Here is a 230,686-nt window from a genome sequence, read left to right as displayed (position 1 = left end):
GCGATGTGGTGGTGCGGCTGCACGAGGCGCGCGGCGGGCGCGTGCGCACGGAGCTGGCCTGCGGGTTCCCGGTGGCCTCCGCGGTCCGGTGCGACCTGCTGGAGCGGCCGGTGGAGACCGGTGAGGAGCGGTGCGAGGGCGGCCTACTGCCCCTGGAGCTCCATCCGTTCGAGATCGTCACGCTGCGGCTGGGCCGCGGCGCCACAGAGGAGGCGTGACCGTGAGCAGTGGACCGCTGGATCGCAGAACCTTCGTCCGGATGCTGGGGGCGGCCGGGGTGGCCGTGGGGCTGGCCGGGCCGCTGGGTCCCTTCAGTGCACAACCCGCCGCCGCTGCGGCCGCCGCGCGCGGGCCCCACCAGCCCTTCATGCACGGCTACGACGCGGCCGCGCTGAAGTCCTGGAGCCCGGAGACGGACCGCTGGGCGCGGTACTTCCGCTCCCGTGTGCCGCTCGCCGCGCGCATCCCGGCCTTCGCCGCCACCCAGGCGGACCCGCACCTGGCGACCGGCCCGAAGCTGATGAACCTCAGCTACGACTACGACAACTCCTTCTTCACCGCCTACAAGTACGGCGACGTCTTCGCGCGCAGGCTGCTGCGCTTCTGGCAGTACACCGACCTGTACGGCTCCTGGCACGGGATGCCCGTCGACGGCTCGCCCGAGGACGAGCCGGTGCACGGCGTGGTCAATCTGCCGAACCCCGCCTGGACCGATGCCGCGCACCGCAACGGCGCGCGCAGCCTGGGCTGCTGGTTCTGGCCACGGACGGGTGAATTCGGTGACTACCTGGAGCGGCGCGCCGACGGCTCGTACCCGGTGGCCGACGGCATGCTCGCGATGGCGGAGTACTTCGGCTTCGACGGGTACTTCCTCAACCAGGAGGCCGAGATCTCGCCGGCCGACGCGCGCGAGCTGATGCGGATGCTGGAGTACCTGCGCGCCAGGGCGCCCGAGGGCTTCCACCTCCAGTGGTACGACACGATCATGACGGACGGAAAGCTGGACTATCAGAACGCGTTCAACGACAAGAACGCCGACTGGGTGCAGCACGGTGACACGCCCGTCAACCACAGCCTCTTCGCCAACTACTGGCTCACCGAGGAGGGCGTCGCGACCTCGCGCCGCACGGCCGCGGAGCGCGGCCTCGACCCGTACGAGGTCGTCTTCCACGGCACCGAGACCGAGAAGTACGGCTTCAATCCGCCGTTCGACGCCCGGATCGTCTGTCCGGACGGGGAGCCGGCCCGCACCAGCTGGGCACTGTTCGGCTCGCACTTCCCCTGGGACCGCTACCCGGACCGCGAGGACCCGGACGCGCAGGGCGAGGTCTTCGTGCGCGAGCGCCACTACTGGTCGGGCCCGAACGAGGACCCGACCCGGACCGGGCGCACGGAGTACGTGCCCTGGCCGGACGAGGACGACGGCAAGCCGCGCGACGAGCACAACTTCCGCAAGTGGGACGGCGTGGCCCGGTACATCACGGAGCGGTCGGTGATCGGCGGCTTCCCCTTCGTCACCCGCTTCAACACCGGGCACGGCCGCGCCTTCTTCCTGGCGGGCCGTCAGGTGTCCGACCGCGAGTGGAACAACATCAGCATCCAGGACGTGCTGCCCACCTGGCAGTTCTGGACGCGGGGCGCGGGCGGCGCCGAACCGCTGCGTGCGGAGTACGACTACGGGCTGGCGTACGACGGCGGCTGCTCGCTGCGCTTCTCGGGCCGGCTCGCCCCGGAAGAGCCGACGACGGTCCGGCTGTTCAAGACCCGGCTGCGGGTCACGGGCGGGGAGCGGGCGCGGCTGGTGTACGCGACGGACGAGCGGGCGGGCCGGGTCGAGCTGGGCCTGATCACCGAGGAGGACCCCGGGACCACGGTCTGGCTGCCCGCGGGCCGGCCGCGCGCGGGCGGCTGGACCACCGCGGAGCTGCCGCTGACCGCGCTCGCGGGACGTACCGTCGCCGCCGTGGCCGTCCGCCTCTCCACCACGGGCGGCCCCGCCGACCACACCTTCCGCCTCGGCGAACTCGCCTTCCTGAACGGCCGCCCGGCGCCCCGCCCGGCGGCGCCCGCGGGCTTCACGGTCGACGCCGTGCACCCCGCCGGGGACACCGCCGAGGTCTTCCTCTCCTGGCAACTGGCGCGGCAGGGCGTCTGGTACTACGACCTCACCCGGGAGCTGCCGGACGGCCGTACCGAGTCGCTGGGGCGGATCTTCGACTCCGTGTACTACGTCAAGGCCCTGGCCAGGGCCGGGTCGGAGCGCGGTACGGAGCTGCGGCTGACGGCGGTGGCGCCGGACGGCACGCGCGGCGGGACGGCCGTGGCCACCGTGCGCTGGCAGGGCTGACCGTCAGCCGGCGGCCGCGGCCCCGGGCGTGAAGACGTACGGGGTCGTGGTCGTCAGCGGCGCGAAGCCCAGCCGCTGGAGGATGGGGCGGCTCTGGTCGGAGGCGTCGACCTGGAGGTACGGGTAGCCGCGCGCCGCGGCGATGCGGGCGCGGTGGGCGATCAGGGCGCGGTAGAGGCCGCGGCCGCGCCAGGCCGGGTCGGTGCCGCCGCCCCAGAGGGTGGCGAAGGGCACGTCCGGCGGCAGTTCCATGCGGGCCGCGCTCACCGGGGCGTCCCCGGCCATCGCGACCACCGCCACCACCGTCTCCGGAGCGCTGGCAAGCCGGTCGAGGAGCTGGGTACGGAAGCGGGCGCGGCCGGGGCCGAAGGCACGCGCGTGGACGGCCGTCATGAGGTCGACGCCGGCGGCGTCGGTCACCGGCTCCAGGCGGACACCGGCCGGCAGGTCCGCCGCGGTGGGGAGGTCCCGGGTCTCGGCGACCATCAGGGTCTCCTCGTCCTCGGGGACGAAGCCGGCGGCCAGCAGGCGGTCCGCGAGGCCGGCCGGGCGGTCGTGGGCGTGCAGCTTCCATTCGAAGGCCCGGCCGAGCCCGGTGAAGTACCGGATCTGCGCGGCGATCGCGGCGTCCGCCGTGGCGGGCGTGAGGTCCGCCCAGAGGACGCCGTGCCAGCCGTCGGCCGCGTCGGCGGTCTGCCGGACCACGCCGTCCACGCGCTCGATCCGGGCGCCGGGGGCGTCGGGCCGGGCGTCCTGTCGCATGCGCCGGTCGTACGTCGAGAGCACCGCTGCGTGATTCATCCGGTCACCTCAGCAGGTCGCGTGCTGCCGGACAACCGGATTTGCGCCCCTTGGGAGGTGAGGTGCCGGGTCCGTGCGGGTAGGGAGACGTGGCCCGCCCCGGTTTGCCGGGGGCACGAAACTGGACAGTTCGCCGATTCCCGTCAGCGCGCTTGCGGCTTTAGGTTTGCCTAACCTAACGTTACGACGCGTGTTGACGACCAAACCACCAGCTACCGCGGCCCCCGTGGCCGGCGCGCGGGCCCCTTCGGCGTTGCTGCGGGGCGTTCCCCTGCTGCTCGCCGGGCTCTGCGCACTGGCCGTGTGCGCCGCCCTGAGCCTCGCCGTGGGCACGCGCTCGGTGCCGCTGTCCACCGTGCTCGACGCCCTGACCGGGCAGGCGCACGGGCGGGACGCCATCGTGGTCACCGGCCTGCGGCTGCCGCGCACCCTCGTCGGGCTCGCGGTCGGCGCCGCACTGGGCGTGGCCGGCGCGGTCGTCCAGGGCATCACCCGCAATCCGCTCGCCTCGCCCACGACGCTGGGCATCAACAACGGCGCCGGCTTCGCGGTCGTGGTCGCCATCTTCGCCCTGCACCTGACGCGGCCCGCGGAGTACATCTGGTTCGCCTTCGCCGGCGCGGCCGCCGCCGCGCTGTTCGCGCAGGCACTGGCCCGGCGGGCCGGCGACCTCGATCCCGTACGGCTCGCGCTCGGCGGCACCGTGCTCCAACTGGTGCTGCTCTCCTGGACCTCCACGGTGATGCTGGCGAGCAAGCGGTCGCTGGACGAGGCCCGCTTCTGGCTGGCCGGGTCGCTGGCGGAACGTCCCCTCTCCGTGCTGTACCCGATGCTGCCCACCCTCGTGATCGGCCTCGTGCTCGCCCTGGCGATCACCCCGGCGCTCAACACCCTCGCGCTCGGCGACGACTCCGCGCAGGCGCTCGGCGTGCCGGTCGCCCGCATCCGGATGGCCGGCGGCCTGGCCGTCGTGCTGCTCGCGGGCTCGGCGGTCGCCGTGGCCGGTCCCATCGCCTTCATCGGCCTGGCCGCGCCGCACCTCGTACGGCAGCTGCTCGGCTCCGACCACCGGATGCTGGTGCCCGGCTGCGTCATCGCGGGCCCGCTCCTGCTGCTCACCGCCGACATCCTCGGCCGCGTCGTCATCCGGCCCTCCGAGCTCCAGGTCGGCATCATCAGCGCCTTCCTGGGCGCGCCGCTGCTGGCCGTACTGGCACGGAAGGTGGCCCGGTGAGCGACGTCCTGAAGACCGAGAAGGCGCGCGTCACCGCGCCGCACGCGGCCGGGTCCGCCCACGCCGGCCGCCGCACCCTCCTGCTGACCTGTGCCGCCCTCGTCGTACTGCTCGCGCTCGTCACCTGTTCGGTGGCGATCGGCGAGGTGCCGCTGGCGCCCGACGCGGCGCTCAAGGGGCTGCTCGGCCTCGGTGACGGCGCCGACGTGCTGATCGTCCAGCAGTTCCGGGCGCCGCGCATGGTCGCGGCCGTCATCGCGGGCGCGGGCCTGGCGGTGGCCGGCTCGCTGCTCCAGCGGATGTTCCGCAATCCGCTCGCCTCGCCGGACGTGATGGGCGTGACCGGCGGCGCCTCGTTCGGCGCGGTGGCGATGCTCGCCGCCGGCGCCTCCCAGGTGTTCATCCCGCTGGCCGCGCTGGGCGGCGGGCTGCTGGCCGCCGTGCTGCTCGGGGTGTTCGGCTGGCGCTCCGGCGTCAGCGCCACCCGGCTGGTGCTGGTCGGCCTCGCCGTCCAGGCCGGGCTGACCGCCGCGGTGAACTTCATGGTCGTACGGTTCCCCACCGAGCTGGCCGGCTCGGCGCTCCAGTGGACCACCGGCTCGGTGTACGGGCGGACCTGGACGGAGGTGTGGGCGGCGGGCGCCGCCGTGGTGGTCGCGCTGGCCGCGGCCTTCCTCCTGCACCGCAAGCTGGCCGTGCTGGACCTCGGCGACGACTCGGCCGGCGCGCTGGGCGTCAACACCGACGCGGCCCGCCTCCAGGTGCTGGTCACCGCCGTCGCGCTGGCCTCGCTGGCCGCCGCGCTCACCGGCCCGGTCGCGTTCGTCGCGCTGGCCGTCCCGCACATGGTGCGGTTCCTCGCCGGGCCGCCTACCGCGGGGACCCTGGCCCTCACCGGCCTCGCCGGTGCCGTCCTGCTGCTCGCCTCCGATCTGGTGGCGCAGCATCTGCTGCCGGTCAGCGGGCTGCCGGTCGGGGTGGTCACCGCCACCCTCGGCGCGCCCTGGCTGCTGGTGCTGATGATCCGTCAGAGCAGTTCCGTCAACAGGAGTGTCCGATGACCGCCAACCGGCTGAAGGCCACCGAACAGCAGGCCAACCAGCTCGCCACGCACGGCCTCGACCTGCGCTACGGCGATCGGCTGATCGTCGGCGGCCTCGACCTGGAGCTGCCCGGCGGCGCCGTGACCGCCGTCGTCGGCCCCAACGCCTGCGGCAAATCCACCCTGCTGCGCGGCCTGACCCGGCTGCTCGCCCCGGCCGCCGGCACCGTCACCCTGGACGGCTCCGACATCCACCGGATGTCCGCCAAGGCGCTCGCGCTGCGGATGGGCCTGCTGCCGCAGCAGCCGGTCACGCCCGACGCGATCACCGTCGAGGCGCTGGTGCGGCTGGGCCGCTACCCGCACCAGAAGCTGCTCAGCCCCTGGTCGGAGAAGGACCAGGCGGCGGTGGAGGAGGCGCTGGAGCGCACCGGCACCACGGCGCTGCGCCACCAGCCCGTCGACCAGCTCTCCGGCGGCCAGCGGCAGCGCGCCTGGATCGCCCTGGCGCTCGCCCAGGACACCGATCTGCTGCTCCTCGACGAGCCCACCACCTTCCTGGACCTGCGGCACCAGCTCGATGTCCTCGACCTGGTCGCCGAACTGCACTCCGAGGCGGGCCGCACCGTGGTGATGGTGCTGCACGACCTCGGGCAGGCCGCCCGTTACGCGGACCACCTCGTGGTCCTCAAGGACGGGCAGCTGGCCGCGGCCGGCGCCCCGGCGGACGTCCTCGACGCGGAGCTGGTCAAGTCCGTGTTCGACGTCGACTGCCGGGTGATCCCCGACCCGGAGACCGGCACCCCGCTGGTCGTCCCCAAGGGCCGCGCGGTACGGCGTACCGCCGTGTCCGTCTGACGGCCCGTCCCCGGGCCCACCCCCCACTTCCGTCCCCGTCCCCGCTCACAGCAAGGAAGTACCTCCTCATGTCCAACAGACCGACCCTGCGCGGCCTCGGCCGGCTCCTCGCCGCGCTGCTCGCCGTCGTCCTGGGCACCGCGGCGCTGGCCGCCTGCGGTGGCGCGAAGTCCGAAGGGGGCGACGCGAAGGGCGGCGCCTCCGGTGCCTTCCCGCGCACCGTGAACACCGCCATGGGCAAGGTGAAGATCCCGTCCGAGCCGAAGCGCGTCGTGGTCCTGGACACCGGCGAGCTGGACGACGTCACCATGCTCGGCATCAAGCCGGTCGGCGCGGTCTCGCCGCACATGAAGACCGAGGGCGGCTTCCCGCAGTACCTCAAGGACGAGGTCAAGGGCGTCACCGACGTCGGCCCGCTGCTGGAGCCGAACCTGGAGAAGATCGCGAGCCTCAAGCCCGACCTGATCCTGTCCTCCAAGGTCCGCCACGAGAAGGTCTACGACAAGCTCAAGGCGATCGCCCCGACCGTCTTCACCGAGACCACCGGCGGCCCCTGGAAGGCCAACCTCAAGGTCCACGCGCAGGCGCTGGGCAAGGAGAAGCAGGCCGCCGCTGCCATGAAGAGCTACGAGGAGCGCGCGAAGCACCTCGGTGAGGCGATCAAGAAGAAGGACGGCGGCAAGATGCCCTCCGCTTCGGTGGTCCGCTTCATCGCCGGCCCGACCCGCCTGTACCAGAAGTCCTCCTTCAGCGGCGTCGTCCTGGACGACATCGGCCTGGAGCGCCCGAAGTCGCAGAGCTCGACCGACCCCGAGAAGCCGATGCTCGACGTCAGCCCGGAGGAGATCGACAAGGCCGACGCCGACCTGGTCTTCGTGACCGTCGCCGACACCCCGTCCAAGACCCAGAAGAAGGACGTCACGTCCAACCCGGTCTGGAAGGACCTGCCGGCCGTCAAGGACAAGAAGGTCTTCGAGGTGCCTGACGAGACCTGGATGTCCGGCATCGGCATCCAGGCCGCGCAGCACATGCTCGCCGACGTGGCCGACGCCACCGGCGTCGAGCTGCCGAAGAAGTGACCTCGGCGGGGGCGGGCCGTGTCCCCCGGCCCGCCCCCGCGCACCCCGTCGTCCCCGCACCACCCCCGAACCAGAAGGGGTCCCCGCTCATGCGGATGCACCTGCTCGCACTCAACCCCACCGACTCGGTCACCGACGGTTTCCTGCCCGCGGCCGCCCACCTCGGCGTCGACGTCACCGTGCTGACGGACCAGCCCGCGGCCCACCGGGCGAAATACCCCGAGACCGAGATCCTCGAGTGCGACGTCCACGACGTCCGCGCCGTCATCAGCCGGATCGCCGCGCACGGCCCCGCCGACGCGGTCTTCACCAACAGCGACCACCTGCAGACCCAGGCCGCGCTGGCCGCCGAGTACTTCGGGCTGCCCGGCAAGGACTGGCGGGCCACGCTGCGCGCCAAGAACAAGGCCGAGATGCGCCGCCACCTCGCCGCGGCGGGTGCCGACACCGTACGGTCCGTCCAGCTCGCGCCCGACGAGGAGCCGGACGCGCTGGCCGCCGCCGACCTGCCGTTCCCCTGTGTCGTCAAGCCCCGCGAGGGCGTGGCCAGCGAGGACGTCGTCCTGGCCGACGGTCCCGGCGAACTGGTCGAGCGGGCGAAGGAGATACGGTCCCGGCGCCCGGGAGCGGCCCTGGTCGCCGAGGAGTACCTGGCCGGTGAGCTGTACACGCTGGAGACGCTGGGCGACGGCCACAAGCGGCACGTGCTCGGCGGCTTCCACAGCACGATCTCCACTCCCCCCACCTTCATCGAGGAGCGGCACGAGTTCGTCGCCGCCCACCCCGAACCGGTCGTGGCGCAGGTACTGGCCCAACTGGACGCGCTGGGCGTCGGGTTCGGCGCCTGCCACACCGAGTTCGTGGTCCACGAGGGCCGCGCCCGGCTCATCGAGGTCAACTACCGCGCCATCGGGGACCAGTGCGACCTGATGCTGGCCGAGACGCTGGACATCCCGCTCTTCGAGCTGATTCTCCGCACGCACCTGGGCGAGCCGCTGCCGGCCGACCTCGGCGCGCGGACCGACGCCGCCGCGCGGGTGGAGTACGCCCTCGCCGACCGGGCGGGCACGCTCACCGCGGCGCCCGGCCCGCTGGACCGCACGGTCGACGGCGTGCACCTGACGTACCGTCCGCTGCGCGCGGTCGGCACCACGCACCCGCACTACCGCACCAACCGCGACTACCTCGGCGTGCTGCGCGCCACCGGCGGCGACCAGCTCGCCGTGGACCGGGCCACCGAGGCGTTCTTCGCCGCCGAGCGGTGGGAGATCACCCCGTGACCGCCGCGACGGAGACCCTGACCGCGCCCGCGACGGACGGCGGGCCCGAAGAACACGAGCTGCTGGTCCGCGTGCTCAGCGCGCTGCTGCGCGAGGACGTCGTGGGGCTGCGGTCCCGCGGCACGGTACTGGAGCGCCCGGACGGGCCCTGGCTGCGGCTGCCCGCCGACGGCGACGAGCCCGGCGAGAGCGGCGAGGCCGGTGAGGCGCTGCTGCTTCCGCTGGCCCCCGACGGGTACCAGGCCGAGTACGCCGCCCGGCTGCCGCTGCTCGTCCGCGAGTCCGACGGCGCCCGGCTGAGCACCCTCGACGAGATCCTCGGCGCGGTGCGGGCCCTCGCCGACCCGCTCGACCACGAGGGCTTCGACGCCTTCGCCGAGGAGTGCCGGCAGACCCTGGCGACGCTGCGGCTGCACGCCGCCACGCAGGACGAGCTGACCGCCGCGCTGGCCGACCGGCACGGCCCCGACCCGGCCCGCTGGGCGGGCCTGACCGCCGGCCTCGCCCACGACGCGCTCGCGGCCCGCCTCGACCACCCGGTGTACCCGGCCTCGCGCGGCCGCTCCGGCCTGGACGAGACCCAACTCCGCGCCTACGCACCGGAGTTCCACCCGCGCTTCGCACTGCGCTGGCTGCTGCTGCCGCGCACCGCGGTCACCGTGACCGGCGGCCCGGACGCGCTGCCCGCCTGCTGGCCGCACCCCGTCGACCTGGGCCACCCGGAGCTGGACGACAGCCACATCGCGCTGCCCGTCCACCCGCTGTCCCTCGGCGCTCCCCTGGACGCCGCGCTCCGCGAGACCGGGCTGGCGAAGGACGCAGTGCTCTCCGAGCACGCCTGGCTGGGGGCCGTGCCGACGCTGTCGATGCGTACCGTCGCGCTGGACGCCGATCCGCAGGTGCACCTGAAGCTGCCGCTGGCCACCGCGACGCTCGGGCTGCGCAACCGGCGCACCATCAAGCCCCGCACGCTCATCGACGGCGCCGCGGGCCAGCGGCTGCTGGAGAACGTGATCGCCCGCGAACCGCGGTTCCGGGAAACGATCCTCCAGGCCGACGAGACGGTGTACGCGCACGCGGACCACGAGCTGCTGGCCGTACTGTGCCGCCGCTACCCGGAGGGTCTGGACGGCAGCGCCGTCGTCCCGCTGGCCGCACTGCTTGCCCCGGCGCCCGGCGGACGGCTGGTCATCGACCACCTCGCCGACCGCTTCTACGACGGCGACCCGCTCGCGCTGCTCGACGCGTGCCTCACCCTGCTCTTCGACTGGCAGACCACGCTCTTCGGCTACGGCATCGGCCTGGAGTCCCACCAGCAGAACATCTCGCTGGTGCTGGACCGCACCGCAGCGGACGGCACCCGGGTACGGCTGCTGTTCAAGGACAACGACGCGCCGCGGATCAACACCGTACGGCTGCGGGAGCGGCTGGGCGCGGACGCGCCGGACCCGGCGGACTTCGCCGACCCGCGGATCTTCGGCGAGAGCGACGGCCCGGTGGCCGACATGCTCGCCACGATCACCGTCCACCTGTGCGCCGGTTCGTACGCCTTCGGGCTGGCCCGGCACGGCCGGGCGCCGCTGGACCGGCTGCTGGAGCTGGTCCGGGACCGGCTCACCGAGGCCGTCGAACGGCTGGGCACCGGCCCCGGCGAGCCCGGCGCGGTCCTCCGCGAGAAGCTGCTGGACGCCCCGCACCTGCCGGTCAAGGCCATGGTCAGCGCCGGGACGCTGCTGTCGAAGGAGCGCTCGGGCGCGGCCGACATCAACAAGCACTACACCACGGGCCCCAACTACCTGCTGCCGACGGGGAGCGTCCGATGAGCACCACCGCACCCGAGGCCGTCCAGGCGCCCGCCGCGCCGGAAGCACCCGAAGCACCCGCGACGCCGGCCCTCGGCCGCCGCCAGGTGCACGCCGTGGCCGGCTGCTACTTCGTGGCCTCCTTCGCCGCCCTCGGCCTGCCGCCGTACCTGACCGAGATCCTGCCCGACCTGGGCGACCACGCCGCCCGCTGGGCCGGCCTGCTCTACATCGTGCCCACCATCTTCGGCGGCCTCGGCGCCCCGCTGTGGGGGCGGCTGGCCGACCGCTTCGGCCGCAAACGGCTGCTGCTGCGCGCCCAGTTGGGGCTGGCGGCGGCGTTCCTGCTCGCGGGCTGGGCCGACTCGCTCGCCACCTTCACCGCCGCGCTGGTACTGCAGGGCATCCTGGGCGGCACGTTCGCCGCGTCCAACGGCTATCTGGGTGCCGCGCTGGAGGGGCCCGCGCTGTCCAAGGCGCTGACGCTGATGCAGGGCAGCGCGCGGGCCGCGCTGGTCTTCGCGCCGATCGTGGTCGGCTCGCTCTCGCCCTGGCTGTCGCCGCACCGGCAGTACGCGCTGCTGGCCGTACTGCCGCTGGCCGCCGCCGCGATGCTCGCGGCGCTGCCGGAGCCGCCCCGGACGCGTACCGCACCGGCGGCGAAGCCCGAGGCGGGTGCCGAGCCCACGGCCGCCGCCGCGCAGCCCGAGCGGGGCAGCGCCGGGGCGCTGCGTGCCCTGCTCGCCCTGGAGTTCGCCTTCGTCTTCTCGACGGTGATCTCCTTCCCGTACCTGATCGAGCTCATCAAGGAGCGCATACCCGGGACCGGGTCCCTGGTGTCCGGTGTGCTCTTCGCGCTCCCGCACATGTGCTACCTGGCCGGCGCGATGGCGGTGCACGCCGCCTTCCGCACCCGGCCCCGGCTCGGCATCGCGCTCGGCTTCGCCTGCATCGCGCTGGGCTCCGCCGGACACGGCATCGCCGGGTCGCTGCCCGCGTTCATCGCGGTGCGCCTGCTGCTGGGTGCCGGGCTCACCCTGGGCCTGGTCTGCATGTCCGTGCTGGCCGCCGACTGCGCCAAGGGCCGTGCGCCCGGCGGGCTGTTCGGCTCCATCGAATTCTTCTCGAAGGCCGGCGCGGTCGCCGCCGGCCTGGCGGCCGCGCTCGGCAACGGCCTGTTCGGGCCGTCCGCGCCGCTGCTCATCGGCACCGCCATCGCCGTGGCCACCGTGCTGGCGACCACCCTCCCCGCTCTCTTCCGTCGTCTTACCCATACTCGCAGGAGCCTCTGATGCCTCCGCTGACGCATTCCACCGGCCCCGCGCGGGCCGCCGACCCGGCCGGCGCGTCCCCCGCCGGCCTGCCCACCGCCGACGACGCCGTGGCGCACACCCTCCTCAACTGCCTGCTCCGCGAGGTCTCCGGCCCGGAGCACCAGACCGCGGTCGACCACGGCCACCTGCTCCTCCGGCTGCCGCGCCGCGGCGTGCTGCTGCGCGTCGCGCTGCGCCGCACGTCGCTGATCGGCGCGCACCGCTTCACCGGCCCGGTGACCGAGCAGGATGGCGACGGCTGGGCCGAGGTCGGCTGGCGCCGGCTGGCCGAGTACGTGCATGCCGAGCTGTCGCTGCGTACCGGCGTGGACAACGACGAGTTCCTGGACCAGATCGCCGCCAGCCACCAGGCCACCGCCGCGGCGCTGGCCGCCCGTCCCGCGGCGGCCCCGGAGCGTCCCGGAACCGCCGGGGCCGCGGACTGGCACGACGCCTATGTGGCCTCCGAGCAGTCCCTCGTCCTCGGCCACCGCTTCCACCCCACCCCCAAGGCCCGCACCGGCGACCCGGCCGCCTGGCAGGAGTACGCGCCCGAGACCGGCGGCTCCTTCCCGCTGCTGCTGCTCGCCGTCCGCGAGGAGCTGCTCGCCGAGGAGAGCGTGGCCGCCGACGCCACCGCTCCGCTGGACGCCTTCGAGGCCGAGGTGCCGGAGGGGTACCGGCTGCTGCCCGCCCACCCCTGGCAGTACGAGCTGCTGCGCGACCAGCCGGCGCTCCAGGAGGCCCTGGACCGCGGTGACATCCGGGTCCTGGGCACCGCCGGGTTCCCGCACGCCGCGACCGCCTCGGTCCGCACGCTCTACTCGGCCGACTCCTTCCTGAAGTTCAGCCTGAACGTCCGGATCACCAACTGCCTGCGGAAGAACTCCAGTTACGAGCTGACCGGCGCCGTCGCGCTGACCCGGCTGCTGGCTCCCGTGCTCGACGACCTGGCGGCCCGCTTCCCCGGCTGCGCGGTGCTCCGCGAGCCCGCGTACCGCAGTGTCGCGCTGCCGGGCCCCGACGGGCAGCCGGACACCGCGCTCCTCGAAGGCTTCGGGGTGATCGTCCGTGAGGGGCTGTCCCGGCGGCTGCTGCCCGGCACCACCCCGCTGCTGGCCGGCGCCGTCGCCGACGAGTACCCGTCGAGCGACGCGCACATCTCCCGGCTGCTGGCCGGCGCCGACGCCAAGACCGCGCTGAAGTGGTGGGCCGCCTACCTCGACCTGCTCGTCCCGCCGGTGCTGTCCGCCTACTTCGACCACGGCCTGGTCTTCGAGCCGCATCTGCAGAACGTGCTGATCTGCGTCGACGGTGACGGGATGCCCGCACAGGTGCTGCTGCGCGACCTGGAGGGCACCAAGCTCGTCCCCGAGCAGCACGCCGGCACGCTCGCCGCGCTGCCGCCCGAGGTCGCCGCGCCGCTGACGTACGACGCGCAGCGCGGCTGGGACCGCGTCGTGTACTGCCTGCTGGTCAACCACGTCTCCGAACTGCTCGCCGCCCTCGCCGACCTGCACCCGGACAGCGAGACCGAGCTGTGGGCCGAGGTGCGCCGCACCCTCCAGCGCCACGCCGACCGGCACGGCTGCCCGCCGCGGCTGGCCGCGCTGCTCGCCGGCGTGCCACTGCCCGCCAAGTCCAATCTGCTCACCCGCTGGGAGCGCAAGGCCGACCGCGAGGCCGGCTACGTCCGGCTGCCCTCGCCGCTCGCCGAGGACGTCCTCTCCGCCACCGCCTGGAGCGCCCGATGACCCACCCGACCCCCGCGGTCCGCGACCGCGTTCATGCCCTCCCGGCCGAGGAACTTCCGGCGTACATCTATGACCTGACGGCGCTTCAGGAGCATGTCGCCGAGGTCCGGGCCGCCCTTCCCGAGCGCGTCGAGCTGTACTACGCGGCCAAGGCCAACCCGGAGCCGGAGATCCTGGCCGCGCTGCTGCCGTACGTGGACGGTTACGAGGTCTCCTCGGGCGGCGAGCTGGCGCACGTCGGCAAGGCCGTGCCCGGCCGCCCGCTGGCCTTCGGCGGCCCCGGCAAGACGCCCGCCGAGCTCGTCAAGGCGCTGGAGCTGGGCGTCGAGCGGTTCCACGTGGAGAGCGTGTACGAGCTCCACATGCTCGCCGACCTGGCGGCCCGGCACGCCGGCGACCGTCGGATCGCCGTCCTGCCGCGCTTCAACCTCCCCGTCGGCGACGGCTCGCTGGACAGCGTGTCGCTCGCCATGGGCGGCCGGCCGACCCCCTTCGGGCTCGATCCCGACCAGGCCGACGAGGTCGTCCGGCTGCTCACCGACGGCACTTACCCGCAGCTCGAACTGCGCGGCGTGCACGCCCATTTGGCGAGTGGCCTGGAGGCCGCCGAACAGCTCGCGGTGGCGTCCTCGATCGTCACCTGGTCGGTGGAGCTGGCGGCCCGGCACGGCGTCACGCTGCGCGAGATCGTGGTCGGCGGCGGCATGGCCGTCGACTACGCCGAGCCGGAGCGCCGCTTCGACTGGGCGGCGTACGGCGCGGGGCTCGGCCGGCTCGCCGACGCGCACCCCGGCCTGACGCTGCGCATCGAGCCCGGCCGCGCGCTCACCGCGTACTGCGGCTGGTACGCGACCGAGGTGCTGGACGTGAAGCACAGCCACGGCGAGGAGTTCGCCGTGGTCCGCGGCGGCACCCACCACCTGCGCACCCCGGCGACCAAGGGCCACGACCAGCCCTGCACCGTCCTGCCCACCGACGCGCCGTGGCCGCACCCGTGGCCGCGCTCGGCCGCCCAGGGCGACAAGGTCACCCTCACCGGCCAGCTCTGCACCCCGAAGGACCTGCTCGCCCGCGACGTCCCGGCGCCCGGCCTGCGCGCCGGTGACCGGGTGGCGTTCAGCCTGTGCGGTGCGTACGCCTGGAACATCTCGCACCACGACTTCCTGATGCACCCGCGGCCGGGGTTCCACTTCCTGGGCGGGGCCGGGGAGGACTCCTGACGTGCTGCGCACCAACGAGGTGAAGCGGAAGCTCGCGGCGGGCGAGGAGGCGCACGGTCTGTTCAGCGTGCTCCCCGAGCCCGCGGTGGTCGAGATGATCGGCTGTGCGGGCTACGACTTCGTCATCCTGGACACCGAGCACACGCTCGTCGACCCGCGGCAGCTGGAGCACCTGATCAGGGCGGCCGAGACCAGCGGCGTCACGCCGTTCGTGCGGGTGCCCGAGGCGGACCCGGGCGCGGTGCTGCGCGCGCTGGACGCGGGGGCCATGGGCATCGTGGTACCGCATGTGCGCGGCCGGGCCGACGTGGACGCCGCGGTGCGGGCAGCGCGCTACGCACCCGAGGGGATGCGCTCGCTCAACGGCGGGCGGATGCTCGGCTACGGCGGTACCGACCCGCGGGCGTACATCGAGCGGGCCAATGCCGAGATCATGGTCGTACCGCTCGTCGAGGACGCCGAGGGCGTCGACGCGATCGACGACATCCTCGCGGGTGGCGGCGTCGACCTGGTCCTGCCGGGCCCCGGCGACCTCTCGCAGTCGTACGGCGTGCCGTGGCAGGTGCGGCACCCGAGCGTCCAGGAGGCGGTGCGCACGCTGCGCGCCGCCTGCGGCCGGCACGGCGTTCCCTTCTGCGCCATGGCCACCACCCCGGAGCGGCGCGCCGAGTGGCGTGCGGACGGCGTCACCGCCTTCGTCCTCGGCGAGGACCGGGATCTGGCCGCCCGGGCGCTGCGCGCCCATCGCGAACGGACGTAAGGCATCCCGGTCCCGGCGTCCAGCCGGACGTGCCCGTCCGGGACCGGGTTCGTTCGAACGACAACGTATGTGGTGGACACCGGGGCCCGGCGGGACGACGCTGAACCGACGGCATTCGCACATGTATGTCACGAGGGGAGCCACCATGTCGCAGGCAGCACCCCACGCAGCGGGCCCCAAACCGCCCCGGGCGCACGGCCCGGAGAACGTCTGGGCGGCCAGCGGCACGCTCTTCGCCGGGGTGATGATGCTGGTCGCCGGCGTCCTCGGCGTCCTGGAAGGCATCGCCGGCATCGCCAGGAACCAGGTGTACCTGCTGAGCAACGAGCTGACGGGCACCTATGTCTACGAGTTCGACACGACGGTGTGGGGCTGGATCCATCTGGTGCTCGGCATCATCGTCGCCGTGACCGGCTTCGGCCTGCTCAAGGGCGCCCGCTGGGCGCGCATGGCCGGCATCGTGCTCGCGGGCCTGTACGTGATCGCGCACTTCATGTGGCTGCCCTACCAGCCCATCTGGGCCACCGTCGGCATCGCGCTCGGCGTCTTCGTCATCTGGTCGCTGTGCACGGACCGTACCCGCTACATCCCTTGACCGGGCCCGAGGCCGCCCCGCACCGCCGGGCGGGGCGGCCTCCCACGCTCAGCCCCGCGCCGCCGGCCTCGTGCGCGCCGTGACCGCGATGCTGGTCAGCGCCAGCAGGACCACCACGGCGGCGAACACGGTGGCGGCGGTCTGCAACGTGGTCGCCGTGACCAGCAGGCCGACGCCGATCGCCGGTACGGCCAGGCCCAGGTAGGCGGCGACGAAGTAACTGGAGATCAGTTCGCTCGCGCGGCCCGCCGGGGCCTCGGCCGCCACGAGCGCGAGCCCCGACCGGAACGCCACGCCGCCGCCCGCGCCCGCCACGGCCGCGCCCACCAGGAACAGCGGCAGCGAGGCGGCGGGCAGCGCGAGCACGATGGCGGCCAGCCCCAGCGGTACCACGACCATGCCCCACACCGCCGCCGTGCGCGGCGCGATGCGGGCCGCGGCGAGCTGGGCCAGGCCCGCGCTGCCGAACGCGCAGAAGACCACCGTCCCCGCGAGGACCGGGCTGGTGTGGTGCAGGCCCTCGGCCAGGAACTTGCCCGCCAGCGCGGAGAGCAGCCCGAGGACCGCGAACGAGCCGAAGACGGCGACGGCCGCCGCGGTGAACACCGGGCGCGCGGGCGCCGGTATCGACAGCCGCTGCGGCCGGATGCGGGCCTTCGCCCCGCCCCTGCGCACGGTCTCGGGAAGCGCGAGGACCAGCAGGCCGGGCAGGAGCAGGACGGCGAGCACCGCGTACGGGGTGATCAGCGGGGCCGGGGCGTACGCCACCAGCAGGCCGGAGAGCAGCGGGCCGACGCCCAGGCCCGCCATGTTGGTGACCGCGGCGATGAGTGCGGCGCGGGGCGGGCGGGCGTGCAGCTCGCCGAGGTAGGCGGTGGCCGCGCCGGTGGTCAGGCCGACCGAGACGCCGGACAGGACGCGGCCCGCGAGCAGGCCGGGGAGGGTGGGGAACGCGGCGAAGACCGCGCAGCTCAGCAGCCCGACGCCGACGGCCGGTACGAGGACGGCGCGCCGGCCGATCTGGTCGGACAGGCCGCCGGCCAGCAGCAGCGGGCCGAGGATGCCGAGCGCGTACGCCGCGAACACCAGGGCCACCATCAGGGGGGACAGGCCCAGGCGCGCGGCGTACAGGGGGTAGAGCGGGGTGGGCAGGGTGCCGCCGAGCATCACCGTGAAGAGCAGGGCGGTGACCGTGCACACGGCGAGGCCGCGGCGGCGTGGCGGGGCGGGCGCTTCCGTCGGCCGCGCGCGTGTCGCGGTGCCGGAGGTGGTGCTGTCCATCGTCATGAGCCGTGTCTTTCCGGCCGGGTGCGCCCGGCCTTGCGTCGTTCTGCGATTGCTCGCCCGTCCCCCCGTCGTCCGCCGCGTCAGGCCGCCACCGCGGCCGCCGCCTCCGTCAGGTAGGCGCGTACGCCGCGGCCCGCGCTCTTGCGGCCCAGGAAGCCGCCGTCGACCAGCCGCTCCAGCAGGGGCGCGGGCGCGAACTCCGGCCGTCTGCCGTACTGCTCGTACAGCCGCCGGGCCACGGTGAGCGCGACGTCCGCGCCGACCGTGTCCAGCAGCCGGGTGGGGCCGATCGGCTGGCCGCCGACCGATTTCACCGCGGCGTCGAGCAGGGCAGGGCCGACCGCGCCGTCCTCCAGCAGCCCCAACGCGTCGTTGAGGTAGGGGAAGAGGAGCGCGTTGACGAGGAAGCCGGTGCGGTCGGCGCACTCGACGGGCGTCTTGCCGAGCCCGGTGACGATGCGCCGGGCGGTGGCGAGCGCGGGCTCGCCGGTGCCCGCGGCCCGGACCAGTTCGACCAGGGGCATCGCCGGCGCGGGGTTGAAGAAGTGCAGGCCGACGACGTCGGCGGGGCGGCCGCTCGCCGTGCCGCACTCCCCCACCGGCAGGCTGGAGGTGGTGGTGGCGAGCAGTGTGCCGGGCGCGCAGACCGCGCCCAGCTCGGCGAAGAGGTCGCGCTTGACGGCCGGGTCCTCGACGACGGCCTCGATCACGAGCCCCGCGCGGCACAGGACGCTCCGGTCGGCGGTGGCCGTCCAGCGGGTCATCGCCGCTGCCGGGTCGGGCCCGCTCGCCGCGGTGCGCTCCAGCCCGAACCGCACGGCCTCGTCCGCCGCTGCCGCCTTCTCCGCCGTACGGGCCAGCAGCACGGTGCGGTACCCGCCGCGCAGGAAGACCTCGCCGATGCCGGTGGCCATCGTGCCGGAGCCGATGACGACGACCGGGCCGATGCCGGGGACGGGGGCGGGGGCGAGGACGGGGGTGGAGGGGGTTGCGGTGGCCGGGGCGGACGCGGCGGCGGTGGTTCCGCACACGTACCCCCGCCCCGCCTTCGCCCCGAGCGCGCCCTGAGACACCAACTCCCGTATGCCGGGCGGTGGTTGGAAGCGTGGCCCGAGGCGCCCGTGCAGGCCGTCGAGGACGTCCAGCGCCGTGTCCAGGCCGATCGCGTCGAGCGTCCGCAGCGGGCCGTCGGGCCAGCCGCAGCCCAGCCGTACGGCGGTGTCCAGCGCCGCCGCGCTCGCGTGTCCCTCCTCGTGCATCCACGCGGCCTGGTTGAGCAGCGCGAAGAGCAGTACGGGGGCGACCGATCCCGGCAGGTCCGGTACCTGGTGCGCCTTCAGCCCGAGGCGGTGCAGCAGTGCGAGGACGACGGCCGTGTGCCGCTCGGGGGTGCCGGGCGCGTGGGCCAGCTCGACCGCGGTGAGCCGGTCGGCCCGTACGAAGCGGAGGGCGTGCAGGCCGGGGCCGCCGCTCGCCGCGGCCAGTTCGGCGGCGGTCAGGGTGAGGGCCGTGGTGAGCACCGGTGTGCCGGGGGCGCGGTGGGCGGCGATGGCCGCCAGCACCGCGCGCTTGGCCGCGGCCCGTTCCGGTACCGCCTCGATGATCACGCCGGCCGCGGTGACGGCCTCGAGCGCGCAGGTCACCTCGATGCCGGTACCGGCCGACTCCCGCCGGGCGCGGTCGGCGTCCGCCGCGTCGGCAGTCACCCCGATCGTCCGCAGGCCCGCGTCGGCGCAGCGCCGGGCCAGGGCCGCGCCCGCCGTGCCGAGGCCGACCACGGCGACCGTGCGCACCCCGGCCTGTTCCGCTTCCTCGTCCATCGTTGCTGTTCCCCCTTTGTGTGGCGCTTTTGTCTCGCGCGTCGCTCTCGCGTGTTGCTCTCGCGCGCGTTCGTCTCGCGTGCGGCGGTGTGCCGCGGGTCAGGCGGCGGTCAGTACGAGCGCCGCGTTGTGCCCGCCGAAGCCGAGCGAGGTGCTGACGGCCACGTCGAGCGGTGTCGTGCGGGCCGCGCCGGTCACCACGTCGATCTCGATCTCCGGGTCCAGCGCGGTGACGTTGGCGGTGGGCGGTACGACGCCGTCGCGCAGCGCCAGTGCCGTGTAGGCGGCCTCGACGGCGCCCGCGGCGGCGAGCGTGTGCCCGGTGACGCCCTTGGTGGAGGTCACGGCCGGGCGGGTGCCGAGGACGCGGTGCAGCGCGCGGGCCTCGGTGAGGTCGTTCATGGGCGTGGAGGTGCCGTGCGCGTTGACGTGGCCGACGTCGCCGGGCGCCACGCCCGCGTCCCGCAGCGCCGTACGCAGCGCACGGGTCACGCCCCTGCCCTCCGGGTCGGGCGCCGTGGCGTGGTGGGCGTCCGAGGAGGCCCCGTACCCGGCGAGCCGGGCGTAGCCGCGTCCACCGCGGGCCCGCAGGTCACCGGCGCGCTCCAGGACGAGCACCGCGGCGCCCTCGGCGGCCACGAAGCCGTCCCGGTCGGCGGCGAACGGGCGGGAGGCAGTGGCCGGTTCGTCGCGCCGGGTGGAGAGGGCGCCCATGCGGGAGAGGCCGGTGAGCGTCGCCGGGGTGATCGCCGACTCCGTGCCGCCCGCGAGGACGATGTCGCACAGGTCCGCGGCGAGCCAGGCGCGGGCGGTACCGAGGGCCGCGGCGCCGGAGGCGCAGGCGGTCGCGGTGACCAGACTGGGCCCGTGGACGCGCTGGTCGATGGCGACGTACCCGGCGACCATGTTGACCATCGCCATGGGGATCATCAGCGCGGACACCTCGTCGGGCGCGCCGTCGTAGTACGTACGGTGCTGGGACTCGAAGGTGGCGGTCCCGCCGAGGGAGTTGCCGAGGACGACGCCGACGCGGGTGCCGTCCCAGGTCGCCGGGTCGTGTCCGGCGTCCGCGACGGCCTGCCGGGCGGCGACCATCGCGAGCTGGACGAAGCGGTCCAGGCGCCAGGCGGTGCGCCGGCCGAGCAGCGCGTTGGCGTCGAAGTCCGGTACGCGGCAGGAGAAGTCGACGGCCAGTCCGGCCAGTTCGGGGTCGCGGGCCGCGGCGGACCTGCCGGCGCGAACGCGGTCCCAGTTGGCCTCGACGCCGATGCCCGCCGGGGTGACGAGGCCGATGCCGCTGATCACGGCCTCCCGGCCTGCGCTCATGCCAGGCCGCCCTTCTCGGCGACGACCGCGACGGCGTCGTCGATGCGGAAGGAGGACCGCAGGTCGCCCTCGGCCAGCACGATGCCGAGCTCCTTGCGGACGAGCAGGCCGAGTTCGACGAGGATGAGCGAGTCGATGTCCAGCTCGTCGAAGGTCGCGCCGGCGAGGATCTCGTCCTCGGGCAGCCCGAACTTCTCGCTCAGGAGCGTGACGAGGCGGGTCTTGATGTCGGCAGGGGCGAGGGTGGGCATGGGGATTCCTTGTCGTGTCGGGAGGAATGGTGAAAAGGTCGCTCAGGGATCGCGTCAGGCGACCGGTTCGACGTGCGGGGCCGGCCAGCGCAGGGCCGCCGATCCCCAGGTGAGGCCGCCGCCGAAGCCGGTGAGCAGGACCTTGTCGCCGGGGCGCAGGGTGCCGTCGGCGGCGGCGCCGGCGAGGGCGAGCGGGATGGACCCGGCGACGGTGTTGCCGACGCGGTCGAGGTTGATGACGAGGCGGTCCTCGGGGAGGCCGAGCTGTTCGCCGACGGCCCGCAGGATGCGGACGTTGGCCTGGTGGGCCACGACCCGGTCCAGGTCCGTGCCGCGCCAGCCGATCCGGTCGAGCAGGCTCTCGGCGGACTTGCTCATGCTGAGGACGGCCTCGTTGAAGACGGCGCGGCCCTGCATGGTGAAGTACCGGTCCCGCTCGGGCGGGGGCGTGGCCGTCGAGCGCTGCCGGGAGCCGCCGGCCGGTACGGTGATCAGCTCCTCCCCCGCGCCGTCGCTGCCCAGGTCGAAGCCGAGCAGCGCGCCCGGCTCTTCCGGGTCGCCCGCGCGCAGCACGACGGCTCCGGCGCCGTCGCCGAAGATGGCGCGGGTGGTGCGGTCGGCGGGGTCGAGGATGGTGGAGAAGGTGTCGGCGCCGATAACCAGCGCGCGGTGCGCGGCGCCCGCGGTGATCATCGACGCGGCGGTGGCCAGCGCGTAGACGAAGCCCGTGCAGACCGCGCCGATGTCGAAGGCCGCGACGCCGGTCAGGCCGAGCCGCCGGGCGACCGCCGGCGCGGTGGCCGGGCAGGGGCGGTCGGGGGTGCTGGTGGCGAGGACGACGAGGTCCACGCCGGTTTCTCCGGTGCCGCCGCCCGCGGCGGTGTCGTCACCCGCGACCTTGTTGTCGCCCGCGGCGGTGTCGTCAGCCGCGGCCCTGCGCGCGGATTCCAGGGCCCGGCGTCCGGCCGCCACGGCCAGGTCGGAGGTGGCCTCGCCGGGCGCGATGACGTAGCGCTGCCGGATGCCGGTACGCGTACGGATCCACTCGTCCGTGGTGTCCAGCTCGGCCGCGAGCGCGCTGTTGGGTACCACTGTGGCGGGCAGGGCGCCGCCCAGGCCGCAGAGGACCGCGGCGCGGTGCGTGCCGGCCGTCATGACGGCTCCCCCTCGGCGCCGGGCGCGTGCACGGCCGCCAGGGCGACCGGCCGGCGGGTCTCCGCGCGGCGGGGCCGCGCCTCCGGTCCCGCGGTGGTGAGGTGCAGCCGCCCCTCGGCCACGGCCGTACCGCTCTGCTCGAAGACGGCCCGGAACGAGCGGAGTTGGGGCAGACCGTCGCCGAGCCCGGCGGGCCGCTCGGCCGTCGCGTACGCGCTCAGCCGTACGGTGACCGGGAGGTGCGGTTCGACGAACCGGTGGCAGCGCAGGTCGAGCCCGGCGACCGTCGTCAGCGCGGGCAGTGCGCCGTACGTCTCGGCGGCGGTGCACAGCGCGAGCTGCCGGGCCGCCTCGAGCAGGACCATGGCCGGCACGTGGTCGTAACCGGCGTCGAACAGCGCGGGGTTGTCGGCGGGCAGCCGCAGCAGCGCCTTCGCCCTGCCGCCTTCCACCGCGACCCGCGTGAGGACCACGTTGTCCGGCCGGGTGCGGCCGACGAGGTGCGGGGCGACGGGCGTGCAGGGCAGCACCGGCGCTCCCGGACGTGCCACCGCCTTGCGGGCGCGGGCCGGGCGCAGGCCGTCGTAGAGCTCGCGGGAGACGTGCCGGACGCGCAGCGCCGCCGTGCCGAGGCGGCCCGCCGGCAGGGTCATGTCGAAGGCGTAGGTCATCCGCCGTGCCGCGCCCGTGCCGGGGCGGCCTTGGGCGGTCACCGCCAGGGCCAGGTCCGCGGCGCCCTGCGTGCGGCCCGCCGTGCGGATTCCGGGCAGCGCGAGCTCCAGCGATTCGATCAGGAAGCGCCCGCCGGGCTCGATTCCCGAGAATTCCCTGCCGCCGTACGGCCCGGCCTGCCGGCAGCATTCCAGGAGCAGCAGCGGATCGATTCCCGCGGACCGCTCCGGGCCCGGTACGCGATCGGTGTAGTAGGGGTGCTCCCCCGGAATGCGGGCGGTCGCGAGGTATTCCGTGGCGGTTAATTTCCGTACGGCGCTCAGAAACAATTCGGGGAGCGCCCAGCGGTCTGTGAACTGCATTCTTCCCCCGGTATTGATGAAGTCCATGATGTGCAGGGTGCGTGATGCACAAGATTCCGTGACGCACAGGAGTCCGTGATGCGGAATTCGCTTTCCGACTTCTGAATCATGTCATCGCATTCGATGACCCGTCAAGCCACTTTTCCGCAATCCCGCAAGACCCCGGGACCAGCAATTTCCAAAATATTTACTCGATTGCTGTAACCGCTGTCCGGATATCCTGGACCAGCCGTTCGACAACGGCCGGCACGCGTCCTTCGAAGTAGAAATGACCGCCCGGGAAAAGGTGCTCACCGAGGAAATCCTCGGCGCCGTCCGCCCAGTCGAGCAGGCTCTCCACGGGCACCACACGGTCGTCCGCGCCGCCGAAGAGCGACAGCGGGACCCGCACGTCGGCCGCGACGGTCCGCGGTTCCCAGGTCTCCACCACCGCGAAGTCGGCGCGCACCCGGTCCTCGAACAGCGCCCACACGTCGTCCTCGTCCAGCACCGCCGGCGGGATGCCGCCCATCGCCCGCAGCGCCGCCCTCAGCCGGTCCCCCGGCATTCGGTGCAGCGGCTCGCCGCCCAGGCCCTCGCCGGGCAGCTCCTCGTACGGCGCGCCGCAGGCCGAGACCCCGAGCCAGCACGGCTCCGGCAGCCCGCGCGCGGCGAGCCGCGTGGCCGCCTCGTACGCCACGAGCGCGCCCATGCTGTGCCCGAAGAGCGCGAACGGGCGGTCCATCAGGTCCAGCGTCTCGCCGATGAAGTACTCCGCGAGGTCGCGGGCGCTGCGCAGGGCGGGGCGGTCGCTCGTCCGCCCGCGGCCCGGCGCCTCGAAGAGGCACACCTCCCAGTCGTCGGGGACGTGCCGGGCCCAGTCGGTGAAGGCGAGGTGCGAACCCGCCGCGTGGTGCAGCAGAAAGACCCGCAGCGCCGGCCCGTCCACCGGGCGGGGCCTGATCACCGCCTCGCTCACCTCGGCCGTGCCGTGCACGCCGCCGCCCATTGCCGTGCCGTGCACGCCGCCGCCCTGTGTCGTACCGTTCACGCCGCCGTCCTTTCCCGCCGGACGGCGCGCAGCATGCGGGTGAGCACGCTGCCGTCGCCGGCCTCCCGGAACGCGGTCCGGCCCTCGGCCAGCAGCCTTTCGAGGGTCTGCCGCCACAGCACGGGGTGCCCGATCTGTTCGAGCAGTACCCCGGCGATCGCGGACCCGTCGTCGCCGTACGGCGCGGCGTGCCGGTTCGAGAGGACCGGCAGGGCGGGCGCGGCGAGCGTCGCGGCCTTCAGTACCGGCGCGAACTCGTCCGCCGCCGGGGCCATGTGCGAGGTGTGGAAGGGCCCGCTGACGTCCAGCCGGCGGACCATCCGGGCACCGGACGCGCGCGCCACCTCGGCGGCCGGCTCCAGGTCCTCCGCCGGGCCCGCGATCACGGTCTGGTCCGCGGTGTTGAAGTTGGCGGCCTCGATCCGCGTGAGCCCGGCCCGGCGCAGGACGAGGCGGAGGACCGCGTCGTCCAGGCCGATCACCGCCGCCATGCCGCCGCCGGTGACCGCGGACATCGCGCGCGCCCTGGCCGCGACCAGCCGCAGCCCTTCGGCGAAGCCGAACACCCCGGCCGCTTCCAGGGCGTTGTACTCGCCGAGGCTGTGCCCGATCGCGACGTCGGGGACGCCGTGCTCCTCCCGCAGGACGCGGTAGCCGAGCGCGTTGACGGTGTAGACGGCGGGCTGGGTGTATTCCGTGCGGCCGAGCAGCCCGTCGGGGTCCTCGGTGCACAGGCGGCGGATCGAGTACCCGAGCACGGCGTCGGCCGCCTCGGTGAGTTCGGGGAAGCGGTCGAACCAGTCGGCGCCCATGCCGGGGCGCTGCGACCCCTGGCCGGGAAACATCAGGACGTAGGTCATGGGGTGGTGATCCTCGGGAGCGTGTCGGATTCCGGCCGGGGGCCGGGGTGGAAGCGGCTGTCGCCGAAGAGCAGCGGCGGGGCCGCCGAGAGCACCTCGAACTCCTCGGCGCGGCCCACCAGTACGGTGTGGTCGCCGGCCGGGAACGCGCCGGCCAGCGCGCAGTCGAAGGCGGCGACGCCCTCGGTGAGCACGGGCGAACCGGCGTACGCGGCGGGCCGGTAAGGGCGCCCGGCGAAGCCCGCCGCGCCGGCCGGGCGGCCCGGGTCGGCGAACCACCGGGCGTCGGCCTCCTGGTGCGCTGCCAGCACGGTCACGGCGAACCGCCTGCTGTGCAGGGCGTGGCCGAGGAGCCGGGAGCCGTTGCCGAGCGCCACGAGGATCATCAGCGGGTCCACCGAGGCCGTGGCGAAGGCGTTGACGGTCGTGCCGTGCGGCACTCCCCCGGCCAGCGCCGTGACCACGGTGACCCCGGTGGGGAAGCGGCCGGCGGCCCGCCGGAAGCGCCGCCGCTCCGCCTCGCTCGCGCCATGGGGCGCGGCCGGCTCCGTCACGGTGTTGCTGCCGCCGCTCCTCATGCGCACCGCTTCCGCAGTTCGTCGAGGTGGCCGAGCCCGTCCAGTACGGTCTTGACCGGCAGCCCGAAGTCGATGAGGCAGGCCACCTCGTCCACGCCGAGCCCGGCCAGCCGCTCGACGACGCGGGCGGCCTTGGGGACCGTGCCGAGCAGCCCGCCGTCGTCGTAGTAGCGGTCGAAGGCGCGGGCGACGAGGAAGTCCACGTCCTTCTCCTTGAGCTTCGCCGGGTCCACCCGCCGCGCGCCCGCCGTTCCCGAGCCCAGCAGCAGCCCCAGCGAACTGCGCAGGTACGCCTTCAGCGGGTCCCTGACGAGCTGCCGGACCTCGTCCTCGTCGGCGCCGAGGAAGGTGTGCACCATCAGGACGACGTGGCCGTCGCCGCCGCCCGGGCCCGCGCTCGCGGCGTACGCCCTGCGGTACTCGCGGATCTTCCCGGCCAGCTCGTCCAAGTCCTGGCCGAGCAGATGGGTCAGCACACCGGCGCGCCGGTCGCCCGCGGCGCGGAACGTCTCCACGCCGCCCGCGCTGGTGATCCAGACCGGCAACTCCCGCTGGACGGGCGGCGGATAGGCCCGTACCCGCTGTTCGGAACCGGCCCCGTCGGTCACCGTCAGCTCCTCGCCGCGCCACAGCCGGCGGACGTCCTCGACGGTGTCCGTCATGACCTTCCTGCGGTCGGCGTACGACTCCGGGCGGAGCGCGAAGTCCACCGCGTGCCAGCCGGAGGCGAAGGCGAGCCCCACCCGGCCGCCGGAGAGGTTGTCGACGACGGACCACTCCTCGGCGATCCGCAGCGGGTGGTGCAGCGGCGCGACGACGCTGCCGGCGCGGATGGCGACCCGGCTCGTCACGGCGGCGACGGCGGCTCCGGTGACGGCGGGGTTGGGGTAGAGCCCGCCGAAGGGGTGGAAGTGGCGCTCGGGGGTCCAGACGGCGGTGAAGCCGCGCTCGTCGGCGAAGCGTGCGCCCTGGAGTACCAGGTCGTAGCGGCCGCGCGCGGCCGGGTCGCGGCCGTCGTCCCCGAAGTAGAACAGGCTGAAGTCCATGTGCTTCTCTCTGGCTCGGTTGAGTGAATGCGGCCCGGCCGGGTCGGGTGATCGCCGGTCAGGCCGCGGTGGCCGCCGGTTCGGCGGCCGTCCGCTCGGTGGCGAACGGCCGGTTGCGCTCCGCCCAGCGCGCGACCGCCGGCGTCGCGAGGCCCCCGGCGAGCAGGACGGCCGCGAAGACCAGCCAGCCGGCGCTGCCCCAGCCGATGAGCAGGGCCGTGGTGAGGGCCGGCGTGACGGCGGCCCCCGCGCGCTGGGTGAGCCCGAAGAGGCCCTGGTACTGGCCGTGCGCCTGGGCGGGCGCGAGGTCGTAGGACAGCGCCCAGGAACCGGCGGAGTGCAGCATCTCGCCGATGACCTGGACGAAGGCGCCCGCGAGCAGGCACGCGGCGGCGACCCAGGCGGGCTGTCCCGCCGAGAGGGCGAAGATGCCGCAGGCGAGCGCGAGCACGAGTCCGGAGCGGCGCATCGCGCGGGCGCCGCCGCGTACGTCCTCGGCGCCCCGGCTCAGGCGGACCTGGAACAGCACGCACATCGCGGTGTTGAGGAACATGATCGCCGCATAGACGGAGACCGGCGCGTCCGTGCGGTCCGCGATCCAGATCGGAAGCGCGGCGGTGAGCAGCGCGTCCGTGCCCAGCACGAGGACGGCGTTGAGCGCCGAGACCGCCAGGTACGGCACGTCCCGCAGCACGTGCCGCGCCCGCTCACCCGCCGCCTCGGCGGACTGCGCGGGCGCGGGCAGCGCGAAGCAGCTCAGACCGCCGAGCACGAACAGCGCGCCCGCGCCCAGCAGCATGGCGGTGTAGACCGTACGGGAGTCGGCGGTCAGCGCGACGCCGCCGAGCAGGGTGCCGCCCGACAGGCCGACGTTGATGACGGACTGGAGGTACGCCCTGGCGCGTACCCGCTCGCCCGGCGGCAGCGCGTCGGCGATCAGGGCGCCGCGGGCCGCGGTACTGGCCGAGTCGGCCATCGCGGCCAGGCTCACCACGGCCAGGAACCCGGCGAACCCGCCGGCCAGCGCGTATCCGCAGACCAGCAACCCTTGCAGCACGCCGAAGGCGATGGACGCGGTGCGCGAGCCGAGCTTGTCGGAGAGCTGGCCCGCCGGGATGCTGACGGCCATCCCGAGGACCGCCGAGACGGTCAGCCCGAGACCCACCTGCGCGGCGGGCACGTGGACGGCCCGGATGAAGTACAGGACACTGACGGACAGCAGAAAGCCGTTGCCCACCGTCCGGGCGAGATTGCTGACGGTCAGGACCCGGACGACGCCGGGCGGCGGCACGAGGGCACGCAGCAACTGCACTGGTTTTCCCGCCATCTCAGGCCGCCGGGACGGGGTCGGTGAACCGCTGCCGCAGCGCGGGGCGGTCGATCTTCCCGTTGGGGTTGAGCGGCAGCTCGTCGAGGTGGACGAGGCGGCGCGGCACCATGTGGACGGGGATGTGCTTGCGCAGCCAGAGCAGCGCGGCGGACGGCGTCAGCTCCTCCCCCGTGTAGCAGCCCACCAGTTCGGTGCCGTCGGCGCCGGGCACCGCCACGACCACCGCCTCGCGCATCGCCGGGTGTTTCCGCATCGCGGCCTCGACCTCGCCGAGTTCGATGCGGTAGCCGCGCACCTTGACCTGGTTGTCGAGGCGGCCCAGGTGGACCAGCACACCGTTCTCGTACCGGACCCGGTCGCCGGTGCGGTAGTAGTGCTCCGCCGTGAGACCGCTCCTACCGTCGTACGGCTCCGCCGAAGTGCCGTCGAAGGAGACGAAGCGCCCCTGGTCGTCGGCCGGGTCGAGGTAGCCGTCGAAGCGCTGCGCGCCGCGCACGCACAGCTCGCCCTCGGCCGCCGGGCGGCCCTCCTCGTCCAGGATCAGCTGATCGAGGAAGGGGTACACGGGCCCGATGGGCACGGTGGCGTTGGACGTCACCGGCCACTGCGCGGGATCGGCCGGGAGGCGGAACTCCGTGCAGGCGACGGTGAGTTCGGTCGGGCCGTAGACGTTCTCGATCACGGCGTCCGGTGCCACCGCGCGCCACGCCTCCGCCTGGCGGTACGTCAGCTGCTCGCCGATGAAGATGCCGTACCGCAGGCCGGTGACCAGCCCCGTCGACAGATTGCCGAGCCCGGCCGCGACCGAGACGAGCGAGGGCACGGAGAACCAGTGGGTGATGCCCCGCTCGACGAGGTGGTCGACCGGCTTGAGCAGCTCGGAGCGTTGCGCCGCCACGAGCGTGGCCCCCGCGCCCCAGGTCACGAAGAGGTCGAAGACGGAGGGGTCGAAGGTGAGGTCGAAGGTGTGGGACACCCGGCAGCCCGGCCCGACCTCGTACCGCTCGATGTTGTGCGCGAGGTACGGGGAGAGGTTGCGGTGCCGGATCGGCACGCCCTTGGGCCGCCCGGTGGAGCCGGAGGTGAACAGGACGTACGTGAGGTCGTCCGGGGTGGTGCCCGGACGCTCCAGGGACGCCGGCTCCGCCCCGTCGGCCAGGGCGGCGGCCTCGGCGTCGGCCAGGGTGAGCCGGGTGTGCCCCGGCCGCTCGGGGAAGTGCGGCAGCTGGGCCGCGCCCGCCTCGTCCGTGAGCAGCACCTCGGCCCCGGCCAGCTCGTACACGCCCTGGTTGCGGCGCGCCGGGTAGCCCGGGTTGAGCGGGGTGACGACCGCGCCGAGGCGCAGCGCCGCCAGGTACCCGGCGAAGGCGGTCAGGCTGCGCGAGGCGAGCAGCGCGACGCGCTCCGGGGCCCGTCCGTGCTCCCGCAGGATGCGGGCGGCGAGCGCGGCCGCGCAGGCGTGCAGCTCGCGGTAGGTGAAGCGGTGGTCGCGCACCTCCAGCGCGGGCGCGTCGGGGTACCGCTCGACGGAGCGGGCGAACCAGTCGTACAGCGTGCGGTCGGTCATCGTGCTCCTCGGGGCAGCGACAGGGGCAGGGCGTGGGTGGTGAGGGCCGCGCAGTCGTGGTGGGCGGCGGCGAACTCCAGGCAGCGGCGCAGCAGTTCACCGGTCGGCGCGGGCCCCCGGCCCTGCCGCTCCAGCCAGGGCCGCCAGGCCGCCGCCTCCAGCCGGGCCGCCGCGCCGGGCGCGCTCGCGTGCAGGGCCCGGAGCGCGAGCGGGTCCAGGGCGGGGTTGTCGGGGTCGTGCTCCAGCGCGCGCAGGGCCACGGCGCGCTGCCACTGCCGTACGGGCACGCCCTCGGTCGGCAGCCCGGCGTCGGCGAGCAGTCCGAAGAGCTCCCGTACGGTCACGGGCCGCTCGTCCGCCAGGTGGTAGACGCGGCCCACCGAGCCCGGCGCGTCGAAAAGGCCGGCGATCGCGCGGGCCGCGAGATCGACCGGGGCGAGCGGCAGCGGCCGGTCGTCCAGTGGGTGCAGACCGGTCGCGGCGCTGCCGACGAGCAGCTGGACCAGTGGGTCGTGCGGATCGCAGGCGCCGTCGGCGAGCGCGCCGAGCAGCAGCCCGGTACGGAACACGCGTACCCGCATACCGTCCCGCTCGGCGCGTTCCGCGAGCCGCTCGCCGACCCAGGCGGCGACGGCCGCGCCGTCGCGTTCGGGGTCCAGCGGCTGTTCGCGCTGCTCGGCGAGGAGGGGTTCGCCGCCGAGCGCGGGCGCGCAGGCGGCGAGCGTGGAGAGCAGGGTGAGGTCCGCGATGCCGTGCTCGCGCTGCCAGCGCAGGAGTTCGGCGAGCGGCAGGACACCGTGCGCGCGGACCTCCTGGTACGTCCCGTGGTCGCGGGGCGCGGGCGCGGCGTGCACCACGTGCCCCACGCGGCGGGCGAGTTCGCCGTCGCGGTGGTGGGCAAGGGCCTTGCCGAGCGCGGTCGGGTCGGCGGGGACCACGGACACCCGGGCGGGGTCCGGTGCGGGCAGCCCGAAGCGGGCGGCGGCCGCGGCGAGCAGGGCCCGGCCCGCGTCCTCGTCGGGGACGGGCAGCAGACGATGGACCCGCGCGTCGGGCCGTTGCATCAGCTCGTGCAGGAGGAAGGTCTCCAGCGCGCCGGTGCCGCCGCCGGTGAACAGGGTGTCGGGGCCCGGCCTACGGGCAGGCGCGGCGGGTTCGCCGAGCGGGAGCGCGAGGTCGGCGTCGACCGGATCGGCGGGGTGGCCGCCCGGGCGCGCCGCGTGGCCCTCGGTGCTCCCGCCGCCGGTGGCGCCGGTGTCCGGCCGCCGCAGCCCCCGGACGATCTCGGCCATCCGGCGTACGGTGGCCTGTCCGCCGCCCGCACGGTGGACGTTGACCGGGACGCCGTGGCGACGCTGTACCGCGGCCTCGATGCGCATCGCGGTGAGCGAGTCGCCGCCCAGCTCCGCGAACTCCTGGTCGAGGCCGAGGGCCGGCACGCCGAAGATCTCCCGCCACAGGGCGAGCAGTCCGGCGGTCACGTCGTCGGCGGACGTCTCGTCGGACGGGCCGCTGGGTTGCGCGTGCTCCTCGGTGGCCGGTGGCGCGCCGGCCGGCGCTGCCAGCGGCGGCAGCCGGTCCAGCGCCCAGTAACGCTGCCGCGTGAAGGGGTACGTGGGCAGCGGCACCCGCCGCCCGCGCCCGGCGGCGAGCGCCGCCCAGTCCACGTCGATCCCGTGCAGCCAGGCGTCGGCCACGGCCTCGTCGATGCGGTCCTCGATACGGTCCTCGACGCGGTCGCCGGACTCGTCGCCCGTTGCGTCGATGACCAGCGCGTACGCCCCATCGGCTGCCGTGGCGTCCGTACCGCCCGGCACCACCTCCGCACGCCCCCGGAAGGCCGCGAGCAGCCGTTCCCGCGCCGGCTCCGGCAGCGCACCGTCCGCCGGGAGGACCAGCCGCACGCCCCGTGCGGCGGGCGGCGTGGCGGGAGCCGGGGTACGCAGCGCCGCGGGCAGGTCGCCCGGTGCCGCGCACACCACCCGCCGCCGCGCGAACGCGGTCCGCCCGACGCGCAGCGTGTGGGCGACATCCGCGGCGCGCGCATCGCCCCGCTCCAGCTCGTCCGCCAACTCCGCGGACAGCGCCGCCAGTTCGGCGTCGTCTCGGGCCGAGAGCACCAGACGTACCCGGTCGCTTTCCGGCGCCGAGGGGCGTACCGGCCGTGGCGGCGGGCCGAGGACGACGCTCGCGTTGGTACCCCCCAGACCCATCGAGTTGACCAGGACGTACGGCTCGCCCTCGGTGACGCGGCCGGGCTCGGTGGCGATGCGGAAGGGGCTGTCGGCCAGCTCGCCGGGGCTGCGGGGGCGGTCGAAGCCGGGGTGCGGCGGGACCTCGCCGGTGCGGGCCACCTCCACGGCCTTGATCAGCCCGGCGACGCCCGCCGCGGGCCCGCAGTGGCCGATGCTGGCCTTGACCGAGCCCAGGGCGCAGAAGCCGGTACGGCCCGCGGGCGCGGACAGGCCCGCGGTCAGGCCGCGCAGTTCGATCCGGTCGCCGAGCGGGGTGCCGGAGCCGTGTGCCTCGACGTACCGCAGCTGTTCCCCGCGCACGCCCGCGACGTCGAGCGCGGCGGCCACCACGTCGGCGAGCCCGGCGGGGCTGGGCGCGGTGAAGCCGGAGCGGGCCGACCCGTCGTTGCCGACGGCGGAGCCGCGGACGACGGCGAGCACCGGGTCGCCGTCCGCGAGCGCGTCGGCGAGCCGGCGCAGCACCACGACGCCGACGCCGGAGCTGAAGGACGTACCGGTGGAGCGCGCGTCGAACGGGCGGCAGTGGCCGTCGTGGGAGGCCAGCGCGCCGGGCTGGTGCCGGTATCCGAGTACCGGCTCGTTGACCGCCGCGCCGCCGGCCAGCGCCAGGTCGCACTCGCCCGCCAGCAGGCTGAGCACGGCGTAGTGCACCGCGGTCAGCGACGAGGAGCAGGCGGTCTGCACGCCGATGGACGGGCCGCGCAGGCCCAGCTTGTACGCCACCCGGGAGGGCAGGAAGTCGCCGAGCCCGCCCAGGTGCAGCATGACGTCGTCCACCGCGCCCAGCACGCCGTCGGCGCGCGCCCTGGCCACCTGGAGCGCCGCCATGTACGTGCTGGGGCTGCCGCCCGCGAAGACGCCGGTGACCAGCGGGTCGCCGGTGGGCGGGTGCCCGGCCGACTCCAGCGCCTCCCAGCACACTTCGAGGAAGAGCCGCTGCTGCGGGTCGGTGGCCTCCGCCTCGGTGGGCGAGTAGCCGAAGAACTCGGCGGCGAAGTCCTCGGCGCCGTCCAGCGTCGCCGCGGTCGTCACGTACGAGGGGTCGTCCAGGGTCTCGTCGGTCAGCCCGGCCGCGCGCAGGGCCGCCCGGTCCAGTTCCCGGAACGCCACCCGCCCTTCGGCGAGGTTGCGCAGGAACTCCCGGGGGTTGCGGGCGCCGGGGAATCGGCAGCCGGTGCCGATGACCGCTATGGCCGCGTCGTCGTTCACGCCGCCGGCTCCGCGGAACCGGCGGTGCCCGCGCCGCGGCGGCCGAGGAGGCGGGCGCGGCCCGCCGCGGCACCGCCGGACCGGGCGCCGCCCGTGGTCTCCCCCGCCGCCCCGTCCGTGCTGTCCGTACCGTCCGCACCGGCGAGCAGCGCGGCCTGGGCGTGCACGGTGCTGTGCTCGAAGAGGTCGGCCGCGTCCAGCTCCCGGTCGGTCAGCCCCGACAGCTGGTCGAGGAGGACGATCAGCAGCAGTGAATCGCCCCCCGCGTCGAAGAAGTTGACGTCGTACGCGACGGTCGGCACGTCCAGGACGTCCCGCCAGGCGGCGCCGATGGCCTCGGTGAGCGCGGCGGGGTCGGCGGGGGTGGTGACATCAGCGGGGACGTCGGCGGTGCCGGGAGTGGCGTCGGTGAGCACAGGGGCCTCCAGGTCGGTGGTGAGGTCGGCCGCGGCGGCGGCGAGATCGCCGAGCAGCGCGTCGGCGGTGGTGGCGTCGAACAGGGCGGTGGCGTAAGTGAATTGGAGCCCGAAGTGGTCGGCGCCGCCGGTGGCGGTCAGCTCCAGCTCGTACTTGAGCTTGAGCGCCGGGGGCGTGCGGTAACGGGTCGTGATGCCGGGCCCGAGGGCCGGCGGGGTGGCGGGTGCGTCGGTGGCGGAGAGGTAGACCGGGGTCACCGGCGGGCGGCCGAGGTCGCGTTCGGGGTGCAGCGCGGCGGCGAGCGCGTCGAAGGGCGCGTCGGCGTGCCGGTAGGCGGTCAGCGCGGAGTCCTTGACGCGGGCGAGGAGGGTGCGCCAGCTCGGTTGGCCGGTGAGGTCGGCCCGGAGCAGGAGGGTGTTGACGAACATGCCGACGGTGCGGGCGGCCCCGGCGCCGTCCCGGCCGGCCCAGGGGAACGCGAACAGGAAGTCCCGCTGCGTGCCGCGCCGGGCCAGCACGGCGGCCAGCAGCGCCGCCGCGGTCATGAACGTCGTACAGCCCAGCTCGGCGGCGATCTCCCGCAGCCGCGCGCTGTCCCGGTCCGGCAGCCGGAGCTCCCGGGTGGTGGCGGCCTCGATGCTCTGGGTCCGCTGCCGCGGCCGGTCGTACGGCAGCGCGATGTCGGTCGGCGCGCCCCGCAGCCCGGCCAGCAGCGCGTCGAGCGTGCCGTCGGGCACGGCCGGCGCAGGGAGGCTCGCGGGGTGTGCGGCGGGCGTCGGGTCGACCGGCCGCCCGGCCCTCAACTCCCGGTAGGCATCGCCCAGTTCCTCCATCACCAGGTCGAGCGACCAGCCGTCGGAGACGATGTGGTGGACGGCGTACAGCAGGACCGTGCGGTCCCCGGCGAGCGCGATCACCTCGCCGCGTGCGGGCGCCTGCCGGGCCAGGTCCACCGGGGCCCAGCACTCCCGCGCCAGGTGGGCGTCCAGCTCCTCCGGGGTCCAGGACGCCGCGTCGAGGAGGGTGACCTCCGGCGGGCTGCCGTCGGTGCGGTACTGGACCCGGCGCGCCTTGGTGTCCAGGGTGAAGCGGGAGCGCAGGGCCGGGTGGCGGGCGAGCACCGCGGCGAAGGCGTCCCGCAGCAGCGCGCGGTCCACCGGCCCGTCGATCTCGACGACGCCGGGCGCGAGATAGGCCGCGCGCACGGTGGGCAGCCGGTCCATGAGCCACAGCCGCTGCTGTACGGGGGTGGCGGGGTGCGGGCCGCCGTCGGCCACGGGCGCGGTCTCGGCGGTACCGGTACCGGTCGCCGCCAGCGCGTCGGCCAGGCCCGCGACCGTGGGGTCCGCGAGGAAGGCCCGCAGCGGTACGGCGGTGCCCCACTCGCGTTCGGCCGCTGCCAGCATGCGCACGGCGAGCAGCGAGTGACCGCCGAGGGTGAAGAAGTCGCTGTCGGGGGCGAGGTCAGCGCCGTCGCCCCGGTCGGGGCCCGCTTCGGCCAGGACGGTGGCCATCAGGCGGGCCACCTTGCGCTGGCCGTCCGTGAGCGGGACCGGCCGGTGCTCGCCGTGCGGCAGCGGGCGGTCGCGGAGCCCCGCCAGCGCCGCGAAGTCGACCTTGTCGTTGGCCGTACGCGGCAGCGCGGGCACGGCGTGCACCTCGGCCGGGAGCACGGCGGCGGGCAGCCAGTTCAGCAGCGGCCGGACGATGTCCTCGTGCGTCGGCGTGGCGCCCGGGGCGAGCTCCACATAGGCGACGAGCCGCTTCGGGGAGCCGGTCGCGTGCACGGCGGCGGCCGCGACGGCCGGGTTCTCCTCGATCAGCGCGCGGACCTCGTCGGGCTCGATCCGGTTGCCGAGGATCTTCACCTGGTCGTCGATCCGGCCGAGGTACTCCAACTCCCCGTCGGCGCGCACCAATACGCGGTCGCCCGTGCGGTACATCAGCGCGCCCGGCGTGTCCGCGTACGGGTCGGGCAGGAACGCGGCGGCGGTGCGGTCCGGCATCCCGAGATAGCCCAGCGCCACGCCGGCACCGGCGACGTACAGCTCACCCGGCACGGAAGCGGGCAGCTCCTCGCCGTGCGGACCGAGCACGTAGGCGCGGGTGTTGGGCAGCGGCCGGCCGATGGCCGGTGCGCGGCCGTCACGGGGGTCGACGACATGGCACGTGCTGTTGCAGGACGCCTCCGCCGGGCCGTACACATTGCGGACCTCGGCGCCCCAGCGGCGGGCGCAGTCGGCGGCGAGCGCGCGGGGCAGCGCCTCGCCGCCGGAGTAGACGACGCGCAGCGTGCATGCGCCCGGCCCGCCGTCCGGCTCGGCGCTCAGCATGGCGTGCAGGAGGCTGGGAGTGACCGAGCCCGCGACGGTCGCGCCGTCCGGGCCGTGGACGAGCCGCAGCAGGGCGGCCGGGTCGCGGCGTTCGACGTCGTCGGCGAGGACCAGCCGGGCCCCGGCCAGCAGGCCCTCGACGACGTTGAAGGCGGCCGGGTCGAAGGCGGTGCCCGCGGTCACCAGCAGCCGGTCGGCGGTGCCGAGGCCGCAGTCGGCCGCCCACCACAGGGCCGTGTTGAGCAGCCCGCGGTGCGGGACGAGCACGCCCTTGGGGCGGCCCGTGGTCCCGGAGGTGAAGATGACCACGGCCGGGTCCTCGGGCCCTGGCCGGAGCGCGGCGGGCGGCCCGGCCGCCTCCCCCAGCTCCCGGATCTCCGCCAGGTCGACCGGCTTGGCGTCCGTGTCCAGGCCGCGGAGCAGACCGGCCCCGGCCTCGTCGACGAGGACCGTGGCGGCCCCGGTCTCCCGTAGCACGAAGGCGATGCGGGCCGCCGGGGTGTCCATCGCGAGGGGCACGAAGGCGGCGCCCGCGCGCAGGGCGCCCAGCCAGCCGGCGATCAGTGCCCCGCCGCGTGCGGTCAGTACCGGTACGAGCGTGCCGGGTCCCGCGCCGTGTGCCGTCAGGTGCCGGGCCACGGCCCGCGACCAGTCGTCCAGCGCGCGCCAGGAGAGGTCCTCCCCGGCGCAGGTCACCGCGGTGTCGTCGCCGTTCATGGCGGCGAACCGCAGGTCGAGCAGGTCGGTCACGGTGGTCATGCGTCTCCTCCTCCGTGCGGCGCGGTGGCGCCGGCTGCCGTGCCGGCGAGCCGGTCCCGGTACTCCGCCGCCAGGTCGCGCCGGGGGCCGGCCAGCACGGTGCGCGGCAGGCGGCCCGCCGACGGGTCGGTCAGGGGCAGGGCGCGCAGTGCGGTGTCCGGCGCGGCGACGGCCGCGGCGAGCAGCGCGGTGAAGTGCGCGGCGAGCTGCCGCGCGGTGTCGGCGGTGTACCGGTCGGTGTCGTACTCGACGGTGCCGCGCAGCCCGTCGGGGGCGTACTCCAGGGTGAGCGTCACGTCGAGCTTGGTGGTGCCGGTGGGGAGCAGCCGTGGCGGGCCCCAGCGCGGCCGGTCGCCGAGCCGGGGCGCCGGCGCGTTCTGCAGGACGAAGCCGACGGTGGCCAGCGGTCCCGGCGGGCGGCTCCGGTCACCGCCCGCGGCGGCCGTGAGCTGCTCGAACGGCAGGCGCTGGTGGGACAGCGCCCGGAACGCCTCGCCGCGCACCTCCGTGCACAGCCGCTCGAAGGTCCAGTCGGCGCGGGGTGCGCAGTGCAGTGGGACGGTGTTGACGAAGAAGCCGATGAGCTCCTCGACGGCGGGGTGCGGGCGGTTGGCGGCGACGGTGCCGAGCAGGAACTCCTCCTGGCCGGTCCAGCGCTGCACCACGGCCTGGAACGCCGCGAGCAGCACGACGAAGGGGGTGGCCCGGACGGCCGACGCCAACTCCTCTACCTGAGCGGCGAGTTCGGCGGTGACTTGGAAGGTGTGCTGGGCGCCGCGGCGGTCGCCCTCGGGGAGGGCGGGGCGCGGCGGGCAGCTGCCGAGCGCAAGATCGCCGGATGCGGTACGCAGTTCGGCGAGCCGCGCGGCCACCCGTTCGGCCATGGCGGGGTGCGCGGCCACCTCGCGGTCCCACTCCGCGAAGTCCGCGTACTGCACGGTGGGTTGAGGGAGCTGCGGCGTGCCGCCGGCGACCGCCTGGTCGTACGCGGCGGCCAGATCCTCGTACAGCGCGCCCAGCGACCAGCCGTCCACCGCGATGTGGTGGAAGACCAGCAGCATCGCGTCGCCGTCCGGGCCGCCCTGCCACACGGTGCAGCGCAGCGGCGGCCCGGCCGACAGGTCGAAGGGGGCGCGGGCGTGGCGGGCGAGTTCCTCCTCCGCGGGCGGGCCCGCGAACACCTCGACAGGGACGGGTGCCGCTTCGCCGATGTACTGGACCGGGCGGCCTTCACGCAGTCCGTAGGTGGTGCGCAGGATCTCGTGGCGGGTGACCAGCGCGGTCAGGGCTTGGCCGAGCGCGGCGGTGTCGACGGGCTCGTGCCAGTGGGTGAGCAGCGGAACGTTGTAGGCGGCGGAGCCGGGGGCCGCCGCGTCGATGAACCACAGCCGCTCCTGGGCGCAGGAGAGCGGCGCGGAGGCGGCCGCCCGGCGGGGCAGGGGCGGCGAGGGCAGCTGCGCCATCAGACCGCCCCCGCCGACTCGCGCACCCGTCCGGCCAGTTCGCCGATGCCGGCGGCCAGCAGGATGTCGTACGGCTCGATGTCGGCCGCGAGCACCTCGCGGATGCGCGCAGCGGCCTGGGTCGCGAGCAGTGAATTGCCTCCGAGGGAGAGGAAGTCCTGGTCGGGGGCTGCCGAGGGGGTGCCGAGCACCTCGGCCCAGATGCGGGTGAGCGCGTCGGTGACGGGGTCGCCGACGGACGGTCCGGCGGGCTGCGCGTGCGTCTCTTCCGCCGCGCTCACCGTCGTTCTCTCCGCGGCTGCTTCGATCAGCGCGTCGATGCGTGCGCGGTCGGCCTTGCCGGTGGAGTGCAGCGGCAGGCTCGCGAGCGGCGTCCAGCTGCTGGGCAGCATGTACGCGGGGAGGGCACGGGCGAGCGCGGCGGCCAGCTCCTCGGCGTTGTTCTCCGCTGTACCGCCGGCCGGCAGGAACGCGCCCGCCAGCCGTGCCGCCTGCCCCTCGCCCACCTTGCTCACGAACGCGGCTTCGGCGAGGCCCGTGGCGAGCGCCGCACGCTCGATCTCCTCCAGCTCGATGCGGTAGCCGCGCAGCTTCACCTGCCGGTCGGCGCGGCCCACCAGCTCCAGCTCGCCGTCGGGCAGCTCCCGCACCAGGTCGCCGGTGCGGTACATCGGCGTGCCGGTGCCCGGTTCGGGGACGAAGGCGCGGGCGGTGCGCTCGGGCTGCCCGAGGTACCCCTTGGCGACGCCGGGGCCGCCGATGCACAGCTCGCCCGGCTGCCCGGGAGCGACCGGGCGCAGTTCCTCATCGCGGATGTGCAGGGTGGTCTGCTGGATGGCGCGGCCGATGGGGATGCGGTCGCGGCCCGCGAGCGAGGCGTCGGTGCAGTCGAAGGACGTGGCGAAGACGGTGGCCTCGGTCGGGCCGTAGCCGTTGACAAGGCGTCCGGGCGGGCCCGCCGCGAGTACCGCGCGGACCGCGGCCAGGTCGAGCTGCTCGCCGCCGACGACGAGGTTGCGCAGGGTGTGCAGCGCGCCGGGCCGGGTGCGGGCGACCAGGTGGAAGAGCGAGGTGGTCAGGAAGAGGGTCGTGATGTCCTCGTCCTGGAGGACGGCCGCCCAGCGGTCCACGGCGAGGTCGACGACGGTGGGCAGGACGACGAGCGTGGCGCCCGCGGTGAGCGCGCCCCACACCTCGAAGGTGGTGGCGTCGAAGGCGGGGTTGGCGGCCTGGCCGACCCGGTCACCAGGGGCGATGGTGCAGAAGGTCGCGTCGGTGACGAGGCGGCGGACGGCCCGGTGCGGCACGACGACGCCCTTGGGCGTGCCCGTCGAGCCGGAGGTGTAGCCGATGTAGAGGGGACTGTCGCCGTCGACGGGCACGTCGGCCACATCGGGTACCTCGCACTGCTGGTCAGGCGCCGGGCGGGCCACGCGCACCTGCCGCACCCCGGAGATCCCGGCCGTACGCCCTGCCCTCTCCCCTTCGCCTTCCCCCGCGCCTTCCCCGTCGCCGACGAGCACTGTGCGGACCCCCGCGTCCGCCAGGACCGTGGCCACCCGCTCGGCGGGGGCCTGGGCGTCGAGCGGCAGGTAGGCGGCGCCGGCCCGGGCGACGCCGAGGAGCGCGACGACCAGTGCGGTGCCGCGCTCCAGGTCGACGGCGACCGGCTCACCGGGCGCGACACCGTGCGTGGCGAGCGTGTGCGCCACCCGTCCCGCCTGCTCCCACAGCTGACGGTAGGTCAGCGCGGGGCCGCCGCGTGCGTCGCGTACGGCACAGGCGTCGGGGCGTTCCCCGACGTGTGCGGCGACGAGGTGGTGCACCCCGAGCGTGCCGGCCCGTGGGACGGCGGCGTGCGCGTACATACCCATGGCTCAAGTCCTTTGGTCGACATCCGTGAGCGCCGGCCGCGGCTGCGCGCGGCACGGCACGGCACGCCGGACCGCGGCGTGCGGTACGGCGGGCCGGTGAACGGCATGGAGTACGAAAGAAGACGTAGACGCCCCAGAGGACGGCGGCGGGCGCCCCATCGCGCCTCCGCGGTCCTCTCACCGTGCGATCGCCGGTGGCTTCCGATCACTAGTTGCTCGGGGAGGGCGAACGGTTTACGGCGCGTACGGATGTACCGACGTGACCTGCGCCACTCTCCCGGGTGCAATTGCCGGACACATCCGCCGGACACAGAGAACGGGCCGGCCTCCCGGGGAGGCCGGCCCGTTGTGTGGTGCGGTGGAGTGGTTCAGACGAGGTGGCGGCCGCCGTCCACCATCAGCACCTCGCCGGTGGTGTAGGCGGCGGTGGCCAGCGCGTGCACCGCCTCGGCGACGTCCTCCGGCGTGCCGACCCTGCGCTGCGGGGTGTTGGCGGTGATCCAGTCCCGCGAGCCCTCCCACACCTGCGGCGCCTCGTCGTACCAGGGCGTCTCGACGAGCCCTGGGGCCACGGCGTTGACCCGGACGTCGGGGCCGAGGGTCGCGCCGAGCAGGCGGGTCATGTGGTCGACGGCGGCCTTGCTGACCGCGTACGGCACGGAGCTGCCCATGGCGCGGCTGCCGGAGACGGAGGAGATGTTGACGATCGATCCGGCGCCGGTGGCCTTCAGGTGCGGCACGGCCGCGGTGATCACCTGCCAGGTGCCGATGACGTTGACGTCGAGGATGTCGTGCCAGACCTTGGCGTCGACCGCGTCCAGGTCGTCGAGCGGGATGAAGCGGGTGCGCCCGGCGTTGTTGACGAGCACGTCGAGCCGGCCGTACGTCTCGACCGCGGTGTCGACGAGCCGCCGGGCGTCCGCCGGGTCGGCGATGTCACCCTGGACGTAGACGGCGTCGGGCAGCTCGGCGGCCAGCGCCTCGCCGGCCTCCACGGACGAGGCCGAGTTCACGACGATGCGCATCCCCGCGGCCGCCAGGCGGCGGGCGACGGCGGCGCCGATACCCGAGGACGAGCCGGTGATGAGGGCGACGCGTTCTTCACTCACACATACCTCCGCATAACGCGATTCGGACGGAACTCGCCTCTTCGGCAGGGGATTTCGGCTCCTGGCCGACGCGCCGGAAAAACCTTGACGCTCTCGGAGGCGACCCCTAGAGTACCAAGAAATGGAATCAGGCTTCCACAATATGGAATATGCGCATGTGGATGTCTGTCACGTGAGGGTGGGGGTCTCTCACGGTTCTCCGCGTGCCGTCCGCCGACCACGGACGCCGTCGAAGAGGCCCTCGCTCGCGCACCGAGGGGGGTCGCCATCAACGCCGCACAGCTCGCTCCGTTCGCACTCGTCGTCTGCGCGGCGGTGCTCACCGGGGCCGTGGGGCGATCCGCCGGGCCGCCGGCACCGCTGCCGCACCCCGCGGAGTGGGCGCTCGGCGGCCGGCGCCTCACCTCGCTCCCGACGAACCTGCTGCTCGGCGGCACGGTCATCACCGCGTACACCTACGTGGCGATCCCCGGGCTGATGTTCGGCGCCGGCGGCCTCGCGCTCTACGCGCTCACCTATCTGCTCCTGCTCACCCCGCTGCTCATGCTGGTGCTCCCCCGGCTGCACCGGGTCGCGGCCCGGCACGGCCTGGTCACCGCGGCCGACTACGTACGCGCCCGGCACGGCTCACACACGCTGGCCCTGGCCATCGCGCTGACCAGCATCCTCGCGACGATGCCGTACCTCGCTCTCCAGGTCATCGGCGTGACCACGCTGCTGGACGCGATGGGCCTGCCCGCGGGCGGCGCGGCCTGCGCCGTCGCCCTCGTCGTGGTCCTGCTGTGCTCCGCCGCGCTGATCCACCCGGGCGGGCTGCGGGCCTGCGCCCGTATCGCGCCGGTGAAGGCCGCGCTGTGCGCCGGGGTACTGATCCTCGTCGCGGTCCTGGCAGCGGTGGAATTCGGCGGCCCCGGCGCAGTGTTCGCCGCAGCCGACCGCCGCCTCGCCGCCCAGGGCCTCTCCCTGGTCGTACCGCCGGAGTCCGTCACCGCATACGCCACCCTCGCGCTCGGCTCCGCCCTCGCCCAGCCGATGTACCCGCAGATCGTGACGGCCGCGCTGGCGAGCCGGGGCCGCCGCCCGCTGCGCGCCGCGATCGGAGCCCTGCCGCTGTGGGCGCTCTCCCTGGCCCTCTCCGCGTTCCTCGGCGTCGCCGCGCTGGCCGCGGGCGTGCAAACCCGGCCGGGCCACGCCGAACTGGCCGTACCACTGCTGATCCGCACCCTGGTGCCCGAGCAGCTGGCCGGCTTCCTGTACGGCGCGCTCGCGGTCGGCGCGCTGCTGCCCGCCGCCGTGATGGCCATCGGCATGGCGGCGCTGCTCGTCCGCAACGTCTACAGCGAGTACCTCAACCCCACGGCCACGCCCAAGCACGAGGTACGGGTCGCCCGCACGGCCTCCCTCGGCATCACCGCGGGCGCGCTGCTGTTCGCGCTGGTCCTGCGGCCGCAGGACGCCGTCAACCTGCATCTGCTGGGCGGCGTCTGGGTGCTCCAGACGCTGCCGGCCGTCGCCCTGTCGCTGTTCACCCGCTGGTTCCACCACCGCGCGCTGCTCGCGGGCTGGGCGGCCGGCATGGCCGCCGGCACCGCGCTCATCTGCCTGCACGGCTTCTCCTCCGTGGTGGACCTCGGCATCGGCCCGCTGCACGCCCCGATCTACGTCGCGCTCCCCGCGCTCGTACTGAACCTGGCGACCGCCGCCGTCCTCACACCCGTGCTGGACCGGCTCGGCTCGCCCCGCCGGAAGGACGCCACCACCTGCGGCACGCCCCATGAACGCCGCGGGTCCAGATACACCGTCGTCGTCGACTGACCAGACCGTCCAAGGACGCATCGCCATGCAGCCATCGCCGCTCTCGCCGCTCTCACCGCCCTCGCCGCCCTGCCCACCGCGCGGCACCCTGGTCGGCCCGCCCCCGCCCGGCGGCCCCGGACCCGGGTGCGCCCCGCCGGACCGTGCCGCGCCCCTGACCCTCGACCTGCGGGACGCCGACCGGCAGGCGGCCATCGCCCACCTCTTCGACACGCACTACACCCAACTCCTGCGGCTGGCCGTGCTGCTGGGCGCGGACGGGGACGCCGAGGACGTGGTCTCCGAAGCCTTCTACCAACTGCACCGCCGCTGGCCCAAGTTGAAGACACCGGACGCGGCGGCCGGCTATCTGCGCTCCATCGTCTGCAACCTGACGCGGATGCGCATCCGTCATCTGCGCGTCGCCCGCCGGCACGCCTACCGCGAGGTCGACGAACACGTCCTCTCCGCCGAGCACCAGGTGCTGCTGCAGGACGACCACCGCGCGCTGCTGACGGCCCTGCAGACGCTGAGCGCCCGGCAGCGCCAGGCCCTCGTCCTGAAATACTGGCTGGATCTGAAGGAGTCGGAGATCAGTGAGACGATGGGGATCTCCACCGGCGCCGTGAAGTCGCACACGGCCCGTGCGATGACGAAGCTGAAGTACGCGCTGAGGAAGGCCGCCAGGTGACGGACGAGGTGGGTACCGAAGCGGTGCCGGACGGGTCCGAGGAGTGGCTGCGCCGGGCCCTGGACGACGTCGCCTCCTCGGTGTCCGCGCCACCGCAGGCGTACCGCAAGGGCCAGGCGGACTGGCGCCGCCGGGCCTACCGCCGCAAGGCGCTGCTCGGCATCCTGGTGCTGACGGTGGTGGCCGTGGTCTGCGCCATCGGCCTGCTGGTGCTCAGCTGCGGCTCGGCGAGCACGCACGTCATCTACGACGACGCCGGGACGGGAACGGCCGTGGTGCCGTTCCCGCCGGCGTCCTCCTGAACGACGTTTCCTGAACGCTGGAGTACCGCCTCAACGCTGGAGTACCGCCTCAACGCTGGAGTACCGCCTCAACGCTGGAGTACCGCCTCCAGCGCCTTCCGCAGCTCGGCGGCGGCCGCCTCCGCGGTGTCCGGTGCCGTGTCACGGCGCCATGCAACATAGCCGTCCGGGCGGACCAGCAGGCAGCCCGACTCGTCGGTTTCGCGGCGGCGCCGCCAGTCGCCGTACGCGTCCCGGGCGGCGTCCGAGCCGATGCGTACGGTGTCCAGCGGAACGCCGAGGTCCGCGGCGCAGGCTTCGGCCGCCGCCTCCCACGCCACCCCTGACAAGCCGGTGACCAGCGTGAACCTGCCCTTGCCGACAAGGTCGAGGGTGGAGACGCGGCGGCCGTGCGCGTCGGTCAGCCAGGCGTGCGGCAGCTTCGCGCCGGGCCGGGTGCTCGGCTGGTGGTACAGCTCCCGGTCGCGCGGCCACTCCTCGGCCGGACTGCCGTCGTCGAGCACGGCGGCGGAGGCGTACCGCTGGTTCAGCTCCACACCGTGCGCGTTGAACTCGTAGTTCTTCAGCTCGATCGCCGCGTCCAGCTCGCGCCGCCGCCGCGCGCCCTCCGCGTCCGGCGCCCGGCAGGCGGCCAGCGCGCTCGCGATGCCCTCGTCGTCGGCCCCACCGCCGATGCCCAACGCCCGGAAGATCGGGCCGAACTGGTCGCGGCTGAGGTTGGCACGATCGACGATCTGTTTGCCAACAGGGGCGCGTTCGGCGGTGTACGTGTCGAGCAGGCCCTCGCCCGCCTCCCCGCGCACCACCATCGCCAGCTTCCAGGCGAGGTTGTGGGCGTCCTGGACCGAGGTGTTGGAACCGAGGCCGTTGGACGGCGGGTGGCGGTGCACGGCATCCCCGGCGCAGAACACCCGGCCGGTGGAGTAGCGGGTGGCGTAGGTGTGGTTGACGGTCCACAGCGAGGTCGAGGTGATCTCGACATCGATCGACTCATCGCCGACGAGGTCATGGACGAGCCGCCGGGCCTCCGCCTCATCGATCTCCGGCGGCGCCTCGTCGATGTCGTAACCCCAGGTCAGCAGCCACTCGTTCCAGGGCCGGACCATCCGGACCAGGCCCATGCCGATGCCGCCGGTCTCGGCGCCGGGGCGCATGACCCAGTACAGGACACTGGGGCGGTGGGCGACGTGCGCGCTGAGGTCGGCCCGGAAGACGATGTTCATGCTGCCGGCCTTGCCCTCCTGCCCGGCGATCGGCAGCCCCGCCTGCTCGGCGACGCGACTGCGCGCGCCGTCCGCACCGATCAGGTAGCGCGCACGAATGGTGAAGTCATCGCCCCGCAACCGGTCACGAAGGTGGGCGGTGACACCGTCCTCGTCCTCCTCCAGCCGGAGGAACTCGGTGTCGAAACGGACCTTGGCGCCGCGCGCCGCCGCGTTGCTCACCAGGATCGGCTCGAGGTAGGTCTGCGGCAGGTCGGTCATCGGGCAGGGGCTGGCGGCGGTGTACTCGGTGAGCCGGTCGTCGCCGGTGCCCCAGGTACGGATGCGGCCGATCTCCTCGCCGGTGAGGGCGGTGCACAGCACGGTGTCGCCCATCAGGTGCTGCGGGGTGCCGGCGGCCAGCGCCTGCTCCTCGATGCCGAGGTCGCGCAGCACCTCCAGGGTGCGCTGGTTGGTGATGTGCGCGCGGGGCGTGTTGGCGGTCCAGCCGTACTTGCTGACCAGCGTGGTGCGTATGCCGTACGTGGCGAGCAGCAGCGCGGCGCTGCCGCCGGCGGGCCCGCTGCCGACGACGAGTACGTCGGTGTCGTAAGCAGCGTCGTGGGTGGTGGGGTGGCTCATCTACCGGTCTCCGGAGGGGGCTTCGGGGGCGAGGCGGAAGGTGTAGTCGAGGGAGCGCCAGGGGCCGTCCGTGGAGTGGCCGTCGGGCATCGGGCCGTGGTGCTCGGGGAAGTCGATGACCAGCGCGTCCTTGACGCCGAAGACGCAGTCGGCGTCGATGTACGCGCCGCCCGCGACGAAGAGCTGGGTGACGAGCGTGCGCCGGCCCGGCGCGCTGATCATGAAGTGGATGTGCGGAGCGCGGTAGGGATGCCGGCCGACCGCGGTGAGCATCTGCCCCACCGGCCCGTCGTCGGGGATCGGGTACTCCGAGGGCAGGATGGAACGGAAACGAATGCGGCCCTCGTCGTCCGCGCGGAAGCGGGCCCGCAGCTGAGGCGCGTCGAGGTCGGGCAGCTGGACGTCGTAGTACCCGTCCTCGTTGGACTGCCAGACATCGGCCACGGCCCCGGCCAGCGGCTTCCCCTCCAGGTCGGTGATCCGCACGGAGGCGTACATCGGGGTGCCCGGCAGCCCCTCGGCGAGGTCGGCGCCGTCGGGCAGCGGCGGCGGGCCCTCGACGTAGAACGGACCGAGGACCGCGGACGGAGTGCTCTCTGCCGTACGGGAGTTGGTGAGCAGATCCACCGCGCTGGAGATGCCGAGGGTGTCGGAGAGCAGGATGAACTCCTGGCGCGTGTCCGAACACTGCTGCCCGGTCCTGGTCAGGAAGTCGATCGCGTACCGCCACTCGGCGTCGGTGAGGTCGTTGTCGGCGACGAAGCCGTGCAGCCGGCGGGTGAGGTCGGTCAGCAGCTGCCGTACGCGGGCGTCGGGCGCCCCCTCGAAGCCTGCGACGACCTGCTGTTCGAGGGTGTGGAGGGAGTCGGCGAGGGGACTCGCGGGGGCCGGGCGGCGGCCCGCGAAGGCATCGGCGAGGAGGTGCGCGATGCCGTCCGCGGTGACCTCGCGGGGGTTGGGGTACGGCGTGGCGGTGGCGAGCTCGACAGCACGCGCCAAGTCGCCTTCCACCAGACCGAGTTCGGCCAGGCTCGTCGGTGCGCCGAGGCGCCGGATCAGATCGTGTACGGCGGTGGGCGCGTCGGCGGCACCGAGGGCGCGGGCGATGCGGCGCATGGCGTCGGGCGCGGCGGGTGCGTTGTAGGCCATGGCGTACGGGAGCACGACGGTGTGCGTGGGGGCGTGCGGCAGACCGAAGGAGCCGCCGAGGGTGTGGCACAGCTTGTGGTGCAGTCCCATGCCGACGCTGCCGAGGCAGGTGCCGGCCAGCCAGGCGGCCTCCAACGCGTCGGCGCGGGCCTCCCGGTCGGCGGGGTCCGCGACGATCCGGGGCAGCGCACCGGCCAGCAACTCAATTGCCCGCAGCGCTAGTTGATCCGTCACCGGGTCGGTCTCCGGCGCGTACAGCGCCTCGACCGCGTGCGCCAGCGCGTTGATGCCGCTGGTGACGGAGACGGGTACCGGCAGTCCGAGAGTGAGGTCGACGTCGTACAGAACGGTCCCGGGCCGGATCTCCGGCGCCGAGCGAGTGGTCTTCACACCGTTCTCGGTCTCCCCCAGTACGGGTGTGACCTCGGACCCGGCGTAGGTGGTGGGGACCACGACCTGCGGCAGTCCGGTCCGTAGCGCCACCGCCTTGGCCAGCCCTGTCGTCGAGCCGCCGCCCACCGCCACCACACAGTCGGCGGCCAGCTCGCGGGCGACGGCGACGGCCCGCTCGGTGACGTCGACGGGGGTGTGCATCGCCGCGCCGGTGAACTCGCCGGCCGCCGCGGTACCCAGGATCTCCCGGGTCCGGCGGGCCAGGTCCGTCCGGCCCGGCGTGGTGAGGACGAGGACGCGAGTGGCGCCCAGACGGGCCACTTCCTCGGGCAGGCGGCTCAGCGTCCCGGCGCCGAAGACCACCCGGGCGGCGTGGCTGGAGTAGGTGAATGCGCGCATGAGAGCTGAGTATCCCGCCCACGTACGCGCGCGCTCCTGCACGATCCCGCTGTCGCGGCTGCACGAAAGACGCATTCATACGGACAGCGGCGGGGAGCGCCTCACTCGCCGCGCCGCAGCGCCCCCGGTGTCGTGCCCAGCCGCGCCCGCAGCACCCGCGTCAGATGCTCCTGGTGCGAGAAGCCGCAGCGCGCCGCGACCTCGCTGATCGGCATGGTGGTGGTGCGCAGCAGCCGGACCGCCTGCTCCACGCGCAGCCGCATGAGGTACCGGTGCGGCGGCAGTCCGGTGCGCGCCTTGAAGCCGCGCGCGAACTGGCTGACGCTCAGGTGGGCGGCGGCCGCGAGGTCGGCGAGCGGCAGCGGTTCCGCCAGCCGGGTGTCCAGCAGCTCGCGCACGGCGGCGAACTGGCGCTCGGTCAGGCCGCGAGCGGTGGGCGGGGCCGGACGGTGGATGCTGTGGTGCCGGGCGAGCTGCCCGGCGATCATCGTGGCGAGCTGGTCCGCGTACGTCACGGCGCCCGGCTCCCAGTCGCGTACGACCCCTTCCAGGGCGCGGACCAGCTGCTCCAGCAATGGATCGGTGACGCCGAACTCCTCGACGAGCCGCACCCGGCGCCCGCCGGCGTCCCCGGCCGCCGCCTGCAGCGCCTCGTCCGCCAGATAGACGTGCACGGTGTCCAGCCGGCCGCCCAGCTCGACGTCCAGTTCGGTGTCGGCCGGGTGCAGGAAGAGCCCGCCGGGCGGGATGCGCCGGGCGTCGGTGAGGCCGCGCCGCCCGCGGCTGACCGTGACCGGGCCGTTCAGGTGCAGGATCAGCAGATGACTGCGCGCCCCGTCGAACGCGTCCCGGTACGGCAGTTCCCGCTGACTGGAGAGGTAGAGATGCTCCCAGCCCAGCCCCGCACTGGTCCGCTCCGGCCGAACCCACGGCCGGTCCAGGATCCCATGGGTATCCCGCAGCCCGAGCTCGGCCATCGACTCCCTTTCCTCCCGCGTGTGCGCCTGCGCGCCCGTGCACCTGCGCGCCGGTTCTCCGGGTGCGCCGGTGCGCCAGCGGCGTACCGTTTCCTCCCCCTCTTCCCCCATGGGGGTGTCACGAGGTCCCCTTCTCAACACAGTACCGGGGGGTACTGACAACGCCGTTGCCCCAACCGCCCCTGACAACGCCGGCACCCCCACGCCCCGCGCCCCCGCGCCCCACCCCCAGCAACACCGCCCCGGCCGCCCGTGGACGCGCGTACTCTGCAAGCCTGTCGAAGGCGGTGCGGGTGACCGGGAATGGTCCCGGGCGCCGCGCCCCGGGCGGGAGGAACGCATGGCGGCACCACGAGTGCCCGCGCGGCGGGCGCGGTTACGGAAGCCCCCGGTGCCGCGCGGCGGTCCCGTGCCGGACGCCGCCGCCGTCGTCTTCCGGCCGGCCGGGCCCGTCGTGCCGGCCGGGCGGCGGGCGGTCGTGATGCAGGAAGCGGCGGGGCGGGTCGTGGGGCGGCTGGAGTACCAGCTGTGCCACGCGTGCCGGCGCGGCTACGTCCGCAACATCGCCGTGGCCGAGCGCTGGCGGGGCCGGGGCCTGGCCCGCGAGGCGCTGCACCGTGCGCTCGCCCCGGCCCTGGAGTACCGCTGGTACACCTCCCGGCAGACCGCCGACGGCCGCCGGTTCTTCGCGGCGATGGCCGAGGAGACCGGCCTCGCCTTCCCCGCCCCCTTCCTCCGGCGCGGCGCCCGCTGTCCGCACATGACGTCCCGCCGGGCCGGTGTCACTCCGGCAGCGGACCGGTGATCCGTTTCTCGAACCAGTGGTGTGCGTACGGCTCGTCGTTGAAGGCGGGGACCTCCTGGAAGCCGGCTGAGCGGTACAGTCCGAGCGCCGCGTCCAGTGCCTTGTTGGTGTCCAGGCGCAGTACGTCGCGGCCGTGCCGGGCGGCCCGCTCCTCCAGTTCGGCGAGGAACCGGCGGCCGAGGCCGAGACGCCGGGCGTGCGGCGCGACCCACATGCGTTTGATCTCGGCCGGGGCGCCGGGCGGCAGCTTCAGGCCGGCGCAGCCGACCGGTTCGCCGTGCAGCCGGGCGACCAGGAACAGGCCGTGCGGCGGGCGGAGTTCGCCCGGGTCGGGCAGCAGGCTCAGCGCGGGGTCGAAGCCCGTCTCGAAGCGTTCCCGCAGCTCGGCGGAGTAGGCCCGCAGGCAGTGCCGGGCGTCGGGATGGTCCGGGTCGACGGGGTCCAGCGTGACCGTCGCGGCGGTCAGCAGCCGGTCGACCTCGGCCATGGCGGCGACCAGCCGGGCGCGCTGCGCGGTGTTGAGCGGCGCCAGCAGGGAGCCGGCCAGCTCGTCGCTGCGGCCGTCGAGGACGGCGCGCTCTTCGCGGCCCGCCGCGGTCAGCCGGGCGGTGCGCACGCGCCTGTCCCGGGGCTGCGGCTCCACGCTCACCAGGCCCTCGGCCTCCAGGGAGCGCAGCAGCCGGCTGACGTATCCGGAGTCGAGTCCGAGGCGCTCGCGCAGCCGGCGGACGTCCTGGCCCCGCTCGCCGATCTCCCAGAGCAGCCGGGCCTCGCCGATGGGTCGGTCGCGGCCCAGGTAGTGGTCGTGGAGCACGCCCACGCGTTCGGTGACGGTGCGGTTGAAGCGCCGTACCTGGTCGATCTGCTCGGTCTGTGTCGCGTCCGCGGCCTTTGCGCCTGCGGCCGCCGCCCTCTGCGTCATTCTCTGACTTTAGTCAGAGAATGCGGCGCGGGCCAGAGCCGGGCAGCAGCCCGTCGAGCCGGGCCGGAGGCCGGAGCCGGGTGGCCGCTCGGTTCCGGAGCCGGGCGGTCGCTCAGATGTGGTGGCGCCCCCACCGCGGCCCTATCTGGGCCCACTCGCGTTCCCAGCCCGCGAGGCGTACGTGGTCCAGGTAGCGGCGGCCGGCCCAGCGGACGGCCAGGACGGACAGGCCGAGGGCCATGCCGGTACCGAGGCCGGCGGCGACGCCGTCGTCCGCCGCCTGAGCGGTGGTCATGGGAGGCTGGGCGGGGCGGCCTTCGGGGTCGGTCCAGACCGTGACCGCGGCGCCCTTGCGCGTACCGGGGTCGACCTGCACCGTCGTGGTGTGCCGCCGGCCGTCGGGCGCGGTCCAGCGGGCCTCGGCGGGCACCTGAGCAGTCCCGGGGGCGAAGCCGGTGGCGGACGGGTCGGAGGGTACGGACTCCAGCAGGCGGCCGGTCAACGCCCGGCGTTCCGCGAGCTGTTCGGCGCGTTCGGAGAGCTGCGAGCCGTAGGTGGCCAGGCCGACGGAGAAACCCACTACTGGTACCGCCAGGAGCAGCGCCAGGGTCGTCAGGAGGCCGAGCCAGGCGTCCACCACGTCCCAGCGGCGGCGCAGCGGTCCCCGCCGCCACCGCCAACGTCCGCCGATGTGCTGCATGCCTGCCGCCTCCCTCGGCTCGCTCGGGTCCCGCCGCTCTCCCCCGTCCCCCTGATCCCTGTTGTCCGGCTACCCCATTTTGAGCGGAAACCTCTTCTTTGCAGGCTAGTCCGTCCTCGGCCGGATCGCGCCTTCGCGCCCTTGGCCGGGTTTGCCGGGCCGGGACCCCGGTACCCGTGCAGATAGGAAATCGAACGCAAGAGCGCATGCACTCAGGTCGGCGAAGGAGAGGGCAGTGGCGGTGACCAGGCGTCCGATGGCAGGTCCCCCAGACGACCCCCCGGAGGGCCCGCTGTATGTCTATGGCATCGTCCGCAGAGGTTTCCGGCCGCGCCCGGGGCTCACCGGCGTCGGTGACGCCGCCGTCTTCGCGGTGCCGGAGGGCCCACTGGCCGCGCTGGCCTCGGCCACGGGCAGCGCCTCCGAGCCGCCCGGCGCCGGCGGCCCGCCCGGGGAGCCGGCCGTCGGCGACGCGTCCCTGCAGGCCACCGCCGACGCCCACCGCAGAGTCGTGGACGCGGCCGCCGCCGCTGTCTGCGTGCTCCCGACCCGTCTCGGCACGGTCCACCGCGACGTGCAGGAGGTGCGCCGCACGCTCGCGGCACGGACCGACCTGTACCGTCGGCTGCTCGCGCGGCTGGACGGGCGGCTGGAGTGGGGCGTGAAGGCGTACGCCCAGGACGAGGAGGCCGTGCCCGTCGGCGCCGGACCCGTGGCGGACTGCGCCGGCGAGCCCACGGACGGGCTGGCCCGCGCGGCCCACCACACGCTGGCGGACGTCGCCGAGTGCTCCTGCGTGTACTCCCCGCAGGACGCCTGCCCGGCCGGCGCGCCGCCCGGCGCCGCCGCTGCCTGCGCCACCTCCGCCTACTGGACCTCCCCCATCGCCCGGGCCCCGTATCCGCACGGCCGGAACCTCCTCGACAGCGCCTATCTCGTGCCGCGGGAGGCGGCCGGCGCCTTCGCCGAGACGGTCGGCGGACTGGCCGCCCGCTCCCCCGCGCTGCGCATCGAACTCACCGGCCCCTGGGCCCCGTACTCGTTCACCGAGCCGGGCCGACTGCCGGGCTTCTCGGGCTGACCAGCCCATGTGTCTTACGCGCCGCCGCCGACCGTGATCACCGAAACCCCCAGGTCCCGGAGCCGGCGCAGTTCGGCGACGGGCAGGGCATCGTCGACGAGGACGGTGTCGAAGTCGGTGAGCGGGGCGAGGGCGTAGACGCCCCTGCGGGCGAACTTGGTGTGGTCCACCAGCAGCACGCGGCGCGCGGCGCGGTCCATCAGTGCCCGTTTGACCTGCACCGTCTCCTGCGACTGGTGGTAGCAGGTGTCGCCGGTGACGGCCGTGGTGGACATGAACAGGATGTCCGCGCGGAAGGAGCGGACCGAGTCGGCGGTGTGCGGTCCGAGGAACGCGTCGTACGCCGGGTAGTAGGCGCCGCCCAGCGCGAGGAGGGTGATGCCGGGCTCGCCCGCCAGCAGCTTGATGACCGGCAGGAAGTTGCTGATGACGGTGAGCGGGCCGCGTTCGGTGAGGTGCTGGGCCAGGGCGAGGCAGGTGGTGGACTCGTCGATCATGACGGTCTGGCCGGGGGTGAGCAGCCGCAGCGCGGCGCGGGCGAGCCGGCGCTTGGTGGTGTTCATGGCGGCCATGCGTTCGTTGAGGTCGCCGTGGAAGAGCAGGGAGGGGAGGGAGGAGGCGCCGCCCCGCACCTTGCGCAGCCAGCCCTGCGCCTGGAGGACGTCCAGGTCGCGGTGGATGGTCATGATGCTGACCGCGTACTCCTCGGCGAGCGCGGCGGTGCGGACGAAGCCCTCGGCGGCGACCTGCTCGCGGATGCGCTGCCGCCGTGCGTTCTGGATGTCCTCCCGTCTCGCGCTGCCGCCCGGTGTGCCGCCGTCGTCCTCGGTCACTGCGGGAACCTCTCGTTAACTTCACGCGGATCTCACACGGCGGGGCTGCTGCGCTGTCCCAGGTCAGCGTGGAAATGCCGAGCTCACGCCGCGTTGCCGCCATGTTAAGCCCGCCGTAGCGGGGTCCGCCGCCGGCGGTTTTCACGCGGCGGCCGGGCCGGCCCGCGAGAGGTGGTCCGGCGGGCGTTGACCGGCTCGGCGCGGCCCGCGTTGCATCGGTTCCAGAAGGGCCCGGCCGCGCCGGTCAGGGGCGCGGCGGCCCGAATCACTGGAACTGGAAGAGGTGCCTCGTGGCCAGTACTCCTCCCGGGCCGACCGGGCCGCCGCGTACCCAACGGCCGGTCTGGACCGACCGGCTCGGCATTCCCCGCGGGCTCGCCTGGGGATTCCTCGGTGTCCTCGTGTTCATGATCGGTGACGGTGTCGAGTCCGGGTATCTCTCGCCGTATCTGGTGCAGGAGGGCCTTTCCGCGCAGCGGGTGGCGATGCTGTTCACCGTCTACGGCGTCACCGCGTCCGTCGCCGCGTGGCTCTCCGGCGCGCTGTCGGACCTGTGGGGTCCGCGCCGGGTGATGATGGCGGGGTTCGGTGCCTGGGTCGGCTTCCAGGTGCTCATGCTGGCGATCGCGGTGCCCTCGATGAACTATCCGCTGCTGCTCCTCAGTTACGGCCTGCGCGGCATCGGCTATCCGCTCTTCGCGTTCGGCTTCCTGGTGTGGATCGCGGCGACGGCGCCCGAGAAGCGGCTCGGGACGGCCGTCGGGTGGTTCTGGTTCGCCTTCACCGGCGGGCTGCCGACGCTGGGGTCGCTCGTCGCGAGCTTCCTCATTCCGCAGATCGGCGCGTACCGGACGCTGTGGTTCTCGCTCGGTCTGGTCGTCCTGGGCGGGCTGATCGCGCTGCTGCTGGTCCGTGAGCGGACCGGTTTCCGGCGGCTGGCGCCGGCCGGTGAGCGGCCGCTGGCCACGCTCTTCGGCAGTCTGGCGCTGCTCGGGCGCAATCCGCGGATCGGCATGGGTGCCGTCGTCCGGATGATCAATACGGTGCCGGAGTTCGGCTTCCTGGTGTGTCTGCCGGCGTTCTTCACGCAGACCATCGGGCTGAGCCTGTCGCAGTGGCTGCGCCTGCTGTCCGTGATGTTCGCGGTCAACATCGTCTTCAATCTGGTCTTCGGTGTGCTCGGCGACCGGATCGGCTGGCGGCGCACGGTCGCCTGGTGCGGCGGCGCCGGCTGTACGGTCACCTCGCTGCTGCTGTACTACGTGCCGACGCTGCTCGGCGGGCAGTACGCGCTGTGTCTGCTGGTGGCAGGGCTGTTCGGCGCGACGCTGGCCGGGTACGTGCCGCTCTCCGCGCTGATGCCCTCGCTCGCCCCCGCGCACAAGGGCCAGGCGATGGCGGCGCTGAACCTCGGCGCCGGGGCCAGCACGTTCGTCGGGCCGGCGCTCGTCGCGGTCTTCCTCGGGCCGCTCGGTGTGCAGGGCGTCATCTGGATCTTCGCCGGGCTGTACGCGCTGAGCGGGGTGCTCGCCCTGTTTCTGCGGACGCCCGCCGAGGACCGGGACCGCCGCGCGGACGGCGGCCCCGCGGACGGCGAGCCCGCGTCCGGCCCCGTACCGGCCACCACGACCGCGGCGCCCGCCGCCGGCGCCCCCGAAGGGCTGTGAGCATGTCTGTACTCTCCATCGACGTCGGGACCTCGCTGATCAAGTCCGTGGTCTACGACGGCCAGGGTCACGAGGTCGCCGTCTCCCGGCGTGCCACCGTCGTCGACCGCCCGCACCCGAGCTGGGCCGAGCAGGACATGGACGCGGTGTGGGACGCGGTGGTGCACACCGTGCGGGAGGCACTGGCCGCGGTACAGGACCGGGGTGCGGAGCCGGTGTGGCTGGTCACCTTCACGGCCCAGGGCGATGGCTGCTGGCTGGTGGACGAGCGCGGGCGGCCGACCGGTCCGGCCGTCCTGTGGTCCGACGGGCGGGCCGCCGACACGGTTACTGAATGGGGCCGCGCCGGCGTCCTGGCCGAGGCGTTCCGGCGCAACGGCTCCCTAACCTTCGCTGGCCTGCCGAACGCGATCCTCACCTGGTTCGCGCGCCACGACCCACAGCGTCTCGCCCGCTCCGACGCGGCCCTCACCGCCGCCGGCTGGCTCTTCCTCCGGCTCACCGGCGAGCGGGTGATCGACGAGTCGGACGCCTCGGCACCCTTCCTCGACCACGCCACCGGCGCGTACGACCAGCAGGTCATCGACCTCTTCGGGCTGCGCGGGGCCGAGCGGCTGCTGCCCGATGTGGTCGGTGACGACCGGCGCATCGCGGAGATCACCGGCGCTGCCGCCGCCGAGCTCGGCGTGCCCGCGGGGCTGCCCGTCGTCATGGCCCCGTACGACATCGCCGCCACCGCGCGCGGCATCGGCGTGGTCAACCCCGGTCAGGCGTGCGCGATCCTCGGCACCACGCTGTGCGCGGAGGTCGTCCGTACGGCCGTGGACACCAGCGGTGAGCCGAGCGGCATCCACATCGCCTACCGGGGCCGGGAGCGCGTGCTGCGCGCCTTCCCCACGCTCTCCGGTACCGAGGTACTGAACTGGACCGCCGGGGTGCTGGGGCTGTCCGGGGCCGAGGAGCTGTGTACCGAGGCGTTCCGTTCCGTGCCCGGCGCGCACGGCCTCGCCTTCCTCCCGTACCTCTCCCCCGCCGGTGAACGCGCGCCCTTCCTGGACCCGCGTGCCCGCGGCACCTTCTGGGGCCTGAGCCTGGAGCACTCCCGGGCCGACATCGCCCGCGGCGTGCTGGAAGGGCTCTCGCTCACCCTGCGCGACGCGCTCACCGCCTCCCGTACGGAGGTCAGCGAGCTGCGGCTGTGCGGCGGCGGCGCGCGGAGCGACGCGTGGTGCGGGCTGATCGCGGACGTCACGGGCGTGCCCACCACCCGCTCCACGGACACCGAACTCGGCGCGAAGGGCGCCTTCCTCACCGGGCTCGTGCTCACCGGCGCCGAGTCGAGCATGCACCGCGCCGCCGACAAGTACGTCCACATGGGCCCCGCCTGGGAGCCCGACCCGGAGCGCGCCGCGCTCTACACCGACCGGTACGCCGCCTTCCTCTCCTGGCGTGCGCTGGCCCGCGAGGCCGGCTGGCAGCCGGGCAGCCCGAAGGAGGAGATCTGAGATGGCCCGCCACGCCGCTGAGATGGCCCGCCATCCCGACCCCGTACGGCTCGGCCTCGACCTGGGCACCCAGAGCGCCCGCGCCGTCGCCGTGGACGCCGGCGGCCGGGTGCTCGCCGCCGCCTCCCGGCCGCTGCGCAGCAGCCGGGCCGGCGAGCGGCACGAGCAGGACCCCGAGGAGTGGTGGCACGCGCTCGCCGCTGCCTGCCGCGAAGCGCTCGCGGACATCGATCCGGCGCGCGTGACCGCCCTCGCGCTCGACGGCACGTCCGGCACGATCCTGCTCGCGGGCGCGGACGGCACCCCGCTCACCCCGGGCCTGATGTACGACGACGGGCGGGCCGCCGCGCAGGCCGTACGGGTCAACGAGGCCGGCGCCGCGGTCTGGGAGGAGCTGGGCTACCGCGCCATGCAGCCCTCCTGGGCGCTGCCGAAGCTGGTGTGGCTGCTGGAGCACTCGGCGGCCGCCACCGCGCCCGGCACCCGGCTGCTGCACCAGGTCGACCTGGTCACCTGGCGGCTGGCGGGCCATCAGGTCGCGAGCGACGCCAGCCACGCCCTCAAGACGGGCTACCACCTCCTCGCGGAGGGCTGGCCGGAGAAGGAACTGGCCGCGCTCGGCGTGCCCGGAGCGCTGCTACCAGAGGTGGTGCGCCCCGGTACCGTGCTCGGCACAGTGTGCTCCGACGCGGCGCGCGCGACCGGCATCCCCGAGGGCGTGGAGATCGTCGCGGGCATGACGGACGGCTGCGCCGCCCAGATCGGGGCCGGTGCGCTCGCCCCCGGTGCGTGGAACTCCGTACTCGGCACGACGCTCGTCCTCAAGGGCGTCAGCACGCGCCTGGTCCGCGACCCCGGCGGCCTCGTCTACTGCCACCGCGGCCCCGGCGACACCTGGCTGCCCGGCGCCGCGTCCAGCAGCGGCGCGGGCGCGCTGACCCGCGAGTTCCCCGGCGCCGACCTGGCGGAGCTGACCGAACGGGCCGTCCGGTACGGAGAGTCCGCGGCGGGCCGGGGGCACGACCCCGTCGCGTACCCCCTCGCCGGCTCCGGCGGCGAGCGCTTCCCCTTCCGTACGCCGGATGCCCGCCCGTTCGTGCTGGGCGACCCGGCGGACGAGGCGGAGCGCTTCCACGCCCACCTGCTCGGCGTCGCCTGCCTCGAACGGCTCTGCTTCGACTACTTGGGCCGCCTCGGCGCCCCCGTCGACGGCCCGCTCACCCTCACCGGCGGCGGCACCCGCAACGCGTACTGGAACCAGCTGCGCGCCGACGTCCTCGGCCGGACCGTCACCCTGCCCGAACAGGCCGAGGGCGCCCTCGGCATGGCCGTGCTCGCGGCCACCGCCGACGGCACCCCGCTCACCGAGGCCGCCGCCGCGATGGTCCGCGTCCGTACCGCACACCACCCCGACCCCGAGCGCACCGCCCGCTTCCTCCCCACCTACGCGGCATTCGTGGCGGCGCTGAACGACCGCGGCTGGCTCGCGCCCGAAGTGGCCGAGCACGCCCTCAGAAAGGCCCAGCAGTGACCGACTTCCTCCTGGTACGCCACGGCGAGACCGTCTGGCACGCGGAGAACCGCTACGCCGGACGCACCGACGTCGCCCTCACCGAACGGGGCCACGCACAGGCCGCCGAGCTCGCGGCGTGGGCCGCCGGGGCCGACATCGACGCGGTGGTCTGCTCCCCGCTGTCCCGGGCCCGGCTCACCGCCGAGCCGGCCGCACGCGCCCTCGGCCTCGCGCCGCGCGTCGACGAGCGCCTCCTGGAGGTCGACTTCGGCCGCGGCGACGGACTCACCCGCACCGAGATGCGCGAGGTGTTCCCCGAACGGCTGGAAGCGTTCCTCGCCGACCCCGTCACCCACCATCTGCCCGGCGGCGAGGACCCGGAGCGGGCCGCCGCGCGGGCCGCCGACTGCCTCGCCGACCTCGCCGGGGAAATGCCGGACGGCCGGGTGCTCGTCGTCGCGCACTCCACCCTCGTCCGGCTGCTGCTCTGCCACGAGCTCGGCATCCCGCTCGGTACGTACCGCACGGTCTTCCCCGCGCTGGAGAACGGCGCCCTGACCGAACTCCGCCTCCACAAGGGGCAGGCGTCCCTGCTCCGGCTGAACGCCCCCACCGTCCCGTCCCCGTCCTGACCCGCACCGCACCAGGGAGTACAGAACCCCATGCCCACCACCGTCCTGGCCGCAGGCGACCACTTCGTCCTGCCCCGCCTGCTCACCGAACAGGTCGACGCCGCGACCGGCGGCGCCGCCGAGGTCCGCGAACTGCTGCTGCCCTGGCCGCACACCCCGTTCGGCCCGATCGCCGAGGTGCGGGAGGCGTCCGGCACCGAGGACGAGATGATCGAGGCGCTGCAGGGCGCCCGCGTCTGCGTCACCCAACTGGCCCCGCTCACCGAGCGCATCCTCGCCAACTGCCCGGACCTGGAGCTCTTCTGCGCCAGCCGCGGCGGCCCCGTCAACGCCAACCTGGACGCGGCCACCCGGCACGGCGTCGCCGTCTGCTACGCGCCCGGCCGCAACGCGGTGGCCACCGCCGAGCACACCCTGGCGCTGATCCTCGCCGCGGCGCGCGGCCTCGGCGACGTCCACACCGACCTGCGGCGCGGCGTCTGGCGCGGCGACTACTTCGACTACGACAACTGCGGCATCGAGATCGACGGCGCCACCGTCGGCCTGGTCGGGTTCGGCGCCGTCGGCAGCCGGGTCGCCAAGGTACTGCTCGCGCTGGGCGCGACGGTGCTGGTCCACGACCCGTACGCCGATCCCGGGCGGCTCGCGGGGATCGCCGAGCAGGTGTCCCTGGAGGAGCTGCTCACCCGCTCCCGCATCGTCTCGCTGCACGCGCGGGTCACCGAGGAGACCACCGGCATGATCGGCCGGAAGCAGCTCGACCTGCTGCCGGAGGGGGCCGTACTGGTCAACTGCGCCCGTGGCGCGCTGCTCGACTACGACGCGGCGTGCGACGCGCTCGCCACCGGGCGGCTCTCCGCCGCCGGCTTCGACGTCTTCCCCGAGGAGCCGGTCCCCGCCGGTTCGCCCCTGCTGACGGCCCCCGGTGTGGTCCTCACCCCGCACATCGCGGGCGGCAGCCAGGGCGTCGCCCACAAGGCGGCCCGGATCGTGGCGGGCGAGGTGGGCCGCTTCCTGCGCGGCGAGCCGCTGGCGCACTGCGCCAACCCGGAGGTACTGCGGCAGCGCTGAGGGCGCCGGAGCGCTATGACGTACCGGGCGACAGGGCGGCGCACCGGACCCGTTGGAGTACGGTGTGACCGCTCCGCACGCCCGGGATGTCGTTGAGCACCTCGCCGTGCAGTTCGGTCCAGGAGTGGAAGGCGAACCGCGCGCCGATCGACGTCCGCTGCCGGGCGACGACGGTCTCGGCCGGGACGCCGAGTGCGGACAGGTAGACGGCCAGGGCGAACGACCGGGCCAGGCACAGCGCGTCGGGTTCGGTGAGCCGTACGACGAGCTGGCAGCGGGGCAGTTCACGGCGGGCGACGCGGATGGCCGCGTCGTCGGGCAGCTCGCGGTGGGCGCGCGGTGCCGCCCGCGCGTCCCGCAGGCAGGACTGGGCGGCTCCCCAGCCCGCGCGCCGCAGCGTCCGCAGCGCCTGCGCCGTGCGCACGGCGGCGGTCAGCCGGGCCCGCCGGGACGTACGGGGCACGGGTCCGGCCGCGTCGGCGCCCCACAGCAGGAAGGCCCAGTCCGCGGTGGCCCGGTTGTTCACGAGGCCGTGTCGGCGCCGGCGCCGGTGGGTTCGATGAGGCGGCTCTCCGCCAGTTGGGCGGCGAGCGACCGGATGCCCTCGTGGAGCTCGCTCTCGCCGGCGTCGATGCCCTCCGCGAGGTGGCGGACGGCTTCGTCGGCCGTCTCGAAGCGGAGGGCGGCCTGGAGCATGAGGGTGGCCGTGGGATTCAGTTCGAAGTAGACGCCCTCGGTGGTGTCCATGAGGACGCCCGTACCGTCGGCGGGGTCGAAGACGGTCTGTTCGGCGAGGCGGATCAGCGGCATCGGAGTTCTCCTGTCGGCTCGGTCCGTTGGGCCAGGTCGCGCAGGAAGAGCTCGACCATGGCGGTGCACAGCAGGCTTTCGGCGTTGTGGCGCAGCGCGCGGGGGTCGGCGAGGACGGCCGTGAGGCGTTCCGGGTCGACGACGCCCAGGGCGGTCAGCCGCGCGCCGGGGCCGCCCAGCACGTCGGCGAGGGCCTCCGGGTGGCGCAGGCACCACGTCTCGTCCGGCGAGGCGAGCCAGTCCCGCCCGTAGTGGCGCCAGACGCAGGACGGGACGCGGCGGGCCGCGGCGGCCAGCCGCAGTACGGGTTTGTCGATGGTGCGCCCGGCGTACGGGATGACCCGGTAGGCGTTCGGCAGCCGGGCCGCCAGCCGGCGCGGCTGCCTGCCGCCCCACGGTTTGCCGCAGTGCAGGCCGTACGGCCGCCAGACCGTCAGGTTGAGGGTGTGTTCCTGGGCTGCCGAGTCCGGGTCGTACGGCAGGTCGGCGGCGCCGGGGACAGGGACGAGGAAGTCGCTCGCAAGCTCGGTCTCGGCGGTCCCTTCGGGGTCCTCGTAGAGGGAACGGCCGGGGCGGAGGCTGCGGAGGATGCGGCTCAGTTCCCATCGGGAGGCGAGCAGGCCGTTGACCATGGCCGCGCGTTCGCGCCACGGCGCGTCGGCCACGGCGACGTCGTGCAGGCCGTACCGCAGCGGGCCGAAGATGAGGTCCCCGTCGATGCCGGAGAGGACCGTGCGCACGCCGTCCGCGGCGATCCGGCGGGCCGTCAGGTCCAGGCGGCGGAACCAGACGTGGTTGAAGGGCAACGGGAAGTCCTGCCCCTCGGGGAAGTACGACTCGTCCTCGCCCGGCGGGTCCACCGTCACCAGGGGGACCGACAGCCGCCGGCACACCTCGCGGGCCCGGGGCGACTCGTCCGCGAGCGGGTCGGCGGTGTGCATGTGGTACGCGACGACGTCGGCGCCGTGGTCGGTGAGCGCGGCGAGCAGGGTGCCGGAGTCGACGCCTCCGGAGAGCAGCACGCCGATGCGGCCGGCGGACGCGTAGGGCCGGGTCTCGGTGAGCAGCGACTCGTAGGCGGCGTCGGCGTACTGACGCAGTGTCGTACGGCGGGGCAGCGGCAGCGGCGTGATCCGGTCGAAGGTCTCCGTGCGTGCGGTCCAGCCGTCCAGGACGGCGAGCCGGCCGGGCAGCAGCCGTTCCAGGCCGGGGTAGACGAAGACGTCCTCGCCGCAGCACGCGCGCCACAGCGTCTCCCGGTCGAACTCGGGGGCGGCGTCGAGCAGGTCACGCGGGTCGCTCGACCACTGTGCCCGGCCGCCCGCCGAGCGGAAGAAGAGCTGCTCGGCGCTGCACACTCCGCGGAAGAGGACCGTCCGCCGTGCCGTGACGACCGCGCCGGAGAGCTCCGCGGGCAGTTCCCGCAGTACGTCGTGGCGGCCGTGCGCGACCTCCTGGACCAGCCGCTCGGCGCGGCCCGCGGCGAGCGGGGCGCCCAATGGCCCGGCCAGCAGCAGGAAGACGCCGGGCAGCGGCTCCCACGGGCCGGGCCGCGCGGGGCGCGTACCGACGGGCACCCATTGGCGCACGTAGCTGCCTGACGAACCGGGCGGGGATGACCGGGCGTCGAACGGCACGCAACCGCCCTCGACCGTGTCCGCGCCGGCGACGACGCGCCCGGAGCAGCCGGGGAATTCGAGGAAAACCTGCCCACCCACCATCGCACCACCTCATGGCGGGAGGCGGAGCCATCGCTCCGCCTCCCTGCAGCGAACGGTCAGGCGATGTTGCCGTGCCCGAGCACGTCGGGCGTGCCCTTGCGCAGCTGTCCGGTCAGCTTCTCGACTCGTCCCATGCGGACGACCTTCGGCGCGGTGTAGGCGATGCGCATGGTCGTCACCTTCTTTCTGCTGTCGTGTTGGGACGCTCTTGGGACAGAGTGCCCCTATAGGATGATTTTCCCTTCGTTTTCATGCTGAGGTGTGAAACGTGCCACGTCAAAAGGAAGCGACCGGTACCGGGGACCGGGCCGGTCACGCCGGGCAGTACGCGATCTGTGCCCATGGCTTGACCAAGCGTTACCCCAGTGCCGAGGCGGTGCGCGGGGTGGACCTCGACGTACGTCCCGGGGAGACCTTCGCCTTCCTCGGACCCAACGGCGCCGGCAAGACCACCACCATCGCGATGCTGTGCGCCCTGGCCCGCCCCACCTCCGGACAGGCCGTGGTGGCCGGGGCCGACGTCCGCACCCAACCGCAGCAAGTACGGCGCGGCGTCGGCCTGCTGTTCCAGCAGAGCGCCATGGATCCGGACCTGAGCCTCGAACGCAATCTCTACTTGCACGCTCGCCTGTACGGCCTGCCCCGCGCGCGGTCCCGGGCGCGCAGCACCACGCTCCTGGACTTGACGGAACTGACCGAGCGTCGCCGGCACCGCGTCCGCACGCTCTCCGGTGGCTTGCGCCGCCGCCTGGAGATCGCCCGCGCCCTGCTGCACGAACCGGGAGTACTTTTCCTCGACGAGCCCACCGTCGGCCTCGATCCGCACTCCCGGGCCCAGATCTGGGACCACCTTGCGCGGCTCCGCGCCCTCCGGAACACCACCGTCTTCGTCACCACGCATTACCTGGACGAGGCCGAACACTGCGACCGCATCGCCATCCTCGACCGCGGCCGCGTCGTCGCCGAAGGCACGCCCGCGGCGCTGAAAGCCGCGATCGGCGACGACCGCCTGCGCGTACGCACCGCCGACGACGCCGCGGCGGCGGCCGCCCTGCGCGAGGACCTCGGCCTGCGGCCGGTCACCGCGCCCGAGGGGCTGACCGTCGCAGTGGCGGCGGGCCCCCGGCAGATCCCCCGGCTGTGCGCCGCGCTGGCCGCCCGCGGCGTCCCCGTACACGCCGTCTCCCTCACGGAACCCACCTTGGACGACGTCTTCTTCCACCACACCGGACGGCGCATTACCCCTCCGGGTACCCTCCTCGGCGGCGACGGGAACCGTCCGTGACGACCGGCGCCGCCGCTCCGCCGGGCGGCCTGCTGCGCGAACTGCGCGCCGTGCACGCCCTGGTCCTCCGCGACCTGCTGCGCATGCTCGGCCAGCCATTGCAGACCGTGGTGATGCTGGTGCAGCCCCTGCTGTTCCTGGTGCTCCTCGGCGGCGGCCTGGCCGCCGTGATCCCCTCGACGGCGGTCGGCGGCGACTACCGCACCTACCTGTTCCCCGGCATTCTGGTGATGACCGTGCAGACGCCCGCGGTGACCGTGGGAATGCGCCTCATCACCGACCGGGAGAGCGGCTACCTCCGCGAGACCCTGATGGCCCCTGTACGCCGTTCCAGTCTGCTGTACGGGACGTGTCTGGGCGGCACGGCGGTGGCCACGGCGCAGGGCGCGGTCCTGCTCGCGGCGGCGGGCACCGCCGGACTGCCCTTCCGCCCCCTGCTGTTCGTCTCGCTGCTGGCCACGCTGGCGCTGACCGCGTTCGTGCTCACCGCCCTGACGTCGGCGCTGGCCATCGGCATCCGCAGCGTCGAGTCCTTCCACACGCTGCTCGGCCTGGCCCTGATGCCGCTGCTGTTCCTCTCGGGGGCCTTCTTCCCGCTGACCGCGCTGCCCGGCTGGCTCACCCAGTTGACGGCCGTCAATCCGTTGGCCTACGCGGTCGACGTACTGCGCCGCTGTATCGAGCGGTACGTCCCCGGCTCCCTCACCACCACCGGCGTCCATTGGGCGGACTGGCGGCCCCCCGCCCTCCTCGAAGTGCTCGCCCTGGCCCTGCTGGGCGCGGCCGGGCTGGCGTGGGCCGCCCGCCGCTTCGGCCGGCTGGAGTGAGCGGCCGGCCCGTCCCGTCCCGTCCGGTGCCGGGCTGGGAACACCGGACGGGAGCGGGCGCGGGCGGGCCCGGTCTCAGTTGTTGTGGTGGTGGTTGTTGTTGTGGTGGTCGTTCTGCTGACCGCCGTTGACGCAGGTGTTGCCGAACGCCGGGTTCAGCAGGCCAATGATGTCGACCGTGTTGCCGCAGGCGTTGATCGGGATGCTGATCGGCACCTGGATCACATTGCCGGACACCACACCGGGGGAATTCGACGCCGCGCCGGCGGCACCGGCGCCACCGCCGCCCCCGCCGTTGTGGGCGGAAGCGGTCGTCGCCCCACCGAGGACGGCAGTGGCCGCGAGCGCCGTGAGAGCGGTGAGCTTCGCCATTCGTGACATGACAACTGGCCTTTCGTAAAACGCGTGAGAGGCGGCCGTACTGCCGTCTCCCTTCCCCCTCTTGATCGGGCCGGGCGGGCTCAAAGTTGCGGAGAAACAATTTTTTCACCTGATCGGGCGCACGGAAATTCAGGAACTCGCGCCCGCGCGGCCGACAACCCTGCCGCCATTCGGGCGGCCCGCGGAGACGGTCAACTCTCCGGCATACAGAAGGTTTGTTAGCTTAGCGTTTTAGTACCCCGTTGGACCTATTAACTACATGCGTAACGAGGGGTAGCGTGGCGTTCTCGCGGAAAACTGCCATGGATCAGCACGGTGGCCACCCGTCGGTAGCGGTCACCAGTCGTTCAGTAGAAGGGGAGGACGCGGAAGCCAAGATTTGCTCCCCCGCCGGTGACACGCCGCCCGTACCTCGTTACGACTACGAGAAATTCAGCCGGCTGGCCGGTCCGCTCACTTCACCACACCCCGATCCCGCGCATTACCGGGTGCAGTACCGAAGTCTGCTGGGCGGCGGCGCGCACCGCGTGTGGACGGCCCTGCTGCTCATCGGGGCGCCGCTCGCCTCGCTGGCGCTGCTCATCTGGCTCATGCAGCCGCCGCACTGGGTGCACCGCGAGTACGCGGCGGGCTGGGAGACGGCCGCCGACCTGGTCATGCTCGTCTCCATCGGCCTGCTGGAGAGCTTTCGCGTACTCAACGTGGTCTCCATCGCGCACGCCACGCTCGTCGCCCGGGACCCGGTGCCGGTCACGCCCGCGTCCGGCACCCGGGTGGCGTTCCTGACCACCTTCGTCCCCGGCAAGGAGCCCGTGGAGATGGTCCGGGCCACGCTGGAGGGCGCCATCGCGCTCCGGCACGACGGCCCGCTGGACGTCTGGCTGCTGGACGAGGGGAACACCCCGGAGATGCGGCGGCTGTGCGAGGAACTGGGCGTGCGGCATTTCTCCCGCCACGGCGTGGAGAAATGGAACCAGCCGTCCGGACCGTTCCGCGCGCGGACCAAGCACGGCAATTACAACTCCTGGCTGGACGCGCACGGCGACGCCTATGAATTCCTGGCCGGCGTCGACACCGACCATGTTCCGCTGCCCGCGTACCTCGAACGCATGATGGGCTTCTTCCGGGACCCCGATGTGGCGTTCGTCGTCGGGCCGCAGGTCTACGGGAATGACGAGAGCACGGTCGCCCGGGCGTCGGAGAGCCAGCAATTCCTCTTCCACGCGCTGATCCAGCGCGCCGGTAACGCCTATGGCTCGCCCATGTTCGTCGGCACCAACAACTGCGTCCGGATCAGCGCCCTGCGGCAGGCCGGCGGTTTCTACGACTCCATCACCGAGGACATGGCCACCGGGCTGGAGATCCACGGCCGGCGCAATCCCGATACCGGCCGGCCCTGGCGTTCGGTCTACACCCCCGATGTGCTGGCCGTGGGCGAGGGGCCGGCCACCTGGAGCGATTTCTTCAACCAGCAGCTGCGCTGGAGCCGCGGGACCTATGAATCGCTCTTCCGCCAGTTCGGGCGGGCGGTCTTCCGCCTCACTCCCGGTCAGGTGCTCAATTACGGGCTGATGGTGACCTACTACCCGATCGCCGCGGTCAACTGGATGATCGGCGGCCTCTCCTGCGCGCTGTTCCTCTGTCTCGGCTCGTCCGGCATCCAGGTCGAATCGCAGATGTGGATGATGCTGTACAGCGATGCCGCGGCCCTGCAGATCGGCCTCTACATGTGGAACCGGCGGCACAACGTCAGCCCCCATGAGCCGCAGGGGTCCTCGGGCGTCGTGGGGATGGCGATGTCCGCGATGGCCGCGCCGCTGTACGCCCGTTCCCTGACGGGCGCGGTCCTGCGGCGGAAGGCCGGGTTCATCGTCACGTCGAAGGGCCATACGGCCAACCCGGACCGGCTGCGCACCTTCACCACCCACCTGCTGTGGGCCGGTGTGTTCGCGGCGACGCTGACCGCCTCGGTGTTCCTGAACCACACCCACGCGGCCATGCGCACCTGGGCGTCGATCGCGCTGGTCGTCTCCCTCGCCCCGCTGGCCGTCTGGCGCTGGTCGGCGGCCTACGAACGGCGCGTCGCGAAGACCCCGGCACAGCGGGCGCGGCCGGCGCCGCCGGACCATCCGGAACTTCCGGAGCAGCCCAGCGACCCCACGGCCCCCTCCGCCGAGCGCTTCCGGCGGCTGCTGGAGCACGCCCTCGACACGGAGGCCCCGTTCTCCTGGGTCACCGCCGACGCCGGGTACGGGCGGGACGGGCCGCTCCGGGACTGGATGGAGGAGTCCCGCATCCCGTACGTGCTGCCGCTCAGGGCCCACGACACGGTGCACACGGCCGACGGGGCCGACGCACGCGTGGACGCGCTGGTCACCACCCTGCCGCTGCAGGCGTGGAAGACCGTGCAGGGCGGGGCCGCGCCCCACGAGGAGCGCGGCTGTGCCTGGGCGCGCGTCACGATCCGCCCGCCCCGGCAGGACGGGTTCGGGCGCTGGGTGCTGGCCCGGCGGGCCGGCGGCGACCCGCACGGGATCGCGTACTACGTCTGCTGCGGGCCCTCGGCCGCACGGCTGAAGGACCTGGTCAAGGTGGCTTCGAGCCGGTGGGCGGTGGAGGAGTACCTGCAGAGCCCCGACACCGGCGGCGGGCTGCCGTGCGCCGCGGAAGCCGACCAGGAGCACCCACCGGCCTGACCGCCCCGGTCCGCCCTCGTCCCACCGTCAGGAGGCTCGCACCGTGCGATACCGACCCAGTCCCCGTACCCGCAAGGTGGCGGTCGGGGCCGTTGCCCTGAGCGCGGTCGGCGCGATGAACGCGCCGGCCGTCATCGGCTACGCCGAGCACAAGTACCACGACTACAAGATCAACCAGCCGTCCTACAAGGCGCGGTACGGGCACTGGGACCTCATCGACGTGCCGGAGCGGTTCCGGATCAACTCCATCCACGCCGCGCTGCTGCACACCGGGAAAGTGCTGATGATCGCCGGGTCCGGCAACGACGAGAAGAACTTCGACGCCGGCACTTTTCAGAGCGTGCTGTGGGACCCGGTCAAGAACACGTTCAAGGAGATCGACACACCGAAGGACATGTTCTGCGCCGGCCACGCCCAGCTGCCGGACGGCAAGCTGCTGGTGGCGGGCGGCACCCGGCGGTACGAGAAGCTCAAGGGCGACGTCAGCCGGGCCGGCGGCCTGATGGTCGTGAAGAACGAGGACCCCGACAAGCCGAAGACCCTGCCCAAGGGCACCGTCTTCCGCAGCCCGGAGGGCCTGGAGTACCGCTCGCAGTTCCCGGTGGTGGTGCCGCGCGCCAAAAAGAAGGCCGCCCGGGACGGGAGCGGCAAAATGCGGGTCATCGCGCGCGAGGCGCGAGTGTTCGTCGAGGCCGTGCGGCGCGGCAGGGCCGGGGTGACGAACACGGCCGCGCAGTACAGCATCAAGGGGCTCAAGGGCGCGGACGCGCGTAACCACTACGGCCTGGCGACCAAGCTCGGCCTGGACAAGAAGGATTTCCAGGGCCTGAAGGACACGTTCGAGTTCGACCCGGTCGCCGAGCGGTATCTCCGCGTCGACCCGATGAACGAGGCGCGCTGGTACCCGACGCTGGTGACCCTGAAGAGCGGCAAGGTCCTGTCGGTGTCCGGGCTCGACGACATGGGCGAGATCATCCCGGGCAAGAACGAGATCTACGACCCCAAGACCCGCAAGTGGTCCAAGGGACCGCACCGCTACTTCCCGACCTACCCGGCGCTCTTCCTCACCGGCGACGGCAAGCTCTTCTACTCCGGCTCCAACGCCGGCTACGGCCCCGCCGACAAGGGCCGCACGCCCGGCATCTGGAACGTCAGGAAGAACACCTTCAAGCCGGTGCCCGGGCTGACGGAGCCCGACCGGACCGAGACCTCCGCCTCCGTGCTGCTGCCGCCCGCCCAGAAGCAGCAGGTGATGCTGCTCGGCGGGGGCGGCGTCGGCGAGTCACCGAAGTCCACGGCCCGCACCGCGCTGGTGGACCTCACCAAGAAAGACCCGAAGTACCGCCCCGGGCCCAGCCTGACCGAGGGCACCCGCTATCTGAACGCGGTGCTCACGCCGGACGACAAGGTGTTCACCAGCGGCGGGTCCGGCGATTACCGCGGCAAGGGCGCCAGCGACAACCACAAGGCCCAGATCTTCGACCCGCGTACGCGCGCGTTCACCAAGGCGGCGGACCCGTCCGTGGGCCGCAACTACCACTCCGAGGCGCTGCTGCTGCCGGACGGGCGGGTCGCGGTCTTCGGCTCCGACCCGCTGTTCTCGGACCGCGCGAACACCAGGGGCGGGGAGTTCGAGAAGCGCATCGAGGTCTTCACACCGCCGTACCGCTACAACCGCGCGCGGCCCGCCGCGGCGCACGGACCGACCGAGGTGAAGCGGGGCAGGGTGACCCGCTTCACCGTGGCCGGCGCCGGGAAGGTGAAGACCGCCCGGCTGATGCGGCCCAGCGCCGTCACCCATGTCACCGACGTGGAGCAGCGGTCGGTGGCGCTGGACTTCGAGCGCCGCGGCAGCACGCTGTCGGTGCGCGTGCCCCAGAGCCACTCGCTGGTGCCGCGGGGCTGGTACATGCTCTTCCTCACGGACTCGCGGGGGACTCCGTCGCAGGCGAAGTGGGTGCATGTGAAGTGACCGGCGAGCCGGTCGGCGTGGGGGACGGCGACGTGGCGGCGGGGGACGGCGACTCGCCGGACGGGGAGGGCGCCGCGGCGGCCGGGGACGGTGAGGCCGTTGTGCCCGGCGTCGCGGTTTCCTCCTGGGCCGGCTCCGCTGCGGTTTCCTCCCGGCCCGGCAGGTTCTCCCTGGCGGCGCTGGCGAGCTTCAGTGCGTAGTCGGTCCACCACTGGCCTGCCGGGGGGCCGCCGCGGCAGGTGCCGTCCGACTCGCCGGGCCGCTTGATCCACAGGTAGGCGTCCACGAGCGGGTGGCCCGTGCGGGTGGTCGGGGGCACGCCGAGGGCGCGGTCGGGCGGGTTGCACCAGGCTTCCGCGCCGGTCGCGGGGGTCTGGTTGTCCGGGGGCGGGCCGTTGCCGTTGCGGCTGGTGTCGATGACGTAGTGCACGCCGCCGAGCGCCTTGGAGACCTTGTCGCCGTACTCCTCGCTCGCCGCCGTGGTCTGGAAGTTGGCGACGTTGAGCGCGAAGCCGTCGGCCCGCTTGACGCCCGCTGCCGTCAGGTAGCGGGCGAGCGCGTCGGTGTCCTTGATCCAGGAGGCGTTGCCCGCGTCCACGTAGACCGAGGCGCCGGGGCGCGCCTTGAGCGTGCGGACCGCCTCGTTCAGCAGCGCGAGGCGGTCGTTGCGTGCGCGGTCGCGGCAGCCGGCGACGGTGTGCGGCACCGCGTCCGGTTCCAGCACGATGACGGCCTTGCGGTTGCCCAGTCCCTTGGCCAGCCGGGCGACCCAGTCGCGGTAGGCGCGGTCGCTGCCGGCGCCGCCCGCCGAGTAGTGGCCGCAGTCCCGCTGCGGGATGTTGTAGGCGACGAAGATCGGGACGCGGCTGTCGGCGGCGGCCTGCCCGGCGATGCGCGCCACCCGCGGCGCGGGGTTCTCCTCGGTGAGCCAGACGGCCACGGGCTGGTCGGCGATCCGGCGCAGCAGGGTCGCCTCCGGCTCCCGGCCCCGCTCCGCCAGTACGCGTGCCTTCCGGGCGCCCGGGGTGTCCGGGTCGATCCAGAAACCGGTCGGCTTCCCCTCGGGCGCCGCGGCCCAGCACGCGGCGGTCAGCAGCCCGAGCAGCGGCAGTACGCCCAGGGCCACGCCCGCCCGGTTATTCAGCCGGCTCATCGGCCGTCCGCCCAGTCATGAGGTCCCTTTCCTTCGCGGCACAGCGGTCATGTCATGTCATACCCTTCCAGGATGACACGACATGACCGCTTTTCAGGGGATTTCGTGGTATTTACTGCCCGGCTACCTGTCCGACCGTGGCAGTACCGCGAAGGAGTGGTGTGCCGTCAGATCACCTCCGGCCGGGCGTACTCGTCCATCGCGTCGATCAGCCAGCGCGCCAGGTAGTCGGCGAAGGAGGAGCGCGGGAGCAGGCGGTAGGTGTCCTCGGCGGTCCGCCAGAGGATGACCGGGACCGGGCCGAGCTGGGTGCTGACGGCCTCTCCGGGGGTGAAGACCCGCGGGTGCAGGTCGAGCGGGCAGCCCTTCTCCAGGACGTCGCGGGCCGCGGGGCCGCGCAGTTCCAGGACCGTGCGGTTGGCCGACACATCGACGACCGAGCCGGATTCGCCGGCCAGCGCCTCGTGGAGTTCGGCGAAGAGCGGGGCCGTGCCGGGCGGCGCGACCACCAGCCACTCGTCCGGACCGAGCCAGAGCGTGGTGCGGGGCCCGGCCGGCGCGGTCTCCCCGCAGCGCGCGGGCAGCGCCGCGCCGAGGCACTTCTCGATCCGGGCTGCGGCGAACGAGTCCGGGTCGACGCGCAGGCTCAGCATCGTGGTGAACGGCCACTCGCTCACGGAGACCCCGCGCGGGCCGGTGACCGTGGCGTCGCGGAGCCGGTCGGCGAGGTGGGCGAGCGGGCTGCGGCGGAGCGCCGCGGGCCCTGTTGCGGTGTCGGTGACGGTCGGCTCAGCCATCGCGCTTGGTCCCTTCGGGGTCGTAGAGGACGGGTCCGGAGACCTCGACGGGTACGAGGTCGTCGCCGACGACGGCGAGGAGGGTGTCGCCGATCCGGTCACGTCCCGCCTTGACCATCGCCAGGCCGAACGGGCGGCCGAGCGCCGGGCTGTAGTAGGCGGAGGTGACGTGGCCGAGCATCGGCACGGGCCCGGCCTCCGGGGTGACGGGAACGCCCTGGTCGATGAGTTGGGTGCCTTCGGGGAGCCGCGTGCTGCGGTCGGTGGGGAGCACGCCCACCAGGTGCTTGCGGTCGGCCCGCATGGTGTCGGCCCGGGCGAAGGAGCGCTTGCCGACGAAGTCCTTCAGCTTGGAGACCACCCAGGCCATCCCGGCGTCCTGCGGGGTGACCGTGCCGTCGGTGTCCTGGCCGACGATGATGAAGCCCTTCTCGGCCCGCAGCACGTGCATGGTCTCGGTGCCGTACGGCGTGATGCCGTACGGGCGGCCCGCCTCGTACACGTCGTCCCAGACGGCCCGGCCGTACCAGGACGAGACGTTGATCTCGAAGGCCAGCTCGCCGGAGAAGGAGATCCGGCAGACCCGCGCGGGCACGCCGGAGGCGAGGGTGGTCTCGCGGAAGGTCATGAACGGGAAGGCGTCGTTGGAGACGTCCAGGTCGGGCGCCACCTGGGCGATGACGTCGCGGGACTTCGGGCCGACGACGGCGACGGTGGTCCACTGCTCGGTGACCGAGGTGCACTTCACGTCCAGCTCGGGCCACTCGGTCTGCAGCCACTCCTCCAGCCAGTCCAGGACGTTCGCGGCGCCGCCGGTCGTGGTGGTCATGAAGTAGCGGTCGTCGGCGACGCGCAGGGTCACACCGTCGTCGAAGATCATGCCGTCCGGCTTGCACATCACGCCGTAGCGCGCGAAGCCGGGCTTCAGCTTCTTGAAGCCGTTGGTGTAGATCCGGTTGAGGAACTCACCGGCGTCCGCGCCCCAGATCTCGATCTTGCCGAGGGTGGAGGCGTCCATGAAGGCGACGCCCTCGCGGGCCGCCCGGCACTCGCGTGCCACCGCGGTCTCCATGTCCTCACCGGACAGCGGGTAGTACCACGGCCGCTTCCACTGCCCGACGTCCTCGAACTCGGCGCCGTGCTCGACGTGCCAGTCGTGGATCGCCGTACGGCGTTCCGGGTCGAAGAGCTCGCCGCGCTCGCGCCCGGCGAGCGCCGCGAAGGAGACGGGGGTGTACGGAGCGCGGTAGGTCGTCGTCCCGATGTCCCCGGGCGAGGCGCCTTCCTTGAGCAGTTCGCCGATGACGCCGATGGCGTTGACGCCGGAGGTCTTGCCCTGGTCGTTGGCGGTGCCGAGCGAGGTGTACCGCTTGACGTGCTCGGCGCCGCGCATGCCCGCTCCGGTGGAGCGCTGGACATCGGCGACGGTGACGTCGCGCTGGAGGTCGACGAAGTGGGTGTCCCAGGCGCCGGGGTCCTCGCCCTCACCGGGGATGAGCCACAGCGGACGTACGGGCGCCGGGGTTTCCGGCGTGCGCGCGGCCGGGACCTCGGTCGCGCACCCGACGTCCGAGGCGGCCTGCGCCCCGGCCCTGGCCCCGTCCGCGACACAGCCGGCCAGGTCGTAGGTGCCGCACACCGCGCCGGCGAGCCACTGGCCGGGCACCGGCTCCACCGGTACGAAGCCCGCGAGCGCGTCGTCCCAGCGCAGCTTCCCCTGCCGCTGGCTGTGCAGGTGCACGACCGGGCTCCAGCCGCCGGAGACCGCGAGCAGATCGCAGTCGAAAGAGCGGGCGGGGCCGGTGAGTTGGCCGTCCTCGTCCAGGGCGCGCACGGTGACGCCGGTGAGCCGCGGGTCCCCCGCGGTGCCGGTCACCGTGCTGCCGGTCAGCACCTCCACCCCGGTGGCGGTGGCGAACTCCCCCGCGCGGTCGGAGAGTTCGGTGCGGGAGTCGACGACGGCCGCGACCTCGACGCCGGCCGCGCAGAGGTCGGCCGCCGTCTCGTAGGCGCTGTCGTTGGTGGTGGTGACGACGACGCGCGCGCCGGGCGCCACGGCGTACCGGTTGAGGTACGTCCGGACGGCGGAGGCGAGCATCACGCCGGGGCGGTCGTTGTCCGCGAAGACCAGCGGGCGCTCGTGGGCGCCGGTGGCCAGCACGACCCGGGCCGCCCGGATGTGCCACAGCCGCTGCCGTGAGACACCCTCGGGCGCGTCGGCGCCGAGGTGGTCGGTGCGGCGCTGCACGGCGAGGACGTAGTTGTCGTCGTAGGAGCCGAAGGCGGTCGTCCGGGAGAGGACGACGGTCTCGGGTGCCGCGTCGAGCGCGGCCCGAGTCTCCTGCACCCAGGCGAGCGCGTCCCGGCCGCCGACCGTCTCGCCGCGCCCGGAGAGCAGCGAGCCGCCGCATTCGGGCTGTTCGTCGAGGAGGATCACCCGGGCGCCGGTGGCCGAGGCGGTGGCGGCGGCCGCGAGCCCGGCCGGGCCCGCGCCGATGACCAGCACGTCGGTGTGCACGTACTTCTTGTCGTACACGGCGGGGTCGGGGGTCGGGTCCAGCCGGCCCAGACCGGAGAGCGTGGTGGCGGACAGCCCGTCGTACAGCTCCACGGTGGTGGCCGGGAGCATCCCCTCCTCGCAGGGGCCGGCGAGCTGGAGGAGCGCGTTGGGCTCCTCGACGCCGGCGGCGGTGATGCCGCGGGGGCGGCCGCGGTAGATCGACGGCGCGACCTCGATGGCGCCCGCCGCGAGCAGCGCGGAGGCGACGGTGTCGCCGGGGTGGCCGGTCAGTTCGCGGCCGTCCACGGTGAAGCGGAGCGGGGTGGTGCGGTCGATGCGGCCCCCGGACGGGAGCCTGCGGTGCTGGTCGGTCATCGGTTCCCTCCTTCGAGGACGTCGGGGCGCGGCTCGTTGAGCCGGTAGGTGGCCAGCACCTGGTAGGTGGCGGTGTCACGTACGGCGTTGAACCAGCGGCGGCAGCCGGTGGCGTGCATCCACCGCTCGGCGAACGGACCCTTGGGGTTGTCGCGGTAGAAGACGTACTCGGCCCACTGCCGGTCGTCGAGGCTGTGCGGGTCGCCGGGGTAGGGAACGTGGGCCTGTCCCCCGTAGTGGAATTCGGTCTCGTCGCGGGGACCGCACCATGGGCAGTCGATTCGGAGCACCGTGCCGTCCTCTCAGTGGGCCACGGCTGCGGCGCCGTGTTCGTCGATCAGGGCGCCCGTGACGAAGCGGTCCAGGGCGAAGGGGGCGTTGAGGGGGTGCGGGGAGCCGGTCGCGATGGTGTGCGCGAAGGTCCAGCCGGCCGCCGGGGTGGCCTTGAAACCGCCGGTCCCCCAGCCGCAGTTGACGTACATGTTCTCCACCGGCGTGGTGGAGATGATCGGCGAGGCGTCGGGAGTGACATCGACGATGCCGCCCCAGGTACGCAGCACATGGGCGCGCGCGAAGATCGGGAACAGCTCGACCGCCGCGGCCATCTGCTGCTCGATCACATGGAACGCGCCGCGCTGCCCGTAACCGTTGTACGAGTCGACGCCCGCGCCCATCACCAGCTCGCCCTTGTGCGCCTGCGAGACGTAGACGTGCACGTGGTTGGACATCACGACGGTCGGGTGGACCGGCTCGTGCAGTTCGGAGACGAGCGCCTGGAGCGGGTGCGACTGCACGGGCAGCCGGAAGCCGGCCTTCTCCGCGAGGACGCTGCTGTGCCCCGAGCTCGCGAGGCCGACCCGGCCCGCGTTGATGCGCCCGCGGGTCGTCTCCACACCGACGACCCGGTCGCCGTCCTTCACGAAGCCGGTGACCTCGCAGTGCTGGATGATGTCGACGCCCATCTCGTCGGCGCGGCGGGCCAGCGCCCAGGCGACGTGGTCGTGCTTGGCGATGCCCGCCCGGGGCTGGTAGGTGCCGCCGAGGACGGGGTAGCGGGTGTCGGACGAGACGTTGAGGATCGGGCAGACCTCGGCGACCTGCTGCGGGTCCAGCCACTCCGCGTCCACGCCGTTGAGCTTGTTGGCACCGACGCGGCGGACGCTCTCCCGTACGTCCTGGAGGGTGTGCGCGAGGTTGAGGACGCCGCGCTGGCTGAACAGGAAGTCGTAGTCCAGCTCTTCGGGCAGCCCCTCCCACAGCTTCAGGGCGTGCTCGTAGATCCCCGCGCTCTCGTCCCAGAGGTAGTTGGAGCGGATGATCGTGGTGTTGCGGGCCATGTTGCCACCCGCGAGCCAGCCCTTCTCCAGGACGGCGACGTTGGTGATGCCGTGGACCTTGGCGAGGTAGTAGGCGGTGGCCAGGCCGTGTCCGCCACCGCCGACGATCACGACGTCGTAGGAGGAGCGGGGCTCGGGATTGCGCCAGAGGTGATCGGGGTGCTCGGGCAGCGGCGTCGTGCTCATACGGTGGCTCCGTTCGCGCCCGCGGAGAGGGCCGGGTACAGGGGGAACTTGTCGGTGAGCGCGGTGACGCGGGCGCGCAGCTCGGCGGCGCGCTCCTCGCCGGGCTCTTCCTTCAGCGTCTGCGCGATGATGTCGGCGACCTCGCGGAACTCCTCGGCGCCGAAGCCGCGGGTGGCGAGCGCCGGAGTGCCGATGCGCAGGCCCGAGGAGACCATCGGAGGCCGGGGGTCGAAGGGGACGGCGTTGCGGTTGACGGTGATGCCGATGCGGTGCAGCCGGTCCTCGCCCTGCTGCCCGTCCAGGGTGGAGTTGCGCAGGTCGACGAGGACGAGGTGGACCTCCGTACCGCCGGTGAGGACGGAGACGCCGGTCTCGGCGACATCGTCGGCGAGCAGTCGCCCGGCGAGGATGCGCGCGCCCTCCAGGGTGCGCCGCTGCCGGTCCTTGAACTCCTCCGAGGCGGCGACCTTGAAGGCCACGGCCTTGGCGGCGATCACGTGCTCCAGCGGGCCACCCTGCTGACCGGGGAAAACGGCCGAGTTGATCTTCTTGGCGAGCTCCGCCTTGGAGAGGATCACGCCACCGCGCGGCCCGCCGAGCGTCTTGTGGGTGGTGGTGGTGACGACGTCGGCGTACGGCACGGGGCTGGGGTGCAGCCCGGTGGCGACCAGCCCGGCGAAGTGCGCCATGTCGACCATGAGGTACGCGCCGACCTCGTCCGCGATCCGGCGGAAGGCGGCGAAGTCGAGCTGACGCGGGTACGCCGACCAGCCCGCCACGATCATCTTCGGCCGGTGCTCACGGGCGAGTCGCGCGACCTCGTCCATGTCGATCCGCATGTCGTCCTTGCTGACGTGGTACGGAACGACGTTGTAGAGCTTGCCGGAGAAATTGATGCGCATGCCGTGGGTAAGGTGCCCACCGTGCGCGAGGTCCAGGCCGAGGATGGTGTCGCCCGGCTTGAGCAGCGCGAACATCGCGGCGGCGTTGGCCTGCGCCCCGGAGTGCGGCTGCACGTTGGCGGCCTCCGCGCCGAACAGCTCCTTGATCCGGTCGATCGCGATCTGCTCGACCACGTCGACGTGCTCGCAGCCGCCGTAGTAGCGGCGGCCGGGGTACCCCTCGGCGTACTTGTTGGTCAGGACCGAACCCTGTGCCTCCATGACGGCGGCCGGCGCGAAGTTCTCCGACGCGATCATTTCCAGGGTGGACTGCTGACGGTGGAGCTCGGCACCCACGGCGGCCGCGACCTCGGGGTCGAGCGCGCCGAGCGGTGACGTGAGGGCGATCGAAGCATTCGCTGCCATCTGCGCACTCCTAGAATCCAGCTGAAGAGCAACTGATATATCAGGCTGTGCGGTAACGTATGTGAGTCCGAAGAACAGGTCAAGAGGTGTCTTGATGAACGGTCCGAAGCCCAGGTCAGAGCAGCAGTCGGCGGAGCTTTCGTTCGCCGAGCAGGCGTACCGCGCCATCCGCGACCGCCTGATCATGCTGGACATCCGCCCCGGCGCGCCGATCAACGAGGACCAGCTCTCCCAGTCCCTCGGCTTCGGCCGCACCCCGGTACGCGAGGCGCTCAAGCGCCTGCAGTACGAGCGGCTGATCGCCACCTTCCCCCGCCGCGGCACCTTCGCCACCGAGGTCAACATCACCGACCTCGCGCACATCTCCGAGGTCCGCCGGCAGCTGGAGCCGATGGCCGCCGCGCAGGCGGCCCGCCGCGCCACCGCCGCGGACCGAGCGCGCCTGACCGACCTGCTGCGGGAGCTGGAGAGCGCGGGCGAGCAGGGCCGCAGCCCGGACGACCTGATGCGGCTCGACCTCGCGGTGCACCGCGCCATCTACGCCGCCACGCACAATCCGTACCTGGAAGACACCCTCGTCGCCTACGACAACCTCGCCACCCGCGTGTGGTGCCTCTTCGTCGACCGGCTGCCCGGCATGGCGGGCCACATCGGCGAACACGGCCCGCTGCTGCGCACCATCACGGCAGCCGACCCGGACAAGGCCGCCGAGCTGGCCCGCAGCCACGTCGAGGGCTTCGAGCAGGCGATTCGCGAGGCGATCTGACCAGATGGCTGACCACCGGACGGACCACAACACCGAAGCCGCCGGCGAGAGCCGCGGCATCTCCGTCCTGCACAACGGCATTTCCGTCCTGCGCACCTTCAGCGCCGCGGAACCGCTGCTGGGCGTCACGGACATAGCCAGCCGCGTCGGCCTCCACAAGAGCACGGTCTCCCGGCTCCTGGCCACGCTGGAGCAGGAAGGGCTGGTCGAACGGGACCCGGAGACCCGGCGGTTCCGGCTGGGCCTGGGGGTCATCGCCATGGCGGGCCCGCTGCTGGCCGACCTCGACGTGCGCCGGATCGCCCACCCCGTACTGCAGGAGCTGGCCCGGCGCACCGGCGAGACCTCGGCGCTGATGCTCTGGAACGGATGCGAGTCGCTCTCCGTCGAGCAGGTGCCCAGCCTGCACGAGGTCAAGCACACCACCCCGCTGGGCACGCGGTACCGCACCGCGCACAGCGCCTCGGTACAGGTCTTCCTCAGCCGGCTGACCGGCGAGCGGGCCCGCACGCTGCTCACCAATGGCACGCTCGTCCCGCCGGGCCGGGACGACGAGACGGCCCTGCACATGTATCTCGGGCGTCTCCGCGAGGCCCGGGAGCGCGGCTACGCCGTCAACTACGGCGAGACCAGCCTTCAGGAAGTGGGCGTCGCCGCGCCGGTCTTCGACCACCGGGGCGACATCGCGGCCGCCCTGCTGGCCTCGGCGCCGCGCTTCCGCGTCTCGCCCGACCAGCTGCCGGTGCTCGGTGACGCCGTGCGCGCCGCCGCCGACCAGGTCACCGAGCGGCTCGGCGGCCACCGCCCGGCGGGCGACGGCGGCTGACCGGCCGGCCCGGCCGACCGGCGCGGCGATCCGGTCCGTGAGGCTCTCCCCCGGGTTTCCCTGAGACGGTGCGGATTTGGGACCGTGTACGGGAGGGACCGGGGGAACCACTGATGACGACAACAGCACGGCGCAGAGCGACGGCCCAGCCGAGAGCGGCGGTACCGCCGGGAGCCGCGGCGCGGCCCCCTTCACCGGAGGACATGCGGCGGGCTCTGGGGGCGTTCGCGACCGGGGTGACGGTGGTGACCGCGGTGGACGGCGGCGAACCGGTCGGCTTCACCTGCCAGTCCTTCGCCTCGGTGTCCCTGACTCCCCCGCTGGTGCTGTTCTGCGCCGACCACCGGGGCCGCAGCTGGCCCCGCATCCGGGCCGCCGGCCGCTTCACGGCCAATGTGCTCGCCGAGGACCAGACGGAGCTGTGCGCGCGCTTCGGCTCGCGCGCCGGCCGGAAGTACGAAGGGCTCGGCTGGGACCTGTCCCCCTGGGGGACGCCGTCGCTGCGCGGGGTCCTCGCGCGGGTGCACGCCGAGATCACCGCGGTACACACCGCCGGCGACCACGATGTGGCGATCGGGCGGGTCCTCGCGGTGGAGACCGGCCGCGAGACCCGCCCGCTGCTCTTCTTCCGGGCCCGGTTCGTCAAGACCGCGGCCACCGCTCCGGCGCGGCCGCTGCCCTCGTAGAGACCGCCGGGCTCCTGAAGAACGCCGGGCTCCTGGAGAACGCCGGGCCGTCGTAAAGCACGCCGAGCCCCGTTCACATCACCGTCGCCGAGCCCTCCGCTTCCTGTCCCTCCGGCCCCGGCATCCGGGCGGCGATCACGGCGATGTCGTCGTTGCTGGTGGTGGACGGCCCCTCGACCAGAGCGCGGCAGAATTCGTCCAGCGGCTCGGCGGCGAGCCGCGCGGCGTCCCGGCGCAGCCGTTCCAGACCCTGGTCGATGTCCTCGTCGGCACGTTCCACGAGGCCGTCGGTGTACAGCAGGACGGTGCAGCCGGGCGGCAGCGGTTCGGTGGTGCTGGCCCGCTCCTTGTCCTGGGCCAGCCCGCCGAGCATGATGTCCTGCGCCGCGTCCAGGAACCTCGCCTCGCCGTCGGCGGTCACCAGCAGCGGCGGCGGGTGCCCCGCGACGCTGAAGTGCAGCTGCCGCGGCCCGCCGTTCTCGCCCTCGATGCGCGCGTACACACAGGTCGCGGTGCCCTCCTCGGTGTCGAGGATCTGGGTGCTCACGTCCAGCCGGCGCAGGATGTCGCCGGGCGGCTCCTGCCGGTCGACGACCAGACCGCGCAGCATGTTGCGCATCTTGCTCATCGTGACGGCGGCGGTCAGGTCGTGGCCCGCGACATCGCCGATGATCAGCGTGGTGGCGCCGTCGGGCAGTACGAACGAGTCGTACCAGTCGCCGCCGACCTCGTCGGCCATGCTGCTGGGCGTGTACCGGGCGACGATCTCCAGGCCGTCGACCGTGGGCGGATCGGTGAGCAGGCTCCGCTGCAGCGCGAGGGCGACGCGCTGGGTGTGCCGGAGCTCCAGGGCGTGGCTGAAGACCGGCAGGGACTGGTCAAGTACCGCCCGGATGAGGCCGAGTTCGTCGCGGCTGAACGGTTCCCGGTCGCGGCAGGCGTAGACGGTGAACACCGCGTGCACGCTCCCCGCGACGGTGACGGGGAACATCACGACGTCGTGCACGCCCGCCTCCGCCGCCCAGACGTCGACGCCGGGCGGCACCTTCGCGGGCGGTACGGGGCCGGGGTCGAGGGTGCGGTGGACCGGGCGGCGTTCGCGGATCGCCTGTTCGAAGGCCGATCCGGGAATCACCCGTTCGGGGCGCAGCGGGGCCATGGCCCCCGGCAGGCCGTCCCGGATGGTCGCGGAGATGCGGTGGATGACCCGCTCCTCCAGCTCGGTGCCCGGCTCGCCCTCGGGGAAGAGGTACACACCGCAGGCGTCGGCCAGCTCCGGCACGATCACCCGTCCCACCGCCGCGAAGGCGTGGTCGGCGCGGGCCGACTCGGTCACCGCGGCGGAGGCCCGCACCAGCAGTTCCTTGCGGCGCTCCGCCAGCCACTGGTCCTCGATGTCGGCGCAGGCGCCGATCCACTCCACGACCCGGCCCGCCTCCCGGACGGGGACCGCGCGCAGCTCGCAGTGGCGGTGGCAGCCGTCCTTGTGGCGCAGCCGGTAGCGGTGGTGGAACAGGTCCGGCACTTCCCGGACCGCGCGCCGCCACGCCTCGGTGAGCGCGGCGCGGTCGTCGGGGTGCGCGGAGTCCAGCCAGCCGTCGCCCCGCAACTGGTCCCACGACATGCCCGTGACCTGCTCCCAGCCGGGGCTGCGCTCGACGAGCCGGCCATTCGGGTCGGTGACCCACACCTTCTGCGCCCCGGCCGCGACCAGGCTCTGGTACCGGTGGAGCACGCGCAGCCGCTTCTCCGAGAGCAGCCGGGCCCGCTCCTTCGCGGTGACCTCGCCGGTGACCTCCATGGCCACCAGCAGCACGCCCGCCACCTCCGGCTCCCCCGCCCGGCCCTCGGCCACGGCCCGGGAGAAGCTGATGCTGAACCAGCGGTCCCGTACCTCGCCCCGCGCGTCCTCGATCCGTACCGGCCGGTCGGGGCCGATCTGCACCGGCTCGCCCGTCCGGTACACCTGGTCCAGCAGCGCGAAGCGCTCCCGCTGCTCCAGTTCGGACAGCGCCTCCCGGGCCGGCACGCCGAGCGGGCGGTTCCCGAAGAGCCGCCGGTAGACGGCGTTGGTGTACGCCAGGACGTGGTCGGGCCCGTGGAAGACGGCCACGGCCACCGGCGCCGGGTCGAACACGTCCAGCGCCGGGATGCCGGGTCCCTCACGGTCTGGCTGCTCGGTCACCATCACGCCCACTTCCACGTCGCGTATGCATCATTTCTACTCAATGCCGACGGATTCCGTCGGTCAGAACGGGTGAACGGGTGGGCCGCCGCATGCGGGCCGGCTGGAAATAGCCGGCCGCGCCCACGGCGGCCCCGGCCCTCCCGGGACCGCTGGCAGGATGCTGGGCATGACCGACCATCCGCTGCTCGGAACGTATGAGGTGGCCGCCGTCGAGCCGTATCTCGCCCGGGTGGGCGAGGTGTTCGCGGCCGGGCCCGTGCATGACTCGGGGTGCCGCATGTACGGCGTGCGGCTCCCCGACGGGGAACGCTGGTGCGTGAAGGAAGCGCTGACGGACGCGGCGCAGCGGTCGCTGGACCGCGGCTGGGTGTTCCACCGCGCGGTACGGCATCCGGTGATCGTGCCGCAGGTGCACCGGTGGCAGGTGGGTGAGCGGACCGCCGCCGTACTGCCCTGGCGGGACGGCGAGCCGCTGTACCACCGCGCTCCGCCCCGCGCCCCCGGAGAGCCCCGCGGCGCCGCGCTGGCCCGCTTCCGGGCGCTGCCCGTGGAGCGGGTGCTGGCGGCGCTGGACCTGATCCTGGACGCGCATCTGGCGGTCGAGCAGGCCGGGCACGTCGCGGTGGACTTCTACGACGGGTCGGTGCTGTACGACTTCGCGACGCACACCCCGCATCTGATCGATCTCGACGAGTACCGCCGTGGCCCGTTCGTCCTGCAGGAGGACCGGCTGCCGGGGTCGCGGCGGTTCATGGCGCCCGAGGAGTGGGTGCGCGGGGCGGTCATCGACGTCCGTACGACGGTCTACACGCTCGGGCGGACGGCGCGGCTGCTGATGGACGCGGGCGACGAGGAGCGGGCGTGGCGCGGCACGCCGCGGCAGCGCGCGGTGATAGCGCGGGCCACCTGCGCCGATCCGCCGCACCGTTTCCCGAGCGTGCGGCAGTTCGTCGGGGAGTGGCGGGCGGCCAGCCGCGAAGTGTCCGCCGATCCGCACGGACCCCTTGGCCACGGCGAGTTGATGCATTAATCTACCGGGCAGAAATGGTGCATTAATGCATCGAGGAGGGTGCGCGCACCACCAGGCAGACAGCCACGAAAGGCAGCCGGCCGTGCGGAGCGACCGATCAGGCGATGGCGTCGTCCGACGTCGGGCTCAGCGGGTCCAGCGCGGAGAGCAGATCGGGGTGGATCTCGAAGGAGTCGAGGAGTCCGGTCAGGCGCAGCAGCCGGACGACACTGGGACTGCCGTCGTCCGTGACGAGCCGCAGCCGGCCGTCGCGCGACAGGATGCGCAGCCGCGCCCGGCACAGCAACGACAGGCCGCCGCAGTCCATGAAGGTCACCCGGCGCAGGTCCACGACAAGGTCGGGGCGTCCGGTACTGGTCAGTACGTCTATGCGGTCGGCCAGATTGATCCTGGCAAGGATGTCCAGCTCCCCGCTCAGCTCCATGACCGTGGTGGCACCCACGGCCCTTTCCCGGCCCCCGAAGGACCGCCTTTCTTCGGCCATCCCCGTCCCCACTTCACTGTTCGGCCGAGACGCGCGATAGCGCCGTACACCGGCGATGGAGTCTTGCGGAGGTGGGGGACACCCGCGGAATGGGTCGCTCAACGACCACCGTCGGCGTTCGGAAATCCGCGCCGTGCCGGCCGTCGGCAGGGTCCGGGTCATCGGCCGGTCCGTTACGTGTGAATACGGTGTACCCGGCCCTGGTGGCCCGAGTCAACAACTTGGTTGTACCGGAAAGTTGTTGACTCCCGTCCGCCACTCTTCGCCACCCCTCGCGCTCCGCCCCCTCGGCCGCGTGCACAGGAGGAAGACCCGCTGTTCCGCGCACTGCCCTGATATGCGGGGAGCGTCCGCGCACACGGGTATGCGCCGACGCCCCCGCCATCCCCCGTACGGCGCTCCCCGGCGCCGCGCGCACCATCCTGCCGCCCCGGCGGACCCCGGGGAAAGACACTCCCGATAGGTCTTCCGTGCGCATTGATGCGGCGGTGCTTATCAATGAGCCACGCGGCGTAAAAGAAACGGTGCATGGGACCGCCACGGGCGGGGCACCCGGCGCACCTGGGAACGCCGGTACTCACCCGGTCGCGCGACCCCGGCCGCGGCCCGATGGCGGGCCGCGGGGGTGCGTGCCAGCGTTGCCAGGGGTGGCGTCGCCACCGGGCCCCTGCTGCCGATATTGCGAGGACCGTGATGGAACGACCCAGAGTGCTGATCGTGGGCGGCGGCTTCGCCGGCGTCGAGTGCGCCCGTGTCCTGGAGCACGGCCTGGAGGCCCGCGAGGCCGAGATCACGCTGGTCTCCCCCACCAACTACCAGCTTTATCTGCCACTTCTGCCGCACCTGGCGGCCGGTGTGGTCACCCCCCAGTCCATCGCCCCCTCCCTGCGCCGCATCCTGCACCGGACCCGGCTCGTACCGGGCGGCGTGGTCGGCGTGGACACCGCCGCCAAGGTCTGCGTGGTCCGCCAGATCACCGGCGACACCGTCAACCTCCCGTACGACCACCTCGTCCTCACCCCCGGCTCCGTGACCCGGACCTTCGACATCCCGGGCCTGACCGAGCACGCGCGGGGCATGAAGACGCTGGCCGAGGCGGCGTACATCCGTGACCACGTCATCGCCCAGCTCGACATCGCCGCGTGCTGCGCCGACCCGGCCGAGAAGGCCGCGCGGCTGCAGTTCGTCGTGGTCGGCGGCGGTTACGCGGGCACCGAGACGGCGGCGTACCTGCAGCGGCTGACCAGCGCGGCGGCGGAGCGCTACGCGGGGCGCATCGAGCCCGACGAGATCAAGTGGCATCTGATCGACATCGCGCCGAAGCTGATGCCGGAGCTGGGCGAACGGCTCGGCACCAAGGCGATGGAGCTGGTGCGCGACCGCGGCATCGAGGTGTCGCTCGGGGTGTCCGTCAAGTCGGTCACCGAGGACACCGTGACCTTCACCGACGGCCGGGTACTGCCCTGTCACACGCTCATCTGGACCGCCGGCGTCGCCGCGAGCCCGCTCATCGGCACGCTCGGCGCGGAGACCGTGAAGGGCCGGCTGGTGGTGCACACGGACCTGTCGGTGCCGCGGATGCAGGGCGTGTGGGCCTGCGGCGACGCCGCCGCCGTGCCGGACATCACCAAGGAGGGCAGCCCGGTCTGCCCGCCCACCGCGCAGCACGCGCAACGCCAGGGCAAGCACGCCGCGAAGAACATCATCGCCTCACTGCGCGGCAAGCTGACCACCCCGTACAAGCACAAGGACCTCGGGCTGGTCGTCGACCTCGGAGGCGCCGACGCGGTGTCCCGGCCGCTGGGCAAGGAGCTGGTCGGCCTGCCCGCGCAGGTGGTGGCGCGCGGCTATCACCTGATGGCGCTGCGGACCGGCACCGCGCGGTTCCGTACTGTCGCGAACTGGCTGCTCAACGCCACGGCGGGCGACGATTTCGTACGGACCGGGTTCCAGTCGGGCCGGGAGGCGACGCTGCGCGACTTCGAGCGCACGGACGCCTACCTCTCGGCGGAGGCCCTACAGGCGAAGACCGGCGGGCACCGGAACAGCTGACGGCTCGAACGGAACGGCGCGGCCGGGCGGGTCCTCAGACCTGCTCGGCCGCGTCGTCGACCGGCAGGTCGCGGGCGCCCAGGCGGAGGTGCTCGATGTGGTAGACGGCCTCGTCCAGGAGCTGCGCGACGTGGTTGTCGTAGAGGCTGTAGACGATGCGGCGGCCCCGGCGGGCGCCGGTGACCAGGCCCAGCGCGCGCAGCAGCCGCAGCTGGTGGGAGACGGCCGACTGCTCCATGCCCACCGCTTCGGCCAGCTCCCCCACCGGGCAGGCGCCTTGGCGGAGCCGGGTGAGGATCATCAGGCGTGACGGCGTGGCCAGCGCCTGCAGCGTGGCGGCGATGGTCGCGGCGGACTCCGCGTCCAGATGCTCGGCCGGCGTGACCCGGGCGTCGACTCCATGTCCCATGCGCCCATCGTATCGACCAGCACACTTGAAGACCTCTTCATGTATTCGGCTATGGTGGCGGTGACACGTACGCATGAAGAGGTCTTCATGCGTACGTGGGTATGCGTCCCCGTCCGCACTGTCGTCCGCCGGTCCCGCCGCGCGGATCCGCTCTCCGAGGTGTCCTCCCCATGGCTTCCACGCTGGCCGACGAGCCCACGGCCGCCGCCACCGCGCCGGCGCCACCGGCCCCCGCGGCGCTCCCCCGCCGCACCAGGCTCTTCGCGCTGCCCGAGGTCCGCTGGGCCGCGCTCGCCCTGCTCGCCTTCCTGATGGCCTTCCCGCTCGACCTCATGGGCGCGCCCGCCTGGGCATGGGGCCCGCTGTACGCGGTCTGTTATGCGGCCGGCGGCTGGGAGCCGGGCTGGGCGGGCCTGACGGCACTGCGCGAACGCACCCTTGATGTCGACTTGTTGATGGTGGTGGCAGCGATCGGCGCCGCCGCCATCGGCCAGTACCTCGACGGCGGCCTGCTCATCGTGATCTTCGCGGTCTCCGGCGCGCTGGAGGCCCTGGCCACCCGGCGCACCGAGGACTCCGTACGCGGCCTGCTCGACCTCGCGCCGTCCACCGCCGTACGGCTGACCGCCGACGGCGAGGAGACGGTCGCCGCCACCGCGCTGGCCGTCGGCGACACCGTCCTGGTCCGCCCCGGCGAGCGGCTGCCCGCCGACGGCACCGTGCTCGACGGCGCGAGCGAGGTGGACCAGGCGTCCATCACCGGCGAGCCGCTGCCCGCCGAGAAGCGCACCGGCGACACGGTGTTCGCCGGCACCCTCAACGGCACCGGCGCCCTGCGCGTACGGGTCGAGGCGGACGCCTCCGAGTCGGTCATCGCCCGCATCGTGACGATGGTCGAGGAGGCCAGCAGCACCAAGGCGCCGACCCAGCTGTTCATCGAGAAGATCGAGCAGCGGTACTCGGTCGGCGTCGTGGTGGCCACCCTCGCGCTCTTCGCGGTCCCGCTGGCCTTCGGCGCGGACCTCACCGCGACGCTGCTGCGCGCCATGACCTTCATGATCGTGGCCTCCCCGTGCGCCGTCGTCCTGGCCACCATGCCGCCGCTGCTCTCCGCCATCGCCAACGCCGGACGCCACGGCGTCCTGGTGAAGTCGGCAGTGGCGATGGAGCGGCTGGGCGCGGTCACCCGGGTCGCGATGGACAAGACCGGCACCCTCACCGAGGGCACCCCGCGGGTCGCCGCCGTACAGGCGCTGCCCGGCTTCGGCGAGGACGAGGCGCTGGCGGCGGCCGCGGCGGCCGAGCTGCCCAGCGAGCACCCGCTCGCCCGCGCCGTGGTCACCGCGGCCCGCGAGCGCGGCCTGCACCTGGCGGACGCCGCGGACTTCTCCTCCGTACCGGGCCGGGGCGTGCGCGCCGAGGTCGGCGGGCGCACGGTCCGGGTGGGCAGCCCGGCGGCCCTGCTGTCCGACGACGGGGGCACGGCGGCCGCCCGTAAGGCGGTTTCCGCGTACGAGGACGAGGGCCGCACCGCCGTCGTCGTACTGATCGACGACGCGCCCGCCGCCGTGCTCGCGCTCGCCGACCGGCTGCGGGCCGGCGCGCCCGGGGCCGTGGCCCGGCTGCGCGCGCTGGCCGGCGCCGAGCCGGCCCTGCTGACCGGCGACAACGCCCGTACCGCGGCACGCACCGCCGACGAGTCGGGGATGACGGACGTACGGGCCGGGCTGCTGCCCGAGGACAAGGTGGCCGCCGTGCACGCCTGGCAGCAGGAGGGCGAGCGGGTACTGGTCGTGGGCGACGGGGTCAACGACGCGCCCGCGCTGGCCGCCGCCGACAGCGGCGTGGCGATGGGCCGGGCCGGCTCGGACCTGGCGCTGGAGACGGCCGACGCGGTGGTCGTGCGGGACGAGATCGGCGCCGTGCCCACCGTCGTGGCGCTCTCCCGGCGCGCCCGGAAGCTGGTGACCCAGAACCTCGTCATCGCGTCGGTGTGCATCGGCGGCCTGGTGATCTGGGACCTGGCGGGCCATCTGCCGCTGCCGCTGGGCGTACTGGGGCACGAGGGCTCGACCGTACTGGTGGGGCTGAACGGACTGCGGCTGCTGCGGACCGCGGCGTGGCGCCGCGCGGCGGTCTGAGCGCCTGCCCCCACTCCCTCCGGCGGAGGAAGCAATTGACCTCAACATTGGTTGAGGTCATAGCTTCTTCATGTGTCGCCGGTCGGTCCCGGCCCGCGACGACCATTCGTTGCTTCCCGGAGGACCGCGATGGACATGGAAGTCACCGCCTGGCATTCGCTGCACAGCACGATCACCGCGCAACAGGACAAGCGTCCTTTCTCGCGCGGGACCGTGCGCCGCATCGCGGCCTTCGCCCGCCCGCACCGCCGCCACATCGCGGCGTTCCTGCTGCTCAGCACCGTCACGGCGATGCTCGCCGTGGCCACTCCGCTGCTCGCGGGCCGCGTCGTGGACGCGATCGTGCACCGCTCCTCCACGGACCTGGTGCTCGGCCTGTCCGGGCTGATCGCCGCCATCGCGGTCGCCGAGGCGGGCCTCGGACTGGTCACCCGCTGGCTGTCCGCGACCATCGGTGAGGGCCTGATCCTGGACCTGCGCACGACCGTGTACGACCACGTCCAGCGGATGCCCGTCGCGTTCTTCACCCGTACCCGCACCGGCGCCCTGGTCAGCCGGCTCAACAACGACGTCATCGGCGCGCAGCGGGCGTTCAGCGACACGCTCTCCCAGGTCGTCGGCAACATCGTCACGCTGATCCTGACGCTGGTCGTGATGCTGGGCCTGTCCTGGCAGATCACCCTGATCGCCCTCGTACTGCTGCCGGCGTTCGTGCTGCCGGCGCGGCGCGTCGGGCGGCGCCTCGCGCAGCTGCGCCGGGAGGCCGCCACGCACAACGCCACGATGGGCACGCAGATGACCGAGCGGTTCTCGGCGCCCGGCGCGACCCTGGTCAAGCTCTTCGGGCGGCCCGAGCAGGAGTCCGCCGAATTCGCCGCCCGGGCGCGCCGGGTGCGCGACATCGGCGTCCGCACCGCCATGGTGCAGACGTTCTTCGTCACCGCGCTCACGCTCGTCTCCGCGCTCGCGCTGGCCGTCGTCTACGGGCTCGGCGGCTTCCTCGCCCTGCGCGGCAGCCTGGAGCCCGGCGCGATCGTCTCCCTCGCCCTGCTGCTGACCCGGCTGTACGCGCCGCTGACCGCGCTGTCCGGCGCCCACGTCGAGGTCATGAGCGCCCTGGTGAGCTTCGAGCGGGTCTTCGAGGTGCTGGATCTCAAGCCGCTCATCAGCGAGAAGCCGGACGCCCGCAAGGTGCCCGAAGGCCCGCTGGCCGTGGAGTTCGACGGCGTACGCTTCGGCTACCCGGCCGCCGACAAGGTCTCCCTCGCCTCCCTCGAAGAGGTCGCGACGCTGGACACGAGGGGCGGCGACGAGGTCCTGCACGACGTGTCCTTCCGCGCCGAGCCGGGCCAGATGATCGCCCTGGTCGGCTCCTCCGGAGCGGGCAAGTCCACGATCGCGCAGCTGCTGCCGCGGCTGTACGACGCGGACGAGGGCGCCGTGCGCATCGGGGGCGTGGACGTGCGCGACCTGTCCGCCGCCTCGCTGCGCGACACCCTCGGCATGGTCACCCAGGACGGCCACCTCTTCCACGACTCGCTCCGCGCGAACCTGCTGCTCGCCCGGCCCGAGGCCACCGAGGAGGAGCTGTGGGACGTACTGCGCCGGGCCCGCCTGGACGGCCTGATCGCCTCGCTGCCGGACGGCCTGGACACGGTCGTCGGCGAGCGCGGGTACCGGCTCTCCGGCGGTGAGCGGCAGCGGCTGACCATCGCCCGGCTGCTGCTGGCCCGCCCCCGGGTGGTCATCCTCGACGAGGCCACCGCGCACCTGGACAACACCTCCGAGGCGGCGGTGCAGGAGGCGCTGACCGAGGCGCTGGCGGGCCGTACTTCCCTGGTGATCGCCCACCGGCTGTCCACCGTACGGGCCGCCGACGTCATCCTCGTGGTCGAGGACGGCCGGATCGTGGAGCGCGGCAGCCACGAGGAGCTGCTCGCGGCGGGCGGGCGCTACGAGGAGCTGTACCGCACGCAGTTCGCCGAGTCCCCGGCCCCGGAGCAGCCGGTGACGGTCAACTGATCCGCGGTCAACCGGCCGGTCCCGCCCCTTGGCGGCGACCGGCCGATGCCGAACACTCGGAGGGTGACTCAGCGCGCCGAACACTCGACCGTCATGGACCGCCTCGCGATCGACGACCTCATCACCGGATACGCCCACGCCGTCGACGACGGCGACTGGGACGCGTACCGGGACCTGTTCACCAAGGACGGCCGGGCGGACTACCGCTCGGCCGGCGGCATCGAGGGCGGCTGCGAGGAGATCGCCGGCTGGCTCGCGGAGATGATGCGCCACTTCCCCGTCCGCCAGCACCTGATCGTCAACCGCCGGATCTCCCTGGCCACCCGGGACGGCGCCCCCGGCGACACCGCCGCCGTACGCGCCGACTACCTCAACCCGATGCGGCTCGCGGACCCGGCCGGCGCCGTCCCCGCCGACCACGGCGCGGTGGCCCCGAACTACACCTGCGGCGGCCGCTACGCCTTCACCGTCCACCGCACCCCGGAGGGCTGGCGGCTGGCGGAGGTCGTCGTCCACGAGAAGTGGCGCCAGGTGCTCCCGGCCGGGAAGGGGTGACGGGGGCCTCCGCCGCACGGCTTGCTCAGGGGGCCGCCTCGCCGCGCCCCCTGTGCCTGCCCGCCCCCGTGGCGCACACTGGGCGTCCGACCCGAGAGGGGGACACGGCATGCGCCGCCCGGCAGGCGAGAAGGACCCGAGCCCCGGCTCCCCCCGGTGGCGCGCCGTCGCCGCCGTAGTGGCCGGCGCCCTGCCCGCCCTGTGCTTCCCGGCGCCCGGCCTGTGGTGGCTCGCGTACGTCGTCCTGGTCCCCTGGCTGGCGCTGCCGGCCACCGCCCGCACGCCCCGGCGCGCCGCGCTGGAGGGCTGGCTGGGCGGCACCGGCTTCATGCTCGCGGTGCACCACTGGCTGCTGCCGAGCCTGCACGTCTTCCTGCTCGTACTGGCCGCACTGCTCGGCGCGCTGTGGGCGCCGTGGGGCGTGCTCGTCCGCGATCTGCTGCGGGGCCGGCCGGGGCCCGCGCGGTGCGCGGCGGCGCTGCTGCTCGTGCCGTGCGGCTGGCTGCTGATCGAGCTCGTACGGTCCTGGGAGTACCTGGGCGGGCCGTGGGGCGTGCTCGGGGCGAGCCAGTGGCAGGTGGCGCCCGCGCTGCGGCTCGCCTCGCTCGGCGGCGTCTGGCTGCTGACGCTGCTGCTCGTCGCGGTGAACACCGCGCTCACCGCGCTGCTGCTCTCCCCCACCGCCCGCCGGACCGCGCTCGGCGGACTGCTCGCGGTCGCCGTCGCCGCGGGCGCCGCGTGGGCCTGGGCGCCGCGCCCCGAGCCCGCCGGCACTGCCCGGATCGCGGTGGTGCAGGCGGGTGTGGTGGCCGGCCCCGACGCCCGCTTCGCGCGCGGCGAGCAGCTGACCCGCACCCTGGCGGGCCGCGGCGTGGACCTGGTCGTCTGGGGCGAGAGCAGCGTCGGCGCCGACCTGACCCAGCGCCCTGACCTGCGCGCCCGGCTGGCCGCGCTCTCCCGCGAGGTGGACGCCGACCTGCTGGTGAACGTAGACGCCCGGCGCGCCGGCCGGCCCGGTATCTACAAGTCGTCCGTACTGATCGGCCCGGACGGCCCCACCGGCGACCGCTACGACAAGATGCGGCTGGTGCCCTTCGGCGAGTACGTACCGGCGCGTTCGCTGCTCGGCTGGGCCACCAGCGTCGGCAAGGCCGCCACGGAGGACCGCCATCGCGGCACCCGCCAAGTGGTGATGACAGCGGGCACGTCGCCGGGGCTGCGGTTCGGCCCGCTGGTCTGCTTCGAGACGGCCTTCCCCGACATGAGCCGCCGCCTGGTCCGCGACGGCGCGGGACTCCTGGTCGCCCAATCCTCGACTTCCTCATTCCAGGAGAGCTGGGCCCCCGAGCAGCACGCCTCACTGGCCGCACTGCGCGCGGCGGAGACCTGGCGCCCGATGGTGCACGCCACGCTGACCGGGGTCAGCGCGGTGTACGGGCCGGACGGCGCACCGGTCGGCGGGCAGCTGGGCACCGACCGCGCCACCGCCGCGGTCTACGCCCTCCCGCTCGCGCACGGCACCAGCCCGTACGTCCGCTTCGGCGACTGGCCGCTGTACGCGGCCCTGCTCGCGCTCGCCGCGTACTGCCTGCGGACGGGCGTACGGGCGCTGCGGCCGCCGTCGGCACGGCAGCCGGGCGACCGGAACACCGAGCTGCCCGCCGAGCCCGTCACGCGCACGCTCCGCTTTCTCAGGCGGCCCCGCCCAGCACCTCGGTGAGCACCCGCTCGCACAGTTCGTGTGTACGCAGCGCGTCCTCCGCGGTCAGCAGCGTCCCGGCGCGCACCGCGTCCAGGAAGGCCAGCGCCGCCTGCTCGATGCCGCGCTGCCGGGCGACCGGCACCCAGTCGCCGCGCCGCCGCACGCTCGGCTGCCCCTTGTGGTCGATCACCTCGGAGAGGTTGACCACCTGGCGCTTGGTGTCCTGCCCCGAGACGTCGAGGACCTCCTCGGCCGAGCCGCTGAGCCGGTTCATGGTGCCGATCGCGGAGAATCCGTCGCCGGACAGGTGCAGGACGACGTGGTGCAGCAGCCCGTCCCGCAGCCGCGCCCGTACGTGCACGTCCTCGATGGTCCCCGGCGCCAGGAAGCGCAGCGTGTCGACGACGTGGATGAAGTCGTCCAGCACGAGGGTGCGCGGGTCCTCGGGAAGCCCGACGCGGTTCTTCTGCAGCAGGATCAGGTCGCGCGGGTGGTCCAGGCACTGCGCGTACCCGGGCGCGTAGCGCCGGTTGAAGCCGACGGCCAGGCTGACGCCGCGGTCCGCCGCCCGCTGCACGAGCCGCTCGCTCTCTCCGTAGTGGTAAGAAATCGGCTTATCGACATAGGTCGGGACGCCGGCCTCTATGAGGCGACCGACGATCTCCGGGTGCGCGGCGGTCGGCGCATGCACGAACGCCGCGTCCAGCCCCGCCGCGAGCAGCGAATCCAGGTCGGCATGGCGCTGCGGCGCGGGCAGGTGGAGGGTGTCGGCGACCCGGTCGAGGGTGGCCGGAGTGCGGGTCTGCACGTGCAGTTCGACTCCGGGCTGCACCCCGAGCACGGGGAGGTACGCCTTCCGCGCGATGTCGCCGAGGCCGATGCAGCCTACCTTCACGGGTGTTCACCTCTGGTGTGTGGGGTGGAATGGGATGCGATGTGCCGGTACGAAGCTGTACCGGTCCGAAGTGCGCGAGTGTACGTGGCCGCGCGGGGTTACCGGCTGCCGGGCGGGGACCAGTCGGCGATGCCGTCCAGGGCGCCCAGCGCGAGGTCGGGGGCGAGGCGGGCGGTACCGGCGAGCAGCGCGGCCCGCAGCGCGCGGGCGGGGGCCGAACGCCAGGTCGTGAGGCGGGCGACGCGAGCGGAGCGGCGTACCACCTCGGCCGTACGGGGCAGCCGTACCCGGGTGTACTCGGCGAGCGCCGCCGCCAGGTCGGCATCCGGCCCCGCGAGCAGCCCGAGCACGATGGCGTCCTCGATGGCCTGGCCGCCGCCCTGGCCCAGGTTGGGCGCCATCGGGTGCACGGCGTCGCCGAGCAGCGCGACCCGGCCGCGGTGGTGAGCGGGCAGCGGGCGGTCCATCGCGTACACGTCGTTGCGCAGCACGTCGGCGGGGTCCACGGTGGCGAGCAGATCGGGAACGGGGCGGTGCCAGCCGCCGAAGCGGCGCAGCAGCTCGGCGCGTTCGCCGTCGGGCGCGCGGCCGCCGGCGGGCACGACGGCGCTCGCGTACGCGTACACCCGCCCGTCGTGCAGCGGCTGGCTCCCCCACAGCGTCCCCGGCCCCCACGTCTCGTGCGGCTCGACGCCACAGGCGGGCGCGGGCACGACGAAGCGCCAGGTGGTGAGGCCGGTGTAGCGGGGCCCGGGGTGGCCGGGGAAGAGGGCGCGGCGGGCGGCGGAGTGGATGCCGTCGGCGGTGACGACGAGGTCAGTGGTCAGGTCGGTGGTGGGGTTGGTGGGGTGGTTCGGGGCTTCGGGGCGCGTGCCGGTCAGGCGTACGCGGGCCGGGCGGTCCGGGTCGGCCGGGTCGCCGGGGTCGGTCACGGTGGCGGTGGTCGCGGTGCGGACGGCACCGGCCGGCAGCCGGGCGGCGAGCAGGCCGATCAGGTCGGCGCGGTGGGCCACCACGACGGGGCCGCCGAAGCGCCGCACCGCCGCGCGCTCGTCCGTACGGGCCAGGACACGGCCCCCGGGGAGCCGCAGCGCCCCCTCGGACTGCCAGGCGGCCATGGCCCGTACCGCGTCCCCCGCGCCGATCGCGTCGAGAGCGCGCTGTGCGTTGGGGGCCAGGGCGATGCCCGCGCCCACGGGTTCGAGCGCGGCGGCGCGCTCCAGGACGGTGACCCGGCGGCCGGCCTGATGCAGCGCGACGGCCGCGGTGAGCCCGCCGATACCGCCGCCGATGACGAGGGCGGTGGGCTGGTCACTGGTATCGCCGCTGCTCATGCCTGCCCCCAGTACTGACTGCTCTGACTACATCTGTAGTTGGCCACACTCCTCAAGCTACTACACTCGTAGTTTCTGCGGATAGGCTCACCTCCATGAACGACCGCACCCCGGCCCCTTCCTCCCGCCCCTCCCACTCCTCTCGCTCCTCCCGGCCCGCCGCTGCCCGCCGCCGGGAGCTGATCGCCGATACCGCGCTCGCCCTGCTCGCCGAGCGCGGCATGCGCGGGCTGACGCACCGTGCCGTCGACGAGACGGCCGGGCTGCCGCAGGGCTCCACGTCGAACCTGGCCCGCACTCGCGCGGCGCTGCTGGAGACGGCGGTCGCCCGGCTGGCGGAACGGGATGCCGCGCTGCTCGCCCCTGCCGAGCCGGCCCCCGGCACGCCGTCCCCGGACGCGCTCGCCGATCTGCTCGCGCTCGCCCTGCACCGCTCGCTGACCCGCCACCGCGAGCTGCTGATCGCCCGGTACGAACTGGCGCTGGAGGCCACCCGGCGGCCGGAACTGCGGGCCGTCTACGACCGGGCGGGCAGCGCCTTCCGCGAGGCGCTGGCCGGCCTGCTCGCGGCGGCCGGGTCGGCCGATCCGCAGCGGCACGCACGCGCGCTCGTGGCGTGGTGCGAAGGGGTGCTGTTCTCCAGTACGGCAGGCCAGTTGCAGGCCGCGGCGCCCGGCCGCGCGGAGCTGCGGACCGGCTGCTCCGAGCTGCTGAACGGCATGCTGGGCGCCGCCCCCGGCCGGCACTCCTGAACCGGTCCCGGCCGGCACTCCTGAACCGGTCCCGGCCGACACTCCCGCACCGCTCCGGCCGCCCACCGCGCCCGCCCACACACCCCCTCCGCAGGCTGGCGCAAAATTGCGGGCCGCGCGGACCGAACCGGGAAAAACCGGGTCGCCGCGCGGGCAAGCGGCCATGCTGGGCGGCATGACAACATCCGATCCAGCACGCACCATCCCCTCCGGCACCGGCGATGAACTCACGCAGGTGGTGCGCTGGCTGGACTACCACCGCGCGACCCTGGCCACGAAGTGCGCGGGACTCACCGAAGAAGAGCTGCGCACCCCCTCCGTACCGCCGTCCGAGCTGACCCTGCTCGGCCTGCTGCGCCACATGGCGGAGGTGGAGCGGCACTGGTTCCGGCGGATCATGACCGGCGAGGACCTCCCGTGGATCTACTGCGACGAGGAGGACTGGGACCGCGACTGGCACTTCGGCGAGCAGGACACCGCGGCGGAAGCACTGGCCACCTGGCAGACGGAGGTGGAGCTGGCCACCAAGGCCGCCGAGGGCCGCACGCTGGACGAGCCGGCGCCCGACCGCCTGCCGGGCAAGGAACTGACGCTGCGCTGGATCTACCTGCACATGATCGAGGAGTACGCCCGCCACAACGGCCACGCGGACTTCCTGCGCGAACGCCTGGACGGCGACACGGGCGCCTGACCTGCCGCGTCGACCTTCAGGGCCTGGGCCGGGTGCCCGCTAGGAGCGGGGGCCGCCCGCGCGGTCCAGCCGCCGCTGGAGGCGCTCGATGTCGTACCGGATGCCCTGCCGGTGCGGGTCGTCCTCCAGGGCGTCCAGCGCCGTACGGGCGCGGCCCAGCTCCCAGCGGGCCTCGGAGTGCCGGGCGAGCCGGGCGTAGTCGGCGGCGAGGTCGAGATGGAGCGCGGGCAGCAGCGCCCGCAGCTCGGTCCGGCCGGCGTCCGCGTGGCCCCGGCTGCCCTGAGCCGCACTCAGCGCCCGCAGGTCCCAGCGCAGTTCCTCCAAAGGGCTGTCCTGGGTGTCGGCCAGATAGTGCGCGAGCGTGCAGCGGTGGTAGGCGTCGGCGCGCGGGCCGAGCTCCGTCCACAGGGCGGTCATCCGCCGGCGGGCCTCCTCGCGGTCGCCGCCGCGGTGCAGCATGACGGCCTGCCCGATCCTGGTCAGGACGCCGTGCCCGGCCGTCGCCCCGTGCCGTCTCTGTGCCACTGCGCTCTCCCGCGTCCGTAGCCGCCTCACCACCTGCTCCCCCGACGCTAACGGCGCCCCGCACCCCCGGCACGGCGAACCCCCCGTACGGCCCCGAGCCAACCGCACCCACCGCGACCGCCCTCGTACACCCGGCCTCCCCCGTACCCCCCTGGCTCCATCCGAGGTCCGGCCTACCCCAGGTCCGGAATCCGCCAGTCGATCGGCGTGTGGCCCTGGGCCGCGACCGCGTCGTTTATCTGCGTGAAGGGGCGCGAGCCGAAGAACTTCTTCGCGGAGAGCGGCGAGGGATGCGCGCCCTGCACGACCACATGCCGCTGCCCGTCGATCAGCGGCAGCTTCTTCTTCGCGTAATTCCCCCACAGCACGAACACCGCCGGGTCCGGCCGGCTCGCCACCGCCCTGATCACCGCGTCGGTGAACTTCTCCCAGCCCTTGCCCTTGTGCGAGTTGGCCTCGCCGGCCCGCACGGTCAGCACCGCGTTCAGCAGCAGCACCCCCTGCTCGGCCCAGGGCATCAGATAGCCGTTGTCGGGGATCGGCGTGCCGAGCTCGTCGTGCATCTCCTTGAAGATGTTGCGCAGGGACGGCGGGGTCCTGACGCCCGGGCGCACCGAGAAGCACAGGCCGTGCCCCTGGCCCGCGCCGTGGTACGGGTCCTGGCCGAGGACGAGCACCTTCACCCGGTCGTACGGCGTGGCGTCCAGCGCGGCGAAGACCTCCTCGCGCGGCGGGTAGACCGGCCCGCGGGCACGCTCCTCCTCGACGAAGGCCGTCAGCTCCTGGAAATAGGGCTTGGTCAGCTCCTCGCCGAGTACGCCGCGCCAGGACTCGGGCAGCATGTCGGGCATCACGTCAACGACCTCCGGGTGGGTTCCGCATCTCTCACTGGAGAACCTACCGGCGACCACTGACAACGCCGGCCGCCGGGACCCCGCTGCGCTCGGGGTCCCGGCGGCCGGCCCGGTTCTCAGACGCCCGCGTTCAGGAACCGCCCGCCGTCGATGACGAGGTTCTGGCCGGTGATCCAGCCGGCCTCGTCGGACAGCAGGAACGCCGCGGCGCCGCCGATGTCCTGCGGCACGCCGAGCCGCGCCATCGGGTACTGCGCCGCCGCCTCCGCCTCGCGGTCCTCGTACAGCGCCGCCGCGAACTTCGTCTTGATCACGGCGGGCGAGATCGAGTTCACCCGCACGACGGGCGCGAACTCGTGCGCGAGCTGCTGCGTGAGGTTGATCATCGCGGCCTTGCTCATGCCGTACGCGCCGATGAACGGCGAGGCCGAGACGCCCGCGATGGACGCGATGTTGACGATCGCCCCGCCGTTGTCCTTCTGCCACGCCTTCCACGTCTGCTGCGCGAAGCCGAGCGCGGAGATCACGTTGGTCTCGTAGACCTTGCGGGCGACCGCGAGGTCCAGCTCGGCGATCGGCCCGAACACCGGGTTCGTACCGGCGTTGTTGACGAGGTAGTCGACCCGGCCGAAGGCTTCCATGGCCTGCTCGACGGCGGCGGCCTGGTGGGCCTCGTCGTGCGCCTTGCCTGCCACGCCGATCACCCGGTCGGCGCCGAGCTTCTCGACGGCCTCCTTGAGGGCGTCCTCGTTGCGGCCGGTGATCACGGCGCGGTGGCCGCGCGCGAGCACGGCCTCGGCGACGCCGTACCCGATGCCGCGGCTGGCGCCCGTGATGAGGGCGACCTTGGCGTTGTCCTGCTCAGTCATGTGTGGGTTCCGATCCCTTACGACTACGTCGGCGACTGCCCTGTCGGCTCGGTCCGGGTCAGTTGAGCGGGCCGCCGGCCACGTACATGACCTGGCCGGAGACGAAGCCGGCCTGGTCGCCGGTGAAGAAGGCGATGGCGTTGGCGATGTCCTCGGGCTTGCCGACGCGCTGGACGGGGATCTGGGTGGCGGCCGCGGCCTGGAACTCCTCGAAGCCCATGCCGACGCGCTCGGCGGTGGCCGCGGTCATGTCGGTGACGATGAAGCCGGGGGCGACGGAGTTGGCGGTGATGCCGAACTTGCCGAGCTCCTTGGCGAGGGTCTTGGTGAAGCCCTGCAGACCGGCCTTGGCCGCCGAGTAGTTGACCTGGCCGCGGTTGCCGAGCGCGGAGCTGGAGGAGAGGTTGACGATCCGGCCGAACTTGGCGTCCACCATGTGCTTCTGGCAGGCGCGGGACATCAGGAACGCGCCGCGCAGGTGCACGTTCATGACCGTGTCCCAGTCGGACGCGCTCATCTTGAAGAGGAGGTTGTCGCGGAGCACGCCCGCGTTGTTGACCAGGATGGTCGGCGCACCGAGCTCCTCGGCGACGCGCGCCACGGCGGCTTCGACCTGAGCCTCGTCGGAGACGTCGCAGCCGACCGCGATGGCCTTGCCGCCGGCCGCGGTGATCTTCTCGACGGTGTCCTTGCAGGCCGCCTCGTCCAGGTCGAGTACGGCGACGGCGCGGCCCTCGGCGGCCAGGCGCACGGCGGTGGCGGCGCCGATGCCGCGGGCGGCGCCGGTCACGATGGCTACGCGCTGCTCGGTGGTGGACATGCGGGGTTCTCCTCACCTCGAAAGCGGCTCACCGCTCCCGGAAGGCGGGTGAGCAACCGCTTAGTCGCTTCAGCAACGCTGACGCTAGAAGCCGGGGCACTCCGTGTCAACGCCCCACGGCACCCCGTTACACACCTCACCTGCGACATCGAGCCTCAGTCGGGCACCACTCGGGCCTCAGTCGAGCCTCAGTCGGGCTTCACCTGCGGCATCAAAGGAGCGCGGACGGCCACGGAAAGCCCCGCACCCGCCCGCGCTCCCCGTACGCACGTACGTACGCACTCAGCCACCGTCACCGCACCAACAGATCCAGCAGCCGCTCCGCCTCCTTGGCGGGGTCGGCCGTCAGCCCCGTATGCACGGGCCCAGGCTGCACAATCGTGCTGCGTGGCGCGATCAGCCACCGGAACCGCCGCCCGACGTCGTCCCCCGCCGCCTGCCCGGCCCGCTCGCCGCCGTGGCAGATCCCCTCGACGGCACTCAACGCGGCCCGTACGCCCTCCACGTCCACCGAAGGGTCCAGGGCCCGCAGCCGCGCCTCGTCCAGATGCGTGCGCGCCTCCACGAAGCGCCGCGCGTGGCAGTAGACGACCACGCCCGCATTGATCATCTCGCCGCGCTCGACCCGCGGCACGACCCGCAGCAGCGCGTACTCGAAGACGTCCCGTCCGTTGTGCAGTCCGCTCACTTCACTGCCCTCCGCGGAAGCTTGCCGGCCAGCCAGCCCGGCGCCTGCGAAGGCTTGTCCTCCGTGCGCTCACCGATCCTGATGTGGTCGCTGATCACTCCGGCCCGCGCCAGCAGCGTCTTCACGTAGGCCCGCCGTACTTCCTCGGCCGAATCGAACCCCGGCTCGTCCACCAGCCACTCGTCCGGCACGTCCGCGACGACCTCGGTCAGCAGCTCCTCGGTCACCTTGGGCGCGAACTCCTCCGCCGCCCCCGCCACATCCGGCCCGAACGTCGCCAGTACGTGATCGGACGCGTCGTACGGCTTCAGCGCCGCCTTCTCCGCGCCCGGCCAGTTGTGATGCCAGATCATCGTCGCACCGTGGTCGATCAGCCACAGCTCCCCGTGCCACACCAGCAGATTCGGATTCCGCCAGGACCGGTCGACGTTGTTGATCAGCGCGTCGAACCACACCACGCGCCCCGCCTCGCGGGCACTCACCTCGAAGGCCAGCGGATCAAATCCCAGCGACCCGGGCAGGTAATCCATGCCCAGGTTCAGCCCACCGCTCGCCTTCAGCAGCTCCTGCACCTCCTGATCGGGCTCGCTCAGCCCGATCACCGGATCCAGCTGCATCCGCACCAGATCCGGCACCCGCAGCCCGAGCCGCCGCCCCAACTGCCCGCACACGACCTCGGCGACAAGCGTCTTCCGCCCCTGCCCGGCCCCTGTGAACTTCATGACATAAGTACCGAGATCGTCCCCTTCGACGATCCCCGGCAGTGATCCACCCTCCCGCAGGGGTGTCACATATCGAGTCGCAATGACTTCTGTAAGCATTTGCCCAGGCTATCCGCCCCTCTGACCTGAGGAATCACGCCGGACCGACCAGGCCCTCCGAACAGAGCGCCGATGGCACCCCGCCCCCTGTTGCCGACCTCCGGCATGAAGTGCGCGTAGTGGTCCCACGTGATGGTCGGCGACGAGTGCCCCAGCCACCGCGCGAGCGTAACCACCGACTCCCCCGCGAGCTGCACGCCGCGCGAATGCTCACAGCGCCGGACCTGGACGGCGGCGACGAGGAAAGCGGCGAGCGGGAAATCGAAGTCCGCTCGAGCACGGCAGGGTTGACGTTCAATCAGCTGCCTGCCTTTCGACGCACATCGGAATGTGGGTCCGCATGCTGCGACGCGGTGCGCATGAGCCGATCGCCCACGTCGCGCACTGAGGACTTGGGGATTGCGCGCTCCGAGGGACGGGCCTGCGAGGGCCCCCAGCGGTACCGTGCGGGCCCTCGAGGTGCCGGGGTGTCAGCTTCCCGCGCCGATTTGCGCGCCCGTGGCGTCCAGTGCCCTGGTGACCGGCTGGAAGAAGGTCTCACCGCCCTGGGTGCAGTCGCCGCTGCCACCGGAGGTCAGCCCGATGGCCGCGTCGCCGGAGAACATCGAGCCGCCGCTGTCGCCGGGCTCGGCGCACACATCCGTCTGGATCAGGCCACCGACGATGTCCCCGTTGCCGTAGTTCACGGTGGCGTCGAGACCGGTGACCGTGCCGTCGCGGACGCCGGTGGTGCTGCCTGACCGCTGCACCGTCATCCCTACGGCGGCCTCGGCGGCCTTGGTGATCGGCTGGGTGCTGCCGTTGCCGAGATCGACCGCGCTCTGCGGCCGGGTGCCGGGGTCGTCGTAGGTGACCAGCGCGAAGTCGTTTTCGGGGAACCGGGAGTCCGTGACAGTGCCCAGCGGCCGGCTGCCCGCCTGGTCGGCGGTCCAGGTGGGGGATTCATTGCCGCAGTGGCCGGCGGTGAGGAAGGCCGGGATGCCCTGCACGGTGACGTTGAAGCCGAGGGAGCAGCGGGCGCTGCCGCCGAATATGGCGCCGCCGCCGACCGGCCCGGCCCCCTGCTGCCCGCCGCCTCCTGTGCCGCCGCCCGTGGTCTCCCCGCCGCCGTCGAACCGCCGCAACTCGCCCGCAGATCGCTTGACGGTCGCCAGCCCGCCCATCTCCTTGGTGGCCTTGGTGAGGGCGGCCATCTTCCGCCCGGTGACCGTCCGGTCGGCGAGCACCACGATTCTGTTCGTCCGCGGATCGATCGACCAGGCCGTGCCGGGAACGGAGGCCGAATCGCGCAGCGTCTGCACGCCCGCCTTGAGGGCGGGCATGCTGTTGGGGACGACCCTGGGGACGGCGCCCTTGGCCGCGACGCGCTCGGCGTCCTCCTCGGCCAGCACGTTCATGACGAGGTGGCCGGTCGCGCCGTCCAGATACCAGCCGGCCGACCGGTCCCCAAGCTCCGCCGTCAGCGACTCCGCGAGCCGGGTGGCCGAGGGGGCGCCGAGGGCCCGGGGAGCGGCAGGCGGTTCCGTACCGGCGTGGGCGTCGGGCAGCAGGATCGCCGCTGCCAGAATGGCGGCCCCGGCGGCGCCCGCAATGGCGCCGGCGCGCTTGTTCACATGTCGGTGGTACATTCATCGACCTCCTGGGGAGCACTGTTGCCACCCAGTCCTACGCACCCGGACGGCCACCGGCTCACCATCACTCAAGGTGCGAGGAAATCCGACGAGTCCGGCGCCACGGCCCTACACTCCCTCCTGGCGCGGCGAGCTGCTCGGCAGGCACAGTACGACCACGTACACCGGGAAGAGGCCGCCTGGCCCAGGTCATTGAACAGAGTGCCGATGTAGGGGGCCGTGCCCCTCTACGACGCCCGAGAGACAGAACCGGTTGTCGCGAACAAAGCCACAGGCAACTTGCGACAGGCAACTTCCGACAGGCAACCTGCGCTTGCTGCAGGGACGAAGTCCCGATGCATCGAGCGCCGAGGCGGCACCACAGAAGTTGAGCCAGAGCCACGTCTCGTGAACAACGCCAGGGTGCACTTCGTCTGCAGTCCGTGGTTACCGTCGGTTGATGCCGGGATCGTCGTCCAGGCGCAGACGGCGGGCGAGGACGTCGCGGGCAGCCTCGAGCAGGGAAATGTCGTGGCTGAAAGCGTGGGCCCGCAGGAGGAGCAGCGTATGGCTGGGAGGGAGGCCGAGCTGGGAGGTGAGCATGCCGGCTGCCTGGTGGACCTCGGCGAAGTGCACGCCGTCGGCGATGAGAACAGGGGTGGATTCGGTGATGAGGCGGGCCAGGGCGCCGGTGAGGTGACGGGCGTCGGTCAGCTGGGCGGGGGTGAGGGGGCCGGTGGTGGTGCGGTAGCCGGCCAAGGTGCCCAGGGCGAGCGGCGGGGCGGTGCGCAGGGGCAGGGTGAACAGGGCAGCGACGCCCGCGGTGAGCAAGGCAGGGACCAGGCCCGGCCAGTGCTCGTCGGTCTCCTCGACCAGGTCGGGGATGAGGATCGGCCGACCGGTGCGAGCGGTGTCCCAGGTGGGTCCGTGGCCCTGGACCATTTGCAGGTCTTCGATCGCCTCGGCCTGCGGACCGGAGCTCTGCCACAGCTCGGGGCTGCGGCCTCCGGGCGCCAGCACCAAGGCCAGGCCGTCCAGGCCCAGGGCGTGGGCGCACTGCACCAGGGGCAGCCGTGCGGTCCCGGTCCGGGCAGCGATGGTGTGCAGGCAGGCGGCCATCTCACCGGTCACCTCAGAAGGCACTGGCGCCACCCCCTGTTCTGGTGGTTGTACGGGGCATCCTCGGCACTCTGGTCAGCGCGCGGGCCTGTGCCCAGGATCGCGCAGTTCCCTCGCGGCGGTCCCGTCGAGCACGGAACGGGCGAGCTCGGTGAGCCGTGTCCGGTGGCGGTGGGCGTAGCCGCGCAGCAGGACGAAGGCCGCGTCGGGGCTGATGTCGTGGCGGTGTGCGAGGAAGCCCTTGGCCTGCTCGATCAGGGCACGGCTGTCCAAGGCTCGCTGGAGCTGGGCGTTGACGGTCAGCTGTTCGTGCACCGTGCGCTGCTGGATGATGCCCAAGGTGGCGTTGTCGGCCAGGGCCTGGGACAGCCGCAGCCGGCCCGGCGTCAGCGGAACGTCCGCCTCCCGGAAGAGGTTCAGCGCGCCCAGGGTCCGGCCGCCCAGGCGTAGCGGGGCGGCGACGACGGAGGTGAAGCCGACCGCCAGCGCCCTCTCGGCGAACTGAGGCCAGCGGGCGCGGGCCTCGGCGGTGTCCAGGTAGGTTTCGGTGATCGCGGTGCCTTCGCGGGTGCAGTCCCGGCAGGGGCCCTCGTCCCATTCGACGGAAGCCAGTTCCAGTGCGTAGGTGCGCTCGTCGGACGCGGCCGCCTCGACACTGTGGCCGTTGCCGTCGGACAGCAGTACCCCGGCCGCACTGACCTCCAGAACCTGCACGCACAAGTCGGTGAGGGTGTGGAGGTAGTGGATGACGTCGTAGTCGCCCACCAATGCCTCGGCGAGCTCACTGAACGCGGCCGCCACGCCTTCCTCGCGCTCCGGCTCCGGAGGCGGGTGGTCAGTCATCACGGCACCCCCTGACCAGGGAGTACAGGAAAGTGGCGGACAGCGGACGCCGCCCCGCCGGCCAGTGTGGAGGTGCCTGTGGGGCAAAGGGACGACGGAGGCCGCCCGGCAAGATGCAGGGACGCGTCATGTCAACTTCCCGATTCTACGGATGGCAGATGGCCGCAGAGGGCCACGGAGCGTCCCCACCAGCGGAACCCGTGCTGCCACCTCCTCGCATGGACCCGCTCGAATACCGGCACCCGCCTCTCACTGCCGGTGTAAGCATCCATGGAGCTCCCTTGCACGCTACCTTTCCGTCCCGGCACCTGAATCGGTCAGGGACAAAAATTGTAGCGACGCCTGGCTTCAGCAATTCCCCGCGCCCCGGAGCACACCGGCGCGCCCAGAATCCCGCAAAGCCGCCCGCAAGGGTGTGTCCCATACGCTTGCGAACCAAGGCCCCGCCGGTAGGAACGCGAAGGGGCGAGACCGCGGTTCTGGCAGCCCTGGCGTGGGGAGAGCATCGCCCGGTTTCGTGGGCTGGAATCGATTTTCCAGTCCTGTCTTCCCTCCTTGCGGTTCCCCGTGGCGACGGGGATACGCTGACCACAGCGGGCATGAGGTGTCATGCAGTACCACCTTGCGCCCGGCAATGAGGAGCCGTACGTGGACGCAGCAGAGCAGAGCGCAGCCTGGGCCCGCATCGCCGCGACGGCCCGCCAGGGCGTGCCGGGGGCGTCCCTGACCGCCGCCGGCCTTGCCTGCACCGGTGACCTCGACGCCGACAGCCTCGGCATCGTCGTGATCACCGCCGGCCGGATCAGAACCATCGCTCTGGCCACCGACGAGCGCAGCGCCCGCCTGGAGGACGCCCAGCTGGTCAGCGGCGAGGGCCCATGCACCGAGGCGTACCTCAGCGGCGCCCTGATCCAGGTGCCCGATCTGCACCAGCGCCCCGAACGCTGGCCGGCCTTCGCCGAGACGGCTGGGGCGCTGGGCATCCGCTCCGTCACCGCCGTCCCTTTGAGCGTCGGACAGGCGCGAATCGGGGCCGTCGACCTTTACCACACCGCTCCCACCACTTTGGGCCCGGCGGCGCTGGCGCGCCTGGAAGCCTATGCCCGCATCGTGGCCGCACTGATGTTGGACGCCTATCCCGACCTGGTCAGCGCCACCGCCACGCCTGCCCCTGGTCCGCCCGGCTTCCCGCCGGCCGTCCACCAGGCCGCTGGGGTCCTCTCCGCCCAGCAGCATATGAACATCAACACCGCACTGGCCCGTCTGCGGGCCCACGCCTACCGCCACGAGGAGCCCCTGCTCGACGTCGCGCACCGGGTCCTGGACGGCCGCCTGCTCCTCGAGCGCGACCACGACTCTCCCTGAACTGCCCCGTCGGTACCGGCAGCGGATGGGAAACCGTTACTGGCAGGTCGGAGTCTCGGTTGAGGACAGCGCAACAGCACCGGGCCGGACGTGGTCAACCTGCAGTTGGCGATGTACCACGTCCTCGGCCACGGTGTGCAGCTTGGCGTTGTGGGAGCGGGCGTAAGCGCGCAAGCTATGGAATGCCTGTTCGGGAGTGACGCCCCACCGATCAGCGAGCACGCCCTTTGCCTGCTCGATGAGTACCCGACTGTCGAGGGCGCATGTGAGCTGCGCGACCGTTCGCTGACAGCGACGCAACTCCCGTTCCTGCCTCAACAGCACGGCGATGAGATCGCCCAGGGGACGCAGCCAGGCGGCCTGTTGTGCGGCCGGTGTCTGCCCGGCGGCAGGCAGGACCCTCAGAACCGCGTCGGCGTCGCCGTCCAGTTGCAGCGGGAAGTCGATGGCCCCTGTGGGGCGAGGACCGCGGACGGAGTCCAGGAGCGAGCCCGCGCCGTCCGACGCGGCCGCACCCCACAGAGCTCTGCCGCCCTCCCCGAGAACAGCGATCGCCACGGAGGTTTTGAGCAGTCCGACGCAGCACTCACAAGCCCGTCGCATCACTTCACGTGAAACGAGAACTTCATCGCCATGGAAGACCTCCGCATGCCCTGCCCTGCTGTGCACCTGCTGCCGCGTGTGGTCATCCATCCTGGCCCCTGACTGACTCGCCCCCACTCCCACCCTCGGGACGGAATTCCCAGCCTACCCAGCGTCGCCGCACGATGACAGTGTGACGAAGTGGGCCTGCTCGCCGGTCCCGGATTGTCTGTGCCGGCACTTCCAGCGGGGCGGGTCGGCGCTGTGATCAAAGCACTGCTCGCCAACCTCGTTCGCGCCTCGGTCCTGCCCTGCTCGCCCACGCTCGCCTGCGGTCCCCGTAGACACGGCCTTCTCCCTCGACCGGTACGCCGATGGTGATGCCCGTTCGCGGGCCGCTATGAGGCCACCGTCCTCGTTGCCGCCATCAACGAGTGGTGGTGACGTACTGGTCCGACGACAACTCGAACACCCGGACTCGCCGACCGCCGATGGGATTCACGGTCTCACGGACCGGATGCATCCCCAGTTTGGTCATGATCCGTTCGGAGGCGTCGTTGCCCACTTGGGTGATGCTGACGATCCGCTCCAGCCCTCGCTCTTCGAACCCGAACCGTACAGCGGCGGCAGCGGCCTCGGTGGCGAGGCCCTGCCCCCAGTGAGGACGTCCCAGCCGCCAGCCGACCTCAACGGCCGGCAGTACCTCCGGCAAGTAGTGAGGCATCGAAAGGCCGGTGAACCCGGCCAGCTCGCCGGTGGACCGGAGCTCCACGGCGAACAAGCCGAAGCCCTGTGACTCCCACTCGCTCTCCCATGCCTGGATCCCGCCGCGAGTCTGCTGTTCGTCACGGACGCTGCCGTCACGGATCCACCGCATGACCTCGGGGTCGGCATTGATGGCAGCCATGGGCGCAACGTCTTCCTCGCGCCAGCGACGCAGGATCAAACGGGGAGTCTCAAGCGTGACCATCCGATCATTCTGGATCACAAATGGGCTCTCCACCGTCTGAATTCGCCGGCCGCGGTTCGCTCCCGCGCTCGTCCTCAACGCCCCTGTCCCGCAAGCGATATGGGCGCTCGACCGGATAACCGACCGGAAGGTGGCACAGTCATGGACATGAGAACCACGGGATATACAACGGCAGAATACGGTGAGGTACGCGTGCTCATCGGCCCCGAACGGGGCGCCTATCCGAACGGCAACTCGCTACTCGTACAGGGCACGGCCGCGTCGCTGGTCATCGACCCGTCGCTGTCGCTCGTCCACGGCGCACCGCCCGCGGACCTGGTCCTCGTCAGCCACGCCCACGAGGACCACATCGCCGGCCTCGGCAGCTACGACGTGCCGGTGCACATCCATCAGGGCGACCTGCAAGCGCTGCGTTCCCGCGAGGCGATGGTCGCCGGATTCGGCTTCCCGCCCGACATGACCGACGCTCTCGACAAGACCATGCGGGACGAGTTCCATGTGCACGGACGCCCGGACGCGCAGGGATTCGACGACGGCGCCGTCTTCGACCTCGGCGGGCGCACCGTGACCGTCGTGCACCTCCCCGGCCACACCGCGGGCCACAGCGGCTTCCTGATCGAGCCCGACGGCTTCCTGTTCCTCGCGGACATCGACCTGACGTCCTTCGGCCCGTACTACGGAGACCTCGGCAGCAGCCTCGTCGACTTCGAGGCATCGATGCGCCGCTGCCGGGAGATCGACGCACGCTGGTACGGCACGTCCCACCACAAGGGCGTGGTCGAGGGTGCGGCGGAGTTCAGGCGCCGGCTCGACGCCTTCGCCCGGGTGGTGGACGAGCGCGACGCAACGCTCCTCGCGTTCCTGAGCGAGCCACGGACCGTCGAGGAGATCGTCGAGCATCGGCTGGTCTACCGGCCCCACGTCGAATCGCCGCAGGTGCGGCCCGTGGAGCGAAGGACGGCGGAGCAGCACCTGGACCGGTTGACGAGTGGCGGGCTGGTCACGGAGGTGGAGCCGGGCCGGTTCCGCGCGACCTAGGCACTGTTTCTCGGATCGTGTGCGGAGCCGGGTGACGAGGGCTGCGAGGGCTGCGAGGGTGATGGTGTGCCGGATTCCGCGTCGACGCAGGTGACAGCGGTTCTTGCGTGACGTGGAGGCATTGTTTGCCAGGACGTCCCTCAGGGATCGACCGGCGCCGCCGGGACTGGCGACCGTCCACAGCCGCCCGCGGGTATTCGGCCGGCTGCCTGACCGCCTTTTCGGCGAGGGCGATGGCGATGACCTGCAGCTAAGGCGTACCGAGACGTCCAGGCGTAGCCTTGATCTCAGACATTCCAGTCATGGGCAGGTCACATGGCCACAATGCATGCATCACGCGAGACCGGTCATCAGAACCCTTTCGACATGACCACAGCAGCGATGATCATGGTGGATGCGCACGGGAAGGTGATCGGCTGGAGTCCCGCGGCTCGCGATCTCTACGGTGCCGACGCCCGAGAGGTGCTCGGCCGCTCGGTGCGCGAGGTCCTGGGAGATGTTCGAGCCCAGGGTGACACGCTGCAATTCGAGGCAGCGGGGGCACCGGCGCCCGGCTCGGTCCGGACCGAGAGCCGTACCGTCCGACGCCCGGACGGGTCGCTGGTGGAGACGGTCTTCCGCGTCTTTCCGGTGGAGCAGGAACGGGGACGGCCCGCCTGGGTGGTGATGGCGGCGCCCGGCGGCCCCTACCGGGAGTGGATGACCGACCAGTCGGTGCTGTCCGGCCTCTTCACACAGGCGCCCGTGGGGCTGGGCGTCTACGGCCCTGATCTCCGCCTCATCTGGGTCAACGAGCTCGTGCAGAAGGAGATGGGCTGGCACTCAGGTGAATGGGTGGGACAGCCCGACAGCGTGCTCTATCCGCACGGCACCATCCTTTCCCCTCCGGGGTACCGCGACATGGAGGAGGTGCTGGAGCACGTATTGCGCACCGGCGAGGCCGTGCTCGATCTCCATTGGCGCGGGCCCACCCCCGCCACCTCGGAGCGCTACCAGGTCTACTCGTGCTCGTATTTCCGTCTGCAGGACGACGAGGGCCGCCCCCTGGGCGTCTGCGAGGCGGCCGTCGACATCACGGAACGCTACGAGGCCCAGACTCGCCTGGCACTGCTCAGCCGGGCCAGCGGGATCGGTACCACGCTCGACATCAGGCAAACGGTGCGGGAACTCGCAGAGCTCGTGGTTCCGGAGTTCGCCGACTCCGTACGGATCGAGGTCGCGGAGTCGGTACTGGTGGGAGAAGAAGCCCCGCCCTCGGCATCCGGTGCGCCGGCGGGGCTGCGGCTCACGGCGGAGCACACCAAGAGCGATCCTTGCGTGGTGCAAAGTGATCCGATGTTGGGTGTCATCGGCAGTCGGCCGATCACCGAGCACGGACGCCTGCTCGCCCTGCCTCTGCTCCTCGGCGGCACCGCGCTCGGCACGGTCACCCTCCTGCGGCAGCCGTCCCATACGCCCTTCACCGAGGAGGACCGCGCGCTCGCCGAAGAACTGGCATCGCGCACCGCCGTGTGCGTGGACAACGCTCGCCGCTACATCCGCGAGCACACCACGGCGCTGAAGCTGCAGCACGACCTCCTCCCGCGGGGGCTTCCGCAACCGAGCGGAATCGAGTTCGCGCACCGCTACATCCCCACCACCGGCCCTCTCGGCGTCGGAGGCGACTGGTACGACGTGATTCCGCTGTCAGGCGCCCGGGTCGGGCTGGTGGTCGGCGACGTGGTGGGGCATGGGGTGGATGCCGCGGCCACCATGGGACGGCTGCGCACGAGCGTGCGGGCGCTGGCCGCCTTGGACCTGTCGCCGGACGAACTCCTGACCCGGCTCGACGACTTGGTGAGTCAGGCACGAGTGGGAATCCACCGGACACCGGGCGACGAGGCAACGGACAGGGCCCTGGGGGCGACCTGCCTGTACGCCGTGTACGACCCCACCTCCTGCACATGCACCATGGCCAGCGCGGGCCACCTCCCGCCGGTCGCCACCGGCCGCGGGGCAGGAGCGGGGCGAGCCGAAGCGCTCGACCTGCCGACAGGACTCCCGCTCGGCATCGGTGGGCTGCCTTACGAGAGCAAGGAGTTCGAATTCGCCGAGGGCACTGCGCTCGCCCTGTTCACCGACGGAATGGTCGAGGCACGGAGCCGGGACGTGGACGAGGGAGTGGCGGACCTGTGCGGCGCACTGGACGCCTCGACCGGGTCCCTGCAGCAAGCGTGCGACGAGATCGTCTCTCTGCGTGTCCAGGGATCCGCCGACGACGACGCCGCACTGCTGCTGGTACGCGTCCACGCCTTCCCCGAGGACAGCACGGCGCTCTGGCACGTCGACCCCGACCCGGCCGAGGTGGCCGGGGCCCGTGCGCTCGTCCGAGGGAAACTGGAGGAATGGGGGCTCGACGAGGCGGCGTTCGTCTCCGAACTGGTCGTCAGCGAGCTCGTCACCAACGCGATCCGGTACGGCCGCCCCCCGGTCTCCCTGCGCCTGCTCCGTGCCGTCGACCACACGCTGATCTGCGAGGTCTCGGACGGAGGCCACACCTCTCCGCATCTCCGCCGCGCCGGCAACGAGGACGAAGGAGGACGGGGCCTTTTCCTCGTGGCGCAGCTCACCAACATGTGGGGCACTCGCTACAGCCGCCAGGGCAAGACCATCTGGGCAGAGATCCGGCTTGGGCAGGAAGTACCACTGGATCTGATGCTGGAGCCTTGAATACGGCGCCTGCCTTGTCCGCCGGATCTCCGGTCGTTCCGGCGAGCCGGCTGAGGGGTGCCGCAGAAATCCCTTGCTCTCGCGTTCTTGCGGTGGCGATGCCGGCCCCCATCGGACCGCCTCCGACCACACCTACGTCGCGGATCTCATCGGCTGCCGCGGTGGTCATCGGCTGCCTCCGCGCCGTTACGGCAGGTTGCGGGCCATGACGATGCGCTGGACCTGGTTGGTGCCCTCTCAGCACCCTGAGGGAAACCGCTGCGTTCCCTCCCTCGTCGGCGATCTCCTCAGTCCGCGTCGTCCAGCGCCCTGCGCAGGGCCGGGAGCAGCGCGTCCAAGTCGCGCCCGGTGCGGAAGGCGACGACGGTGGTTCCCGCATCCGCCGACTCGGGCCCGGCCCCCGGCGCCGGGAACAGCGAGACGACCTCGCGCATGGCCTCGTCCACCTCGCCCATGGGATCGCCCGCCTCGCCGCGCAGCCAGCGACGCAGTACGTGGTTGTGGGCGGAGACGACAGCGGCGGCCATGAGCTCGGCGCGCAGCGAGGTGGTCTGCGCCGAATCGCCCATCCAGTCCGAGATGAATTCGCGGAAGAGGCGCTGGTAGCGGGCGACGCTGGCGATCTCGCGGTCGCGCAGCGCGGGCACGGTACTGGTCAGCTTGTAGCGGCGGCGGGCGAGCTCCCCCTCCTCCAGGTAGTGGAGGAGCACCAGGCGCACCGCCTCGGAGACCGCGACGAGCGCCGTGCTGTGGCTGGAGGTGGCCAGGCGGTCGCGGATCGCGTCGAGCAGCCGGTCGTGGTCGGGGAAGATCACCTCTTCCTTGGCACGGTAGTGCCGGAAGAAGGTGGTGCGCCCCACACCCGCGCGCTCGGCGATGTCGTCGACGGTGGTCTGTTCGTAGCCGCGCTCGTCGAACAGCGTCAGGGCGGCGTCGGCGAGGCGGGCGCGGGCAGATGGCTTGCTCATGGTCGCCCATCCTTTCGTGCGTTGCCGGTCACAGGCCACTTGCCACCCATGACGGTACTGAGTACCGTCATTATGGAATTGCGTTCCACAGAAGGGTTTGCCATGGGCTCCGGCGCACACTCCGAGTCCGGTCTGCCGATCCAACCGGTCTACGACGCCGCATCGCTGGCGGGATTCGACGCCCAGGCCAAGCTCGGCGAGCCAGGCCGGTACCCGTACACCCGCGGCGTGTACCCGTCGATGTACACCGGCCGGCCGTGGACGATGCGGCAGTACGCCGGATTCGGCACCGCCAAGGAGTCCAACGCGCGCTACCACGAGCTGGTGAACGCCGGCACCGGCGGGCTCAGCGTCGCCTTCGATCTGCCGACGCAGATGGGCCACGACTCGGACGAGCCGGTGGCCGCAGGAGAGGTCGGCAAGGTCGGCGTCGCCATCGACTCCCTCGACGACATGCGCACGCTGTTCCACGGCCTGCCGCTGGACCAGGTGTCGACGTCCATGACGATCAACGCCCCGGCCGCCACCCTGCTCCTGCTGTACCAGCTGGTGGCCGAGGAACAGGGCGTGCCGGGCGGCAAGCTCACCGGCACGATCCAGAACGACGTGCTCAAGGAGTACATCGCCCGCGGCACGTACATCTATCCGCCCCAGCAGTCGCTACGACTGATCAGCAACATCTTCGCGTACTGCCACCGCGAGATCCCCCGCTGGAACACCATCTCCATCTCCGGTTACCACATGGCCGAGGCCGGAGCCACGCCCGCGCAGGAGATTGCGTTCACCCTCGCCAACGCCAAGGAGTACGTCCGCACCGCCCTCGCCGCCGGCCTGGACATCGACGACTTCGCGCCCCGGCTCTCCTTCTTCTTCGTGGCACGCACGACGCTGCTGGAAGAGGTGGCCAAGTTCCGTGCCGCCCGCCGCATCTGGGCCCGCATCATGCGCGAGGAGTTCGGCGCGAAGAACCCCAAGTCGCAGATGCTGCGCTTCCACACGCAGACCGCCGGAGTGCAGCTCACCGCCCAGCAGCCCGAGGTCAACCTGGTCCGCGTCTCCGTCCAGGCGCTGGCCGCCGTGCTCGGCGGGACCCAGTCCCTGCACACCAACTCCTTCGACGAGGCCATCGCGCTGCCCACGGACAAGTCCGCCCGGCTCGCCCTGCGCACCCAGCAGGTCATCGCGTACGAGACCGATGTCACCGCCACCGTGGACCCCTTCGCGGGCTCGTACGCGATCGAAGCCATGACCGACGAGGTCGAGGCGGCGGCCCTGGAGCTGATCCAAGCGGTGGAGGACCGCGGCGGCGCGGTCCACGCCATCGAGCAGGGCTTCCAGAAGTCCGAGATCGAGAAGTCCGCCTACCGGACCACCCTGGAGATCGACAACCAGGAGCGCACCGTCGTCGGCGTCAACCGCTTCCAGCTCGCGGAGGAGGAACCGTACGAGCCGCTGCGGGTCGACCCGCAGATCGAGATCGACCAGTGCGAGCGGCTGGCGGCGTTGCGGAAGGAGCGCGACAACCAGGCGGTCCGCCGCGCCCTGGACGAGCTGCGCACCACCGCGGCCGGGTCCGACAACGTCCTCCCCACCATGCGTGAAGCTCTCGCGCTGCGCGCAACCGGCGGCGAGATCGCGCACGCCCTGCGCGACGTCTGGGGCGTGCACGTCCCCGTAGACACCTTCTGACCAGCAAAAACCCAGTGGAGCAACCAGTGAGCGACATCGATACCCACACCACCGCGGGCAAGCTGGCGGATCTTCAGCGACGCATCGAGGAAGCCACGCATGCCGGCTCCGCACGCGCCGTGGAAAAGCAGCACGCCAAGGGCAAGTTGACCGCCCGTGAGCGGATCGACCTGCTGCTGGACGAAGGATCCTTCGTCGAACTGGACGAGTTCGCCCGGCACCGCTCCACCGACTTCGGCATGGCGGCCAACCGCCCCTACGGCGACGGCGTCGTCACCGGCTACGGCACCGTCGACGGCCGCCCCGTCGCCGTCTTCTCCCAGGACTTCACCGTCTTCGGCGGCGCGCTGGGCGGCGTGTTCGGCGAGAAGATCGTCAAGGTGATGGACTTCGCGCTGAAGAACGGCTGCCCGGTCATCGGCATCAACGACTCCGGCGGCGCCCGCATCCAAGAAGGCGTGGTCTCCCTCGGCGCCTACGGCGAGATCTTCCGCCGCAACACCCACGCGTCGGGCGTCATCCCGCAGATCTCCCTGATCGTCGGCCCGTGCGCGGGCGGCGCGGTCTACTCCCCCGCCATCACCGACTTCACGGTCATGGTCGACCAGACCTCGCACATGTTCATCACCGGCCCCGACGTCATCAAGACCGTCACCGGCGAGGACGTGGGCTTCGAGGAGCTGGGCGGCGCGCGCACCCACAACGCCACCTCCGGCGTCGCCCACCACATGGCCGGCGACGAGAAGGACGCGGTGGAGTACATCAAGGCGCTGCTGTCCTACCTGCCCTCCAACAACCTCTCCGAGCCGCCCGCCTTCCCCGAGGAGGCCGACCTGGAGACCAGCGACTACGACCGCGAGCTGGATGCGCTCATCCCGGACTCCGCCAACCAGCCCTACGACATGCTCTCCGTCATCGAGCACGTCCTGGACGACGGGGAGTTCCTGGAGGTCCAGGCGCTGTACGCGCCCAACATGGTCACCGGCTACGGCCGGGTGGAGGGCCACTCGGTGGGCATCGTCGCCAACCAGCCGATGCAGTTCGCCGGCACCCTGGACATCAAGGCGTCCGAGAAGGCCGCCCGCTTCGTGCGCACCTGCGACGCCTACAACATCCCCGTCCTGACCTTCGTGGACGTGCCCGGCTTCCTGCCCGGCACCGACCAGGAGTGGGACGGCATCATCCGCCGCGGCGCCAAGCTCATCTACGCCTACGCCGAGGCCACCGTCCCCCTGATCACCGTCATCACCCGCAAGGCATTCGGCGGCGCCTATGACGTCATGGGCTCCAAGCACCTGGGCGCCGACCTCAACCTGGCCTGGCCCACCGCCCAGATCGCGGTGATGGGCGCGCAGGGCGCGGTCAACATCCTGCACCGCCGCACGCTGGCCGCCATCGAGGACCCCGCCGCCCAGGAAGCCCGCCGCCAGGAGCTGATCGCCGAGTACGAGGAGGCCCTCCTCAACCCCTACGCGGCCGCCGAACGCGGCTACGTCGACGCGGTGATCATGCCGTCCGAGACCCGCCGCCACATCGTCCGCGGCCTGCGCACCCTGCGCAACAAGCGCGAACAGCTGCCCCCGAAGAAGCACGGCAACATCCCGCTCTAAGGAGGCACTGTGATCAAGGTCGTACGGGGCAATCCCACCCCGGAGGAGCTGGCCGCGACCCTGGCAGTGGTCCAGGCCCGCGCCGCCGCGGCGGCACACACCGCCCCCGCCGCGCCCGGCCGCCAGGACTCCTGGTCCGACCCGGCCCGCCTCGGCACCCACCGCCTGCCCGCACCGGGGCCGGCCGCATGGGCCCGCACCTACTGGCGGGGCTGACCCGCCACCGATCGGAGAATCCATGAACACCCTGCGCCAAGGGGCGCCCCGCGACAGCGCAGCGCCGACGCCGCGCGCTCGCGTCGTCATCGCCAAACCCGGCCTCGACGGCCACGACCGCGGCGCCAAGGTCATCGCCCGGGGGCTGCGCGACGCCGGCTACGAGGTGATCTACACCGGGCTGCACCAGACACCGGAGCAGATCGTTGCGACGGTCATCGCCGAGGACGCACCGCTGCTCGGGCTCTCCGTACTGTCCGGCGCGCATCTGCCGCTCGTGGCGAAGGTGATGGACCTTCTCATCGAAAACGACGCGGACGACGTTCGCGTGATTGTCGGCGGCATCATTCCCGCTGCCGACATCCGCACGCTCAAGGCCATCGGCGTCGACGACGTCTTCACTCCCGGGGAGAAAATGCAGGAGATCATCAAGTGCGTCGACCGGCTGCTCGCGTCGCCGGCCAAGCCGTTGGAGTCGGCATGCTGACCAAGGTGCTCATCGCCAACCGTGGCGAAATCGCTGTCCGCGTGGCCCGGGCATGCCGGGACGCCGGAATCGGGAGCGTAGCCGTCTACGCCGACCCGGACCGGGACGCTCTGCACGTCCGTGCCGCGGATGAGGCATACGCCCTGGGCGGTGACACTCCTGCCACCAGCTACCTGGACATCGCCAAGGTCCTTGCGGCCGCCGCCGATTCGGGCGCGGACGCCATCCACCCCGGCTACGGCTTCCTCTCCGAGAACGCCGAATTCGCCCAGGCCGTCCTCGACGCCGGGCTGATCTGGATCGGCCCGCCCCCGCAGGCCATTCGCGACCTGGGCGACAAGGTCGCCGCCCGCCACATCGCCCAGCGCGCCGGCGCCCCGCTGGTCGCCGGCACCAAAGACCCGGTCTCCGGCGCCGAGGAGGTCGTGGCCTTCGCCGAGGAGCACGGCCTGCCCATCGCCATCAAGGCCGCCTTCGGCGGCGGCGGCCGCGGCCTCAAGGTCGCCCGCACCCTCGAAGAAGTCCCCGAGCTCTACGACTCCGCGGTCCGCGAGGCGGTGGCCGCGTTCGGCCGCGGCGAGTGCTTCGTGGAGCGCTACCTGGATCGCCCGCGGCATGTGGAGACCCAGTGCCTGGCCGACAAGCACGGCAATGTCGTCGTCGTCTCCACCCGCGACTGCTCCCTGCAGCGCCGCCACCAAAAGCTCGTCGAAGAGGCCCCGGCGCCGTTCCTGACGGCCGAGCAGAACGCCGAGCTCTACCGGGCCTCCAAGGCGATTTTGAAGGAGGCTGGCTACGAGGGCGCCGGCACGTGTGAGTTCCTGGTCGGCCAGGACGGCACGATCTCCTTCCTGGAGGTCAACACCCGGCTGCAGGTGGAGCACCCGGTCACCGAGGAGGTCACCGGCCTGGACCTGGTCCGGGAGATGTTCCGCATCGCCGACGGCGAGGAGCTGGGCTACGACGATCCGCCCGTGCGCGGCCACTCCTTCGAGTTCCGCATCAACGGCGAGGACCCCGGCCGCAACTTCCTCCCCGCCCCCGGCACCGTCACCAAGTTCGAGGCCCCCGCCGGCCCCGGCGTCCGCCTGGACGCCGGCGTCGAGTCCGGCTCGGTCATCGGCCCGGCCTGGGACTCCCTGCTCGCCAAGCTCATCGTCACCGGCGCCACCCGCCAGCAGGCCCTGGAGCGGGCGCGGCGTGCACTGGCGGAGTTCACCGTCGAAGGCATGGCCACCGCCATCCCCTTCCACCGCGCCGTGGTCGAGGACGAGGCGTTCACCGCGGACCCGTTCGCCGTGCACACCCGCTGGATCGAGACCGAGTTCGTCAACGACATCAAGCCGTTCGCCGCGCCGGGCGTGGACGAGGCCGAGGCCGAGGCCGGCCGCGAGACCGTCGTGGTCGAGGTCGGCGGCAAGCGCCTGGAGGTCTCCCTGCCCTCCTCGCTGGGCATGTCGCTGGCCCGCACCGGGCTGGCCGCCGGCGCCAAGCCCAAGCGCAAGGCGGCCAAGAAGTCCGGCTCCGCCGCCTCCGGCGACGCCCTCGCCTCCCCCATGCAGGGCACCATCGTCAAGATCGCGGTCGAGGAGGGCCAGGAGGTCAAGGAGGGCGACCTGGTCGTCGTCCTGGAGGCCATGAAGATGGAGCAGCCGCTGAACGCGCACCGCTCCGGCACCGTCAAGGGCCTGACCGCCGAGGTCGGCGCCTCCCTCACCGCCGGCGCCGTCATCTGCGAAATCAAGGACTGAGGCCCCGAAAGTGACGCACGGCCCGGGGCTCCTGGAGCACCTCGTTTCCCTCGATCTCTTCGACACACGGTTCGTGGCCGACCCCTTTCCGGCACTGGCGGCGCTGCGGCGCGATGCGCCGGTGCACCACGATCCCGTCACCGGCCTGTGGCTGGTCAGCAGGTACAGGGACGTCCGGCAGGTGCTGCTCGACCCGGTGACGTACGTCCCGGACAACGCCCAGCACGTGGTCACCCGGCTGCCGGTGCCGGCGCTCCGCGTCCTGGCCAGGGCGGGTTTCGCGCTCCCGCCCGCCCTGGCCAACAACGGCGGTCCCAGCCACGCCGGGCTCCGCCGCCTGGTGACCCGCTTCTTCAACGCCGAGCGGGTGGCCGCGGCCGTACCGCTGATCGAGGAGACGGCACGGAAACTGCTGACGGGCATCCGGGAGCGCCTGGACCGCGGTGAGGCGGGCGATCTGGGCACCGAGTACGCCAGGCTCCTGCCGTGCCAGGTGATGATGGCCCTGCTCGGCATCGAGAACGTGCCACCCACCGCACTCTCCGAATGGAGCGACGCGGCGCTGGAACTCTTCTACGGCCGTCCGTCGGCGGAGCGGCAGCTCCCCCTCGCGGAGCTGGTCGCGGACTTCTACCGGTGGCTGCGGGGACAGGTCACCAGCGCCGCGCCGCAGGGCAGTCTTGTCGAGGCCCTGCACGGTCATCAGCTGCCGGACGGCACCCGGCTGGACACCCCCACCGCCGTGGCGGTGTGCTTCTTCGTCTTCATCGCCGGGCAGTCGACGACCGGGCAGCTGATCTCCACGGTACTGCGCACCACCCTCTCCGACCCGCGCGCCTGGTCCCGGGCCGCTGCCGAGGAAAGCTTCGGGCAGGCGTGGGTGGAAGAGATCCTGCGGCGCGAGCCGCCCGTGACGACCTGGCGCAGAGCCACCGCCCACCCGGCCGAGCTGTCCGGCACGCGACTGCCGGCCGGCGCCGGACTCCTGTTGATGCTGATGGGCACGGGCTCGGACCCCGCGGTGTTTCCCGAGCCGGAACGACTGTGCCCACACCGTAGGAACACCAGGCATCACCTGTCCTTCGGCGCGGGACGCCACCGCTGCCCGGGGGCGTCCTTGGCACGTACCGAGGCGGCGGTGGCCTTGCGCGCAGCCGCTCAATGGCTCCCCCAGGCCAAGCTCCTGACTGACGAGGAGCCCGCGATGCTGGGGCTGCTGTCCTTCCGGGCACCGCTGCGGGTGCCGGTGCACCGCGGGTGCTAACGCCGCGGTGCATCCAGGGAGTTGACTGCTGAAGGGGCCGGGCATGAGCCCGCCCCCTTCAGCACACCGAGCCGGCCGAGGAGGAACGCCGCCGGTACGGAGATCAGGCCCGGGGTGCGGAACGGGTACCAGTTGAAATTCACGCCCGGCAGCAGTGCGTACGCGGACCCGGAGACGGTGGGAGAGAACAGCGTGAGGACGGTGCACAGGAGCAGCCCCCCGTAGACGCACCACAACAGCCCTCTGCGGTTGAACCCTTGCCAGAAGAAGGAGTACACGAGCACCGGGGCCACGCAGGACGCCGCGACGCTCATCGAGAAGATGGCCAGGAACTCGACCGAATACCGGTGAGCCACCGCGGACAGCGTCAGGCCCAGGACCCCCAGGGCGACGATGGCCGGACGCAACGCCCGCACCTGCCGGCCGGTGGCGCGAGAGCCCTCGGCGCGCGCGAACACATCGTGGGCCAGGGAGACGGCGGCCGCGAACATCACGCTCGTCACGGTCGTGAGGACGACCAGGAAAGCCACACACGCCACGGCGGTGATCAGCGCGACGCGCGTGGTGGAACCGTCCGGCAGGACGTGGGAGGCGAGCAGGACCGGGGATGCCTGCCCGTTGGGGTCGACCATGCCGATGCCCCGGCCGCCGGCCACGGCCGCGGCCGCGAAGCCCGTGGCGATCAGGAGGAGGAAGTAGGCACCGGTCAGTCCCCCGGCGATGCTCATGGACCGCCGTGCCGAGCGCCCGGTGCGGGACGCGGCCACGCGCAGGATCAGATGCGGCATCGCGACCGCTCCGAGGATCTGCACGATGTGATCGCTGATCATGTTGAGCGGTACGAGGCTGGAGATGTGGGCCCACAGCCCCGGACCGAGGTAGTCGTCGGGCGCCGCGCTCTTGTCCACGGCGGCCGAGAGGAGGCTTCCGGCGTCCCACGAGAATCTCCTCAGGGACAGCACCACGAGCACCGCGAGCGTCACCAGGGTGAGGACCACCTTGACCACGTGCATGCGACTGGTGCCTTTGAGATCCGTCACGGCGGCGAAGAAGATGACGAGCCCGCCCATCAGTACCGTGCACAGCACCTGGGCCGCATCGGTCGACATGCCGATCAGCATGGCCACGATGATGCCGCCGGCCCGTAGTTGGAGCACGAGCATGGGAAGCGTGATGGCGAGGGTCACCACGGCCGCGGCGATGCGCGGTGCCGCACCGGATGCCCGGAGGGAGAAGAGGTCGCCGAGCGTGTAGCGGCCGCTGTCGCGGATCTTCTGAGCGAGGAGGAGCAGCAGACCGAGTGCGATGACACTGTCGACGGCGGAGGCGTACCCGTCGTAGCCGAAGAGCGCGATGGCCCCGGTCGTCGCGAACAGCGTGAGGACGGAGATCTGCTCGCCGGCCATGGCGAACCCGTTGCAGACCGGCGAGAGGGACCGGTCGGCGATGTACAGCCGTTCCGGGTGGTCGTCGTGGGTGGCCAGCGTGAACACCCACAGCAGTGCCAGACCGATGAAGACGAGGAAGGCGACCAGCACCGGGCCTCTCGCCGCCGGACCGATCGGGTCGTGCGGGCCCGAGCTCAGGAGGTACGTGACCACCGCGTCACCGCCAGGACTCGTCGGCCGGCGAGACACCCGACGCCCCGGTCACGGGCGCGCCGGAGGCCAGGGACCGTTCGAGGGGGTCACACACCCGCGTCGCCTGGCTCTCGTACCACCAGACGCTGCCGGCGAAGACGCCGAGCTGCAGGATTCCCCAGGCGAGTCCCAGCGTGAGCTGCCCGTACACGGGAACTGCGGCGAGCTCGGCGGCGCAGGACAGCACGATGCCGACGGCGAGGGGTACCGCGTTGACGGCAAGGAACACCCGCTGGGCGCGGTGCACGGCTCGGCGGAGGATTTCAGCGCGTTGCGGACGGACATCCGTCGCCGGCTCATCGGGCGGCATCGGAGCGTAGTAGGAGCGCACGGAACTCTCTTGTGAGGAAGGGGGAGGGCATTCAGCTGCCGCATCAGCGCGGTCGGCACGCGGGAGCAGGCCGCCGTGGTCCACCAGGCCGACAGCGGCGTCGTGTCCGGAGTGTCATGGAACGGTCAGGCCACAGGCACCGAGCCTCGTCGGGCGTTGCGCCGGCTTCCGTTGACCAGATCGTTGATACGGTCGACGGCCCAGATGGTGCGCAGTCCCAGTGGGCCCATCATCATCGGAGGAGGGAACTTCGGTTCCTTCCTCCACAATGTCTCCAAGTCCTCGTGCCGCTCGCCGTCGACGATCAGATCGGCGATGAGGGACCCGACGTACGGCGCCTGAGCCAGCCCGTGGCCGTTGCACGCGATCGAGTAGAAGACGTTGTCGTCGATCTGCCCGGCAAGCGGAAGCCAGGACGAGGTGATCGCGATCCACCCTCCCCACGCACGGTCCACAGCGACGTCGGCCAGCGCCGGAAATCGCGTCGCGAAGGCGTCTGCGAGTTCTTCGACCAGCGCCGGATCCGGCTTCTTCCGCGGCAGTGGGTAGGTCGTGCCCCGCTCGAGCCGTCGCACGCCGAACACGATGGTGTTGCGCGACGTCAGCCGGTAGTTCTCCATGATGGCGTGCTGGGTGACGAGCCCCGAGCGGCTGGTCCACCCCATTGCGGCCAGGCGGCCGGGGTCGATCGGCTCGGTCTCGACCTCGATGACCCAGATGGGCACCGAGAGGCGCTTGGGAGCGATGTCCCACTCGCCGGCGAAGGCGTTCGTCGCCAGCACCACCTGGTTCGCCCGAACCTCCCCATGAGGAGTGGTGAGGACGACCTGACCACCGTCGCGCGTGACATCGCTGACCTTCGTCTGCTCGAAGACTCGCGCGGACGAGGAGAGCAGTGCCCGGCGCACCCCCAGGGTGAACTTGCCGGGGTTCATGATTCCGCCGATTACCTCGCGCATCCCGCCGAGGAATCCACGGGGGATTCCGAGCTCTTCGCTCGTGCCCAGTTCCACGTGACCACCGGCGCGTCGAAGGATCTTGGCCACACGGCGCACTCGGCCCATCTGGCCACGCGACACCGCCGCGAAGACGTTGCCCGTCGGTTCGTAGTCGCAGTCGATGTCGAACTTCGTGATGAGGTCCTCCACGAAGTGCGCGGCATGCTCCGCAAGCCGCACCATGCCGGGCATCTTCTTACGGAAGAGCAGATTCAGCAGCTGGAGGTCGCCGCCCGGAGCACCCGCCAACTGGCCCGCGTTTCGGGAGCTGGACCCATGGCCGCAGAACTCGGCCTCCAGCAGCACCACGTCCTGACCGCGCTCGGCCAGTCGGAGCGCCGTCGACATGCCGCCCAGGCCGCCGCCGACGACCACGACATCACACGTGAGGTCGTCGGCCAGTGCCGGGAGGGCGTCTGCGGGTGGATCGACCCAGCCGCTGAAGCTGGTGTACTCCACGTTGTCGGTCGTCATCTCGCTGCTCCTCGTGGTGAGTTCTCTGCTCCTTGATGCGATGCTCAGGACCGAGCAACACGCTGTGCGCTCGAAGCCGGTACCGCGCCCGTCGCCACGTTGTGCTTGTGCAACGCGCCGTAGGCGAGGAAGTACACGAACAGTTGGACTCCCCAGGTGGCCAGCGCGGCGGAGTAGAAGAGCGTGCGGTGCGCGTCGTCGCCCGGAAGCGGGAAGAAGTCATAGGTGATCGCGATCACGGAAGCGGCGGCAGTGGCCAGCCCGGCGCCGATGGCCAGTCCCTTGGCGCCGATTCCCCAGAGCCGCCACGAGAAGTAGGCCAGGAAAAGCGTCGTGAGCACGTTGACCACCACGTAGTACGTCGCGGGACCGACGTGGAGCTCGTGGCTGCGGAACTGCTGGAGGTACAGCCCGGCAACGATGGCCAGTGCGAACGCGCCGACATCAACCGCCACGGTCGGCTTGTACCGGTGCGTCACGCTCATCAGGCCCATGACGAGGATCAGTGTGATGCCGACCGATCGCGAGAAGGCGTCGAAGAAGTACGCGACGCTGTACAGGGGGCTGTCCTCGTCTCCGCCGAGGAGCGACCAGAGGAGGAAGTTCGAGCCCGACGTGGCAACGACCATCCATTCCAGGCCGAGCAGGTAGTTGTTGTAGCGCCGGATGAACTTCCATCCGCAGTAGAAGCCGGCAAAGATCATCCAGAGATCGGCCAGCAGGAAGAGCAGTTCTTTCATGTCATCAGTTCCTTGGGGTCATGCCTTCGGCTCTGAGCCGAGGGCGTGTTGTCGAGTCGTGAGTTCTCGCCTGCTGGAGCCCGGTCGGCCCGGCGCGGCACACGGTTGGTTCAGGACGCAGCGGCTCTGACGCGCCGTCCGGCCCGGGTGCGGGAGATCAGCACGGTCACCACGACGAGCAGGGCAAGGGCGCCCGAAAGCCAGTAGCCGGTGCCGTACAGGCTCTCCGCGGCGACCTCCTGGTGCGTTCCGGGAACAGGAACCAGTGAGGCGCTGAGGTCACCGCTGACCAGCGCCGTGCCGAAGGCGAAACCCACGGCCATGCACGTGCCGGCGACAGCGGCTGCCATTCCGGCCTTCTCCTCGGGCACTGCCACCTGCACGAGGGTGAAGCCGGCCGCGTAGCCGATCCTGCACCCGAGCCCCATGACGGCAGCGCCCACGAGGTACTGCCACCGCTGGTCGTGCGCCACGGCGAGCCAGGCCAGCCCCGCCGCGCTGATGAGCGCCCCGGTGACAAAGACAGGCACACCACGGCCGTTGATCAGAGCGCGGTCGAGCACGGCGCCGCGGACCATGAACGCCACCGCGAAGGGCGCCATGAGCAAGCCGGTCTCCAGAGCGCTGAGCCCGAGGCCGTAGGCGTCCGCCGGCCGAAGAGCAGCAGGAACGATCTGGGCGTACGTGCTGAGCAGGAGCATGAAGGCTGAGTTCACTGCCGCGAACAACGCGATGCACACGCACGAAGCGGTGACCAACGGCGCCTTCATCAGTGCGACATCGAACACCGCCGAGGACGACCTGCGCTCGACACGCACCCAGGCGATGCCACCGACGACGCCGACCACCAACGGGATGAGTGCCGCGCTGCCCCACACGAGACCTTGCGTCAGAGTCAGGAGAATCGTCGCGACCCAAGCGATCATCCACACTGTGCCGAGTACTCCGATGCGGCCGGAGCGCTCGGCAGGCGGGGCGTGGGGGATCGTGGCGTACGACGCGACGGTCGTGGCCGCGCACACCGCAGCGAGGATGATGAAGAAGCTCCGCAGCGACAGGTTCTCGACGATGAAGCCGCCGCCGATCATGCCGACGACGATGCCGACACCGGTGGCGATGACCAGCACCGCGACCCCCACCGTGATGCCGTCCGCGCCGAGATTGCGACGCAGGAAACCGAGCGGAAGCAGCTGCGCCGCGCCACCGAAGCCCATCAGAATGCAGCCGGCCAGAAGGGTCGGATAGGAGTCACCGACCGCCGGAATGAGCGCGCCGACCGCGAGGAACGCGGACGCCGCCACGGAGGCGTTCCGGTCGCCGCGCAGATCGGCGAGGCGCGGCAACAGGATGAAACCCGCTCCCCCGCCGAGGGTCAGCGCCGTGTAGAGCCACGTGGTCTCGGCCACTGTGGCGAGGCCGTACTGCGCCTGGATGACCGGCAGGAGCGGCGGCAGGATGAAGATGACGGCGTTGGTCAGGACGACCAGCAGTGCGCCTACGCCGATGAGCACCCCCTTGTTCGGCGCAGGGCGAGCCGTCTCCTCGCGGGCGGGACCGGCCGCCTTGTTGATCTCTGTCATGGTCGTCTCCGATTCGTGGTCAGCCGTGTGCCGGGGGCCCGGCACCGATGGAGCTAGCCGTCCTGGGCTAACGGACCGAGGCCGCGATCCCCCGGGCGGGCGCCGACCGGCTGGAGACTCGACTCATCCGTAACGGAGCGTGCTATCACGTATGCCTCCTGTTACTGCTGCGACTTGACCGCACGAGGGGGACGCCCCTTCGGCCGGAACTGACCTGTTTGCACTGGGGTGCTGCCGAGTCGGAGCTTGTGATCCGCCTCATACGTTAGAGTTGACTTGGTCATCCGATCAAGATGCTTGACCAAGTTTGTGTCCTGGTCGTGACCACACCCATCGGCCGCCGACCCAACTGCTAGGCTTTGGGGTGACTTGATCAGGCGTCCAACTCGATGGATGTCACGTACACGGGGAGGAAGTCGTGCCACGAATTCCCGCCGCAGAACGGCGTAGCGACTTCGTCAAAGCGGCAGTGGAAGTCATCGCGACCCACGGCATCGACGGCGCCACGACCCGGCGGATCGCCGAGCAGGCCCAGGCGCCCCTGGCGACGCTGCACTACTGCTACAACTCCAAGGAGGACCTGTTCGCGGACGTCTTCAAGTTCGTGGCCGGCAAGTTCCGCGATGTCATCGAAGACAGTGACCCGCATGCCGACCTGACCGTGACAGCCCGCCGGCTCCTGCGCGGTGCCATGGAGTGCTACCTCGAATCGGCCAACTTCGCGGCGACGGCACTGGAACTCATCAGCTGGGCACGGCGGCAGCACGAAGAGCGCGGTATCGGGGTGTACAACCAGGCCGTTGATGCCTTGCGCAGCGCGCTGCGGGGCGCGGCCTCGGACCATCCGCTCGAAGCGGAAACCATCGATCAGATCGCCTATGTCATTGCCACCTTGGCCGATGGATTCGCCCTGAACTGGTTGACGTACGGGGACCGGTCCGCCGCGACGGAGCACATGGAGGTCACCGTGTCAGTACTCGACAGCTGGCTCGCGGTTCGGCTCGAATCCGCGCCGGCGGCACTGAGCTGACCCGGCACGGAAGTCGCGGACCGGGTGGTTTCGCGGTCTCACAACGGGAGGTCGGGCGAGTCCACGCCGACGACCCTGTCGCCACAGAAGACGCGCACCGACTCGGCCGGTCCGTGGCCGCCGATGCCGGCCGGGCCCCAGAAGCTCTGGGCCGAGTCGTCACCGAGGTCGGCGAGCTTGGCTCCGTTGACGCGCACCTCGCCCGACAGAAGCCGGGAGCCGATCTCGATCGCGCGGTCGGTGTCGGTGCCGAACACGTAGGCGTCGAGGCCCGACGGATTCGCGTTGGCGACACGCAACGCCTGTTCGTCGGAGTCGACGGCGTGCAGGGAGACGACAGGGCCGAACAGCTCGGCGGTGGCCTTCGCCGGATCCGCTCCCGCCGCGATGGTCGGTGAAAGGAAGAAGCCGTCGAGATCGGGGAGGCGGGCCGGCCGGTGGATGGTCGCGCCGAGGTCTCGCAGTCCGTCGACCCGCCGCTGCAGCGTCTCGAAGTGCGGCGCGTTGGAGATCGGGCCGATCTCCACGTCGTCGTCCAGCGAGTGACCGACGACCACCTTCGCGATGCGCTCGGTCAGGGCTTCCCGCAGCGCCTCGGCGAGGCTCCGGTGGACGAGAACCTTGCCCGGCCCTTCGCACCACTGGCCGTTCAGCTTCGTCATGCCGTCGAAGATGCCGTCGGCCGCCACGTCGACGTCGGCATCCTCCAGGACGAGCGCGGGGTTGTTGCCACCGAGCTCGAGCTGGAGGACCTTGAAGTCCTCGGCAGCGGACCGCGCGATGGCGCGGCCGGCGCCGGGACCCCCGGTGAAGGAGACGATCTTGATGCGCGGGTCGCTTGTCAGCGCGGCACCGACGTCTCCACCACCGTGCACGAGCTGCAGGGCGCCGCTTGCCAGTCCGGCTTCGACGAAGCACTCGACGATGATCTGAGCGCTGCCCGGAGCATGCTCCGACGGCTTCAGGACCACCGGGCAGCCCGCTGCCACGGCGCTCACGACCTTCGCCGCCGGGATGAAACTCGGCCCGTTCCACGGAGTCAGGATCGCCGCGGGCCCCCAGGGGACCTTGTACAGACGGACGTCCCGGCCGCCCGCCGCCAGGGACTTGACCCGGGGGATGTTCACCAGGTCGGCCGCCGTGGACCGGATCCTCGCGGGCAGGAAGGCCGCCACCTTCCTCGTGACGCTGATCGGCGTACCGCTGGTCAGCGAGTCCGTCCGGGCGATGTCCTCGGTCCGGGTCTCGATGATCGCGGCGACGCGCTCGAGGACGTCCGCGCGCCGGCGACGTGCGTCCTCGTCCCACCGGCCGACCTCGTAGACCCGCTCGGCGTGCCGCAGCGCCCGCTCGAGGTCCCCGGGGACGGTCGTGACCATCCGGTGCAGCGGCTCGCGGGTGTTCGGATCGATGTTCCACGCGTCCGGGACCGTGGCGCACTCGCTCCAGCTGTCGGCGATGTAGTTCACCGGCTGGGGGATGGCTGTCTCGGCATTCGGCATGTGAGTCCCTCTGCAATCGCTGGTGGATCAGGACTGGAGGTCGACGACGATGCGGGTCACATCTCCCGATCTCATCGCCTCGAAGCCCTCGTTGATCTCGTTGAACGGGATGACCTGGGTGACCATCTCGTCGAGCAGCAGTCGCCCCTGCTGGTACAGCCGCGCGAGCTGGGCGATGTCCTGGCGCGCCTGGCCCGAGCCCATGTAGGACCCGATGAGGCGCTTCTCGCCGAAGAAGAAGTCGGACGCCGGCACGCTGAGTTCGGTGCCGTCCGGGGCGATTCCTACCAGGCACGCGGTACCGGTCGGGCGCAGCACCGCCACGGCCGTCGCAGCGGTGCGGGCCGATCCGACTGCCTCGAAGGAGTAGTCGACCCCGTCGCCCAGCTGGGCGTGCAACTCCGCGACCACGTCTGCTGTGCCGCCGTTGATGACGTGGGTCGCGCCGTAGCCCCGCGCGGCCTTCAGCCGTGCGTCGTCCAGGTCGATCGCGACGATGGCGGACGCTCCGGCGAGCCTGGCCCCCTGGATGATGGCCGAGCCGACGCCGCCGCAGCCGATGACCGCGACCGTGCTGCCCGGGCGGACCCGGGCGCCGCGGAAGACGGCACCGACGCCGGTGATGACGCAGCAGGCCAGCAGGCAGCCGACATGCAGTGGTACGTCGTCAGGGAGCCTGACGAGCGCGTTCTCACGCATGAGGACGTGCCGGGAGAAGGCGCCGATGTCACCGAGCCGTTCGATCGACTGCCCGCTCGTGGTCCGGAAGGCGGGCCGCGGACGGCGGCGTACCTCCTCGACGCGTTGGCACTGGGTCGACCGACCGGCCTCGCAGTTGACGCATCGGCCGCAGGAGGGTGTCAGCGCGCCGACCACGCGGTCGCCCGGGCGCAGTCCGGTCACCTCCGAACCGACCACCTCGACCACGCCCGCCACCTCGTGCCCGACCACCACCGGCAGACCGGTCGGCACCGTTCCGGTCATGTAGTGGAGATCGCTGTGGCACAGCCCCACGTTCGTGACCGCGACCCGCACCTCGTGCGGTTCCGGGTCGTCCACCTTGATCGGGGTCAGCTCGAGCGGCTCGTTGACCGCGGTGAGTACCGCGGCCTGTGTGTCGATCATCTCGACGTCTCCTCTGTCGTGCGTCTGATGAAGCTGCTGGGTTCCGCCCGCTCCCGGGCCCTACGGGCGGGTGCTCCTGGCGTTCCAGAAGCCCTGGATCCCGGCGCTGAGCACCCCGCTGTCCCATGCCTTCCGGCCGGCGTCGTCCTCACGGGCGAAGGCCCGCTCGATCTCGTCGGGCCGCGGCCGCAGGAGCGCGAGGTGAAGGGCCGTCGTGCTCCCCTCGGGGGTCCATTCGATGACGGTGTCGATGGCCCGGCCCACCAGGCGGTCCGGCTCGACGGTCTCGTCCAGGAGCCCTATCCGCAGGGCCTCGTCGGCTCCGATGCGCGGGGACCCGAGGACCAGGCGCATCGCGTGGTTCCGGACCAGGCGCCCCAGCAGCACGCTGGACGCGTTCGAGATCGTGATGCCCCGGGCGTTCTCCGGCTGGTAGTACTCCGTCGCCGGCGTTCCGATGCGCGCGTCGCAGCACAGCGTGATCTCTGAAGCGCCGCCCACCGCCAGTCCGTTGACCGCGGCGATGACGGGAACCCGTGTGTCCAGGATCGCCCGGGTGATGTCGTGGAAGCTCTCGAACGCCTCGCGGAACTCGGCGTCCGTGGACGGCGCACTCCGGAGATCCTCACCCGCCGAGAAGGCCCGGCCCTCCCCGGTGAGCACGATGCCGCGCACGCTCTCGCCGGTGCCGAGCTCCCGGATGACGCTCGCCAGCCGCAGCCGGGTGGCGACATCGAGGGCGTTCAGCTTCTCGGGGCGCCTCAGGGTCAGCACCGCGACGTCCCGGACCACGTCGACGTCGAGGAATTCTCCGCCGGCTGTGGCACGAGAGACGGACTTGCTCCGCCGGGCACCGAGGTCGTACGTCACGCCGGGCTGCTCCGCGGCCCGGGCCTTCAGGGCGGGCTTCGAAACACGTTCGGACGGCGTCCGGGGGAAGTCGGCGACGAATTCGACGTAGCGCGGCACCTTGAAGCGCGCCAGTTCCCTGCCGGCTCGGGCGATGATCTGCTCGGCGGTGGCACGCTCGGCCGGCACGCCTTCCGCGAGCTGGACGAATGCCTTGACCTCCTCACCGAGGGTCTCGTCGGGTTCGGCGACGACCGCGGCCGCGACGACCGCGTCGTCCCGCTCGAGGGCGGCCTCGACCTCGACGCTCGCGACGTTCTCGCCGCCGCGGCGCACCATGTCCTTGATCCTTCCGACCAGCTGGATGCCGCCGTCCGGGCGGCGGACCACGACGTCGCCGGTGTGGAGCCAGCCTCCCCCGGCGGCTACGCCCTCATTGCCGGGGGGACCCCCATTGCGCAGCACCCTGGCGGTGTCCTCGGGGCGGTTCCAGTAGCCGTTCATCATCGGCTTGCCGGAGGTGATCAACTCACCGGGCTCGCCGTCGGGCACCTCGGCCCCGACGGAGTCGACGACCCGGACCTGTTTCGACGGGACCGCGCGCCCGAGGCTTCCGCTTCCCACGGCGTCGACGTCGTCGAAGGGGCTGAACAGGTCGACTCCGGACTCGGTCATCCCGTAGATCTCCCGCCACGGGGCGCCCCACCGGTCCTCCAGCTGGGCATGAAGTCCGACGGGGATGCCCGAACAGAGCACGAGACGCACGTCGTTGTCGCGGTCGTCGGGAGACGGCGGCTGCTTGAACAACAGGGTCGGCATCGATCCGAGGACGTAGAAGAAGGTGGCGCGGTGCCGGCGGACGTCGGCGAAGAAGCTCGACGCGGAGAACCGGGGCAACACCACCAGCGGGGCCCCGATGGTCAGCGCCAGCGCCGTGTTCCACTGCGGATCCATGTAGGAGAAAGGCTGCGCGGTCAGGAGCACGTCGTCGGTCCCGAGCCCGGTCGCCGCGGCACAGATCCAGCCCAGCCGGACCCAGTAGTCGTGGGTGAGCATGCACGCCTTGGGAAACCCTGTCGTGCCCGAGGTGTACTGCAGGTTCGCCAGGGTTCCGGCGTCGACCGGCACGGTGGGAGCCGTCGCCGGAAAGGGCTCCGACCCGTCGTCGGCGACGTCGACGACGCGGACCCCGGCCAGGTCGGGCTCCGCCGCCAGGACCTCGGCGAACAGGCCGGCACGCGCAGCGTCGGTGACCACGACGCGCGCTGCCGAGTCCCGGAGGACGAAGGTGAGATCGGCTCGCTGGTACGAGGAGTTGACCGGAACCGCCACCGCGCCGGCCTTGAGCGCAGCGAGCCACACGACCGGCCAGTGCACGACGTTCGGGAGCATGATCGCGACCCGGTCGCCCGGTTGGACGCCGTCGAGCTCGATCAGTCGGTGCGCCAGCCTGGAGGTCCACTTGTCGATCTCGGCAAAGGTCCACGACCATTCACCGAAGCGCAGGAACTCCCCGCCGGGCGACTCTTGTGCGCGCTGCGACAGCAGCGCTGTCAGGGTCGGGACGGAGGGGTTGTCCCCCATCTGATCGGGCCTCACGACCGGTCGGCGCCGCGCCTGGGCGCCTGCCCCGTGTTCGGCTGTCACGTTCACGGTCACCGGTAGCTCCTCTGCTCTTGGCCGACGTCCCTGGAGTCGACGTACCTGTGATCCCGAAGCCGTCCGGCCGCCTCCTCAACGATCCATGTCATCGTCGGATCGGAGCTCTCCATCCACTCCGGATGCCACTGGACTCCCAGGACCGGGGCGCCCGGGAGTTCCACTGCCTCGACGACGCCGTCGTTCGCCCGGCCGGTCACGACCAGGCCGGCACCGCATCGGTCAACGGCCTGGTGATGCCAGGAGTTGGTCACTGTCCGTTCTCCGAACAGTGCTGCCACGATCGAGCCGGGTTCGAACGCCACGCTGTGGTCGGCCGTGCCGTCGGTCGGTGCGGTCTCCGGCGACAGGTGGCGCACGGCACCCGGCGGAAGGTCGGCGACGAGGGTTCCACCGAGTGCGACGTTGAGCACCTGCATGCCTCGGCACACACCCAGCACGGGTATCCCCCGTTCGAGCGCCGCGCGGACGAGGGCGACCTCGTACTCGTCCCGTGCGACGTCGTGCGTCGTCGGGTCCGTCCGCGGATCGACGTCGCGGACCGCCGACGCGTCGCCGCCCCAGCAGGCCGGGTGAACGTCCTGGCCGCCGCTGATCACCACGCCGGCCAGCCAGTGGCAGACCGCTGCCGCATCGGTGTCGTACGTCAGGTTCACCGGGAGCCCGCCGGCCTGTGCGATCCGGCCGGCGAAGTCCGACATGTAGCTGTCGGTGCACCGGTCGCCGTACCGGCTGTCCGCTCCCTTGACCAGGTCCAGCCGGTAGCGCCGCCCGGTGATGCCGATGAGCGGCCGCACCGCGGCCGCACCGTCATGCGGCGCGTTCACGGCAGTTCGAAGTAGCGGGTCGACTCCCACTCCGAGAGCTCGGCGAATGGATCGCCGCCCGCGGTGTGGAACTGCATCCACTCCCACTTGCGCGAGGCGATCCAGTAGTCGACGAACTCGTCGCCGAGGAGCTCTCGCAGCATCGGGTCCGCGTCCAGGGCCGCGGCCGCCTTCGTGATGGTGTCCGGGATCCGCTCGATGCCCAGGCCCGGCGGCAGGCACCACGCCATGTCGGTGACCTGTTCCGGCGGGGTGATCTTGCGCTCGACACCGGCGATGACGCCGGCCAGCACGCCGGCGAGCGCGAGGTAGAGATTCGCGTCCGCGCCCGGAAGCCGGTACTCGAGGCGGGAGTACTTCGGGTGTCCGCAGACGGCCCGCACGGCTGTGGTCTTGTTGCTGATTCCCCAGCTGATGGTGACCGGCGGTCCGCTGAGGTCCACCAGGCGCCGGTAGGACGTGATCTGCGGCAGCACGAGGGAGGTGTTGCCCTCGATCGTGGCGAGCAGGCCGCCGATGGCGTGCAGCATCGTCTTCGAGGGGCCGTCCTCCGCGTAGAAGGCGTTCATGCCGTCGCGCTGGAGGGAGAGGTTGATGTGCGATGCCTGGCCGTAGCCGGCGGTGGGCTTGGCCATGAAGGTCACGGTGTGGCCGCGCTCGAACGCGACCTCGCGCATGATCTGGCGGGTCCGCGCCCATGCGTCACCGACGGCGATCGGATCGCCGGGCGCCAGGTTGAGCTCGATCTGACCGGCGGCGTCCTCGTCGCTCCATGCCTCCCACGCGATGCCGACCTCGTCGAGACGGTCGGCGACCGCGTTCATGTACTCGGTCCAGTCCTTCGACTTCGCGAGGTGGTACGCCGTTCCCGCAGACCCGCCGAGAGGCGTGAGGTCGCGGTACCCACGGGAGCGTGCCTCGTGGATCGACTCCTCGAACACCGTCGCCTCGATCTCGACCGCGACCTTTGCGGAGAAGCCCTGCGAGGCCAGCCGGTCGATCATCTTTCGCACGAGGTTGCGCGGACAGATCGGCACCGGCCTGCCGTCCTTCAGCCAGTAGTCGCCGATGACCGAGTCGAGACCCGGCTGCCACTCCACCAGCGTCGACAGGTCCGGCCGGAGGTACACGTCGTCGAGGTGGCCGCGCCATTCCGGGTAGGCGGCACCGAAGACGGGGACGTTGCCGAGGTCGAGGCCGAACAGCAGGTCGGCGAAGGCGAAGCCGCTGTCCTTGCCCGAGGCGAACTTTTCCGGCGCGACATTCTTGCCGAGGAAGCAGCCCTCGTGGTTCGTCGCTTCGAGCCGGACAGCTCGCACTCGGGAGTCCGGACGGCCGGTGCCCGTGACGGGCTGCGTGAGCTCAGACATCGTAACGAACCTTCCAGGAGGCGCCGGTCATGACCGACAGTTGGGAGAGAGTGCCCTGAATCCCCAGCGCGCCCGAGCTCAGGACCGCAACAAGGTCGTCCGCACCGGAGAACACCCCGGCGAGCGTCTCGGGAGCTCCGGCGATCAGGTACTGCGCAGGGCCGTCGCCCAGCACGACCTGCTCCAGGCCCTCGGGCCCTTCGGTGACCGCGATGAGCATGTCGGGGATGCCCGGCAGTGATCGCGTCGCTTCCCAGAAGCGCTGAGCGGCCTCGCGCCAGCCCGGCAGGGGCGGCGTGAGCGCCTGCACGACGCCCCCGGCCAGGTCGGCATCACCGGAGAAATCCTCGGCCGGCGCGAATCGCGCGTTCAGGTCGACGGTGACGGTCGCGTCCGGCTCGGCCAGGACGCCGCCGGCCACGTCGATGCCGTTCTCACCGAAGCTGATCGTCGCGGCCTGGGGTGTGTCGTGGGAGCGGATCGCCACGGTGCCGGCCGGCCTCTGCAGGGTCTCGACCGCATGTCCCAGCCGGGCCGAGTCGCGCAGCGTACGGCCGATCAATCGAACCATGGGACTCGCATCGTCTTCGATCCTGACGGCGACCTCTGCGGCGCCCGCTGGGGCCGCCGTGGGGGCTGTCATGGCTTCGGTCATCCTTCGGTCCTTTCACCCTCACGAGAGCGCACGCGGCACGTGGCGCGGCCGGCTTCTCGAAGAGTTCATTAGATGGTCACATGACTCGATCGTTTGACCATGTTGGAGGTAGGGTCACGCAGTGTCAAGACCCTTCTCGCCATGCCGCCCGGAAGGCCGCTCATATGACCAAGCCACTCCCGTCGGGCTGGGAACGCCTCGACGCCGACGCACTGCTCGCAGCCCGGGCCCTCGCGGAGGCGATGCCGGCGCCCGTGCGTGACCTCGGGGCCGAGGCGGCGCGCAAGCTCTTCGCGACCGCGCCCTCCGACCACCCTCTGACCCCCCTCGACCGCGTCGACGAGCTGACCGTGCCCGCCAGGTCAGGACCCCTTCGCGCGCGTGCCTACCACCCGCCAGGACCGCCCCCCGCGGGCCCGCGGCCGGCGCTGATGTATCTCCACGGCGGCGGGTTCGTTCTCGGAACCCTCGACGGAGTCGATGAGGTCTGCCGCGCCATCGCCGCACGATCCGGATGGACGGTGCTGTCCCTGGAGTACCGACTCGCTCCGGAGCACCCCTATCCGGCGGCCCTCGAGGACTCCTTCGACGCGCTGGCCTGGTTGCGCGGATCGACCCTCGAGTCCGGCATCGATCCGGACATGATCGCCGTCGGCGGCGACTCGGCGGGCGGCAATCTCGCCGCCGCGCTCTGCCTCCGGCTCCGGGATCTCGGGCGCGCACTGCCCGTGTCGCAGGTTCTCGTCTATCCCGCGGTCGACGATGCGTTCACCACGCCGTCCTGGCGCGAGTGCGCCGAAGCACCCCTTCTGACCACCGCCGATGCGCGTTGGCTCTGGCAGCAGTACGTCGGCCCCGACCCAGGGGTCATCGACCGGTACGCGGCCCCGATGAAAGCGGCGTCCTTGCGGGGATTGCCGCCGGCCTTGGTCCTGACCGCCGAGGTCGACCCGCTGCGCGACGACGGCGAGGCGTACGCCGAGCGACTGAAGCACGACGGCGTGCGTGTCACGTCCGTCCGCTATTCAGGCATGTTCCACGGCTTCTTCACCGAGGTCGGCACCTTCGCCAAGACCGATGCGGCGATCGATGACGTGGTCCGGCATCTGCGCGGCATCGCCGCGACCCGCGCGGCGACGGCCTCGACCTCTTGACGGACAGCCGGGGCATTGACGAGCACCCGGCCCCCGGCTACTTTCTTGGTCATTCGACTCAGACGGTTGACTGCTAGCAGCGACAGGTCGACGACCCGCTCCGGACCACGAGAAGGCAGAGCCCATGACTGACCCCGCTTCGTCCACCGCCCCCGTTGTCGACGTCCTGTGCGTCGGCGCCGGATTCTCCGGCCTGTACGCCGCGTACAAGGCAGCCGAGCAGGGCTGGTCGTTCGCCGGATTCGAGACCGCGCCCGACGTGGGGGGCACCTGGTACTGGAACACCTATCCCGGCGCCCGGTGCGACGTCGAGAGCATCTACTACTCGTACTCGTTCAGCGAGGAGCTCCAGCAGGAGTGGACCTGGAGCGAGCGCTTCGCCCCGCAAGCAGAGATTCTGAGCTACCTCAACCACGTCGCCGACCGTTTCGGCCTCCGTCAGCACTTCCGCTTCAACACCCGGGTGACTGCGGCCACTTGGCTCCCCGATGAGCATCTCTGGGAGGTGACCCTCGACTCCGGCGCGACCTGCCGGGGCCGCTACCTCCTGGCCGGCTCCGGCGGCCTGTCGACGCCGAAGGACTTCGACGTGCCCGGTCTGGAGAACTTCGCCGGGCTGACGGTGTCGACGAGTCGCTGGAACCTCTCGCTGGACGACCTCGCCGGCAAGCGGGTCGCGGTCATCGGCACGGGATCGTCGGGCGTGCAGTGCATCCCGCTGATCGCCGAGGTGGCCGATCACCTCACGGTCTTCCAGCGGACCGCGAACTACGTCTTCCCCGCGCGCAACGCCCGAATGTCTGCGGACGTCGTCGACGAAATCAAGAGCAACTACGCCGCCATCCGCGAGGAGTGCCGGCACTCCCCCGGCGGCATTCCGGACCGCCCCGCGACCGACAAGGCATTCGACGTCTCTGACGAGGAACGTCGCCGGCGTTACGAGCGGGCCTACGAACGCAGCGGATTCCTCGGTGTCGGCGCGGAGTTCTCCGACCTTCTCACCGACCCGAAGGCCAACGAGACCGCGGCGGAGTTCATGCGCGAGAAGATCCGCCAGATCGTCGACGACCCGCAGACCGCCGCCCTCCTGGAGCCCCGGTTCCCGTTGGGCGCCAAGCGCAGCTGTTTCGGAACCGACTACTACGAGACGTTCAATCGTCCGAACGTCTCGCTCGTCTCGCTGCGCGATGAGCCGATCACGACCATGACGTCGGACAGCATCGTCACCGAGCGCGACTCCTACGCCGTCGACGCCATCGTCCTGGCGCTCGGTTTTGATGCCTTCACCGGCCCGCTGTACGCCCTCAACGTCAGCACGCCGGAGGCGGGCAGGCTGCAGGACGCATGGCGAGACGGTGTCCGGACCTATCTGGGCGTCATGACCGCCGGCTTCCCGAACTTCTTCATGATCGGCGGCCCGCAGAGCCCCGCGCTCGTGAGCAACGTCGTCGTCACGATCCAGCAGGCGGTCGACTGGATCGCCGATCTGATCACCCATGCCGAGGCGAAGGGCGGCGATGTCATACCCACCGCGGAGGCCCAGGACGATTGGGTGAGCATCACCGAGGCCACCGTCAACCAGACCCTGTACGCGAAGACCGACTCCTGGTACCGCGGTTCGAACGTGACCGGCAAGCCGGCCACCTTCCTCGGCTACGTCGGCGGCGTGGGCAAGTACCGCCGCATGTGCACCGAGATCGCCAAGCGCGGCTACCCGGGCGTCAGGATCGGCGGACAGACCGTCGCGCCCAGGATCGGCCGCATCGATGAGGAAATCGCGTGAAGGTCGTCCATCAGCGATACGTCGCCCACTCCGATGCCCACTACGCCGGCAACCTGGTCGACGGCGCGTTCAGCCTGAAGCTGTTCGGGGATGCCGGGACGCATCTGGCCATCACGGTCGACGGCCACGAAAGCCTGTTTGCCGGGTACTCGTCGGTCGAGTTCCTGGCTCCGGTCCGCGGCGGCGACGTCATCGAGGTCGAGGCGCGTCTCGCGTCCAAGGGAAACCGGAGTCGCACGGTCGAGTTCGAACTGCGCATCATCTGCCGCTCCTTGGACGAGACCGGCCGCGCCGAGGTACTGACCGAACCCATCGTCGCCACTCGCGCCCGAGGGACGGGTGTCGTCCCTGCCGGTGCAATCAAGAACGGAAGTTGATGCCGTGATGAATTCATCGAACGACGTACGTGAAGAGGCGTGCGAGGTCGTCGTGGTCGGTGCCGGCATGGCGGGGCTGATGGCGGCGACCACCCTGTCCGATCGGGACGTCGTCGTGCTCGAAGGTACCGGTCGGGCCGGGGGGCGGGTGGATTCGGTTCGCCGGGGCGACTACTGGATCAACCTCGGAACCCAGTTCACCGAGGGAACCGGCCCCTTGATCGAAGCCCTCGAACGCCACCAGGTCCCCATGGGGACGCTGGCGGGCAAGAAGGTGGCCCTCGCGCTCAACGGAAAGCAGGTCGACACCTCGAATCCGTTCGGCCTGATGTTCCGCTCCCGGATGACCTTCATGGACCGGGTCGGACTGGCGACTGTCGGCGCTCGTATCCTTGCGGCCGTACCGTTCCTGGCGATGAACCCCGACAATTCCCTGGCGAAGCGGGTACGGGCGGCACTCGATGCCCGCTCCGCGTCGTACGTGCTTCGCGGCGTCCGCTCCGAAGTCGCGCGGGCCATGGTCCGGTCCTGGTCCGGGCAGTGGATGGGATGCGAGCCGGAGGAGACAGCGGCGACCCAGTTCGCGATCTCGATGGGGATACTCCTGACGGACCCGGAGAAGGTTCCGAACTTCTCTCTGCCGGAAGGAGGAAACCAGACCCTCACCGACGTCCTGGCCGCCGACCTCGGTGATCGGCTGCGGCTGAACTCGCCGGTGAGGTCGGTGGAGTGGACCGAGGACAGCGTCGTCGTGGACTACGAGGACGAGAACGGACCGGCGCGGATACGCGCCCGCCGTGCGATCGTGGCCGTTCCCAGCGACGTGGCTGTGAAGCTCATGCCCGGCCTCCCACCCGAGTATCGAGCGGCGTTCGACGACATTCACTACGGCCGGTACGTGGTGGTGGGCTACTTCACCCGCGAGGGAGGCCCGCAGCGATGGGACGATTACATCGCTGTGTCGACGCCGCAGCTGTCGTTCCAGGCGATGTTCAACCATGCCGCGGCCATGCGCGGCCCTGGCCCACGAAAGCCGGGCGGCGCGCTGGCCTGCTTTGCGGGCGGTGCGGTGGCCGACAGCCTGTTCGGGCTCACCGATGAGGAGATCGTTACTCGGTTCACCGCGGACCTCCTCTCGCTCTACCCCGAGCTGGAGGGGAAGCTCGACGAGGGGATCGTCCGACGTCACCCCCGGGTGGTGCCGTTCTGGGCACCCGGCGGACGTGCCTCGCTGCCGACACTGCGCCAACGCCTCGGCCCCGTCCACCTGGCCGGCGATTATCAGCTCGACATGCCCTCACTCGCCGACGCGGCCTCGTCGGGTGAGCGGGCCGCGGAGCAGGTTCTGGCGAGCCTGTCCCGCCCGGTGCGCTGACGACCGGCGCTCACCGCATTCTTCGGCCGCCCGCACCGGCGGTCGTTCCCCGACATCTTCGGACCCGCGATGCGCGGCTGACACCTGCAAGGAAAGTAACCATGTCTGCCATACCGAACCCCGCCCGTCAGGCGGACCGGCTCTACCACGACCTCCTCTCCCCCGCGGAGACCCGGGAGGTCCGCGACCGAGTGCGGAAGATCGCCGCCGACGTCGTCGCCCCCGCCGCACGCCGGATCGCGAACGGGGACGAGCGCGTCGACGGCTTCCCGCGGGACGTCTTCGACGGCCTTGCCTCCGCCGGCCTGTTCCGGGTGCCCTTCGCCGCCGAGGTGGACGGGGACGGCTTGGCCCACCCGGTCACGGCGACCGCCGTCGCCATCGAGGAGCTGGCCTACTACTCCAGCAGCATCGCGGCGGTATTCGACGTGCACTGCATCCTGGCCGGCAATGCCCTGACCCACGGCACCCCCGCACAGCAACAACAGTGGCTGCCCCGGGTCGCGGGCGGCTCGGTCGTCGGTGCCTTCGCGACCACCGAGCCCGAGGCATCGTCCGACCTGAGCCCTCAGGCGGTGCGGACCGTCGCCGTCCAGCGGGACGACACCTGGATCCTCAACGGCCGGAAGCGGTGGATCTCCAACTCACCGGTCGCAGGATTCATCGTCACGCTCGCGCGCACCGGCGACCGGCTCTCGATGTTCATCGTCGACACCAACCTGCCCGGAGTGCGAGTCGGCGAGCCCGACCGGAAGATGGGCAACCGCGGCCAGCTCACCGCCGACGTGTGGTTCGAGGACGTCGAGCTGGCAAACGACGCTCTGCTCGGCGGCGAGCCGGGACGCGGCCTCCGTCACGCGCTCGCCACACTCACGCTGGGCCGCATCGGCATCGCCGCCGCCGGTGTGGGCATGGCGCAGGCCGCCTTCGACCACGCTGTCGCGCACCTGTCGACCCGGGAGGCGTTCGGACGGAAGCTGGCCGCCAACCAGCACTGGCAGTTCCTCCTGGCCGACCGCGCCACGGAGATCGAGAACGCCCGCAACCTCTACCTCAAGGCTGCGCTGCGCCGTGACGACGGCGAGGTGTTCCCCGAGCCGGAAGCCGCGATGGCGAAGCAGTACGGAAGCCGGCTGGCGGTCGACATGGCGCGCGACGCGGTCCAGGCGTTCGGTGGTCTCGGCTTCGCCCGTGAGCTGAGCGCCGACGGCACGCCGGGGCCGGTCGAGGCGATCTACCGCGACAGCAAGATCGGGGAGATCTACGAGGGCACCAACGAGGTCCTGAAGTGGGTCATCGCTCGCGGCATCTTCGGCAAGGAGATCACCGGCTGAGCCTCGCGGGCCGCACCTTGCTCATGCCGGGCGGCAGCCGCGGCGACCGAGGCTGCCGGCACCATGTCGTCGCCGGAGTCACCGATCTCCCGCCGCACGGCGACACAGGGCAACTCCGGTACGACGTCTTCGCCGATCCCCCGCAGTGACGGCATACGCGGCCGCGCTGAGGGGGTGAAGCGCGGACCACACGACCATTCGCGGGCGAGCAAGCCCGCCGCGAGGCTCATGAGGAATCACCATGCTGAACCTGTCGATCCTGCTCGAGGACTCCGCCCGCAAGTACCCCGACCGCGAAGCCGTCGTACTGGGCCCGACCCGCCTGACGTACAGCCAGGTGAACGCCGCGGCCAACCAGGTCGCGAACCTGCTCGTGGAACGCGGGATCGGCCCCGGTGACAGGGTGGCCCTCAGCTGCCCGAACCTGCCGCACTTCCCGGTCGTCTACTACGGCATTCTCAAGGCCGGCGCAGTCGTCGTCCCGCTCAACGTGCTCCTGAAAAGCCGCGAGATCGCCTACCACCTGGACGACGCCGACGTGAAGGCGTACTTCTGCTTCGAGGGCACCCCCGAGTTGCCCATGAGCGCCGAGGGCTTCACCGGCGTCAAGCAGGTCGACGCCGTCGAGCACTTCTTCGTCATCACCGGTGATCCGGCCGCTCCCAGTCCCATCGACGGCGTCGAGACGCTCAGCGGTGCCCTGGCCGGCCATGGCACAACGTTCGACTCAGTAACGACCGAGCCCACCGACACGGCGGTCATCCTCTACACCTCCGGGACCACCGGACAGGCCAAGGGAGCAGAGCTGTCGCACGCCAACACGGTGATGAACGTGCTGGCATGCAACCGCCTGTTCCGCAGCACGCCGGCTTTCGACAGCCACCTGCTCTGCCTCCCGCTCTTCCACACCTTCGGTGCCACGGTGCAGATGCACGCGGGCTTCTCGATGGCTGCCACCCTCTACCTCGTTCCTCGCTTCGACGCGCGCGAAGTCGTCGACCTGATGAGCCGTGAGCCCATCACGTTCTTCGCCGGCGTACCCACCATGTGGTGGGGGCTCCTGGCCGCACTCAGCGACGACATCGATATCGAGCGCATCGCGGGCAACCTCCGGATCGGCATCTCCGGAGGTGCCGCACTCCCGATGGAGATTGCCCACCAGGTCGAACAGCGCCTGGGGATCACGGTGCTCGAGGGATACGGATTGTCGGAGACTTCTCCCGTCGCGACGTTCAGCGACCCCGATCTCGACCCACGCCCGGGATCGATCGGGGTGCCCGTCTGGGGCGTCGAACTGAAACTCATCGACGACGACTGGTCCGAGCTGACCGAGAGCGGCCAGGTCGGCGAAATCGCGGTCAAGGGCCACAACGTGATGAAGGGCTACTACGGCCGACCGGAAGCCACCGCGGAGGTCATCCGCGATGGCTGGCTCCGCACCGGCGACCTCGCACGACGCGACGAGGACGGCTTCTACTACATCGTCGACCGGTCGAAGGACCTCATCATCCGGGGCGGCTTCAACGTCTACCCGCGTGAGGTCGAGGAAGTCCTGATGACCCACCCGGCGGTCAGCCTGGCCGCCGTCCTCGGCGTACCCCACGACAGCCACGGTGAGGAGATCAAGGCGTTCGTCATCCTCCGGCCCGGCGCCTCCCTCACCCCCGACGAGCTCGTCGCCTGGGGCAAGGAGCAGATGGCGTCCTACAAGTACCCGCGCATCGTCGAGTTCGTGCCGAGCCTGCCGATGACGGCCACCGGAAAGATCCTCAAGCGCGAGCTGGCCTGAGCCCGCCGCACAGCGGAGTGACAGGAAGGTCTGCCACTACCTCGTGGCCGGCACCGGATCGAGACAGCCCCGGGCTGTCCGCCCTGCCACCCGGCTGCCCGATCACTTGATCAGACGGGCCGGCTTGGTGGCGGTGTGCAGGAGGTACTCGAGTGGGCCGCGTGGGAACAGTCGGGACCACACCACCGCGAACGCCATCGCGGCGGCCGAGAATCCGAGGAGCACCAGTAGCGAACTGGGCAGGTCATCGCCCCAGAACAGCCAGATCGCGAGGATCTGCAGGACATACGTCGTCAGCGCCATCGTGCCTACCGCGATCACCGGGGCGGCCAGGCGCCGGACGTGGGGCAGCCGGTCGAGGGCGATGAGGCACACCGCCAGGACGGCGAGGGCCACGCCGGTGTTGCCCACGATGGACGGCGTGGTCTCGCTGTGCGGCGCCGCCACCAGCAGCCACTCGCGGAACGGATGGATGGGGTCGCCGACGGTGTCGGACCACCAGGCCGAGGAGGGCGAGGGCCCGTCCGTCCCCCTGCCGAGGGCGGCATAGCCGTGCGGCACCAGGTGCAGGGCCAGCCAGGATCCTCCGTAACCGAGCACCGCCAGTGCGCCACCGGTCACGGCCAACCGCACGCGTACCGCGTACCGGCCGAGGTCGAGCCGCCCCACCGCCATTCCCGCCAACAGGAACGGCAACCACGTCAGAACCGGGTACGAGCCGGTGAAAAGCAGGTCGAGGAGGCCGTCGGCGCCGCTGATCCGGGTGAGCGGATCGTAGGAGCTCACGGTGTCGCCCCAGGACCCCTCTTCGAGGGAAATCCTTATCGCGTACAGGATTTGAGGTGCCAGCAGGGCGGTGGTGGCGGCGATGGTGGCGAGCAACGAGGCGCGCAGCCGGTACAGCGGCAGGACGAAGAAGAATGCCAGCCCGTAGTAGGCGAGGATCACATTGACCGGAGTGTCCAGAACGGAGAGCGCGGTCCCCACAACAAGCAGGACGACGGCGCGAATCAGGATCCTTCCCACCGCCTGACGGCCCGCACGGCCGGTCCTCGGCCGCGGACGGCCCGTGATGAGGGTCAGGGAAAAGCCGGCCAGCAGGGCGAACAACGCGGAGGACCGGCCGGTGGCCAGTTCGCAGATGAAGCCGGTCACCCCACCACGGTCCGGATCCGGACCCACGTGCGTGGCGTACATGCCCAGTACGGCCAGGCCCCGGGCGCAGTCGACGCCGGTCAGTCGGCGAGTGGTGGGCGGAGCAGCCATCGTCGAGGGCGGTGGCCCCGGGCTGGGTAACTCTTCCGTGGGTGGAACGTGCGGGCGTGGTGCTGAGGAGGAAGACACGATGCCCCTTCTGCGGTCGACGGTCGGCGTCGGCGGCCGGGGCCTGCATCGCTGACGCAGGCTCCGGTGGTATGGGGTGAACGGTGGACAAGTTCAACGCCGTTGGCCCCAAGGCCGTCGCCCCCCCGCAGCCCGACAGTACGGGCGTGGGGATGCCGTCCACAGAGCCAAGCTACTACGCAACGTAGACGTTCGTGTCATGGCAACCAGCGAATCGACACGTCGGCCGTGTCGGCGCGTGAGTCGCCGCGGCACTTAAGCATGAGCGAGCGCACCACGCATACCGTCACCACCGTGCGTTCCGCGCCGCCGATGTCCTCACCGCGGCCTTCGGCTGGAGCGGCCTCACGCGTGGGTACGCGCAACAGGTACGCCGACTCGCCGAGATGGCCGCGGACGACCGGGCAGCCCTGAAACACGACGTGCTTGACGGCCGTTGGCCGCGGCAGTATTTTTCCTTCACATTTAGGCAACGGGAAGGCTGGTACGGGAGAGTACCGGCGGGCGCGGTTTTTCCGAGCGGTTTCCCCTTATCGCGCGCCTCCCTTTTCCCTCGTTTCTCTGGGTTGCACCGCGATAATTCCACACACCGTGGTCTCCATTTATCCGCACAAGGTCGTGACCCATGAGTGCGAGTTCTTCCGATCTCTCATCGGTGAAGTACGGCTACGACTTCGTCGTGGCCACCACGCAGGCCAGCATCAACGCGACCATGAAGCTGTTCCTCTCCGGTCTCACCGAGCCGGAGGTGACGGTCTGTTACATAGCGGACGACCAGGGCAAGCCGGTCGAGATCGACTACGACCAGCTCAAGAAGCTCGCCAACGGCTCCGATCCGTTCGCCGTGGCGGCCACGGCGGACCCGACCACCGATCCTGATCTGCGCAATCTGATCAACGCCCGGTTCATGATGGGATTCCGCGCGCAGATCGGCCTACCGCCCGGAATCGCCCCCGACAAGGTGCCGGACATCGTGACGCTCGGCAGTGACACCTCCAGCGTCGTGTACAACCTGCTCTGCTCGGAATTCACCGTGGTCGAGCTCAATCCCGGGGGCGGGTACTCTCCTCCGACGTGGCTCAGCCAGTCCCAGCCGCCCGGCAGCCCGTGGGTTTTCACATCCAAGGTCGACCTCCGGCTCTCTGCCGTCGATCAGAGCGCCTACAGCCGGCTGCCGGTTCCCGTGCAGCAGCAGATCAAGAGGCTCGGTCCGGGCGCATTCAGCGTCCAACAACTGCTGTTCGACCTCGACAACGCGGCGCTCGAGACCACTCCAGCGATATCCGGCGTGACGCCCGGAACGACGCTGTACATGGTGCTGGAACAGTCTTTCCTGGGCGCCTATTTCGCGCAGCAGAAGAAGAACGGGGAGCCGCTGCTCGGTTGTGTGATCCAGCAGTCCGGCGCGCCGACCTCCACGCTCACCGTCACCGACCTCGACATGGAGGTATCGCCGTTCCTGGACGGCAACGGCAGGACGATCGTCGATCCGACGCCCGACCAGCGGAACCTGGCCACGCTGAGCTACCTGTGTGCGGCCGACGGCGATCCGCTGCCGGTGGCCGTGCCCTTCGGCTGGAACTGGATCGAGGCGGCCGAGGAGACGGACTGCGACGGCGTGGTGGCGATCAACCGGGCCACCCTCGCCAACTACTTCCGGAACCGGCTGGCGGGTTATGTCGCCACCAACTGCTACCGGCCGTCGGTCAGCGTGACGTACGACTGGGGGAGCGCGCAGACCAACTATGCCTGGAACATGGCCCGTGGTCAGAACCCCACGGTGACCACCCCGGCGACGGGCCCGACGGTGCTGACCTTCCACTACGACGCGGACGCCGCCGACCAGGCCGGCCTCAACGGCGACCTCGGCCAACTGGAGCTGCACCCGTCCTACGACGTCACCGTCACCTTCTCCGGCAACACCATCACGGTGGTCCAGCACCTGGTCATCTACCTGCGCGTCCAGTCCCTGGCCACCTCGACGAGCGGCAATGTCGTGAACGTCACCGTCACCGACACCTACACCCTCGCGGTGGCACAGGACGGCCGGCTCGCGGCCACGCTGAGCACCAACCGGCAGGACACCTCCCAGAACCCCGCGGTCGACCCCTTCCTCAACTTCTGGACCGAGGTGAACACCATCATTTCCGCGGTCGAGGGCTGGTTGCGGAACGTCACCTCCACGAACCTGCAGGACATCCCGGTGTCCGTGGTGCAGAACTTCGTGTTCCCCGGCGGCCGGACCTTCGCCTTCAAGTCCGCGCAGTTCTCGGACTTCGGCGACCTGGTTTCGCACATCACCTACACCGACCCCACCAGCTGAGCGAGCGACGGGAGGGGACCGATGAGTGGCTACGCCCTGAGCTGCTCCAGCGAGCTCATGCAGAACTACGTACAGGCCGAAGTCCTTGCACCGGACGCCAAGTTCGAGGCCCTGCAGACCCAGGACGGCACCTCCCTGCTGTTCTCCATCGGGACCGACGACGTGCTGTACCTGACCAAGGAGGTCCCCGCCACGAGCAGCGGCTGGGAGCGCTCGGACCTCAGCAGCGCACAGCTCCGCGCCGACTTCCCCGGCCGGACCGGAGTCGGCTGCAAGGACTTCGCCTCGGCCCAGGCCGTCTCCGCCGCCCCGGCCTCCGTCCACCTGGCGATGGTCCTGGCCGACGAGGAGAACGACCACCTGTACCTGAGCCTGGCCAACTCGGACACGGACACCTCCTGGAGCGCCGCGCCGTCGTGGACGGCGTACCCCTTCGACGACCCGGCGCACCGGCCTGCCCAGGTGAAGATCGCCGGAGTGCTCATCAGCGAGGCGAGCGACGCCGAGTACATCGTCGTGGACATCCTCCGCGACCCGGCCAGTGCCGATCCGCTCGTCTTCCGCTACTACATCGACCCCGCCAAGACCGGCGGTTACGCCTGGCACCCGCACGACCTCGCCATCGACCTGGAGGCCGGGCAGTACTCCAGCTGCCTGGGCCGGCGGGTCGGCCAGTACGTCGACGGCCTCTACACCATCGGGCAGGTGGCCGGCGCCCCTCAGTTCCAGTACCAACCGCTCTACAACGTGTTCGACCCGAGCATCCCGCCCTCCCCGAGCCTGTACTCGCTGCCCGACGGGGCGGTTCCGGAGGCCATCGCAGCCTGCCGCAACCCGGACAACAGCTCGGATCTGTACATCACGGCCGGCGGAACGCTGTACTACCTGAGCAGCCACCACCAGCAGAACGGGGCCATAGCCCGCCCGCTGCTGCACAACCCTCGGTTCATCGGGGTGCGCCGGCTGTTCGCGGCGAGCGGCGCGGGCACGGTGATGGTCTGGGGCCTCAACGCGAACAACGAGGTCTTCTACACCACCTGCGCGCTCGCCCGGCTGACGTCGGGCCCGCCGGTCTGGAGCGTCCCACTGCCCATCCTCACCGGCGCCGAGCAGATCGCGCCATACCTCGACCGCGCCAACAGCGCCAACACCTTCTTCGCACACACCGGGCCCAACCGGCTGGTGAAGGCGGTCAAGTCACCCGACACCGGAATGTGGTCGCTCTGGAACGTGACTCTGGAGCCGGCCGACACCACCGCGCCCGCGCAGAGCTTCGACTCCTACACCACGCGCATTCAGGTGAGCGACACCACTACCGGGCAGCCGGCCGCGGACGTGCCGGTGACCCTCACCGCGGCCAACATCACCGCCGTGCACATCAACTACCTCTACTACGTGCTCGGTCCGACCCCGGTGCAGGTGACGACCGACGCGCTGGGCGTGGTGACGATCGTCGAACCGGTGCGGACGATCACGGGGACCCGGCTGGCCGCCGCCGTCGGCGGGGTACAGACCGACATCAACCCCATGGACCATGCCTTCACCAAGGCGGCCGCGCTGACCACCCCGGCCATGCTGTCCGCGGCCACCATCACCTACCGCGACGGGACGACCAGGAAGCTGGTACCGGCCGACACCACCCCCGCCGTACTGCAGGCCGTGGCCGCCGGCAACAGCCAACTCGCCCATGCGTACGCCAACTTGTCACCCTGGTCTCCGGCACCGGCACCGGCGGTCGGCGCCACCGCGGCGGCTGCCCCACGGGCGCCGACGGCGCCGGCGGCCACCTCCCTCGCCGCGTTCGATGCCCTGCTCGTGGACACCGGCGACCTCTTCTCGTGGCTCACCGATGAGGGAGCCGAGGGCACCGGCTTCCTCGTGCGGCTGATACAGGACGGCGCCACCCAGCTGTGGAACTTCTTCGTCACCGTTGGCGGGCAGGCATACCAGTGCGTGCTCAACTCGGTGGAGGCCGTGGTCTCCGCGGCACAGTGGTTGTACTCCGCCCTCAAGGCGACCGCCGAAGACATCATCAAGTACCTGGAGTACGCCTTCGACTGGTCCGCCATCACCCGCACCCAGCGCATCCTGGCCAACCTGACCAAGGTGTACCTCGACCATCAGGTGGGACAGATCGAGGACTTCAAGGGTGAGTTCGACCAGCTGATCGCCAACCTGGAGAAGGCGGTCGACAACTGGGCAGGAGTGGGCGACTGGTCAGGGCTCGGCGCGGACGGCAACGCGACCCCGAACGGCCTGGCCACCCCGCTCCCCCAGCAGAGCGCCCCCGGCTCCCTGCTCGCCCACCACCTGCAGTACAACGCTTCGGCGCTCACCACGCTCCAGCCCGCCCCGGAGTTGAGCCCCGACCCCAACCCCATCAGCGTCCTGCTGGCGGCCATCGAGCGCGAGGGGCAGACGATCGGCGACACCGTCGCCCGGCTGCAGGCGCTGGCGGCGGACTTCGCGACCACTCCCCTGCTGACCACCCTTCAGAACCTCGTCGCGCTCCTCTCCGACCTGGTGCTGGAGAGCGCCCGGAACGTGGTCGACGCGCTCTTCGACGTGCTGTACGACATCGCGCGCGCGGCCCTCACGGTGCTGGACACCCCCGTCCACGTCCCGGTGGTGTCGGACATCCTCGGTGCGTTCGGGGTGGACCAGGTCTCCTGTCTCGACCTGGCGTGCTGGGTCAGTGCCGTGCCGGTGACGGTTGCCTACGCGCTCGGCCAGGGCGAGGAGCCCTTCCCCGACAACGCGGACACCGACTTCCTGATCGACGTGTCGGACTACGACACCCTGCTCAACGCCTTTCAGCAGCAGCCGGCCGGCGTGGAGTCCGCCGACGCGGTGTCCACCACTGCGGAGTCCGCCGGCGCGGAGTCCGTCAGCGCTTCGGCGGTCTCGGCCGACACCGCGCTCGTCATACACGTCATCGGCCACTCCGTGTCCGGAACCTGCTCGTGGCTCGGCGGCATGGTCCTGCAGCCCTTGGAGGCGGAGCAACCCACCGGGGACAACGAGTTCGCCGTCCTGTCCGCGGCCACGAGCATAGTCGGCGGGGTCTCCGGAGGGCTGGCCAACATCCTGGCCGACACGTTCGCGCCCAACGACCCCATCCAGAACCGCTACGTCTCGGCACTCAGCACCATCACAGCGGGGGTACGCATCCTGTGCAAGGTGATCTTCTGCGGGCCGCTCCAGAAGAGGTTCAGGGACTCCGCGAGGTTCGGCAGGCTCTACGTGGCGAACGGGCGCGGGGTGGGTGCCGTCGTCGACGCCGTCCTCGTCGTCCCGCGCCTGTTCTGCACCGGCTACCACTTCTACGAACTCGCGAACGAGCCCGAGGATCTCGCACGCACCCGGGCCATCGTGGACGAGATCAGCACCATCACCAACAACGTCGCCCGCATCTCCTACGCGGTGGCCGTCAACTCGCCCGACCCGGAGACCAAGGAGGTGCCGATCGCCATCATGGTCAGGGCGAACTTCCTCACCGGCGGGCTCCAGTACTACGAGGCCCACGTCCACTGAGCACTGCGGGGGCCGCAAACCTGGAAAACCTGTCCAAGCGGCGTAGTGACACCTGTGATGGACCACGGTCCCGTGGTCATCGTTGTGACAGTACGACGGCGTGGCCCGTGACGCGTACGCGAGTGTGGTGGGGGTTCACCTCGACGGTCAGGTCGCTGGGCCGTCCCATGTCCTCGCCCTGGCGGATGGTGAGCACACCGGCCGTGGGCGCCAGGCCGAGCGTACGCAGGTAGCCTCCGAACGCGGCGGCGGCTGCTCCGGTGGCGGGGTCTTCGGTGACGCCGCCGACGGGGAACGGGTCCCGCGCGTGGAAGTGGTCCTCGTTCTCGCGCCAGACCAGGTGCACCGTTGTCCAGCCGTAGGTCCGCATGACACCGGCGAGGGCCTCGAAGTCGTAGTCGAGGTCGGCCAGTCGGGCCCGGGAGGCGGCGGCGAGTATCAGGTGCTCGTTGCCGGCGAAGGCCACATGCGGCGGCAGCGCCGCGTCGAGGTCGGCCCTGTCCCACCGCAGCGCCGAGAGTGCGGCGTCCACCTCGGCGGCCAGCGCCGGGCGGGACCGGGTGGGGACGCTGGTGAGTGTCGCCCGCACGGCGCCGTCGTCATCGGCCGTGGTTTCCACGTTGATCTCGCCGGCCGGGGTGTCGAAGACCAGCTCGCCGGGGCCGTGTCGTTCGGCGAGCGCCACCGCCGTGGCGACGGTGGCGTGTCCGCAGAAGGCGACCTCGGCGAGGGGGCTGAAGTAGCGGAGTGTGAACCGGCGCCGCTTCTCGTCCCCGAAGGTGACGAAGGCGGTCTCGGAGTACCCGACTTCGGCGGCGATCGCGAGCATCTGCTGCTCGCTCAGTGGGGCGGCATCGAGAACGACACCGGCCGGGTTTCCGCCGCCGGGGTGCGAGGTGAACGCCGCGTAGCGCAGGACGGTGACAGCCGTGGAGAAGGTCATGGCTTCATGCTGCCGCTCATTTCGCATTAGCACCAACGATGGTTTTGCATGCGATCGATCGAATACCGTGATGGCTTGCTAGCATCCGGGCATGGACACCCGGCTGCTGCAGACCTTCACCGCACTCGCCAGGGCGGGCAGCTTCACCGGTGCCGCTGCCGAGTTGCAGCTCGCGCAGTCCACGGTCACTGTGCAGATCAAGGCCCTGGAGAAGGCGTTGGGTACCCGGCTTTTCGACCGGCTCGCCAGAGGCGCGCTGCTCACCGAGGCCGGCCGACGCATGCTTCCGCTGGCCGAGGAAGTCCTGGAGGCCGAGTCACGCTTGTTGGCGACCGCCACCGAGGACGGCCCGGTGACCGGGACGGTGGTGCTCGGCGCGGGCGAGACCCTGTGCTCGGCGCACCTGCCGGCCGTGATCGCCGCACTGCGCAGCCGTCACCCGGAGGTGGAAGTGCACCTGCAGCCGTGCGGCACTGCTTCCGCCGTGGAGGGGCTGCGGGCGGGGGCGCTGGACTGCGCTCTGCTGCTGGAGGAGCAGGTCGACCACCCGGACCTCACGGCTCAACGCATCGCCGCTCAGCCCTTGGTCCTGCTGTGCGCTCCCAGCCACCCCCTGGCCGGCGCCGAAGAGCCCGTCACCTGGCCGGAGTTGGCGCGGGAAGACTTCTTCCTCCACGAGGAGGGCTGTTCCTACAGCGACTGGCTCGCTCAGCGCCTGCTGGCGGTGGTCGGTGCCCGGCCCCGGCTGACGCGATTCGGCGGCATCGAAGCCACTCGCTCCTGCGTGGCAGCCGGGCTGGGGCTGACCATTCTCCCTCGCGCCAACGTCGCCGAAGCCGTACGGGATGGCCGCCTCACAGTGGTACCCGGCCCCGCCCTGCCCGACGTCTCCGTCCACTTGGCGCGCCACCGCCGCCGCCATCCTTCCCGCGCGGCGCGCGCCGTGACGTCCCAAGTCGTACGCCACTTCCGTAGGTAGCTGAGCGGCCCCGCACGGGGGGCGCAGTGGTGCGTAAACCACGCTTTCGCCGCCTGCCCCGATTGCTCCATGAGTACACTCGCCCACCATGCGTAAGGCCAGTCGGTACACCAGTCGGTACCCAAGACGGCAGAAAGACCATGCGGTGACCGGCAGTTCGGCCAGGTCGTGAGGCGCCGCTCGAACCGGGGCCGGCATGCGCAGGTCCGTGCCCCGCGCGGGCACTGGATGCTGCTGGTCCTCGTGCTGCCTGTGATGTTCGGCGCCCTGCTCTTCGAGGGCTGGACCACCCACGAGGTCGATGCCGCGAAGACCCGGCGCGACTGCACCACACCCGTGCCGCGGGCCGTGGCCCAGGGCGGCCCGGTCGTGCGCCTCAACGGCGGTACGGTGCAGTCCGCCGCGATGCCCGCCCGTACGGTGGCGCTCACCTACGACGGCGGGCCCGATCCCGTATGGACTCCGCGCCTGCTCGACCTGTTGCACCGTCATCACGCGCACGCCACCTTCTTCCTGCGCGGCGCCGAGGCGGCCGAACGCCCGGACCTGGTACGGCGGATACGCGCCGAGGGCCATGAGATCGGATCCAACACCTACACCGGCGCCGCCATGGGCGAGGCATCACCGCTGCGCGCCCAACTGGAGCTGTCGCTCACGCAGCAGGCGCTGGCCGGCTCCGCGGGCATCAATACCCGGCTGCTGCGCATGCCGCTGACCAGCGCGGTGGACACGATGTGCGGCCCCGAGTGGCGGGCGGCGCGGGACGCCGCCGCGCAGGGGTACACGCTGGTCGCCGCCGACCGGTGGTTCCGCAAGCCGGCGCGGGGCGTGATCCGGCAGTACGCGCAGAACCGTACCGCGTACGAGGAAACGGAGAAGCTGCTGGACGACCGGAACGTGAGCGTGAAGGAGTTCACCACGGTGACGGCCGGGGCCGGGCTGCCCCGGGCCGAGCGCCCCGTCTCCGTCCTGGAACGGTGGCAGGGCAAGGGCCTGATCTGGGCCAAGGCCCTCGGCCACGCGTTCGTGCGCATCATGACCTGGGTCCTCGTGATCGCCGGCGCGCTGGGCGTACTGCGGCTGGCGCTGCTCGTCCTCTTCGCCCGAACCCACGTCCGGCGGCTGACACGGTTCCGCCCGGGTGCGCCCCGGCTGCGGGAGGTCACAGCACCGGTGACCGTTCTCGTACCCGCTTACAACGAAGAGGCGGGCATCGAGTCGACCGTCCGGTCGCTGCTCGCCTCCTCGCACCGGCAGCTGCAGGTCATCGTGGTCGATGACGGTTCGACGGACCGGACTGCGGATCTCGCCACCTGGATCGACGATCCCCGCGTACAAGTGATCCGCCAGGCCAACGCGGGGAAGGCCGCCGCCCTCAACACCGGCCTGGCTCATGCGAGATGCGGCATCGTGGTCATGGTCGACGCCGACACCGTCTTCGAGCCGGATGCCATCCACCGGCTCATCCAGCCGCTCGCGCACGCGGCGGTGGGTGCGGTCAGCGGTAACACCAAGGTCGGCAACCGGCGCGGCCTGCTGGGCAGATGGCAGCACCTGGAGTACGTCTTCGGGTTCAACCTGGACCGCCGGATGTTCGAGGTGCTGGAGTGCATGCCGACGGTGCCCGGCGCCATCGGTGCCTTTCGGCTGGACGCGCTGATGGGCGTCGGCGGGGTCAGCGCGGACACCCTCGCCGAGGACACCGACCTCACCATGGCGCTGTGGGAGGCCGGTTGGCGGGTGGTCTACGAGGAGAGCGCCATCGCCTGGACCGAGGTGCCCACCTCGCTGCGCCAGTTGTGGCGGCAGCGGTACCGCTGGTGTTACGGCACGCTGCAGGCCATGTGGAAGCACCGCCGTGCGACGGTCGAGGTGGGCCCCGCCGGGCGGTTCGGCCGCCGCGGGCTGAGTTATCTCACGCTCTTCCAGGTCGCCCTGCCCCTGCTCGCGCCGGTGGTCGATGTGTTCGCGCTGTACGGGGCGCTCTTCCGCAGCCCTGTGCAGTCGGCCGGGGTATGGCTGGCGTTCCTCGTCCTTCAGCTGGCCGTGGCGGGGTACGCGCTGCGGCTGGACGGGGAGCGGGTGCGGGCGCTGTGGTCGATGCCGTTCCAGCTCTTCGTCTACCGGCAGTTGATGTACCTGGTGGTCATTCAGTCCGTAGTGGCGTTCCTGCTCGGTACCCGGCTGAAGTGGCAGCGCATGCATCGGTCGGGCACCGCCGCCGAGCAGATCGGCGAGCAGTTCGGGCGGCCGGTCGCGTACGGGAGCCGGAGCCTCCCTTGACGCCCGGCCCCCGATGGCGCCCGGTCGCCGTAGCACAACCACCGTGTCATTCCGGGAGGATCTCCGGAAGATCTGGTGCGGAGCCTCTGAAGGTACACACTGCCCTCCATGAATGATCGGTTGGACGGGTGGCCCGACGGACGTCACAGTCCTCACAGTCCGCACGGCTCTCAGTACGGGCCCGCCCCGGCCCGCCGCAGCCGTCGGCGCCGGTTCGCCCGGACGGCGGTCCTCCTGGCCGGCGTGCTGCTGCTGACCGCCTGCGGTACGTACATCTGGGCCGACACCAGGCTCAGCCGCGACGTCGACCTCGGCGGGATCGCGGACCGTCCGCCGCGGGGCCGGGGAACCAACTACCTGATCGTGGGCTCCGACAGCCGTGCGGGCCTGACCGACCGGGCCAAGAGGGAACTGCACACCGGCGGTCCGGCCGACGCGGGCCGCCGCACCGACTCGATGATCCTGCTGCACACCGGCGCGCACGGCACCACGATGGTGAGCCTGCCACGCGACTCGTGGGTGACCATCCCGTCGTACATCCGCCCCGATACGGGCATGCACTACCGCGCGTCGAAGAACAAACTCAACGCGGCGTTCTCGTTCGGCGGCCCCGACCTCCTCGTCCGCACCATCGAGCACAACACGGGGCTGCGCATCGATCACTACACGGAGATCGGCTTCGCGGGTTTCGTGGGCATCGTGGACGCGGTCGGCGGCGTACGGATGTGCGTGGACAGGGACATCAAGGACGAGAAGTCGGGGCTGGACCTGAAGAAGGGCTGCCATACGCTCGACGGCCGCGGGGCCCTCGCGTTCGTCCGCCAGCGCCACCAGGAGGCCCGGGGCGACCTGGGGCGCAGCCGGAACCAGCAGAGGTTCCTGTCCGCGCTGGCCGACAAGGCCGCCACTCCCCACACCCTCCTCAATCCGTCGAAGGTCTACCCGACCATCAGGGCGGGACTGGACACGCTCATCGTGGACAAGAACACGGACCTACGGACCCTCACCGCACTGTTCGAGGCGATGAAGGGCGTCACGGCCGGCAACGGCAAGCGCCTCACCGTCCCCGTGTCCAGCCTCGGCTTCCAGACCGCCAAGGGCAGCGCCGTGAAGTGGGACCTGCCGCAGGCGAAGAAACTCTTCAGCGAACTGCGGGACGACCGGCCGGTGACCGCCGCCGGAGGTAGCTGAGCCGACCGGCCGACGGGCGGCGACATTCACCGGGGTCGCTCCGAGAGCGCGAGTGAACACGCCGGCCAGAACGCGGGTGCCATCGCATCCGGCGGACGTACGGCTCGCGAAGTGATCGAAAGCCTTCCGCATACCGCTGCCCAACGCGAGGCAGACACGGCATGATGCGCGAGGACGCCACATACACCCCAGCAGCCGCAACAACTGTACGCCGCCACATCGCGCCGTAACCGAAGGCGAAAGGTTCCCCATGAGCGATCAGAAAGGGCCGGCTCATGCCCCTCAACCGATCCGTGTCTGAATCCGGCAGTGCGAAATCCGGCGGTGCGAGCACGGGCGTCTCCCGCCGTGGTTTCCTCGGCTACGTCCTCGCGGCCGGCACCCTGGTGGTCGCCGCGGACATCCGGCTCGGCACTCCGGCGTACGCCGCGGTGCCCTCGCCGCCGCAGCCGCCCGAGCTGTACGACCTCAATGACGCCCTCACCGACGCCGCCCTCCCCACGGCGCAACTGATCACGATCACCGTCGAGTCCGACGGCACCGCGTCGTTCGCGATCCCGCGGATGGAGGTCGGTCAGGGCATCACCACCTCCACGGCGATGATCATCGCCGAAGAACTGGACCTGCCCGTCGACAAGGTACGGGTCACCCTGGCACCGGCGCGGCCCGAGCTGCTCTTCAACCAGCTCACCGGCGGTTCCAACACCACCATCTCCACGTTCACCCCGGTGCGCGTGGCGGCGGCGATCGCGAAGCGGCAGCTCCTCGAAGCGGCGGCGATCGAGCTCGGCTCCACGGTGGCACGGCTGGAGTCCAAGGCAGGTGTCATCACCGCGCCGGACGGCTCCTCGGCGACCTACGGCGAGCTGGCCACCAAGGCGGCCGCACGCGACACCAAACAGGTGACGATCACCCCCGAGCAACTGAAGGCGACCGGCGACTTCCAGGTCGTCGGCAAGCCGCAGAACCGGGTGGACGCACGCGACATCATCACCGGCAAGAAGCAGTTCGCCATGGACCTCGACATCCCCGGCGCCCTGCCCACGATGATCTGCCGGCCGCCGACGCTGAACGGCTCTCCGAAGGCGATCCGCAACGCGGCCGCGGTGCTGTCCCTTCCCGGCGTCACGGACGTCGCGGTGATCACCACGGGCGTGGCGGTCCGCGCGGAGACGTTCGGCCAGTGCATCGACGCGGTGCGCGCGCTCGACGTCGACTGGGGCCCCGGGAGCGTGGAGGGGGAGGACGACGAGTCGATACTCGCCGGTCTGCGCAAGGCCGAACTCCCCCTCGCGGTACCGAAGGTGCCCGCCCTGGCCCGGCACATCGACGCCGACTTCGAGTTCATGTTCCGCTCCAGCGCGGCGCTCGAGCCGTACGCCGCCGTGGCCGACGTGCGCTCCGACGGAGCCGAGATCTGGGCCGGGCTGAAGTCGCCCATCGTCGCCCAGGGCGAGGTGGCCGAGGCGCTCGGCCTGCCGCAGACCAAGGTCAAGGTCAATGTCGTCACCGGCGGCGGGTCGTTCGGGCACAAGTTGTTCGGCGACCACGCCGTCGAGGCCGCGCGGGCATCGAAGGCGTTCGGTAAGCCGGTACGACTGATGTGGCACCGGGCCGACGAGCCGCGCCAGGGCCGGGTGCACCCGATGGCCACCTCACGCATACGGGCAACGTACCTGGCGGGCAACGTGCTCACCTTCGAGCAACGGCACACCTCGGTGGAGACCTCGTTCCGGCACGGGCTGGGCGAGATGCTCACCGCGGTCGCGACCAAACTGCCGTCCGGGGTGGGCAACCTCGGGATCGCCGAGAGCATTTTCGCACTCAGCCAGGAGCTGCCCTACGACTTCGGTGTCGTCACCCAGACGCTCACCGAAACCGACCAGCGTTTCAACACCGGTTCCATGCGCAACATCTACTCCCCCGACGTGGCCTGCGCCAACGAGCTGGTGGTGGACATGCTGGCCAAGGCGATGGGCAAGGACCCGCTCGCCTTCCGGCTCGGTTTCCTGAAGAACGACCGGGTCAAGGCCGTGCTGCGAAAGGTCGCCGAAGTCGGCGGCTGGGGACGGAAGATGCCTGCCGGCACGGCGCAGGGCATCGCCGTGCACAAGGAGTACAAGGGCGCGACCGCGTGCCTGGTCGAGATCGACTGCCGGCCGGAGACGGTGAACCGGAAGATACGCGACGGTGTGGCGGGACCGCGGGTGACCAAGGCCGTCATCGCGATCGACGCCGGGCTGGTGATCAACCCGCGCGGCCTGGAGGCACAGATGATGGGCTGCTTCACCGACGGCCTGGCGCTCGCGCTGACCGGCAGTCTGCACCTGCGGGACGGCCACTTCCTGGAAGCGAGCTGGGACAACTACTTCTACACCCGGCAGTGGAACGTTCCGCCCGACTTCACCGCCATCGCGATGCCCTCCAGCGGCGACCAGCCGGGCGGCGCCGGGGAGGCCGGCGTGGCCTGCTCCGTCGCCGCGGTGGCCTGCGCCTACGCGCGGGCCACGGGGAAGGTACCGAAGAGGTTCCCCATCAACCACGACGACCCCATCGGCTTCGAGGTCAAGTCGTTCATCCCGCCCGTACCCGAGTCACCGACCGACGGCCTGAGCTGGACCTACTGAGGAGAGCACGATGAGCAAACACACCTTCGTCGTCAACGGGAAGCCGGTCACCGTCGACGTCGACGACGACGTGCGCCTGCTGTGGGTGCTGCGCGACGTCCTCGGCATACGCGGGCCCAAGTACGGCTGCGGCATCAACGTGTGCAAGGCATGCACCTCGCATTACAACGGCAAGGCGTTCAACCCGTGCGCGGTGCGGGTGGCCGACATCGGCGAGGACGACGAGATCACCACGATCGAGGGGCTCCCCGACACCGTGGGCGCCGACCTGCACCCCATGCAGGAGGCATGGCTGGAGCACGACGTGGCGCAGTGCGGCTACTGCCAGCCGGGCCAGATCATGGCGGCCGTCGCCAAGGTGAAGCAGGTCCGCGCCGAGGGCCGGGACATCACCGACGCCGACCTCGACGAGATCCGCAACGTCTGCCGCTGCGGCACCTACTCCCGGATCCGCGAAGCGATCAAGACCGGTGCGGCGCATATGTAGGCGCACCGGACCGGATCCGCCGGCCCGGCTGCCGGGGTCGTCGACCTCGTCGGCAGCCGGGCCGAACGGACAGCGGCGCGTCAGGGCGGCGCCGGCCTGTTGCTCACGGCGCCAGGTCGAGGAATTCCCAGTGTGCTTGGGGCTGTGCGCCGCTGAGCCATTTCCCGCAGTTCTGCAGGACCGTGGGGCTCGAGGTGATGTGCTGGGTACCCGTGCCGAGATCACGCAGGAACCGCTCGATCGGCCCGCGCCGGATCGCCGCCGTCCCCGCCCATCGGTGCACCGTCTGCCCCACGTCCCACACGGTCCACGTCGCGTGGTTGAGCGCCAGCCTGATCAGCGTGTCCTGCTCGGTACTCAGCAACTCACCTGCGTCCAGGCGGCTTTCGACACCTTGCCATACCTCCATCGCCCACGCCCGCGCCGAACGGAGCTTGGCTTCGGCGGTCGCGTACTCCGCGTGGAACTGCGCGGTGTCGACGGCGGCATTGCGCGTGCCGGATTTGGCCGCGGCGACCGACTTCAGTTCATCGAGCAGGCGCCGCCCGACACCGAGCGCCCAGCCGGTGTGCCCGATGGCGGCCATGTTGACCAGGCCGACACGGTAGATCGCACCACCGTTGGCCGGGGCCGTCGTGGTGGCGAGGTACGTGTGCGTCGCCGGTACGTACGCGTCGGCGCAGTGGTAGTCAATACTGTGCGTCGCGCGCAGCCCGAGCACATCCCAGTTGTCGACGAGTTCCACCTGCGCCTTCGGCATCGCCAGCACCCGCAGTTCCCCGGTGCCCTCGACCTGGATCGCGCTGTGGATGTGGGTGGCATGGGCCATACCGGAGGCGAACTGCCAATGGCCGCTCACCAGGTAGCCGTCCTTCACCGGGACGGCCCGGCCGGGCCGGGTGCCGTGCCCGGCCAGCAACGCGTAATCCCCGCCCGCGACGTCCGGGAACAGGTCGGCCGCCGCGACGCCATCGAGATAGGCCGCGGTGGTGCCGGTCACCAACTGCAGCGCCAGCATCGTCCAACCGGCCGAGGCATCGTGGTGGCTGACCCGCTCGACCGTCTCGATCAGCTGGCGCGGGGAGAATTCGTAGCCGCCGAGATTCCGCGGCAGGGCGGCCCTGACGACCCCGGCGTCCAGCAACGCCCGCGCGGTGTCCTCGGTGAGTCTGCCGAGTTTCTCGGCCGCGTCCGCGTTCGCTTCGAGCGCCCCGCCGAGTGCGTCGATCCGCTCGAGCACCGCGGGGAATTCCGGGCTGACATGTAATCCGGCCGAGTCCGACATGGCTGGTCGCTCCTCGCTGTCCGTATGAGTACTGAGTCAGCGTCATGACTACTGAGTCAGCGTCACTTTAGCGAGCAGCCCTCATCATCGCAGGCGGTCCTGCAAGCCCGGGGCGGCAACCGTCACGGAGTGCGGAACCCGCGGAAGGTCACGTGTGTGCGGGTCCGGAAACCGAGCCGCTCGTAGAGTGCGATCGCGCCGGTGTTCGCCTCGGCCGCATGCAGGAAGGGGCGCTCGTCGCGCGCCTCGATACGCGCGACGAGCGCCCTGATCAGGCGGGCGGCGTGGCCGCGGCCGCGGGCCTCCGGAGCGGTGCACACGGCGCTGATCTCGGTCCATCCCGGCGGCCGGAGCCGTTCGCCCGCCATCGCCACCAACGTGCCGGTGTCGCGGTCGCGGATACCGAGGTAGGTGCCCATTTCGTGGGTGCGCGGCCAGAAGGGCCCCGGTTCCGTCCGCTTGATGAGGTCGAGCATCTCGGGAACGTCGTCGGCGCCCAGTACGACCACACTGTTCTCGGCTTCGGCAGCAGGGTGATCGGGGTGGCTGCTGCCGGACCAGATCAGCTGGCGGCCGTCGAGAGCGAAGACCGGCTCCCAGTCCGGCGGCGGGGTGGCCGGGCAGCTGAACATGTCGGCGAGCTCTCCCCGGCCGAGCAGCCGGGCGAGGTCGGCCCACGCCGCGGGATCCGCATCGGCGGGTACCGCGGAGAAGGTCGCGACGCCCGGCACATAGGTGGCAGCGTGGCCGAGCCGGCGGGCCAGGTGGGCGTGGTTGCCGCGGAGCGATGCGCCCACCGGGTCATCGAGCGCGACAGCGTCGCGATCCACCCTCATGCAAAACCTCTCGTGTCGTACAGGGAAACCGATCACCCAGGATGCCACTGAAATCCGGAACGTCTTCGACCGGGCAAACGCAGCGCCCGGGCACTGGGCAGCCGCAGCCGACCCCGGTCATCGGCACACGGGCAAGCGGCCGGGCCGGACCTTGGGTAGGTTGCCTCCATGGAGGAGGACGTCTCCGCATTTCTCGGTCGCCTGGCGCACGAGCTGAGGCCGCGCGCGCATCAGTGGGCCGACCTGCTGATGGCGCGCATGCGCGGCGAGCTTCCCGAGCTGTGGCAGAACGAAGAGCTCACCCCGGTCGCGCTGCGGGAGACCGCCGACCACGTCACCGCCTTCCTGGACGCCCTGGAGTACGGCCGCGACGTGTCCGAGGTCCAGGCGCCCCCCGCCGCCCTGGACGTCGCCCGCAGGCTCGCCGAGCGCGGGGTACCGATAAGCACGCTGCTGCGCAGCTACCGCCTCGGCCACGTCACCCTGCTCCAGCTGCTGCAGGAAGAGACCACCCGGTTCACCGACGACCGGCAGCTGATCAATGCCGCGACCCACCGGCTGATCGCGACGGGATTCGAGTACGTCGACCGTAGTTCGGAGCAGGTCGTCACCGCGTACCAGAAGGAGCGCGACCGGCGGGTGCAGCGCAGGCTCCTGCTGACCAACGAGGCGGGCAGGCGGATCGGGACGACCCTGGACACCACCCGCACCGCTCAGGAGCTCGCGGAGGTGGGCTCCGACGACTTCGCCGACCTCGTCACGGTGGACCTCCTCGACTCCGTCTTCCACGACGGAGAGCCGCAGCCGCCGACGGATGCGACGGCACTGCGACGCGTCGCCCAGCAGTCCGTCCTGAACGGCTGCCCGGACTCCCCCGTCGGCACGGGCCGGTCACACGTCTACCCGGCGAAGTCGGCGCCCGCGGAGGTACTGGCCACGGGGCGGCCCCTCCTGCTGCGCGTCACGGCATCGGACGTCCCCAGCTGGCTGGCGCCGCCCGGCCCGCCGGCCTTCGGCTTCCACTCGGTCCTGCTGCTGCCGCTGTACGCACGGGGCACCACTCTGGGCCTGGCCCAGTTCGTCCGCCATCGCACCGGTACCCCGTTCGATGACGACGACCTTCTGCTGGCGCAGGAGATCACGACCAGGGCGGCCGTGTACATCGACAACGCCCGCCGGTACACCCACGAGCGCCACACCGCACTCACCCTCCAGCGCAGCCTGCTGCCGCAGCGCCCCGTGGAGCAGTCCGCCGCCGGGACCGCCGCCCGCTACCTGCCCAGCGGGTCCCGGGCGGGCGTGGGCGGCGACTGGTACGACGTGATTCCGCTCTCCGGCGCCCGTGTCGCTCTCGTCGTGGGCGACGTCGTCGGCCGCGGGCTGCACGCCGCCGCCACCATGGGCCGGCTGCGCACCGTCGTCCGCGCCTTCGCCGACATCGATCTGATGCCGGACGAACTGCTCACCCATCTCGACGACGTGGTCATCCGCCTCCAGCGGGAGGAGACCCGCGAGGACGGCGAGATCAGCGCCACCTGCCTGTACGCGGTCTACGACCCGGTCACCCGCGTCTGCTCCCTGGCCAGCGCCGGGCACGTCCCGCCGGCCGTGGCGCCCCCCTCGGCCGCCGCCCGGCCGGCCGAGTGCCCGGCCCTGCCGATCGGTCCGCCGCTCGGCCTGGGCGGGCTGCCTTTCGAGACCGTCCAGTGGGAACTGCCGGAGGGCAGCCTCCTCGCCCTGTACAGCGACGGCCTCATCCAGAGCCGCGAGCGCGACGTGGACGCCTCGCTGACGCTGCTGCGCGATGCCCTCGCACAGGCGTCTCGGTCGTCGGAGTCACCGGACGAGGCGTGCGACCGGCTGCTGGCCGCGCTGCTTCCCGACCGTCCCGCCGACGACGTCGCGCTCCTGGTGGCGCGCACCCGGGCACTCGACCCCGGCCACGTCGCGACGCTGGCCCTCCCGTCCGAACCGGCCGCGGTCTCCGGAGCCCGCCGTTTCACCACCGACACGCTGAGCGCATGGGGACTGGACGAGCTGTCCTTCACCACGGAACTCATGGTCAGCGAGCTGGTGACCAACGCGATCCGCTACGGCAAGCCCCCCGTCCATCTGCGGCTCATCCTCGAATCGACCTTGACCTGCGAGGTCTTCGACACCAACAGCACCGCCCCGCACATGCGCCGCGCCCGGACCTTCGACGAGGGTGGCCGCGGCCTGCTGCTGGTCGCCCAGCTCGCCGAGCGATGGGGCACGCGGCACAGCCGCGAGGGCAAGGTCATCTGGGCGGAACAGGCCCTCCCGCAGCGCCTTCCGTAGCCCTGCCGCAGCCCCTCCCGTAGATCAGCGCCGGCCACCACAGGCAGGTTCCTCAGCGGCGGTGGACGCTCACGGCATAGCCGCCGCCGTCGTACGGGTCGGCGTCCCAGGTGGCGAAGCGGTCGACGAGCGTGAGGCCGGCTTCGGTGCAGTAGGCGTCGTACTCCGGCAGCGTGATGCTGGGCGGCACCGGCAGGTGGGCCGCGTCCAGGCCGAAGCCGGCGACCATCAGGCCGCCCGGTCGCAACGCCGCGGCCAGGCGCTTGACCACCGTGGCCTCGGTGCCGGTCGCGAGCAACGGAAAGATGTTGCCCGCGGCGACCACGAGGTCGAAGTCCGCTGCGATGCCGAGCGTGTCCGGCTCGAACTCGGTCAGATCGACCTGGTACCAGGGCAGGTCCGGCGCCTGCTCCCGCGCCACCGCCAGCATCGACGCATCGAGGTCCACTCCGACGCAGTCGTACCCGAGCTCCGTCAGCCGGATCATGACCCGGCCCGTACCGCACCCGGCGTCCAGCACCCGCGCTCCGGGAGGCACGAGAGCCGCGCAGAACCGCGCCTCACCGTGCACGTCCTTTCCGCTGCGGGCCAGCGCCGCGAAACGTGCGGCGTAGTCATTGCCGGACGTTTCCCCGGTCAGTTCCTGCCAACGGCTCATGAGATCAACTATAGGCCGACGCGGTGTGCCCACCGTCACCGCACAGCGCAAAAGCCTCACGTTCGGGCAGGTGGGACGGCACATCCACCGTGCTCCGGGCGGACGGATAGCCTGGGCCCGTCAGCGAAGATCACAGAAGGGTGGAGCACATGGCAGACATCGTGGAGAAGGCGGCGCGCAAGGTCTTCGAGAGCTACGACGTCGACGGGGACGGCCTGCTCACCGCGGACGAGTACCGCAAGGTCGTATCGGAGCTGGAGGGCTCGGAGATAACCGAGTCGCAGGCCCAGGGGCTGATCGACTCGCTCGACACCGACGGCGATCGCCAGGTCTCCTTCGAGGAGTTCTGGGCAGCCATGAATGGCTGACACCGTCGGGTCCGGCACGCGAGCGTGCCGGGCCCGGCCAGTCACCGCGGGCCGCTACCTGGCGAGGTCACGAAAGGGCCGGAGCCTCGGGTCATGAGGCCGGCCCTTTCAGTCGTCTTCAGTCGTCGGCGAGCGTCGGACTCGGTCAGACGCGGTCGGCCGCAATCAGGAGGTACTGGAAGGAGCCGTCCTTGTACGAGTTGATGAACGCCTCCTCGATGCCGGTGACCAGGGAAGACGTGGCTCGCAGCTCCCAGTAGGGCAGGGTCGCGGCAGTCAGGTCGATGACGGTCTGCGGTACGAGACGGTTGTCCGCCATGGCGCGCATGTACTCCCGGCGGGAGTGGATGTTGCACTCGAAGTGCGCGTTGATCTGGGACACCCACTTCGAGGGCTGTCCGTGCCGCGGGTTCCAGCAGCCGGTGATGGTCACGTACCGACCGCCGACCTCAAGGATGCGGGAGTGCTCGGCGAACAGGTCGTGCAGGTCGACGTACATGGTCGACTCGTTGTTCCACGAGGCCGCGGCCTGCCCCGTCCTGAACGGTGTGTCGAGCATGTTGCACACGCGGGCGTGGACGTGGTCCTCAATGCCGAGTTCACGGGCGCGCTGGTTGGCGAAGTCGGCCTGCTTGGCCGACAGGGTGACGCCCTCGACCTTGCATCCGAACCGCTGGTGGGCCATGACCATCGAACCGCCCCGGCCGCAGCCGGCGTCCACGAGCGTGTCGTCACGCCCGATGGGGCCGAGGTGGTCCAGGAGGTATTCGGCCTGCGCCGACTCCAGGCGGTGGAGCTCGGCGATCAGCCGCTTCTCGTAGTCACTGTCGGCGGCGTTCCCGAGGGCGGCATGGTCGATGTCGCCGATGCCGTAGTGGTGGTGGTAGAGGCCGTCGACGTCGCCGAGACGCAGGTTGACGGGCCTGGCCTCCTGGTCCCAGTAACGGGCGATCTCACCCTGATAGGGCGACGCCGGGGCGGGGACGAAGGCGGAGGTGCCGTTGATGGTGCTGAACTCGGTGCTGGTCACAGATAATTCCAATCCTCTTACCAGAAGTCGGGCAGGCTGTAGCGGTAGGTGTTGGTCTGGTGCCAGTAGTGGTTGCCGTCGACCCATACGGCCACGCCGCGCAGGAAGCGCAGCACGGTCGGGACGGGACAGTCGGTGGCCAAGGCGGCGGCCTCGGCTTCGAAGCGGTGCATGAGGTCGTTGTGGACCTCTACCGCCTTCAAATAGGCGTCCTTTTCGGAGAGGCCCTCGCGTTCGGCGATCACCACGGGGAGGTTCAGGTGCTTGCCGGGGCTCTTGAGTTCCTTGGTGTACGAGTACAGGTCGTTGACGATGGTGGTCGCGTTGCCCGCGAGCGCGATGACCCGCTGCATGGCGGGCTGCGCGTGCAGGTCCGCCGGCAGCTCGTAGCCGCCGACGGTGTCGGTGATGGTCGGGCAGGGGCGGAAGTTGTTGAACTGACGCATCGCCAGGTACTCCCACACCTCGGGCGTGTGGTCCGTCTGGGCCCAGGCGGCCTCCGCGAGATACCCCAGGTGCAGCCGGCCCATGTCGTGCCGGTACCGGTCGGCCTGGGAGGGGGTGGCCGCCTCGAGGAAGTACGCCATGGCGGAGCGGTAGGCGCGCCGAGGGGCGTCCGACTGGAGCGACTCCAGCCACGCCGGCTCGTACTCCTCTGTCGTGTGCAGCGGGTCGAGTGCCGTGTGCGCCAGCAGGAGGCGGCTGCCGAGGCCGATGGGCGAGCCGCCGTGGTCCTCGCAGTAGCAGTCGTCGACCGCGTTCTCGGCGACCATCAGCCGCGTGGCGAGCATCACGTGCTCGACGGTGGGGGCGTCCGGATGGCAGGCGACCATGTAGCGGCCGACGGAGAAGCCGTCGAACTGGTCCTCCCACTCCGGGGGATAGACCTGCGCCTCGTCCACCGCCCATGCCTTGATCCTGCGGCTGACCTCCTCGACCCGCGCCGGGTCGGGCTCCGGGATCGCGTGGTAGTAGAGGCCCGGGACCGGATTGCCCTCCACCGCCGGCGCGGGCTCCGGTGCTTCGGCCTCCGGTGCCTCGGGGGTCTCGGGGGCCTCGAGCTCCGGAGGCACCGGCAGCTCCTCACGCCGGGCCAAGTGCAGGCTCGCCGTGCCCAGACCGCTGGGGCCACGCAGTATCCGTTCCAGGGCGGGGTTCGGTCCGGGCGGGCTCGGCTGCAGGGGAGGAATCCCGGGATCGGGCATCCGTAACTCCTTGGTGAGATGGGTGTGCTGAGCCGGGTCCCGGGTGTGCTGCCCGGCTCGGGAGGGTGCGGGCCGTGGTGGCCGCCGGACGGGGCGCTAGCCGCGTCTGCGCGGGAGCCGCGCCGGCATCGCGATACCGGCCACGCCGTAACGGTTCTGCCGCGGGAGGTGAAGGCAGTCAACGGCCATCGGGCTGGCTCCCCTTCGTGAGGTCGGAGGTCGGCGTACCTGGCGTGGAGCGGCTAAAGCGGAGAAGAGCGAAGGGCTGCGAAATATCTGGTAATCGGGAACGAATATCCGAGAATCCGGCTGTCCGGACACCAGGAAACAATAACGACCGGCTCGGCCTGCTCGCCCGTGAGACCGTTGGAGTTACCTCGATGCAGTGACCTTGGTCCGCGTGGGGTTTATTCAGGTGACCGATGGCATTCGGACTACGTGGCCGAGAGCACGTTTCACGCACGGCAGAGTCACCCCATCCGGCACTCACCTTTGGTTCCGGCGGCCCGATTCGGGCCTGATTCGACAGCCCACGAATCACGAATCCGGCACCGGGCGTAAGTGGCTGCTTTCTTGACGGCCGGCAACGCGGTATTAGGCGCTGCCGGGGCACGACTTCGGATCGTCGAAGACGTCACCGTCCCGCCGCCCCGCGCCCCGCCACAGAGGTAGTACGGCGAAATCCAGCCATGTTCCGCCGGGGAGAAGCGAACTTCGCTTCCGGAAGGTCAGGTTCGGGGGTGCGCCGGTACGTTTGGCCCACGCAGACGGTTCACCGGATGCGATGCGACGGGGCTGCGGCGGGGGCGTGAAACCCGCCGAAAGGGACGGGGGTCCGATGCTTACGTGGGCCGAGGGCGCGCTGTACGGCGCCGGCGGCGGACTGGTCGTCGAGGCCGTCGTGACCTTCGGGCGACTGCACGCGTGGCAGCAGGCGCGGCATGCGGCACGGGCGGCCGCCGAGGCGCTGCCGCGGCTCGGCACGTACATCGATCCGCCCGCCGATTCGCTCGCCGCGCTCTTCCGCATCGTGCTGGGCGGCGCGGCCGGCTGGCTGCTCCACGGCGAGCTGGCAGGGGTGTTCGCGGCCGTCGCGGTGGGCGCTTCGGCGCCTGCGGTGCTCGCTCAGATGGGGAGTGCGACCACCGTCGCCGAGGCGCTGCAGATGGGCGCCGCCCCCGGATCCGCTCCGGGGGCCGCTCCGGGGTCCGCTCCGGGGTCCGCTCCCGCCGCCCCTACTGCGCCCGCCGCCCCGGCCGCTCCCGGGGCCGCCCCGCCCCCTTCGGCCGTCCCACCGCAGCCCGGCCCACCGGGACCCGACCGGACTCGAGGGGAGGCCGCCCCGTGAGCCGCGGTTCGGTCGCCCGGCGCTCCTGGGCGTCGTTCACCGGTAGGCAGCGCACCGTCCTCCCGCGGGCAGCGGAACGCGGACGTGCGGGATACACCCTGTGGCAGCGCGTCCGGGCATCGTTCACCGGCGTCGTCCTCCCCCCGCGCCCCGTCCACGTCCCCGCCGCCGCCTCCGCACCGGTCCCCCAACAGCCGTCCGCGCACCGGCCGCAGGCCCGCCCCGCCGCGCCGGGCTGGTTCACGCTGCCGCCGCTTCCCACGGTCGCCGCGCTGACCGCCGCCGGGAGTGACGCGGTGGTCCTCGAGGCGTCCTCCCCCGACGGCCGGGCGGGCTTCCTGGTGCGCCACCCCGCGGGCAACGCGTCCGAGTACCACCTGGAGTTGGTGGTGCGCGACGCCGGCGACGAGGACCGGCCGCTGCTGGCCACGGTCACCTACAGGCAGCCGGACGGACCGGAGCGCGTCCTCCTCGTACCCGTCGTGCAGGGCCCTTTCGGGCCTGCCGCGTCGTACGTACATCTCCGCGGCTTCGGACCGGACGTGACATGGGCCGCCACCGGCCCGTCACCCGTGCCCCCGGACGCCGACTGGGCGCCGGCCACCGTCGCGGACTCCATCGGCGCCGCGCTCAACGAGTCGACCCGCGACGCCTGGCGCCGCGTGCGGGAGTTCGTGAGCGAAGGGATACGCGACGTCATCGACGGTGCGCTGCGATGACGCCCAAGAGGACGTCCAAGACGACGCCCAAGACGAAGATCAGGATGACGTCCAAAGGGGCGGCGTCCGGTCCCGCGCTTCGGTACCGCGCCGCGCTCGACGCCGTTCTCCGGGACGCGACGAGCCCGCAGGGCGCGGTACACGAGCTGCTCGGCGAGCGGCAGTTGTGGTGGAAGTGCTGCAGCGAGGCAGTCCGCACGGATCCCTCCTGGCTGCGCTCCGGGCGAGCCGGGGAGCTGGCGTCCTGGATCGACGCGACAGCCCCGGACCGCCCGTCCGACGCGCTGCCGCCCGCCCGCCACGCCTGCCTGCTGGCCCATGCCTTGAGCGCACCGGAGGGCCGGGCAGCGGAGCACGACGAAGCCCTGGCGCGCGTACGGAGCACGTGGGCGGGCAGCGGGCTGCTGTCCGTCAACGCCGCTCCCGGTCCCGCGCAGCCGTCCGGCCGGGGAGTCGACGGCCTGCCGGCCGACGCCGCCGAGCGGCTGCATGCCGTACTCGAACGCATCCCTCAGTTGCCCGGTGACGAGAGCGAGCGGTCGCCCGCGGCGGACGGCACGCTGATGGTCGCCGCGCTGCTGATGGCGGGGTGCGAGCCGCGCAGACGGCCGCTGGTACAAGTACCGGTGGTGTTCGGAGAGACGGACCACCACGACGGCGAGGGCAACGGCACCGCGAACAACAACGACGCCGAGGGCCCCGGCGCCACCGGCGTGCTGGAGCTCCGCGAGTTCCCCGCCGGGCCCCCGGGCCTGTACCCCGATCCTCGCTCCATGACCGGTCTGCGCAGCTCCGACGGCCAGTTCGCGACCGCTCTCGGCCGGGCGTGGGCCGTGGCCGGGCCCGGCCGCGGCGCGCGCTGTGTGCTGTGGCGGCTCGTCATGACGGACCGTCCCGCCCCTCCCCCGCGGATCGAGGGCCCCTCCCTCGGCGCCGCCTTCGCCCTGGGCCTGCGGGAACTCCTGCGGTATCCCCGTACGCGACGGCCCAGCGTGGCCTGGCTGCGCGGCGTCTTCTACGGTCTGCGCCCGCGCACCGCGGTGACGGGAGCGCTGGGCAACGGTGAGCGGCTCACCGGCGTCAGCGGCATGGAGAGCAAGCTCCTGGCCGCGCGCCGCAAGGGGCTGCGGCTGGTCGCCCCCGCCGCGAACCGGCCCGACGCCGCCCACGCGCCCGAGCCCGCGGACGTGAAGTTCGCCGAGACGCTCCGGCAGGCCGACCGTTACGCCCGCCGGTTCCGCACCGCCCGCCTGGTCACCGCGCTGGCCCTGGTCGTGGCGGCCGTGGCGTCCGGGGTGGTGGTGGAGCACCGGGAGTCCGCGGCCAGGGACCGGCTGGCCACCGCGCACCGGCTGGCCGATGTGTCGGAGGACATGCTGGGGAGCGACGTGGGGCTCGCCGGGCTGTTCGCGGAGCGCGCCTACCGGCAGCACGCCGATCCGCTGACCCGCCGGGCCCTCTTCCGCGCGGTCACCGCGAGCCCGCATCTGGCCGGAAGCGTGCGGGCCAGTGGCACGGTCTCCGCGGTGGCGGCCTCCGGGGAGGGGGAGCGCGCCTTCGCCGGGACCCGGGGTGGCGACGTGGAGCTGTGGGCGCTCGACGGCGGGCGGTTCGCCGGGCACCACAAGCGACTGGGCCGCCTCCCCGGCCCGGTGGAGACGGTCGCCTCCGACGCCGAAGGCAACGTCGTCGCGGCGGCCGACCACCGCACGGTGAAGGTGTGGGCGTACGGGGAGATCTCCGCCGTGCCTGGTCTGCCCGACGGGGAGCGGCCCACGGCGGTCGCGGTGTCGCCGTCGGGGCGCTATGTCGCGGTCACCACGACGACCTCGGAGTTCGACCTGCCGCGCACGCTCTCGGTCCTGGACCGGCTCTCCGGGCGGACGAGGCACCTGGAGCTCGACGACATGACGTCGGACCCGTCGGCGCTCGCCTTCGACGGGGATGCGGAGCTGGTGGTCGTCGAGTACGCCCACGGCAACTGGAACCGGATCTCCATGAAGCGGCTTGCCCGCACCGCCGGGAGCTCCCTCAGCTTCGGCACCTACAACGTGGCCTCCGCGCTCGCCACGGACGGCAGCCACATCAGCTACAGCAACAAGGGCCCCTCGCTGCCGGTCTGGCCGACCCGGGGCAAGCCCGACGCCTACGATCCGGACCTGGAGGCGAAGACGGAACCGGGCCTCGCGACAGCCCTGGCCGTCAGCCGCGGCGGTACCCACGTGGCCACGGCGATCGGCGCGACCCTCCGCGTGAGCCGTACGCACGCGCCGGACGGCAAGGCGTCCGATCCCCTCGTCCTCCCGGGCGCCGGCACGGTCGCCCGGGACGCCCTCACCTTCGTCGGCTCCGGCGGCAGCAGGCTCGTCTCGGCGTCCCGCGACCTCCTCAGCCTGTGGGACCTGGGCCAGCGCTCACGTATCGCGCGAGTCACCGAAGTCCCGGTCAAGGAATCCTGTCTGGCCTGTGAGGAGCCGCGTGTTTCCGTGTCGCCGGACGGGCGCGACGCGGTGGTTTTCGACAGCCAGGGAACCGGGCTGTCCGCCCTGAGACTCGGCATTCCCGCCACGGACGAGCGGCAGCGGGAGCTGCCCCGCAAGGCGAAGGTCCCCGGGTTCGCGGAGGTCCTGTGGCGGCCCGACAGTGAGCGGCTGATCGTGGTGGGGCCGGACGGCAGCGCGGAGATCCTCGCCCGCGGACGCGCGTGGCGGTCCGTCGGCACCTGGCACGCGCTGCCGAATCCGCTCCGGCTCTCCGACCCTCCCACGCTGCTGCGGTTCCTGCCCGGCGGCCGGAAGGTGGCCGAAGTGCACGCCTCCGGCACGGTCCGCCTCAGGGACGCGGAGTCCGGCAAGGTACTGCACGAGGTGCCGGGCCCGAGGTCCATGGCGCCGACGGCCGACTCCAGCGTCGAGCTGAGCCGCAGCTTCGTGGCACTGGACGCGCGGGCCGCGCACGCCGCGGTGATCGACAGGTCGGACCTCGACGGGAGCGGCGGCGCCCGCGTCCACGTCATCGGCACCGAGTCCGGCCGTACCCGTACACTCCGTGTGGCCGACGTCCGGGGCATCACCTACGCCGGCGACCGCCTGCTGGTCCAACGCGGCAGCGGCGTACTGGAGTTGTGGACCGCGTCCGGCAGCCGGCGTCTCGGCACGGTCGAGGGCGCGGACGACCCCGCGGTCGGCCCGGTCACCGGCGGGGACCTCGTCGCCGGGACGACGTCCGAGGACCACACCGTCCGCCTCCTCGACCTGCCGTCCGAGAGCGCCCTCGGGACGCTCCCGCTGCCCGAGGGCAACAAGGCGGAGTCGACGGGCCTCGCCCTCACGGCGGACGGCACGAAGCTCGTCACCGCGACGGAGGCCGACTACTCGGAGACCGACTCCCCCGAACCCGACGGCCCTGCCACCGACGACATGGGGCAACTCATCGAATGGAGGCTCGATCCGCGTGGCTGGATCCACACCGTCTGCTCGTCGGCCGGCAGAGAAATCCGGCCGGACGACTGGGAGCAGTACATGGGCACCGAGGTACCTTCGTCGCTGCGCTGCGGGGAGTGAGGCGCGGCGAGGGATCGCCGCGGCGCTCGCGCTCGCGGCGGCCCTCGCACTGACCGGCTGCGGGCCGGATTCCGGCGGCCGCGCGGACGACGGCGGCCCGCGTCCCTCCCCCTCCGCGTCCGCTTCCCACCGCGGCCCTTCCGTGATCCGGCTGCCGGGCAATGCCTTCCTCGCCGACATTGCGGTGAGCGACGACGGCACGCTATGGGTTGCTCAGGGGCGGCTCAGCGCCATCGCGGAGATCTCTCCGTCGGGGAAGGTCACCCAGCACCCGCTCCCCCGCGGCGCCGGCTTCCCGCCCTACCCGTACGACCTCCAGAAATCCCCGGACGGCGGGATCTGGTACGCCGCCGGCGACCAGCTCGGACGCCTCGCCCCGTCCGGCAAGTTCACCTGGTGGGACGGCAATACGTACGCCCGTCCCAACGGCCCCGGCGGCAAGGACCCCGGCTTCCCCGACGCCCTGACCCTCGGCCCCGACAACACCATCTGGTTCGAGCACCCCGAGCGCGGTGGCAACGTCATGAGCCGTGCCGACATGAAGCGGGGGCTGAGCCGCATCGGGCCGATGAAGGGCAAGTTCGACATCCCGGTACGCGGCATGGCCACGGGACCGGACGGTGCGGTGTGGTTCTCCCAGCAGCTTCAGTACGACGAGGACGACCGCGACGGCGTCGGACGGCTCACCGCCGAAGGGCAGTACAAGGAGTGGCCGCTGCCCAAGGGCACGGTCCCGCAGAGCATGGTCGCCGGCCCCGACGAGGCGCTGTGGTTCACCGAGCGGCGCGGCATCGGACGCATCGACACCGGCGGCCGCTTCTCCCACTTCCCCGTCCGGGCCTCCCAGCACCCGGGCGACATCACCCTCGGGCCCGACAAGGCCCTCTGGTTCACAACGGATCACCGGGTCGGACGCCTCACCACCAAGGGCAGGATCACGCTCTGGCCCGTACGGGGAGCGAAGAATCTGACCGGCATCGCGCCTGCCCGGGGCGGCGGCTTCTGGCTGGCGGACCGCGATACCGACACGGTCCGCCACTTCACACCGCCACCCCGCTGAACCACCCATTCCTTTCTGACATTGGTTCTCAGGCGCGGTCCTGCTGGCGGTCGACCCTCCGGCTGGCGGCGGAGCTTGGCGCCGCCTCTTCTGCATGTGTCCCTGACGCTGCATCATGTGCCCATGTCTTCCCATGACTTGCAGGCCCTGGCCGACCGCGACGGCATCCGCGTGTACGGCGCCCAGCGCGTCAGCTCCGCTCCGCCGGTATGGGAGGTCCAGCTGACCTACCCGTACGCGAAGTTCAAGGAACTGGGAGCCGACCCGGACGACCCCCTATGCACTCCGGGGTGGCCCTGCATGACACCGCACCGCCCCGGCGTGGGGGACGTACTGGAGCAATGGTTCGCGACGATCGCCGGCCGGGGCCCGGAAAGGCCGCCGTCCCACGTGGTGGCCGCGCTCCAGCGGGACCTGCGGCATCTGCTGGGCAACAGGTACGAGGAGTACAGGCGGGCGTCCGGGCGAGTGTCGGGCGGGTCGCCGAGCGCCGCGGCGTCGGGTGGCTGCCTGGCAGTCATGCTCGGCGTGCTCAGTGCGGCATGCGCGGCCATCTGGCTGCTTGTGTGATCTCTGCTTGTGTGATCTCTGCTCGTGCGACCTGACCCGTGCTGTTGCGTCTCGGGCTGTCGCCGTTGCACCGGAACCGGCGGGGCGCCGCGCCTGGACAATGTAAAAGCGTTGCGTCTACTCTCTCGCCCCAGGTGTCCGCGGCACGTCGACGCTGCAGCACAGCCCTAGGGCGGCGTTGATTACTGTGCGTATAGTTGCACCATGAGCAACTACCGTCCAGATAAGGAAACAACAGGTACGACAGGTTCACAGGCCAGCGGCGTGCAATCCGTCGACCGCGCCATCACCGTGCTGGAGATTCTGGCCCAACGCGACGAGGCCGGGGTCAGCGAGGTGGCCGCCGAGATAGATGTACACAAATCCACCGCTTTCCGGCTGCTCGGCGCCCTGGAGGCGCGCGGCATGGTGGAGCAGGCGGGCGAGCGCGGCAAGTACCGCCTCGGCTTCGGCATCGTACGCCTGGCCGGCGCGGTCACCGGACGCATCGACATCACCCAGCAGGGCCGTCCGGTCTGCCAGCGGCTCGCCGAGGAGATCGGCGAGACCGTCAACATCGCCGTGATGCAGGAGCACTACGCGATCAACCTGTACCAGGTGCGCGGCCCCGGGGCCATCACCGCGCACAACTGGGTCGGCCAGCTGACCCCCTTGCACGCCACCTCCAGCGGCAAGATCCTGCTCGCCCACATGCCCGCCCAGGAGCGCGCCGCGCTCCTGTCCGAGGCCGGCATGCGGAAGGTGACCCCGCACACGCTGACCGCGAAGAGCAAGCTCGAGAAGGACCTCACCGAGGTACGCAAGCGTGGCTACTCGATGACCTTGGAAGAGTTCGAGATAGGTCTCCACGCCATGGCCGCGCCGGTCTGGGACCGGGACGGGGACGTCATCGCGGCACTCAGCGCCTCGGGGCCGGCGTACCGGTTCACCGAAGAGCGCATGCAGGAACTGGCCCCCATGCTGCTCAAGGGCGCCGAAGAGATCAGCCACCGGATGGGCTACCTGGGCTGAGCGGCTGTGCGCCGCTCGCCGCACGACCACCCACCCAAGGCCGCCCGCCACGGAGCCGCCCACCTCAGGGCCGCCCGCCGCGGGGCCGCTCGCCACAGGACGAGGACGCGGGCGTGATCACGCAGACGTGATCACGCGGACATGATCACGCCGAGCGTGCGGTGAGCCGCGCCGCGACACAGGGCGGCAGGTTGGGCGCTTCCGTGGACGGCTGTACATAGATCATGCCGTCCGCGATGAGGACCTCGTGCGTGCGGACCGGGCGCCGGGCCGGCGGGGCGTCGACGGCTCCCGTCCGGAGGTCGAACTTCGAGGAATGCAGCGGGCATTCCACCTCGCACCCCTCCAGCCAGCCGTCGGCGAGCGAGGCGTCCTGGTGCGTGCAGGTGTCGTCGATCGCGAAGATCTCGCCGTCCTCGGTGTGGAACACGGAGATGGGCGGTTCGACGTCGAGCCGATGGGCCTCGCCTCGCGGCAGATCCGCGAGAGTGCATGCGGGAATCATATGGCACTCCGGTGCGTATAGCGAAACGGACTGCGTTACGCGCAACAGCGCAACGTCAGTCTGCGGGTGCCCTCAAATCGCTGTCAAGACACCCAGAACTCGGACTTTCCCACGAGCTTGTAGATCTTCGGCGACCGGTCTTGACGTGAACGCTCTCTCAAGGTTCCGTTGCGTATGCAGAAACGCGTGTTCTTATGCGCAACACCTCCCCAGCGTGCACCACCGCCTGCACCGCCTGCGACGTCGCGTTCAGCACGGCTTCTGACAAGCCTCGGAGGCGCGGCCGACGCACGGCCCGCACGGTCCCCCGTCCCCGATCCCAGGAGGTCACATGTCCATCCGTGCCATCGACGAGGCGCCCCTGAACCCATTCCACCGAAAACTGACCTGGGCCTGCGCCGGCGGCCCGTTCCTGGACGGTTACCTGCTCAGCATCATCGGTGTCTCGCTGATCGGGATGAGCAACGAGCTGCACCTGACCACCGGCGACGAGAGCCTCATCGGCGCCGCCGCCCTGGTCGGCATCTTCATCGGGGGGCTGTGCTTCGGCGCCGTCACCGACCGGCTCGGCCGTGAGGCGATGTACACCATCGACCTGGCGGTACTGGTCGGCGGATCGATATTGTCGGTGTTCGCCGATGAGACCTGGCAGGTCGTCATCCTGCGTTTCATACTGGGCGTTGCCATCGGCGCGGACTATCCCATCGCCACGTCACTGCTGGCCGAATGGGTGCCGAACAAGCACCGCGGCCGGCTGCTCGGCATCCTCATCCTCGCCTGGTACATCGGCGCGGCGGCCGCGTACGTGGTCGGATACGCGATGGCCGAGCTCGGCGGCAACGGCACCTGGCGCTGGATGCTCGCCTCCTCCGCCGTCCTGAGCGCGGTGATCCTGCTGATGCGGATCGGCACGCCCGAATCACCTCTGTGGTTGGTGAACAAGGGCCGCACCGAGGACGCCCAGAAGGCGATCAAGCGTGCGCTCGGCCGTACCGTTTCGACCAACGAACTGCTCGCCGCCGCGGCGACCGAGCAGGCGCTGCAGCAGCACCGGTTCCGCGACCTGTTCCACGGTACTTATCTGCGGCGGACGCTGTTCTGCGGTCTCTTCTACATGTGTCAGATCACGCCGATGTTCGCCCTGCTCACCTTCGGACCCACCATTCTGGGCTCGTTCGGCCTCGGCAAGGGCAACGAGGGCAACCTCGGCTCGGCCCTGATCAGCGTGGTATTCGTACTGGGTTGTATCCCCGCGCTGCGCATGGTCGACCGGATCGGCCGCCGCCCGGTCATCGTCTGGTCGTTCGCCCTGATGGCGATCCCGCTGCTGATCCTCGGCGGCGGTTCCTCGGTGCCCTTCGCGCTGGTCATCGCCTGCTTCTGCGCCTACGCCCTCTTCTCCGGCGGGCCCACGGTGCTGGAGTGGACCTATCCCAACGAGCTGTTCCCCACCAGCATCCGGGCGACGGCGGGCGGCGTGGCCACGTCCATCAGCCGCGTCGGCGCCGCCGCGGGCACCTATCTGCTGCCGATCTCCCTCAGCAAGCTGGGCATCGGCCCGACCATGCTGATCGGCGCCGGCATCACCCTGGTGGGCTGGCTGGTGTCCGTGCTCTGGGCCGAGGAGACGCGCGGCCGGACCCTGGCGGAGACCAGCTCCCTGCCCGCCGCCTCCACGCAGCACACGCCGGCCGGCGAAGAGCACCGCGAGACCGTCCGGGAAGGGGGATTCGGCGGATCCTGACGCCGCACGTCCGAACGACCTGACGCTGTCGGTCCGGAGGGTCCTGGCGCCGTAACGGCACGGATCCTGACGCCGTACGGCAGCGCGGGACGCGGCAGACAGCCGGCCGGCCTCGTCAGGGGGCCGGCCGGCTGTCTGCCGGACCCATTCGCCTCACCACGGCGCCGCCCGCCTCGCGGCTCACCGAACCCCTCACCCTCGCCGAGCATACTGGATGTATGGATATGTCCAAGTTCCGACTGTCCTCCATGGCGCCGTCCGAGGACGGACGGGATGTCCGGCGCCGGTCGTCGCCAAGAGCGCGCCTGCGCTCCCTCGTAGGCGCGCGGACCGTTGCCGGCCAGGTGTTCCTTCTGCACCTGGCGGTCGTGCTGCTGCTTGTCTGCGCGGCCGTGACGGCCCTCGTGCTGCAGGCCCGGGGCTCGAGTCTGCAGGAGGCCCGGGACCGCTCGCGCGTCGGCGCCGAGACCTTCGCGCACGCCCCGGGGACGCTCAGCGCCATGAAATCCGCCGACCCCAGCGCACTGCTGCAGCCGCGCGCCGAGGAAGCCCGGAAGCAGTCCGAGGTCAACTACATCATCGCGTTCAATACGGCCGGCATCCGCTGGACCCACCCCGACCCGGACCGGATCGGCAAGCACGTCGTCGGCACCTACGCCCCGGCGCTGCGCGGCAAGGTGTACCAGACCACCTCCTACACGCCCGGCGTCGGCCGCGCCGTGGACACGATGGTTCCCGTCTTCGACACCGACGGGAAGGTGGTCGGGCTGGTGTCCGTCGGCATCACGGTCAAGAGCGTGAATGCGAAGGTGATGGACCAGCTGCCGCTGCTGATCGGTTCGGCGGTCGGCGCGCTGCTACTGCTCACGGGCGGATCGGCGCTGGTCAGCCAGCGACTCCGGCGACAGACACACGGTCTGGACCCGGCCGAGATGACGCGGATGTACGAGCATCACGACGCGGTCCTGCACTCGGTCCGGGAGGGCGTGCTCGTCATCAGCGGTGACGGCCGGCTGCTGCTGGCCAACGACGAGGCCCAGCGACTGCTGGACCTTCCGGCGGACGCGGAGCGCCGGCAGATCTCCGAGCTGGGCCTGGAAGCGGGCACCGCCGAGCTGCTGGCGTCGGGCCGGACCGCCACCGACGAGGTACACCTGGCCGGGGACCGGCTGCTGGCGGTCAACCTGCGGCCGGTCGACGGGCACGGCGACCGGTCCGGCAGCGTGGCCACGCTGCGCGACACCACCGAACTGCGGGCGCTGGCGGGCCGTGCGGAGGTGGCCAGGGAGCGGCTGCAGCTGCTCTACGACGCCGGGGCGCGGATCGGCAGCACGCTGGATGTGGTGCGCACCGCGGAGGAGCTGGCCGAGGTCGCGGTTCCCCGGTTCGCCGATTTCGCCACGGTCGAGCTGCTGGACGCCGTCCTGCGCGGGGAGGAGCCGGACGGCACCGACACCGAGATGCGCCGCACGGTGATCCGCGGCATCCGTGACGACCAGCCCCTCATTCCGGTCGGCGAGCTGATCAGCTTTGTCCCCTCCCACCCGATCGCCACCGCCGTGGCGAGGGGGCACGCCGTACTCGAACCGGACCTGGCCGCCTCCGAGGGCTGGCGCACCCAGCACCCGGAGCGCGCCCAGCAAGTCCTGGACTACGGCATTCATTCGCTGATCTCGGTACCGCTGCAGGCACGCGGGGTGCTGTTGGGTACGGCCAATTTCTGGCGTTCGGAGAACACTCCCTTCGAGCCCGAAGAGCTGTCCTTCGCCGAGGAGCTGGCCGCCCGTGCGGCGGTCTCCATCGACAACGCCCGCCGCTACACCCGCGAGCACACCATGGCGGTCACGCTGCAGCGCAGCCTGCTGCCCCACGGCCTGCCCGAGCACTCCGGCATCGAGGTGGCCCATCGCTATCTGCCGGCCCACGCCGGGGTGGGCGGCGACTGGTTCGACGTCATCCCGCTGCCCGGTGCCCGGGTGGCGCTGGTGGTGGGCGACGTGGTCGGGCACGGCCTGCACGCCGCGGCCACGATGGGCCGGCTGCGGACCGCGGTGCACAACTTCTCCACGCTGGACCTGCCGCCCGACGAGCTGCTCGGCCACCTGGACGAGCTGGTCACCCGGATCGACCAGGACGAGAACCCCGAGGGCGCCGACGCCGGCGTGACCGGGGCGACCTGTCTGTACGCGATCTACGACCCGGTCTCCGGAAAGTGCTCGCTGGCCGGGGCCGGCCACCCGGGCCCGGCCCTGGTGCACCCCGACGGCACCGTGGGGTTCCCGGAGGTACCGGTGTCCCCGCCGCTGGGCCTGGGCGGCAGCCTGCCGTTCGAGACCGCCGAACTGTACCTTCCCGAAGACTCCCAACTGGTGCTGTACACCGATGGACTCATCGAGGACCGCGACCGCGACATGGACACGGGACTGCGGCTCCTGCGTACCGCCCTGGGCCACCCGGACCGGGACCCCGAGCAGACCTGCCAGGCTGTCTTCGACGCGCTGCTGCCTGCCCGCCCCCGGGACGATGTCGCGCTGCTCATCGCCCGGACCCGACTGCTGGACCGGGACCATGTCGCCGACTGGGAGGTACCGAGCGATCCCGCCGCCGTCCCGCGGGTCCGCGCCGAGGCCACCCGCCGGCTGGCAGCCTGGGGGCTGGAGCAGGCGGCCTTCACGAGCGAGTTGCTGATCAGCGAGCTGGTCACCAACGCCGTCCGCTACGGCGCCGAACCGATCCGTCTCCGCCTGCTGCTCGACGGCGACAGCCTGATCTGCGAAGTCGCCGACGGCAGCAGCACCTCCCCGCACCTGCGCCGCGCGAAGACCGGCGATGAGGGCGGTCGCGGCCTCTTCCTGGTCGCGCAGTTCGCCCAGCGCTGGGGCACGCGGTACACGGCCCGGGGCAAGGTCATCTGGACCGAGCAGTCCCTGAGCGGACCGGCGGCCGAGGCCGCGGGAGACACGGACGAAGCGCTGCTGAACCAGTGGGACGACTCGGCGTTCTGACGGCGCGGCGTCCGACGACGGAGCGAAGGGCGCAGGGCAGCGGCCGGTAGTGCGCCCTCCCCTTGACAACCCTTGCCCCGCAAGAAAAGCTGTTGCGCATAAAGATATACGTTGCGTAGTCAGAAACAGTGACAGTGTGGCCGACACGGCGATCTCATATCCCCGGCACACCCACCCGCGCGCAGACAAGGGAGCCCGCCCGTGGCCATCTCGGTGTTCGACCTCTTCTCCATCGGCATCGGCCCGTCCAGCTCGCACACCGTGGGCCCGATGCGGGCCGCCCACATGTTCGTCGGCCGCCTGAAAGAAGAGGGACTGCTGGCCCAGACGGCATCGGTACGGGCCGAGCTCTTCGGCTCCCTCGGCGCCACCGGCCACGGCCATGGCACCCCCAAGGCCGTCCTGCTCGGCCTGGAGGGCAACGAGCCGCACACGGTCGACGTCGCCGAGGCGGAGCGGGACGTCGAGCGGATCAACTCGGCCGGGCGGCTGCGGCTGCTGGGCCGGGACCTCGGCGACGCCCACGAGATCGACTTCCGCGCGGACAGCCACCTGGTCCTGCACCGCCGCCGTTCCCTGCCGTACCACGCCAACGGCATGACGCTGGCCGCGTACGACGCGCACGGCACTCCGCTGCTGGAGAAGACCTACTACTCGGTGGGCGGCGGCTTCGTCGTCGACGAGGACGCGGCGGGCGCCGACCGCATCGTGCTCGACGACACCGTACTGAAGTACCCCTTCAGCAGCGGCGACGAACTGCTGCGCCTGACCCGCGAGACGGGGCTGTCGATCTCGGCCCTGATGCTGGAGAACGAAACGGCCTGGCGCACCGAGGCCGAGGTCCGCGCCGGCCTGCTGGAGATCTGGCGGGTGATGCAGCAGTGCGTGGCCGCCGGCCTGTCCCGCGAGGGCATCCTGCCCGGCGGCCTCAAGGTCCGCCGCCGGGCCACCGCGGCGGCCAAGGCCCTACGCGCCCAGGGCGACCCCAACGCCCACGCCATGGAGTGGGTCACCCTGTACGCGATGGCCGTCAACGAGGAGAACGCGGCCGGCGGCCGGGTCGTGACCGCGCCCACCAACGGCGCGGCCGGCATCATCCCCGCCGTCCTGCACTACTACCTCAACTTCGTCCCCGGCGCCGACGACGACGGCATCGTCCGCTTCCTCCTCGCCGCCGGTGCCATCGGCCTGCTCTTCAAGGAGAACGCCTCCATCTCCGGCGCCGAGGTCGGCTGCCAGGGCGAGGTCGGCTCCGCTTGCTCCATGGCCTCCGGCGGCCTCGCCGAGGTCCTCGGCGGCTCCCCCGAGCAGGTCGAGAACGCCGCCGAGATCGGCATGGAACACAACCTCGGCCTCACCTGCGACCCGGTCGGCGGCCTCGTCCAGATCCCCTGCATCGAACGCAACGGCATGGCAGCGGTCAAGGCCGTCACCGCGGCCCGCATGGCCCTCCGCGGCGACGGCCGCCACCACGTCTCCCTCGACAAGGTCATCAAGACGATGAAGGAGACGGGCGCCGATATGAAGGTCAAGTACAAGGAGACGGCACGGGGCGGCCTCGCGGTCAACGTCATCGAGTGCTGAACGCACCGTCCTGACCACGCAGTTCGCACCTTTCAGCGCTGTCACGGGCTTGCCCTTCTGTACGGCGGAACGTCCCTCGGAAGTCCCTGTGACAGAGCTGAAAGTCCCTGAAAAGTCCCTGGGATGTCCCTGGCGAACCGGCTGGTGACTGGTCGCAGACAGCGCTTCATGTCCCCTGGGGGCAGCCCCGTCTGGCCCAAGGAACACGGTCATCTGACTGTTGTCGGCCCGCCGAGGGCTTGGTAGGCGGGGTGGTTGGGGCCGCCGCGGGTGAAGCGCCGCAGTACCTGCTCCGCCTCGGCGCTGCCATCGCCGTCGTCCGCCTGGGCAGGCCAGGCGACGCGGAGGCTGCGGCCGGGGGCCGTGCGCCCGCGAGATGGAGCAGCCAGCACGCTGATCCGCTAAGACCGGATCGCCGCGCATACGTCCGATCGTGTGCTCCCAAGCAGCGAGCACGGTGTACCCGGCTGCTGGGCTGCCCGGCCTACTGACGAGCCGGTTCCGCGCGCAGGATGGGGCCATGGACGCATCTGCCGGCATGTCCCCCTTCCTGCGGCGCAAGCTCGCCCGCCGCTTCCAGACGTTCGACACCGATGGCGACGGCTACGTCGATCGGGCTGACTTCCAGGCCGCCTGCGATCGCCTCGCGGCCGCCTTTCATCTGAGCGCCGACGCCCCGGAACTGGGGCATCTGCGTGAGCTCAGCGACGAGGTGTGGCAGCAGCTGGCCCAGGCCGCGGACGCCAATGCCGACGGCCGCATCGACCTGACCGAATACCAGGCGGCCTTCGCCGCCGGCCTGTTGGTCACCCCCGATTCCTTCGACGCCGGGTACGTGCCCTTCCTCGACGCGTTGATGGACATCGCCGACACCGACGGCGACGGCAAGCTCACCCGGGACGAGCAGGTGCGCTGGACCGGCGCGCTGATGGGGCTGCCGGAGGCGGATGCCCGGGAGGTCTTCGGCCGCCTGGACCGGGACGCGGACGGACTGATCAGCCGCGACGAGATGCTGGATGCGATCCGGGAGTACTACTTCAACGAGGAGCCGACATCGACGGGGGTCTGGCTACTCGGCCCGCTCGACCCGCATTGAACGGATGGCACCCTCACCCTGCACAGCACTCGGTAACGGCTCGCGCCCGGGGCACGTGCCGGAGTGCATCACAGCGCCCTCATCGGTACACCCCGCTGACCCAACGCTGTCACCTGACACGGCCGAGACCCCGGCCGTCTAGGCAGGGTTTTGGTGATCAATCAGTCGGCGCTGGTGTGCTACCTGTCCCGGTGAGCCAGCCGGCTGATCAGTCGCTCCGAACGGCGCAAACCCCGTACCTCGTACGGAGCACTCGAACATTTCTCCCCTTCCGGCATCTCATGACCCGCGCCATGATGGGCCCGGGCCCCCCTTGCCGACATCGCCGAGCGGACCGGGACCAGCACCCGGAGCCTGATCCGGCGCTTCCGCGACCAGACCGGCACCACCCCGCTCCAGTGGCTCCACCGGGCCCGCATCCGCCAGGCCCAGCACCTGCTGGAAACCACGGAGCACTCCGTGGAGGGCATCGGCTCCCAGGTCGGCTTCGGCTCACTCACCGCCTTCCGTGACCGCTTCAAACGCACCACCGGCGTCAGCCCGCGGGCCTACCGACGCACGTTCAGCTGAACCGGTACCCCGGAGCCGTGCCCCTTCGAGTCACACAGCGCCCACGGCTGTCGCGCGTCGCCGCTGTGCCGAACGAGTGAGCGGACACGGGACGGGCGCCGCAATCGACGCTGTGACTTTCGCTGCGTACCCGCCCTCGCGTCGCCCGGCGTCAACACCGCACGGCCGGTCGGGTGCCGGCCACGAAGGCGTGTCCGCCCTGCTACCGCTGCGCTGCCAGGAACGGCAGGACCACGTCGGCCATCTCCTCGGGTACCTCCTCCGCGAGGTCGTGGCCCGCGTCGAAGACGTGTCCGGTGACGTCGTGGGCCACGAGCCGTGCCTGGGACTCGTTGCGTTCGCCGATGAAGGCAGAGCCGCCCAGCGCCAGGACCGGGATGTCCAGCTTCTCCCGAGCGGCCCGCCGGTTCTGTTCGGCGTCGATGAGCATCGCCCGGTAGATCGCGAGCATCGCGCGGATGCCGCCGGGCAGGGAATAGCAACGCACATACTCCTCGATCGCGTCGGGGGTCGCGGTGTCGGGATGGCTGCGCTCATTCTTGATCATGTAGGTGATCAGCTCGCGCTCATGCCCGCTGATCAGCATCTCCGGTACGTCGGGCTGGAAATAGAAGCCCAGGTGCCACAAGTGCATGCCGCTGGAGACGTTTTGGGAGGTGAGGGCCGTGTGGTCCTCGAAGCCGAATCCGGGGAACAGCGCCTCGGCGAGGACCAGGGCGGTGACGTGGGCGCGGTGGCGGGCGGCGAGCTGGTAGCCGATCACGGCCCCCCAGTCCTCGCCGATCACCGCGTAGGTCTCGTGCCCGAGCCGGGCCATCAGCTCGGCGATGTCGTCGCTCATCGTCGCGGAGTCGTAGCCCCCCGCGGGGCGGGCGGAGTCGCCAAGACCGCGCAGGTCGGGCACGACGACGGTGTGGTGGGGCGTCAGCTTCGGGACCAGGTGGCGCCAGTGGTAGCCGGTCTTGGGCACGCCGTGCAGCAGCACCACGGCGGGGCCGGATCCGCCGGTGCGGTGGTGCAGGCTCGTTCCGTTGACGGCGGTACGACTGGTGCGCAGGGGTGTGGCGGTGTGGTCGTGGAGCATGGCGTGGCGCTTCCTGTCTGGGATGGGTGTGGCCAACCGGGACAAGCTTTTCTTTAGCGAGCGTTACAGAATCAGGGTATGAGGAACGCCCGGGCCGAGGGTGCGCGGCCGTCAGTCGAGCGCGGTCAGTGCGACGTCCACGAGGGGCCGGAGCGTGGACATGTCCGGTGTGATCTTCGACGAGACCAGCAGTCCGTTGAGGAAGGTGACCAAAAACGCGGCGAGCGTGTGCGGGTCGTACCGCGCCGCGATCTCGCCCCGCTCCATCGCGGCCCGCAGCACCTCACCCAACGCCTCCCGGCTCGCGTCCTGCATGTCGCGCACGGTGCGCCGGGTGGCCGCGTCCTGGGGCAGCCGCTCGCAGACGGCGTTGACGGCCAGGCAGCCCTGGCCGTCGCGGTCGACGGCGATGCGGATCCGCTCCGTCAGCAGCGTGCGGACCGCCGCACGGGCGTCCGCCTCCTCCTCCAGGGTGCGCAGGGCTGCCGCCGCGAGGGTGGTGCGGTAGTGCTCCAGCGCGGCCCGGTACAGGCCGTCCTTGCCGCCGAACGCCGCGTACAGGGAGCCCTGCCCGATCCCCAGGTGCTGGGCCAGGTCGCGCACCGAGGTCGCCTCGTAGCCGCGCGTCCAGAACAGGTCCATGGCGCGGGCCACCGCCGCCTCGGTGTCGAACTCCCGGGTCCTTGCCATGGCCTCACCGTAACGTATCTGGATCGATCGCTCAAGAATTCGCGGTTCGACCCTGCACCTCGGTCCGCGGGGTGTCGTCACCGGAGGGCACTGCACCGCCGTGTCGAGCCTCGCGGATGGGCCCGGTGGCGTCTGTGCGGCGAGGCGGGCACGGACTTCCGGCGATCTCGAGGGCGTACCGCTCCGTGAACACGGATGCGGGCGCCCTTCTCGCACACACCCTCCTCACTCCGCGGCCACCATCGCCCGCCATGCGCCCGGGCGCATGCCCGTCGCGTTCCGGAAGAAGACCGAGAAGCTGGAGGCGTCCGGGAATACAGTTGGAGTTCGATGTGCTCCCGGACTTTCTCGGGGTCCGGGAAGAGCGTCCAGGAGCCGTAGCACGTTGACGCGCTCACGGGGTGCGGCGTTCACGGCAGACCGTCGTGGCCGTCGCACGGCCGGGCCGTTCAGTGCGCGGTGAGGCCGCCGTCGACCACCAGCTCCGAGCCGGTGACGAACGAGGAGTCGTCGCAGGCCAGGAAGAGGATCGCGGGGGCGACCTCGTCGGCGCGCCCGGCCCGGCGCATGGGAGTGCGCTGGATGTCCGGCTGCCGGTCGCCCTGGTCGTCCAGGAGGTCCTGGATCATCGGCGTGGCGATCACCCCAGGATGCACCGAGTTGACCCGTACTCCCTGCCGGGCGTACTCGACCGCGGCGGTCTTGCTCAGCAGGCGCACGGCACCCTTGGACGCCTGGTAGGCCGCAGCCGCGCCGCTTCCCACCAGGCCGAGTACGGACGAGGTATTGATCACCGAGGCGTTGCCGCTCGCACGCAGGAGCGGCATCGCCGCCTTCATGCCGAGCCAGGTGCCTTTCTGGTTCACGTCGATGACGCGGTCCCACGCCTCTTCCTGTGTGTCCTCGATGCCTGGCCAGTCCAGGATGCCGGCGAGGTTCACGAGCACGTCCAGCGTTCCGAACCGGTCGCGTACGACGGTGATCACTTCGTCCCACTCCCCCGCGGAGGAGACATCGAGGCGGGCAGCGACGACCTCTGTGCCGCGTGCCCCGATCCGTTGGGACAGGTCCCGCAGGGGGCCGTCGGCGACATCGGTGATCACTAGCCGGGCGCCTTCGCGGGCGAAGAGTTCGGCGGTCGCTGTGCCGAGGCCGCCGGTCGCGCCCGTGATCAGCGCGACCTTGCCGTCAAGTCGTTGTCCGGTCATGGATATGGTCCTTGGTTCTCGTTGACGCTGACTGCGGTTCTCGTTGATGCTGACCGGCCGACTGGCTGACTGGCTGGCTGCTGTGTCGGGGCTTCTTGGTCCGCCGACGGCGGATGCGCCCCCCGGTGGCCAGGGCGGCCGCGGCCCGGCCTGCTCTACGGCGACGTCTGCTCCCGGTAGAGCACGAGGTGCTCGTGGTAGAGCACTCCGTCCCGGATGTCGCCTGTGGCGGTGAACCCGGTGTCGTCGACGTAGTCCAGGTGGCTGCCGGTCACCGTGTACCGGCCGGTGTACGCGCTGCGCCGCTCGCCGCGGGCCTCGTCGTAGCGGCCGTCCGGCAGCAGCTGCTGACGGATGTGGCCATCCGCGGTCACCCACGTTCCGACCACGTCGACGTGGTCGCTCTCCACGGTCCCGGCCATGGCGGACTCCTCTCCTCGAAGGGTGCGGTCCATCCCGCTCCACCGAGTCTGGGCAGGTCAGCGGCCACCAACCAGGGCGCGTGCTGCCTGGGTGTGCCACACCCGGGCAGCACACCGGGCCGCCGCCTAGCCTGGCCACATGGACGACAACCACCTGGGAGACTTCCTGCGCGCATGCCGCGCCGGCCTGCAGCCGCAGGACGTCGGCATGACGAGCTACGGGGCCCGCAGAGTCGCCGGACTGCGCCGCGAGGAGGTCGCCGTCCTGACCGGCGTGAACGCCGACTACTACACCCGCCTCGAACAAGGCCGCGAACGCAAGCCCTCACCCCAGGTGATCGACGCGCTGAGCCGCGCGCTGCGCCTCGACGCGGACGCCCGCGCGCACTTGTACCGGCTGGCCGGGGCCACGCCGAGCGAACGGCCCTCCCTCCACGCCGCCGAGCGGGTCAGCCCGGCGCTACGACAGCTGATGGACGGCTACCCGAACACTCCAGCGTTCGTCATGAGCCGGACCCTGGACCTCCTCGCCGTCAACGCCCTGGCCGATGCCCTCTACGCCCCGTTCGAGCCGGCGGACAACTTGGCCCGCATGACCTTCCTCGACCCTGCGGGCCGCCACTTCTACACGGACTGGGACCGGGCAGCACACGCCACCGTTGCCAACCTTCGCGAGGCAACCGGATTCGACCCGGACAACCCACGGCTGCGCGAAATCGTCCGTACCCTCACCGAGCACAGCGCGGACTTCACCCGCCTCTGGCAGTCCCACACCGTGCGAGGCAAAACACAGGACGCCAAACACCTCCTCCACCCAGACGTCGGCCCGCTCACTCTCACCTATCAAGCATTCGACGTACGCGAGACGCCCGGCCAGCAGCTCGTCATCTACCATGCCGAACCAGGCAGCCCCAGCGCCCACTCCCTCAACCTGCTCGGTTCCCTCCACGCCACCCGGCGCCGGCCCGACTCCGGCCCCACCGCTGACCAGCCGACGGAACGTGGAGATCGGCGGCGATAGGCCGACTTCGCCTCCGCGTGTTTCATAGATGCCGGCAGCCGCCCGGAGTTGGAGGCCGCGGTGAAGCTCGCCGGGGAGATCCACTCCTCCGGCCCCGCCATGCCCCTCGTCGTCCACGAGACAAGCGGCTCGGCTGCGGGATCGAGCTCGCCATGCTCGCCGAGGAGCTGCAGTCGAGCGATGTTCGGTGGCTGCGCGGATCGCCGTGCCGGAGCGACGCGGCCGGGCGTTGGCGATCGTGTACGCGGGCATGACCAGCGCCATCGCTCTCGGCGTCCCCCTGGGGAACGCGATCGGAAACCTGTCGTCCTGGCGGTGGGCCCTCGCCTTCGTCGTCCTCCTGGCCCTCATCACCGCGGTCGGGCTGTGGTTCACCCTTCCGCCCCTGCCCGGCTCCGCGGGGACCGGCATCCGCGACCGGCTCACGGCCATCCGCATCGGGCGGGTACCCACAGCCATGCTGACGACCACCCTGCGGGTGGTCGGAACATTCGCGGTCTACACCTACCTTGGCAGCATCCTGGTCACCTCACTCATGCCAGCGCTTCCGACCGCACCTGGCTGTTGCTTGCCTTCGGTATCGGCAGCTTCGCCGGAGTCATGGCCGGGGGACGCCTCGTCGCCGCAGGCTGTACCTACTCGTGAACACCCCGGACCACGAACGGCACGTGTTGCGTGCGGATGCGGGGCCCGGCGGAACGGCCGCCGGGCCCCGGCCGGTTTCAGCTCGCTGCGCTGTTCAGTGCCGCGAGGACCGCGCCGTACGCCTCCTTCTTCTGATAGTTGCCGTTGAAGGGCAGCGGGGTTTCCTGGGCGCGCCAGGAGTACTTGTCGGTGACGCCCCACACGGTGATGCCGTTGCATCTCGCGACGGCCACGCACGCCTGGGTGACCTGCCGGTACACATTGGCCTGTGCCGTGCCGGAGCCGCCGACGTCGAGCTCGGTGATCTGCACGTGCACGCCGAGGTCGGCGAAGCGCTGGAGGTTCTGCCGGTAGGTGCTGAGGTCGGAGTTCGAGGCCAGGTGGCTCTGGAAGCCGACGCAGTCGATCGGTACACCGCGGGCGCGGAAGTCCTTGACCATACGGTAGATGGCATCACTCTTGGCGTTGATGCCGTCGGTGCCGTAGTCGTTGTAGCAGAGCTTGGCCTTGGGGTCGGCTGCCTTCGCGGTGCGGAAGGCGTCCTCGATCCAGCCGTTGCCGAGCTGCTTCTGGAGGTTGGACTGGCGTCGGCTGCCGTCCCATTCGAACGCCTCGTTGACCACGTCCCAGGAGTCGATCTTGCCCGCGTAGTGGCCGGCGACCTTGGTGATGTGGTTGCGCATCGCCTGGCGCAGGGCGTCGCCGGTCAGTCCCTGGACCCAGCCGGGCTGCTGAGAATGCCAGACCAGGGCGTGGCCGCGTACGAACTTGCCGCGCTGCTTGGCGTAGGCGACGAGTTCGTCGCCACCGCTGAAGTTGAACTGACCCGGGCTCGGCTCGGTGGCATCCCACTTCATCGCGTTCTCGGCGACGACGCTGGAGAACTCCCGGTTGAGCGTGGATTCGTAGTCCGTCTCGCCGAGGTGGGGGGCGACCGCGGCACCGAAGTACCGGCCACTCTGGGCGGCCGCGGCACCGAGGGTTTCAGCGGCCTGAGCGGTGGGGGCGAACGCCAGGACGGCCGCTGCCGCCAAGACACCGGTCGCTGCGGCGGTGATCGTCGACCGGGTGCGTCGTGAGGCGCGTCGCGGGGCGCGCCTTCTGGAGGATCTGTCGGTCATAGCGGATCCCTCTCTGGTGGGGGTGGGTCCGTGCAGGGCATGTCCTCGTACGGCCGGTGGCCGTCAGGCCAGGGCGGCTTCCCAGCGGGTGCCGTCGCCGGTGGCGTCGCCGGGGAGGCGGTCGCGGGCGGCGGTGTCGTCGTACAGACGCCAGCGGAACCAGTCCACGAGGGTGTTCTGAGTCCGGTCGAAGGTGGGGAACCCCGGATTCAGGTACGCGGCGTGGTCAGCGCCGACGTGGGTGAGGAACGCCTTGGGCGCGCGCAGCTCCCCGTACGCCCGCCGGGCCAGGGCGTAGTCGCAGGTCGGGTCCCTGTCGCCGTGGATGAACAGCACGCCCGCACCGACCGAGGCGGCGGGGTCGCCCATGTCCACGCAGGCGACCGGGACTGCGGCGGCGATACGGTCGTCGGGCCAGGCGGTCACCAGGCCGTGGGTGGTCATGCCGCCCATCGAGTGCCCGGAGACACCGACGCCGGCCGCGGTGTCGATGTGCCCGGTGAAGGGACCGCCCGTGGCGTCGTTGAGCGCCAGGGTCCGGGTGATGACCTCGGAGACGTCCTTCGACCATTCGCCTCCGTAGACGGAGCCGAGGTTGGTGTTGTCGGAGAACGAGGGGGCGGGGCAGATGAAGCCGGCGGAGGCTATCGCGTGGGTCTGCGAGGCGTAGGAGTCGGAGTTGCCGCCCATGCCGTGGCTCCACTCGACGACGGGGAACACACCGTCGGCGAGCGGGGCGTTGGGAACGGGGGCGCCGCCGGGGGTGCCGGGCGTGGGGTAGAAGACCTTGGTGAACAGCGAGCGGGCACCGCGGCTCCAGTTGAACTGGCGCACTCCGACGGCGAACTCCCCGTTACGGGTCGCCAGTTCGGCACCATAGGCACGGTGCGGTGCGGAGCCGAGCAGTGGGGCACTCAGGCCCGCTGCCGCGGCCGCGGTCAGGCCGAGGAAGGTACGTCGTTTCAACGACATGCGTGACTCCTTGCGTGGGGGACAGGGAGGTCTCAGCAGGTGGAACCGGTCTGGGAGGCCAGGCCGAGGCGGTAGGGCAACTGCGAGTACTCGCCGCCGGAGTTGGGGTCCCGGCCCTGGTAGAGAAGCCGGAGGTGGCAGGGGTCGATGGTCATGGTCTGGTCGTTGCCCGCGCGGATCAGCTCGCCGTGGCTGATGTCCTTCGTCCAGGCGCCACCGGGGAAGGTGACGTTGGTGGACCGGGCGAAGGGGTTGGCTTCGGTTGCGGCGAGCGGCTGCCAGGTACCGGTCAGGCCCTTGGAGGTGAAGGAGCGGTAGTAGCGGTTACCGTCGCTGCCGATGGCCTCCCAGATCATCAGGTAGGTGTTGGTGCCCTTGACGCGGTAGACCGCACCTCCTTCGAACAGCGCGAAGCGGGAGTCCTGGAGCACGATCTTGGTGTTGCCGAAGCCGTTCGGGAAGTTGGCGACGGTGGTCTCGGACCGGTACACGTGGCCGTTGTCGTCCGCGGAGAACAGGTAGCACTTCGCGTCATCGCAGATCACGTAGAAGTCGAGCCAGTTGCCGTTGCCCATGTTCTGCCGGACGACGTCGGGCATGCTGTTCATGAGGTTCTTCGGCGCGGACCAGCTGGTCGGGTCGTTGATGTTCTTGGTGGTGGAGTACGACGGCAGGCCGGTCTGGTAGACGAGATACCACTCGTCCTTGGGGGCGAAGTAGAAGGCGTGCGGGGCGGCCCGGTAGCCGGGGCCGATATGGGAAGCGGTCTCCAGGTGGGTCTGCTTCGCGCCGGCGGCCTGGGACCAGTCGGAGAAGCTGGTCTGGGCCAGGCTCCAGTCACCGGAGCCGCGCGCAGCGGTGGTCATGAAGACGTGCCATCTGCCGTTCTTGTCCTGGACCACCGACGGGTCCTTGACGGCGACGGAGTTACTGCCGTCCTGCTGCGGTGAGATCACCGGCCCCGTGGACGACCATCGGAAACTGCCCGGCAGGTCCTGCCGGGGGGTGGCCGCCGGTGTCGCTCCGTTGGCGGGCACGGCGAAGAACGCCGTCAGCAGGGCGATGAGCAGGGCCCCACAGGCGTGGCGGCGTAAGAGGCGGGTGCGGTGACGTTGCGTCAAGTGCATCGGCAACTCCATTGCGGCTCGACTGGTGTGCATGCGGTGAAGCGGGATTGGCCGGCCGTACGGCTCAGGCCGGGCCAGCGCGAAGCTTGGTCGATATACCGAACAGCGGCCGGAACTTCGGGCGTAGGAATAATGGAGCGCTTGACGGAGTCCGGTCAACGCTTTCTGCGCAATATTCTCGGCTCAATACTCGAAAGATTTTCGATGACTCCCCACACCTTTGGCGAAGAGTCGCCTTGACGGACAGTGGGGAATACCTGAGTCGCGCCGGATGCCGCGCTCGGTTCGACGGCGGGGCCGCGCTCAGCGCCTCAGCGGGGACGCACTCTGGCGGACCACGAGTTTCGTGGCGACCTACAGGCCGTGCTGCGACACCCTCCCCGCGTCACCGCGAGAGAGGACCAACCCGGCGACAGCGTTGGCAATTTCCCTCCACGACTGATGCGCCGTCGCAGGCGAGGTCGAGCACCACCTTGCCGACCGCCTCCCCTCCGCAGCCGCTTGACCGCCTCCTCGACGGAGTCGATGCCGTAGCGCTCGAGCGGAGGCATGAGCGCGCCGGAGGCCAGCTCGGCGAGGAGGCGTACAGCCTCCGCGGTGACCTCCGCCGGCATCGGTTTCATCGGCAGCGGCTCCACGGGGGCAGTCGCCGCCACGAGCTCGCGCAGCGCCTTATCGTGCGGGTATCTCCCGGCCTCAGCGCGCAGCAGTGCAACGGTGATCTTGGCGGCGTTGTCCCGGTTCCATAGCGCCCCGGGCGGCCTCCCTTTGGTGCGGCGCGTCGCGCTGGCCTGGGTACAGATGCGCCGAAGGACGGTCTTCACCCACGTGCTGGCAACCGAGCCGATGCCCCGCAAGGACGTCGAGCAGCTCACCTACCGCGCCCCACGAGCTGAGGTGCGCGTGCTTCCCACCCTGCAAGGCATCGACAAGCTGACGCTCAAGGGGAGGCTCCGGACCTTGGTTGGGCTTCAGGCCCTCGCTACCGGCGAGACGGCCTACATCGAAGGGGATGTGGTGCGCACCGCCGCACCACCGGGGCTCATGCGGAGATGACGAGTTGAAGCTGTCACCGTTGGCCTCATGGGCGGTTGGCAGCACCGCTGGCGCTGCGGTCGATCACTCGTGGTTCGGCCGCAGCGGACAGGGCTTCCGCTTGGGTCACGCCCACAGCAGAAGCGATGGATGACCCTCGGGCATCTGGGCGCCCGCTCCAGGACCTGGTCGGGTGAGTGCACGACCTGCAGAACGCCCGGCAGCACTGCATCGACCTCTGAAGGAGAGCCATGACCACCGATACCGCCGCCTACTGGGAGCCGTTGTGGGCCGAAGGCCGCCGTTATCGGCAACTCAACGGTGCTGAGACCCAGTTGTTGGATGAACACCTCGGTCCCGGCCGTGCGCGCCCGGCCCGCAGACTCCCCGACCGGCCAGAGACGAGCTCTCAACGACATGATCACGAGCCAGACACTACTAAGGATCACGGCCAACCAAGAGTCCAAGTCAACCGCCAACCATCAGCCCCCAGCCAGCCACAGCAGGTTCCTCGGCCGATCTCAGATGAACGCGATGCGGTAGAGTTCGAACTGTCGGGTGCAGCCTGATTCGGCACCAAGCAGTGGACCCGCACGGCCGGAGGAAATACCCGGCAGTACCGGGGCCCGCCAGGCACGACATCCACTGACCGGTCGGACGCCGGACCCCGCGCCACCAATCCGCCCACCCACACGGACAACACAGTGGCAGCGCAGCCGTCCCCCCTCGACCGGCACTAGGGCTGGACTCCGGCAAGGGTGGTGGCTCACGGCTTCACCAAACCTGACAGACAGTCAGGAAAGGCAGCATCGGGTCAGCATTGGTCCGCCCAGAGAAGGTCACACTCGCAACTCGGCCTCTACGAGTTACAGTGACGCTGACCAGCAAAAACACTGGTCAGAGATCACCGGACCGGAGATGCTGTGACCTGCCTCGGGCGATCCCCCGCGTCGCCGGGGGCACACCGCCCGATATTCGCTGATCGGACGTTGAGCCTCGGCAGACACGACACCAGCCCGGTTGCAGCCGTCATCAGGCTCCTCACGCACAAGCCGACCGGGAAGTCCCACACTCGTGTCCTGGCTGGGGCCGCCCACCTGACGCTTCCCGCTATCACCGATCTCCGGCATCGCCAAGCCGTCATCCTTGTACACAGTGGCCCCACTGCCGATTGAAGCGGGGTCTACATGACGGACGTGACAGCACCACACCCGAAGCCGGCCTTCCTGGCTCTCCCAATGGCGGCCGAATACCTGTGCATATCGTGCATATCCCCAATACCCTCTATGTATGGCGGCATCGCCGCCAAGGCCCGCCGAGCTTCCGGATGGGCGGACGGGTCATGTACCGCATATCAGCCCTGGACGAGTGGATCACCGCGCAGGAATTGGCAGACGCTCGCTCAAACCCTGCCTTGAACCCTCTGGCCAGGCGGCCGCAGCATCGTGTGCGCACCGCTAAGGCGTAGCCACTCCCCGTAGCGCTCGCCAAGTTTTTGAAATTCATCTGCGAACGCGGGATAAGAACCCGCTCCGCGACAGGTTCACACCGACCGACCGGCGAACCCTTCGCGAGTACCTACAGTGGAGCAGCAACACCAGTGCCTGGCTGCATAGAAGACCGATGGCTCAAGAAGCGAGAAGCGGCCGAACAAGGAGTCCGGCAAGCGCGAGCGCACCGCCCAGTACGGCAAGGGGATGCGCTACCGCGTCAAGGGCATCCCCGTGATCCAGGACCGGTCGTTCGCGACGGCCGAGGATGCGAAGCAGTGGTTGGCGTCCGCGCAGACGGACACCAGGCGTGGGGAGTTCGTGGACCCGCGGGACGGCACAGTTCTTCTGGCCGACTACATCGAAGATCACTGGTGGCCCAGCCGTTCCGACGAACCGTCCACCGCCGCACCGATGCGCAGTCGGATTTGGAACCACATCGTCCCGCTGCTTGGTTCCATTCCGCTGTGCGACATCGATGCATCGGTGCTCCGCACCTTCAAGGGGCAGCTTCTCTCGCGGGTCGAGGTATCCACTGCCGAAGTGATCTGAATCCACCTGACGACAATTTTCAATGCGGCGGTCGACGACAAACGTCTTCTCAGGAGCCCATGCAAGCAGTTCCGCACGGTCAAGGCACCGAGGCGTGTCAACGTGTCAAGAAGAAGGCAAAGGCATGGCGGCGTTCCACGGTCGATGCCGTACGGGCCGGCCTTCAGGAGCGGTATCACCTGGCAGTCGACGTTGGGCTCGGAGCCGGTCTCCGCCAAGGCGAAGCCTTTGGGCTGGCGGAGGAAGACTTCGACTTCTCGTCAGGGGTTATTCACATTCGGCGGCAGCTTCGATGGGACGAGAAGGGACGGCCGTACTTCTGCCTTCCGAAGGGCCAGAAGACGAGGCCGGCTCCGCTCTCCCCGAATCCGGCTCGCCGCGCCCAGGAGCACTTCCGGCGCTTCCCCTCCGTCGCATGCACGCTCCCTTGGCGCAATGCCGAGGCCCCCAAGACGGCGTTGGAAACCCGACAGCGGAAGCCCGTGACCGTGAATCTCGTCCTCACCACATCCCGCGCCAACCCGATCAAGTACAACACCTGGAACGAACGCTCCTGGAAGCCGGCGCTCGCGTCCGCCGGCCTGATCAAGGTAGTCGGCGAGAAGGTGAAGCGGCAGGGTGATCGGATGCGCAGGTACCCCGTCTTCGAGGTGTCCCGCGAAGACATGTTCCACGTCCTCCGTCACACCTACGCCAGCGTGCAGCTCGAAGCAGGCGAGTCCATCGTCAGCCTCTCCGAGTGGCTCGGCCACTCCTCACCGAAGATCACGCTCGACCACTACGCCCACTTCATGCCGGAAGCGGGCAAGCGCGGGCTCGCCGCCATGGACTCCTGGCTCGCCGCTCACGGCCGAGACCGAAAAGTCCCTGGCAAGTCCCTGGCAAGTCCCTGGCATCGCTGCCGATCACTGAGATGAGCCTGAAACCGCAGGTCAAGAAGGTCCTCCAGGAGGCGGCCGACATGAAGGTCAAGTACAAGGAGACGGCACGGGGCGGACTCGCGGTCAACGTCGTCGAGTGCTGAACGGGCCGTTCTGGACGGGCAGTTCGTAGCCTTCAGAGCCCGGCCGCTGTCGGGACCGGCGGTGGCGTCAGGCGTCCGTACCGGTCCTGGCCGGGTCGGTCGGTGGGGCGAGCTTGTCGGTCAGGCCGGAGTGGTCCCTCAGCCACGTGCGCACCGCCTCCTCGAGTTTTTCCCCATCGGCCTTGTGGACCGCGTACTCCAGGCTGCTGAGTTGCTTGCCGGTCAGACGGAATTCCTTCATCCACTGCGCGACCCGCGGCTGCTTCCGGGCGAAGTCCTTGCTGCCCACCATGTGAATGTCCGCGCGCGAACAGGCGAGCACATCCTTGGGGTCGTCCAGGGCGGTGAGGTGGTACTTGGCGTACTCCCAGTGCGGGTACCGCAGCAGCGCGGCGGTGGGCCTCTTCGAGCCGTAGGCGAGGGCGAGTTCGCTGGGCTCGCTGGGTTCGATGAGGGAGAGCGACTTGCTGAACGTCACCCCGTACTCCTTCTCCAGCCTCTTCTCGCAGGCGGACGGTTCGCCGGAGTCCGGCCGCTCGAAGCTGTAGTTGAGGTCCCACCCGTCCAGTGCGCTCTTGCCCTTCAGGTCGCTGATGGACTCGGCGTCATCGACATAGCCGGGAACGACGACCTCCAGCGAGGTGCCCTCGAACCAGGCGCCAAAGTCCTCCAGCTTGTTCGCGTACCTCTCCAGGTACGCCGACTCGCCCGGAAGCCGGGCATTGGTCTGGACGTCGACAGTCCCCTTCGCCTGCCCGGAGAACAGCCGGCCCGCGCTCTGCTCCTGCAGTTGGGGCTGGTAGCCGCGCTGGGCCAACAGCTCCTGCCACAGGTACGCCACGGCCTTGCCCTCGTCCCGGTCAACGTAGCCCAGGGTGACCACCGGACCGTCCGGGCCGGTGCTCTGGTACCAGGTGATGCCGCCGGCAAGCAAGGAGAGAGCGACCAGTCCGGCTGCGTACCCCCGGCGGCGGGGGTCGCGCTGCCACCATGTCTTGGCAGGCGTGGCAGCCGGTGCCGTCTCGGCCACGAGGCGGGCGGGGGCCTGGTCGACCTCTGCCCGGGCCGCGTTGCGGCTCAGCGCCAGTCGGCCGGCGGTGTTGCGGTCGCGTTTTTGCGGTAGCGGCCGGCCCTTGGCGTTCAAGGCGGCGCGCAGGCTGGTGTAGACGGTGTCCAGGTCCAGCAGCTCCGGCCCGTCCGGCACGCCTTCTTCGAGCAGCTTCAGCAGCTCGCCGGTGAAGGCCGTGTAGGTCTCGCCCTCCGGCGCGAGGGCGAAACTGGTCTCCGGGGAGGCGGCCAGCAGGTAGCTGCCTTCGATCTCCGCGTGGTCCGCGATCACGCCGGGCCCACTCATCGTGCCCAGCGCCCGGCCGCTGAAGCAGCAGTCCAGGATGACGACATGGCGCTGGGGCCGGCCGGTGAGGATCACGTCGCGCAGCGCGCTGTAGGGCACGCCGGTGTAGGAGCGGCCCTGCTGGGAGTGCGGCAGGCCGAGGAAGAGGTCGCCGCGGGTCTCTTCCAGGAGCCCGTGCCCGGCGAAGTACACCAGCAAGGTGTCGGTGGCCTCTTCGGCCGCTTGCCGCACGGCGTGCAGCACCTCGGTCCAGTCACCGGGGTCGGCGATGACCGTGCAGTGCTCCTCGGCCAGCTGCCAGGAGGCGGGTCCGCGCAACACGGCCGCCAGAGTGGTGAGGTTATTGGCTACGGCGGGGAGGTCCGCGAGGTGTGTGTAGCGGCTGGTACCGATGAGGACGGCGCGGGAACGGGACGCATCGGGCAGCAGCGCCACCGCTACCGTCCCTCCTGGCGTCCATCGCCCTGTGCGTCGTCGTCAGGGCGCTCCAATGCCTCCAGAAGGTGGGCCACTTCCTCCTCGCTCCCGTTCTCCACGACCACGGTGGTCTGCCCCCGCTGAACGGTGATGCGCCGACGGGACGGCCTGGTCTGACGCCAGGTGCTCAAGGCCAGTGCGAAGGACGCGGCGCTCCAGGCGTTGTCGGTGATGAGCTGAAGCACCTCTGCGAAGGCGCCCATCCGGCCCGGGCCGGCAGGTGAGGGAGGCAGTGTCACCTGTGCACCGCGGCGCGTGGCGGCGTCCTGCCGCAGCCAGTCGTACAGCGAACGCAACTCCTGCTCGCCGCCTTCCACCCGCACCTCAACCCGCACGACTCCCCCTTCACGCACCCATGCCACCGAGTGGCACAGAGATAGTCAGCTTCATTCTGCAGACACTCATTCTGCCTTCCCCGCCGAGCTTCCGGCGTACTTCGGCGCACGGCGTGGAGACACAACGACTGATGCCGGGCGGTGAGCAGAGGCTGCTCACCGCCCGGCATACGTACCGGTGTTGTGTTGTCTGTCAGGTGCCGAGGCGCTCCTGGACCCAGTCGTGGAACTCGCCGATGTGGTGTTCGCTCGGGACCAGGACGCCGCCCTTGGCGTACAGGCGCGAGCTCATCGTCGGCTGGCAGCGCTCACACGCGTCGAAGTCCTGGCGGTTGACCCGGTCGAACAGCTCGACGGAGCGGCTGACGTCCTTGCCGGACTCGACGACGTGCGGGAGGTACAGCCAGTCGCACTCCACGATCGTGCGGTCGGCCGCGACCGGGTACATCCGGTGGAAGATGACATGGTCGGGGACCAGGTTGATGAAGACCTGCGGCCGCACCGTGATCGCGTAGTACCGGCGGTCCTGGTCCTCGGAGACCCCCGGAATGCGGTCCAGGCCCTCCGAGCCGTCAACGGTGAAGCCCTTGACGTCCTCGCCGAACTCCGCGCCGTGCCCCACGTAGTACTGCGCCGCGAAGCCGTCGGCGAACTCCGGCAGGACCTCGGTCAGTTCGGGGTGGATCGTCGCGCAGTGGTAGCACTCCATGAAGTTCTCAATGATGAGCTTCCAGTTCGCCTGCACGTCGTAGACGATCCGCTTGCCGAGCTCCAGGTTCTCGACGTCGTACGCGGAGATCGACTCGGCGTCGCCCAGGCGCGCCACCACGTCCTGGATCACCGACTCCTCGAACGAGGGCGGGTTCTCGGCCAGGCACACCCATACATAGCCCAGCCACTCGCGCACCGCCACGTTCGCGAGGCCGTACTCGGTGCGGCCGATGTCCGGCATCTTCGTCAGGTTCGGGGCCGCGACGAGCTTGCCCGTGAGGTCGTAGGTCCAGGCGTGGTACGGGCACTGGAAAGCCCGCTTCACCTCGCCGGACTCCTCCGTGCACAGCTTGGCGCCGCGGTGCCGGCACACGTTGAAGAAGGCCCGGATGGAGTTGTCCCGCGACCGGGTCAGCAGGACGCTCTCGCGCCCGATGTCCACGGTCTTGAACGCACCCGGCTTGTCGAGATCCGCGGAGCGCGCCGCGCAGAACCACATCGATTCAAAGATGCGCTCCTGCTCCTGGCGGAAGATCTCCGGGTCCGTGTAGTAGTCACCGGGGAGAGTCGCGATCAGACTCTCCGGAAGTCCGGTCGTGGTCATAGTTCACCTCGTGGAGAAGTGCCTTGGACAGAAAGTGCCTTGGAAAAGCGGGAAGGGGGGTGCCTGAGGGAAGATGAGGTGCCGTTACGCAGCGGTGTGCCGGCCGGCGGCGCGTTCGGCCGCCTCGACGACGTTGGCGAGCAGCATCGCGCGCGTCATGGGGCCGACGCCGCCGGGCATCGGAGCCACCCACCCGGCGACGCCCGCGACGTCCGGGTGCACGTCACCGAGCAGGCCCTCTTCCGTGCGGGTGATGCCGACGTCCAGGACGGCGGCGCCCGGCCGGACCATGTCCGGGGTGATCAGGCCAGGTGAACCGGCTGCCGCGACGACGACATCCGCCTCGCGGACGTGCCAGGGCAGGCCCTTGGTGCCGGTGTGGCAGAGCGTCACCGTTGCGTTCTCCGACCTGCGGGTCAGCAGCAGGCCGATGGGCCGGCCGACGGTGATGCCACGGCCGATCACGCAGACCCGGGCTCCGGCGAGCGGTACGTCGTGGCGGCGCAGCAGCTCGACGATGCCGCGCGGGGTGCAGGGCAGCGGGCTCTCGACGCCGAGGACCAGCCGCCCCAGGCTGACCGGGTGCAGGCCGTCGGCGTCCTTCGCCGGGTCCATCCGCTCCAGTACGGCGTTGGCATCCAGCCCGCGCGGGAGGGGCAGTTGGACGATGTAGCCGGTGCAGGCCGGGTCGGCGTTGAGTTCGTCGATGACTGCCTCGACCTGGTCCTGCGTGGCGTCGGCCGGCAGCTCACGGCGGATCGACGCGATCCCGACCTGCGCGCAGTCGCGGTGCTTGCCGCCCACGTACGCGTGGCTGCCGGGGTCGTCACCGACCAGCACCGTGCCGAGACCGGGTACGACGCCCTGCTCGGCCAACTTCTTCACACGTTCGCTGAGTTCGGCGCGGATGGCGGCCGCGGTGCGACGGCCGTCAAGAATGTTCGCACTCATTTCTCTCCCCTGTCTTGGATGACACGGCCTAGGACGACGGGGCCTAGCCGCGAAGGCGCTGCATCTTCGGGTCGAACAGCGGTTCCTCGGTGACGACCGCCGGGATGGCCTGGTCGAAGTAGCCGATGTGCAGGGTGCGGCCGGGAGTGGCGAGTTCGGCGGGCAGCCAGGCGTAGGCGATGCCCTTGCCGATCGTGTAGCCGTACGCGGCGCTGGTGACGTAGCCGACGGCGCAGTCCCCGTCGAGGACCGGTTCCTTGCCCATGACCACCGCGCTCGGGTCGTCGATGGTCAGGCAGGTCAGCCGGCGGGTGACGTCGGCGGCGCGCCGCTGAAGCGCCTCGCGGCCGATGAAGTCGCCCTTGTCCATCTTGACCGCGAAGTCCACGCCGGCCTCGTACGGGTCGTGCTCGTAGGTCATGTCGGCGCCGAAGGAGCGGTACCCCTTCTCCAGGCGCAGGCTGTTGAACGCGCCCCGGCCGGCCGCGATGCCGCCGTACGGCCGCGCCGCCTCCCACAGGACGTCCCAGAGCTTCAGGCCCATGTCGGCGGTGGTGTACAGCTCCCAGCCCAGCTCACCGACGTACGACAGGCGCATCGCGGTGACGGGGACGGAACCGATGTACGCCTCCTTCGCGCGGAAGAACTTCAGGCCGGCGTGGGAGAAGTCGGCGTCGGTCAGCGGCTGGAGGACCTCGCGCGCCTTCGGCCCCCACAGGCCGATGCAGCAGGTGCCGGCGGTGATGTCGCGCACCTGCACCGAACCGTCGGCGGGCAGGTGCCGGTTGAACCAGTCCAGGTCGAGCGCGCCGTTCGCGCCGACCTGGAAGCGGTCCCGTGCCAGCCGGGCGATGGTCACATCGCTGCGGATCCCGCCGTCCACGTCCAGCAGCAGGGTGTACGTGACCGAACCCACCGACTTGTCGATGTTCCCGGTCGTCAGGTACTGCAGGAAGGCCGCGGCGCCGCGGCCGGTGACCTCCAGCCGCTTGAGTGCGGTCATGTCGTACATCGCGACGCCCTCGCGGGTCGCCTGGGCCTCCGCGCCCACGATCGGCGACCAGAAACGGGCCGCCCAGTCGTTGGGGGTGGGGATCTCCCGCCCCGCCAGCAAATGCTCATTGGCCGCATACCACTGGGGCCGCTCAAAGCCCGTTGCTTCCAGGAAGTACGCGCCGAGCTCCTGCTGGCGGGGGTGGAAGGGGCTGGTGCGCAGGGGTCGTGGCGCACCAGCCGGCTGGAGGGGGTGGAGGATGTCGTAGACCTCGTCGAAGTTCTGGCAGTCCCGCGCCAGCACGTACTCGGGGGCCAGCTGGTGCGGTTCAAACCGGTTGACGTCGCACTCGTGCAGGTCGAACGAGGAGCAGTACCCGTCCACCAGCCACTCGGCGACGGCCCGGCCCACGCCCGCGGAGTGGGTCACCCACACCGCTTCCGCCACCCAGAACCCCTTCACCTGCGGCGACTCGCCCAGCAGCGGCATGCCGTCGGTGGTGAAGGAGAACAGTCCGTTGATGCCTTCCTCGACCTTGGCATCCTGCGTCGCGGGGAGCAGCGACTGGGTCTCGGTCCAGGCGTCGGCGAAGTCCTCGGGGGTGAAGCGCAGGACGGACGGCATCTCCTCCGCCTCGTTCACCGAGAGGATGTCGTCGGCCGACACGGGCATCGCGCGGTGCCCGTAGTAGCCGATACCGAGCCGGTCGAAGCGGTCGCGGTAGTAGAGGTCGGCGTCCTGGTGCCGCAGGATCGGGCGGACGGCCTCCTCGTCCTGTCCCGCCAGCGCCGGCACCGGCCCCGTCCAGGCCAGCTGGTGGGCGAGCGGGGTCAGGGGGAGGTCCATGCCCACCATGCGGGCGACCTTCGGCCCCCAGATGCCGGCACAGCACACCACGATGTCCGCCGGGATCTCGCCCTGGTCGGTGACCACGGAGGTCACCCGGTCGCCGCCGGTGCCGTCGTCCTCGGTGCGGATGTCCAGGACCTCGTGGTCGCCCAGGAGGCGCACTCCGCGGTCCTCGGCCGCCTTCAGCTGTGCCTCGACCGCCAGTACCGCCTTCGCGAGGCCGTCGGTCGGGATCAGCATGCCGCCCAGTACCCGCTCGGCGTTCACCAGCGGATGCAGCCGGACACACTCCTCCGGACCCAGCAGCCGCGCCTCGACACCCCACGACGTCACCCAGCCGTGCCGGCGCTGCAGCTCCGCCAGCCGTTCCGGCGTCGTGGCGATCTCCAGTCCGCCCACCGGCAGGAAGCACGGCTCCCCGGCCACCTGCAGTGAAGAGAACTTCTCCACCGTGTAGCGGGCCATCTCCGTCAAGGCTTTCGAGGCATTGGTCTGGAACACCAGGCCCGGAGCGTGTGACGAGGATCCGCCGGTGGCCGGCAGGGGCCCCTGGTCGACCACGGTCACTTCGGTCCAGCCCCGGTCGGACAGCTCATCGGCCAGCGCCGCCCCTACGACACCCGCACCGATGATGACCACGCGCGGTCCCGCCATCGCCACACCCTCCCATCCAGAAGTTGCTTCATGCGCAACGCGCATCGGGTTGCGCAACACACAGTGCAGTCCGTCCAGACCGGTGTCAAGAGGTGATCTCAGCGCGCCGAGAGCGGATCGCCCGGCGAGCGGAAGTGCGGGCAACTGACGGAACCGGCGCCACAACTCCCCGCCGAACAAGGTCGATGAGAGCTCTTGACCGCAAGCCGTCCCGCCCGGACCATGTTGCGTATCAAACATGCTGTTGCGTAATGCGCACCCTCTGTGGAGGTCTCAGTGTCCGCTCGACCGCAGCCCGCCCGCGAGTTCATCCTCACCGTCTCGTGCCCCGACCGTTCCGGCCTGGTCCACGCCGTCACCGGCTTCGTCGTCCAGTACTCCGGGAACATCCAGGAGAGCCAGCAGTTCGACGACCGGCTGCAGGGCCACTTCTTCCTGCGCATGCGCTTCGACGTCCCGGACCCGGACATCACGCTGGACGACCTGCGCTCCGGCTTCGCGCCCGTGGCGGAGGCGTACCGGATCTCCTGGAACCTGTACGACGCGTCGACGCCGACCCGGACGCTGATCATGGTGTCGAAGTTCGGTCACTGCCTGAACGACCTGCTCTTCCGGCGCAGCACCGGCGCGCTCAACATCGAGGTGCCGGCGATCGTCTCCAACCACCGGGACTTCGAACCGCTCGCGGAGAGCCACGGGATTCCGTTCCACCACATCCCCGTGACGCGGGACACGAAGCCCGAGGCGGAGGCGCGGCTGCTGGAACTGGTCGACGAACTCGACATCGACCTGGTGGTCCTCGCCCGCTACATGCAGATCCTGTCGAACGATCTGTGCAAGCAGCTCGAAGGCCGGGCGATCAACATTCACCACTCGTTCCTGCCGAGCTTCAAGGGCGCACGGCCGTACAACCAGGCGCACGAACGCGGCGTCAAGCTCGTCGGCGCCACGGCGCACTACGTCACGCCGGACCTCGACGAGGGCCCCATCATCGAGCAGGGCGTGGTCCGCGTGGACCATTCCCAGGGCCCCGAAGCGCTGGTCACCCTCGGCCGCGACGTCGAGGCACAGGTCCTGGCCCGGGCCGTGGAGTGGCACAGCGAGAGCCGGATCATGGTCAACGGCAATCGCACGGTCGTCCTTCGGTGACGGGCGGCCGCACGGTCGTCCTCCGCTGACCGGCCGCCGCACAGTCGCCCTGCGCTGACCGGCGGCCGTACCTCCAGGGCGTTCTCCCAGGACGCCCCTCGGCGGCCTTTCCGGTGCGCGGGTTTCGTTGACCGGTGCCCCTATAGTTCCGCTATGAGCAACCACAGCACTGAGTCCGCGGGCGGTTCCGGCGGCGGCGTGCAGTCCGTCGACCGGGCTGTCTCCGTGCTGGAGTTCCTGGCCCAGCACGGCGAGGCAGGCGTGAGTGACGTGGCCGCGGCGCTCGGTGTGCACAAGTCCACCGCGTTCCGGCTGCTCGGGGCCCTGGAAGCGCGTGGGCTGGTCGAGCAGGAGAGCGAGCGCGGGAAGTACCGGCTCGGGTTCGGCATCGTGCGGCTGGCCGGCGCGGTGACAGCACGCATCGACATCACCAAGCACGGCCGGAAGATCTGCGAGCGCCTCGCCGCGAAACTGGGCGAGACGATGAACCTCGCCGTGCTCGAGTCCCACTACGTGATCAACCTTGACCAGGTACGCGGCCCGTCGGCCATCACCGCGCAGAACTGGGTCGGCCGGCTGACGCCGCTCCACTCCACAGCGAGCGGCAAGGTGCTCCTGGCCCATCTCTCCCCCGAGCGCCGGTCCGAGCTCATCGCCGAGACCCGGCTCGCCCGTATGACGCCCCGCACGCTGACGTCCAGGAAGAAGCTGGAAGCAGCACTGGCCGAGACCCGGGAACAGGGCTACGCCATCACGGTGGAGGAGTACGAGGAGGGCCTGAACGCCGTGGCCGCTCCGGTCCGCTCGCGCGACGGCGAAACCGTCGCGGCACTGACCGCCTCGGGACCGGCCTTCCGCTTCACCGAGGAACGCATGCAGGAATCCGCGCCGGCACTGGTGGCAGGCGCGGAGGAGCTGAGCCGGCGGCTGGGGTACCGGGGCTGAGGCCACCGGGCTCTCAGAACAGCGACGTCCACAGCGCTCTACAGCGCCGCGGGCTTTCAGAACAGCGACGTCTGCAACGCCGAGGCGGTCGCCTCGACACCCCAACGCGCCGTCACACGCACCGCATCGGCCGTCGAGGCGACATCGTGGACACGCACGCACCACGCCCCCTGCGTGGCGGCCAGGACGGACACCGCGGACGTGGCCGCGTCCCGCTGGTCGGCCGGACGGGGCACGCCCGTCGCCGGATCCGCCAGCAGCTGCCCAAGGAACGACTTACGGGCCGCGCCCACGAGTACCGGATGGCCCAGCGCGACGACCTCCCGCAGCCGGCCCAGCAACTGCCAGTTGTGCTCAAGGGACTTGGCGAACCCAAGGCCCGGATCCAGGACGAGGCACTCCGGCGAGATGCCGGCGTGCAGCGCCGCCTCGACCCGCAGCCGCAGCTCGTCCACCACATCGGTGACCACGTCGTCGTACACGGCGTTGGCCTGCATGCCGGCGGAGTGCCCGCGCCAGTGCATGGCCACGTACGGCACTCCGGTACGGGCCATCAGCGGCAGCATCGCGGGGTCGGCGAGACCGCCCGACACATCGTTGACCAGCGTGGCGCCGGCGTCGATGGCGCGCGCGGCCACCTCGGCCCGCATGGTGTCGACACTGACGGGCGCACCGGTGGCGGCGAGCTCACGAATGACGGGCAGTACCCGGCGCAGCTCCTCCTCGGGCGACGGACGCAACGCACCGGGACGGGTCGACTCGCCGCCCACGTCCAGGATGTCCGCGCCCTCGTCGAGCAGCGCGAGGCCGTGCGCGACGGCCTGCTCGGAGCCGTACCACCGCCCGCCGTCGGAGAACGAGTCGGGCGTGACGTTCACGATGCCCATGACCAGGGTCCGCGCCGGGCGGGGAAGCCCCCGCGGAGACAACGCGGGGGCTCCCTGGCTCGGCCGGGTGGCGGTGCTCATACGGCTCCGCCCTGCGCGGCCGCGGTGGCGAACTGCCGGCGCCAGCGTGTGAAGAGCTTGGTCCGGTCCACGCCCAGTACGGCAACCGGGTCGCCGGCGCGGCGGTACACCGCGAGGAAACCGCGGTCGTCCGGGCTGCCGTCCTCGACGGTCACACTGTCGGCCCGCGCCGCGTGCCCGACGAACTGGATCTTCACTCCGTACTGATCGGACCAGAAGTAGGGCGGACGGTGCGGGCCGGCGGGCGCGGTGCCGCCGGACAGCAGGGCGGCCACGGCCACCGCCGGGCGCTCCTTGGCGCCGGTCCAGTGCTCGACCCGGCGATGGGTACCGAAATCCGGGTCGTACCAGGCGGCGCAGTCACCGACCGCGACGACGCCCGGAACACTCGTGATGCCGTCGGTCCCGCAGCGCACACCGTTCTCGAGCGCGACGCCCGACCCCTCGAGCCAGTCGGTGCAGGGGTTGGCACCGATGCCCACCACGACGATGTCGGCGGGGAGGCTGCGCCCGTCGTCGAGTTCGACCGCCGCCACCCGCTCCCCCGGCTTCCCCGCGACGCCTCGCACACCGGTACCGCACACCAGCCGCACACCGTGATCGCCATGCAACGCCGACACGGCCGCCGCCATCTCGGCGCCCAGCGGACCGGCGAGCGGCGTCGGGCCGGCCACGACGAACGTCACGTCCAGGCCCATCACCGCGGCGGTCGAGGCCACTTCGGCACCGACGAAGCCGCCGCCGATGACGACCAGCCGGCCGCCGCGCGTCAGGTCGTCCCGCAGCGCGCGGGCATCGTCGAGCGTGCGCAGCACATGCACGCCACTCAGACCGTCGCTGCCGGGCAGTCTCCGCGCGGCGGCTCCCGTGGCAATCACCACGCCGTCCGCGCGCACGGCCCTCCCGTCGGCGAGCCGCACCGAGCGCTCCTGGGTCTCCAGCCCGACGGCACGCGCTCCGAGAACCCACTCGGCGTCAAGATCCTCGTCCTCGGCCTCGAGGGCGAGCTCGCCCTCGTCCACCTTGCCGGTGAGGAACTCCTTCGACAGCGGCGGTCTGTCGTAGGGCCGGTGGGTCTCCTCACCGATGAGGACCAGGCGCCCGTCATATCCCTGCTTGCGCAGGGCGCGGGCGGCGAAGAGCCCGGCGAGCGAGGCACCGACGACGGCCACCGTCTTCATGCCACCACACCTCCTGCCAGGCGCGCGGCGACGCAGGAGGGCGGCAGGTTCGGCGGGGCGTCGGACAGTACGACGTAGACCATGCCGTCCTCGATGAGGACCTGGTGCGTACGCACCGGGAGCCTGGCCGGCGGGCCGTCCACCTTGCCGGTACGCAGGTCGAACGTCGAGGCGTGCAGCGGACATTCGACCGCGCATCCCTCCAGCCAGCCGTCGGACAACGAGGCGTCCTGATGGGTGCAGGTGTCGTCGATCGCATAGACCTCGCCGTCCTCGGTGTGGAACACCGCGACGGGCGGATCGGTCTCGAGCCGGTAGGACTCGCCTCGCGGGATGTCGGCGAGACGACCTGCGGGAATCATCATGGCACCTCGTTGCATACGTTGCGTATGAAGAAACAGGCTGCGCCTTACGCAACGAGTCTGCGGGCCCCCTGAACCCCTGTCAAGGCACTTAAACAAAGAACGAGCGACACTCCTTGAGTTGCGCATCACGCAACGCAAATCGCCATGCGAAGCGACGTCGCGAGCGCCTCCACGCCTCTTCCGAGGGGAGGCCGCTCGGCGGGTCGGCAGCCTGCCGCGGCGTTCAGGCTCGGGGGGGCGGTCCGCGTTACGCGCCACAGGCAGCGGGGCGGTCCGCCTTCCTCGAAGGCATGGACCTCATGCAGGTGGCTCCGGCGGCGTGAAAGACACCGGCGGTGTGCACGGCGGACTCGGAGGGCCGGTCGCCGTACATGCCGGGGTGGGCACTGTACGTACGCTGCCAGTGCGCGCGCTGGGTCTCACCCGGCTCCCGGTCCCCGTCCTGTGCCGCCCTCGTTGGAAGTAGGTGACATCACCCTCCCTGCCGGCCGCCGGACAGCGCTGCCGGACCGAGGAAGTGGCAGATCTGCAGGGCGAGGGCGATGTCCATACGATTGTGTGCGGGGAGAAGTCCGGGCGGGTCAAACACCTTGCTCACCCGGTACTTGACCGTGTTGCGGTGCACGTTGAGCAGTTCGGCGGCCTTGCCGTAGTTCTCGCCCATGGTGAAGAAGACATGGAGGGTGCGGCGCAGTTCGGCGGCGTTGTCGTCGTCGCGGGCAAGCGGACCGAGCACTTCGCGCACCCACTGACCGGTCGAGTCCATGTCCTTGGCGAGCAGCGAGACCATGGCCACCCCGGGGTCGCCGAAGCTCACTGCGGCGGGGGTCCGGCCGTTGGAGGCGAGAGCGACGGCCTTGGCGGATTGTGCCTGTTCGTGGGTGCGCTTGAAGCCCGTCAAGCCGCGGGCCGGCAGGCCGAGGGCGAGCCGGCATTCCTTGACCAGGTGGACGGTGGCGTCGCGGACGGCGTCCATGTCGAGCGAAGGCGGCTTCGGCCCGAACGGCAACCATGCCCAGACCATGCTGGGATCGACCGCTGTAATGATCGGAGGGCCGATACAGGCGCAGCTGGCGGCGAGTCTGAGGACGAAGCGTTCGAGGTTGCGGGGATCGTCCGGGCCGGGCGCGGCCTCGGTGTTCCAGACGACCGCACCAACGTGGAACTGGTCAAGGCGGTAGCCGGTCTCGTGCTCGAAGAGGGAGGTAGTCAGGGGCTGGCCGGCGATGAGCTTGTGGATCAGGGAGGAGTGCAGGTTTCCGCGAGCGCTGATCCAGCGCCTCTTCTCCTTTTCGTACGTGTCGAACACGTACAGCGAGATCCAGTCGATGTACTGGTAGACGACACCGGAGATATGGCGCAGTACCTCCAGTTTCAGGTCGGGATGGCAGTCCAGCCGCTGCACTGCCGGGAAACTCGCTTCCATGAAGCTGTTCTGGCCCATGTGATAGGCGCGGACCAGGGAGTGTGCGGGGATGTCGCGCTGTGCGAGGCGCAGGGCGTATTCGGTGGCGGCGGTGGTGGGCTGGAGGTGCTGGATGGGAATGTCGTTGGCGAGGATGTGAATGATCGTCTTCACATTGGCATCGACGCTGGCCTCGAGCAGCTCGACGAGCCGCTGGTCCTCGTCCAGGTGGCTGATCTGACGGGAGAGGCGTCGGCTGATGGCGAGAGCGATGTCGGGCTGGCCGTCGTTGAGTCGCCGCGCGGTCTGAGCCACCAGTCGCAGGACTTCTTCGTCCGTCCCGGTTGTCATCGCACCTCCAAGTACGTCCACGCCGGTCGGTGGCGCCGTGGGCATGCAGGCGGGGTCGCTGGAGAGGTCCTGTCCACCATACGTTTCCCAGTGTTTCCACGGCCGTGAGCGACGCGGCGCCGTCCCCCGGCGGGCGCCGGGCATCCGGCATCAGTCCGTCGCCTCCGATGACGAGGCACCGCTGGTGATCACTACGGACGTGCTGCCGGTCGGTGTGGGCGTTCTCCTGTGCGGGGGAACTCGGCGAAACGTAGGCGTGCGGTTGTGCGCGAGGCATGAGTCAAGACTTTCGACCGGCCCGTGAAGGGTTACGGACACCTTCGCCTTCGGGCTCCCGACGTCAGGCGGGCGACGCGGTCCCATGGGGTGGGCGCAGCCGAGTTCCATGCCCCGGTCGACGTCGTCCTGGAGTGCGCCCCCGACTCCACCATCCGTACCGCGCCGAGCAGGTAGGGGATGAGCAGGGCGTTGACCACGAAGCCTGAGCGGTCAGGCGCCTGGATGGCACGCTTGCCCAATTGTCCGGTGAGGTGGCGAGCACGCTCCGTGGTTTCCCGGCTGGTGGTGAGGGCGGGGACGAGCTCTGACTCACGGTCGGCCAGGTCGCCGAGGTCGTGAGTGAAGGTGAGGCGGTCGAGTGCGTGATCGCGCTGTTCCTCGCTGAGTTTGCCACGCCGTACCCCGCTGTCGAGGGATGCGGTGATGCGACGGCGGCCGGCTTCGGCGGCGTTCGGCCTCGACGACGAGGACGTCGAGACCGCTGCGCGTGGCGACTTCGGCGATGCCGGAGCCCATGAGGCCGCAGCCGACGACGCCGAGACCGGTGATGGAATGCATGTGGCTTCCTGACGGACGGAGTGCTTGTGTCGATCCCGGACGGTGCGGCGCATCCCGGCTGCCGACGTTCTGTCTGTCGACACCGCCCGTGACATGGGGTGTCCTGCGTTCCGGGCTGACAGGAGGTGGAATCACCGGGTGCGAGCCGCGCGATTCAGGTACCGCAGGGCGGCCTCGGCGGCATGGGCGCCGCACATACCGTGCGCTCCGGGTCCGGGCGGGGTCGCTGCCGAGCAGAGGTAATGGCCGGGCAATCCGACCTCGTACGGGTTCAGGGTGAGGCGAGGTCCGAACACCAGCTGAGGGATGTTCTTGGCGCCGGTCATGATGTTCCCGCCGACGTAGTTCGGGTTGTACTCGGCGAAGTAGGAGGTCGTGCGTACCGCACGGCCGACGATCCGCTCCCGGAAGCCCGGGGCGAACCGCTCGATCTGGGCGGTGATCGCCTCCGTGGCATCGCCGGTGTAACCGTTCGGCACGTGCGCGTAGGTCCACACCGGGTGAACGTCACCGACCGAGCGCCCCGGGTCGGCCAGGTACTGCTGGCCCACCAGCACGAACGGCCGCTCCGGCATCCGCCCGGCACTGATCTCCCGCTCGGTGGTGGCCACCTCGGCGAACGTACCGCCGAGGTGCACCGTCCCGGCCCGGCGCGCCGGCTCGGCCGTCCAGGGAACGCCGCCCTCGACGGCGAAATCGACCTTGAAGGCACCCGGTCCGTACCGGAAGCGCCGGTAGGCGCGGGCGATGCGTGGGGGCAGCCGGTCACCGAGGATGTCGGCCACCGCGGTGGGCGCGAGGTCGAACAGGGTGACGTCCGTGGCCGGCAGATGGGCGGCCGACCTCACCCGGACGCCGGTCTCGATCTTGCCGCCGAGGTCGACGAGCAGCGCCGCCAGAGCATCGGTGATCGAGCGCGAACCGCCTTCGGCGACCGCCCAGCCGTGCCGATGCCCGGCAGTGAGGATCCCCAGCCCGATGCTGGAGCTCAGCGGCAGGTGCAGCGGCTGGAAAGCGTGCGCCGCCACGCCGCCGAACAGGGCCCGGGCCTCCGCGGTCGTGAACGTCCGGGCCAGGACCGTGGCCGGGACGAGCGCGGGGATCCCGAAGCGGGCGAGCCGCAGCGGGTGGCTCGGGATGCGCAGCAGCGGACCCATGATGTCCTCGGCCAGCTCGTCGTAGGCGGCGACGGGACCGCCGAACAGCCGGCGCCACCGGCCGCCGTCCAGTCCCAGACCGGTGGCGGTCCGGTGGAGGGAGCGGTGCAGGACGCCGGCCGTACCGCCGTCGAGCGGGTGCACGCAGTCGATCTCCGGAAGCCTCCACTCAAGGCCGAAGCGGGCCAGGTCGAGGCTCTGCAAGAACGTCGATCCCACGGCCATCGGATGAATGGCGGAGCAGTGGTCGTGCAGGAGCCCGGGCAGGATCGCCTCGCTGCTGCGGGTGCCGCCGCCGATCGCGTCGGCAGCCTCGAGAACAGTGACCTGCACGCCCTCCCGGGCCAGGAGGACGGCGGCGGCGAGCCCGTTGGGTCCGCTGCCGACCACCACGGCCGTGCTCATGCAGGCGTCCTGTGGCCGAAGCCGTTCTCGCCCTCGCGCCGGGCGAGCGCCGGCTGTGCGGCGGCCGACCAGGTGACCTGCGTCGGGATCGGCCCGTTCGGCAGCCACGGCTGCTCACGGACGGCGTCGGCGACCCGCCACGTCCCGCGCTCGATCACTCCCAGTGCGGCGTCGATGACCTTGTAGTGCTGGACCTTGCTGTGGATGGCCTGGGACTCCACCCACACGACGATCCACTCGCCGGGCGCGAAGCCGACGCGGCTCTGCACGGCGCGGATCAGGTCCTCGTTGTGGAGGTGGCCGTCACCGAAGTTGAACCCGATCAGCGAGTTGCAGCCGAACTCCGCCTCGCGCACCGTCCACCGGTCGAGGTCGGGGATATGCCTGATCAGCAACGAGAACAGGCCGCGGCCCTGGCTGTGCATCGCCCGCCAGGCGATCGTCTGCTGCATGGTGATCTCGGCGACCGGGGCGGGGTAGCCCATCGCCTGCAACTGGTCGACCTGGTTCTTCGTCGGCCGGTGCGCTATGGAGTTGAGCTTGTCCTCCGCACCAGGCGCGAAGGCCCACAGCGCCGAGGCCCAGTTACCGGCGTACTGGCGCATCGAGGGCAGGAAGGACACCAGGTCGGGCCGCAGGTTGCCGAGCACCGGGAAGAACAGCAGCCCCGCTGCGATCACGACCGTCAGCCACGGGGAGGACATGTCACCGATGCCGTAGCCGGACCAGGCGGGGAAGCCCCAGAAGAGGAACACCGAGGCGAACGCGAAGAGGATGTTCCACTCCAGTGGCACCGCCAGCGGGAACGTCGAGGTGATGAACAGGTGGAACAGGACCATGAGAGCGACGGCGGCCAGGGTCACGTAGGGATCGGTGGAGAACAGCAGCACCAGAGGGGTGATGATCTCGACGGTGGTGCCGCCGATGTGCGCCAGGGCCCCGGCGGCCTTCGAGGGGCGGATGTCACGCGGGAAGTCGCGGTAGTGGGCGCGCTTGAACCACTTCGCGGGTACGCAGGGGCCGTTGGAGACCATCGGAGGCACGACGTTGGAGAAGTGCGGCCCGAACTTCGACACGCCCGCGCCGACCCACACAGCGACGATCAGCAGCTTGAGCGCGATGATCATGTCGACGAACGGCAGGAACGTGAAGAAGACCAGGGCCGGCAGGTACTGCTCCCCACGGGCCGCCAGGAAGATCGTCTTGTCGCGCAGTCCGCACACAACCAGCAACGCCATGGGCGCGATCAGCAGCTCAGGATTGACCAGCCCCGTGGTGTTCTCCGGGAGGACCGCCGACAGCGTGGCGCTCGGGACGCCCGGCAGCAGGAGCGCGACCAGAAGAGTCGTGAGCAGGGCGAGGTAGAGCATGACGTCACCCGGCGTGCGGCGGTCGCCGGATGTGAACGGCACCCCTCGCCACGGCCGCAGGCGAATCGTGCCGGGACGGGCCCAGAACAGGATGCCCCCGGTCATCGGCTTGAACTTACCGGCGATCGGGCCCCAGGAACCAGCGAGTCCCAGCGTCTCCAGCAACACCGTCCACAGCACCGACTTCTGGTAGACGATCGGCTCGTTCCACCAATGGGCCACGTCCCAGAACGGCCCCAGCCCGGAGGTCCAGGTCGCCACGGCCGTGCCGCCCAGCATGTAGAGGACGAGCAGCTTGACGACATAGGTCGCATGGATCACCTTGGGTGAGCCGAACCCGTACTCCACCCAGTGCAGGGCGAGCGTCCTGATCCGCTCACGCAACGGCTTGTCCAGGAACGTCTCGACGTCGACGGGCGGGAAATCACCTGTTTTGAACCCCATGTGCGGCTCCTTCGAAGACAAGGGGGTACCGGCCGAACGGAGTTGGATCTCGATTCGGTGCGGTAACGGTCTGGGTTATCGGGGTTGCAGGGCCCTGCGCAGGGCCGGCTTGTCGATCTTGCCGACGGGGTTCTTCGGCAGCGCGTCAAGCAGGTGGATCTCGACCGGCAGCTTGACCTTGGTGAGGTTCTGCCGGCAGTGGTCGAGCAGTTCGCCGGCGGTGACGGACACGTCGGAGTAGGCGACGACGTAGGCGATGGGGGTCTCGCCGTAGACCGGGTCGGGGGCGCCGACCACGGCGGCCTCGAGGACAGCCGGGTGGCCGTACAGCACGGACTCGATCTCCTTGGGGTACAGGTTCTCTCCCCCGCGGATGATCATGTCCTTCACCCGGTCGACGAGCACGAGGTAGCCGTCCTCGTCGACCCGGCCGACGTCGCCGGTGCGCAGCCACCCGTCGACGAGCGTCGCAGCGGTCTCCTCCGGGCGGTTGAGGTAGCCGCGCATCACGTTCGGGCCCCGCACGACGACCTCGCCCACCTCGTCGGGCGGGAGGATGCTGCCGTCCGGCGCGATGGTGGCGATCTGCTGCCCGGGCAGTGCGGGTCCGACCGTGCCGAGCTTGCGCACGCCCTCGACGGGATTACATGTCGAGGCGCAGGTGCCCTCCGTGAGCCCGTACCCCTCGACCATCACGAAGCCGAACCGTTCCTCGCACCGCTCGAGGAGTTCCCTCGACACCGGTGCCGCCCCGCAGATGGCGAACCGCAGCGACGAGGTGTCGGGCACGGCATCCGCCGGAAGCTCAGCCAGCCGCGCGTAGATGGTCGGTACGCCCGCGAAGTAGGTGGGCCGGTGCCGTTCGACCGCCTCCAGGAACGGCACCGGCGCGAATCGCTCCAACACGGTGAGCTGTCCACCGGCCAGCATCGACGAAAGGAAGCTCACGCAGATGGCGTTGACGTGGAACAGCGGGAGGACCAGCAGGCAGTGGTCGGCATCGGTCAGTCGGAGGTGCCCGGACAGCATCGACGTCATCGCCAGCAGCTGCGAGTGCTCGAGCATGACACCCTTGGGGCGTCCGGTCGAGCCGCTCGTGTAGATCAGCAGGGCCAGCTCTTCGGGACGCGCCTCGCGGCCGGGCAACGCGTCGGCGGGCTCTGCTCGCAATGCCTCGACGGCGATCGACGGCAGGCCGGCGGTCGGCGCCCCGGGGCCGCTGTTGACCACGAGCGCGGCACCTGAGTCACGCAGCTGATATTCCGCCTCGTTGGCCGTGAAGACCGGATTGATCGGTGTGGCGGTCGCGCCCAGTCGCCACGCCGCGAGCATCACCAGCAGCAGCTCGACCCGATTGGGCAACATGATGGCGACGACGTCGCCCTCGCCGATTCCGTGCTCGGACAGCTGGGTCGCGACGGCATCAGCCCGGCGGGCCACTTCGGCGTACGTCAGTTCGTGGCGGGGATCGCGCAGACAAGGGCGGGACATGACCCGCTCCGGTCGGCCCCAGGGCAAATATCCGATGGTCACCGAGTTCACCTCTACGTCGCGGCGATGTTTCGTGACCGGAACAGTAGGGAGACTCAAGGCTCGGGCCCATGTCAAACGTCGACAAATCGCGGCGGCCGTTTGTGCCCCATCGACAACGGAACCCGCGGAGGCTCCTTGAACCTGACGGTGCAGGGGACGTCACCAGGCACGTTTCAGGGCCGCCGCAGGCAGACCTGCGAACACGCATCTCTTCTTGTCCAGGGTCCGCCACGAACCCTTTGTGCAAGATGCACAGGAAAGGAGGCCACCGGCGGCACCGTTTTTCGAAGTGCCGCACGATCGTGCTGCCCGCCCAGGCACTCCACGTTCGCACCGCACGCCGCTTCACCGAGGACGTGCTGATCCGGTGGGGCGTCACGGAAGGTTCATGCTCGGGCACAAGATCTTCGCCGGGGGGCGGCAGCGGCCCCGACACGGCAAACGGAGGGCAGCGGCGTACTGCCCCCTCCATCCGTACGGCCGGCCGGGTTCGGGCGGGTAACGTGGCGGTGTGATGCGCCATGAGGTGACCGAGGTCGATACCGCGGAGACGGTGGGCAGCGGCGACGTGCCCGTGCTCGCTTCGCCACGGTTGATCGCGTGGATGGAGGCGGCGACCGTACGGGCCGCCACACCATTCACCGGGCCGGGTCAGACGACGGTGGGTACGGCGATCCGTATCGAGCACCTCCGTCCTACGCGGGTGGGCGGCCGGGTGGAGGTCATCGCCGAGCCTCCGGCGTCCGCGGCGGGCCGGCGGCTGACGTTCCTCGTACGGGCCGTCGACGCCTCGGGAGAGCTTGTCGCGACAGGCGAGATCGACCGCGCGATCGTCGACCGCCGGCGTTTCCTCACCACGACGCCCGAGCCGTAGCTGTCCGGTCCGACGCGGGCGTCGCACCCGGATGCCGCAGCCGGCCCCGACTGGCGTTCCGGCGGGCCGTCGGGTAGACCCTTGACGTGCTCTTTCGCCAACTCGAATATCTCGTGGCGCTCTCCCGGGAGCGCCATTTCGCGCGTGCTGCCCAGGCGTGCTACGTCTCCCAGCCCGCCCTCTCGGAGGCGATCCGGAAGCTGGAGGAGGAGCTGGACGTGCCGCTGGTCCGGCGCGGCCGTACCTATGAGGGACTCACGCCCGAGGGCGAGCGCATCGTGGTGTGGGCGCAGCGGATCCTCGCCGACCGGGACGCCCTCAAGGACGAGGTCGGCGCGCTGCGCACCGGGCTGAGCGGGCGCATACGGATCGGTGCCGTGCCGACCGCGACCGGCGCGGTCTCCCTGCTCATCGACCCGTTCTGCGCGGCGCATCCGCTGGTCACCGTGGACGTCCAGGCGGACCTCCGGTCGGAGGACATTCTCCGGCGGCTGCAGAACTTCGAGATCGACGCCGCCATCAGCTATCTGCGCGAGGGCATTTCGGAGAATTTCCGTACGGTTCCGCTGTACCAGGAGCGGTATGTGCTGCTGACCTCGGCGGCCGACAATCTGGGCCGGCGGACGACGGCGACCTGGGCGGAGGCGTCGCGGCTGCCGCTGTGCCTGCTGACGGGGACCATGCAGGGGCGCAGGGTGCTGGACGAGGTGTTCGCCGAGGCCGGGGTGCGGCCCACGCCCCGGGTGGAGACCGACTCGGTGGCCGCGCTCTTCGCGCACGTCAGGACGGGCCGGTGGGCCAGTATCGTGCCGCACGCCTGGCTGCATGTCTTCGGCATTCCGCCCGGCATGCGCGCCGTACCGCTGGTCGAACCCGCCCGGACGGTCACCATCGGGCTGGTGATGACCGCACGGGAGCCGGGCTCCGTCATGGCGCGCGCCCTGACGGAGATCGCCCGGCGCACCGACCTCGCCACCGCTCTGGAGCGGCTTCCCGATGGGTGGACCGAGCAGCAGACATAACGTGTCCGGGATGAACGACCTGTACTCGCTCTGCGACTACTCCCGGAGCGACCAGCCGCTCGCGAAACACCTCGAGGTCACCATCGGGCCCGCGGCCTGAGCAGTAGCTCCAGGAGCAGATAGGCGCGCTGTTCCGCGGCGGCGAGCTCGGCGGGATCGATCCCCGCCGGCCACAGCTCCCCCGCCGCGGCGTCGTCGGCCTCGCGCAACTCCACCACCGCAGCGGCCAGTTGGGCCTGTACCACCGGGGACGCGGGCGCCGGGCGGCCGGCGAGCGCCCGCTCCGCACGTGCGGCGGCCTCCCCGCACGCGGCCAGCGCACGCTCCACCCGCAGCGCGGCACGGTCATGGACCACCAGCAAGGCGCAGGTCAGCCCCACGACGATCCCCAGTACGCTGCCCAGCGCCCGGTCCAAGACGAGCGCCCCGGCAGGTTCAGGAGCGGCCAGGTCGGTCAGCAGCAGCGCCAGCGGGGTGAGGAAGACGACGCCCAGGCCGTAATTGCGCGTGACGACGTACTCCAGCAGAAACTCCAGGAGCACGATCACGAGGACGAGCGCCGCGGGCTCCGGGCGCGCGGCCAGTACACCGAAGGCGAGCAGCAGCCCGGCGACCGTGCCCAGGGTGCGCTGCACCGCACGCTGTGCCGCCGTGCGGACGTTGACCGAGTGCAGCACCGCGGCGGCCGAGATCGCGGCCCAGTAGCCGTGCCCGAGGCCAAGAGCGATGGCCAGGGCGCCCGCGAGCCCGGTGCCGAGGGCGATCCGCAGTGCGGGGACGATCAGGAAGTGCCGGTGGGCGGGGGTACCCGGCTGCTTCCCCCGCACCAGTTCCGCGGCGCGCCGCGTGGTGCGATCGGCCGGAGCGGGCTCGGGGAGGGACAGCTCGGGCAGGAGAGTGGGTACCCTCCGGCGCCGGTCCGCGAGCAGTCGGCCCTGCCGGCGCAGGTGGAGTGCCGTACCTGCGGGATCGTCCGGCGGCCGACGCGCGGAGTCGATCAGCAGCGACCAGGAGAAGTCGGTGAGCCGCACGCACACGCCGCCCCGGTCGCCCCGGTCGGCCTGGTCGCCCCGGTCGGCCGCCGTCGGAGGCATCCGGCCGAGGGACCGGTACGCCTGCAGCACGGCGGCCGTCGCACGGTGCCGGAAACGTACGCACCGCTCCCCCGCACCGGCTGCTTCCAGCAGGTCCGCGAGCGCGCGCAGCGCCGCGGCCACGGCCAGGCGCTGCGGACGGTCCGGGTGCACCAGCCGCCCCAGTACCGCCAGTACCCAGGCCACGGCCGCCCCCAGCGCGGCCAGCCCGGTCCGCGGGAGGACATCGGCGAAGGCGGGTGAGCCGTTGGCCGCCACGGCGAACGAGAAGAGGAGCAGTACCGCGCCGAGCCCGCCCAGCCGCGCCGCGTCACAGGCGAACTTCGCCGGCCCGGCCACCGCGGCCATCGCCACGACCACCACAACGGCGCCGGTTCCGCCCGCCCGTGGCTGGGCCCACGCGGCAAGCGCCGTACCGGAGCCCACGCAGACGGTCATGGCCACCGCGATCAGCGCGAGGACCCGGGCGCGCCGCGGGTAGGGCAGATCGGGCCCGAAGGTGGTGGTGAAGGAGCCCAGCATGGCGTAGACGGCGAGCTCGGGCCGCCCGACGAGCACCATCGGCAGCGCCGGCAGCGCCATGGCGAGCGCGGCGCGCAGGGCGAAGGCGAACGCCCCGTCCACCGGGCGCAGGGCCAGCGCACCGCGCGGCGAGAGCACGCCCGCCACACCGGCCGCGGAACGCCGCCAACCGCTCCCGGTCACGACAGGTTTCTCCTCACGGCTGTGCGATTCCCCCGCGGCGATCACCTTCGGTCGCTTTCCGGGGGAAGTCAAAGAGGGTTTCTCGATGGCGCGATAGGCGGCGGTTATCCGGCCGGCCGCCGGACGGACGGTGTCGGAAGGCGCAGGGCACGACGAGATAAGCGGCGCCTATCAAGCGATCGGAAATCCCTCTTTGACTTGTCTCCGTGCGTTACCGGAAGGTCAGAGCATGAGCAGCAGCGCAGAGATCGAGGATCCCGCCGACGACCTGTCGGTCACCCCGCCCAAGACCTGGGCGACCGGTCTGCCCGCCGTGACGCACGCGCTGGAGTACTCGCTGGGCCAGACGTCCGTGCGGCGCACCGCGCTGACCCTGCTGAACATCAATCAGCCCAAGGGCATCGACTGCCCGGGCTGTGCCTGGCCCGAGCCCGCGCCGGGCAAGCGGCACATGAACGAGTACTGCGAGAACGGCGCCAAGCACATCAACGACGAGGCCACTTCGCGCCGCGTCACCCGGGATTTCTTCCGCGCGCACTCGATCGCCGAGCTGGACACCAAGTCCGACTACTGGCTCAACCAGCAGGGCCGGCTCACCGAGCCGATGGTCAAGCGGCCCGGCGCGACCCACTACGAGCCGATCGACTGGGACGAGGCGTTCGACCTGCTCGCCCAGGAGCTCAAGGCGCTGGCCTCCCCCGACGAGGCGCTCTTCTACGTGTCGGGCCGGCTGAACAACGAGGCGGCCTTCCTCCTGCAGCTCTTCGCCCGCGCGTACGGCACCAACAACCTGCCGGACTGCTCCAACATGTGCCACGAGTCCAGCGGTTACGCGATGACGGAGACGCTGGGCATCGGCAAGGGCAGCGTCTCGCTGGACGACATCCACGAGTCCGACCTGATCTTCGTGGTGGGGCAGAACCCGGGCACCAACCACCCGCGGATGCTCTCCGCGCTGGAAGAGACCAAGCGCAACGGTGGCAAGGTCATCGCGGTCAACACCCTGCCCGAGGCCGGGCTGATGCGCTTCAAGCACCCGCAGCGGCCGCGCGGTGTGGTCGGCCGCGGCACGCAGATCGCCGACCAGTTCCTGCACATCCGCGCCGGTGGCGACCTCGCCCTCTTCCAGGCCCTGAACCGGCTGTTGCTGGAGGCCGAGGACGCGGCGCCGGGCACCGTGCTCGACCACGACTTCATCCGGGAACACACCGTCGGCAGCGCCGAGTTCGCCGAGCACGTGCGGCAGGTCTCCTGGGAGCACGTCCTCGAAGCGACCGGGCTCACCCGCGAAGAGATCGAGCGCGTACACGCCCAGGTACTGAAGAGCAAGAAGATCATCGTGTGCTGGGCGATGGGGCTGACCCAGCACAAGCACGGCGTGCCCACCATCCGCGAGGTCATCAACTTCCTGCTGCTGCGCGGCAATATCGGCAGGCCCGGCGCGGGCGTGTGCCCGGTGCGCGGCCACAGCAACGTCCAGGGCGACCGCACCATGGGCGTATGGGAGAAGATGCCGCAGAAGTTCCTGGACGCGCTGGAGAAGGAGTTCGGCTTCACGCCGCCCGCCCGGCACGGCCTGGACGCGGTGAACGGTATCCACGCGATGTACGAAGGCCGCGCCAAGTTCTTCCTCGGCGTCGCGGGCAACTTCGTACGGGCCACCCCCGACAGTGCGGTCACCGAGGAGGCGATGCGCAAGTGCCGGCTCACCGCGCACATCTCCACCAAGCTCAACCGCTCGCACACCGTCTGCGGTGACACCGCCCTGATCCTGCCCACGCTGGGCCGCAGCGACAAGGACTTCCAGAACGGCGTCGAGCAGTTCATCACCGTCGAGGACTCGATGAGCGACGTCCACGCCTCGCGCGGGAAGCTGCCGCCGGCCTCGCCTCATCTGCTGAGCGAGGTGGCGATCATCAGCCGGCTGGCGCACCGGACCCTGGGCGACGATCCGTTCATCCCCTGGGAGCAGTTCGAGAGCGACTACGGCGCCATCCGCGACCGCATCTCCCGTGTCGTACCGGGCTTCGAGGACTTCAACGCCCGGGTGGCGCAGCCCGGCGGCTTCCATCTGCCCAACCCGGTCAACGAGCGGGTCTTCCGCACTCCGAGCGGCAAGGCCGTGTTCACCTCCAACGAGTTCACGATGCCGCAGGTCCCCGAGGGACATCTGCTGCTGCAGACGCTGCGCTCGCACGACCAGTGGAACACCGTCTGGTACGCCCCGAACGACCGCTACCGCGGCATTCACCACGCCCGCCGGATCGTCATGGTCAACCCCGCCGACCTGGCCGAGCTCGGCATCGCCGACCGCTCCGTGGTGGACCTGGTGAGCGTCTGGCACGACGGGACGGAACGCCGCGCGGAGCACTTCGAGGTCGTCGGCTACCCCGCCAGCCGCGGTTCCGCCGCGGCCTACTACCCCGAGACCAACGTCCTGGTCCCGCTGGACAGCGTCGCCGACTTCAGCAACTGCCCGACCTCCAAGGGCGTTGTGGTCCGCCTGGAGCCCAGGGAGCGGAGCGCGGCGTGGGACGCGTGACCGTACGGCGGCGGGTACTGCGCATCCGGGACGGGGTGCCCGCGCACCGCCCGGACACCCTGGCCGCCGAGGAGCCGATGGAGATCCGGGTCGGCGGGCGGCCGCTCACCGTGACCATGCGCACCCCCGGCGACGACTTCGACCTCGCGGCCGGCTTCCTGGTGAGCGAGGGCGTGGTGCACGCCGCCGATGACGTGGCGGGGATCCGCTACTGCGCGGGCGCGACTGCCGACAACGGCAACACGTACAACGTGGTCGATGTCGTCCTGGGCCAGGGGGTGGCGGCCCCGGACGCCTCGCTGGAGCGCAATTTCTACACCACGTCCTCGTGCGGGCTGTGCGGCAAGGCCAGCCTGGACGCCGTACGCACCTCGGCGGCGTGGTCCGTCGCCGAGGACCCGCTGTGCGTCGGACCGGAGCTGCTGACCACCCTCCCCGGCCAACTGCGCGCCGCCCAGCGGGTGTTCGACAGCACCGGCGGCCTGCACGCCGCCGGGCTCTTCACCGCAGACGGCGAACTGCTGTGCCTGCGCGAAGACGTCGGCCGGCACAACGCGGTGGACAAGGTCGTCGGACACGCCCTGCGGTCGGGCCTGCTGCCGCTGCGCGAGACGGTACTGATGGTCAGCGGCCGGGCCTCCTTCGAACTCGTACAGAAAGCCGTGATGGCCGGCATCCCCATGCTGGCGGCCGTCTCCGCACCGTCCTCGCTCGCCGTGGACCTGGCAGCGGAAAGCGGGCTGACACTCATCGGCTTCCTGCGCGGCACCTCGATGAACGTCTACACCGGATCCGAGCGCCTGCAACCGCAGCCGGTGGGCTGACCAACAGCCTGCTGCTCCAGGAGACCGCCCACGGCATCGAGGTCCTACCTGAGGTCCGCGAGCAGCTCGTCGAGCGCCGCATTGAGTGCGCGCGCGTTCGCCGCGTCGAACCAGGTGCTGCGGATCCGCTCGTTGATCCCGTTCGGCGTCTCGTGATCGGCCGCGAGCCGCGGCAGCGACCGGGACTCGTCGCTCAGCGCACGCCCGACGTCCTGGAAGAGGCTGCGCACGTAGCGTTCCGCGGCATCGGAGGGAATGCCCTGCCGCACGGCCCAGTCCGTGAGCGTGGCCAGGTACCAGTAGTGGCTGGTGATCGTCGCCGTCAGCGCGGAGAAGACATTGAGCGCGGCTTCGTCCGCCACGGCGAGGGACCCGCCGAGTCGCTCGAACAGTGCGGTCACCACCGGATGGGACGGGCAGGTGACGGTGACGGAAGTGCGCTGACGCACGGCAGGGAGGGGGATCGCCCGGACGATCGGTGCGCCGGTGTCCCCGAGCGTGCGGCGCAGTTCCTCGCTCCCCACTCCGGCCAGGACGCTGACCACGACCCGGTCTCCGTCGACCGCGAGTCCGGTGAGTGCCTCGTCCCGGTCGTCGGGGCGGACCGCGAGGATGACCACCGCGGCGCGGTCGATCACGTCCTGGTTGTCGGCACACACGTGCACCCCCGCATAGCGCCGGGACAGCTCAGCGGCCGCACTCGCTCCCCTGGGCGAGAGGAAGATCTCCGGCGGGTCGTCCACCCCCTCGCACAGGCCCTCCACAAGGGCGCGGGCGATCTCCCCCACGCCAATGATCCCGATCCGGCCCACCGCGGCTGTATCCGTATCCAGAGAATCCATCGTCATCCGCACATCCTCACAGACCGGCACACCCCTGGCGTTACATGGGGGTTGGGAGTCGCGAAGCGACCTCCTGGGCCGTTTCGCGGAGCCAGAGATGGGCGGCGCCGTGTGTGTGGACGGGGTGCCACCACAGTGCTTCCTGGAGTGGGACGGCCTCGTAGGGGCACTCCAGGATCCGGACGGGGGCGATGCCGCGGAGGAGTTGCGCAAGGCGTTCCTGGACCAGGGCGATGCGGCGGGTGCCGGCCACCAGGTGCGGGCTCGCCTGGAAGCCGTCGACGGAGACTTCCGCCTTGGGCTCGATGGCGGCCTGCGCCTCGCGCGGCACGTACGTCCGGCCCGGCGACGTCCTCGCCTCCGGCACCTGCGGCAACGGCGGCTGCCTCGCCGAACTCTGGGGCCGGCGAGGCAGCCGTACGCCCCCGCCGCTGCGGCCCGGCGACACCGTCACCCTCACCGTCGAAGGTCTCGGCAGTGTGTCCAACACGGTGGTGGCCGGGGCCGCCCCTGTACCGCTGCCCACCGCGCGCAAGCGCACCGGGCCCCGGCCGCGACCGGCTCCCGACAGTGCGTCAGCTCCGGGCGCGCTGGGTGGCCACGATGCAGCCGAGCACGATCAGGGCGGTGACGGCGGCGAGGGGAGCGAACCGCTCCCCCATGAGCAGGACCGACCAGACCAGGGTGAGCAGGGGCTGGGCCAGCTGGATCTGGCTCGCCCTGGGCACCCCGATGACGGCCATCCCGCGGTACCACGCGACGAACCCGCCGAACTGGGAAATGGCGGCGATGTAAGCCATGCCGATGACCGCCTTGCCGGTCAGCTGCACCGGCTCGACGGGCAGGGCGAAGGCGGTGACCAGCGCCGATACGGGAAGAGCGGCGACGACGCCCCAGGCGATGACCTGCCAGCCGGGCATGTGGGAGGCGAGCCGGCCGCCCTGCGCGTACCCGGCCGCGCACACCAGCAGGGCGCCGAAGAGGTACAGGTCGCCGACGGTCGGCAGGCCGTGGTTCTGCGTGAGGGTGAAGGCGGCCACGGTGGCGGCGCCGAGGACGGCGGCCGCCCAGAACACGCGCGACGGGCGCCGGCCGGTCAGGGCGGCGGAGACCGCGGCGGTGGCCAGCGGCAGCATGCCGATCACCACGGCCGAGTGCGCGGTGGTGGAGGTCTGCAGGGCCAGCGTGGACAGCAACGGGAAGCCGATGGCACAGCCGCCGGCCACCGTGAGCAGGGCCGGCCAGTGCTGCCGCGCGGGCACCGGCACCTTGGCCGCGTACAGGCAGGCCGCGGCGAGCAGCCCCGCCAGCAGCCCCCGTACGCCGGTCGCCGTCCACGGGCCGAAGCCGTCCAGGGCCCACACGGTGGCCGGAAGACTGAAGGAGAAGGACACGACGCCGAGGGCGGCCAGGCGCGTGCCACTGCGGGGAGTACCACCGCTGGGAGTACCACCGCTGGGATCGCGGGGAGTAGCACTGTTGACCGCTATCGCCGAAGAATGAGTAGCGCTATCTTGTACTGTCATGAACGAGAGTAGCAGTGTCGCTCAATTGGCCGCCATCTTGCGGAATGAGCTGAACCGCTATCCGGAAGGGGAGAAGCTGCCGTCGAGCAGGGCGCTGGTGACGCAGTATCAGGTCAGTCCGGTGACCGTCTCCCGGGCGATCGCGACCCTCGCCGCCGAAGGGCTCGTCACCTCCCGGCCCGGCGCCGGCGTCTTCAAGGCCACCGCGCGCCGCGTCACGGGCGCGCTCGGCGACGTCTCCTGGCAGGAGGTGGCGCTGAGCGCGGATCCCCCGCACTCCGCCGTCGACGCGGGCCCCCGCCGCATGGACGCCACCGGCGTCCTGGCCACCCTCACCACCCCGCCGCCCGAGGTCATCGACCTCAACGGCGGCTACCTGCACGCCACGCTCCAGCCGGAACGGGCGCTGGCCGCCGCGCTGGCCCGGGCCGGCCGCAGGCCCGGCACCTGGTCGCGTCCCCCGGTGGAGGGCCTGACCGAGCTGCGGGAGTGGTTCGCGCGCGACATCAGCGGACCGGGCGGCTCGCTCAACGCCTCGGACGTCCTGATCACCGCCGGCGGCCAGAGCGCCCTGACCACTGCCCTGCGGGCCCTGGCCGCACCCGGCTCCCCCGTCCTGGTCGAGTCCCCCACCTATCCCGGCATGCTCGCCGTCGCCCGCGCCGCCGGGCTGCGCCCCGTACCGGTACCGGTCGACGCCGACGGTGTACGCACCGACCTGCTCGCCGAGGCGTTCGAGGCCACCCGGGCCCGCGCGTTCGTCTGCCAGCCCCTCTTCCACAACCCCACCGGCACCGTCCTCTCCCCCCAACGGCGCGCCGAGGTACTGGGCATCGCCCGGGCAGCCGGCGCCTTCCTCATCGAGGACGACTTCGCCCGCCGCCTGGTGCACGCCGACTCCCCGCCGCTGCCGCTGCCACTGGCCGCCGACGACCCGGACGGCGTCGTCGTCCACGTACGCTCGCTCACCAAGGCGGCCTCCCCCAGCCTCCGCATCGGAGCCCTCTCGGCCCGCGGCCCGGTACTGGAGCGGCTGCGCGCCATCCAGGTCGTCGACAGCTTCTTCGTCCCCCGCCCGCTCCAGGAGACCGCCTTGGAACTGGTCGGCTCCCCCGCCTGGGCCGGCCATCTGCGGGCCCTCGCCGGCGCCCTGCGCGAGCGCCGCACCACCCTGCTCACCGCCCTGAGCAGCGCGCTGCCCAAGCTCGTCCCCCAGCAGACGCCACACGGCGGATACCACCTGTGGCTGCGCCTCCCCGACGGCACCGACGAACACGCCGTCGCCGCGACCGCCCTCCGCCACGGCGTAGCGGTCACCCCCGGCACCCCCTACTTCACCGCCGAACCCCCGGCCCCCCACCTCCGCCTGAGCTACGTCAGCACCCCCGGCCCCGCCCAACTGAAGGAAGGCATCCAACGCCTCAGCGAGTCCCTGCCCGGGGCGTAAGGAAACACCGCGATCTTCCCAGTGGACAGGCCGTCACCGCCTCCCGTATTTTCCGCAAGCGGCGCGCATACGGGCCGCGTTGACGGGGCCCTGGGGGGGGCTCCCTTTCTGAACGGGGGGGGCACGCGATGCTGTGCTCGAACTGCCACATGATGACGGCCGTCACCGCGGACGGCCGTTGCGAGGAGTGCGCGGCGTCGGAACAGCGACCGGACGGCACCAGCGGTCTCGCCGAGCCGCCGAGACCCGCGGCGAACACGACACGCACGTCAGGGAAGCTCGGGGCGCTGGGGAGGCTGACTCCGCCCGTCCGCCCGGCGGCGGTCGTTACCGTGCTCCTGGCACTGTGCCTCGCCGCGGACGTGTTCGCGCTCGTCGCCGGCGTCCGCTACCTGCTCGTACTGGACGACCTGATCTCGCAGGGCTGGGCCGCCCCCGGCCTCTCCGCGGAACTCGTCGCCAGCAATCGCGCGTACACCTTCTCCGGCAGCCTCTACTTCACGCTGCTGCCGTTCATCGCTGTGGCCTTCCTCGTCTGGTTCTTCCGCGCCAGGATCAACGCCGAGGTATTCGCCCCCGACGGTCACCGCAGGGGGCGCCTCTGGACGCTCGGCGCCTGGTTCATCCCTTTCCTCAATTGGTGGTTCCCCTGCCAGATCGCGGCCGACATCTGGAAGGCCAGCAGTCCGCCCGGCCGCCGGTCCCCGCTCACCCTGGTCAACGTCTGGTGGGGCCTGTGGCTCGCCACACACGTCGTCGGCCTGATCGGCAGCTCCCAGATGAAGAAGGCCGAGGAATTCCACGAATTCCGGACCGCGGTCCGCACCCTGCTCGTCTCCGACCTGCTGGACGCCGCCGCGGCCGCCCTCGCGATCGCCTTCGTCCTCCGGCTCACCGCGCTGCAGCGCGCCCGCATGAAGGACGTGGGCCCCGCCTCCGCGCAGGTGGCTAGCGCTCCCGTCCCTGGACCGCTCGGCGCAGGAGGGTGAGGAACTGGTCGCGTTCCTCCGGGGTGAAGGGGGCGAGGAGTTGGTCGCTCACCGAGACGACCGCGGGGGCGAGGCGGGTGGCCAGGTCGCGGCCGGTGTCGGTGATGCGTACCAGCTTGCGGCGGCGGTCGCTGTCGTCCTTGGCTAGGTCCACCAGGCCGCGCTTGCGCAGGCGGTCCAGCAGTGGAGCTGCGGTCGACTTGTCGAGATTGGCCAGGGCGCCGAGGGTGCCCTGGTCCATGGCGCCGCGGGTGTGCAGCAGGCACAGGACCGTGAACTGCGGCCCGGTCAGATCCTGGTGCACCTGCTCGTACCAGAGCCGGTTGTGCGCCTGGCTCAGCTGACGGGCGAGGGGGCCGAGCCCGCCGATCGCGGCGAGCAGCAGCCCGGTGTCGTCCGCGTTCTCCTGTGCCATTGCGTGAGCCGCCGTTCCTTCGACCATTGATTAGGACGTACACGTACTATAGCGTCGGAGGCGATAGGACGTACACGTACTTACTGTGTGTGACGGCGTGTGGCAGGGCGAGGCGAGGAGGGAAAGTCGGGTTATGACGCAACGCGGCAGTGCGCTCAACTTCCGGGATTTTGTGGAGAGTTCGCTGGAGGCCGGTGATGTGGTCGACGTCCGGCGGCCGGTCAGCCCGGTGCTCGAAGTCGGCGCCATTACCCGGCGGGTTTATGAGACGCGGAGTCCGGCGCCGCTGTTCAGCAATCTGACCGGGGCCGAGCCGGGCTTCCGGATTCTTGGTGCGCCCGCCGGTCTGAGCGGCCTCGACGAGGGAGCCTACGGGCGGCTCGCGGCGCACTTCGGGCTGGCACGCGACACGACGCCGCGCGCGCTGCTGGAGAAGCTGATCTCCGCCATGCACGCGGACCCCGTCCCCCCGCGCGTGGTGGAGAGCGGGCCCTGCAAGGAGAACGTGCTGACGGGCGACGACGTCGACCTGGAGCGGTTCCCGGTCCCGCTGCTGCACCAGCAGGACGGCGGACGGTACTTCGGTACGTACGGCTTCCACGTCGTGCGCTCCCCCGACGGGCGGTGGACCAGCTGGTCGGTCAGCCGCACCATGCTGCACGGGCGCACCACCCTGGTCGGCCCCGCCATGCCGCAGCAGCACATCGGCATGATCCACGCGATGTGGCGCGAGAAGGGCCTGCCGACGCCGTGGGCCATGGTGCTCGGCGCCCCGCCGGCAGCGCTGGCCGCGGCGGGCATGCCGCTGCCCGCCGAGGTGAACGAGGACGGCTACGTCGGTGCCCTCGCCGGCAGCCCCGTCGAGGTGGTCCGCACGGAGCTGCACGACCTGTACGTCCCGGCCAACGCCGAGATCGTGCTGGAGGGTTACCTCAGCCCCGACGAGACGGCGCCCGAGGGGCCGATGGGCGAGTACCACGGGTACTCCTTCGCCGAGAGCAAGCAGCAGCCTGTCTTCCACGTCGAGGCGATCACCCACCGCGACGACCCCATCCTGCCGGTCTGCGTGGCGGGCCTGCCCCCGGAGGAGAACCACACCATCTGGGGCACGATGATCTCCGCCGTCAGCCTGGACCTGCTGCGCTCCAGCGGGCTCCCCGTCGACCTGGCCTGGTGCTCGTACGAGGCCGCGACCTGCTGGATCGTCGTGTCCATCGACATCCGGCGGCTGGCGGAGAGCGGGCTGGGCGAGCGGGAGCTGGCCGACGCGGTGGCCGGCGTCCTCTTCACTTCGCACACCGGGTGGCTGGTGCCCAAGGTCCTGCTGGTGGCGAATGACATCGACATCACCGACATCAACCAGGTGGTGTGGGCGATGGCGACCCGCTACCACCCCGGCACGGGCGAGTACGTCTACCCGGAGGCGCCGGGCATCCCGATGGTCCCCTACCTCACTCCGGAAGAGGTGCGCACGGGCCGGGGCGGCAAGTCCGTCATGAGCTGCCTGCTGCCCGAGCACTTCAAGGGTGCCGGGAAGGGCGTCACAGCGTCTTTCAGAGGCTCGTATCCCGAGGAGATGCGGCAGCGGGTCGTCGAGAACTGGGCCGATTACGGGTTCTGAGCGGCACCCTCGGCACCTGCCTCGCCCGGCGGGTGGGTGCCGGGGGGCGGCGCTCCGGCCCCGGGCCCGGAGCCCGCCGTGGCCGCGGCGGACTGAGCTCAGGCCGGTATCTCCGTCGCCGGACCGCCGCGCGTGCGGCGCATCAGGAGCGCGTAGAGCGCCGCCGCGACGATCATGCCGACGGGCAGGGCGAGGTCGACCCCGCCCAGGGCGGCGGCGACCGGGCCGGTGTACAGGGTGTTCACGCAGAGGGCTGACGCGGTGACACCCGCCGCGAGCGCGAGGGCACCCGACCAGTTGACGCCGCCGGTGTACCAGAAGCGGCTGCCGGGGGTCTCGTCCGTCAGGGCGGGACCGTCATAGCGGTTGCGGCACAGCAGGATGTCCGTGGCGTAGATGGCCATGCTGGGGCCGAGCAGGACGACGGTCAGCTGGAGGACGTTGCTGACGGTGTCCAGGAAGTTGGAGACGAGCAGCGCGTACAGGGTCAGTGCGACGGAAGCGGTGCCGTCGGCGAGGACGCTGACGGAGCGGCGGATGCGGATGCCGACCGCCTGGAGGGCCAGACCGGCGCTGTAGGCGGTCAGCGCGTTGATGGCGATCGTGCCGAGGACCAGCGCCAGCAGGAAGACCGGGGTGAACCAGCCGGGCAGGATCTTCTCCAGCGCGGCCTGCGGGTCGGTCATGTCGACCACCGTCGCGGCGAGGACGCCCAGGGAGCAGACGATCATGCTGGGCACGAAGGCGCCGAGCGCCGTCCATCCCAGGACCGCCTTCTTGGACGTCGTACGGGGCAGGTAGCGCGAGAAGTCCGCGCTGGTGGTGTACGACAGCGGGCCCGAGGCGACGAGCGTGACGCCGGCCAGGACGGTCGCCCACAGGTCGACGCCGGTCAGCGGCTCCTCGGGCACGTACGAGAAGTCGGCGTGCCCGACCACGCTGACGGCGACGACGGCGAAGACGGCGGCGAGGACCAGGGTGATCGGAAGGTACAGCTTCATGATCATCGCGTGCCCGTAGACGCTGATGGTCAGCGTGAGCGCGGCGATGACCACGATGACGACGACCTTGACGCCGGTGGTCGTCGTGATGCCGGCCTTCTCGACCAGGGAGAAGGCGGCGACCGCCGCGGCGGACAGGTTCAGGGCGAAGTAACAGACGGAGATCAGCCAGCCGACGACCGCGTTGTTCACGCGGTTGCCGAGTACGCCGTACATCGCCCGGGTGATCACCTCGCTCGGCGCGCCAGCGGACGGGCCCGAGACGGCGAGGAATCCGGTGAGCGTCCAGAACAGGTTGCCCACCGCGAGTACCGCGATGGCCTGCCACACGGTCAGGCCCATGAGGATCAGGGCGCCGCCGACCACCAGGCTGAGGTAGTTGACGTTCGCCGCGGCCCAGACGGAGAAGAGCTCGCGCGCCTTGCCGTGGCGTTCCGCATCGGGAATGTGGTCGATGCCGTGTGCCTCGATGCGGCCCGCCCGTTCGGAGGCGGGCGGGGCATCGTCCGCTCTGCGGGTGCCTGGCTGCGGGTCGGGAAGCGTGGACGCCATAAAGCCCTCCGGGGTGCTGGTCTTGCCCACCTGCTTGCTTATTGGTCGCACACTCAATAGCATCCGGGGTATGCCGTCAAGCGTTCAGCGGAAGCGAATCCGGAAGTCACCGGCCGACCGACGTGCGGAAATCGTCGAAGCGGCCGCCTCCGTCGCCCTGACCGAGGGGCTGGAGTGCATCACGCTGCGGCGGATCGGCGAACAGCTCGGCGTCCGCCCGGGGTTGATCAGTCATTACTTCCCCGCGGTGGAGGATCTCGTGGCCGAGGCGTTCGGCAGCGCCGCGAGCGCCGAACTCGACCGGCTCATCCCGGCGGAGCGGCCCGACGGCACCCCCACCGAGCACCTCGCCCGGTTCTTCGCCCAGGCGACGGGCGAGGCGTACGACGACATGAGCCGCCTCTGGATCAACGCCCGGCACCTCAGGCGTTACTGGCCCGTCCTGCGCGACCGGGTCGGCGTGCAGGAGGACGCGTGGGTCGGGCGCCTGTCCGGCCTGCTCCGCGCAGGCGTCGAGCGCGGGGAATTCCGCACGGCCGACCCGGAGGTGGTGGCCATGCAGATCCTGGTGGCGATCGACGGACTGGGGGCCTACACCAACGCCGTCATCGACAACTGCCCGCCCGCGGTGAAGCTGATGCCCCTCACCACCGCGGAGCGCGAACTCGGCCTGCCGAGCGGCGCCCTCATCCGGACCACCCCGAACTGACCATCCTCAAGGAGCCGTTGTGCGCACCGCCCTCGTCCTGCTCTCCGCCCGTCTGCTCGATCCGGTGACCGGCGCGTTCCTGCCGGAGACCGCCCTCGCCGTGTCCGAGGACGGGCGGATCGCCGCCCTGGGCGACGACCGTGCGATACGCGCGCTCGCCGGGCCCGCGACCACGGTGCTCGATCTGAAGGGCGCCGTGCTGACCCCCGGCCTGGTCGACGGGCACATCCATCCGATGCACGGCGCCGAACTCACCCAGGGCCTGGACCTGTCGGGCTGCGCCGACCTGGAGGCCGTACGCGAGGCCCTGGCCCGCGAGGTCCGCACGCTCGCACCCGGCGCGTGGCTGCGCGGCTGGGGCCTGGACCCGAACGTCTTCGGCGACCGCCCCGTCGAGGCCGCCGCGCTCGCCCCCGTACTGGACGGCGTCCCGGCCCTCCTCCTGCTCTTCGACGCCCACTCCATGCTGGCCAGCCCCCGTGCGCTCGAACTCGCGGGCGTCGACGGGCCGCGCACCTTCGCGCAGGCCGCCGAGGTCGTCTGCGACGCCGCGGGCCGGCCCACCGGCCTGCTCCTGGAGGACGCCGCCTGCGAGCTCGTCGAGCGTGCGGCGCCCCGGCCCACGCGCGCGGAGCGCCGCACTCAACTCGCCACCGCACTGCGGGAGATGGCCGCCACCGGACTCACCGGCGGGCACGTGATGGACGCCAATGGCGACAGCCTCGACCTGTACGCCGAACTGGACGCGGCCGGCGAACTGCCGCTGCGGCTGCGGGTCGCGCCCTGGTGCCAGCCCGGCGCCGACGACGACGCGCTGCGGGCGCTGATCGCGCAGCAGGGCACCGGCGGCCGGCTCTGGCGGACCGCGGGCGTCAAGCTCTTCATGGACGGCACCATCGACAACGGCACCGCCTGGCTGGAGCGCCCCGACTGCCACGGCGAGTCCACGCACGCCTTCTGGCCGGACCCCGCCGCGTACACCCACGTCATCGGCGAGCTGCACCGCGCGGGCATACCCACCGCCACCCACGCCATCGGGGACGCGGCGGTGCGGCACGCCCTCGACTCCGTCGAGAAGGCCCGCACGACGGGGGCCGCCGCGGTCCGGCACCGGATCGAGCACATCGAGACCGTGCCCGACGACACCGTGCGCCGGTTCGCCGAGCTCGACGTCCTCGCGTCCATGCAGCCCACCCACTGCTGCGACTTCACCCGGGCCGACCACACGGACAACTGGTCCCGCCGGCTCGGCGAGGAGCGCGCCGCGCGCGCCTGGCGCTGCCGCGACCTGTGGGACGCCGGCGCCACGGTCGTCCTCGGCTCGGACTGGCCGATCGCGCCGTATCCGCCGCTCACCGTCATGGCCGGCGCCCGCCACCGCCGCCCCACCCGCGACCTCACCCAGCCCGCGCACGGCCCCGGCCAGGCGCTGACCGCCCTGGAAGCCCTCCAGGCCATGACCGTCAACGCGGCTTACGCAGCGGGCGAGGAACACGAGGCCGGCCGCCTCGCCGTCGGCCACCGCGCCGACCTCACGGCCTTCGCGGACAACCCGCTCACCACCCCGGCCGCCGACCTGGCCGCCCTCCCGGTCCTCCTCACGGTCCTCGACGGCCGCCCGACCCACCGCGACCAGAGTCTCTGACGCACTCTCATACAACGGCCCCCGTCCCTCCTGCGCGGAGGAACGGGGGCCGTACTGCTGCTGTCCTGTCTGCGGGCGGGCCTACTCCCACACCACGACATTGCGGCGGACCGGGACCGAGCCCGTGTCCTTGGCGAAGAGCTCGGGTGAGCGGGCGCGGACGCGCTCGACGTCGTCGAAGACCGCGCGGAGGTGGGTGCGCATGGCCGAGCGGGCGAGGGCGGCGTCGCCGCCGAGCACCGCTTCGAAGATCTCGACGTGCTGGGCGGCGAAGCCCGTCGGGGTGGCGGTGTCGTAGAGGCCGAGCCGGCGCGCCCGGTCGAGGTGGCCCTTGGCCGAGACGACGGTCGCCCAGGCGCTGCCGTGTCCGCTCAGCCGCAGCAGGGCGTGGTGGAACGCCTCGTCGAGCTCGAAGAAGTCCTCCAGGTCCAGGCCCGGGCGCTGCTGCTCGGCGAGATTGCGCCGCAGCTCCTCGACGAGGTCCGCGTCGAGCTCGGCGGGGAGGCCGGGCAGGTCGTCCAGGGCCGCCAGCTCCACGGCCTCGCGCAGGAACTGCGCGTCGGCGACCTTGGCCGGGTCGACGCGCGAGACGAACGAGCCGACCTGCGGAAAGATCTGCACCAGCCCCTCCTGCGACAGCAGGATGAGGCTTTCCCGTACCGGCGTACGGCTCACTCCGAGAGCGGCCGCGAGCTCGTTCTCGGACAGCGCGGCGCCCGGGGGGAGTTCGAGGGTCAGAACCTTGCGGCGCAGCGTCTCGTAGACGGCGCGGCGGCTGGTTCGCTGCCGGTTCGATCGGGCCATGCGCTCATCGTATCGGGGCGCGACGACCCCGCCTCCCACGCTGGTCGATTCACGTTTCAAAAGTATTGCGCACCTGTGCGACCAGTGCTTGTATACCAGTGCCGGTCGGCCAGTAAACCGG

General features: G+C 71.4%; 182 protein-coding genes and 6 pseudogenes (1 of these 188 cut by a window edge). 91 read left to right on the top strand and 97 right to left on the bottom strand.

The window, feature by feature from the left end:
* Window positions 1-218 carry the final stretch of an alpha-mannosidase gene (locus ACIGXO_RS25705; protein WP_399791336.1) on the top strand. It extends 2,830 nt beyond the left edge of the window, so the window shows 218 of its 3,048 coding nt (coding positions 2,831-3,048); its start codon lies beyond the left edge, outside the window; its stop codon occupies window positions 216-218.
* Window positions 219-220: 2 nt separating this feature from the next.
* A complete protein-coding gene (locus tag ACIGXO_RS25700) occupies window positions 221-2,347 on the top strand; it encodes a hypothetical protein (RefSeq protein WP_399791333.1) in 2,127 nt (708 codons plus the stop codon).
* Window positions 2,348-2,350: 3 nt separating this feature from the next.
* Here the strand turns inward: ACIGXO_RS25700 and ACIGXO_RS25695 are convergent, their stop codons facing one another.
* A complete protein-coding gene (locus ACIGXO_RS25695; protein WP_399791330.1) occupies window positions 2,351-3,148 on the bottom strand; it encodes a GNAT family N-acetyltransferase in 798 nt (265 codons plus the stop codon).
* A gap of 226 nt (window positions 3,149-3,374) precedes the next feature.
* Between ACIGXO_RS25695 and ACIGXO_RS25690 the strand changes: the two genes are divergently transcribed.
* The 11 genes from ACIGXO_RS25690 to ACIGXO_RS25640 all read left to right on the top strand — a co-directional run bounded on the left by ACIGXO_RS25690 (window position 3,375) and on the right by ACIGXO_RS25640 (window position 16,085).
* Window positions 3,375-4,382, top strand: a complete 1,008-nt coding sequence (locus ACIGXO_RS25690) for a FecCD family ABC transporter permease (RefSeq protein WP_399791327.1) — start codon at window positions 3,375-3,377, stop codon at window positions 4,380-4,382.
* On the top strand, window positions 4,379-5,443 hold the full coding sequence (locus ACIGXO_RS25685) for a FecCD family ABC transporter permease (RefSeq protein ID WP_399791324.1): 1,065 nt from the start codon (window positions 4,379-4,381) through the stop codon (window positions 5,441-5,443). The genes ACIGXO_RS25690 and ACIGXO_RS25685 overlap by 4 nt, the downstream gene beginning before the upstream one ends.
* On the top strand, window positions 5,440-6,282 hold the full coding sequence (locus ACIGXO_RS25680) for an ABC transporter ATP-binding protein (RefSeq protein WP_399791321.1): 843 nt from the start codon (window positions 5,440-5,442) through the stop codon (window positions 6,280-6,282). The genes ACIGXO_RS25685 and ACIGXO_RS25680 overlap by 4 nt, the downstream gene beginning before the upstream one ends.
* 68 nt (window positions 6,283-6,350) lie before the next feature.
* Complete coding sequence (locus ACIGXO_RS25675) at window positions 6,351-7,361, top strand: ABC transporter substrate-binding protein (protein WP_399791318.1); 1,011 nt, start codon at window positions 6,351-6,353, stop codon at window positions 7,359-7,361.
* An 89-nt stretch (window positions 7,362-7,450) separates the two neighbouring features.
* A complete protein-coding gene (locus tag ACIGXO_RS25670) occupies window positions 7,451-8,641 on the top strand; it encodes an acetyl-CoA carboxylase biotin carboxylase subunit family protein (RefSeq protein ID WP_399791315.1) in 1,191 nt (396 codons plus the stop codon).
* Complete coding sequence (locus tag ACIGXO_RS25665; protein ID WP_399791312.1) at window positions 8,638-10,464, top strand: IucA/IucC family protein; 1,827 nt, start codon at window positions 8,638-8,640, stop codon at window positions 10,462-10,464. The genes ACIGXO_RS25670 and ACIGXO_RS25665 overlap by 4 nt, the downstream gene beginning before the upstream one ends.
* Window positions 10,461-11,735 (top strand): MFS transporter, encoded by a 1,275-nt coding sequence (locus tag ACIGXO_RS25660; RefSeq protein WP_399791309.1) that lies wholly within the window; start codon window positions 10,461-10,463, stop codon window positions 11,733-11,735. The genes ACIGXO_RS25665 and ACIGXO_RS25660 overlap by 4 nt, the downstream gene beginning before the upstream one ends.
* The gene (locus tag ACIGXO_RS25655; RefSeq protein ID WP_399791306.1) at window positions 11,735-13,510 is read left to right on the top strand and encodes an IucA/IucC family protein; all 1,776 of its coding nucleotides are present in this window, start codon (window positions 11,735-11,737) and stop codon (window positions 13,508-13,510) included. Before ACIGXO_RS25660 ends, ACIGXO_RS25655 begins: the two co-directional genes overlap by 1 nt.
* Window positions 13,507-14,730 carry a type III PLP-dependent enzyme gene (locus ACIGXO_RS25650; protein ID WP_399791303.1) on the top strand — a complete coding sequence of 408 codons (1,224 nt, stop codon included), beginning with the start codon at window positions 13,507-13,509 and terminating at the stop codon, window positions 14,728-14,730. Before ACIGXO_RS25655 ends, ACIGXO_RS25650 begins: the two co-directional genes overlap by 4 nt.
* A gap of 1 nt (window position 14,731) precedes the next feature.
* Complete coding sequence (locus ACIGXO_RS25645; RefSeq protein ID WP_399791300.1) at window positions 14,732-15,490, top strand: HpcH/HpaI aldolase/citrate lyase family protein; 759 nt, start codon at window positions 14,732-14,734, stop codon at window positions 15,488-15,490.
* A gap of 145 nt (window positions 15,491-15,635) precedes the next feature.
* Complete coding sequence (locus ACIGXO_RS25640) at window positions 15,636-16,085, top strand: hypothetical protein (protein ID WP_399791297.1); 450 nt, start codon at window positions 15,636-15,638, stop codon at window positions 16,083-16,085.
* 48 nt (window positions 16,086-16,133) lie between these two features.
* On the opposite strand, the gene ACIGXO_RS25635 is transcribed toward ACIGXO_RS25640, so the two are convergent.
* The 17 genes from ACIGXO_RS25635 to ACIGXO_RS25555 form a co-directional block, all read right to left on the bottom strand.
* On the bottom strand, window positions 16,134-17,372 hold the full coding sequence (locus ACIGXO_RS25635) for an MFS transporter (protein WP_399791294.1): 1,239 nt from the start codon (window positions 17,370-17,372) through the stop codon (window positions 16,134-16,136).
* Between the two features lie 80 nt (window positions 17,373-17,452).
* Window positions 17,453-19,192 (bottom strand): 3-hydroxyacyl-CoA dehydrogenase family protein, encoded by a 1,740-nt coding sequence (locus ACIGXO_RS25630; RefSeq protein ID WP_399791291.1) that lies wholly within the window; start codon window positions 19,190-19,192, stop codon window positions 17,453-17,455.
* Between the two features lie 99 nt (window positions 19,193-19,291).
* A complete protein-coding gene (locus tag ACIGXO_RS25625; RefSeq protein WP_399791288.1) occupies window positions 19,292-20,518 on the bottom strand; it encodes a beta-ketoacyl-[acyl-carrier-protein] synthase family protein in 1,227 nt (408 codons plus the stop codon).
* Window positions 20,515-20,769: an acyl carrier protein gene (locus ACIGXO_RS25620; RefSeq protein ID WP_399791285.1), complete on the bottom strand. Its 255-nt coding sequence runs from the start codon at window positions 20,767-20,769 to the stop codon at window positions 20,515-20,517. Before ACIGXO_RS25620 ends, ACIGXO_RS25625 begins: the two co-directional genes overlap by 4 nt.
* Window positions 20,770-20,823: 54 nt before the next feature.
* Window positions 20,824-21,924 (bottom strand): beta-ketoacyl-ACP synthase III, encoded by a 1,101-nt coding sequence (locus tag ACIGXO_RS25615; protein ID WP_399791282.1) that lies wholly within the window; start codon window positions 21,922-21,924, stop codon window positions 20,824-20,826.
* Window positions 21,921-22,958 carry an AfsA-related hotdog domain-containing protein gene (locus tag ACIGXO_RS25610; RefSeq protein WP_399791279.1) on the bottom strand — a complete coding sequence of 346 codons (1,038 nt, stop codon included), beginning with the start codon at window positions 22,956-22,958 and terminating at the stop codon, window positions 21,921-21,923. The genes ACIGXO_RS25615 and ACIGXO_RS25610 overlap by 4 nt, the downstream gene beginning before the upstream one ends.
* Window positions 22,959-23,145: 187 nt before the next feature.
* Window positions 23,146-23,988 (bottom strand): thioesterase II family protein, encoded by an 843-nt coding sequence (locus tag ACIGXO_RS25605; protein WP_399791276.1) that lies wholly within the window; start codon window positions 23,986-23,988, stop codon window positions 23,146-23,148.
* Complete coding sequence (gene fabD, locus ACIGXO_RS25600; RefSeq protein ID WP_399791273.1) at window positions 23,985-24,848, bottom strand: ACP S-malonyltransferase; 864 nt, start codon at window positions 24,846-24,848, stop codon at window positions 23,985-23,987. The genes ACIGXO_RS25605 and fabD overlap by 4 nt, the downstream gene beginning before the upstream one ends.
* Complete coding sequence (locus ACIGXO_RS25595; protein ID WP_399791270.1) at window positions 24,845-25,426, bottom strand: flavin reductase family protein; 582 nt, start codon at window positions 25,424-25,426, stop codon at window positions 24,845-24,847. The genes fabD and ACIGXO_RS25595 overlap by 4 nt, the downstream gene beginning before the upstream one ends.
* Complete coding sequence (locus tag ACIGXO_RS25590) at window positions 25,423-26,472, bottom strand: MupA/Atu3671 family FMN-dependent luciferase-like monooxygenase (protein ID WP_399791267.1); 1,050 nt, start codon at window positions 26,470-26,472, stop codon at window positions 25,423-25,425. The genes ACIGXO_RS25595 and ACIGXO_RS25590 overlap by 4 nt, the downstream gene beginning before the upstream one ends.
* 58 nt (window positions 26,473-26,530) lie before the next feature.
* Complete coding sequence (locus tag ACIGXO_RS25585; protein WP_399791264.1) at window positions 26,531-27,784, bottom strand: MFS transporter; 1,254 nt, start codon at window positions 27,782-27,784, stop codon at window positions 26,531-26,533.
* A 16-nt stretch (window positions 27,785-27,800) separates the two neighbouring features.
* A complete protein-coding gene (locus ACIGXO_RS25580) occupies window positions 27,801-29,369 on the bottom strand; it encodes an amino acid adenylation domain-containing protein (RefSeq protein WP_399791261.1) in 1,569 nt (522 codons plus the stop codon).
* Entirely contained in the window at window positions 29,366-32,833 is a 3,468-nt protein-coding gene (locus ACIGXO_RS25575) for a beta-ketoacyl synthase N-terminal-like domain-containing protein (protein ID WP_399791258.1), read from the bottom strand. The genes ACIGXO_RS25580 and ACIGXO_RS25575 overlap by 4 nt, the downstream gene beginning before the upstream one ends.
* Window positions 32,830-36,342 carry an amino acid adenylation domain-containing protein gene (locus tag ACIGXO_RS25570; protein WP_399791255.1) on the bottom strand — a complete coding sequence of 1,171 codons (3,513 nt, stop codon included), beginning with the start codon at window positions 36,340-36,342 and terminating at the stop codon, window positions 32,830-32,832. The genes ACIGXO_RS25575 and ACIGXO_RS25570 overlap by 4 nt, the downstream gene beginning before the upstream one ends.
* Window positions 36,339-37,805 carry a condensation domain-containing protein gene (locus ACIGXO_RS25565; protein WP_399791252.1) on the bottom strand — a complete coding sequence of 489 codons (1,467 nt, stop codon included), beginning with the start codon at window positions 37,803-37,805 and terminating at the stop codon, window positions 36,339-36,341. Before ACIGXO_RS25565 ends, ACIGXO_RS25570 begins: the two co-directional genes overlap by 4 nt.
* Window positions 37,805-39,679 carry a non-ribosomal peptide synthetase gene (locus ACIGXO_RS25560; protein WP_399791249.1) on the bottom strand — a complete coding sequence of 625 codons (1,875 nt, stop codon included), beginning with the start codon at window positions 39,677-39,679 and terminating at the stop codon, window positions 37,805-37,807. The genes ACIGXO_RS25565 and ACIGXO_RS25560 overlap by 1 nt, the downstream gene beginning before the upstream one ends.
* A gap of 368 nt (window positions 39,680-40,047) precedes the next feature.
* Window positions 40,048-40,788, bottom strand: coding sequence for an SDR family NAD(P)-dependent oxidoreductase (locus ACIGXO_RS25555; RefSeq protein WP_399791246.1), 741 nt, complete (start codon window positions 40,786-40,788; stop codon window positions 40,048-40,050).
* 330 nt (window positions 40,789-41,118) lie between these two features.
* Here ACIGXO_RS25555 and ACIGXO_RS25550 point away from each other — a divergent pair, with 330 nt between their 5' ends.
* Genes ACIGXO_RS25550 through ACIGXO_RS25540 form a run of 3 tightly spaced genes read left to right on the top strand, consistent with a single transcriptional unit; the run spans window position 41,119 to window position 43,575 of the window.
* Window positions 41,119-42,603 (top strand): sodium:solute symporter, encoded by a 1,485-nt coding sequence (locus ACIGXO_RS25550; protein ID WP_399791243.1) that lies wholly within the window; start codon window positions 41,119-41,121, stop codon window positions 42,601-42,603.
* Window positions 42,604-42,628: 25 nt separating this feature from the next.
* Window positions 42,629-43,273, top strand: a complete 645-nt coding sequence (locus tag ACIGXO_RS25545) for an RNA polymerase sigma factor (RefSeq protein ID WP_399791240.1) — start codon at window positions 42,629-42,631, stop codon at window positions 43,271-43,273.
* Complete coding sequence (locus ACIGXO_RS25540; protein WP_399791236.1) at window positions 43,270-43,575, top strand: hypothetical protein; 306 nt, start codon at window positions 43,270-43,272, stop codon at window positions 43,573-43,575. Before ACIGXO_RS25545 ends, ACIGXO_RS25540 begins: the two co-directional genes overlap by 4 nt.
* 68 nt (window positions 43,576-43,643) lie before the next feature.
* On the opposite strand, the gene ACIGXO_RS25535 is transcribed toward ACIGXO_RS25540, so the two are convergent.
* The 3 genes from ACIGXO_RS25535 to ACIGXO_RS25525 all read right to left on the bottom strand — a co-directional run bounded on the left by ACIGXO_RS25535 (window position 43,644) and on the right by ACIGXO_RS25525 (window position 48,337).
* Window positions 43,644-45,419: an FAD-dependent oxidoreductase gene (locus ACIGXO_RS25535; protein WP_399791233.1), complete on the bottom strand. Its 1,776-nt coding sequence runs from the start codon at window positions 45,417-45,419 to the stop codon at window positions 43,644-43,646.
* Window positions 45,420-47,360, bottom strand: a complete 1,941-nt coding sequence (locus ACIGXO_RS25530; protein ID WP_399791231.1) for a maleylacetate reductase and hydroxyquinol 1,2-dioxygenase domain-containing protein — start codon at window positions 47,358-47,360, stop codon at window positions 45,420-45,422.
* 101 nt (window positions 47,361-47,461) lie between these two features.
* Window positions 47,462-48,337, bottom strand: a complete 876-nt coding sequence (locus tag ACIGXO_RS25525) for a helix-turn-helix domain-containing protein (RefSeq protein ID WP_399791228.1) — start codon at window positions 48,335-48,337, stop codon at window positions 47,462-47,464.
* Window positions 48,338-48,677: 340 nt separating this feature from the next.
* On the opposite strand from ACIGXO_RS25525, the gene ACIGXO_RS25520 reads away from it, so the two are divergent.
* Window positions 48,678-49,142, top strand: a complete 465-nt coding sequence (locus tag ACIGXO_RS25520) for a GNAT family N-acetyltransferase (protein WP_399791225.1) — start codon at window positions 48,678-48,680, stop codon at window positions 49,140-49,142.
* On the opposite strand, the gene ACIGXO_RS25515 is transcribed toward ACIGXO_RS25520, so the two are convergent.
* Both ACIGXO_RS25515 and ACIGXO_RS25510 read right to left on the bottom strand, forming a co-directional pair.
* Window positions 49,120-50,064: a GNAT family N-acetyltransferase gene (locus ACIGXO_RS25515; RefSeq protein WP_399791222.1), complete on the bottom strand. Its 945-nt coding sequence runs from the start codon at window positions 50,062-50,064 to the stop codon at window positions 49,120-49,122. The two genes, ACIGXO_RS25520 and ACIGXO_RS25515, sit on opposite strands and share 23 nt — an antisense overlap.
* 112 nt (window positions 50,065-50,176) lie before the next feature.
* Window positions 50,177-50,764 carry a hypothetical protein gene (locus ACIGXO_RS25510; protein ID WP_399791219.1) on the bottom strand — a complete coding sequence of 196 codons (588 nt, stop codon included), beginning with the start codon at window positions 50,762-50,764 and terminating at the stop codon, window positions 50,177-50,179.
* Between the two features lie 256 nt (window positions 50,765-51,020).
* On the opposite strand from ACIGXO_RS25510, the gene ACIGXO_RS25505 reads away from it, so the two are divergent.
* A complete protein-coding gene (locus tag ACIGXO_RS25505; protein WP_399791216.1) occupies window positions 51,021-51,845 on the top strand; it encodes a GvpL/GvpF family gas vesicle protein in 825 nt (274 codons plus the stop codon).
* A 14-nt stretch (window positions 51,846-51,859) separates the two neighbouring features.
* On the opposite strand, the gene ACIGXO_RS25500 is transcribed toward ACIGXO_RS25505, so the two are convergent.
* Window positions 51,860-52,678, bottom strand: coding sequence for a DeoR/GlpR family DNA-binding transcription regulator (locus ACIGXO_RS25500; RefSeq protein ID WP_399791213.1), 819 nt, complete (start codon window positions 52,676-52,678; stop codon window positions 51,860-51,862).
* Between the two features lie 290 nt (window positions 52,679-52,968).
* Here ACIGXO_RS25500 and ACIGXO_RS25495 point away from each other — a divergent pair, with 290 nt between their 5' ends.
* The 5 genes from ACIGXO_RS25495 to ACIGXO_RS25475 are packed head-to-tail and all read left to right on the top strand — an operon-like array spanning window position 52,969 to window position 59,066.
* The gene (locus ACIGXO_RS25495; RefSeq protein WP_399791210.1) at window positions 52,969-54,345 is read left to right on the top strand and encodes an MFS transporter; all 1,377 of its coding nucleotides are present in this window, start codon (window positions 52,969-52,971) and stop codon (window positions 54,343-54,345) included.
* Between the two features lie 2 nt (window positions 54,346-54,347).
* A complete protein-coding gene (locus tag ACIGXO_RS25490; RefSeq protein WP_399791207.1) occupies window positions 54,348-55,850 on the top strand; it encodes an FGGY family carbohydrate kinase in 1,503 nt (500 codons plus the stop codon).
* Window position 55,851: 1 nt separating this feature from the next.
* Window positions 55,852-57,381: an FGGY-family carbohydrate kinase gene (locus tag ACIGXO_RS25485; protein ID WP_399791204.1), complete on the top strand. Its 1,530-nt coding sequence runs from the start codon at window positions 55,852-55,854 to the stop codon at window positions 57,379-57,381.
* Window positions 57,378-57,995: a histidine phosphatase family protein gene (locus ACIGXO_RS25480; RefSeq protein ID WP_399791201.1), complete on the top strand. Its 618-nt coding sequence runs from the start codon at window positions 57,378-57,380 to the stop codon at window positions 57,993-57,995. Before ACIGXO_RS25485 ends, ACIGXO_RS25480 begins: the two co-directional genes overlap by 4 nt.
* A 30-nt stretch (window positions 57,996-58,025) precedes the next feature.
* Complete coding sequence (locus tag ACIGXO_RS25475) at window positions 58,026-59,066, top strand: 2-hydroxyacid dehydrogenase (protein WP_399791198.1); 1,041 nt, start codon at window positions 58,026-58,028, stop codon at window positions 59,064-59,066.
* A 13-nt stretch (window positions 59,067-59,079) separates the two neighbouring features.
* Here ACIGXO_RS25475 and ACIGXO_RS25470 read toward each other — a convergent pair whose 3' ends face one another.
* From ACIGXO_RS25470 to ACIGXO_RS25460, 3 genes are read right to left on the bottom strand one after another with little or no spacing between them, the layout of a single operon-like run.
* Window positions 59,080-59,592, bottom strand: coding sequence for a lasso peptide biosynthesis protein (locus ACIGXO_RS25470; protein ID WP_399791195.1), 513 nt, complete (start codon window positions 59,590-59,592; stop codon window positions 59,080-59,082).
* A complete protein-coding gene (locus ACIGXO_RS25465; RefSeq protein ID WP_399791192.1) occupies window positions 59,589-59,876 on the bottom strand; it encodes a PqqD family protein in 288 nt (95 codons plus the stop codon). Before ACIGXO_RS25465 ends, ACIGXO_RS25470 begins: the two co-directional genes overlap by 4 nt.
* Window positions 59,867-61,597, bottom strand: a complete 1,731-nt coding sequence (locus ACIGXO_RS25460; RefSeq protein ID WP_399791189.1) for an asparagine synthase-related protein — start codon at window positions 61,595-61,597, stop codon at window positions 59,867-59,869. The genes ACIGXO_RS25465 and ACIGXO_RS25460 overlap by 10 nt, the downstream gene beginning before the upstream one ends.
* A 268-nt stretch (window positions 61,598-61,865) precedes the next feature.
* On the opposite strand from ACIGXO_RS25460, the gene ACIGXO_RS25455 reads away from it, so the two are divergent.
* Window positions 61,866-62,882: an ATP-binding cassette domain-containing protein gene (locus ACIGXO_RS25455; protein WP_399791186.1), complete on the top strand. Its 1,017-nt coding sequence runs from the start codon at window positions 61,866-61,868 to the stop codon at window positions 62,880-62,882.
* Window positions 62,879-63,709, top strand: a complete 831-nt coding sequence (locus ACIGXO_RS25450; protein WP_399791183.1) for an ABC transporter permease — start codon at window positions 62,879-62,881, stop codon at window positions 63,707-63,709. The genes ACIGXO_RS25455 and ACIGXO_RS25450 overlap by 4 nt, the downstream gene beginning before the upstream one ends.
* A gap of 75 nt (window positions 63,710-63,784) precedes the next feature.
* Here ACIGXO_RS25450 and ACIGXO_RS25445 read toward each other — a convergent pair whose 3' ends face one another.
* A complete protein-coding gene (locus ACIGXO_RS25445) occupies window positions 63,785-64,081 on the bottom strand; it encodes a chaplin (RefSeq protein ID WP_399791180.1) in 297 nt (98 codons plus the stop codon).
* 386 nt (window positions 64,082-64,467) lie between these two features.
* Between ACIGXO_RS25445 and ACIGXO_RS25440 the strand changes: the two are divergent.
* A pseudogene (locus tag ACIGXO_RS25440) lies at window positions 64,468-66,264 on the top strand (glycosyltransferase family 2 protein); the annotation flags it as partial.
* A 565-nt stretch (window positions 66,265-66,829) separates the two neighbouring features.
* Entirely contained in the window at window positions 66,830-68,758 is a 1,929-nt protein-coding gene (locus ACIGXO_RS25435; RefSeq protein WP_399791176.1) for a galactose oxidase-like domain-containing protein, read from the top strand.
* Here ACIGXO_RS25435 and ACIGXO_RS25430 read toward each other — a convergent pair.
* The 6 genes from ACIGXO_RS25430 to glyA all read right to left on the bottom strand — a co-directional run bounded on the left by ACIGXO_RS25430 (window position 68,706) and on the right by glyA (window position 76,413).
* Complete coding sequence (locus ACIGXO_RS25430; protein ID WP_399791173.1) at window positions 68,706-69,911, bottom strand: glycoside hydrolase family 6 protein; 1,206 nt, start codon at window positions 69,909-69,911, stop codon at window positions 68,706-68,708. The genes ACIGXO_RS25435 and ACIGXO_RS25430 overlap by 53 nt on opposite strands.
* Window positions 69,912-70,078: 167 nt before the next feature.
* Window positions 70,079-70,708, bottom strand: coding sequence for a sarcosine oxidase subunit gamma (locus ACIGXO_RS25425; protein ID WP_399791170.1), 630 nt, complete (start codon window positions 70,706-70,708; stop codon window positions 70,079-70,081).
* Entirely contained in the window at window positions 70,701-73,583 is a 2,883-nt protein-coding gene (locus tag ACIGXO_RS25420) for a sarcosine oxidase subunit alpha family protein (RefSeq protein WP_399791167.1), read from the bottom strand. Before ACIGXO_RS25420 ends, ACIGXO_RS25425 begins: the two co-directional genes overlap by 8 nt.
* The gene (locus tag ACIGXO_RS25415) at window positions 73,580-73,873 is read right to left on the bottom strand and encodes a sarcosine oxidase subunit delta (protein ID WP_399791164.1); all 294 of its coding nucleotides are present in this window, start codon (window positions 73,871-73,873) and stop codon (window positions 73,580-73,582) included. Before ACIGXO_RS25415 ends, ACIGXO_RS25420 begins: the two co-directional genes overlap by 4 nt.
* A gap of 12 nt (window positions 73,874-73,885) precedes the next feature.
* Entirely contained in the window at window positions 73,886-75,106 is a 1,221-nt protein-coding gene (locus ACIGXO_RS25410; protein ID WP_399791161.1) for a sarcosine oxidase subunit beta family protein, read from the bottom strand.
* Window positions 75,103-76,413, bottom strand: coding sequence for a serine hydroxymethyltransferase (gene glyA / locus ACIGXO_RS25405; RefSeq protein WP_399791158.1), 1,311 nt, complete (start codon window positions 76,411-76,413; stop codon window positions 75,103-75,105). Before glyA ends, ACIGXO_RS25410 begins: the two co-directional genes overlap by 4 nt.
* Before the next feature lie 94 nt (window positions 76,414-76,507).
* On the opposite strand from glyA, the gene ACIGXO_RS25400 reads away from it, so the two are divergent.
* The 3 genes from ACIGXO_RS25400 (at window position 76,508) to ACIGXO_RS25390 (ending at window position 78,691) form a co-directional block, all read left to right on the top strand.
* Entirely contained in the window at window positions 76,508-77,179 is a 672-nt protein-coding gene (locus ACIGXO_RS25400) for a GntR family transcriptional regulator (protein ID WP_399791155.1), read from the top strand.
* 4 nt (window positions 77,180-77,183) lie between these two features.
* Entirely contained in the window at window positions 77,184-78,005 is an 822-nt protein-coding gene (locus tag ACIGXO_RS25395) for an IclR family transcriptional regulator (RefSeq protein ID WP_399791152.1), read from the top strand.
* Between the two features lie 203 nt (window positions 78,006-78,208).
* A complete protein-coding gene (locus tag ACIGXO_RS25390; RefSeq protein ID WP_399791149.1) occupies window positions 78,209-78,691 on the top strand; it encodes a flavin reductase family protein in 483 nt (160 codons plus the stop codon).
* Between the two features lie 73 nt (window positions 78,692-78,764).
* On the opposite strand, the gene ACIGXO_RS25385 is transcribed toward ACIGXO_RS25390, so the two are convergent.
* A complete protein-coding gene (locus ACIGXO_RS25385; protein ID WP_399791146.1) occupies window positions 78,765-80,879 on the bottom strand; it encodes a SpoIIE family protein phosphatase in 2,115 nt (704 codons plus the stop codon).
* Window positions 80,880-81,045: 166 nt separating this feature from the next.
* Here ACIGXO_RS25385 and ACIGXO_RS25380 point away from each other — a divergent pair, with 166 nt between their 5' ends.
* Window positions 81,046-81,909 (top strand): serine/threonine protein kinase, encoded by an 864-nt coding sequence (locus tag ACIGXO_RS25380; RefSeq protein ID WP_399791143.1) that lies wholly within the window; start codon window positions 81,046-81,048, stop codon window positions 81,907-81,909.
* A 97-nt stretch (window positions 81,910-82,006) separates the two neighbouring features.
* On the opposite strand, the gene ACIGXO_RS25375 is transcribed toward ACIGXO_RS25380, so the two are convergent.
* Window positions 82,007-82,351 carry an STAS domain-containing protein gene (locus ACIGXO_RS25375; protein WP_399791139.1) on the bottom strand — a complete coding sequence of 115 codons (345 nt, stop codon included), beginning with the start codon at window positions 82,349-82,351 and terminating at the stop codon, window positions 82,007-82,009.
* A gap of 735 nt (window positions 82,352-83,086) precedes the next feature.
* Here ACIGXO_RS25375 and ACIGXO_RS25370 point away from each other — a divergent pair.
* The gene (locus tag ACIGXO_RS25370) at window positions 83,087-84,445 is read left to right on the top strand and encodes an NAD(P)/FAD-dependent oxidoreductase (protein ID WP_399791136.1); all 1,359 of its coding nucleotides are present in this window, start codon (window positions 83,087-83,089) and stop codon (window positions 84,443-84,445) included.
* Window positions 84,446-84,479: 34 nt separating this feature from the next.
* On the opposite strand, the gene ACIGXO_RS25365 is transcribed toward ACIGXO_RS25370, so the two are convergent.
* Entirely contained in the window at window positions 84,480-84,854 is a 375-nt protein-coding gene (locus ACIGXO_RS25365; RefSeq protein ID WP_399791133.1) for an ArsR/SmtB family transcription factor, read from the bottom strand.
* Window positions 84,855-85,024: 170 nt separating this feature from the next.
* Between ACIGXO_RS25365 and ACIGXO_RS25360 the strand changes: the two genes are divergently transcribed.
* The 4 genes from ACIGXO_RS25360 to lnt all read left to right on the top strand — a co-directional run bounded on the left by ACIGXO_RS25360 (window position 85,025) and on the right by lnt (window position 91,292).
* The gene (locus ACIGXO_RS25360) at window positions 85,025-86,995 is read left to right on the top strand and encodes a heavy metal translocating P-type ATPase (protein ID WP_399791130.1); all 1,971 of its coding nucleotides are present in this window, start codon (window positions 85,025-85,027) and stop codon (window positions 86,993-86,995) included.
* A gap of 129 nt (window positions 86,996-87,124) precedes the next feature.
* Window positions 87,125-89,017, top strand: coding sequence for an ABC transporter ATP-binding protein (locus tag ACIGXO_RS25355; RefSeq protein ID WP_399791127.1), 1,893 nt, complete (start codon window positions 87,125-87,127; stop codon window positions 89,015-89,017).
* A gap of 63 nt (window positions 89,018-89,080) precedes the next feature.
* Entirely contained in the window at window positions 89,081-89,572 is a 492-nt protein-coding gene (locus ACIGXO_RS25350) for a nuclear transport factor 2 family protein (RefSeq protein ID WP_399791124.1), read from the top strand.
* Between the two features lie 109 nt (window positions 89,573-89,681).
* Entirely contained in the window at window positions 89,682-91,292 is a 1,611-nt protein-coding gene (gene lnt, locus ACIGXO_RS25345; protein WP_399791121.1) for an apolipoprotein N-acyltransferase, read from the top strand.
* On the opposite strand, the gene ACIGXO_RS25340 is transcribed toward lnt, so the two are convergent.
* Together ACIGXO_RS25340 and ACIGXO_RS25335 are read right to left on the bottom strand one after the other, a co-directional pair.
* On the bottom strand, window positions 91,264-92,169 hold the full coding sequence (locus ACIGXO_RS25340) for a Gfo/Idh/MocA family protein (RefSeq protein ID WP_399791118.1): 906 nt from the start codon (window positions 92,167-92,169) through the stop codon (window positions 91,264-91,266). The two genes, lnt and ACIGXO_RS25340, sit on opposite strands and share 29 nt — an antisense overlap.
* A 98-nt stretch (window positions 92,170-92,267) precedes the next feature.
* Complete coding sequence (locus ACIGXO_RS25335) at window positions 92,268-93,503, bottom strand: FAD-dependent monooxygenase (RefSeq protein WP_399791115.1); 1,236 nt, start codon at window positions 93,501-93,503, stop codon at window positions 92,268-92,270.
* Between the two features lie 95 nt (window positions 93,504-93,598).
* Here ACIGXO_RS25335 and ACIGXO_RS25330 point away from each other — a divergent pair, with 95 nt between their 5' ends.
* Entirely contained in the window at window positions 93,599-94,255 is a 657-nt protein-coding gene (locus ACIGXO_RS25330; protein ID WP_399791112.1) for a TetR/AcrR family transcriptional regulator, read from the top strand.
* Window positions 94,256-94,430: 175 nt separating this feature from the next.
* A complete protein-coding gene (locus tag ACIGXO_RS25325; RefSeq protein ID WP_399791109.1) occupies window positions 94,431-94,946 on the top strand; it encodes a DinB family protein in 516 nt (171 codons plus the stop codon).
* A 39-nt stretch (window positions 94,947-94,985) separates the two neighbouring features.
* Here ACIGXO_RS25325 and ACIGXO_RS25320 read toward each other — a convergent pair whose 3' ends face one another.
* The 9 genes from ACIGXO_RS25320 to ACIGXO_RS25280 all read right to left on the bottom strand — a co-directional run bounded on the left by ACIGXO_RS25320 (window position 94,986) and on the right by ACIGXO_RS25280 (window position 103,095).
* Window positions 94,986-95,471 carry a hypothetical protein gene (locus ACIGXO_RS25320; protein ID WP_399791105.1) on the bottom strand — a complete coding sequence of 162 codons (486 nt, stop codon included), beginning with the start codon at window positions 95,469-95,471 and terminating at the stop codon, window positions 94,986-94,988.
* Window positions 95,472-95,644: 173 nt separating this feature from the next.
* Window positions 95,645-96,322, bottom strand: a complete 678-nt coding sequence (locus tag ACIGXO_RS25315; protein ID WP_399791102.1) for a uracil-DNA glycosylase — start codon at window positions 96,320-96,322, stop codon at window positions 95,645-95,647.
* 119 nt (window positions 96,323-96,441) lie between these two features.
* Entirely contained in the window at window positions 96,442-97,194 is a 753-nt protein-coding gene (locus ACIGXO_RS25310; RefSeq protein ID WP_399791098.1) for an SDR family oxidoreductase, read from the bottom strand.
* A gap of 58 nt (window positions 97,195-97,252) precedes the next feature.
* The gene (gene fabG / locus ACIGXO_RS25305) at window positions 97,253-98,014 is read right to left on the bottom strand and encodes a 3-oxoacyl-ACP reductase FabG (RefSeq protein ID WP_399791095.1); all 762 of its coding nucleotides are present in this window, start codon (window positions 98,012-98,014) and stop codon (window positions 97,253-97,255) included.
* 292 nt (window positions 98,015-98,306) lie between these two features.
* Window positions 98,307-98,702, bottom strand: coding sequence for a DUF3037 domain-containing protein (locus tag ACIGXO_RS25300; protein WP_351586939.1), 396 nt, complete (start codon window positions 98,700-98,702; stop codon window positions 98,307-98,309).
* A complete protein-coding gene (locus ACIGXO_RS25295) occupies window positions 98,699-99,523 on the bottom strand; it encodes a HipA family kinase (protein ID WP_399791092.1) in 825 nt (274 codons plus the stop codon). The genes ACIGXO_RS25300 and ACIGXO_RS25295 overlap by 4 nt, the downstream gene beginning before the upstream one ends.
* A 470-nt stretch (window positions 99,524-99,993) precedes the next feature.
* The gene (locus tag ACIGXO_RS25290; RefSeq protein ID WP_399791089.1) at window positions 99,994-101,151 is read right to left on the bottom strand and encodes a S1 family peptidase; all 1,158 of its coding nucleotides are present in this window, start codon (window positions 101,149-101,151) and stop codon (window positions 99,994-99,996) included.
* A gap of 429 nt (window positions 101,152-101,580) precedes the next feature.
* Window positions 101,581-102,276 (bottom strand): GAF and ANTAR domain-containing protein, encoded by a 696-nt coding sequence (locus ACIGXO_RS25285; RefSeq protein WP_399791086.1) that lies wholly within the window; start codon window positions 102,274-102,276, stop codon window positions 101,581-101,583.
* 51 nt (window positions 102,277-102,327) lie between these two features.
* Window positions 102,328-103,095, bottom strand: a complete 768-nt coding sequence (locus ACIGXO_RS25280; protein WP_399791083.1) for an ANTAR domain-containing protein — start codon at window positions 103,093-103,095, stop codon at window positions 102,328-102,330.
* A gap of 609 nt (window positions 103,096-103,704) precedes the next feature.
* Between ACIGXO_RS25280 and ACIGXO_RS25275 the strand changes: the two genes are divergently transcribed.
* Window positions 103,705-104,460, top strand: a complete 756-nt coding sequence (locus ACIGXO_RS25275) for a GAF and ANTAR domain-containing protein (protein ID WP_399791080.1) — start codon at window positions 103,705-103,707, stop codon at window positions 104,458-104,460.
* Window positions 104,461-104,496: 36 nt separating this feature from the next.
* On the opposite strand, the gene ACIGXO_RS25270 is transcribed toward ACIGXO_RS25275, so the two are convergent.
* Both ACIGXO_RS25270 and ACIGXO_RS25265 read right to left on the bottom strand, forming a co-directional pair.
* Entirely contained in the window at window positions 104,497-105,153 is a 657-nt protein-coding gene (locus ACIGXO_RS25270; protein WP_399791077.1) for an ANTAR domain-containing protein, read from the bottom strand.
* A 316-nt stretch (window positions 105,154-105,469) separates the two neighbouring features.
* Window positions 105,470-106,012 carry a GNAT family N-acetyltransferase gene (locus ACIGXO_RS25265; RefSeq protein ID WP_399791565.1) on the bottom strand — a complete coding sequence of 181 codons (543 nt, stop codon included), beginning with the start codon at window positions 106,010-106,012 and terminating at the stop codon, window positions 105,470-105,472.
* A gap of 141 nt (window positions 106,013-106,153) precedes the next feature.
* Here ACIGXO_RS25265 and ACIGXO_RS25260 point away from each other — a divergent pair, with 141 nt between their 5' ends.
* A complete protein-coding gene (locus ACIGXO_RS25260; protein ID WP_399791074.1) occupies window positions 106,154-107,050 on the top strand; it encodes an MBL fold metallo-hydrolase in 897 nt (298 codons plus the stop codon).
* Between the two features lie 315 nt (window positions 107,051-107,365).
* The gene (locus ACIGXO_RS25255) at window positions 107,366-109,759 is read left to right on the top strand and encodes a SpoIIE family protein phosphatase (RefSeq protein WP_399791071.1); all 2,394 of its coding nucleotides are present in this window, start codon (window positions 107,366-107,368) and stop codon (window positions 109,757-109,759) included.
* A gap of 287 nt (window positions 109,760-110,046) precedes the next feature.
* Here the strand turns inward: ACIGXO_RS25255 and ACIGXO_RS25250 are convergent, their stop codons facing one another.
* Window positions 110,047-110,727 (bottom strand): TetR/AcrR family transcriptional regulator, encoded by a 681-nt coding sequence (locus tag ACIGXO_RS25250; RefSeq protein ID WP_399791068.1) that lies wholly within the window; start codon window positions 110,725-110,727, stop codon window positions 110,047-110,049.
* Between the two features lie 102 nt (window positions 110,728-110,829).
* Between ACIGXO_RS25250 and ACIGXO_RS25245 the strand changes: the two genes are divergently transcribed.
* The 6 genes from ACIGXO_RS25245 to ACIGXO_RS25220 are packed head-to-tail and all read left to right on the top strand — an operon-like array spanning window position 110,830 to window position 117,744.
* The gene (locus ACIGXO_RS25245) at window positions 110,830-112,416 is read left to right on the top strand and encodes a methylmalonyl-CoA mutase (RefSeq protein WP_399791065.1); all 1,587 of its coding nucleotides are present in this window, start codon (window positions 110,830-110,832) and stop codon (window positions 112,414-112,416) included.
* Window positions 112,417-112,442: 26 nt separating this feature from the next.
* On the top strand, window positions 112,443-114,026 hold the full coding sequence (locus tag ACIGXO_RS25240; protein WP_399791062.1) for an acyl-CoA carboxylase subunit beta: 1,584 nt from the start codon (window positions 112,443-112,445) through the stop codon (window positions 114,024-114,026).
* A 9-nt stretch (window positions 114,027-114,035) separates the two neighbouring features.
* Window positions 114,036-114,242 (top strand): acyl-CoA carboxylase subunit epsilon, encoded by a 207-nt coding sequence (locus ACIGXO_RS25235; protein WP_399791059.1) that lies wholly within the window; start codon window positions 114,036-114,038, stop codon window positions 114,240-114,242.
* Window positions 114,243-114,264: 22 nt separating this feature from the next.
* Window positions 114,265-114,729, top strand: a complete 465-nt coding sequence (locus ACIGXO_RS25230) for a cobalamin B12-binding domain-containing protein (protein WP_399791056.1) — start codon at window positions 114,265-114,267, stop codon at window positions 114,727-114,729.
* A complete protein-coding gene (locus tag ACIGXO_RS25225; RefSeq protein ID WP_399791563.1) occupies window positions 114,726-116,480 on the top strand; it encodes an acetyl/propionyl/methylcrotonyl-CoA carboxylase subunit alpha in 1,755 nt (584 codons plus the stop codon). Before ACIGXO_RS25230 ends, ACIGXO_RS25225 begins: the two co-directional genes overlap by 4 nt.
* A gap of 10 nt (window positions 116,481-116,490) precedes the next feature.
* Window positions 116,491-117,744: a cytochrome P450 gene (locus ACIGXO_RS25220; protein WP_399791053.1), complete on the top strand. Its 1,254-nt coding sequence runs from the start codon at window positions 116,491-116,493 to the stop codon at window positions 117,742-117,744.
* Here the strand turns inward: ACIGXO_RS25220 and ACIGXO_RS25215 are convergent.
* From ACIGXO_RS25215 to ACIGXO_RS25195, 5 genes are all read right to left on the bottom strand, one after another.
* Window positions 117,741-119,345, bottom strand: coding sequence for a transporter (locus ACIGXO_RS25215; RefSeq protein ID WP_399791050.1), 1,605 nt, complete (start codon window positions 119,343-119,345; stop codon window positions 117,741-117,743). The genes ACIGXO_RS25220 and ACIGXO_RS25215 overlap by 4 nt on opposite strands.
* A gap of 4 nt (window positions 119,346-119,349) precedes the next feature.
* Entirely contained in the window at window positions 119,350-119,631 is a 282-nt protein-coding gene (locus tag ACIGXO_RS25210; protein ID WP_399791048.1) for a hypothetical protein, read from the bottom strand.
* Between the two features lie 209 nt (window positions 119,632-119,840).
* A complete protein-coding gene (locus tag ACIGXO_RS25205) occupies window positions 119,841-121,187 on the bottom strand; it encodes an NAD(P)/FAD-dependent oxidoreductase (RefSeq protein ID WP_399791044.1) in 1,347 nt (448 codons plus the stop codon).
* Window positions 121,188-121,231: 44 nt separating this feature from the next.
* Window positions 121,232-121,927: a transporter gene (locus ACIGXO_RS25200; protein WP_399791041.1), complete on the bottom strand. Its 696-nt coding sequence runs from the start codon at window positions 121,925-121,927 to the stop codon at window positions 121,232-121,234.
* A 110-nt stretch (window positions 121,928-122,037) separates the two neighbouring features.
* Entirely contained in the window at window positions 122,038-123,507 is a 1,470-nt protein-coding gene (locus ACIGXO_RS25195) for an MFS transporter (protein ID WP_399791037.1), read from the bottom strand.
* A 418-nt stretch (window positions 123,508-123,925) separates the two neighbouring features.
* Here ACIGXO_RS25195 and ACIGXO_RS25190 point away from each other — a divergent pair, with 418 nt between their 5' ends.
* Entirely contained in the window at window positions 123,926-124,537 is a 612-nt protein-coding gene (locus tag ACIGXO_RS25190; protein WP_399791034.1) for a TetR/AcrR family transcriptional regulator, read from the top strand.
* A 38-nt stretch (window positions 124,538-124,575) separates the two neighbouring features.
* On the opposite strand, the gene ACIGXO_RS25185 is transcribed toward ACIGXO_RS25190, so the two are convergent.
* From ACIGXO_RS25185 to ACIGXO_RS25160, 6 genes are all read right to left on the bottom strand, one after another.
* The gene (locus ACIGXO_RS25185) at window positions 124,576-126,039 is read right to left on the bottom strand and encodes an aldehyde dehydrogenase family protein (RefSeq protein ID WP_399791031.1); all 1,464 of its coding nucleotides are present in this window, start codon (window positions 126,037-126,039) and stop codon (window positions 124,576-124,578) included.
* A gap of 27 nt (window positions 126,040-126,066) precedes the next feature.
* Complete coding sequence (locus ACIGXO_RS25180; protein ID WP_399791028.1) at window positions 126,067-127,164, bottom strand: Zn-dependent alcohol dehydrogenase; 1,098 nt, start codon at window positions 127,162-127,164, stop codon at window positions 126,067-126,069.
* Window positions 127,165-127,224: 60 nt separating this feature from the next.
* Window positions 127,225-129,597 carry an AMP-binding protein gene (locus tag ACIGXO_RS25175; RefSeq protein ID WP_399791025.1) on the bottom strand — a complete coding sequence of 791 codons (2,373 nt, stop codon included), beginning with the start codon at window positions 129,595-129,597 and terminating at the stop codon, window positions 127,225-127,227.
* Between the two features lie 71 nt (window positions 129,598-129,668).
* Window positions 129,669-130,499, bottom strand: coding sequence for a gamma-glutamyl-gamma-aminobutyrate hydrolase family protein (locus ACIGXO_RS25170; protein ID WP_399791022.1), 831 nt, complete (start codon window positions 130,497-130,499; stop codon window positions 129,669-129,671).
* Complete coding sequence (locus ACIGXO_RS25165) at window positions 130,496-131,869, bottom strand: glutamine synthetase family protein (RefSeq protein ID WP_399791020.1); 1,374 nt, start codon at window positions 131,867-131,869, stop codon at window positions 130,496-130,498. Before ACIGXO_RS25165 ends, ACIGXO_RS25170 begins: the two co-directional genes overlap by 4 nt.
* Window positions 131,862-132,524, bottom strand: coding sequence for a hypothetical protein (locus ACIGXO_RS25160; RefSeq protein ID WP_399791017.1), 663 nt, complete (start codon window positions 132,522-132,524; stop codon window positions 131,862-131,864). The genes ACIGXO_RS25165 and ACIGXO_RS25160 overlap by 8 nt, the downstream gene beginning before the upstream one ends.
* Before the next feature lie 164 nt (window positions 132,525-132,688).
* On the opposite strand from ACIGXO_RS25160, the gene ACIGXO_RS25155 reads away from it, so the two are divergent.
* The 6 genes from ACIGXO_RS25155 to ACIGXO_RS25130 all read left to right on the top strand — a co-directional run bounded on the left by ACIGXO_RS25155 (window position 132,689) and on the right by ACIGXO_RS25130 (window position 140,336).
* The gene (locus ACIGXO_RS25155) at window positions 132,689-133,678 is read left to right on the top strand and encodes an alpha/beta hydrolase (RefSeq protein ID WP_399791014.1); all 990 of its coding nucleotides are present in this window, start codon (window positions 132,689-132,691) and stop codon (window positions 133,676-133,678) included.
* Window positions 133,679-133,802: 124 nt separating this feature from the next.
* Complete coding sequence (locus ACIGXO_RS25150; protein WP_399791011.1) at window positions 133,803-135,461, top strand: flavin-containing monooxygenase; 1,659 nt, start codon at window positions 133,803-133,805, stop codon at window positions 135,459-135,461.
* Window positions 135,458-135,838 (top strand): hotdog domain-containing protein, encoded by a 381-nt coding sequence (locus ACIGXO_RS25145; RefSeq protein ID WP_399791008.1) that lies wholly within the window; start codon window positions 135,458-135,460, stop codon window positions 135,836-135,838. The genes ACIGXO_RS25150 and ACIGXO_RS25145 overlap by 4 nt, the downstream gene beginning before the upstream one ends.
* A 7-nt stretch (window positions 135,839-135,845) precedes the next feature.
* The gene (locus tag ACIGXO_RS25140; RefSeq protein ID WP_399791005.1) at window positions 135,846-137,213 is read left to right on the top strand and encodes a flavin monoamine oxidase family protein; all 1,368 of its coding nucleotides are present in this window, start codon (window positions 135,846-135,848) and stop codon (window positions 137,211-137,213) included.
* A gap of 101 nt (window positions 137,214-137,314) precedes the next feature.
* Entirely contained in the window at window positions 137,315-138,547 is a 1,233-nt protein-coding gene (locus ACIGXO_RS25135) for an acyl-CoA dehydrogenase family protein (RefSeq protein WP_399791002.1), read from the top strand.
* 241 nt (window positions 138,548-138,788) lie between these two features.
* Window positions 138,789-140,336 (top strand): long-chain fatty acid--CoA ligase, encoded by a 1,548-nt coding sequence (locus ACIGXO_RS25130; protein WP_399790999.1) that lies wholly within the window; start codon window positions 138,789-138,791, stop codon window positions 140,334-140,336.
* A gap of 102 nt (window positions 140,337-140,438) precedes the next feature.
* On the opposite strand, the gene ACIGXO_RS25125 is transcribed toward ACIGXO_RS25130, so the two are convergent.
* Window positions 140,439-141,602, bottom strand: coding sequence for a DUF418 domain-containing protein (locus tag ACIGXO_RS25125; RefSeq protein WP_399790996.1), 1,164 nt, complete (start codon window positions 141,600-141,602; stop codon window positions 140,439-140,441).
* 703 nt (window positions 141,603-142,305) lie between these two features.
* Between ACIGXO_RS25125 and ACIGXO_RS25120 the strand changes: the two genes are divergently transcribed.
* Both ACIGXO_RS25120 and ACIGXO_RS25115 read left to right on the top strand, forming a co-directional pair.
* Window positions 142,306-144,003: a hypothetical protein gene (locus ACIGXO_RS25120; RefSeq protein WP_399790993.1), complete on the top strand. Its 1,698-nt coding sequence runs from the start codon at window positions 142,306-142,308 to the stop codon at window positions 144,001-144,003.
* A gap of 21 nt (window positions 144,004-144,024) precedes the next feature.
* Complete coding sequence (locus tag ACIGXO_RS25115; RefSeq protein WP_399790990.1) at window positions 144,025-147,537, top strand: hypothetical protein; 3,513 nt, start codon at window positions 144,025-144,027, stop codon at window positions 147,535-147,537.
* Window positions 147,538-147,613: 76 nt separating this feature from the next.
* Here ACIGXO_RS25115 and ACIGXO_RS25110 read toward each other — a convergent pair whose 3' ends face one another.
* Window positions 147,614-148,480, bottom strand: coding sequence for a PhzF family phenazine biosynthesis isomerase (locus ACIGXO_RS25110; RefSeq protein WP_399790987.1), 867 nt, complete (start codon window positions 148,478-148,480; stop codon window positions 147,614-147,616).
* A 91-nt stretch (window positions 148,481-148,571) separates the two neighbouring features.
* Between ACIGXO_RS25110 and ACIGXO_RS25105 the strand changes: the two genes are divergently transcribed.
* The 5 genes from ACIGXO_RS25105 to ACIGXO_RS25085 all read left to right on the top strand — a co-directional run bounded on the left by ACIGXO_RS25105 (window position 148,572) and on the right by ACIGXO_RS25085 (window position 156,047).
* Window positions 148,572-149,459 carry a LysR family transcriptional regulator gene (locus ACIGXO_RS25105; RefSeq protein WP_399790984.1) on the top strand — a complete coding sequence of 296 codons (888 nt, stop codon included), beginning with the start codon at window positions 148,572-148,574 and terminating at the stop codon, window positions 149,457-149,459.
* Between the two features lie 228 nt (window positions 149,460-149,687).
* Complete coding sequence (locus tag ACIGXO_RS25100) at window positions 149,688-151,742, top strand: bifunctional polysaccharide deacetylase/glycosyltransferase family 2 protein (protein ID WP_399791561.1); 2,055 nt, start codon at window positions 149,688-149,690, stop codon at window positions 151,740-151,742.
* Window positions 151,743-151,850: 108 nt separating this feature from the next.
* On the top strand, window positions 151,851-152,933 hold the full coding sequence (locus ACIGXO_RS25095) for an LCP family protein (protein ID WP_399790980.1): 1,083 nt from the start codon (window positions 151,851-151,853) through the stop codon (window positions 152,931-152,933).
* 275 nt (window positions 152,934-153,208) lie between these two features.
* Window positions 153,209-155,560: a molybdopterin cofactor-binding domain-containing protein gene (locus ACIGXO_RS25090; RefSeq protein ID WP_399790977.1), complete on the top strand. Its 2,352-nt coding sequence runs from the start codon at window positions 153,209-153,211 to the stop codon at window positions 155,558-155,560.
* A gap of 10 nt (window positions 155,561-155,570) precedes the next feature.
* Window positions 155,571-156,047, top strand: a complete 477-nt coding sequence (locus ACIGXO_RS25085; protein ID WP_399790974.1) for a (2Fe-2S)-binding protein — start codon at window positions 155,571-155,573, stop codon at window positions 156,045-156,047.
* A 103-nt stretch (window positions 156,048-156,150) separates the two neighbouring features.
* Here the strand turns inward: ACIGXO_RS25085 and ACIGXO_RS25080 are convergent, their stop codons facing one another.
* Window positions 156,151-157,332, bottom strand: a complete 1,182-nt coding sequence (locus ACIGXO_RS25080; RefSeq protein WP_399790972.1) for an acyl-CoA dehydrogenase — start codon at window positions 157,330-157,332, stop codon at window positions 156,151-156,153.
* A gap of 122 nt (window positions 157,333-157,454) precedes the next feature.
* Window positions 157,455-158,168 (bottom strand): GNAT family N-acetyltransferase, encoded by a 714-nt coding sequence (locus ACIGXO_RS25075; protein ID WP_399790969.1) that lies wholly within the window; start codon window positions 158,166-158,168, stop codon window positions 157,455-157,457.
* Between the two features lie 168 nt (window positions 158,169-158,336).
* Here ACIGXO_RS25075 and ACIGXO_RS25070 point away from each other — a divergent pair, with 168 nt between their 5' ends.
* The gene (locus ACIGXO_RS25070; protein ID WP_399790966.1) at window positions 158,337-160,487 is read left to right on the top strand and encodes a SpoIIE family protein phosphatase; all 2,151 of its coding nucleotides are present in this window, start codon (window positions 158,337-158,339) and stop codon (window positions 160,485-160,487) included.
* A 52-nt stretch (window positions 160,488-160,539) separates the two neighbouring features.
* On the opposite strand, the gene ACIGXO_RS25065 is transcribed toward ACIGXO_RS25070, so the two are convergent.
* Window positions 160,540-161,145, bottom strand: coding sequence for a class I SAM-dependent methyltransferase (locus tag ACIGXO_RS25065; RefSeq protein WP_399790963.1), 606 nt, complete (start codon window positions 161,143-161,145; stop codon window positions 160,540-160,542).
* 149 nt (window positions 161,146-161,294) lie between these two features.
* Here ACIGXO_RS25065 and ACIGXO_RS25060 point away from each other — a divergent pair, with 149 nt between their 5' ends.
* A complete protein-coding gene (locus ACIGXO_RS25060; RefSeq protein WP_399790960.1) occupies window positions 161,295-161,513 on the top strand; it encodes an EF-hand domain-containing protein in 219 nt (72 codons plus the stop codon).
* A gap of 145 nt (window positions 161,514-161,658) precedes the next feature.
* On the opposite strand, the gene ACIGXO_RS25055 is transcribed toward ACIGXO_RS25060, so the two are convergent.
* The gene (locus tag ACIGXO_RS25055) at window positions 161,659-162,555 is read right to left on the bottom strand and encodes a geranyl diphosphate 2-C-methyltransferase (RefSeq protein WP_399790957.1); all 897 of its coding nucleotides are present in this window, start codon (window positions 162,553-162,555) and stop codon (window positions 161,659-161,661) included.
* Between the two features lie 5 nt (window positions 162,556-162,560).
* Window positions 162,561-163,841 (bottom strand): annotated as a pseudogene (locus ACIGXO_RS25050) (family 2 encapsulin nanocompartment cargo protein terpene cyclase); the annotation flags it as partial.
* A 745-nt stretch (window positions 163,842-164,586) separates the two neighbouring features.
* On the opposite strand from ACIGXO_RS25050, the gene ACIGXO_RS25045 reads away from it, so the two are divergent.
* From ACIGXO_RS25045 to ACIGXO_RS25020, 6 genes are all read left to right on the top strand, one after another.
* The gene (locus tag ACIGXO_RS25045; protein ID WP_399790954.1) at window positions 164,587-165,096 is read left to right on the top strand and encodes a hypothetical protein; all 510 of its coding nucleotides are present in this window, start codon (window positions 164,587-164,589) and stop codon (window positions 165,094-165,096) included.
* Window positions 165,093-165,815, top strand: a complete 723-nt coding sequence (locus tag ACIGXO_RS25040) for a hypothetical protein (RefSeq protein WP_399790951.1) — start codon at window positions 165,093-165,095, stop codon at window positions 165,813-165,815. Before ACIGXO_RS25045 ends, ACIGXO_RS25040 begins: the two co-directional genes overlap by 4 nt.
* A complete protein-coding gene (locus tag ACIGXO_RS25035) occupies window positions 165,812-169,378 on the top strand; it encodes a hypothetical protein (protein ID WP_399790948.1) in 3,567 nt (1,188 codons plus the stop codon). Before ACIGXO_RS25040 ends, ACIGXO_RS25035 begins: the two co-directional genes overlap by 4 nt.
* A 142-nt stretch (window positions 169,379-169,520) precedes the next feature.
* Window positions 169,521-170,438: a hydrolase gene (locus ACIGXO_RS25030; protein ID WP_399790945.1), complete on the top strand. Its 918-nt coding sequence runs from the start codon at window positions 169,521-169,523 to the stop codon at window positions 170,436-170,438.
* 123 nt (window positions 170,439-170,561) lie between these two features.
* Window positions 170,562-171,008 (top strand): hypothetical protein, encoded by a 447-nt coding sequence (locus tag ACIGXO_RS25025; RefSeq protein ID WP_399790942.1) that lies wholly within the window; start codon window positions 170,562-170,564, stop codon window positions 171,006-171,008.
* A 204-nt stretch (window positions 171,009-171,212) separates the two neighbouring features.
* Window positions 171,213-172,019, top strand: a complete 807-nt coding sequence (locus ACIGXO_RS25020; protein ID WP_399790939.1) for an IclR family transcriptional regulator — start codon at window positions 171,213-171,215, stop codon at window positions 172,017-172,019.
* A 145-nt stretch (window positions 172,020-172,164) separates the two neighbouring features.
* On the opposite strand, the gene ACIGXO_RS25015 is transcribed toward ACIGXO_RS25020, so the two are convergent.
* The gene (locus ACIGXO_RS25015; RefSeq protein WP_399790936.1) at window positions 172,165-172,524 is read right to left on the bottom strand and encodes a bifunctional 3-phenylpropionate/cinnamic acid dioxygenase ferredoxin subunit; all 360 of its coding nucleotides are present in this window, start codon (window positions 172,522-172,524) and stop codon (window positions 172,165-172,167) included.
* Window positions 172,525-172,855: 331 nt separating this feature from the next.
* Here ACIGXO_RS25015 and ACIGXO_RS25010 point away from each other — a divergent pair, with 331 nt between their 5' ends.
* From ACIGXO_RS25010 to ACIGXO_RS24990, 5 genes and pseudogenes are all read left to right on the top strand, one after another.
* Window positions 172,856-174,268: an MFS transporter gene (locus ACIGXO_RS25010; RefSeq protein WP_399790933.1), complete on the top strand. Its 1,413-nt coding sequence runs from the start codon at window positions 172,856-172,858 to the stop codon at window positions 174,266-174,268.
* 344 nt (window positions 174,269-174,612) lie between these two features.
* Complete coding sequence (locus tag ACIGXO_RS25005) at window positions 174,613-177,273, top strand: SpoIIE family protein phosphatase (protein WP_399790930.1); 2,661 nt, start codon at window positions 174,613-174,615, stop codon at window positions 177,271-177,273.
* 201 nt (window positions 177,274-177,474) lie between these two features.
* Window positions 177,475-178,857: an L-serine ammonia-lyase gene (locus tag ACIGXO_RS25000; protein ID WP_399790927.1), complete on the top strand. Its 1,383-nt coding sequence runs from the start codon at window positions 177,475-177,477 to the stop codon at window positions 178,855-178,857.
* Between the two features lie 520 nt (window positions 178,858-179,377).
* The gene (locus ACIGXO_RS24995) at window positions 179,378-179,953 is read left to right on the top strand and encodes an EF-hand domain-containing protein (protein WP_399790924.1); all 576 of its coding nucleotides are present in this window, start codon (window positions 179,378-179,380) and stop codon (window positions 179,951-179,953) included.
* A gap of 312 nt (window positions 179,954-180,265) precedes the next feature.
* Window positions 180,266-180,523: pseudogene (locus ACIGXO_RS24990) on the top strand (helix-turn-helix domain-containing protein); the annotation flags it as partial.
* A 202-nt stretch (window positions 180,524-180,725) separates the two neighbouring features.
* Here the strand turns inward: ACIGXO_RS24990 and ACIGXO_RS24985 are convergent.
* The 4 genes from ACIGXO_RS24985 to ACIGXO_RS24970 all read right to left on the bottom strand — a co-directional run bounded on the left by ACIGXO_RS24985 (window position 180,726) and on the right by ACIGXO_RS24970 (window position 183,927).
* Window positions 180,726-181,607, bottom strand: a complete 882-nt coding sequence (locus ACIGXO_RS24985) for an alpha/beta fold hydrolase (protein ID WP_399790921.1) — start codon at window positions 181,605-181,607, stop codon at window positions 180,726-180,728.
* Window positions 181,608-181,718: 111 nt separating this feature from the next.
* The gene (locus tag ACIGXO_RS24980) at window positions 181,719-182,297 is read right to left on the bottom strand and encodes a TetR/AcrR family transcriptional regulator (protein ID WP_399790918.1); all 579 of its coding nucleotides are present in this window, start codon (window positions 182,295-182,297) and stop codon (window positions 181,719-181,721) included.
* 449 nt (window positions 182,298-182,746) lie between these two features.
* Window positions 182,747-183,505: an SDR family NAD(P)-dependent oxidoreductase gene (locus ACIGXO_RS24975; RefSeq protein ID WP_399790914.1), complete on the bottom strand. Its 759-nt coding sequence runs from the start codon at window positions 183,503-183,505 to the stop codon at window positions 182,747-182,749.
* 155 nt (window positions 183,506-183,660) lie between these two features.
* The gene (locus tag ACIGXO_RS24970; protein ID WP_399790911.1) at window positions 183,661-183,927 is read right to left on the bottom strand and encodes an Atu4866 domain-containing protein; all 267 of its coding nucleotides are present in this window, start codon (window positions 183,925-183,927) and stop codon (window positions 183,661-183,663) included.
* Window positions 183,928-184,066: 139 nt separating this feature from the next.
* On the opposite strand from ACIGXO_RS24970, the gene ACIGXO_RS24965 reads away from it, so the two are divergent.
* Window positions 184,067-184,948: a helix-turn-helix transcriptional regulator gene (locus tag ACIGXO_RS24965; protein ID WP_399790908.1), complete on the top strand. Its 882-nt coding sequence runs from the start codon at window positions 184,067-184,069 to the stop codon at window positions 184,946-184,948.
* Window positions 184,949-185,135: 187 nt separating this feature from the next.
* Window positions 185,136-185,741, top strand: a complete 606-nt coding sequence (locus ACIGXO_RS24960) for an MFS transporter (protein ID WP_399790905.1) — start codon at window positions 185,136-185,138, stop codon at window positions 185,739-185,741.
* On the opposite strand, the gene ACIGXO_RS24955 is transcribed toward ACIGXO_RS24960, so the two are convergent.
* From ACIGXO_RS24955 to ACIGXO_RS24945, 3 genes are all read right to left on the bottom strand, one after another.
* Window positions 185,671-186,714 (bottom strand): endo-1,4-beta-xylanase, encoded by a 1,044-nt coding sequence (locus tag ACIGXO_RS24955; protein WP_399790901.1) that lies wholly within the window; start codon window positions 186,712-186,714, stop codon window positions 185,671-185,673. The genes ACIGXO_RS24960 and ACIGXO_RS24955 overlap by 71 nt on opposite strands.
* A gap of 63 nt (window positions 186,715-186,777) precedes the next feature.
* Window positions 186,778-187,686, bottom strand: coding sequence for an alpha/beta hydrolase family protein (locus ACIGXO_RS24950; RefSeq protein WP_399790898.1), 909 nt, complete (start codon window positions 187,684-187,686; stop codon window positions 186,778-186,780).
* Between the two features lie 32 nt (window positions 187,687-187,718).
* Window positions 187,719-188,813 (bottom strand): non-reducing end alpha-L-arabinofuranosidase family hydrolase, encoded by a 1,095-nt coding sequence (locus tag ACIGXO_RS24945; protein ID WP_399790895.1) that lies wholly within the window; start codon window positions 188,811-188,813, stop codon window positions 187,719-187,721.
* Window positions 188,814-189,410: 597 nt separating this feature from the next.
* Here ACIGXO_RS24945 and ACIGXO_RS24940 point away from each other — a divergent pair.
* From ACIGXO_RS24940 to ACIGXO_RS24930, 3 genes are all read left to right on the top strand, one after another.
* Entirely contained in the window at window positions 189,411-189,869 is a 459-nt protein-coding gene (locus ACIGXO_RS24940; RefSeq protein ID WP_399790892.1) for a hypothetical protein, read from the top strand.
* Window positions 189,870-191,545: 1,676 nt separating this feature from the next.
* Window positions 191,546-191,890 (top strand): hypothetical protein, encoded by a 345-nt coding sequence (locus ACIGXO_RS24935; RefSeq protein WP_399790889.1) that lies wholly within the window; start codon window positions 191,546-191,548, stop codon window positions 191,888-191,890.
* A 59-nt stretch (window positions 191,891-191,949) separates the two neighbouring features.
* On the top strand, window positions 191,950-192,807 hold the full coding sequence (locus tag ACIGXO_RS24930; protein ID WP_399790886.1) for a site-specific integrase: 858 nt from the start codon (window positions 191,950-191,952) through the stop codon (window positions 192,805-192,807).
* Window positions 192,808-192,981: 174 nt separating this feature from the next.
* Here ACIGXO_RS24930 and ACIGXO_RS24925 read toward each other — a convergent pair whose 3' ends face one another.
* From ACIGXO_RS24925 to ACIGXO_RS24905, 5 genes are all read right to left on the bottom strand, one after another.
* Window positions 192,982-194,703 carry a glycine betaine ABC transporter substrate-binding protein gene (locus ACIGXO_RS24925; RefSeq protein WP_399790883.1) on the bottom strand — a complete coding sequence of 574 codons (1,722 nt, stop codon included), beginning with the start codon at window positions 194,701-194,703 and terminating at the stop codon, window positions 192,982-192,984.
* 2 nt (window positions 194,704-194,705) lie between these two features.
* The gene (locus ACIGXO_RS24920; RefSeq protein WP_399790880.1) at window positions 194,706-195,080 is read right to left on the bottom strand and encodes a hypothetical protein; all 375 of its coding nucleotides are present in this window, start codon (window positions 195,078-195,080) and stop codon (window positions 194,706-194,708) included.
* A gap of 193 nt (window positions 195,081-195,273) precedes the next feature.
* Window positions 195,274-196,395 carry an aromatic ring-hydroxylating dioxygenase subunit alpha gene (locus ACIGXO_RS24915; protein ID WP_399790877.1) on the bottom strand — a complete coding sequence of 374 codons (1,122 nt, stop codon included), beginning with the start codon at window positions 196,393-196,395 and terminating at the stop codon, window positions 195,274-195,276.
* Window positions 196,396-196,479: 84 nt separating this feature from the next.
* Entirely contained in the window at window positions 196,480-197,346 is an 867-nt protein-coding gene (locus ACIGXO_RS24910) for a bifunctional methylenetetrahydrofolate dehydrogenase/methenyltetrahydrofolate cyclohydrolase (protein ID WP_399790874.1), read from the bottom strand.
* Between the two features lie 43 nt (window positions 197,347-197,389).
* On the bottom strand, window positions 197,390-199,843 hold the full coding sequence (locus ACIGXO_RS24905; protein ID WP_399790871.1) for an FAD-dependent oxidoreductase: 2,454 nt from the start codon (window positions 199,841-199,843) through the stop codon (window positions 197,390-197,392).
* Between the two features lie 276 nt (window positions 199,844-200,119).
* Between ACIGXO_RS24905 and purU the strand changes: the two genes are divergently transcribed.
* Entirely contained in the window at window positions 200,120-200,992 is an 873-nt protein-coding gene (gene purU, locus ACIGXO_RS24900) for a formyltetrahydrofolate deformylase (RefSeq protein ID WP_399790868.1), read from the top strand.
* 153 nt (window positions 200,993-201,145) lie between these two features.
* Window positions 201,146-201,937, top strand: a complete 792-nt coding sequence (locus ACIGXO_RS24895; protein WP_399790865.1) for an IclR family transcriptional regulator — start codon at window positions 201,146-201,148, stop codon at window positions 201,935-201,937.
* Between the two features lie 56 nt (window positions 201,938-201,993).
* Here the strand turns inward: ACIGXO_RS24895 and folP are convergent, their stop codons facing one another.
* The 8 genes and pseudogenes from folP to ACIGXO_RS24855 form a co-directional block, all read right to left on the bottom strand.
* Entirely contained in the window at window positions 201,994-202,824 is an 831-nt protein-coding gene (gene folP, locus ACIGXO_RS24890; protein ID WP_399790862.1) for a dihydropteroate synthase, read from the bottom strand.
* Between the two features lie 77 nt (window positions 202,825-202,901).
* The gene (locus ACIGXO_RS24885) at window positions 202,902-204,086 is read right to left on the bottom strand and encodes an NAD(P)/FAD-dependent oxidoreductase (RefSeq protein ID WP_399790859.1); all 1,185 of its coding nucleotides are present in this window, start codon (window positions 204,084-204,086) and stop codon (window positions 202,902-202,904) included.
* Entirely contained in the window at window positions 204,083-204,451 is a 369-nt protein-coding gene (locus ACIGXO_RS24880; protein WP_399790856.1) for a bifunctional 3-phenylpropionate/cinnamic acid dioxygenase ferredoxin subunit, read from the bottom strand. The genes ACIGXO_RS24885 and ACIGXO_RS24880 overlap by 4 nt, the downstream gene beginning before the upstream one ends.
* Before the next feature lie 472 nt (window positions 204,452-204,923).
* Window positions 204,924-206,171: a PucR family transcriptional regulator gene (locus ACIGXO_RS24875; protein ID WP_399790853.1), complete on the bottom strand. Its 1,248-nt coding sequence runs from the start codon at window positions 206,169-206,171 to the stop codon at window positions 204,924-204,926.
* A 186-nt stretch (window positions 206,172-206,357) separates the two neighbouring features.
* Window positions 206,358-207,044, bottom strand: a pseudogene (locus ACIGXO_RS24870) (3-hydroxyacyl-CoA dehydrogenase NAD-binding domain-containing protein).
* Window positions 207,045-207,175: 131 nt separating this feature from the next.
* The gene (locus tag ACIGXO_RS24865) at window positions 207,176-208,606 is read right to left on the bottom strand and encodes a phytoene desaturase family protein (protein WP_399790850.1); all 1,431 of its coding nucleotides are present in this window, start codon (window positions 208,604-208,606) and stop codon (window positions 207,176-207,178) included.
* Entirely contained in the window at window positions 208,603-210,420 is a 1,818-nt protein-coding gene (locus ACIGXO_RS24860; RefSeq protein ID WP_399790848.1) for a DUF3556 domain-containing protein, read from the bottom strand. The genes ACIGXO_RS24865 and ACIGXO_RS24860 overlap by 4 nt, the downstream gene beginning before the upstream one ends.
* 75 nt (window positions 210,421-210,495) lie before the next feature.
* Entirely contained in the window at window positions 210,496-211,911 is a 1,416-nt protein-coding gene (locus tag ACIGXO_RS24855; RefSeq protein ID WP_399790845.1) for a class I adenylate-forming enzyme family protein, read from the bottom strand.
* 556 nt (window positions 211,912-212,467) lie between these two features.
* On the opposite strand from ACIGXO_RS24855, the gene ACIGXO_RS24850 reads away from it, so the two are divergent.
* Window positions 212,468-212,827, top strand: a complete 360-nt coding sequence (locus tag ACIGXO_RS24850) for a thioesterase family protein (protein ID WP_399791559.1) — start codon at window positions 212,468-212,470, stop codon at window positions 212,825-212,827.
* 86 nt (window positions 212,828-212,913) lie between these two features.
* The gene (locus ACIGXO_RS24845; protein WP_399790842.1) at window positions 212,914-213,849 is read left to right on the top strand and encodes a LysR family transcriptional regulator; all 936 of its coding nucleotides are present in this window, start codon (window positions 212,914-212,916) and stop codon (window positions 213,847-213,849) included.
* Window positions 213,850-213,926: 77 nt separating this feature from the next.
* Here the strand turns inward: ACIGXO_RS24845 and ACIGXO_RS24840 are convergent, their stop codons facing one another.
* Window positions 213,927-215,525: an FUSC family protein gene (locus ACIGXO_RS24840; protein WP_399791557.1), complete on the bottom strand. Its 1,599-nt coding sequence runs from the start codon at window positions 215,523-215,525 to the stop codon at window positions 213,927-213,929.
* Between the two features lie 352 nt (window positions 215,526-215,877).
* On the opposite strand from ACIGXO_RS24840, the gene ACIGXO_RS24835 reads away from it, so the two are divergent.
* Together ACIGXO_RS24835 and fdhD are read left to right on the top strand one after the other, a co-directional pair.
* Entirely contained in the window at window positions 215,878-218,190 is a 2,313-nt protein-coding gene (locus ACIGXO_RS24835) for an FdhF/YdeP family oxidoreductase (RefSeq protein ID WP_399790838.1), read from the top strand.
* Window positions 218,178-219,014 carry a formate dehydrogenase accessory sulfurtransferase FdhD gene (gene fdhD, locus ACIGXO_RS24830; protein WP_399790835.1) on the top strand — a complete coding sequence of 279 codons (837 nt, stop codon included), beginning with the start codon at window positions 218,178-218,180 and terminating at the stop codon, window positions 219,012-219,014. Before ACIGXO_RS24835 ends, fdhD begins: the two co-directional genes overlap by 13 nt.
* Before the next feature lie 44 nt (window positions 219,015-219,058).
* Here the strand turns inward: fdhD and ACIGXO_RS24825 are convergent, their stop codons facing one another.
* Both ACIGXO_RS24825 and ACIGXO_RS24820 read right to left on the bottom strand, forming a co-directional pair.
* Window positions 219,059-219,862: an NAD(P)-binding domain-containing protein gene (locus tag ACIGXO_RS24825; protein ID WP_399790832.1), complete on the bottom strand. Its 804-nt coding sequence runs from the start codon at window positions 219,860-219,862 to the stop codon at window positions 219,059-219,061.
* 34 nt (window positions 219,863-219,896) lie between these two features.
* A pseudogene (locus tag ACIGXO_RS24820) lies at window positions 219,897-220,163 on the bottom strand (LysR family transcriptional regulator); the annotation flags it as partial.
* On the opposite strand from ACIGXO_RS24820, the pseudogene ACIGXO_RS24815 reads away from it, so the two are divergent.
* Window positions 220,162-220,410 (top strand): annotated as a pseudogene (locus ACIGXO_RS24815) (fumarylacetoacetate hydrolase family protein); the annotation flags it as partial. The pseudogenes ACIGXO_RS24820 and ACIGXO_RS24815 sit on opposite strands and share 2 nt — an antisense overlap.
* A gap of 21 nt (window positions 220,411-220,431) precedes the next feature.
* Here the strand turns inward: ACIGXO_RS24815 and ACIGXO_RS24810 are convergent.
* The gene (locus ACIGXO_RS24810) at window positions 220,432-221,382 is read right to left on the bottom strand and encodes a DMT family transporter (RefSeq protein WP_399790829.1); all 951 of its coding nucleotides are present in this window, start codon (window positions 221,380-221,382) and stop codon (window positions 220,432-220,434) included.
* Here ACIGXO_RS24810 and ACIGXO_RS24805 point away from each other — a divergent pair.
* Together ACIGXO_RS24805 and ACIGXO_RS24800 are read left to right on the top strand one after the other, a co-directional pair.
* On the top strand, window positions 221,381-222,829 hold the full coding sequence (locus tag ACIGXO_RS24805; protein ID WP_399790826.1) for a PLP-dependent aminotransferase family protein: 1,449 nt from the start codon (window positions 221,381-221,383) through the stop codon (window positions 222,827-222,829). The genes ACIGXO_RS24810 and ACIGXO_RS24805 overlap by 2 nt on opposite strands.
* 332 nt (window positions 222,830-223,161) lie before the next feature.
* Window positions 223,162-223,818, top strand: a complete 657-nt coding sequence (locus ACIGXO_RS24800; protein ID WP_399790823.1) for a DUF4328 domain-containing protein — start codon at window positions 223,162-223,164, stop codon at window positions 223,816-223,818.
* Here ACIGXO_RS24800 and ACIGXO_RS24795 read toward each other — a convergent pair.
* On the bottom strand, window positions 223,778-224,233 hold the full coding sequence (locus ACIGXO_RS24795; RefSeq protein ID WP_399790820.1) for a MarR family winged helix-turn-helix transcriptional regulator: 456 nt from the start codon (window positions 224,231-224,233) through the stop codon (window positions 223,778-223,780). The genes ACIGXO_RS24800 and ACIGXO_RS24795 overlap by 41 nt on opposite strands.
* A gap of 133 nt (window positions 224,234-224,366) precedes the next feature.
* On the opposite strand from ACIGXO_RS24795, the gene ACIGXO_RS24790 reads away from it, so the two are divergent.
* Window positions 224,367-225,854: a UbiD family decarboxylase gene (locus ACIGXO_RS24790; RefSeq protein WP_399790817.1), complete on the top strand. Its 1,488-nt coding sequence runs from the start codon at window positions 224,367-224,369 to the stop codon at window positions 225,852-225,854.
* 98 nt (window positions 225,855-225,952) lie between these two features.
* Here the strand turns inward: ACIGXO_RS24790 and ACIGXO_RS24785 are convergent, their stop codons facing one another.
* On the bottom strand, window positions 225,953-227,407 hold the full coding sequence (locus ACIGXO_RS24785; RefSeq protein WP_399791555.1) for a purine-cytosine permease family protein: 1,455 nt from the start codon (window positions 227,405-227,407) through the stop codon (window positions 225,953-225,955).
* 70 nt (window positions 227,408-227,477) lie between these two features.
* On the opposite strand from ACIGXO_RS24785, the gene ACIGXO_RS24780 reads away from it, so the two are divergent.
* On the top strand, window positions 227,478-228,116 hold the full coding sequence (locus ACIGXO_RS24780; RefSeq protein ID WP_399790814.1) for a TetR/AcrR family transcriptional regulator: 639 nt from the start codon (window positions 227,478-227,480) through the stop codon (window positions 228,114-228,116).
* 19 nt (window positions 228,117-228,135) lie between these two features.
* Window positions 228,136-229,761, top strand: a complete 1,626-nt coding sequence (locus ACIGXO_RS24775; protein ID WP_399790810.1) for an amidohydrolase — start codon at window positions 228,136-228,138, stop codon at window positions 229,759-229,761.
* Window positions 229,762-229,842: 81 nt separating this feature from the next.
* Here the strand turns inward: ACIGXO_RS24775 and ACIGXO_RS24770 are convergent, their stop codons facing one another.
* Entirely contained in the window at window positions 229,843-230,565 is a 723-nt protein-coding gene (locus ACIGXO_RS24770) for a GntR family transcriptional regulator (RefSeq protein WP_399790807.1), read from the bottom strand.
* Window positions 230,566-230,686: the final 121 nt, after the last annotated feature.

The organism is Streptomyces sp. NPDC053542 (assembly GCF_044544685.1).
Lineage (GTDB): Bacteria > Actinomycetota > Actinomycetes > Streptomycetales > Streptomycetaceae > Streptomyces.
Note: the sequence above shows the minus strand (reverse complement) of the source record. Positions and strands in the feature narration are given on the sequence as shown.

Coding starts and splice junctions, on each gene's coding strand:
- ACIGXO_RS25695 (WP_399791330.1), bottom strand. CDS start 3,148: ATGAATCACGCAGCGGTGCTCTCGACGTACGACCGGCGCATGCGACAG.
- ACIGXO_RS25680 (WP_399791321.1), top strand. CDS start 5,440: ATGACCGCCAACCGGCTGAAGGCCACCGAACAGCAGGCCAACCAGCTC.
- ACIGXO_RS25675 (WP_399791318.1), top strand. CDS start 6,351: ATGTCCAACAGACCGACCCTGCGCGGCCTCGGCCGGCTCCTCGCCGCG.
- ACIGXO_RS25670 (WP_399791315.1), top strand. CDS start 7,451: ATGCGGATGCACCTGCTCGCACTCAACCCCACCGACTCGGTCACCGAC.
- ACIGXO_RS25660 (WP_399791309.1), top strand. CDS start 10,461: ATGAGCACCACCGCACCCGAGGCCGTCCAGGCGCCCGCCGCGCCGGAA.
- ACIGXO_RS25655 (WP_399791306.1), top strand. CDS start 11,735: ATGCCTCCGCTGACGCATTCCACCGGCCCCGCGCGGGCCGCCGACCCG.
- ACIGXO_RS25650 (WP_399791303.1), top strand. CDS start 13,507: ATGACCCACCCGACCCCCGCGGTCCGCGACCGCGTTCATGCCCTCCCG.
- ACIGXO_RS25640 (WP_399791297.1), top strand. CDS start 15,636: ATGTCGCAGGCAGCACCCCACGCAGCGGGCCCCAAACCGCCCCGGGCG.
- ACIGXO_RS25635 (WP_399791294.1), bottom strand. CDS start 17,372: ATGACGATGGACAGCACCACCTCCGGCACCGCGACACGCGCGCGGCCG.
- ACIGXO_RS25630 (WP_399791291.1), bottom strand. CDS start 19,192: ATGGACGAGGAAGCGGAACAGGCCGGGGTGCGCACGGTCGCCGTGGTC.
- ACIGXO_RS25625 (WP_399791288.1), bottom strand. CDS start 20,518: ATGAGCGCAGGCCGGGAGGCCGTGATCAGCGGCATCGGCCTCGTCACC.
- ACIGXO_RS25620 (WP_399791285.1), bottom strand. CDS start 20,769: ATGCCCACCCTCGCCCCTGCCGACATCAAGACCCGCCTCGTCACGCTC.
- ACIGXO_RS25615 (WP_399791282.1), bottom strand. CDS start 21,924: ATGACGGCCGGCACGCACCGCGCCGCGGTCCTCTGCGGCCTGGGCGGC.
- ACIGXO_RS25610 (WP_399791279.1), bottom strand. CDS start 22,958: ATGCAGTTCACAGACCGCTGGGCGCTCCCCGAATTGTTTCTGAGCGCC.
- fabD (WP_399791273.1), bottom strand. CDS start 24,848: ATGACCTACGTCCTGATGTTTCCCGGCCAGGGGTCGCAGCGCCCCGGC.
- ACIGXO_RS25595 (WP_399791270.1), bottom strand. CDS start 25,426: ATGAGGAGCGGCGGCAGCAACACCGTGACGGAGCCGGCCGCGCCCCAT.
- ACIGXO_RS25590 (WP_399791267.1), bottom strand. CDS start 26,472: ATGGACTTCAGCCTGTTCTACTTCGGGGACGACGGCCGCGACCCGGCC.
- ACIGXO_RS25580 (WP_399791261.1), bottom strand. CDS start 29,369: ATGACCGACCGCACGCTGTACGACTGGTTCGCCCGCTCCGTCGAGCGG.
- ACIGXO_RS25570 (WP_399791255.1), bottom strand. CDS start 36,342: ATGACCACCGTGACCGACCTGCTCGACCTGCGGTTCGCCGCCATGAAC.
- ACIGXO_RS25565 (WP_399791252.1), bottom strand. CDS start 37,805: ATGGCGCAGCTGCCCTCGCCGCCCCTGCCCCGCCGGGCGGCCGCCTCC.
- ACIGXO_RS25560 (WP_399791249.1), bottom strand. CDS start 39,679: ATGGGTATGTACGCGCACGCCGCCGTCCCACGGGCCGGCACGCTCGGG.
- ACIGXO_RS25545 (WP_399791240.1), top strand. CDS start 42,629: ATGCAGCCATCGCCGCTCTCGCCGCTCTCACCGCCCTCGCCGCCCTGC.
- ACIGXO_RS25535 (WP_399791233.1), bottom strand. CDS start 45,419: ATGAGCCACCCCACCACCCACGACGCTGCTTACGACACCGACGTACTC.
- ACIGXO_RS25530 (WP_399791231.1), bottom strand. CDS start 47,360: ATGCGCGCATTCACCTACTCCAGCCACGCCGCCCGGGTGGTCTTCGGC.
- ACIGXO_RS25525 (WP_399791228.1), bottom strand. CDS start 48,337: ATGGCCGAGCTCGGGCTGCGGGATACCCATGGGATCCTGGACCGGCCG.
- ACIGXO_RS25520 (WP_399791225.1), top strand. CDS start 48,678: ATGGCGGCACCACGAGTGCCCGCGCGGCGGGCGCGGTTACGGAAGCCC.
- ACIGXO_RS25515 (WP_399791222.1), bottom strand. CDS start 50,064: ATGACGCAGAGGGCGGCGGCCGCAGGCGCAAAGGCCGCGGACGCGACA.
- ACIGXO_RS25510 (WP_399791219.1), bottom strand. CDS start 50,764: ATGCAGCACATCGGCGGACGTTGGCGGTGGCGGCGGGGACCGCTGCGC.
- ACIGXO_RS25505 (WP_399791216.1), top strand. CDS start 51,021: ATGGCAGGTCCCCCAGACGACCCCCCGGAGGGCCCGCTGTATGTCTAT.
- ACIGXO_RS25490 (WP_399791207.1), top strand. CDS start 54,348: ATGTCTGTACTCTCCATCGACGTCGGGACCTCGCTGATCAAGTCCGTG.
- ACIGXO_RS25485 (WP_399791204.1), top strand. CDS start 55,852: ATGGCCCGCCACGCCGCTGAGATGGCCCGCCATCCCGACCCCGTACGG.
- ACIGXO_RS25475 (WP_399791198.1), top strand. CDS start 58,026: ATGCCCACCACCGTCCTGGCCGCAGGCGACCACTTCGTCCTGCCCCGC.
- ACIGXO_RS25465 (WP_399791192.1), bottom strand. CDS start 59,876: ATGCCGCTGATCCGCCTCGCCGAACAGACCGTCTTCGACCCCGCCGAC.
- ACIGXO_RS25460 (WP_399791189.1), bottom strand. CDS start 61,597: ATGGTGGGTGGGCAGGTTTTCCTCGAATTCCCCGGCTGCTCCGGGCGC.
- ACIGXO_RS25445 (WP_399791180.1), bottom strand. CDS start 64,081: ATGGCGAAGCTCACCGCTCTCACGGCGCTCGCGGCCACTGCCGTCCTC.
- ACIGXO_RS25430 (WP_399791173.1), bottom strand. CDS start 69,911: ATGAGCCGGCTGAATAACCGGGCGGGCGTGGCCCTGGGCGTACTGCCG.
- ACIGXO_RS25425 (WP_399791170.1), bottom strand. CDS start 70,708: ATGGCTGAGCCGACCGTCACCGACACCGCAACAGGGCCCGCGGCGCTC.
- ACIGXO_RS25420 (WP_399791167.1), bottom strand. CDS start 73,583: ATGACCGACCAGCACCGCAGGCTCCCGTCCGGGGGCCGCATCGACCGC.
- ACIGXO_RS25410 (WP_399791161.1), bottom strand. CDS start 75,106: ATGAGCACGACGCCGCTGCCCGAGCACCCCGATCACCTCTGGCGCAAT.
- glyA (WP_399791158.1), bottom strand. CDS start 76,413: ATGGCAGCGAATGCTTCGATCGCCCTCACGTCACCGCTCGGCGCGCTC.
- ACIGXO_RS25400 (WP_399791155.1), top strand. CDS start 76,508: ATGAACGGTCCGAAGCCCAGGTCAGAGCAGCAGTCGGCGGAGCTTTCG.
- ACIGXO_RS25395 (WP_399791152.1), top strand. CDS start 77,184: ATGGCTGACCACCGGACGGACCACAACACCGAAGCCGCCGGCGAGAGC.
- ACIGXO_RS25390 (WP_399791149.1), top strand. CDS start 78,209: ATGCGGCGGGCTCTGGGGGCGTTCGCGACCGGGGTGACGGTGGTGACC.
- ACIGXO_RS25385 (WP_399791146.1), bottom strand. CDS start 80,879: ATGGTGACCGAGCAGCCAGACCGTGAGGGACCCGGCATCCCGGCGCTG.
- ACIGXO_RS25380 (WP_399791143.1), top strand. CDS start 81,046: ATGACCGACCATCCGCTGCTCGGAACGTATGAGGTGGCCGCCGTCGAG.
- ACIGXO_RS25370 (WP_399791136.1), top strand. CDS start 83,087: ATGGAACGACCCAGAGTGCTGATCGTGGGCGGCGGCTTCGCCGGCGTC.
- ACIGXO_RS25365 (WP_399791133.1), bottom strand. CDS start 84,854: ATGGGACATGGAGTCGACGCCCGGGTCACGCCGGCCGAGCATCTGGAC.
- ACIGXO_RS25360 (WP_399791130.1), top strand. CDS start 85,025: ATGGCTTCCACGCTGGCCGACGAGCCCACGGCCGCCGCCACCGCGCCG.
- ACIGXO_RS25355 (WP_399791127.1), top strand. CDS start 87,125: ATGGACATGGAAGTCACCGCCTGGCATTCGCTGCACAGCACGATCACC.
- lnt (WP_399791121.1), top strand. CDS start 89,682: ATGCGCCGCCCGGCAGGCGAGAAGGACCCGAGCCCCGGCTCCCCCCGG.
- ACIGXO_RS25335 (WP_399791115.1), bottom strand. CDS start 93,503: ATGAGCAGCGGCGATACCAGTGACCAGCCCACCGCCCTCGTCATCGGC.
- ACIGXO_RS25330 (WP_399791112.1), top strand. CDS start 93,599: ATGAACGACCGCACCCCGGCCCCTTCCTCCCGCCCCTCCCACTCCTCT.
- ACIGXO_RS25325 (WP_399791109.1), top strand. CDS start 94,431: ATGACAACATCCGATCCAGCACGCACCATCCCCTCCGGCACCGGCGAT.
- ACIGXO_RS25315 (WP_399791102.1), bottom strand. CDS start 96,322: ATGCCCGACATGCTGCCCGAGTCCTGGCGCGGCGTACTCGGCGAGGAG.
- ACIGXO_RS25310 (WP_399791098.1), bottom strand. CDS start 97,194: ATGACTGAGCAGGACAACGCCAAGGTCGCCCTCATCACGGGCGCCAGC.
- fabG (WP_399791095.1), bottom strand. CDS start 98,014: ATGTCCACCACCGAGCAGCGCGTAGCCATCGTGACCGGCGCCGCCCGC.
- ACIGXO_RS25295 (WP_399791092.1), bottom strand. CDS start 99,523: ATGCTTACAGAAGTCATTGCGACTCGATATGTGACACCCCTGCGGGAG.
- ACIGXO_RS25290 (WP_399791089.1), bottom strand. CDS start 101,151: ATGTACCACCGACATGTGAACAAGCGCGCCGGCGCCATTGCGGGCGCC.
- ACIGXO_RS25280 (WP_399791083.1), bottom strand. CDS start 103,095: ATGACTGACCACCCGCCTCCGGAGCCGGAGCGCGAGGAAGGCGTGGCG.
- ACIGXO_RS25275 (WP_399791080.1), top strand. CDS start 103,705: ATGCAGTACCACCTTGCGCCCGGCAATGAGGAGCCGTACGTGGACGCA.
- ACIGXO_RS25270 (WP_399791077.1), bottom strand. CDS start 105,153: ATGGATGACCACACGCGGCAGCAGGTGCACAGCAGGGCAGGGCATGCG.
- ACIGXO_RS25265 (WP_399791565.1), bottom strand. CDS start 106,012: ATGGTCACGCTTGAGACTCCCCGTTTGATCCTGCGTCGCTGGCGCGAG.
- ACIGXO_RS25260 (WP_399791074.1), top strand. CDS start 106,154: ATGGACATGAGAACCACGGGATATACAACGGCAGAATACGGTGAGGTA.
- ACIGXO_RS25255 (WP_399791071.1), top strand. CDS start 107,366: ATGGCCACAATGCATGCATCACGCGAGACCGGTCATCAGAACCCTTTC.
- ACIGXO_RS25250 (WP_399791068.1), bottom strand. CDS start 110,727: ATGAGCAAGCCATCTGCCCGCGCCCGCCTCGCCGACGCCGCCCTGACG.
- ACIGXO_RS25245 (WP_399791065.1), top strand. CDS start 110,830: ATGGGCTCCGGCGCACACTCCGAGTCCGGTCTGCCGATCCAACCGGTC.
- ACIGXO_RS25230 (WP_399791056.1), top strand. CDS start 114,265: ATGAACACCCTGCGCCAAGGGGCGCCCCGCGACAGCGCAGCGCCGACG.
- ACIGXO_RS25205 (WP_399791044.1), bottom strand. CDS start 121,187: ATGACGACCGACAACGTGGAGTACACCAGCTTCAGCGGCTGGGTCGAT.
- ACIGXO_RS25200 (WP_399791041.1), bottom strand. CDS start 121,927: ATGAAAGAACTGCTCTTCCTGCTGGCCGATCTCTGGATGATCTTTGCC.
- ACIGXO_RS25195 (WP_399791037.1), bottom strand. CDS start 123,507: ATGACAGAGATCAACAAGGCGGCCGGTCCCGCCCGCGAGGAGACGGCT.
- ACIGXO_RS25185 (WP_399791031.1), bottom strand. CDS start 126,039: ATGCCGAATGCCGAGACAGCCATCCCCCAGCCGGTGAACTACATCGCC.
- ACIGXO_RS25180 (WP_399791028.1), bottom strand. CDS start 127,164: ATGATCGACACACAGGCCGCGGTACTCACCGCGGTCAACGAGCCGCTC.
- ACIGXO_RS25175 (WP_399791025.1), bottom strand. CDS start 129,597: ATGGGGGACAACCCCTCCGTCCCGACCCTGACAGCGCTGCTGTCGCAG.
- ACIGXO_RS25165 (WP_399791020.1), bottom strand. CDS start 131,869: ATGTCTGAGCTCACGCAGCCCGTCACGGGCACCGGCCGTCCGGACTCC.
- ACIGXO_RS25160 (WP_399791017.1), bottom strand. CDS start 132,524: ATGACCGAAGCCATGACAGCCCCCACGGCGGCCCCAGCGGGCGCCGCA.
- ACIGXO_RS25155 (WP_399791014.1), top strand. CDS start 132,689: ATGACCAAGCCACTCCCGTCGGGCTGGGAACGCCTCGACGCCGACGCA.
- ACIGXO_RS25150 (WP_399791011.1), top strand. CDS start 133,803: ATGACTGACCCCGCTTCGTCCACCGCCCCCGTTGTCGACGTCCTGTGC.
- ACIGXO_RS25140 (WP_399791005.1), top strand. CDS start 135,846: ATGAATTCATCGAACGACGTACGTGAAGAGGCGTGCGAGGTCGTCGTG.
- ACIGXO_RS25135 (WP_399791002.1), top strand. CDS start 137,315: ATGTCTGCCATACCGAACCCCGCCCGTCAGGCGGACCGGCTCTACCAC.
- ACIGXO_RS25130 (WP_399790999.1), top strand. CDS start 138,789: ATGCTGAACCTGTCGATCCTGCTCGAGGACTCCGCCCGCAAGTACCCC.
- ACIGXO_RS25125 (WP_399790996.1), bottom strand. CDS start 141,602: ATGGCTGCTCCGCCCACCACTCGCCGACTGACCGGCGTCGACTGCGCC.
- ACIGXO_RS25120 (WP_399790993.1), top strand. CDS start 142,306: ATGAGTGCGAGTTCTTCCGATCTCTCATCGGTGAAGTACGGCTACGAC.
- ACIGXO_RS25115 (WP_399790990.1), top strand. CDS start 144,025: ATGAGTGGCTACGCCCTGAGCTGCTCCAGCGAGCTCATGCAGAACTAC.
- ACIGXO_RS25110 (WP_399790987.1), bottom strand. CDS start 148,480: ATGACCTTCTCCACGGCTGTCACCGTCCTGCGCTACGCGGCGTTCACC.
- ACIGXO_RS25105 (WP_399790984.1), top strand. CDS start 148,572: ATGGACACCCGGCTGCTGCAGACCTTCACCGCACTCGCCAGGGCGGGC.
- ACIGXO_RS25100 (WP_399791561.1), top strand. CDS start 149,688: ATGCTGCTGGTCCTCGTGCTGCCTGTGATGTTCGGCGCCCTGCTCTTC.
- ACIGXO_RS25095 (WP_399790980.1), top strand. CDS start 151,851: ATGAATGATCGGTTGGACGGGTGGCCCGACGGACGTCACAGTCCTCAC.
- ACIGXO_RS25090 (WP_399790977.1), top strand. CDS start 153,209: ATGCCCCTCAACCGATCCGTGTCTGAATCCGGCAGTGCGAAATCCGGC.
- ACIGXO_RS25085 (WP_399790974.1), top strand. CDS start 155,571: ATGAGCAAACACACCTTCGTCGTCAACGGGAAGCCGGTCACCGTCGAC.
- ACIGXO_RS25080 (WP_399790972.1), bottom strand. CDS start 157,332: ATGTCGGACTCGGCCGGATTACATGTCAGCCCGGAATTCCCCGCGGTG.
- ACIGXO_RS25075 (WP_399790969.1), bottom strand. CDS start 158,168: ATGAGGGTGGATCGCGACGCTGTCGCGCTCGATGACCCGGTGGGCGCA.
- ACIGXO_RS25070 (WP_399790966.1), top strand. CDS start 158,337: ATGGAGGAGGACGTCTCCGCATTTCTCGGTCGCCTGGCGCACGAGCTG.
- ACIGXO_RS25065 (WP_399790963.1), bottom strand. CDS start 161,145: ATGAGCCGTTGGCAGGAACTGACCGGGGAAACGTCCGGCAATGACTAC.
- ACIGXO_RS25060 (WP_399790960.1), top strand. CDS start 161,295: ATGGCAGACATCGTGGAGAAGGCGGCGCGCAAGGTCTTCGAGAGCTAC.
- ACIGXO_RS25045 (WP_399790954.1), top strand. CDS start 164,587: ATGCTTACGTGGGCCGAGGGCGCGCTGTACGGCGCCGGCGGCGGACTG.
- ACIGXO_RS25035 (WP_399790948.1), top strand. CDS start 165,812: ATGACGCCCAAGAGGACGTCCAAGACGACGCCCAAGACGAAGATCAGG.
- ACIGXO_RS25025 (WP_399790942.1), top strand. CDS start 170,562: ATGTCTTCCCATGACTTGCAGGCCCTGGCCGACCGCGACGGCATCCGC.
- ACIGXO_RS25020 (WP_399790939.1), top strand. CDS start 171,213: ATGAGCAACTACCGTCCAGATAAGGAAACAACAGGTACGACAGGTTCA.
- ACIGXO_RS25015 (WP_399790936.1), bottom strand. CDS start 172,524: ATGATTCCCGCATGCACTCTCGCGGATCTGCCGCGAGGCGAGGCCCAT.
- ACIGXO_RS25010 (WP_399790933.1), top strand. CDS start 172,856: ATGTCCATCCGTGCCATCGACGAGGCGCCCCTGAACCCATTCCACCGA.
- ACIGXO_RS24995 (WP_399790924.1), top strand. CDS start 179,378: ATGGACGCATCTGCCGGCATGTCCCCCTTCCTGCGGCGCAAGCTCGCC.
- ACIGXO_RS24985 (WP_399790921.1), bottom strand. CDS start 181,607: ATGCTCCACGACCACACCGCCACACCCCTGCGCACCAGTCGTACCGCC.
- ACIGXO_RS24980 (WP_399790918.1), bottom strand. CDS start 182,297: ATGGCAAGGACCCGGGAGTTCGACACCGAGGCGGCGGTGGCCCGCGCC.
- ACIGXO_RS24975 (WP_399790914.1), bottom strand. CDS start 183,505: ATGACCGGACAACGACTTGACGGCAAGGTCGCGCTGATCACGGGCGCG.
- ACIGXO_RS24970 (WP_399790911.1), bottom strand. CDS start 183,927: ATGGCCGGGACCGTGGAGAGCGACCACGTCGACGTGGTCGGAACGTGG.
- ACIGXO_RS24965 (WP_399790908.1), top strand. CDS start 184,067: ATGGACGACAACCACCTGGGAGACTTCCTGCGCGCATGCCGCGCCGGC.
- ACIGXO_RS24955 (WP_399790901.1), bottom strand. CDS start 186,714: ATGACCGACAGATCCTCCAGAAGGCGCGCCCCGCGACGCGCCTCACGA.
- ACIGXO_RS24950 (WP_399790898.1), bottom strand. CDS start 187,686: ATGTCGTTGAAACGACGTACCTTCCTCGGCCTGACCGCGGCCGCGGCA.
- ACIGXO_RS24945 (WP_399790895.1), bottom strand. CDS start 188,813: ATGCACTTGACGCAACGTCACCGCACCCGCCTCTTACGCCGCCACGCC.
- ACIGXO_RS24935 (WP_399790889.1), top strand. CDS start 191,546: ATGCGCTACCGCGTCAAGGGCATCCCCGTGATCCAGGACCGGTCGTTC.
- ACIGXO_RS24930 (WP_399790886.1), top strand. CDS start 191,950: ATGCAAGCAGTTCCGCACGGTCAAGGCACCGAGGCGTGTCAACGTGTC.
- ACIGXO_RS24915 (WP_399790877.1), bottom strand. CDS start 196,395: ATGACCACGACCGGACTTCCGGAGAGTCTGATCGCGACTCTCCCCGGT.
- ACIGXO_RS24910 (WP_399790874.1), bottom strand. CDS start 197,346: ATGAGTGCGAACATTCTTGACGGCCGTCGCACCGCGGCCGCCATCCGC.
- ACIGXO_RS24905 (WP_399790871.1), bottom strand. CDS start 199,843: ATGGCGGGACCGCGCGTGGTCATCATCGGTGCGGGTGTCGTAGGGGCG.
- ACIGXO_RS24895 (WP_399790865.1), top strand. CDS start 201,146: ATGAGCAACCACAGCACTGAGTCCGCGGGCGGTTCCGGCGGCGGCGTG.
- folP (WP_399790862.1), bottom strand. CDS start 202,824: ATGGGCATCGTGAACGTCACGCCCGACTCGTTCTCCGACGGCGGGCGG.
- ACIGXO_RS24885 (WP_399790859.1), bottom strand. CDS start 204,086: ATGAAGACGGTGGCCGTCGTCGGTGCCTCGCTCGCCGGGCTCTTCGCC.
- ACIGXO_RS24880 (WP_399790856.1), bottom strand. CDS start 204,451: ATGATGATTCCCGCAGGTCGTCTCGCCGACATCCCGCGAGGCGAGTCC.
- ACIGXO_RS24865 (WP_399790850.1), bottom strand. CDS start 208,606: ATGAGCACGGCCGTGGTGGTCGGCAGCGGACCCAACGGGCTCGCCGCC.
- ACIGXO_RS24860 (WP_399790848.1), bottom strand. CDS start 210,420: ATGGGGTTCAAAACAGGTGATTTCCCGCCCGTCGACGTCGAGACGTTC.
- ACIGXO_RS24855 (WP_399790845.1), bottom strand. CDS start 211,911: ATGTCCCGCCCTTGTCTGCGCGATCCCCGCCACGAACTGACGTACGCC.
- ACIGXO_RS24850 (WP_399791559.1), top strand. CDS start 212,468: ATGCGCCATGAGGTGACCGAGGTCGATACCGCGGAGACGGTGGGCAGC.
- ACIGXO_RS24840 (WP_399791557.1), bottom strand. CDS start 215,525: ATGGCGCTGCCGGCGCTGCCGATGGTGCTCGTCGGGCGGCCCGAGCTC.
- ACIGXO_RS24835 (WP_399790838.1), top strand. CDS start 215,878: ATGAGCAGCAGCGCAGAGATCGAGGATCCCGCCGACGACCTGTCGGTC.
- ACIGXO_RS24825 (WP_399790832.1), bottom strand. CDS start 219,862: ATGACGATGGATTCTCTGGATACGGATACAGCCGCGGTGGGCCGGATC.
- ACIGXO_RS24805 (WP_399790826.1), top strand. CDS start 221,381: ATGAACGAGAGTAGCAGTGTCGCTCAATTGGCCGCCATCTTGCGGAAT.
- ACIGXO_RS24810 (WP_399790829.1), bottom strand. CDS start 221,382: ATGACAGTACAAGATAGCGCTACTCATTCTTCGGCGATAGCGGTCAAC.
- ACIGXO_RS24795 (WP_399790820.1), bottom strand. CDS start 224,233: ATGGCACAGGAGAACGCGGACGACACCGGGCTGCTGCTCGCCGCGATC.
- ACIGXO_RS24790 (WP_399790817.1), top strand. CDS start 224,367: ATGACGCAACGCGGCAGTGCGCTCAACTTCCGGGATTTTGTGGAGAGT.
- ACIGXO_RS24785 (WP_399791555.1), bottom strand. CDS start 227,407: ATGGCGTCCACGCTTCCCGACCCGCAGCCAGGCACCCGCAGAGCGGAC.
- ACIGXO_RS24780 (WP_399790814.1), top strand. CDS start 227,478: ATGCCGTCAAGCGTTCAGCGGAAGCGAATCCGGAAGTCACCGGCCGAC.
- ACIGXO_RS24770 (WP_399790807.1), bottom strand. CDS start 230,565: ATGGCCCGATCGAACCGGCAGCGAACCAGCCGCCGCGCCGTCTACGAG.